The 167,902-nt window shown below is 66.3% G+C and carries 170 protein-coding genes, 1 tRNA gene and 1 other RNA gene; 89 read left to right on the forward strand and 83 right to left on the reverse strand.

What is annotated here, in order from left to right; translation table 11 throughout:
- Positions 1 to 174: 174 nt before the first annotated feature.
- From AC07PF_RS26645 to AC07PF_RS26655, 3 genes are read right to left on the reverse strand one after another with little or no spacing between them, the layout of a single operon-like run.
- Entirely contained in the window at positions 175 to 1,044 is an 870-nt protein-coding gene (locus AC07PF_RS26645; RefSeq protein WP_494613893.1) for a YbgC/FadM family acyl-CoA thioesterase, read from the reverse strand.
- A gap of 11 nt (positions 1,045 to 1,055) precedes the next feature.
- Entirely contained in the window at positions 1,056 to 2,018 is a 963-nt protein-coding gene (locus AC07PF_RS26650) for an alpha/beta hydrolase (protein ID WP_494613895.1), read from the reverse strand.
- A 36-nt stretch (positions 2,019 to 2,054) separates the two neighbouring features.
- Positions 2,055 to 2,924, reverse strand: coding sequence for a 2-keto-4-pentenoate hydratase (locus AC07PF_RS26655; protein ID WP_494613896.1), 870 nt, complete (start codon positions 2,922 to 2,924; stop codon positions 2,055 to 2,057).
- 70 nt (positions 2,925 to 2,994) lie between these two features.
- Here AC07PF_RS26655 and gbd point away from each other — a divergent pair, with 70 nt between their 5' ends.
- On the forward strand, positions 2,995 to 4,131 hold the full coding sequence (gbd, locus tag AC07PF_RS26660; RefSeq protein ID WP_007852389.1) for a 4-hydroxybutyrate dehydrogenase: 1,137 nt from the start codon (positions 2,995 to 2,997) through the stop codon (positions 4,129 to 4,131).
- Between the two features lie 341 nt (positions 4,132 to 4,472).
- Positions 4,473 to 7,298: an EAL domain-containing protein gene (locus tag AC07PF_RS26665; protein WP_494613897.1), complete on the forward strand. Its 2,826-nt coding sequence runs from the start codon at positions 4,473 to 4,475 to the stop codon at positions 7,296 to 7,298.
- A 27-nt stretch (positions 7,299 to 7,325) separates the two neighbouring features.
- Here AC07PF_RS26665 and AC07PF_RS26670 read toward each other — a convergent pair whose 3' ends face one another.
- The 3 genes from AC07PF_RS26670 to AC07PF_RS26680 all read right to left on the reverse strand — a co-directional run bounded on the left by AC07PF_RS26670 (position 7,326) and on the right by AC07PF_RS26680 (position 11,938).
- Positions 7,326 to 8,453 carry a patatin-like phospholipase family protein gene (locus tag AC07PF_RS26670; RefSeq protein WP_494613898.1) on the reverse strand — a complete coding sequence of 376 codons (1,128 nt, stop codon included), beginning with the start codon at positions 8,451 to 8,453 and terminating at the stop codon, positions 7,326 to 7,328.
- A 136-nt stretch (positions 8,454 to 8,589) separates the two neighbouring features.
- Positions 8,590 to 9,420 (reverse strand): HDOD domain-containing protein, encoded by an 831-nt coding sequence (locus AC07PF_RS26675; protein ID WP_494605892.1) that lies wholly within the window; start codon positions 9,418 to 9,420, stop codon positions 8,590 to 8,592.
- Between the two features lie 145 nt (positions 9,421 to 9,565).
- Positions 9,566 to 11,938, reverse strand: coding sequence for a Tex family protein (locus tag AC07PF_RS26680; protein ID WP_494605894.1), 2,373 nt, complete (start codon positions 11,936 to 11,938; stop codon positions 9,566 to 9,568).
- A 171-nt stretch (positions 11,939 to 12,109) separates the two neighbouring features.
- Here AC07PF_RS26680 and AC07PF_RS26685 point away from each other — a divergent pair, with 171 nt between their 5' ends.
- The 3 genes from AC07PF_RS26685 to AC07PF_RS26695 all read left to right on the forward strand — a co-directional run bounded on the left by AC07PF_RS26685 (position 12,110) and on the right by AC07PF_RS26695 (position 15,551).
- Positions 12,110 to 12,514, forward strand: a complete 405-nt coding sequence (locus AC07PF_RS26685; RefSeq protein ID WP_145698364.1) for a hypothetical protein — start codon at positions 12,110 to 12,112, stop codon at positions 12,512 to 12,514.
- Between the two features lie 89 nt (positions 12,515 to 12,603).
- Complete coding sequence (locus tag AC07PF_RS26690; protein WP_494613900.1) at positions 12,604 to 14,451, forward strand: monovalent cation:proton antiporter-2 (CPA2) family protein; 1,848 nt, start codon at positions 12,604 to 12,606, stop codon at positions 14,449 to 14,451.
- Between the two features lie 5 nt (positions 14,452 to 14,456).
- Positions 14,457 to 15,551: a DUF72 domain-containing protein gene (locus tag AC07PF_RS26695; protein WP_494614016.1), complete on the forward strand. Its 1,095-nt coding sequence runs from the start codon at positions 14,457 to 14,459 to the stop codon at positions 15,549 to 15,551.
- Between the two features lie 6 nt (positions 15,552 to 15,557).
- Here AC07PF_RS26695 and AC07PF_RS26700 read toward each other — a convergent pair whose 3' ends face one another.
- Positions 15,558 to 16,769 (reverse strand): multidrug effflux MFS transporter, encoded by a 1,212-nt coding sequence (locus AC07PF_RS26700; protein ID WP_007852375.1) that lies wholly within the window; start codon positions 16,767 to 16,769, stop codon positions 15,558 to 15,560.
- 72 nt (positions 16,770 to 16,841) lie between these two features.
- Complete coding sequence (locus AC07PF_RS26705) at positions 16,842 to 17,873, reverse strand: sensor domain-containing diguanylate cyclase (RefSeq protein ID WP_494613901.1); 1,032 nt, start codon at positions 17,871 to 17,873, stop codon at positions 16,842 to 16,844.
- Positions 17,874 to 18,024: 151 nt separating this feature from the next.
- On the opposite strand from AC07PF_RS26705, the gene AC07PF_RS26710 reads away from it, so the two are divergent.
- Together AC07PF_RS26710 and kdpE are read left to right on the forward strand one after the other, a co-directional pair.
- A complete protein-coding gene (locus AC07PF_RS26710; RefSeq protein WP_007852475.1) occupies positions 18,025 to 18,648 on the forward strand; it encodes an Lcl C-terminal domain-containing protein in 624 nt (207 codons plus the stop codon).
- Between the two features lie 62 nt (positions 18,649 to 18,710).
- Entirely contained in the window at positions 18,711 to 19,409 is a 699-nt protein-coding gene (gene kdpE, locus AC07PF_RS26715; RefSeq protein ID WP_494605902.1) for a two-component system response regulator KdpE, read from the forward strand.
- A gap of 6 nt (positions 19,410 to 19,415) precedes the next feature.
- On the opposite strand, the gene AC07PF_RS26720 is transcribed toward kdpE, so the two are convergent.
- The 4 genes from AC07PF_RS26720 to AC07PF_RS26735 all read right to left on the reverse strand — a co-directional run bounded on the left by AC07PF_RS26720 (position 19,416) and on the right by AC07PF_RS26735 (position 22,850).
- The gene (locus AC07PF_RS26720; RefSeq protein WP_145698359.1) at positions 19,416 to 20,696 is read right to left on the reverse strand and encodes a TRAP transporter large permease subunit; all 1,281 of its coding nucleotides are present in this window, start codon (positions 20,694 to 20,696) and stop codon (positions 19,416 to 19,418) included.
- A complete protein-coding gene (locus tag AC07PF_RS26725) occupies positions 20,693 to 21,268 on the reverse strand; it encodes a TRAP transporter small permease (protein ID WP_007852480.1) in 576 nt (191 codons plus the stop codon). The genes AC07PF_RS26720 and AC07PF_RS26725 overlap by 4 nt, the downstream gene beginning before the upstream one ends.
- A gap of 35 nt (positions 21,269 to 21,303) precedes the next feature.
- Positions 21,304 to 21,753, reverse strand: coding sequence for a type II 3-dehydroquinate dehydratase (locus AC07PF_RS26730; RefSeq protein ID WP_007852481.1), 450 nt, complete (start codon positions 21,751 to 21,753; stop codon positions 21,304 to 21,306).
- Between the two features lie 140 nt (positions 21,754 to 21,893).
- A complete protein-coding gene (locus AC07PF_RS26735; RefSeq protein ID WP_494606258.1) occupies positions 21,894 to 22,850 on the reverse strand; it encodes a TRAP transporter substrate-binding protein in 957 nt (318 codons plus the stop codon).
- 244 nt (positions 22,851 to 23,094) lie between these two features.
- On the opposite strand from AC07PF_RS26735, the gene AC07PF_RS26740 reads away from it, so the two are divergent.
- Positions 23,095 to 23,877, forward strand: coding sequence for an IclR family transcriptional regulator (locus AC07PF_RS26740; protein WP_007852485.1), 783 nt, complete (start codon positions 23,095 to 23,097; stop codon positions 23,875 to 23,877).
- Here the strand turns inward: AC07PF_RS26740 and AC07PF_RS26745 are convergent.
- The 19 genes from AC07PF_RS26745 to AC07PF_RS26835 form a co-directional block, all read right to left on the reverse strand.
- Positions 23,874 to 24,452, reverse strand: coding sequence for a methylated-DNA--[protein]-cysteine S-methyltransferase (locus tag AC07PF_RS26745; protein ID WP_494613902.1), 579 nt, complete (start codon positions 24,450 to 24,452; stop codon positions 23,874 to 23,876). The two genes, AC07PF_RS26740 and AC07PF_RS26745, sit on opposite strands and share 4 nt — an antisense overlap.
- Positions 24,442 to 25,347, reverse strand: a complete 906-nt coding sequence (locus AC07PF_RS26750) for an SDR family oxidoreductase (protein WP_494613903.1) — start codon at positions 25,345 to 25,347, stop codon at positions 24,442 to 24,444. Before AC07PF_RS26750 ends, AC07PF_RS26745 begins: the two co-directional genes overlap by 11 nt.
- A complete protein-coding gene (locus tag AC07PF_RS26755; protein WP_494605913.1) occupies positions 25,344 to 26,288 on the reverse strand; it encodes a glutathione S-transferase family protein in 945 nt (314 codons plus the stop codon). Before AC07PF_RS26755 ends, AC07PF_RS26750 begins: the two co-directional genes overlap by 4 nt.
- 41 nt (positions 26,289 to 26,329) lie before the next feature.
- Positions 26,330 to 28,015 (reverse strand): isovaleryl-CoA dehydrogenase, encoded by a 1,686-nt coding sequence (locus tag AC07PF_RS26760; RefSeq protein ID WP_494613905.1) that lies wholly within the window; start codon positions 28,013 to 28,015, stop codon positions 26,330 to 26,332.
- Positions 28,012 to 28,470 carry a GNAT family N-acetyltransferase gene (locus tag AC07PF_RS26765; RefSeq protein WP_145698351.1) on the reverse strand — a complete coding sequence of 153 codons (459 nt, stop codon included), beginning with the start codon at positions 28,468 to 28,470 and terminating at the stop codon, positions 28,012 to 28,014. The genes AC07PF_RS26760 and AC07PF_RS26765 overlap by 4 nt, the downstream gene beginning before the upstream one ends.
- A 16-nt stretch (positions 28,471 to 28,486) precedes the next feature.
- On the reverse strand, positions 28,487 to 29,503 hold the full coding sequence (locus AC07PF_RS26770; protein WP_007852502.1) for an NADP-dependent oxidoreductase: 1,017 nt from the start codon (positions 29,501 to 29,503) through the stop codon (positions 28,487 to 28,489).
- A gap of 59 nt (positions 29,504 to 29,562) precedes the next feature.
- On the reverse strand, positions 29,563 to 29,991 hold the full coding sequence (locus tag AC07PF_RS26775; protein WP_007852505.1) for a PaaI family thioesterase: 429 nt from the start codon (positions 29,989 to 29,991) through the stop codon (positions 29,563 to 29,565).
- Between the two features lie 101 nt (positions 29,992 to 30,092).
- Positions 30,093 to 30,887, reverse strand: coding sequence for an SDR family oxidoreductase (locus AC07PF_RS26780; protein WP_007852506.1), 795 nt, complete (start codon positions 30,885 to 30,887; stop codon positions 30,093 to 30,095).
- A 124-nt stretch (positions 30,888 to 31,011) separates the two neighbouring features.
- Positions 31,012 to 31,215 (reverse strand): hypothetical protein, encoded by a 204-nt coding sequence (locus AC07PF_RS26785; protein WP_494613906.1) that lies wholly within the window; start codon positions 31,213 to 31,215, stop codon positions 31,012 to 31,014.
- Positions 31,215 to 33,077 (reverse strand): acyl-CoA dehydrogenase family protein, encoded by a 1,863-nt coding sequence (locus AC07PF_RS26790; protein WP_494613907.1) that lies wholly within the window; start codon positions 33,075 to 33,077, stop codon positions 31,215 to 31,217. Before AC07PF_RS26790 ends, AC07PF_RS26785 begins: the two co-directional genes overlap by 1 nt.
- 97 nt (positions 33,078 to 33,174) lie before the next feature.
- A complete protein-coding gene (locus AC07PF_RS26795) occupies positions 33,175 to 33,651 on the reverse strand; it encodes a hypothetical protein (RefSeq protein ID WP_145698350.1) in 477 nt (158 codons plus the stop codon).
- Between the two features lie 173 nt (positions 33,652 to 33,824).
- Positions 33,825 to 35,000: an acetyl-CoA C-acyltransferase gene (locus AC07PF_RS26800; protein WP_145698349.1), complete on the reverse strand. Its 1,176-nt coding sequence runs from the start codon at positions 34,998 to 35,000 to the stop codon at positions 33,825 to 33,827.
- A 93-nt stretch (positions 35,001 to 35,093) separates the two neighbouring features.
- Complete coding sequence (locus AC07PF_RS26805) at positions 35,094 to 37,193, reverse strand: 3-hydroxyacyl-CoA dehydrogenase NAD-binding domain-containing protein (protein WP_494613909.1); 2,100 nt, start codon at positions 37,191 to 37,193, stop codon at positions 35,094 to 35,096.
- A 186-nt stretch (positions 37,194 to 37,379) separates the two neighbouring features.
- On the reverse strand, positions 37,380 to 38,075 hold the full coding sequence (locus AC07PF_RS26810; protein ID WP_007852516.1) for an ABC transporter ATP-binding protein: 696 nt from the start codon (positions 38,073 to 38,075) through the stop codon (positions 37,380 to 37,382).
- A gap of 3 nt (positions 38,076 to 38,078) precedes the next feature.
- Complete coding sequence (locus AC07PF_RS26815) at positions 38,079 to 38,870, reverse strand: ABC transporter ATP-binding protein (protein ID WP_007852517.1); 792 nt, start codon at positions 38,868 to 38,870, stop codon at positions 38,079 to 38,081.
- 8 nt (positions 38,871 to 38,878) lie between these two features.
- Positions 38,879 to 40,237, reverse strand: a complete 1,359-nt coding sequence (locus AC07PF_RS26820) for a branched-chain amino acid ABC transporter permease (RefSeq protein WP_007852520.1) — start codon at positions 40,235 to 40,237, stop codon at positions 38,879 to 38,881.
- Positions 40,238 to 40,241: 4 nt separating this feature from the next.
- On the reverse strand, positions 40,242 to 41,195 hold the full coding sequence (locus AC07PF_RS26825) for a branched-chain amino acid ABC transporter permease (protein ID WP_007852522.1): 954 nt from the start codon (positions 41,193 to 41,195) through the stop codon (positions 40,242 to 40,244).
- A 184-nt stretch (positions 41,196 to 41,379) separates the two neighbouring features.
- Complete coding sequence (locus AC07PF_RS26830; RefSeq protein ID WP_007852524.1) at positions 41,380 to 42,612, reverse strand: branched-chain amino acid ABC transporter substrate-binding protein; 1,233 nt, start codon at positions 42,610 to 42,612, stop codon at positions 41,380 to 41,382.
- 131 nt (positions 42,613 to 42,743) lie between these two features.
- Complete coding sequence (locus AC07PF_RS26835; RefSeq protein ID WP_494613910.1) at positions 42,744 to 44,387, reverse strand: 3-(methylthio)propionyl-CoA ligase; 1,644 nt, start codon at positions 44,385 to 44,387, stop codon at positions 42,744 to 42,746.
- A 216-nt stretch (positions 44,388 to 44,603) separates the two neighbouring features.
- Between AC07PF_RS26835 and AC07PF_RS26840 the strand changes: the two genes are divergently transcribed.
- Positions 44,604 to 45,290 (forward strand): Crp/Fnr family transcriptional regulator, encoded by a 687-nt coding sequence (locus tag AC07PF_RS26840; protein ID WP_494613911.1) that lies wholly within the window; start codon positions 44,604 to 44,606, stop codon positions 45,288 to 45,290.
- Positions 45,291 to 45,324: 34 nt separating this feature from the next.
- Here the strand turns inward: AC07PF_RS26840 and AC07PF_RS26845 are convergent, their stop codons facing one another.
- Positions 45,325 to 47,031, reverse strand: a complete 1,707-nt coding sequence (locus tag AC07PF_RS26845; RefSeq protein ID WP_494613912.1) for a carboxylesterase/lipase family protein — start codon at positions 47,029 to 47,031, stop codon at positions 45,325 to 45,327.
- Between the two features lie 194 nt (positions 47,032 to 47,225).
- Between AC07PF_RS26845 and AC07PF_RS26850 the strand changes: the two genes are divergently transcribed.
- Positions 47,226 to 48,245, forward strand: a complete 1,020-nt coding sequence (locus AC07PF_RS26850) for an AraC family transcriptional regulator (protein ID WP_007852539.1) — start codon at positions 47,226 to 47,228, stop codon at positions 48,243 to 48,245.
- A gap of 29 nt (positions 48,246 to 48,274) precedes the next feature.
- Here AC07PF_RS26850 and AC07PF_RS26855 read toward each other — a convergent pair whose 3' ends face one another.
- The 7 genes from AC07PF_RS26855 to AC07PF_RS26885 all read right to left on the reverse strand — a co-directional run bounded on the left by AC07PF_RS26855 (position 48,275) and on the right by AC07PF_RS26885 (position 54,393).
- Positions 48,275 to 48,742, reverse strand: coding sequence for a hypothetical protein (locus AC07PF_RS26855; protein WP_007852541.1), 468 nt, complete (start codon positions 48,740 to 48,742; stop codon positions 48,275 to 48,277).
- A 124-nt stretch (positions 48,743 to 48,866) separates the two neighbouring features.
- Positions 48,867 to 49,145, reverse strand: a complete 279-nt coding sequence (locus AC07PF_RS26860; protein ID WP_007852544.1) for a hypothetical protein — start codon at positions 49,143 to 49,145, stop codon at positions 48,867 to 48,869.
- Between the two features lie 23 nt (positions 49,146 to 49,168).
- On the reverse strand, positions 49,169 to 49,474 hold the full coding sequence (locus AC07PF_RS26865) for a hypothetical protein (protein WP_007852546.1): 306 nt from the start codon (positions 49,472 to 49,474) through the stop codon (positions 49,169 to 49,171).
- 112 nt (positions 49,475 to 49,586) lie between these two features.
- Positions 49,587 to 50,312, reverse strand: coding sequence for a GGDEF domain-containing protein (locus AC07PF_RS26870; protein WP_007852549.1), 726 nt, complete (start codon positions 50,310 to 50,312; stop codon positions 49,587 to 49,589).
- A gap of 9 nt (positions 50,313 to 50,321) precedes the next feature.
- Positions 50,322 to 50,711, reverse strand: a complete 390-nt coding sequence (locus AC07PF_RS26875; protein ID WP_007852551.1) for a DUF1987 domain-containing protein — start codon at positions 50,709 to 50,711, stop codon at positions 50,322 to 50,324.
- 30 nt (positions 50,712 to 50,741) lie between these two features.
- A complete protein-coding gene (locus AC07PF_RS26880; protein WP_007852553.1) occupies positions 50,742 to 51,974 on the reverse strand; it encodes a SpoIIE family protein phosphatase in 1,233 nt (410 codons plus the stop codon).
- Between the two features lie 91 nt (positions 51,975 to 52,065).
- Complete coding sequence (locus AC07PF_RS26885; protein WP_494613914.1) at positions 52,066 to 54,393, reverse strand: EAL domain-containing protein; 2,328 nt, start codon at positions 54,391 to 54,393, stop codon at positions 52,066 to 52,068.
- A gap of 229 nt (positions 54,394 to 54,622) precedes the next feature.
- Here AC07PF_RS26885 and AC07PF_RS26890 point away from each other — a divergent pair, with 229 nt between their 5' ends.
- Positions 54,623 to 56,743, forward strand: coding sequence for a TonB-dependent receptor family protein (locus AC07PF_RS26890; RefSeq protein ID WP_494613915.1), 2,121 nt, complete (start codon positions 54,623 to 54,625; stop codon positions 56,741 to 56,743).
- Between the two features lie 3 nt (positions 56,744 to 56,746).
- Here AC07PF_RS26890 and AC07PF_RS26895 read toward each other — a convergent pair whose 3' ends face one another.
- Positions 56,747 to 56,953 carry a hypothetical protein gene (locus tag AC07PF_RS26895; protein WP_494605944.1) on the reverse strand — a complete coding sequence of 69 codons (207 nt, stop codon included), beginning with the start codon at positions 56,951 to 56,953 and terminating at the stop codon, positions 56,747 to 56,749.
- Between the two features lie 314 nt (positions 56,954 to 57,267).
- Between AC07PF_RS26895 and AC07PF_RS26900 the strand changes: the two genes are divergently transcribed.
- The 5 genes from AC07PF_RS26900 to AC07PF_RS26920 are packed head-to-tail and all read left to right on the forward strand — an operon-like array spanning position 57,268 to position 62,752.
- Complete coding sequence (locus AC07PF_RS26900) at positions 57,268 to 58,044, forward strand: DUF3348 family protein (protein ID WP_494613916.1); 777 nt, start codon at positions 57,268 to 57,270, stop codon at positions 58,042 to 58,044.
- A complete protein-coding gene (locus tag AC07PF_RS26905) occupies positions 58,041 to 60,977 on the forward strand; it encodes a DUF802 domain-containing protein (protein WP_494613918.1) in 2,937 nt (978 codons plus the stop codon). Before AC07PF_RS26900 ends, AC07PF_RS26905 begins: the two co-directional genes overlap by 4 nt.
- On the forward strand, positions 60,974 to 61,630 hold the full coding sequence (locus AC07PF_RS26910) for an OmpA family protein (RefSeq protein WP_494613919.1): 657 nt from the start codon (positions 60,974 to 60,976) through the stop codon (positions 61,628 to 61,630). The genes AC07PF_RS26905 and AC07PF_RS26910 overlap by 4 nt, the downstream gene beginning before the upstream one ends.
- On the forward strand, positions 61,627 to 62,220 hold the full coding sequence (locus AC07PF_RS26915) for a DUF2894 domain-containing protein (RefSeq protein WP_494613920.1): 594 nt from the start codon (positions 61,627 to 61,629) through the stop codon (positions 62,218 to 62,220). Before AC07PF_RS26910 ends, AC07PF_RS26915 begins: the two co-directional genes overlap by 4 nt.
- 34 nt (positions 62,221 to 62,254) lie before the next feature.
- Positions 62,255 to 62,752 (forward strand): DUF2127 domain-containing protein, encoded by a 498-nt coding sequence (locus AC07PF_RS26920; protein WP_145698333.1) that lies wholly within the window; start codon positions 62,255 to 62,257, stop codon positions 62,750 to 62,752.
- Positions 62,753 to 62,838: 86 nt separating this feature from the next.
- On the opposite strand, the gene ssrA is transcribed toward AC07PF_RS26920, so the two are convergent.
- The 4 genes from ssrA to ompA form a co-directional block, all read right to left on the reverse strand.
- Positions 62,839 to 63,225: a transfer-messenger RNA gene (ssrA, locus tag AC07PF_RS26925) on the reverse strand.
- A 12-nt stretch (positions 63,226 to 63,237) separates the two neighbouring features.
- The gene (gene gph, locus AC07PF_RS26930; RefSeq protein ID WP_007852573.1) at positions 63,238 to 63,927 is read right to left on the reverse strand and encodes a phosphoglycolate phosphatase; all 690 of its coding nucleotides are present in this window, start codon (positions 63,925 to 63,927) and stop codon (positions 63,238 to 63,240) included.
- A 23-nt stretch (positions 63,928 to 63,950) separates the two neighbouring features.
- On the reverse strand, positions 63,951 to 64,679 hold the full coding sequence (gene ubiG / locus AC07PF_RS26935) for a bifunctional 2-polyprenyl-6-hydroxyphenol methylase/3-demethylubiquinol 3-O-methyltransferase UbiG (protein ID WP_494605953.1): 729 nt from the start codon (positions 64,677 to 64,679) through the stop codon (positions 63,951 to 63,953).
- A gap of 214 nt (positions 64,680 to 64,893) precedes the next feature.
- Positions 64,894 to 65,541, reverse strand: a complete 648-nt coding sequence (gene ompA / locus AC07PF_RS26940; protein ID WP_145698330.1) for an outer membrane protein OmpA — start codon at positions 65,539 to 65,541, stop codon at positions 64,894 to 64,896.
- A 222-nt stretch (positions 65,542 to 65,763) separates the two neighbouring features.
- On the opposite strand from ompA, the gene gyrA reads away from it, so the two are divergent.
- From gyrA to mnhG, 16 genes are all read left to right on the forward strand, one after another.
- On the forward strand, positions 65,764 to 68,427 hold the full coding sequence (gyrA, locus tag AC07PF_RS26945) for a DNA gyrase subunit A (protein ID WP_494613922.1): 2,664 nt from the start codon (positions 65,764 to 65,766) through the stop codon (positions 68,425 to 68,427).
- Between the two features lie 143 nt (positions 68,428 to 68,570).
- Entirely contained in the window at positions 68,571 to 69,680 is a 1,110-nt protein-coding gene (gene serC / locus AC07PF_RS26950; protein WP_007852583.1) for a 3-phosphoserine/phosphohydroxythreonine transaminase, read from the forward strand.
- Positions 69,681 to 69,734: 54 nt separating this feature from the next.
- Positions 69,735 to 70,832 (forward strand): prephenate dehydratase, encoded by a 1,098-nt coding sequence (gene pheA, locus AC07PF_RS26955; protein WP_007852588.1) that lies wholly within the window; start codon positions 69,735 to 69,737, stop codon positions 70,830 to 70,832.
- A gap of 72 nt (positions 70,833 to 70,904) precedes the next feature.
- Positions 70,905 to 71,789 carry a prephenate dehydrogenase gene (locus AC07PF_RS26960; protein ID WP_007852590.1) on the forward strand — a complete coding sequence of 295 codons (885 nt, stop codon included), beginning with the start codon at positions 70,905 to 70,907 and terminating at the stop codon, positions 71,787 to 71,789.
- Positions 71,789 to 73,840: a bifunctional 3-phosphoshikimate 1-carboxyvinyltransferase/cytidylate kinase gene (locus tag AC07PF_RS26965; RefSeq protein ID WP_494613923.1), complete on the forward strand. Its 2,052-nt coding sequence runs from the start codon at positions 71,789 to 71,791 to the stop codon at positions 73,838 to 73,840. The genes AC07PF_RS26960 and AC07PF_RS26965 overlap by 1 nt, the downstream gene beginning before the upstream one ends.
- 196 nt (positions 73,841 to 74,036) lie before the next feature.
- A complete protein-coding gene (gene rpsA / locus AC07PF_RS26970; protein ID WP_007852596.1) occupies positions 74,037 to 75,722 on the forward strand; it encodes a 30S ribosomal protein S1 in 1,686 nt (561 codons plus the stop codon).
- An 81-nt stretch (positions 75,723 to 75,803) separates the two neighbouring features.
- Positions 75,804 to 76,154 (forward strand): integration host factor subunit beta, encoded by a 351-nt coding sequence (locus tag AC07PF_RS26975; RefSeq protein ID WP_494613924.1) that lies wholly within the window; start codon positions 75,804 to 75,806, stop codon positions 76,152 to 76,154.
- A gap of 112 nt (positions 76,155 to 76,266) precedes the next feature.
- The gene (locus AC07PF_RS26980) at positions 76,267 to 76,578 is read left to right on the forward strand and encodes a LapA family protein (RefSeq protein ID WP_179681181.1); all 312 of its coding nucleotides are present in this window, start codon (positions 76,267 to 76,269) and stop codon (positions 76,576 to 76,578) included.
- A complete protein-coding gene (gene lapB, locus AC07PF_RS26985) occupies positions 76,568 to 77,722 on the forward strand; it encodes a lipopolysaccharide assembly protein LapB (protein ID WP_007852603.1) in 1,155 nt (384 codons plus the stop codon). Before AC07PF_RS26980 ends, lapB begins: the two co-directional genes overlap by 11 nt.
- Before the next feature lie 68 nt (positions 77,723 to 77,790).
- Complete coding sequence (locus AC07PF_RS26990) at positions 77,791 to 78,225, forward strand: ComEA family DNA-binding protein (RefSeq protein WP_007852605.1); 435 nt, start codon at positions 77,791 to 77,793, stop codon at positions 78,223 to 78,225.
- A gap of 146 nt (positions 78,226 to 78,371) precedes the next feature.
- Positions 78,372 to 81,353, forward strand: coding sequence for a monovalent cation/H+ antiporter subunit A (locus AC07PF_RS26995; RefSeq protein ID WP_007852608.1), 2,982 nt, complete (start codon positions 78,372 to 78,374; stop codon positions 81,351 to 81,353).
- Positions 81,353 to 81,718, forward strand: coding sequence for a Na+/H+ antiporter subunit C (locus AC07PF_RS27000; protein ID WP_007852609.1), 366 nt, complete (start codon positions 81,353 to 81,355; stop codon positions 81,716 to 81,718). Before AC07PF_RS26995 ends, AC07PF_RS27000 begins: the two co-directional genes overlap by 1 nt.
- Positions 81,718 to 83,436, forward strand: coding sequence for a monovalent cation/H+ antiporter subunit D (locus tag AC07PF_RS27005; protein ID WP_494613926.1), 1,719 nt, complete (start codon positions 81,718 to 81,720; stop codon positions 83,434 to 83,436). Before AC07PF_RS27000 ends, AC07PF_RS27005 begins: the two co-directional genes overlap by 1 nt.
- The gene (locus tag AC07PF_RS27010; protein ID WP_494614017.1) at positions 83,436 to 83,927 is read left to right on the forward strand and encodes a Na+/H+ antiporter subunit E; all 492 of its coding nucleotides are present in this window, start codon (positions 83,436 to 83,438) and stop codon (positions 83,925 to 83,927) included. The genes AC07PF_RS27005 and AC07PF_RS27010 overlap by 1 nt, the downstream gene beginning before the upstream one ends.
- Complete coding sequence (locus AC07PF_RS27015) at positions 83,924 to 84,208, forward strand: K+/H+ antiporter subunit F (RefSeq protein WP_007852614.1); 285 nt, start codon at positions 83,924 to 83,926, stop codon at positions 84,206 to 84,208. Before AC07PF_RS27010 ends, AC07PF_RS27015 begins: the two co-directional genes overlap by 4 nt.
- Positions 84,205 to 84,582 (forward strand): monovalent cation/H(+) antiporter subunit G, encoded by a 378-nt coding sequence (gene mnhG / locus AC07PF_RS27020; protein WP_494613928.1) that lies wholly within the window; start codon positions 84,205 to 84,207, stop codon positions 84,580 to 84,582. Before AC07PF_RS27015 ends, mnhG begins: the two co-directional genes overlap by 4 nt.
- Before the next feature lie 11 nt (positions 84,583 to 84,593).
- Here mnhG and AC07PF_RS27025 read toward each other — a convergent pair whose 3' ends face one another.
- Positions 84,594 to 88,238, reverse strand: coding sequence for a hydantoinase B/oxoprolinase family protein (locus AC07PF_RS27025; RefSeq protein ID WP_494613929.1), 3,645 nt, complete (start codon positions 88,236 to 88,238; stop codon positions 84,594 to 84,596).
- A gap of 55 nt (positions 88,239 to 88,293) precedes the next feature.
- The gene (locus tag AC07PF_RS27030) at positions 88,294 to 88,824 is read right to left on the reverse strand and encodes a winged helix DNA-binding protein (protein ID WP_007852621.1); all 531 of its coding nucleotides are present in this window, start codon (positions 88,822 to 88,824) and stop codon (positions 88,294 to 88,296) included.
- Positions 88,825 to 89,011: 187 nt separating this feature from the next.
- Between AC07PF_RS27030 and AC07PF_RS27035 the strand changes: the two genes are divergently transcribed.
- From AC07PF_RS27035 to AC07PF_RS27060, 6 genes are all read left to right on the forward strand, one after another.
- Positions 89,012 to 90,022 carry a TRAP transporter substrate-binding protein gene (locus AC07PF_RS27035; RefSeq protein WP_007852626.1) on the forward strand — a complete coding sequence of 337 codons (1,011 nt, stop codon included), beginning with the start codon at positions 89,012 to 89,014 and terminating at the stop codon, positions 90,020 to 90,022.
- A 2-nt stretch (positions 90,023 to 90,024) separates the two neighbouring features.
- Positions 90,025 to 90,561, forward strand: a complete 537-nt coding sequence (locus tag AC07PF_RS27040) for a TRAP transporter small permease (protein WP_007852627.1) — start codon at positions 90,025 to 90,027, stop codon at positions 90,559 to 90,561.
- A 68-nt stretch (positions 90,562 to 90,629) separates the two neighbouring features.
- Positions 90,630 to 91,940 (forward strand): TRAP transporter large permease, encoded by a 1,311-nt coding sequence (locus tag AC07PF_RS27045; RefSeq protein ID WP_186458007.1) that lies wholly within the window; start codon positions 90,630 to 90,632, stop codon positions 91,938 to 91,940.
- A 260-nt stretch (positions 91,941 to 92,200) separates the two neighbouring features.
- Positions 92,201 to 92,590: a fluoride efflux transporter CrcB gene (gene crcB, locus AC07PF_RS27050; RefSeq protein WP_494613931.1), complete on the forward strand. Its 390-nt coding sequence runs from the start codon at positions 92,201 to 92,203 to the stop codon at positions 92,588 to 92,590.
- A gap of 164 nt (positions 92,591 to 92,754) precedes the next feature.
- Positions 92,755 to 93,582, forward strand: a complete 828-nt coding sequence (locus AC07PF_RS27055; protein WP_494613932.1) for a flagellin N-terminal helical domain-containing protein — start codon at positions 92,755 to 92,757, stop codon at positions 93,580 to 93,582.
- Positions 93,583 to 93,684: 102 nt separating this feature from the next.
- The gene (locus tag AC07PF_RS27060) at positions 93,685 to 94,722 is read left to right on the forward strand and encodes a hypothetical protein (RefSeq protein WP_494613933.1); all 1,038 of its coding nucleotides are present in this window, start codon (positions 93,685 to 93,687) and stop codon (positions 94,720 to 94,722) included.
- Here the strand turns inward: AC07PF_RS27060 and AC07PF_RS27065 are convergent.
- Genes AC07PF_RS27065 through AC07PF_RS27095 form a run of 7 tightly spaced genes read right to left on the reverse strand, consistent with a single transcriptional unit; the run spans position 94,703 to position 101,045 of the window.
- Positions 94,703 to 96,802, reverse strand: coding sequence for a flagellar biosynthesis protein FlhA (locus tag AC07PF_RS27065; protein WP_494613935.1), 2,100 nt, complete (start codon positions 96,800 to 96,802; stop codon positions 94,703 to 94,705). The genes AC07PF_RS27060 and AC07PF_RS27065 overlap by 20 nt on opposite strands.
- Positions 96,799 to 97,938 (reverse strand): flagellar type III secretion system protein FlhB, encoded by a 1,140-nt coding sequence (gene flhB / locus AC07PF_RS27070; protein ID WP_494613936.1) that lies wholly within the window; start codon positions 97,936 to 97,938, stop codon positions 96,799 to 96,801. The genes AC07PF_RS27065 and flhB overlap by 4 nt, the downstream gene beginning before the upstream one ends.
- A complete protein-coding gene (fliR, locus tag AC07PF_RS27075; protein WP_494613938.1) occupies positions 97,938 to 98,714 on the reverse strand; it encodes a flagellar biosynthetic protein FliR in 777 nt (258 codons plus the stop codon). Before fliR ends, flhB begins: the two co-directional genes overlap by 1 nt.
- Positions 98,715 to 98,728: 14 nt before the next feature.
- On the reverse strand, positions 98,729 to 99,001 hold the full coding sequence (gene fliQ, locus AC07PF_RS27080; protein ID WP_322591722.1) for a flagellar biosynthesis protein FliQ: 273 nt from the start codon (positions 98,999 to 99,001) through the stop codon (positions 98,729 to 98,731).
- 1 nt (position 99,002) lies between these two features.
- On the reverse strand, positions 99,003 to 99,764 hold the full coding sequence (gene fliP / locus AC07PF_RS27085; protein WP_494613940.1) for a flagellar type III secretion system pore protein FliP: 762 nt from the start codon (positions 99,762 to 99,764) through the stop codon (positions 99,003 to 99,005).
- 16 nt (positions 99,765 to 99,780) lie between these two features.
- Positions 99,781 to 100,155 carry a FliM/FliN family flagellar motor switch protein gene (locus tag AC07PF_RS27090; RefSeq protein WP_494613941.1) on the reverse strand — a complete coding sequence of 125 codons (375 nt, stop codon included), beginning with the start codon at positions 100,153 to 100,155 and terminating at the stop codon, positions 99,781 to 99,783.
- A gap of 14 nt (positions 100,156 to 100,169) precedes the next feature.
- On the reverse strand, positions 100,170 to 101,045 hold the full coding sequence (locus tag AC07PF_RS27095; protein ID WP_494613943.1) for a FliM/FliN family flagellar motor switch protein: 876 nt from the start codon (positions 101,043 to 101,045) through the stop codon (positions 100,170 to 100,172).
- A 262-nt stretch (positions 101,046 to 101,307) separates the two neighbouring features.
- Here AC07PF_RS27095 and AC07PF_RS27100 point away from each other — a divergent pair, with 262 nt between their 5' ends.
- On the forward strand, positions 101,308 to 102,201 hold the full coding sequence (locus AC07PF_RS27100; RefSeq protein WP_494613944.1) for a helix-turn-helix domain-containing protein: 894 nt from the start codon (positions 101,308 to 101,310) through the stop codon (positions 102,199 to 102,201).
- A 133-nt stretch (positions 102,202 to 102,334) separates the two neighbouring features.
- Here AC07PF_RS27100 and AC07PF_RS27105 read toward each other — a convergent pair whose 3' ends face one another.
- Positions 102,335 to 103,519 (reverse strand): hybrid sensor histidine kinase/response regulator, encoded by a 1,185-nt coding sequence (locus AC07PF_RS27105; protein WP_494613945.1) that lies wholly within the window; start codon positions 103,517 to 103,519, stop codon positions 102,335 to 102,337.
- 351 nt (positions 103,520 to 103,870) lie between these two features.
- Here AC07PF_RS27105 and fliE point away from each other — a divergent pair, with 351 nt between their 5' ends.
- From fliE to flgJ, 17 genes are all read left to right on the forward strand, one after another.
- The gene (fliE, locus tag AC07PF_RS27110; protein WP_494613946.1) at positions 103,871 to 104,215 is read left to right on the forward strand and encodes a flagellar hook-basal body complex protein FliE; all 345 of its coding nucleotides are present in this window, start codon (positions 103,871 to 103,873) and stop codon (positions 104,213 to 104,215) included.
- A 21-nt stretch (positions 104,216 to 104,236) separates the two neighbouring features.
- Positions 104,237 to 105,925, forward strand: a complete 1,689-nt coding sequence (fliF, locus tag AC07PF_RS27115) for a flagellar basal-body MS-ring/collar protein FliF (protein WP_494613948.1) — start codon at positions 104,237 to 104,239, stop codon at positions 105,923 to 105,925.
- The gene (locus AC07PF_RS27120) at positions 105,909 to 106,940 is read left to right on the forward strand and encodes a flagellar motor switch protein FliG (protein WP_494613949.1); all 1,032 of its coding nucleotides are present in this window, start codon (positions 105,909 to 105,911) and stop codon (positions 106,938 to 106,940) included. The genes fliF and AC07PF_RS27120 overlap by 17 nt, the downstream gene beginning before the upstream one ends.
- On the forward strand, positions 106,937 to 107,629 hold the full coding sequence (fliH, locus tag AC07PF_RS27125; protein WP_494613950.1) for a flagellar assembly protein FliH: 693 nt from the start codon (positions 106,937 to 106,939) through the stop codon (positions 107,627 to 107,629). The genes AC07PF_RS27120 and fliH overlap by 4 nt, the downstream gene beginning before the upstream one ends.
- Positions 107,626 to 108,936: a flagellar protein export ATPase FliI gene (gene fliI, locus AC07PF_RS27130; RefSeq protein ID WP_494613951.1), complete on the forward strand. Its 1,311-nt coding sequence runs from the start codon at positions 107,626 to 107,628 to the stop codon at positions 108,934 to 108,936. Before fliH ends, fliI begins: the two co-directional genes overlap by 4 nt.
- Positions 108,933 to 109,367: a flagellar FliJ family protein gene (locus AC07PF_RS27135; RefSeq protein WP_494613952.1), complete on the forward strand. Its 435-nt coding sequence runs from the start codon at positions 108,933 to 108,935 to the stop codon at positions 109,365 to 109,367. The genes fliI and AC07PF_RS27135 overlap by 4 nt, the downstream gene beginning before the upstream one ends.
- A 96-nt stretch (positions 109,368 to 109,463) precedes the next feature.
- The gene (gene fliD / locus AC07PF_RS27140) at positions 109,464 to 110,828 is read left to right on the forward strand and encodes a flagellar filament capping protein FliD (RefSeq protein WP_494613953.1); all 1,365 of its coding nucleotides are present in this window, start codon (positions 109,464 to 109,466) and stop codon (positions 110,826 to 110,828) included.
- A 17-nt stretch (positions 110,829 to 110,845) separates the two neighbouring features.
- The gene (fliS, locus tag AC07PF_RS27145) at positions 110,846 to 111,232 is read left to right on the forward strand and encodes a flagellar export chaperone FliS (RefSeq protein WP_184862668.1); all 387 of its coding nucleotides are present in this window, start codon (positions 110,846 to 110,848) and stop codon (positions 111,230 to 111,232) included.
- Complete coding sequence (locus tag AC07PF_RS27150) at positions 111,225 to 111,536, forward strand: hypothetical protein (protein WP_494613954.1); 312 nt, start codon at positions 111,225 to 111,227, stop codon at positions 111,534 to 111,536. The genes fliS and AC07PF_RS27150 overlap by 8 nt, the downstream gene beginning before the upstream one ends.
- On the forward strand, positions 111,533 to 112,705 hold the full coding sequence (locus AC07PF_RS27155) for a flagellar hook-length control protein FliK (RefSeq protein ID WP_494613955.1): 1,173 nt from the start codon (positions 111,533 to 111,535) through the stop codon (positions 112,703 to 112,705). The genes AC07PF_RS27150 and AC07PF_RS27155 overlap by 4 nt, the downstream gene beginning before the upstream one ends.
- An 8-nt stretch (positions 112,706 to 112,713) precedes the next feature.
- Positions 112,714 to 113,181, forward strand: a complete 468-nt coding sequence (locus AC07PF_RS27160; RefSeq protein ID WP_494613956.1) for a flagellar basal body-associated FliL family protein — start codon at positions 112,714 to 112,716, stop codon at positions 113,179 to 113,181.
- 13 nt (positions 113,182 to 113,194) lie between these two features.
- Positions 113,195 to 113,914 carry an RNA polymerase sigma factor FliA gene (fliA, locus tag AC07PF_RS27165; protein ID WP_494613957.1) on the forward strand — a complete coding sequence of 240 codons (720 nt, stop codon included), beginning with the start codon at positions 113,195 to 113,197 and terminating at the stop codon, positions 113,912 to 113,914.
- Positions 113,915 to 113,937: 23 nt separating this feature from the next.
- Positions 113,938 to 114,840, forward strand: coding sequence for a flagellar motor stator protein MotA (gene motA / locus AC07PF_RS27170; RefSeq protein ID WP_494613958.1), 903 nt, complete (start codon positions 113,938 to 113,940; stop codon positions 114,838 to 114,840).
- Positions 114,830 to 115,819, forward strand: a complete 990-nt coding sequence (locus AC07PF_RS27175; protein ID WP_494613959.1) for a flagellar motor protein MotB — start codon at positions 114,830 to 114,832, stop codon at positions 115,817 to 115,819. Before motA ends, AC07PF_RS27175 begins: the two co-directional genes overlap by 11 nt.
- Positions 115,820 to 115,851: 32 nt before the next feature.
- Positions 115,852 to 116,127, forward strand: a complete 276-nt coding sequence (gene flgM / locus AC07PF_RS27180; RefSeq protein ID WP_494613960.1) for a flagellar biosynthesis anti-sigma factor FlgM — start codon at positions 115,852 to 115,854, stop codon at positions 116,125 to 116,127.
- Positions 116,124 to 116,552 carry a flagellar protein FlgN gene (locus AC07PF_RS27185; protein ID WP_494613961.1) on the forward strand — a complete coding sequence of 143 codons (429 nt, stop codon included), beginning with the start codon at positions 116,124 to 116,126 and terminating at the stop codon, positions 116,550 to 116,552. The genes flgM and AC07PF_RS27185 overlap by 4 nt, the downstream gene beginning before the upstream one ends.
- Positions 116,539 to 117,246 carry a flagellar assembly peptidoglycan hydrolase FlgJ gene (gene flgJ / locus AC07PF_RS27190; protein WP_494613962.1) on the forward strand — a complete coding sequence of 236 codons (708 nt, stop codon included), beginning with the start codon at positions 116,539 to 116,541 and terminating at the stop codon, positions 117,244 to 117,246. Before AC07PF_RS27185 ends, flgJ begins: the two co-directional genes overlap by 14 nt.
- Here flgJ and flgA read toward each other — a convergent pair.
- Complete coding sequence (gene flgA, locus AC07PF_RS27195; protein ID WP_494613963.1) at positions 117,231 to 117,986, reverse strand: flagellar basal body P-ring formation chaperone FlgA; 756 nt, start codon at positions 117,984 to 117,986, stop codon at positions 117,231 to 117,233. The genes flgJ and flgA overlap by 16 nt on opposite strands.
- Before the next feature lie 18 nt (positions 117,987 to 118,004).
- Between flgA and flgB the strand changes: the two genes are divergently transcribed.
- From flgB to AC07PF_RS27260, 13 genes are read left to right on the forward strand one after another with little or no spacing between them, the layout of a single operon-like run.
- Positions 118,005 to 118,367 (forward strand): flagellar basal body rod protein FlgB, encoded by a 363-nt coding sequence (gene flgB / locus AC07PF_RS27200; protein WP_494613964.1) that lies wholly within the window; start codon positions 118,005 to 118,007, stop codon positions 118,365 to 118,367.
- A 3-nt stretch (positions 118,368 to 118,370) separates the two neighbouring features.
- The gene (gene flgC, locus AC07PF_RS27205) at positions 118,371 to 118,790 is read left to right on the forward strand and encodes a flagellar basal body rod protein FlgC (protein WP_494613965.1); all 420 of its coding nucleotides are present in this window, start codon (positions 118,371 to 118,373) and stop codon (positions 118,788 to 118,790) included.
- Positions 118,791 to 118,793: 3 nt separating this feature from the next.
- Positions 118,794 to 119,471 carry a flagellar hook capping FlgD N-terminal domain-containing protein gene (locus tag AC07PF_RS27210; RefSeq protein ID WP_494613966.1) on the forward strand — a complete coding sequence of 226 codons (678 nt, stop codon included), beginning with the start codon at positions 118,794 to 118,796 and terminating at the stop codon, positions 119,469 to 119,471.
- A 17-nt stretch (positions 119,472 to 119,488) separates the two neighbouring features.
- Positions 119,489 to 120,679 carry a flagellar hook protein FlgE gene (locus tag AC07PF_RS27215; protein WP_494613967.1) on the forward strand — a complete coding sequence of 397 codons (1,191 nt, stop codon included), beginning with the start codon at positions 119,489 to 119,491 and terminating at the stop codon, positions 120,677 to 120,679.
- A gap of 12 nt (positions 120,680 to 120,691) precedes the next feature.
- The gene (locus AC07PF_RS27220) at positions 120,692 to 121,426 is read left to right on the forward strand and encodes a flagellar basal body rod protein FlgF (RefSeq protein ID WP_494613968.1); all 735 of its coding nucleotides are present in this window, start codon (positions 120,692 to 120,694) and stop codon (positions 121,424 to 121,426) included.
- Between the two features lie 41 nt (positions 121,427 to 121,467).
- Positions 121,468 to 122,256 (forward strand): flagellar basal-body rod protein FlgG, encoded by a 789-nt coding sequence (flgG, locus tag AC07PF_RS27225; RefSeq protein WP_494613969.1) that lies wholly within the window; start codon positions 121,468 to 121,470, stop codon positions 122,254 to 122,256.
- Positions 122,256 to 122,921 (forward strand): flagellar basal body L-ring protein FlgH, encoded by a 666-nt coding sequence (gene flgH, locus AC07PF_RS27230; RefSeq protein ID WP_494613970.1) that lies wholly within the window; start codon positions 122,256 to 122,258, stop codon positions 122,919 to 122,921. The genes flgG and flgH overlap by 1 nt, the downstream gene beginning before the upstream one ends.
- Positions 122,922 to 122,944: 23 nt before the next feature.
- The gene (locus AC07PF_RS27235; protein ID WP_494614018.1) at positions 122,945 to 124,051 is read left to right on the forward strand and encodes a flagellar basal body P-ring protein FlgI; all 1,107 of its coding nucleotides are present in this window, start codon (positions 122,945 to 122,947) and stop codon (positions 124,049 to 124,051) included.
- A 1-nt stretch (position 124,052) separates the two neighbouring features.
- On the forward strand, positions 124,053 to 124,433 hold the full coding sequence (locus tag AC07PF_RS27240) for a rod-binding protein (protein ID WP_494613971.1): 381 nt from the start codon (positions 124,053 to 124,055) through the stop codon (positions 124,431 to 124,433).
- Between the two features lie 21 nt (positions 124,434 to 124,454).
- Positions 124,455 to 125,846, forward strand: a complete 1,392-nt coding sequence (flgK, locus tag AC07PF_RS27245) for a flagellar hook-associated protein FlgK (protein ID WP_494613972.1) — start codon at positions 124,455 to 124,457, stop codon at positions 125,844 to 125,846.
- A gap of 19 nt (positions 125,847 to 125,865) precedes the next feature.
- Positions 125,866 to 126,774, forward strand: a complete 909-nt coding sequence (gene flgL, locus AC07PF_RS27250) for a flagellar hook-associated protein FlgL (protein ID WP_494613973.1) — start codon at positions 125,866 to 125,868, stop codon at positions 126,772 to 126,774.
- Positions 126,774 to 127,811, forward strand: coding sequence for a hypothetical protein (locus tag AC07PF_RS27255; protein WP_494613974.1), 1,038 nt, complete (start codon positions 126,774 to 126,776; stop codon positions 127,809 to 127,811). Before flgL ends, AC07PF_RS27255 begins: the two co-directional genes overlap by 1 nt.
- Before the next feature lie 53 nt (positions 127,812 to 127,864).
- Entirely contained in the window at positions 127,865 to 128,728 is an 864-nt protein-coding gene (locus AC07PF_RS27260; RefSeq protein ID WP_007857935.1) for an LOG family protein, read from the forward strand.
- Between the two features lie 51 nt (positions 128,729 to 128,779).
- Here AC07PF_RS27260 and AC07PF_RS27265 read toward each other — a convergent pair whose 3' ends face one another.
- From AC07PF_RS27265 to AC07PF_RS27305, 9 genes are all read right to left on the reverse strand, one after another.
- Complete coding sequence (locus AC07PF_RS27265; RefSeq protein ID WP_494613975.1) at positions 128,780 to 129,877, reverse strand: FecR family protein; 1,098 nt, start codon at positions 129,875 to 129,877, stop codon at positions 128,780 to 128,782.
- Between the two features lie 17 nt (positions 129,878 to 129,894).
- Positions 129,895 to 131,238, reverse strand: coding sequence for a surface lipoprotein assembly modifier (locus AC07PF_RS27270; RefSeq protein ID WP_494613976.1), 1,344 nt, complete (start codon positions 131,236 to 131,238; stop codon positions 129,895 to 129,897).
- A gap of 176 nt (positions 131,239 to 131,414) precedes the next feature.
- Positions 131,415 to 132,590, reverse strand: a complete 1,176-nt coding sequence (locus AC07PF_RS27275) for an MFS transporter (protein WP_494613977.1) — start codon at positions 132,588 to 132,590, stop codon at positions 131,415 to 131,417.
- Positions 132,587 to 134,371, reverse strand: coding sequence for a DNA recombination protein RmuC (locus AC07PF_RS27280; RefSeq protein WP_494613978.1), 1,785 nt, complete (start codon positions 134,369 to 134,371; stop codon positions 132,587 to 132,589). Before AC07PF_RS27280 ends, AC07PF_RS27275 begins: the two co-directional genes overlap by 4 nt.
- 54 nt (positions 134,372 to 134,425) lie before the next feature.
- Entirely contained in the window at positions 134,426 to 135,421 is a 996-nt protein-coding gene (locus tag AC07PF_RS27285) for a 2-hydroxyacid dehydrogenase (RefSeq protein WP_494613979.1), read from the reverse strand.
- Between the two features lie 18 nt (positions 135,422 to 135,439).
- Positions 135,440 to 136,849, reverse strand: coding sequence for a sodium:proton antiporter (locus AC07PF_RS27290; RefSeq protein WP_494613980.1), 1,410 nt, complete (start codon positions 136,847 to 136,849; stop codon positions 135,440 to 135,442).
- 8 nt (positions 136,850 to 136,857) lie between these two features.
- Positions 136,858 to 138,078 carry a nicotinate phosphoribosyltransferase gene (gene pncB, locus AC07PF_RS27295; RefSeq protein ID WP_494613981.1) on the reverse strand — a complete coding sequence of 407 codons (1,221 nt, stop codon included), beginning with the start codon at positions 138,076 to 138,078 and terminating at the stop codon, positions 136,858 to 136,860.
- Between the two features lie 135 nt (positions 138,079 to 138,213).
- On the reverse strand, positions 138,214 to 138,672 hold the full coding sequence (locus tag AC07PF_RS27300; protein WP_494613982.1) for an acyl-CoA thioesterase: 459 nt from the start codon (positions 138,670 to 138,672) through the stop codon (positions 138,214 to 138,216).
- A gap of 2 nt (positions 138,673 to 138,674) precedes the next feature.
- A complete protein-coding gene (locus AC07PF_RS27305; protein WP_494613983.1) occupies positions 138,675 to 139,652 on the reverse strand; it encodes a histone deacetylase family protein in 978 nt (325 codons plus the stop codon).
- A 200-nt stretch (positions 139,653 to 139,852) separates the two neighbouring features.
- Here AC07PF_RS27305 and AC07PF_RS27310 point away from each other — a divergent pair, with 200 nt between their 5' ends.
- The 3 genes from AC07PF_RS27310 (at position 139,853) to AC07PF_RS27320 (ending at position 142,670) form a co-directional block, all read left to right on the forward strand.
- Positions 139,853 to 140,401, forward strand: coding sequence for a phasin family protein (locus AC07PF_RS27310; RefSeq protein WP_007857916.1), 549 nt, complete (start codon positions 139,853 to 139,855; stop codon positions 140,399 to 140,401).
- A gap of 356 nt (positions 140,402 to 140,757) precedes the next feature.
- A complete protein-coding gene (locus AC07PF_RS27315) occupies positions 140,758 to 141,810 on the forward strand; it encodes a Fe(3+) ABC transporter substrate-binding protein (RefSeq protein ID WP_007857915.1) in 1,053 nt (350 codons plus the stop codon).
- A gap of 101 nt (positions 141,811 to 141,911) precedes the next feature.
- Positions 141,912 to 142,670 carry a 3-hydroxyacyl-CoA dehydrogenase gene (locus AC07PF_RS27320; protein WP_145698309.1) on the forward strand — a complete coding sequence of 253 codons (759 nt, stop codon included), beginning with the start codon at positions 141,912 to 141,914 and terminating at the stop codon, positions 142,668 to 142,670.
- 70 nt (positions 142,671 to 142,740) lie between these two features.
- Here AC07PF_RS27320 and AC07PF_RS27325 read toward each other — a convergent pair whose 3' ends face one another.
- Both AC07PF_RS27325 and AC07PF_RS27330 read right to left on the reverse strand, forming a co-directional pair.
- Entirely contained in the window at positions 142,741 to 143,934 is a 1,194-nt protein-coding gene (locus tag AC07PF_RS27325) for an MFS transporter (protein WP_494614019.1), read from the reverse strand.
- Complete coding sequence (locus tag AC07PF_RS27330; RefSeq protein ID WP_494613984.1) at positions 143,934 to 144,512, reverse strand: GNAT family N-acetyltransferase; 579 nt, start codon at positions 144,510 to 144,512, stop codon at positions 143,934 to 143,936. The genes AC07PF_RS27325 and AC07PF_RS27330 overlap by 1 nt, the downstream gene beginning before the upstream one ends.
- Positions 144,513 to 144,586: 74 nt before the next feature.
- On the opposite strand from AC07PF_RS27330, the gene AC07PF_RS27335 reads away from it, so the two are divergent.
- Together AC07PF_RS27335 and AC07PF_RS27340 are read left to right on the forward strand one after the other, a co-directional pair.
- Entirely contained in the window at positions 144,587 to 145,516 is a 930-nt protein-coding gene (locus tag AC07PF_RS27335; protein ID WP_494613985.1) for a LysR family transcriptional regulator, read from the forward strand.
- A 173-nt stretch (positions 145,517 to 145,689) separates the two neighbouring features.
- Positions 145,690 to 146,052, forward strand: coding sequence for a zinc ribbon domain-containing protein (locus AC07PF_RS27340; RefSeq protein WP_494613986.1), 363 nt, complete (start codon positions 145,690 to 145,692; stop codon positions 146,050 to 146,052).
- Between the two features lie 95 nt (positions 146,053 to 146,147).
- Here the strand turns inward: AC07PF_RS27340 and AC07PF_RS27345 are convergent, their stop codons facing one another.
- Positions 146,148 to 146,705: a hypothetical protein gene (locus AC07PF_RS27345; RefSeq protein WP_494613987.1), complete on the reverse strand. Its 558-nt coding sequence runs from the start codon at positions 146,703 to 146,705 to the stop codon at positions 146,148 to 146,150.
- A gap of 286 nt (positions 146,706 to 146,991) precedes the next feature.
- On the opposite strand from AC07PF_RS27345, the gene AC07PF_RS27350 reads away from it, so the two are divergent.
- A complete protein-coding gene (locus tag AC07PF_RS27350) occupies positions 146,992 to 147,477 on the forward strand; it encodes a GAF domain-containing protein (protein WP_007857907.1) in 486 nt (161 codons plus the stop codon).
- 27 nt (positions 147,478 to 147,504) lie between these two features.
- On the opposite strand, the gene AC07PF_RS27355 is transcribed toward AC07PF_RS27350, so the two are convergent.
- Together AC07PF_RS27355 and AC07PF_RS27360 are read right to left on the reverse strand one after the other, a co-directional pair.
- Positions 147,505 to 147,864 carry a hypothetical protein gene (locus tag AC07PF_RS27355; RefSeq protein ID WP_494613988.1) on the reverse strand — a complete coding sequence of 120 codons (360 nt, stop codon included), beginning with the start codon at positions 147,862 to 147,864 and terminating at the stop codon, positions 147,505 to 147,507.
- Positions 147,815 to 148,597, reverse strand: a complete 783-nt coding sequence (locus tag AC07PF_RS27360; RefSeq protein ID WP_494613989.1) for an SOS response-associated peptidase — start codon at positions 148,595 to 148,597, stop codon at positions 147,815 to 147,817. Before AC07PF_RS27360 ends, AC07PF_RS27355 begins: the two co-directional genes overlap by 50 nt.
- Positions 148,598 to 148,631: 34 nt before the next feature.
- Between AC07PF_RS27360 and AC07PF_RS27365 the strand changes: the two genes are divergently transcribed.
- From AC07PF_RS27365 to AC07PF_RS27405, 9 genes are all read left to right on the forward strand, one after another.
- Positions 148,632 to 148,856, forward strand: coding sequence for a hypothetical protein (locus AC07PF_RS27365; protein WP_494613990.1), 225 nt, complete (start codon positions 148,632 to 148,634; stop codon positions 148,854 to 148,856).
- A gap of 37 nt (positions 148,857 to 148,893) precedes the next feature.
- Entirely contained in the window at positions 148,894 to 149,091 is a 198-nt protein-coding gene (locus AC07PF_RS27370) for a hypothetical protein (RefSeq protein ID WP_494613991.1), read from the forward strand.
- Between the two features lie 498 nt (positions 149,092 to 149,589).
- Entirely contained in the window at positions 149,590 to 149,823 is a 234-nt protein-coding gene (locus tag AC07PF_RS27375; RefSeq protein WP_494613992.1) for a hypothetical protein, read from the forward strand.
- A 47-nt stretch (positions 149,824 to 149,870) separates the two neighbouring features.
- The gene (locus AC07PF_RS27380) at positions 149,871 to 150,179 is read left to right on the forward strand and encodes a helix-turn-helix domain-containing protein (RefSeq protein ID WP_494613993.1); all 309 of its coding nucleotides are present in this window, start codon (positions 149,871 to 149,873) and stop codon (positions 150,177 to 150,179) included.
- Positions 150,142 to 151,167, forward strand: a complete 1,026-nt coding sequence (locus AC07PF_RS27385; RefSeq protein ID WP_494613994.1) for a reverse transcriptase family protein — start codon at positions 150,142 to 150,144, stop codon at positions 151,165 to 151,167. The genes AC07PF_RS27380 and AC07PF_RS27385 overlap by 38 nt, the downstream gene beginning before the upstream one ends.
- Positions 151,168 to 151,241: 74 nt before the next feature.
- A complete protein-coding gene (locus AC07PF_RS27390) occupies positions 151,242 to 151,535 on the forward strand; it encodes an H-NS histone family protein (protein ID WP_494613995.1) in 294 nt (97 codons plus the stop codon).
- 38 nt (positions 151,536 to 151,573) lie between these two features.
- The gene (locus AC07PF_RS27395) at positions 151,574 to 152,248 is read left to right on the forward strand and encodes a hypothetical protein (RefSeq protein ID WP_494613996.1); all 675 of its coding nucleotides are present in this window, start codon (positions 151,574 to 151,576) and stop codon (positions 152,246 to 152,248) included.
- Positions 152,249 to 152,296: 48 nt separating this feature from the next.
- On the forward strand, positions 152,297 to 152,725 hold the full coding sequence (locus AC07PF_RS27400) for a T6SS immunity protein Tdi1 domain-containing protein (protein ID WP_494613997.1): 429 nt from the start codon (positions 152,297 to 152,299) through the stop codon (positions 152,723 to 152,725).
- 47 nt (positions 152,726 to 152,772) lie between these two features.
- Positions 152,773 to 153,219 carry a hypothetical protein gene (locus tag AC07PF_RS27405; protein ID WP_494613998.1) on the forward strand — a complete coding sequence of 149 codons (447 nt, stop codon included), beginning with the start codon at positions 152,773 to 152,775 and terminating at the stop codon, positions 153,217 to 153,219.
- A gap of 337 nt (positions 153,220 to 153,556) precedes the next feature.
- Here the strand turns inward: AC07PF_RS27405 and AC07PF_RS27410 are convergent.
- From AC07PF_RS27410 to AC07PF_RS27430, 5 genes are all read right to left on the reverse strand, one after another.
- Positions 153,557 to 153,651, reverse strand: a tRNA-Asn gene (locus AC07PF_RS27410).
- A 212-nt stretch (positions 153,652 to 153,863) separates the two neighbouring features.
- Entirely contained in the window at positions 153,864 to 154,502 is a 639-nt protein-coding gene (locus AC07PF_RS27415; RefSeq protein ID WP_494613999.1) for a hypothetical protein, read from the reverse strand.
- Between the two features lie 256 nt (positions 154,503 to 154,758).
- Positions 154,759 to 155,484, reverse strand: a complete 726-nt coding sequence (locus tag AC07PF_RS27420) for a hypothetical protein (protein ID WP_494614000.1) — start codon at positions 155,482 to 155,484, stop codon at positions 154,759 to 154,761.
- A gap of 59 nt (positions 155,485 to 155,543) precedes the next feature.
- Entirely contained in the window at positions 155,544 to 156,350 is an 807-nt protein-coding gene (locus tag AC07PF_RS27425; RefSeq protein ID WP_494614001.1) for a hypothetical protein, read from the reverse strand.
- A gap of 20 nt (positions 156,351 to 156,370) precedes the next feature.
- Positions 156,371 to 156,583: a tyrosine-type recombinase/integrase gene (locus tag AC07PF_RS27430; RefSeq protein ID WP_494614002.1), complete on the reverse strand. Its 213-nt coding sequence runs from the start codon at positions 156,581 to 156,583 to the stop codon at positions 156,371 to 156,373.
- An 81-nt stretch (positions 156,584 to 156,664) separates the two neighbouring features.
- Between AC07PF_RS27430 and AC07PF_RS27435 the strand changes: the two genes are divergently transcribed.
- From AC07PF_RS27435 to AC07PF_RS27450, 4 genes are all read left to right on the forward strand, one after another.
- Positions 156,665 to 157,711 carry a dienelactone hydrolase family protein gene (locus AC07PF_RS27435; RefSeq protein WP_494614003.1) on the forward strand — a complete coding sequence of 349 codons (1,047 nt, stop codon included), beginning with the start codon at positions 156,665 to 156,667 and terminating at the stop codon, positions 157,709 to 157,711.
- Positions 157,712 to 157,719: 8 nt separating this feature from the next.
- Positions 157,720 to 158,742, forward strand: coding sequence for a dienelactone hydrolase family protein (locus AC07PF_RS27440; RefSeq protein ID WP_494614004.1), 1,023 nt, complete (start codon positions 157,720 to 157,722; stop codon positions 158,740 to 158,742).
- A gap of 64 nt (positions 158,743 to 158,806) precedes the next feature.
- Entirely contained in the window at positions 158,807 to 160,096 is a 1,290-nt protein-coding gene (locus AC07PF_RS27445) for a hypothetical protein (protein ID WP_494614005.1), read from the forward strand.
- A gap of 16 nt (positions 160,097 to 160,112) precedes the next feature.
- Complete coding sequence (locus tag AC07PF_RS27450; protein ID WP_494614006.1) at positions 160,113 to 160,919, forward strand: HEPN domain-containing protein; 807 nt, start codon at positions 160,113 to 160,115, stop codon at positions 160,917 to 160,919.
- A gap of 23 nt (positions 160,920 to 160,942) precedes the next feature.
- Here the strand turns inward: AC07PF_RS27450 and AC07PF_RS27455 are convergent, their stop codons facing one another.
- The 9 genes from AC07PF_RS27455 to AC07PF_RS27495 form a co-directional block, all read right to left on the reverse strand.
- Positions 160,943 to 162,130, reverse strand: coding sequence for a site-specific integrase (locus AC07PF_RS27455; RefSeq protein ID WP_494614007.1), 1,188 nt, complete (start codon positions 162,128 to 162,130; stop codon positions 160,943 to 160,945).
- Between the two features lie 426 nt (positions 162,131 to 162,556).
- A complete protein-coding gene (locus AC07PF_RS27460) occupies positions 162,557 to 163,753 on the reverse strand; it encodes an AAA family ATPase (RefSeq protein ID WP_494614008.1) in 1,197 nt (398 codons plus the stop codon).
- A 548-nt stretch (positions 163,754 to 164,301) separates the two neighbouring features.
- Positions 164,302 to 164,451 carry a hypothetical protein gene (locus AC07PF_RS27465; protein WP_494614009.1) on the reverse strand — a complete coding sequence of 50 codons (150 nt, stop codon included), beginning with the start codon at positions 164,449 to 164,451 and terminating at the stop codon, positions 164,302 to 164,304.
- Between the two features lie 14 nt (positions 164,452 to 164,465).
- A complete protein-coding gene (locus tag AC07PF_RS27470; RefSeq protein ID WP_494614010.1) occupies positions 164,466 to 164,642 on the reverse strand; it encodes a hypothetical protein in 177 nt (58 codons plus the stop codon).
- A 139-nt stretch (positions 164,643 to 164,781) separates the two neighbouring features.
- On the reverse strand, positions 164,782 to 165,300 hold the full coding sequence (locus tag AC07PF_RS27475) for a hypothetical protein (protein ID WP_494614011.1): 519 nt from the start codon (positions 165,298 to 165,300) through the stop codon (positions 164,782 to 164,784).
- Positions 165,301 to 165,426: 126 nt separating this feature from the next.
- Positions 165,427 to 165,795 carry a hypothetical protein gene (locus AC07PF_RS27480; protein WP_494614012.1) on the reverse strand — a complete coding sequence of 123 codons (369 nt, stop codon included), beginning with the start codon at positions 165,793 to 165,795 and terminating at the stop codon, positions 165,427 to 165,429.
- Positions 165,796 to 165,942: 147 nt separating this feature from the next.
- Positions 165,943 to 166,425 carry a hypothetical protein gene (locus tag AC07PF_RS27485; RefSeq protein ID WP_494614013.1) on the reverse strand — a complete coding sequence of 161 codons (483 nt, stop codon included), beginning with the start codon at positions 166,423 to 166,425 and terminating at the stop codon, positions 165,943 to 165,945.
- A 2-nt stretch (positions 166,426 to 166,427) separates the two neighbouring features.
- The gene (locus AC07PF_RS27490) at positions 166,428 to 166,808 is read right to left on the reverse strand and encodes a DUF4177 domain-containing protein (protein WP_494614014.1); all 381 of its coding nucleotides are present in this window, start codon (positions 166,806 to 166,808) and stop codon (positions 166,428 to 166,430) included.
- Positions 166,809 to 166,848: 40 nt separating this feature from the next.
- Complete coding sequence (locus AC07PF_RS27495; protein WP_494614015.1) at positions 166,849 to 167,178, reverse strand: hypothetical protein; 330 nt, start codon at positions 167,176 to 167,178, stop codon at positions 166,849 to 166,851.
- Between the two features lie 204 nt (positions 167,179 to 167,382).
- Here AC07PF_RS27495 and AC07PF_RS27500 point away from each other — a divergent pair, with 204 nt between their 5' ends.
- On the forward strand, positions 167,383 to 167,673 hold the full coding sequence (locus AC07PF_RS27500; RefSeq protein ID WP_494614020.1) for a helix-turn-helix domain-containing protein: 291 nt from the start codon (positions 167,383 to 167,385) through the stop codon (positions 167,671 to 167,673).
- Positions 167,674 to 167,902: the final 229 nt, after the last annotated feature.

Raw genomic sequence — 167,902 nt, forward strand, 5'->3', positions numbered from 1 at the left:
CAGCGTGGGTCTGGCTGGCGCAGGCTCGCATGCTCTTGGGGCGGCTCAAATAGGTTTCTTCTACACCCTCTTGGCGACGCAAGAGAAAGTTACTGCGCCGCCGGGCGCACATCCCGGCCTCCGACCTCACCACAGGCACGCGGGATCAAAGCGAAGCAACACCCCAAGAAAAAATCAGAAGCACCGAACCATCACCACATGCTCAATCCCAGCCTCGTCATAGGGCTCTCCGACAACCGAGAACCCAGCGCGGCGATAGAACCCCTCCGCATTGCCCTGCGCATGCAACTGCACCTCCCGATCCCCGCGCGCCCGCGAGGCGTCGACCAGGGCATCGAGCACCATGCGCCCCCACCGCGTGCCCCGCACCGACCGGTCCACCGCCAACCGCCCGATGCGCCCCACACCCGGCGCCTCCTGCAGCAACCGCCCCGTCGCTATCGCCTGGCCCAGGCGGTTGTAGACCACCGCATGGCGCGCGGTGGCATCGAGCGCATCGGCCTCGATCTCGGCCGGGATGCCCTGCTCGGTCACGAACACCGCCGTGCGCAGGCGGCCCGCATCGCGGCCCAGGGCGTTCCAGTCGCCGGTATTCACCTCGGCCAGGTCCTCGCCGGCTTCGAAGCCGGTAATGATCTGGCGCAGTACCTCCGGCACGGGGCGCGACTTCTGCGCCACGGGGTCGGCGAACACGTAGACCAGTTCGCCCGAAACCAGCAGCCGGTCCCCACTGAAGATGCCTGCCTCGAACAGGCACGAGGAATTGCCCACGCGCGCACAGCGCATGCCCACGTCCAGCGTGTCGTCCATGCGCGCCGAGGCGTGGTATTCGAGGCTCGCCTTCTTCACGAACATCTCGCCCTGCAGGGCGTGCATGCTGGCGTCGTAGGGCAAGGCCAGGGCGCGCCAGTACTCCGACATGGCGTTGTCGATGTACATCAGGTAGTGGCCGTTGAAGACGATCTTCTGCATGTCCACCTCGGCCCAGCGCACGCGCAGGCGGTGGAAGCAGCGGAAATCACGGCGTTGGGGTTGTTGGGCCATAAGGAAACGTCTCACTCCATGTGGAAAGCGGCACGCAGCGCGCGTGCCGCGTCGGCGTGGGCCTGGCGCGCTTCGGGGATCGCGCGGCCCATCTTGATGAATTCGTGCGTCACGCCGCGGTAGATCTCGAGGTCCACCGCCACGCCGGCCGCACGCAGCTTGTCGGCATAGTCCACGCCCTCGTCCACCAGCGGGTCGCACTCGGCCAAGCCGATCCACGCGGGGGCGACGCCCTCCAGGTCGTCGGCATGCAGGGGGGCAAAGCGCCAGTCCTCCCGCTGTTCGCGGGTGGTGACGTACTGGCCGAAGAACCAGGTGATGGCCGGCTCGTCGAGCACCAGGCCACTGGCAAAACGGGTGTGCGCAGGCGTGTCCTGGTGGGCTGCGCAACCGGGGTAGATCAGCAGCTGCAGCGCCAGCGGCAGGCCCGCATCGCGTGCGAGGATGGCGCTCACCGTGGCCAGCGTGCCACCCGCGCTGTCGCCGCCCACGGCGATCCGCGCCGGGTCGGCGCCCAGGCGGGCGGCATTGGCATGCAGCCAGGCCAGGGCATCCCAGGCATCGTGGGTGGCCGTGGGAAAACGGTGCTCCGGCGCCAGCCGGTAGTCGAGCGAGACCACCATGCAGCCTGCCAGGCGCGCGAGCTCGCGGCAGAGGATATCGTGCGTGCCGATGCTGCCGATGGTGAAGCCGCCACCATGCGTGTACAGCAGCACGGGCAAAGGCGCGCCGGTGGAAGGCGCATACAGCCGCGCGGGCAGTGCATGGCCATCTCGCGCGGGGATGGTGAAGTCCTCCACGCGGGGCAGTTGGGCCTTCGGTATCTCCAGCACGTCGGCACCGGCCGCGTAGGCAATGCGCGCATCCTGTGGCGTGCGGGTGTACAGCGGCGGGTGGCCCGCACGCGCCATGCGTTCGAGCACACTGCGCATCTGGGGGGTCAGGCGGTTGGCGTGGATATGCAGATCGGTCAACGCGAAAGCTTTCTCAGGGACAAAAAGGGGGAAGGGCTACTTGAAAGTGACGCGCACCGGCGCAGCACCCGGCAGGCCGTCATAGGTGGCCGTGACCGACAGGCCGGCCTTGGGCGGCAGCAGCGCCGAGAACGAACCCAGGCTCACCAGGTCGCCCGGCTGCAGGTGGATGCCCTCCTTGGCCAGCGCGCCGGCCAGCCAGACGACGGCATTGAGCGGATGGTCCAGGATATCGCTGCCCTTGCCGCCGCCCAGGCGCGCGCCGGCACCATCGGTAAGCGACACATTCATGTCGGCCAGGGCCTTGAGCAGCGCGTAGCGCTCGCCGCGGAAGACGGGCACCGGCAGCGGCGTGCCCGCAACGCCCAGGCGCGCGCCCACGTTGATGGCCGTGACGCCAGCGCCATTGAGCTGGGGCGGTGCCTGCACCATCAGGTCGGGCAGTTCGATGAAAGGAATGACCTGGTCGATGGCATCCAGCACATCCTCGGGCGTTTTGGCCTGGTTGATGGCGGCGCTTTTCACGCGCACCAGCATGTCGGCCTCGTAGAGAGCGCGCGCGCCAAAGGCCGCCTCCACGCTGGCACCGCTGGGCAGGACCATGCCCTCGTAGAGCTTGCCCCACACCGGCTTGTCGGTGTTGAAGCGCTTTTGCACCGCCGGGTTGGTGAGCCCCGCCTTGTAGCCCACGACCTTGCCCATGCGCTGCGCCAGCAGCTGGTTGAACTTGCCACGCGTGCAGGCGCCATCGGCGTCCGAGAGGTTCACCGGGTTGGGCGCCGGGGTGCGCGCCACGTAGTGGGCCAGCAGCTCGGCGGCCTGCGCATCGGTCAGGCAATCGGCGTGCACCGCTGTCACGCACGTGACGAACAAAGTGGCGGCCATGAGGGTTTGCTTCAGGGTCATGGGTGTCTCCCGGTTGTAAAGTCTCTGCGACAGGTTTTAGAGCAATCGTAAACGCAACTCCCGCAACACCATGGCCTTCATCTACTACGTCACCCAGATCCAGTTCGAGTTCGGCGCCGTGAAGCTGCTCCAGCAGGAATGCGAGCGCGTGGGCATCACCCGCCCGCTCGTCGTGACGGACCCCGGCGTCAAGGCCGCGGGGGTGCTGCAAAAGGCGCTGGACGCGCTCACGGGGCTGCCCGTGGCGGTGTTCGACCAGACCCCGGCCAATCCCACCGAAGCGGCCGTGCGCGCCGCGGTCGAGGTGTACCAGCGCGAGGGCTGCGACGGCCTGATCGCCGTGGGCGGGGGCTCGGCCATCGACTGTGCCAAGGGCATCGCGATCGCCGCCACGCACGAGGGCCCGCTCACCCACTACGCCACCATCGAAGGCGGCTCGCCGCGCATCACCGAGCGCGCTGCGCCGCTGATCGCCGTGCCCACCACCAGCGGCACCGGCAGCGAGGTGGCGCGCGGCGCCATCATCATCGTCGACGACCACCGCAAGCTCGGCTTCCACTCCTGGAACCTGGTGCCCAAGACCGCCATCTGCGACCCCGAACTCACCCTGGGCCTGCCACCCGCGCTCACCGCGGCCACGGGCATGGATGCCATCGCGCACTGTATGGAGACCTTCATGTCGGCCGCGTTCAACCCGCCGGCCGATGGCATTGCCCTGGACGGTCTCACGCGCGGCTGGGCCCACATCGAGCCTGCCACGCGCAACGGCAGCGACCGCGACGCACGCCTGCACATGATGAGCGCCAGCATGCAGGGTGCCATGGCCTTCCAGAAGGGCCTGGGCGCCGTGCACTCGCTCAGCCACAGCCTGGGCGGCGTGAATCCGCGCCTTCACCACGGCACGCTCAACGCCATGTTCCTGCCGGCCGTGGTGCGCTTCAACGCCGGCGCCGAATCGGTGCAAAAGGAGCAGCGCCTGGAACGCATGGCGCACGCCATGGGCCTGGCCGGCGCGCTCGACATTCCCGAGGCCATCCGCGACATGAACGCCCGCCTGGGCCTGCCCACGGGCCTGGCGGCCATGGGCGTGACCGAAAGCATGTTCGACGACATCATCAAGGGCGCGATGGCCGACCACTGCCACAAGACCAACCCGCGCATCGCCACGCCCGAGGAATACCGGGACATGCTCACCCAGTCGCTGTAGCAGCGCCGGGCGGTCTGGCGCCAGGCCGTGGCAATTCCCTGGCGGCGGCAGCCTGGCCACCCTGCAACAGCCTCCCCCATACGGGCGGGGCGCGGGCAGCGCCCGTGCAGCTAAACTGCTGCACTGTCAAACAATAATTAACAAAGTAATTAACGGGCCGGCGCTGCAGGGCGCCAGGCCCCGTTGCCACTGCTGAGCGAGGCGGGCATGCATGGTGGGAGTGCATGGCCGGCGCGCAGGCCGGGCCCTTGGCGCGCCGCCCGAGACGGGCTGGCGCCGGCCGATGGCGGTGCTGCGCGCGCTCTTTCATCCATTCCATGAAATGACTGGCTGATCCATCCATGCGCGCAGAAAAATTCAGGGCCTGGCTGACGCAGGGAACCTCTCCCCGGCTGTACCTCGCGATCCTGGTGATCATCGTGGCGGTCGTGGCCATGCGCTACCAGCAGCTGGTGTCCCTCGAAGAGCAGGAAGCCCACGACCGCGCCGTGGCCGAGCTCGCGCGCGTGGGCGACAGCCTGCTGCCCAGCCTGGTGGCGCTGGACCCGGCGCAGCGCGAATCTGCCGCCCGCGTGCTGCTGGCCACCCCCACCCGCTTCGGCCCGGCCGTGCAGTCGCTGCTGTGGCAGGTGCCGGGCCAGGCGCCCCTGCAGTGGGCAGCGCCGCCCGTGGCCATGCAGGCCCCTGCCTGGTTTGCCGACCTGCTGGACATCAGCCCACCCACGCAACGTTTCGGCCAGACCTTCGCCGACGGGCGTACCGGCGTGCTCACGGTCACCGCCGATCCCGGCATCCTGGTGGACCGGATCTGGAAGACTGTGGTCGTGCAGGCCCGGATCTCGGCGCTGAACATCTTCACCATCCTGTTCCTGCTGACCCTGATCCTGCGCGCCAATGCCCGCATGCTGCGCCGCCTGACCGAGGCCACGGACCGCTTCCGCCAGGGACACCTGGACACGCGCATGGACATCCAGGGCACGCTGGAATCGCGCGCCGTGGCCCACACCTTCAACGACATGGCCGGCAAGGTGCAGTCCCTGGTGCACTCGCTGCGCGAGACGCAGCAACTGCAGAGCGAGCAGTTGCACTTCACACGCCAGCTCATCGACGCCCTGCCCCTGCCGGTGTTCGTGCGCGAGGCGGACGGCACCTTCGTCGACGCCAACCGCGCCTGGCAGCGGCTGTTCCAGAACGGCGACCCGGGTCTGCCGGGGCAAGGCATGTTCCCCGGCCTCACGGCGCCGCACCTGCTCTCACCCGCCCAGTCCCGGCAGCTGGCCATGTCGCAGGACAACGAGGTCCTGGTGCAGCCACCGGGCCAGCTGGCGCGCACCATGGCCTACTACGAGGCGCCCTTCACCAGCACGAACGGCGCCGTGGCCGGCACCGTGGGCACGCTGGTGGACATCACCGAGCGCAAGCGCGCCGAGCAAGCCCTGCGCAACGAGAAGGACCGTGCCCAGGTCACGCTGGCCTCCATCGGCGATGGCGTGATCACCACCGACCTGGCCGGCTGCATCGAGACCATCAACGAAGCCGCCCAGCTCATGACCGGCTTCACCGCCGAACAGGCCATGGGCGCGCTGCTCGACGATGTCTTCCGGCTCTATGAGGAGCCGGCGAGCCAGGCGGCCACGCGGGCCACCGGCGAAGCCACCGTGGTGGCCCCCACCCGCCCGGCCATGCAGGAGGTGCTGCTGCACCGCTCGGGTGAGCGCTATGCCATCGAGTACACGGCATCGGCCATCCGCCAGGGCAGCGGGCGGGCATCGGGCTGCGTGCTGGTGTTCCGCGACGTGACCGAGGCCAGCCACCTGCGCCACCAGATCTCCTGGCATGCCCGGCACGACGCACTGACCGGCCTGCTCAACCGCGCCTCCCTGGCCGAGCGGCTCACCCACGCCCTGTTCGTGACCGGCCGCAGCCCGACCTTGCTGGCGGTGTGCATGCTGGACCTGGACCATTTCCAGGCCATCAACGACGCCCATGGCCACCGCATGGGCGACCGCCTGCTCAAGGAGGTGTCCCAGCGCCTGAACACCTTTGCCACCGGCAGCAGTGCCGCGGCGCGCCTGGGCGGCGACGAGTTCGTGCTGCTGCTCAACCACCAGACCGACGTGCCCGCCATCGAGGAGCAGGTGCGCCAGCTCATGCAGCAACTGGCCGCGCCCTACGCCATCGACGACCGCCTGCTGCACACCACGGCCAGCGTGGGCGTGGCCGTGTTCCCGCAGGACGACGTGAACCCCGACACCCTGCTGCGCCAGGCCGATCAGGCCATGTGCCAGGCCAAGCGCTCGGGCCGCAACCGCATGCACCTGTTCGACGTGCAGCTCGACCACGCGGTGCAGACCCAGCATTCGCGGCAGACCCGGGTGACCCAGGGGCTGCAGGCCGGAGAAATGCGCCTGTACTACCAGCCCAAGGTCAACCTGCGCACCGGCGAGGTACTGGGCATGGAGGCCCTGCTGCGCTGGCAGCATCCCGAGCAGGGCCTGCTGGGGCCCCAGCACGTGCTGCCGCTGCTGGAGGACGCTGAGGTGGTGGCCGAACTCGGCGAGTGGGTGCTGCGCGAGGCCCTGGCCCAGATGCGGCAGTGGAGCCTGGCCGGCGCGCAGTGGGAGGTCAGCGTGAACATCGCTGCGCAGCACTTCCAGCGCGCAGGCTTCGTGGAGCGGCTCAAGGACCTGCTGCTGACCTGCCCCGAGGTGCACCCATCGCGGCTGGAACTGGAAATCCTCGAATCCGCCGCGTTGCAGGACATGCAGTACATGCGCAGCATGATGCACAGCTGCCAGGCGCTCGGCGTGCGCTTCGCGCTCGACGACTTCGGCACCGGATTTTCTTCTCTCTCCTACCTCAAACGCCTGCCGGCAGAGACCATCAAGATCGACCAGTCCTTCGTGCAGGGCATCCTGCACGACGAGGACGACCTGACCCTGGTCAATGCCATCGTCACGCTGGCCCGCGCCTTCAACCGCCACGTGATTGCCGAAGGCGCGGAAACCCCGGCCCATGGCGAGAAGCTGCTCGCGCTGGGCTGCGAACGCGCCCAGGGCTTCGGCATCGCGCCGCCCATGCCGGCCAGCGAGGTGCTCGCCTGGGCACGGGCGTACGAAATGGCGCGCCTGCAGCCGCGGCCCGCTGCGCCCACACCCGCACGCTGAGGGCGGCGGCGGCCAGCCGCTGCGCAGCTACAGCGGCTGCACCGCCGCCATGTCGGGCCGCTCCAACCACGCGGCAAACTCGTCAGCCAGCTGCCGGCTCGCCGCCGTGGCGCCCAGCCAAGCCCTGGCGCGGGCCGCAGCATCGGTGCCGTAGTGGGTGAAATCGTTGCGATCAGGCAGCTTGCTGTTGGGCAGGGAACGCACCCACTCGGGGTGCGGCGAGAGCACCACCATGGAATCGAGTGCGCTGGTCGAGCGGTGCCGCCACTTAAGCCCCTTGTCCAGCCAGCCGGGCACCACCTGCTGCTGGAAGTGCGGGTACAGCACCAGGCCGCTGCCGGCCCGGGCCGCACCCTCGACCACCTGCGCCATGGGCGACTGGTGGTAGCCCAGGTGCAGGTGGTAGTCGGTGATGCCTCCGTCCCAGTAGGCACCGCGCGGGGCACCCGGAATGTCGTGCACGGCCTGCAGCACGAAGGGGATGGAGCAGCTGGCCTGCAGCGCGGGCATGAAGTTCTGCTCGGTGAGCTGCACCTGGCGCGTACGGAAGTCGGCCGTCCCGAAAGGCAAGGCAGCACCCGTTGCAAGGCCTGCATCCGGCGACGAGAACACCACCCGCTCGAGCCATGCGCCCAGGGCCTTGCGGTGCACCGTATTGCTCAGGAAGGCCCCGAGGTAGCCGAGCGGCGTGCCCACCCGGTGCTCGCGCGCCAGCACATGCCGGCCACGCGAGGTGACGATGTGCAGGTGGTAGCGTGGGTGGCTCAGCACCTCCCCGACCCGACCGCCATAGAAGGCCTGCAGGTTCTGGCCAAAGCGTTCGCTCACGTGCGACGCCGGGGGCCGCTTCTTGCCTGGCGGCAGCTCATAGCTCTGGTGGATGTAGTCATGCTCCAGCCGCTCGAAGGCCGCCACCGAGCCGCCCAGGCAGGCCGTGGCCATGCGCCAGGCGCCGATGGATGCGCCCACCAGGTGCACCGGCTGGCGGGAGCCGGCCAGCCACTCGCCAAACAGAAACCGGTCCAACGGGCCCAGGATCAGGCCCTTGGGGCCGCCGGCCGCCGCGGGGACCACGCGCACATCGCCCGGTTGCAGGCCATGCTGTTCAAGGTGCTGGCGGGCGCGCGGGCCCGCATGGATGCGCAATGCTTTCATGCCCTGCATTGTCCCAGAGCGGTCATCATACGGATTTGCCTTCAACCGTCTAACGTCGTTGGTTCGCCTTGCCGTGCTGTGCTACAGCACTGTCTGCGGCTTCCCGCCTAGTTGTGCGATTGAACGCCAATCCGTATCAGACCACGTAATCCGCCGGTGCCTCGGGGCGCACGTTCCAGTCGATGGGGTCCTGCTGCAGCACCATGTCGATGTCCAGGCCCAGCACCAGCCCCACCTCCCCCGGGAAGGAGACGGCCAGCTCGTTCTCGTTGAGCCCGGCCTCGCGCGCACGGGCACGCCAGGAGGCCAGGTGGATCACGCCGGCCAGCGGCTCGTAGGCCTTGTTCTCGAACGGTGCGTCCTGGTACTGCAGGGCGTCGACCACGACCTCGGGAAGTTGCCAGCGCCGCGCCAGCCCGGCCGACACCTTGCTGTAGCAGTAGCCGAAGATGCGCTGCTCCACCTTGGTACGGCGCAGGTCCAGCGGCGCCACCAGGGTGTTGACCGAATGGGCCTTCTCGGGATCGGCCAGGTGGATCACGAGTTCGCCCAGGGCATGCAGCAGGCCGGCCGTGTAGGCGGCGATCTGGTCGTGGTGCACCAGGCCGGCCAGCGAGCGCGCTAGCTTGGCGGTATTGAGGCTGTAGCGCCAGAACTGCTGCATGTTGACCCCGGGCACGGAGCGCGAGGTGGTGCCCAAGGGCGCCGATGTGACCAGCCCACGCAATTGCGCGGTGCCCAGCAGGGCCAGGGCCTGGGGAATGCCGGCAATCTGGCGCGGCATCTGGAAAGCCGGGGAGTTGGCCAGCTCCAGCAGGCGCGCGGCCAGGGCCGGGTCGGTAGCAAAGAGCTGGTTCATGCGCCGCAGGCTGGGCTCGGGCTGGGCCAGCTCGCTCATCAGCAGCGCAACGGTGCGCGGCAGGCTGGGCAGGGCCGCCGGCTGTGCCAGCAGTGCATTCAACTCCATGGGTGACTGGACCTCTGGTGGGACAAGTGCCGATTATGGCGCTGCCCGCCGCGCCCGGCCATCACCCAAACCGGCCGTGCCATCCTACCTGCACGGGCGGTAGGGGTGGCGGTACCAACGGTCAGCGGGCGCTGCCCGTGGGACTTTAGCGGCCCTTGGTCTGCTGCAGCTTGGCGAAGGCCGATGCCATGGCCGATTGCTGCGCCGGCTCGGGCGCACGGCGGCCGCCTTGCGGCTGCTGACCGCGCCCCGCGCCCTCGAAGCGGTTGTCGCGGTAGCCACCGCGGTCGCCCCCCTGGCGTGGGGGGGCGTCACCGAGCTTCATCGACAGGCCGATGCGCTTGCGCTCCACGTCCACCTCCATGACCTTGACCTTGACGATGTCGCCGGTCTTGACCACTTCGCGCGCATCGTTCACGAACTTGTGCGCCAGCTGGCTCACGTGCACCAGGCCATCCTGGTGCACCCCAAGGTCGATGAAGGCACCGAACTGCGCCACGTTGCTCACCGTGCCCTCCAGGATCATGCCCTCCTTGAGGTCCTTGATGTCTTCCACGCCGTCGTTGAAGCGCGCCACCTTGAAGTCCGGGCGCGGGTCGCGACCGGGCTTTTCGAGTTCGCCCAGGATGTCCTTGACCGTGATCACGCCGAACTTCTCGTTGGCGAAGAGCTCGGGCTTCAAGGTCTTGAGCATGTCCGCGCGGCCCATGATCTCGGCCACGGGCTTGCCGGTCTTTTCCATGATCTGCTCGACCACGGGGTAGGTCTCGGGGTGCACGCCAGTCATGTCCAGCGGGTTGTCGCCGCCGCGGATGCGCAAGAAGCCCGCGCTCTGCTCGAAGGTCTTGGCGCCCAGGCCGGCCACGTCCATGAGCTGCTTGCGGCTCTTGAACGCGCCGTTGGCCTCGCGCCAGCGCACCACCGCCTTGGCCACGCTGGCCGACAGGCCCGAGACGCGGCTGAGCAAGGGCACGCTGGCCGTGTTCAGGTCCACGCCCACGGAGTTCACGCAGTCCTCGACCACGGTGCCCAGGGTGCGCGCCAGCTCGCTCTGGTTCACGTCATGCTGGTACTGGCCCACGCCGATGCTCTTGGGGTCGATCTTCACCAGTTCGGCCAGCGGGTCCTGCAGGCGGCGCGCAATGCTGGCGGCGCCACGCAGGCTCACGTCCACGTCGGGCATCTCCTGCGAGGCGTATTCGCTGGCGGAGTAGACCGAGGCACCGGCTTCGCTCACCACCACCTTCTCGATGGCGCGCTCGGCCTTGGCGGCCAGCTTGATCAGGTCGGCCGCCAGCTTGTCGGTCTCGCGGCTGGCCGTACCGTTGCCGATGGCGATCAGGTTCACGCCATGCTTTTCGGCCAGCTTGGCCAGGGTGTGCAGCGAGCCCTCCCAGTCGCGGCGCGGCTCGTGAGGGAACACCGTGGCGGTTTCCACCAGCTTGCCGGTGTCGTCCACCACGGCCACCTTCACGCCGGTGCGGATGCCCGGGTCCAGGCCCATCACCACGCGCGGGCCGGCGGGCGCCGCCAGCAGCAGGTCGCGCAGGTTGTCGGCAAACACCTTGATGGCGACCTTCTCGGCATCGTCGCGCAGGCGGGCGAACAGGTCGCGCTCGGTCGAGAGGCTCAGTTTCACGCGCCAGGTCCAGGACACGCACTTGCGCAGCAGGTCGTCGGCCGGGCGGCCGGCGTGGCTCCAGCCCAGGTGCAGGGCGATCTTGCCTTCGGCCAGGCTGGGCTTGCCCGGCTCCGGCTCCACCGGCAGCACCAGCTTGCCTTCGAGGATTTCCAGGGCACGGCCGCGGAACACCGCCAGCGCCCGGTGCGAAGGCACGCGGCCGATGGGCTCGTCGTATTCGAAATAGTCGCGGAATTTGGAGACTTCGGGGTCGTTCTCGTTCTTGCCGTCGATCTTCTTGCTGCGCAACAGGCCCTCGGCCCAGAGCCATTCGCGCAGCGACTGCACCAGCACGGCGTCTTCGGCCCAGCGCTCGGAGAGGATGTCACGCACCCCGTCCAGCACGGCCGGCACGGTGGAGAAATCGGCGCCGGTCTTGCCGTCGTCCAGCACCTCGGGGGGCTTGGTGAAGGCAGCCGCCTCGGCCGCGGGGTCCAGCGTAGGGTCGGCAAACAGCTTGTCGGCCAGCGGCTCGATGCCGAACTCGCGCGCCATCTGGCCCTTGGTGCGGCGCTTTTGCTTGAAGGGCAGGTAGATGTCCTCCAGCTCCTGCTTGGTGGGCGCGCTGGCGATCGCCACGCGCAGGGCGTCGGTCAGCTTGCCCTGCTCGTCGATGCTCTTGAGCACCGCGGCGCGGCGGTCTTCGAGCTCGCGCAGGTAGGACAGGCGCGCTTCCAGCTCGCGCAACTGGATATCGTCGAGCCCGCCGGTCACTTCCTTGCGGTAGCGGGCGATGAAGGGCACCGTGGCCCCCCCGTCCAGCAGCTCCACCGCTGCGCGCACCTGGGATTCACTGACTTTGATTTCTGCGGCCAACTGCCGGACGATCTGCTGCATGGGTGGGCAAACTCTCTGAAACTCGAAAAAATACGCGAAGCGCGGGAGTTTGCCACAGGCACTTTTCGTAACAGCCCGGCATCCCCTCGGAAATACCCCAGGGTTCGTAGAATGCCTGCACTGCCTCTTGCCAGTCCCAACCAGCCCAAGCCAGCCCCCCGCCCGCCAGCCATGACGCCCCTGCCCTTTCCCGTCCGCACGGAATGCCCTCCAGGCGCCTGTGTCTGCGAGCGGGACGCGCTGATGCAGACGCCTGGCGGCGACACCCGCATCCTGCAGCTGACCCAGGCCGAGGAGAAGAAGCTGATCACCCGGCTGGAGAGCATCTCCAGCCTCGCGGACCTGCGCCGCATGCAGGAGCGCATGCAGCAGCAGTTGGGGATCCGCATCGCCATCAGCCTGAGCCCCAACGAGGTGCGCACCCTGCGCGGCATCGCCATCCTGGTGGAGGACCAGCGCGGTTTGTGCCGCAAGACCCGCCAGGCCATTCCGGCGGCGATCAAGAAGGGCATGGACCAGCGCCCCGAGATCGCCTACGAACTGCTCGACGAAGGCGGCCTGTTCGCCGGTTCCTGACACCCGGGTCGGCCGGCGCCCCCCAGGATGGCGCTACCATCCTGCCATCCCCCGTTTCCGCTTGTTTCCCCGTTTGTCCCGGAGTCCCCATGGCCGCTGCTGAATCAGGCACCGAACTCGTCAAAGTCGTCGTGCTGCTGGCCGCTGGCGTCATTGCCGTCCCCTTGTTCAAGCGGCTCGGCCTGGGCTCGGTGCTGGGCTACCTGGCGGCCGGCCTGGCCATCGGCCCCTTCGGCCTGGGCTTCTTCAGCGAGGCGCAGACCATCCTGCACGTGGCCGAGCTCGGCGTGGTGATGTTCCTCTTCGTGATCGGCCTGGAGATGCAGCCCACCCGGCTGTGGAACCTCAGGCGCCAGATCTTCGGGCTGGGCCTGGCCCAGGTCGTGGTCTGCATCGCCCTGCTCACCGGGGCCGGCGTGGTGGCAGGGCTCTCGTCGGCCGTGGCCTTCATCGCGGCCTCGGGCTTCGTGCTCTCGTCCACGGCCATCGTGATGCAGCTGCTCGACGAAAGCGGCGACACATCCACCCCGCGCGGCCAGCGCATCGTCTCCATCCTGCTGCTCGAAGACCTGGCCATCGTGCCCTTGCTGGCCATCGTGGCCTTTCTCTCGCCCGCGCCGACTGGGGAAGCCGTCTCGCGCTGGGTCACCGTGGGCGTGGCGCTGGCCGCCGTGGTGGGCCTGGTCGCGGTCAGCCGCTGGCTGCTGAACCCGCTGTTCAGTGTGCTGGCACGGGCCAAGGCGCGCGAGGTGATGACCGCCGCCGCGCTGCTGGTGGTGCTGGGGGCGGCGCTGGCCATGCAATGGGGCGGCCTGTCGATGGCCATGGGCGCCTTTGCCGCGGGCGTGATGCTCTCCGAATCCACCTTCCGCCACCAGCTCGAGGCCGACGTGGAGCCGTTCCGCGGCATCCTGCTGGGCCTGTTCTTCATGGGCGTGGGCATGGCGCTCGACATCCCGCTGGTGCTGCAGAATTGGACGCTGCTGCTGGGCGGCGTGGTGGCCTGCATGGCCATCAAGGGCATCGGCGTGTATGCCGTGGCGCGCTTCACCAAGGCCGCCCATGGCGAGGCCCTGCAGCGCACCATGCTCATGGCCCAGGGCGGTGAATTCGCCTTCGTGCTGTACTCGGCCGCCGCTGCCGCGGGCATCGTCGAGGCGCGCATGAATGCCGTGCTGACCGCCGCCGTGATCATTTCCATGGCGCTCACGCCGCTGGCCGTGCTCTCGCTGCGCTGGCTCATGCCACCCGAGCCCGCCCAGAACATGGACGGCGTAGAGGCCGCCGACGGCCTCAAGGGCACGGTGCTCATCATCGGCTTTGGCCGCTTTGCGCAGATCGCCAGCCAGCTGCTGCTGGCGCGGGGTGTCGACATCGCCATCATCGAGAACGACACCGACATGATCCGCGCGGCCGCGAAGTTCGGCTTCAAGGTCTACTACGGCGACGGCACGCGCCTGGATGTGCTGCACGCCAGCGGCGGGCACCATGCCAAGTCCATCCTGGTGTGCGTGGACGACGCCAAGACCACCACGCGCATCGTCGAGCTGCTCAAGCACGAGTGCCCGCTGGTCCCGGTGCTGGCGCGCGCCTTCGACCGGCAGCACGCCATCGAACTGTTGCGCCTGGGCGTGGACTACCAGATGCGCGAGACCTTCGAGTCGGCCATGGGCTTCGGCATGCAGGCGCTGGAAACCCTGGGCGTGGACCCCGAGGAAGTGGCCGAGGTGGCCGAGCGCATCCGCGCGCGCGATGCCGACCGCCTGCAGCTGGAACTGGCCGGTGACAAGGATGGCGCGCGCCAGTTCTTCCAGGGCGACAAATGGGTGCCCACCCCACTCACCCAACCCCAGCGCGAAGGCCGTGCCCTCAATGACGAGGCGGCCGATGCCATCGAAGACCCGCTGCAACCCGCGGCGGCCACGCCGCTGGCATGAGCGGCATCCAGGACGACCTGTTCGGCGGCCCGCCCGCGCCCTCCCCTCCTCCCGCTGCAGCCACCCCATCCGCAGCAGAGGAGGCGCCGCCCAGCAAGCAAAAAAAGGGCATCGGCGTCGCCGCCCAGCCGCAGGACGAGGCCTTGCACGCGCTGGCCCAAAGCCTGCCCCCCACCCTGCACCTGGGCACCTCGACCTGGACCTACCCGGGCTGGAAGGGCCTGGTGTGGGAGGGTGAGCATTCCCCTGCGCAGCTGTCCAGGAACGGCCTGTCCATCTACGTCCAGCACCCGCTCTTGCGCACGGTGAGCATCGACCGCAGCTTCTACCGCCCGCTCACGGTGAGCCAGTACGAACGCTATGCGAGCCAGGTGCCCGACGACTTCCGCTTTGTGGTCAAGGCACCGAGCCTGGTGACCGATGCGCTGGTGCGCAGCGAGGACGGCCGGGGCCGCGAACCCAACCCCGCCTTTCTGAATGCCGACCTGGCGCGCACCGAGTTCGTGGAGCCCGCGCTGCAGGGCCTGGGCCGCAAGATCGGGGCACTGGTGTTCCAGCTCAGCCCCCTGCCCATGGACCAGCTCGACCGCCTGCCCGAGGTGCTGCAGCGCCTGCGCGCCATGCTGCTGGCCCAGCCGAAACTGGCGCCCATCGCGCCCGACGGCATCCTGGCCGTGGAGGTGCGCGACCCCGAGTGGATCAGCTCGCACTGGATGGCCCTCGACTTCGCGGCCGTGCTGCGCGAGGCCGGGGCCACCTACTGCATCGACCTGCACCCCAAGATGCCGCCGCTGGCAGAGCAACTGCACATGCTGCGCGCCCTGTGGCCGGGCCCGCTGGTCTGCCGCTGGATGCTGAACACGCGGCACGGCCCCTATGGGTACGAAGAGGCCGAAAAGCTCTACGAGCCCTTCGACAAGGTGCACCACCCCGACCCCGAGAACCACGAGGCGCTGGCCCGTCTGATCGCCGGGGTGACCGGCGCGGGCCAGAACGCATACGTGTGCATCAGCAACCATGCCGAGGGCTCGGCGCCCCGCACCATCCGCACCCTGGCCGAACGGGTGGCGGCGCAGCCGCCCTCCCGCAAGAAGGCCTGACGCGGATCAGGCGCTGGCGGCGGCCACCGACTGGTCGCTGTGCCCCGCCAGCGTGATCCAGGCCAGCGCCACGCCCACCAGGGCCCCTGCGGCCATGCCGACCACCATGGGCAGCGGCTTGCCATTGGCGAACAGGCCCACGATGCCCATGGCGGCCGCGCCCGTGAGCATCTGCAGCGTGCCCAGCAGGGCCGAGGCCGTGCCCGCGATGGCGCCATGCTTTTCCAGCGCCAGCACCGAGGTGGTGGGAATCACCAGCCCCATGAGCGCACTGGCCACGAAATACAGGCCGATGAGCACCGCCAGCTGATCCCCGCCGAGCAGGTAGTAGCCGAGCATGGCCACCATGACCAGGCCCGAGCCGGTGGCGGCCGCCTTGACCAGGCGCACCAGCCCGAAGCGCTCGCCCAGTGCGGCCGTGAACTGAGAGGTGCCGATGAAGGCCGCCGCATTCACCGAGAACGCCAGGCTGTACTGCGTGGGCGTGAGGCCATAGTGGTTGATGAGCACGAAGGGCGAGCCCGCCAGGTACACGAAGAAGCCCGCCATGGCGCAGCCGCCGATGAACACCAGGCCCAGGTAGTGCCAGTCGCGCAGCAGCAGCCCGTAGGCGCCCAGGGCACCGCCCAGGCTGCTTTCCACGCGCTCGGCCGCGGGCCGGGTCTCGCCCAGGCTGGCATAGACCAGCGCCAGGCCCGCCACGGCGGCCACCGCCACCACCCAGAACACGCCGCGCCAGCCGGCCAGGGCAATCACGCCGCTGCCCGCCAGGGGTGCCAGGATGGGCGAGACGCTGAACACCAGCATCAACAGCGACATCAGCCGCGCCGCATCGGTGCCCGTGTGCAGGTCGCGCACCACGGCGCGCGGAATGGCCATACCCGCCGCCGCGCCCAGGCCCTGCACGAAGCGCAAGGCCACCAGGGTCTCGATGTCGGTGGCCAGCGCGCAGCCCACGCTGGCCAGGGTGAAGAGCCCCAGGCCAAAGTACAGCGGCGGCCTGCGCCCCACCATGTCCGACACCGGTCCATAGAACAGCTGGCCCGCGCCCAGCGAGAGGAAAAAGGCCGTGAGGCTCCACTGCACGGCCCCCACGGATGCACCGAGGCTGGCCCCGATCTCGGGCAGCGCGGGCAGGTACATGTCGATGGCGAACGGGCCGATGGCCGAGAGCAGGCCCAGTATCAGGGCCATCTTGAAGAAACCGGATGAATGCATAGCCCGCCATTGTGGCGGGCACCCCAAAGGCCCCTGGCAAGCGGCCTGGAAGGTTTCAGGGTAGGCGGCAGCTCAATCGGGCAACGGTTCCACGCGGTTGCCGCCCGCCTGCCGTGCCCGTGCCAGGGCAGCACTGGCGGCGCGCACCAGTTCATCGGGGCGCTGGTCGCGCACCGGCACCATCTGCGCCACGCCGCCGCCCATGCTGACCCGGCCCAGGGCCGACCCCTCGTGCGGCAGCGCCAGCGTGCGCACGGCCACGACGGCCCCTTCGGCCAGGGCGTGGGCTTCCTCGAGGCTCGCAGCCGGCAGCAGCAACACAAAGGCATCGCCCCCAAACCGCGCCACCAGGGCGCCCGGGCGTTCCTGCAGCATCTGCGTGAGCGTGACGGCCAGGGTCTTGAGGCAGGCGTCGGCTGCCAGGTGGCCATGGCGGTCCATGAAGTGGCGCAACGCATCCACCTCCAGCAGCACCAGCGCCAGCGGCGTGGCGGCGCGCTGGGCGCGCTCCCAGGCCTGCTGCAGCACGTGGTCGAACTGGCGGCGATTGCCCAGGCCGGTGAGGTTGTCGGTGCGGTCCATGGCATCGATGCGCTGCTGCGCCTCCGCCAGAGCCCGGGTGCTCTCCTGCAGCTGTGCCTGCAGCACCCGGTGGTCGGTTTGCAGGCGCGCCATGGTGGCCGAGGCGCTTCCCTGCGGCAAGGGCCCCGAGGGCACCGAGGTGCCGCTGTGCACGATCTTCCACTCCGCACCTTCCAGGCGGAACACCAGCACCAGGCGCGCCACCGGCACCTGGCCAGCCGGGGTCTCGCCCGCGTCGGGCCCACGCACATGCACCAGCGCCGTGGCCGAGACCACGTCCTCGGCCAGGTCCTGCAGGCACAGGTCCAGCACCTCGATATGCATGTGCTGCGGCACCAGGGCGAAGTCCTGCAGGATGGCGGCCACCCATTCGCTGCGGGTGTGCACGAGCCGGTCGCTGCGGCTGGCGTAGCCGCTGAACTGGGTGCTCAGGCGCGCGATCAGGCGCTCATCGCGCGTGGAATACAGCGCGATGTAGTCGTCGAACAGCTGGCGGATGAGGGTCTGGCGATCCGGTCGCATCGGTGCGGGCTCCCCGTCAGGGGCATCCTGGGTGAAAGAAAAAGAGGCTGTGCGCACTGCCGCGCGCGCCAGCGCAGGGCGCGACGCACTGTAGCACCCCGGCACGAGGCGGCGTGCATGCCGTGCGCACTTCATGCGAACATCGGCCTGTATGACGCACTTTGCCCACAGCCCCTCTCCGCGCCGCACGCTGCTGGCCCTCGCCTGCCTCGGCGGCCTCGCCGCCCCGGTGGCCGCCCTGGCGCAATCGGCGGCCGAGCCCGGGCCCAGTCTGGCGCTCTCGGCCGATGGCAGCCTGGTGGTGGACACGCGCGCCAAGCTGGCCTGGCCGCGCTGCGTGGAAGGCATGCAATGGAACGGCCGCAGTTGCACCGGCACACCGCTGGAACTGGACTACGTCCAGGCCCAGGCCCATGCCCAGGCGCGCTGGAAGGCCGAGGGGGTGCCCTGGCGGCTGCCGCGTGCCGCAGAACTGCGCCGCCTGGTCGACAAATCGGCCAGCACGCCCGGGCTCGACGCCCGGCTGTTCCCCGCCGCACCCTCGGGCTGGTACTGGGCCTCCAATACCAATGTGCAAGGGGGCCTGGCGGGCAACCAGTACAACTACGGCAACGTGGAGCGGGCCCAGCGCCAGGTGCAAGGCGGCGAGAGCCTGGACTCCACCCGCGTGAACCAGCGCTTTGCCGTGGACCTGCAAACCGGCGACATCCGCTCGGACGCAGCGAAGTTCAGCAAGCTGCACTTTCGCCTGGTGCGTACCTATACCGATCAATGAAGGCATGGGCCACCGGGCGCCGATGCCCTCAGGCTTCCCCTCCCCCTGAAAGACGCCCCTGCATGGCCAGCCCAGCCCCCATCGCCGTCGTGATCGAAGACGAGCCCCAGATTCGCCGCTTCGTGCGCGGCGCGCTCGAAGCCGAAGGCTGGCAGGTGCACGAGGCCGACACCCTGCAGCGTGGCCTGACCGAGGCCGGCACACGCAAGCCCGACCTGCTGGTGCTGGACCTGGGCCTGCCCGACGGCGAAGGCCTCACTCTGATCCGTGACGTGCGCCAGTGGTCCAGCGTGGCCATCATCGTGCTCTCGGCGCGCATCGACGAGGCCGACAAGATCGCCGCGCTGGACGCCGGCGCCGACGACTACCTGACCAAGCCCTTCGGCGTGGGCGAGCTCATGGCGCGCGTGCGTGCCAACCTGCGCCGCCCGCGCGCCACGGGCGCATCGCAGGAGGAAGACACGTCCTTCAGCTTCGGCGAGGTCACCGTCGACCGCCAGGCCCGCCTGGTGCAGCGCGGCGGCCAGGAGGTCCACCTCACGCCCCTGGAGTACCGGCTGCTGTCGGTGCTGGTCGCCAATGCCGGGCGCGTACTCACGCACCGCCAGTTGCTGCGCGAGGTCTGGGGCCCCTCGCACAGCGAGCAGAGCCACTACCTGCGCATCTACATGGGCCACCTGCGCCAGAAGCTGGAGACCGACCCGGCCCAGCCGCGGCACCTGCTGACGGAAACCGCGGTGGGCTATCGGCTGATGCCATGAGCCTCCTCATCCGTGGAAGAACTTGGCCGGCCAGGTCACCAGCCACGGGAAAGCCACCATCAGGAACATGATGGCGAACTCCGCGATCATGAAGGGCACGACGCCCTTGGTGACGTCGTCCATCGACATCTTGCCCACCCCGGCCACCACGTTGAGTACCGTGCCCACGGGCGGTGTCACTAGGCCGATGGAGTTGTTGATGATGAACATCACGCCGAAATAGACCGGATCAATGCCTGCCGCATTCACCACCGGCATCAGCACGGGCGTGAGGATCAGGATGGTGGGCGTCATGTCCATGGCGGTGCCCACGGCCATCACCAGCACCATGATGGCCGCCATGAGCAGGATCTTGTTGTCCATGAAGGGCTGCAGCAGCCCCACCACCTTGGACGGCAGGTCGGCCACGGTGATGAGCCAGGCGCTGACCATGGCCGCGGCAATCAGGAACATCACGATGGCGCTGGTCTTGGCGGCGGCGACGAAGATGCCGTAGAGGTCGCGCCAGCTGATCTCGCGGTAGATCACCGCCGAGACAAAGAGTGCGTACACCGCCGCCACCACGGCCGCCTCTGTGGGCGTGAACACCCCCATGCGCAGGCCCACGAGGATGATCACCGGCAGCATCAGTGCCCACAGGGCCTTGCGCAGGGCCGTGAGGATCTCCGCGGCGGACTTGCGCGGTGGCGGCACGATCTTCTCGCGCCGCACCAGGAAGGCCCAGGTGAGCCACAGCGCGGCACCGATCAGGATGCCCGGCACGATGGCCGCGAGGAACAGCTTTGAGATCGACACGTTGGCCGCCACCCCGAAGATCACCAGCCCGATGCTCGGAGGGATCACCGGGCCGATGACGCCGGTGGCAGCGATCAGCCCGCCGGCACGCGACTTGTCGTGCCCGGCCTTGACCATCATGGGCAGCAGCAACGCGGTGAGCGCGGCCGCATCGGCCACGGCCGAACCCGACAGGGCCGACAGCAGGCAGCCGGCCATGATGGTCACATAGCCCAGCCCGCCCTTCACATGGCCCACCAGCGCCAGCGCGAAGTCCACGATGCGGCGCGACAGGCCGCCCACGTTCATGATTTCGCCGGCCAGCATGAAGAAGGGCACGGCCAGCAGCGGAAAGCTGTCGGCCCCGCCGATCAGGTTCTGCGCGAGGATCTGCGCGTCGAACAAGTCCAGGTGCCACATCAGCGCCACGCCGCTGGCCAGGAGCGAGAAGGCGATCGGGATGCCCATGGCCATGGCCAGCAGCAGCGATCCGACAAAGACGAAGATGGTCATCGCGCGCCCTCCTTGCCGCGGGGCGCTTCGGTGCCTGCCGCGCCCAGGATCTGCTGCAACTGCACCGCCTCTTCGGACTCCTGCACCATCACCAGGTCCTCGTCGGCGATCTGGCCGCTGAGCAGCTTGTACAGGTCGATGGCCAGGATCAGCGCCGCGCAGACGGCGAACACCAGGCCCGCGCTGTAGACGATGGCCATGGACGCGCCCGTGGTCGGCGCCGTCACGTCCCAGTTGATGCGCGCCTGCGCCAGGCTGCCCTGGAACAGCAGCCAGACGATGTAGAGCATGACCCCGTGCCCGAGGGCCAGGCAGGCCTTCTTGCCGGCCGCCGGCAGGCGCTGCACCACCATGTCCACCCCCAGGTGGCCATGCTCACGCAGCGCGACGATGGCCCCGAGGAAGGTCATCCAGATGAAAAGCCAGCGCGACACTTCTTCCGACACGGTGATGCCGGAATTGAAGCCGTAGCGCAGCACCACGTTGCCGAACACCAGCACCACCATCAGCGCCAGCATGGCGGCAATCACCGCCTCCAGCACACGGCAGGCGCGGTCCATCCATCGATTCATGTTGTCTTTTCCTGTGATCGTCTGGATGGCAGGCGTCAGGCCGCCTGGGAGGCTTCGCGCAGGCTTTCCACCAGCGAGCGCAGCGCCGCCAGGTAGGAATGCGGGCCGAAGCCCTGCACCGTGGCCTTGACGGCCGGCGAGATGATGGAGTGCGCGCGCCAGGCCTCGCGCGCGGCGATGTTGGACATATGCACCTCGATCACCGGGAAGGGCATGGCCTTGATCGCGTCGTGCAGCGGCACGCCATGCTGCGTGAGGCCGGCAGGGTTCACCAGCGCGCCCTGCGCAGCGTCGATGTGCTCGTGCAGGAAGTCGATCAGCGCGCCTTCGTGGTTGGACTGCAGGATGCCGAGTTCCACGCCGAGCTCGGCGGCGAGCTTCTGCAGGCGCTCGTTGATCTGCGCCAGCGTGGTGGTGCCGTAGATATGGGGTTCGCGGCGCCCGAACAGGTTCAGGTTGGGGCCGTGGAGGACGAGGATTTTCATGGGGTGTTCAGGGTTGGGAGCGGCTGACAATGCTCAGCGAAGCGGTTCTGGCTAGGCGCTACACGTCTGATTGATTGCAGGCAGTGCGCATAGCACGACAAGACGCAGCAACGACGCCAGAAGAGTTTTGCCAGGCGCTCTTACTTGCGGATGCGGGCCAGTTCGTCGTTGTAGAGCTTCACGATGGCCGGGTCGTAGGTGGCCGCGAACTTCTCGATCACCGGCTTGGCGATCTGCTGCATGCGTGCCAGCTCGGCGGGCGCGATCTCGTTGTAGGCCATGCCCTTGGCCTGCAGGTCGCCCACCGAGCGCTGCGCTGCGGCGCGGCTCACCTGGCGCTGGTAGCCACGCGCCTCGTTGGCGGCATCGTTCATCATCTTCTGTTCGGCGGGCGAAAGCTGGTCCCAGAACTTCTTGCTCACCAGCACGATGTTGGCGGCGTACACGTGGTTGGTGGCGCTCACGTACTTCTGCACCTCGAACATCTTGTTCGACAGGATCACCGCATAGGGGTTCTCCTGGCCGTCCACGGCCTTGGCTTCCAGCGCGCCGTAGAGTTCGGCGAACGGCATGGGCACGGGGTTGGCCTTGAAGGCCTTGAAGGTCTCGAGGAACACCGGGTTCGGGATCACGCGCAGCTTGAGGCCGTCGAAGTCATCGGCCTTGGTGATGGCGCGCTTGCTGTTGGTCACGTTGCGAAAGCCCAGGTCCCAGTAGCCCAGGGCCACCAGGCCCTTCTCGGGCAGCTTGGCGATCAGTGCCTGGCCCAGCGGGCCATCGAGCAGCGCATCGGCCTGGGCGAAGTTGGCCACGGCGAACGGGAAGTCCACCAGCCCGAATTCCTTGACGATGCCGGCCAGCGAGGTGGTGGCCGGTGCCGACATCTGCTGCACGCCGCCCTGCAGCGCCGACTGCTGCTGCATCTCGTTGCCCAGCTGCGAGGCCGGGAACTCCATCACTTTCATCTTGCCGCCGCTCTTGGCGGCCAGCAGCTCGCCAAAGCGCTTGACGCCGAAGCTCACGGGGTGGTCGGCGTTGTTCAGGTGGCCGAAGCGGATCACGCGCTCCTGCTGGGCGGCGGCGGGCAGCGAAGCCATCAGCAGGGACAAGCCGGCGGCCGCCAGGATGCAAGCAGTTTTTCTCACGGGACATCTCCATCAAAAGTCGGACCAGGGACATGCATCCGGAACACCGGTTGCGCCTTGGGATGAATCGTAGTTAAAAAGTGGAAACTCTTTCCATAGTAGAAACCCTTTAACAAATTTTGGTACATTGCCGCCATGTGGCTGGCCCCCGTAGGGCCTGTCCGCAGGAAGACGACCACCGAAAGAGACCCACGCCATGAGCAGCATCCTCGAGCGCAGCTTCAAAGTCCTGGAGCACCTGGCCCCGCACCCCGAGGGCAAGGCCCTGTCGAGCCTGGCCTCCGAGCTCGACATGCCCCTGAGCGCCACGCACCGCCTGCTGGCCGAGCTGGTGCGCTGCGGCTACGTGCGCCAGGACCACAGCCAGGGCAACTACATGCTGACCATCAAGCTGGTGTCGCTGGGCCTGGGCTTCCTGAGCGCCACGGGCGTGGTGGACATCGCCCAGCCCCTGCTGGACCGGCTGGCCGCCGAATCCGGTGAGCTGGTGCGCCTGGCCGTGGTCGATGGGGACGAGCTGACCTTCGTGGCCAAGGCCCAGGGCGCCGTGCGCGGCCTGCGCTACGACCCGGACATGGGCCTGTCGGTCAACCTGTCGTGCAGCTCGGCCGGCCATGCCTGGCTGTCCACCATGAGCGACGAGGAAGCGCTGGCCCTGGTATCGCGCCAGGGCTTCGGCAAGCCCGAGGATTACGGCCCCAATGCCCCGACCACCGTCAAGGAGCTGCTGGCCTACCTGCGCACGGCGCGCCAGCTGGGCTTCAGCACCATCGTCGAGGTCTTCGCGCCGGCCATGACGGCCATGGCCGCACCCATCCGCCGGGGCAATGGAACGGTACTGGGGGTGGTGACGATCGCCGGCCCGCTGGTGCGCCTGACGCCCGAGCGCATGCAGGCCCTGGGCCCTGCGCTGCTGAACACCACGCACGACCTGGCACTGGCCAGCGGGGGGTCTGCCTTGTTGAAGAAACGCGGTTAGGACCTGGGCGCGAACAGCGCCAAGGTGTCGTGGGCGAAGGCGCCCTCGATCTCCAGCATGCGCATCTTGGTGGCCGCGCCGCCGCCAGCGGAAAACCCTCCCGTCTTGCCACCTGCGGCCAGGATGCGATGGCACGGCACCACCGGCGCAAACGGGTTGTGCCCCAGTGCCTGGCCCACGGCGCGCGCGGCCCCCGGCTCGCCCAGGGCGGCGGCCATCTCGCCATAGGTCATGGTCTTGCCGGGCGGGATGCGCCGGGCCAGCTCATAGACACGGGCATTGAAGGGCGGCACACCCTCGGTGGCCAGCGGCACATCGAGCAGGTCGTCGTGCGCGCCCGCGAGCAGGGCCACCACGCGCGCCGCCCAGGCGGCCACCTCGGGCGGCATGGGCGATTCGGGCGCGCCTGGAAAGCGCCGCTGCATGCGTGCGCGGGTGTGCGCCTCGCCCGCGTCCTCGGGCAGCTGCACGCCGACCAGCAGGGGGCCATCCCAGGCCAGGCCGCAATGCCCCACCGCCGTGGCGAACAGCGCAAAGCCCTGGGCTGCCGATGGCCCGCGCTTTTCAGTCTGCACGCAGCGCGGCCTTGAGCTGGGCACCGATCTCGGGCTTGCTCGCAAAGGGGTCGGTGGGGTTGCGCATCTGCATGATGTCTTCCATGCGCGTCTGCACCGAGGCAATCGCCTGCGGGTGGCTGTAGATGTAGAACTGGCGCTGCGCGACGGCATCGAAGACCTTCTGGGCCACCTCGGCCGCCGTCACCTTGCCGCTGCCCACGGCCTTGTCGGTCATGGCCTGGCCGATGAGCTGGCTGCGCGTGGGCTTGCCGGCCTGCAGCTCGCCGGGGCGGTTGCGGTGGCTCTGGCTGATGCCCGTGGGCACGAAGAAGGGGCACAGCACGCTGGCGCTGACCTGGTCGGTCACCAGGGCCAGATCCTGGTAGAGGGTTTCGGACAGGCTCACCACCGCGTGCTTGCTCACGTTGTAGACGCCCATGTTGGGCGCATCGACCAGGCCGGCCATGCTGGCCGTGTTGACGATGTGGCCGCGCCAGGCCGGGTCCTTCTTCGCGGCGGCGAGCATCATGGGGGTGAACAGGCGCACGCCGTGGATCACGCCCCAGAGGTTCACGCCCAGCACCCACTCCCAGTCCTTGGCGGTGTTTTCCCACACCAGGCCGCCCGCGCCCACGCCGGCATTGTTGAACACCAGGTGCGGTGCGCCGAAGCGCTGCTCCACGTCCACCGCAAGCTGTTCCATCTGCCCGGCGTCGGACACATCCACCTTGCGCGCCAGCACCTGCGCCCCCGCAGCCTGCGCCTCGGCGGCAGCCGCGTCGAGCGCGTCCTGCTGCACATCCACCAGCACCAGGTTCATACCCAGGCGCGCACCGATGCGCGCGCATTCGAGGCCGAAGCCCGAACCCGCGCCCGTGAGCACGGCTGTCTTGCCCTTGAAGTCGTCGATCATGTTGCTTTCTCGGCCTTTCGCAATGTGTAGCCAATCCGGGGGAAGTGCACGTGCAGCAGGCCCGCGCGCGGGTCGGTGCGGCGCAGGGTGTAGCGGGTGCGGGTGGCGGCGATCAGCTCGCCCTCCGTGGGCTCGGTGCCGAAGCTCTCGGCGGCAATCGTCACCAGACTGCCCAGGGCAATGCCATGGTCGTCCTGGAAGACGTCGTCGGCCAGGGGCAGCGGGTCCAGGCCGGCGGCCACGGTGATGGCGTCTTCGGAACTGAGCTTGTCCATGCGGCCATGGCCCAGGGCCGCCACGCGGTCCATCCATTCGAGCACGGCGGGCGTGGCGCTGAAGATGTCGGCCATCACCGGCACGCACTGGCGCGTGAACCACAGTGGGTGGTAGGCGGCGAAGTCGGCCAGGCAGGGCTCGGCGCCGAACAGGAAGTCATGCTCCTCGGCCATGTGCGCGATGCGGCGCAGGTAGGAGCGGTAGGCCGCCGTGGCATCGGCCGAGCGCAGGCGCTGCATGCCGGCGCTCATCTCGCGGCGGTCCTCGCCAAAGGCCTGGGCGGCACCCGGCGGCAGGTTGGCGAACATGACCGCCGCACCCTTGGGCTGCAGGTTGTAGGCCATGGCGGCCCAGAACAGGGTGGTGTCGGCCCACTGCGCGAACACGCGCGCCACGCCCTTCAAGTGCGGCGGGTAGAGCACGGGCTCGGGCTGCACATGCTCGAGCACGTCGCAGATCAGGGCCGAGTCGCAGTAGATGTCGGCGCCGATCTGCAGGAACGGCGTCTTGCGGTAGCCGCCCGTGAGGGCCACCACATCGGGCTTGGGCGCGATGCTGGGGATGATCACCGACTTCCAGGCCAGTTGCTTGTAGCCCAGTGCCAGGCGGATCTTTTCCGAGAACGGGGACGAGGGGTAATGGTGCAGGATCAGGGAGGTGGTCATCAGGTGCTCTCCGGCAAGACTGTGTTGGTGGGTGGCGTCGCTCATGCAGGCAGTGCGCGGTCCAGCAAGGCATCGAAATCCACGCCCGCGCCCAGCGTGCCGAAACTGTAGCCCCAGTCGCCGCCCAGGCGCGAGTCGCAGAAGGCGCCGAACACGCTGGCCGGCGCGCTCTTGTACAGCAGCGCGGCCTGCACGGTTAGGGCCACGTCCTGTGCCAGGCGCCGGGCCTCGGCCTCGGTGGTCATGGCGTCCACGCGCAGCGGCAGTGCGCTGGCCATGCGGTCCAGCGCCGCATGGGCACCGCGTGCCGGGGCCAGTTCGTCGGCCAGTGCGGCCGCGGTGTCGGCGCGGCGCACGGCGCGCAGCAGGTCCAGCGCCATGATGTTGCCCGCGCCTTCCCAGATGGAGTTGAGCGGCATCTCGCGGTAGATGCGGGCCATGGTGCCTTCGCCGCCCTCCTCCACATAGCCGTTGCCGCCCAGGCATTCCATGGCCTCCTGCGCGAACGCGCTGCCGCGCTTGCAGATCCAGAACTTGGCCACGGGCGTGAGCAGGCGCGCCATCACGGCCTCATGGGGGTTGCTGTCCTTGTTGTCGAAGGCGCTGGCCAGGCGGATGGACAGGGCCGTGGCGGCCTCGCTCTCCAGCGCCAGGTCGGCCAGCACGTTGCGCATCAGCGGCTGCTCGATGAGCTTCTTGCCGAAGGCCATGCGCTGGCGCGTGTGCTGCAGCGCCAGCGACAGCGCCTGGCGCATGAGGCCGCTGGTGCCCAGCGCGCAGTCCAGGCGCGTCATGGTGCCCATCTCGAGGATCTGGGCCACGCCGCGCCCCTCCTCGCCCACGCGCCAGGCCAGGGCGTCGACGAACTCGACTTCGGAGCTCGCGTTGGCGTGGTTGCCCAGCTTGTCCTTCAGGCGCTGGATGCGGATGGCGTTGAGGCTGCCGTTGTCACCTTCCGATGGCAGCACGCGCGGCAGGAAGAAACAGGTGAGCCCGCCCGGCGCCTGGGCCAGCACCAGGAAGGCATCGCACATGGGGGCCGAGAAGAACCACTTGTGGCCCGTGAGCCGGTAGCGCGCGCCCCAGGCGTCGCTGCCATCGGCCACGGCCTGGGTGGTGTTGGCGCGCACGTCGGAGCCGCCCTGCTTCTCGGTCATGCCCATGCCCATGGTGAGCGCAGACTTCTCTGAGAACAGCGCCAGGCGCGGGTCGTAGCGGGTGCTGGCCAGGCCGGTGCTCCAGTCGGCCCACACGGCGGGGTTGCCGCGCAGCGCTGGCGTCACGGCATAGCTCATGGAGACCGGGCACAGCACCGAGGGCTCGGTTTCGGTGAAAAGCATGAAGCCGGCCGCGCGCTCCAGGTGCGCATGCGCGGCGCCTGCGTCCGTGCGCGACCAGGGCGTGGCATGCAGGCCGTGGCGCAGCGCGGCGCCGATCAGGGCGTGGTAGCTCGGGTGGAACTCCACCGCATCGGTGCGGCGGCCCACGCGGTCGTGCGTGTGCAGCTCGGGCTTGTGGGTGTTGGCCAGGCGCGCATGCTCCTGCATGGCGGCCGAGCCCATCTCGGCGCCCAGGGCCGTGAGGCCGCTCCTGTCCAGGCCCGGAGCATGCAGGGCCACGGCGTCCTGCAGCGGCCGGTTGCTGGTGAACAGGTTCACATCCGAGAGCGGCGCGCTCTGGTTGAAGACCGTGTGCGTGGCCGATACCGTCGAAGACAGAGAGGTCATGGGGAACTCCACAGCATTTCGATATGGGGGATGTCGTCCTCGAGGTACTCGTCCGACACCGCCACGAAACCCAGGCTGCCATAAAAGCGCTGCAGGTGCGCCTGGGCGCTGATGCGCACACCACGGCCCGGCCACACCTGGCGGCAGCGGGCCAGCCCTTCCTGCATCAACAGGCGCCCCGTGCCATCGCCACGCGCCTCCTTGGCAGTGACCACGCGGCCGATGGAGGGCTCGGGGTAGTTCACGCCCGGGTCCACCACGCGCAGGCAGGCCTGCAGCGCACCGGCACCATCGTAGCCCAGCAGGTGCCAGGATTGCTTGTCGGCCCCGTCCGGGTCCTGGTAGGGCCCCTGCTCCAGGATGAAGACCTTGCAGCGCAGCGCCAGCGTGTCGTGCAGGGCATGCACGCCGAGGTCATCGAAGCGGGCCCAGGTCCAGTGCAGGTTCAACGCCATGTGCGGGTGCGCTCCTTCAGATGAGTTTGACCAGTTGCTTGCCGAAATTCTTGCCCTTGAGCAGGCCGAGGAAGGCCTCGGGCGCGGCGGCGATGCCTTCTGCAACGGTCTCGCGCGGGCGCAGCTTGCCGGTGCCCACCAGGGTGCCCAGTTCCTTCAGCGCCTCGGGCCAGACTTCCATGTGCTCGCTGACGATGAAGCCTTCGATCTTCATGCGGTTGATCAGCATCAGCGCGGGGTTGGCCATGGGCAGGGGCTGGCCATCGTAGCCGGCGATCATGCCGCACAAGGCCACGCGGCTGAAGGCGTTCATGCGCAGCATCACGGCGTCCATGATCCAGCCGCCCACGTTCTCGAAGTAGCCGTCGATGCCCTTCGGGCAGGCTTCCTTCAAGGCCTTGGACATGGCCTTCACGTCGCTGTGCTCCTTGTAGTCGATGCAGGCGTCGAAGCCCAGTTCCTCGACCGCATAGCGGCACTTGTCGGCACCGCCCGCAATGCCCACGGCGCGGCAGCCGCGCGCCTTGGCCAGTGCAGCAAAGGCGCTGCCCACGGCGCCCGTGGCGGCGCTCACCACCACGGTGTCGCCTTCCTTGGGGGCGATGATCTTCACCAGGCCGTACCAGGCCGTAACGCCGGGCATGCCCACCGCGCCCAGGTAGTGCGACAGCGGCACATGCGTGGTGTCCACCTTGCGCAATGCACCGGGCGTGTTGGCGTCGACCACGCTGTACTCCTGCCAGCCGCCCATGCCCACGACCTTGTCGCCGACGGCGTACTTGGGGTTCTGGCTCTCGGCCACCTCGCCCACGGTGCCGCCGATCATGACTTCGCCGAGGCCCTGGGACGCCGCGTAGCTCTTGCTCTCGTTCATGCGGCCGCGCATGTACGGGTCCAGGCTCAGGAAATGGTGGCGCACCAGCACCTGGCCGTCCTGCAGCGCGGGCGTGTCGCTGGCGACGAGCTTGAAGTTGCCGGCCACGGCCTCGCCCTGCGGGCGGTTGTCGAGCACGATCTGTTGGTTGCGGGCCATGGGGAACTCCTTGGAAAACAATGGGGTTGTGGAGAGGCCCATGGCCTCTCGGAAAAAACTCAGTCGCTCGAAATCGACTTCAGCGGCTGGCCGGTGGCCGGGTCTACCGCCCGGCGCACGTACTTGAAGGTGCCTGTCGCATGGCTGCACAGGCGGCCCTCGGCGTCATAGACCGAGGCCTCGGTGAAGGCCATCGATGCCGTGCGGTGCAGCAGGCGGCCCTTGGCCACCAGCGGGCCGCGCGCGGCCTGCATGAAGCTGGTCTTCATCTCGATGGTGACCACGCCGTGGTCCGGCGTCTCGCTGCGCGCTGCGGTGGCCATGGTCACATCCAGCAAGGTCATGGTGGCGCCGCCATGCGTGACCTCGAAGGAATTGAGGTGCTCAGGCGCCGCCTCGTAGTGCAGCTCCGACTCGCCCTGCTGCATGCGGTGCAGCGTGAAGCCCAGGTGGCTGACAAAAGGAATGGGAACACCGAAATTCAGCACAGGCAACTCCAGAATGCAAAGGGAGAGACTGCAAGCATAGACCCTGCCGCCCCCCTGAATGGCAGGCCCGCGCGCCATGGGCGCGCAGGCCTTGAACGGCCTCAGCCGCCCGTGACGATGCTCACGCCGCCGTCCACCGCCAGCCACTGGCCGGTGATGTGCTTGCCGGCGTCCGACGCATACAGCGCGCACAGGCCCTTGAGGTCCTCGTCGTCGCCCAGGCGGCCCAGCGGCGCGTGGGCGGCCAGGGCCTCCTCGCCCATGGCCTTCAGGGTGCCCACCGTCATCTTGCTCGGGAAGAAGCCCGGGCAGATGGCGTTCACGCGGATGTTGTACTGGCCCCATTCGGCGGCCAGCGCACGCGTGAAGTTGATCACCGCGCCCTTGGAGGTGTTGTAAGCAATGGTGTTCATGCCCTTGGGGTTGCCGCCCAGGCCGGCGATGGAGGCCACGTTGATGATGCTGCCGCTGCGCCGGCCGATCATGCTGTGCTTGGCGATGTGCTGCGACAGGATGAAGTAGCCGCGCACGTTGAGGTTCATGACCTTGTCCCAGGCTTCCACGGGGTGGTCTTCGGCGGGCGCGCCCCAGGCGGCGCCGGCGTTGTTGAGCAGGATGTCGACATGGCCCAGGCGCGCCAGGGCTTCCTCGCCCAGGCGGCGGATGTCGGCCTCGTTGGCGCAATCGGCGGCGATCCACTGGGCGTCGATGCCGGCAGCCTTCAATTCGGCAGCGGCCTCTTCCAGGTCGGACGCCTTGCGCGAGCTCAGCAGCACCTTGGCGCCGGCCTCGCCCAGCGCCTGTGCCAGTTGCAGGCCCAGACCGCGCGAGCCGCCGGTCACCAGGGCGGTCTTGCCGGACAGGTCGAACAGTTGTTGGATGGTGCGGGTGGTCATGTCGTCGTCTCCTTGGGTTTGTCGTCGGTGGATGCGCAGGGCATGGTTGCCATGCGCTCTGAAAAACGGGGCAGCGCAGGAATTGTGCGGCGCAACCAAGGTGCGCCGTGTCGCCTGTGCGATTTCAGGCGCTGGACTTCAGGCGCGAGCGCACGCCGATCAGCACCACGCCCACGGCCGCCAGCCCGCCGCCGGCAGCCGACAGCGCCCAGCCCAGCGCCTCGTCGGCACGGGCCGTGGCAAGCCCCAGCACCAGCGTGAGCAGGCCGCCGTAGATCAGCGCCCAGATGAGCTGGTGCATGCGCTCCAGTGTCTGCGGTGCGGCCATCAGAAGGCGTCCTCGGGGAATACCGCGCAGGTCGCGTCGCGGGTGCTGACGACCTGCAGCCAGGCGCCGATCTTGGGCAGCTCGTAGTGGAAGAAAAAGCGCATGGCCCCCATTCTGCCCACACCCGCGGGCTGCGCCAGCGCCGGGTCGGCCTGCAACGTGGCCAGGGCCACGTCCAGCCAGACCCAGGCCAGCACTGTGTGGCCGAAGGCCTGCATGTAGGGCACGGCGTTGGCCAACGCATCGGTGGGCTGGCCCGTGGACCAGGCGGCTTTGGTGGTGGCTCCCACCTGCTGCAGCGCGCTGCCCAGGGCATTGGCATGCGCGGCCAGCGCTGGCACCTGGATGGCGCGCTCGATGGTGGCGTTGATGCGCGCCGCCAGCAGTTGCAGGCCGCGGCCGTTTTCCATCAGCACCTTGCGGCCCAGCAGGTCCATGGCCTGGATGCCGTGCGTGCCTTCGTGGATCATGTTCAGGCGGTTGTCGCGCCAGTACTGCTCCACCGGGAAGTCGCGCGTGTAGCCATAGCCACCATGGATCTGGATGGCCAGGCTGTTGGCCTCCAGGCACCACTCGCTGGGCCAGCTCTTGGCGATGGGAGTGAGCACTTCCAGCAGCAGGCGCGCCTCGTCGGCCGCGGCCGAATCGCCCGTGGCCTGCTCATCCACCAGGCGCGCGCAGAACAGGTTGAGCGCGAGCGCGCCTTCGCCGTAGGACTTTTGCGCCAGCAGCATGCGTTTCACGTCGGCGTGCTCGATGATGCGCACCTGCGGCTGCGCCACGTCCTTGACCACGGCGGCGGCCGCGGCATCCTTGTCCTTGGGGTTCTGCACCGGGCGGCCCTGCGGGCGGTTCTTCGCGTAGTCGAGGCTCGCGTAGTAGCCCGCCAGGCCGAGCACGGTGGCCGCCATGCCGATGCCGATGCGCGCCTCGTTCATCATGTGGAACATGCAGTGCAGGCCCTTGCCGGCCTGGCCTACCAGGTAGCCCACGGCACCGGCCTCGCCATCGACCGGGTACTTGCCCTCGCCGAAGTTGAGCAAGGTGTTGGTCGTGCCGCGCCAGCCGAGCTTGTGGTTCAGGCCCGCCAGCGCCACGTCGTTGCGCACGCCGGTCAGGTTGCCGTCGGTGTCCACCAGCTTCTTGGGCACGATGAACAGCGAGATGCCGCGGGTGCCGGGCACCAGCTTGCCATCGGGCCCGGGGATCTTGGCCAGCACCAGGTGGATGATGTTCTCGGTGAGCTCGTGCTCGCCGGCCGAGATCCACATCTTGTTGCCCTTGAGGCGGTAGCGCGGCCCCAGCGGGTCGCTTTCGAAGCCTGCGCCGTCGGGTACGGCGCGCGTGGCCACGTCGCTCAGGCTGGAGCCGGCCTGTGGCTCCGACAGGCACATGGTGCCCGAGAAGCGGCCCGAGAATTCGTTGAGCGCGAACACGGTCTTCTGCGCCTCGGTGCCATGCACCATGAGCAGGTTGGCATTGCCCACCGTGAGCAGGCCCGAGCCCATGCTGATGGACGCCAGGCCGAAGAAGCTGTTGGCCGCAGCCTCCACCGTGTAGGGCAGTTGCATGCCGCCGATGTCGTAGTCCTGCGCGGCGCTGAGCATGCCCGAGGCCGCATAGGCCTTCTGCGCATCGTGCGTGCACTGGGGCAGCGTGACCTTCTCGCCGTCGAAATGCGGTTCCTGCGTGTCGACCGTGCGGTTGAACGGCGCGTACTTCTCGCGCGCGATGCGCTCGCAGGTGTCGAGCACGGCGTCGAAGGTGTCGCGCGAATGGTCGGCAAAGCGCTCGCGCTCGGGCAGGGCCTGGGCCTCGAGCCACTGGTAGAGAAGGAATTCGACGGTGGGGCGGTAGCTCATGTGTGAAAACCCTGGAGAAAACGCGCACACAGCGCAGGGATGGGCCACCGGACCGCACCGCCGCCGCGCGGGGCGGCGGTCACATGCCTGGCGGCGACTATTTCTTGTGGTTCAGGACGACTTCGGAAAAGCACCAGTAGTCCATGTCGTCATTGGGGTTCTGCTGGCAGTTGTTCTCGCCGATCTGCAGGCGCCGCGCACCGGCCGGCAGGCTGGCGAACTGGACCTTCAGGGTCTTGCGCTTGCCGGGACGGATCTGGTCCATGCCGTTCTCGCACGACATCAGGCCCGTGCTGCTTTCCTGCTTCAGCACCTTGCCGCTGTCCAGGTCCTTGAGCATGAATGCTTCCGGCTTGTGGCTGGGCTGGGCGCAGGCCTCGACGATGTCCCGCTTGCTGCTGTTGCGCAGCACGATGGTCACCGTGGTGCGCTCGGGCGTGATGGCCACCTCCTGCAGGATGGTGTCGGGGTCATCGGCCAGCGGCTGGTTGAGCCGGTAGCTCTGCGCATGGGCGACAGTGCCCACAGTGGATACGACCAGGACGGCCAGGGCTGCGCAAACCTTCGTGAACATGGATGGATCTCTCTTGATGGAATGGTGATTGTTGTAGGCCTGGGGCGGCGCGCAGCCGTGGCCACACGCCGCCTGCAGACCGGCCGCTGAAACGGCCGGTCTGCATTGTCCCCAAACCCGGTGTGAGCAAACGTAAGCGCCGTAACGCCTGCGCGCCCCTCACCAGAGACCCATCAAAGCACTTCGAAGATGCCCGCAGCGCCCATGCCGCCGCCGATGCACATGGTCACCGCCACGCGCTTGGCGCCGCGGCGCTTGCCTTCGATCAGGGCGTGGCCGGTCAGGCGCTGGCCCGACACACCGTAGGGGTGGCCCACGGCGATGGCACCACCGTTGACGTTCAGGCGGTCGGCCGGAATGCCCAGCTTGTCGCGGCAGTACAGCACCTGCACGGCGAAGGCTTCGTTCAGCTCCCACAGGTCGATGTCGTTGACGGTGAGGCCGAGCTTCTTGAGCACCTTGGGCACGGCGAACACCGGGCCGATGCCCATTTCGTCGGGCTCGCAGCCGGCCACGGCGAAGCCGAGGAAACGGCCCAGGGGTTTGAGGCCCTTCTTGCTGGCGTACTCTTCGCTCACCACCACGCAGGCACCGGCGCCGTCGGAGAACTGGCTGGCATTGCCGGCCGAGATCAGGCCGCCGGGCAGCGCCGAGCGCAGGCCGCTGATGGACTCGACCGTCGTGCCTTCGCGCGTGCCTTCGTCCTTGCTCAGGGTGACCTGCTTGGTGATCAGGCCCAGGTTCTTGTCGGCCACGCCGGCCGTCACGGTGATGGGGGCGATCTCGGCATCGAACAGGCCCGCGGCCTGCGCTGCGCAGGCCTTCTGCTGGCTGGCGGCGCCGTACTCGTCCATGGCTTCACGGCCGATGTTGTAGCGCTTGGCCACCTGCTCGGCGGTCTGCAGCATGCTCCAGTAGATTTCGGGCTTGACCTTGTCCAGGGCCAGGTCGCGCAGCATGTGGATGTTCATTTCCTGCTGCACGCAGGAGATGCTTTCCACGCCGCCGGCCACGTACACGTCGGCTTCGCCGGCGATGATGCGCTGGGCCGCCAGGGCAATGGTCTGCAGGCCCGAGGAGCAGAAACGGTTGACCGTGACGCCCGACGCCGTGACCGGCAGGCCGGCGGCCAGCGCGATCTGGCGCGCGATGTTGGCGCCGGTGGCGCCTTCGGGGTTGGCACAGCCCATGATGACGTCTTCGACGTCGGCGCCGTCGATGCCGGCGCGCTCGATGGCGTGCTTGACGGCATGGCCGCCCAGCGTGGCGCCATGGGTCATGTTGAGGGCACCCTTCCAGCTCTTGGCGAGCGGGGTACGGGCGGTGGAAACGATCACTGCGGAGGTCATGGGAAAAATCCTTTCAGGGGTGGAACGCACCGGTGGCCGCCAGGGGCGTGCGCATCATCCGGTGCGGCTTCACTGCATCAATCGGTGGTTCGCTCAGGCGAACGCCTTGCCTTCGGCTGCCAGCTTGGCCAACAGCGGCGCGGGCTTCCAGAACTCCGCATCGTCGTTGGGGTTCTTGGCAAAGCGGTCCATGGCCTGCACCACGTTGAACAGGCCGACTTCGCTGGCGTAGTGCATGGGGCCGCCACGGTAGATGGGGAAGCCGTAGCCCGTGAGGTAGACCATGTCGATGTCGCCGGACTTGCTGGCGATGCCGTCTTCCAGGATGTGCGCGCCTTCGTTGACCAGGGCGAACACCAGGCGCTGCACGATTTCCTCGTCGGAGATCTTGCGCGGCGTGATGCCCAGCTCCTTGCGGTGGTCTTCGATCATCTTGTTGACCAGATCGCTCGGGATCGCGTCGCGCTTGCCGGCCTGGTAGTCGTACCAGCCTGCGCCGGTCTTCTGGCCGAAGCGGCCCAGCTCGCACAGCTTGTCGGCCGTGCGGCTGTACTTCATGTCGGCGCGCTCGACGGCACGGCGCTTGCGGATCGCCCAGCCGATGTCGTTGCCGGCCAGGTCACCCATGCGGAACGGGCCCATGGCAAAGCCGAACTTCTCGACCGCGCGGTCCACCTGCTGGGGCGTGGCGCCTTCGTCCAGCAGGAAGCCGGCCTGGCGGCTGTACTGCTCGATCATGCGGTTGCCGATGAAGCCATCGCACACGCCCGAGACCACCGAGGTCTTCTTGATCTTCTTGCCGATGGCCATCACGGTGGCCAGCACGTCCTTGGACGTCTTGGCACCGCGCACCACTTCCAGCAGCTTCATCACGTTGGCGGGGCTGAAGAAGTGCATGCCCACCACGTCTTCGGGGCGCTTGGTGAAGGCGGCGATCTTGTCCACGTCCAGCGTGGAGGTGTTGGAGGCCAGGATCGCGCCGGGCTTCATCACGGCGTCGAGCTGCTTGAACACGGCTTCCTTGACGCCCAGCTCCTCGAACACGGCCTCGATCACGAGGTCGGCATCCTTGAGGTCGGCATAGTCGAGCGTGGTCGTCAGCAGGGCCATGCGCTGCGCGTACTTGTCTTCCTTGAGCTTGCCCTTCTTGACCTGGGCTTCGTAGTTCTTCTTGATCGTGGCCACGCCGCGGTCCAGGGCTTCCTGCTTGGTCTCCAGGATCTTGACGGGAATGCCCGCGTTCAGGAAATTCATGGAGATGCCTCCGCCCATGGTGCCGGCACCGATCACGGCGACCGACTTGATTTCGCGCTTGGGCGTGTCGGACGGCACGTCAGGGATCTTGGACGCTGCGCGCTCGGCCATGAACAGGTGGCGCAGGGCGCGCGACTCGGGCGTCCACATCAGGTTGATGAAGATCTCGCGCTCGAACAGCATGCCGTCGGCAAACTTGCGCTTGGTGGCAGCCTCGACCGCGTCCACGCACTTGGCAGGCGCGGGGTAGTTCTTGGCCATGCCCTTGACCATGTTGCGCGCGAACTGGAAGTAGGCGTCGCCTTCGGGGTGCTTGCAGGGCAGGTTGCGCACCAGCGGCAGGGGGCGCACCTCGGCCACGCTCTGGGCAAAGGCCAGGGCTTCGGCGGCCAGCGCCTCGGGCGAGGCCACGAGCTTGTCGAACAGCTTCTGGCCGGGCACGGAGCCGATCAGCTCGCTCTTGACGGGTTCGCCGCTCACGATCAGGTTCAGGGCGGCTTCGACGCCGATCACGCGCGGCAGGCGCTGCGTGCCGCCGGCGCCGGGGATCAGGCCGAGCTTGACTTCAGGCAGCGCAATGCTGCAGCCAGGGGCCGCCACGCGGTAGTGGCAGCCCAGGGCCAGTTCCAGCCCGCCGCCCATGGCGACGGTGTGCATGGCGGCCACGACCGGCTTGGCCGAGTTCTCGATGGCGGCGATCACCGACAGCAGGTTGGGTTCCTGCAGAGACTTGTCGGTGCCGAACTCCTTGATGTCGGCGCCGCCGGAAAACGCACCGCCAGCGCCGGTGATGACGATGGACGTGACCGCTGGATCGGCATTGGCGCGGCCGAGGCCGTCCACGATGCCTTGGCGGGTTGCCAGGCCCAGTCCGTTGACGGGGGGATTGGCCAGGGTGATCACGGCAACGGAGCCGTGGACTTTGTATTCAGCGGTCATGCTGTTGTTCCTTGGAGAGTGAAAAAGAACGATCGTGCGTTTTTATTGTAGAGACTTCGCGCGGCCCTGGCGTGTCAATTTGTCCCGGTGGGGACATGGCTCCTGGCCGCCAACCCGTCTCTTCGGGCAAAAAAAGAGGCGCCATGAGCTATCAGGCGCCTCTCTGTCATGCGTTGGCCGGAGTCGTCAGACCTCCAGCCACTCCTTGCGGATGTAGTTGTCGGCACGCAGGCTGTCGGGCGTGCCCTGGAAGACGATGGAGCCGTGGCCCATCACCAGCGCGCGGTCCGAGATCTTCATGGCGATGGTCAGCTTCTGCTCGATCAGCAGCACCGAGATGCCGCGCGCCTTGATGGTCTGCAGGTACTGGCCCACCAGTTCGACGATCTTCGGTGCCAGGCCTTCGGTGGGCTCGTCGATGATGATCAGGTCGGGGTCGCCCATCAGCGTGCGGCACAGCGTGAGCATCTGCTGCTCGCCGCCGGACATCACGCCCGCCTCGGTGTGCTGGCGCTCCTTGAGGCGTGGGAACATCTCGTACATGTCGTCGAACGACCAGCGGCTGCCCTTGCCGTTGCCCTTCTGGCCGAGCAGCAGGTTCTGGTGCACGGTGAGGTTGGGGAACACGTCGCGGCTCTCGGGCACATAGCCCAGGCCCAGGTGGGCGACCTCGTAGGCCTTCTTGCCGTTGAGGTCCTGGCCCTTGAAGTTGACCGTGCCCTCCCAGTCCACCAGGCCCATGATGGCCTTGGCGGTGGTGGATCGGCCCGAGCCGTTGCGCCCCAGCAGCGCCACGATCTCTCCGGGCTGCACTTCGAAGCTCACGCCATGCAGCACATGGCTCTTGCCGTAGTAGGCGTGGAGGTTGTCAATTTTCAGCATAAATCAGTGTCCCGCGCCCTGCTCGTCGGCCACGGCCGAACCCAGGTAGGCCTCCTGCACGCGCGCATTGGCGCGCACCTTGTCGGGGGTGTCGAAGGCGATCACCTCGCCATAGACCACCACGGCGATCTTGTCGGCCAGGCCGAACACCACGCCCATGTCGTGCTCCACGGTCAGCAGGGTGCGGCCCTCGGTCACCTCCTTGATGAGGTGGATGAAGCGCGTGGTCTCGCTCTTGCTCATGCCGGCCGTGGGCTCGTCGAGCAGGATCACGTTGGCGCCACCGGCGATGGTGATACCGATCTCCAGGGCGCGCTGCTCGGCGTAGGTCAGGTTCATGGCCAGCGTGTCGCGCTTCTTGTCGAGCTTGATCATCTCCATGAGTTCCTTGGCACGCTGGTTGGCATCGTGCAGGTTCGACAGGAAGCGCAGGAAGGTGTAGCGGTATCCCATGCTCCACAGCACGCCGCAGCGCAGGTTCTCGAACACGCTCAGCTTGGGGAAGATGTTCGTGATCTGGAAGCTGCGCGACAGCCCCATGCGGTTGATCTCGTACGGGGCCAGGCCGTTGATGCGCTGACCGTTGAGGATCACGTCGCCGCTGGTGGGGGCGAAGCGCCCGCTGATGAGGTTGAACAGGGTGGACTTGCCGGCGCCGTTGGGGCCGATGATGGCCACGCGTTCGCCGGGTGCCACCACGAGATTGGCACCGCGGATGATCTCGGTCTTGCCGAAGCTCTTGCGCAGGTCACGCAGTTCGAGCGCACAGCCTGCGGACGATGGATTGGCGGTCATGGTAGTGCTCACAGCGCCTCTCCCCGCTTGATGGCATGTTCGATCTCTTCCTGGATGGTGCTCCACTGGCGCAGGAACTGGCGCCGGCACATCTCGAACAGCGCCAGCCCGGTGAGGAACACGAAGCCCGCACCGAACCAGGCCGTGAGGCCCTTGGCATCGACCATGGCGCCCAGGAACTTGAGCTCGGACCCGAGGGCCGCGTTGAGCTGCAGGTGGTAGGTCATCTCCACCATGCAGGCGGCGCCCAGCACGGCCACCAGGCCGGTGCCGGCCAGACCCAGGTAGGACACCCAGAGCTGGCGCAGCTTGCCGTACTTGGCGACACGCAGGTTCATCATGATCAGGCTGGCGATGCCGCCGGGCGCATACATCACCATGAACAGGAACACCAGGCCCAGGTACAGCAGCCAGGCCTTGGAGATCTCGGACAGCAGCACCGAGGCCAGCACCAGCAGCACGGCGCCGATGATGGGCCCGAAGAAGAACGTGGCCCCCCCCAGGAAGGTGAACAGCAGGTAGCCGCCCGAACGCAGCACGTTCACGCTGTCGGCACCGGTCACGATCTCGAAGTTGATGGTGGCCAGGCCGCCGCCGATGCCCGCGAAGAAGCCCGCGATGATGAACGCGAAGTAGCGCACGCGCTGCGTGTTGTAGCCGATGAACTCCACGCGCTCGGGGTTGTCGCGCACCGCGTTGAGGATGCGCCCGAGCGGCGTGCCCGTGAAGGCGAACATGGCCGCCGTGCAGACGAAGCAGTAGGCCGCGATCAGGTAATACACCTGCATGCCGGAGCCGAAGTTCAGCCCGAAGAAGGGCTTGCCGTAGACGCGGTCGGTGGTGATGCCGCCCTCGCCGCCGAAGAACTCGGGGAACATCAGCGCCATCGAGGCCACGAGCTCACCGATGCCCAGCGTGATCATGGCGAAGGTGGTGCCCGACTTCTTGGTCGTCACGAAGCCGAGCAGGATCGCGAAGAACATGCCGGCCAGCCCTCCGACCAGCGGGATGAGCACCAGCGGGATCGGCATCTCGCCCTTGCCCGCCATGTTCATGGCATGGATGGCGATGAACGAGCCCAGGCCGGTGTACACCGCATGCCCGAAGCTGAGCATGCCGCCCTGCCCCAGCAGGATGTTGTAGGACAGGCAGATGATGATCAGGTAGCCGATCTGCGAGAGCATGGTCAGCGCCAGGCTGCTGCGGAACACGTGCGGCGCCACGATCAGCATCGCGGCGAACAGCGACCAGATGACGAAGCGGCCCACGTTCCAGGGCTTGAAGCGGTAGTGCGCAGCCCCCTGCGAGGCAGCGGGTGGGTTGGCGTGCGGTGCGGCGCCGGAGACGGTAGTGGTGGATGAGGTCATGGCATCAGTCCTCGCGGGTGCCCAGAAGGCCCTTGGGACGGAAGATCAGGATGAGCACCAGGAACAGGTACGGAAGAATGGGCGCCACCTGGGAGATGGTGAGCTTGAGCAGGGGGTAGCCGAAGGTCTGGTCGGTCACGGCCACACCGAGCGGGCGCAGCACGTGGATCATCGAGTAGTCGAGCGCCACGGCGAAGGTCTGCACCACGCCGATGAGCAGCGAGGCCAGGAAGGCCCCGGCCAGCGAGCCCATGCCCCCGACCACCACCACCACGAAGATGATGGAGCCGACCGACGCCGCCATGGCGGGCTCGGTCACGTAGGTGTTGCCGCCGATCACGCCGGCCAGGCCGGCCAGGGCCGCACCGCCGCCGAACACCAGCATGAACACGCGCGGCACGTTGTGGCCCAGGGCCTCGACCATCTCGGGGTACTTGAGCGCCGCCTGGATCACCAGGCCGATGCGGGTGCGCGTGAGCAGCAGCCACACCGACAGCAGCATCAGGATGGCGATCAGCATCACGAACGAGCGCGACTTGGGGAACTGCGTGCCGTACAGGCTGAACAGGGGGCCCTGCAGTTGCTCGGGCAGGCCATAGGGCACCGTGGCACGGCCCCAGATCAGCTGCACCACTTCGAGGATCAGGTAGGACAGGCCGAAGGTCACGAGCAGCTCGGGCACATGGCCGAACTTGTGCACGCGGCGCAGGCAGTAGCGCTCGAACGCGGCGCCCAGCGCAAACACGATCAGCGGCGAAACCACCAGCGCCGGCCAGAAGCCGATGACGCCAGAAATGCTGTAGGCAAAGTAGGCCCCCAGCATGTAGAAGCTGGTGTGCGCAAAATTGAGCACACCCATCATGCTGAAAATCAGCGTGAGTCCCGAGCTCAGCATGAACAGCAGCAGCCCGTAGCTCACGCCGTTGAGCAGGGAGATCACGAAAAACTCAAGATTCATCGCAAATTTTCACAACAAGGGTAAAAAAAAGGCCCGAGCCAGGTCGGGCCTCCAGAAACAATGAAGAGCGGATCACAAAACTCAGCGAAGCGGTTCTGGCTAGGCGCTGCGTCGCAGGCAGTACGGTCAGTACGACAAGACGCGGCAACGACGCCAGAAGAGTTTTGTTAGCCGCTCAGAGGCCTTAGGGGCGCTTCATCTGGCACGAGGTGGGCGTGCTGGCCACGAAGGGCTCGTAGTACTTCACCGGCGTGAAGGTGTAGCCGGTGCTCTCCGAATCGAGCGGGAACTTGCCGCCGGCCTTCTCCCACTTGGAGATGAACAGGCCCTGCTGCAGCTGGTGGTCGGTCTTGCGCATCTCGACCTCGCCGTTGAAGCTCTTGAACTTCATGCCTTCCAGGGCGGCGGCCACCTTCACGGGGTCGGTGGACTTGGTCTTCACGAAGGCCTCGGTGAGCATCGAGAAGGCGTGGTACACGGAGCCGGTGTACATGTCGTCGTTGAACTTCTTCTTGTAGTCCACCACGATCTTGTTGAGTTCGCCCGGCAGGTTGATGTGCGCGTAGGCCACCATGTACACGCGGCCTGCAGCGGCGGCACCCATGGCCGTGGGGCTGCCGGTGACCGAGCCGTAGTAGGTGTAGAAGTTGACGTTGTTCAGGCCGGCGTCGTTGGCGGCCTTGATCAGCAGCGCCAGGTCGGAGCCCCAGTTGCCGGTGATCACGCTGTCGGCGCCCGACTGCTTGATCTTGGCGATGTAGGGCGAGAAGTCACGCACCTGGGCCAGGGGGTGCAGGTCGTCGCCGACGAACTGCACGTCAGGGCGCTTGCGGGCCATGATTTCCTTGGCGAACTTGGAGACCTGGTGGCCGTGCGAGTAATTCTGGTTGATCAGGTAGACCTTCTTGACCTCGGGAATGTCCTTCATGAAGGTGGTCAGCGCTTCCATCTTCATGGAGGTGTCCGCATCCAGGCGGAAGTGCCAGTAGCTGCACTTGCTGTTGGTCAGGTCCGGGTCCACGGCAGCGTAGTTCAGGAACACGACTTCCTTGCCGGGGTTGCGCGCGTTGTGCTTTTCCAGCGCGTCGATGATGGCCAGGGCCGGGCCCGAGCCGTTGCCCTGCACCACGTAGCGCGCGCCCTGGTCCATGGCCGAGCGCAGGGCGCTGGTGGTCTCCTGCGGACTGAGCTTGTTGTCGATGCCGATGATCTCGAACTTCACTCCGGCAGCGTTCTTCTTGTTGAACTCTTCGGAGACGAACTGGAAGCTCTTGAGCTGGTTGGTTCCCACGGCCGCCATCAGGCCCGAAAGCGGGTCGAGCCAGGCGATCTTGACGGTCTCACCTTTTTGAGCGAACGCCGCGCCAGCGCTCGCCAACAGGACGGTGGCTGCTACAGCCTTCATAGCGAATTTCATGGTTCTGTCTCCTTGTAAATCGACACGACGCAGCGTACCGCGTTGCAACACGACGCCCCTCAGGGATTGCCCCTACCGGCGTCGCACACGTGACTGGCGCAGTGCTCCCCCGAGCACCGCACCAATCTGGATCACAGGCCCGGAAGCCTGTAGTCCTTCAGTTGCTCACGCAACTTTGTCTTGAGCATCTTGCCCGTGGCACCGAGGGGAATCGCCTCCACGAACACCACGTCATCGGGGATCTGCCACTTGGCGGTCTTGCCTTCGAAGAAGGCCAGCAGCTCCTCGCGTGTGACCTCGGCACCGGGGCGCCGGACCACGGCCACGATGGGGCGCTCGTCCCACTTGGGGTGCGGCATGCCCACGCACGCGGCCATGGCAATGGCCGGGTGGGCCATGGCGATGTTCTCGATGTCGATGGAGCTGATCCATTCGCCGCCGGACTTGATCACGTCCTTGCTGCGGTCGGTGATCTGCATGAAGCCGTCGGCATCGATGGTCGCCACGTCGCCCGTGGGGAACCAGCCGCGCCCGTGCTTGTCCTTGACCAGCGGGTGGCCGCCCTCGCCCTTGAAGTAGCTGTCCACGATCCACGGGCCCTTGACCAGCAGGTCGCCATAGGTCTTGCCGTCCCAGGGCAGCTCCTCGCCATCGCCGCCGACGATCTTCATGTCCACGCCATAGATCGCGCGGCCCTGCTTGAGCAACACCTTCATCTGCTCTTCCTTGGGCAGCTCGAGGTGCTTGTTCTTGAGCGTGCACAGCGTGCCCAGCGGGCTCATCTCGGTCATGCCCCAGGCGTGCAGCACTTCGACGCCGTAGTCTTCCTTGAAGGCATGGATCATGGCCGGTGGGCAGGCCGAGCCGCCGATCACCGTGCGCCTGAGCGTGGAGAACTTCAGGCCCGCCGGCTTCATGTGGCCCAGCATCATCTGCCAGACGGTGGGCACGCCGGCGGCGTAGGTCACCTTCTCGGCTTCGATCAGTTCGTAGATCGACTTGCCATCCATGGCCGGGCCAGGGAACACCAGCTTGCAGCCGGTGAGCGCGGCCGAGTACGGAATGCCCCAGGCATTGACGTGGAACATGGGCACCACCGGCAGCACCGAGTCGCGGGCCGAGAGGCACATCACGTCGGGCAGCGCCGCGGCATAGGCATGCAGCGTGGTCGAGCGGTGGCTGTACAGCGCGGCCTTGGGGTTGCCCGTGGTGCCGCTGGTGTAGCACATGCTCGAAGCCGAGTTCTCGTCGAACTCGGGCCAGGCGTAGTCGGGCGACTGCGCACCGATCCAGGCCTCGTAGCTCGTGAGGCCGGGGATGCCGGAGTCCGCGGGCAGTTTGTCGGCGTCGCACAGCGCCACCCATTTCTTCACCGTGGGGCACTTGGCGTGCACGGCCTGCACCAGGGGCAGGAAGGTCAGGTCGAAGCACAGCACCTGGTCTTCGGCGTGGTTGGCGATCCAGGCGATCTGCTCGGGGTGCAGGCGCGGGTTGATGGTGTGCAGCACGCGGCCAGAGCCGGAGACGCCGAAGTACATCTCCATGTGGCGGTAGCCATTCCAGGCCAGCGTGGCCACGCGGTCGCTGAACTCCAGGCCCAGGCCGTCCAGGGCATTGGCCAGGCGGCGTGCACGCTGGGCCAGGTCCTTGTAGGTGTAGCGGTGGATGTCGCCCTCCACGCGCCGCGAGACGATTTCGGCGTCGCCATGGTGGCGTTCGGCGAACTCGATCAGCGACGAGATCAACAGGGGTTGGCTCTGCATCAGGCCCAGCATGTGTGCTCCTTGGATTTTGTGGTGAAAGTGGCAATCATCGTAACGCGCGCAGGCCTGCTGCGGGGTCTCCGAAGCGCCCCTTTCGGCTGCGTGCCACGCGGCTTTGCTGGCTGCGCAGTGTGCAGCGCGGGGCCTGCCGCGCCAACACCTGTCGCCCACCCGACAAAGGCCAAGGGATTACCCTGAACGGCGGGGGCTGCAGCGACAATCCGCGGCATGCTCTGCACCGCCCCGCACGCCCAGCGCTTCATCACCGCCCAGCCCTGGTTTGCCGGGCTGCCGGCCGCCACGCAGGAGCGCGTGCGCGCCGGGGTGTTCGAGGAAAGCGGCGACAAGGGCGATGTCATGAAGCCCGCCGGCAGCGCGGTGCAGGGCTGGCATGCCGTGCTCTCGGGCCTGGTGATGCTGCAGAGCCCGGCCAGCCGCGGCCGCTCGTCGGCCTTCATCGGCGTGCCCGACGGCGAGTGGTTCGGCGAAGGCTCGGCCATGAAGCCCGAGCCGCGCAGATACCACGTGGTGGCATTGCGCCCTACCCGGCTCATGTGCCTGCCGCTGCCCGTGTTCGCCGAACTGCGCGAGACCAGCCTGGCGTTCAACCAGTTCCTGGTGCTGCACCTGAACATGCGGCTCGGCCAGGCCATGACCATCATCGAGGCCGGGCGCACGCAGTCCACCGAGCACCGCGTTGCGCTGTACCTGAGCCGCCTGTTCTGGCGCAGCACGCGCCGGCTCAACCTCACGCAGGACGAGCTGGGCCAGCTCGTGGGCCTGTCGCGCCAGACGGTCAACCGCGTGCTGCGCACGCTCGAAGGCATGGGCATCGTGTCGCTGGATTTCGGCAAGGTGGCCATCGTGGACGACGATGCGCTGAACGCATACCTCGCCGCCACCGCAGCAGCATGAACGGACATGGGAAGCAGCATCAGGCCTTGTACCCTTACTGAACGCTCAGGCGCGTGGCCTTCAGGTCGGCATCGAAGATGAACTTGCGCGGCCAGGGCTGCCATTCCTGGCCCAGGCCGGCATGGTTGGGGTTGCCGGTGTGCACGAAGGCACGCACGCTGTCCATCATCACGCCCGAGAGCGCCAGCCGGCCCGGCTGGTTGGCCGTGCTGTTGGCTGCCTTGGCCAGCAGCGAGGGGCCGAAGTTGCCGAACACGAAGGGCAGGTCGAAACCATGGGCCGCACCGTACACGTCGTTCCAGGGCGCCGGCTGCTGGGCCCAGTTGAACTGGTAGCTCCAGACGTTGGACTGCTGGGTGCGCAGGGTGTTGAGCAGGCTGTCGCGGCTGGGCTCGATGAACACGCTGCCCAGGAGCTTCATGCGCGCGTTGTAGCCCGTGCCGGGTGCCGTGACCGGCAGGTAGGACGGATCGATGATGTCCGCCGTGGTGAGCGTGGTGGCCGCGTCGGGATTGAAGGCCTGCGTCATCGCGAAGCGCTCGGCATCGCTGATCTTCATGCCCGGCTTGCCGCCCAGCAGCGCCAGGAAGGGCGCGAACAGCTTGGCCTCATCGGCCGTGTAGCCCGAGAGCACCGGCACCTTGTGGTAGCGGCCGGCGGCCATCTCGGCGATCGGATCGGCGGGCAGCACCACGTTGTCGGGAATGGGGCCGGAGCCCGTGAGCCCCGCGCGCAGCACCGTCTGCAGCACCACGCGGCCATCCTTGCCGCGCAGGTAGCTGGCAGTCTGCGCAGGCGTCCAGCCGGCAACCACGGCCGCAGCGCCCATCGTGTCGGAAGCCAGACCATCGGCCTGCACCAGGGCGCCGAGCAAGGCGGCCGACTGCGCTGCGTACTTGGACGCCGGATTGAGCGTGGGAATCGAGCCCGCGGGCAACTGGCTCGCCAGCGAGGTACCGCCACTGATCGGCAGGGCCTTGTGGAACAGGCCTGCGGCCTGGGGCGAGGTGAGCAGCGCCAGCACGTTGCCGGCACCGGCCGACTGGCCCATCAGCGTGACGTTGCCCGCATTGCCACCGAAGTTGCCGATGTTGCGCTGGATGAAGGACAGCGCCTGCACGTTGTCGAGCAGCGCGTAGTTGCCGGTGTAGGCCTGCGTGCCGGTGTGCAGCTGCGGCATCTGGAAGAAGCCCAGCACGTCGAGCCGGTAGTTGGCCGTGACCACCACGGCATTGGCCGAGCGTGCCAGCGCCGCGCCGTCGTAGACCGGGTCGGCCGTGTAGCCCGAGATGGCGCTGCCGCCATGCAGGAACAACAGCACGGGCAGGTTGTCCTGCGTGGTCGCGGGGCGCCAGATGTTCAGCGTCAGGCAGTCCTCGCTGCCCACGGGCGTGCCCAGGGTCTGGCCAATGCTGTCGTCGAAGCGGTTGTTGGCCCCGGGGCCGTACAGGCGCCCCATCTGCAGGCAGGCATTGCCAAAGCGCGTGGCATCGCGCTCGCCGCTCCAGGCCACGGGCGCCACCGGCGGCTGCCAGCGCAGGTCGCCCACGGGGGGCCTGGCAAAGGGGATGCCCTTCCACGCATAGGTGCCCGTGCTGGCGCTGGCATCCACGCCGCGCACCGTGCCGTACGCGGTCTCGCGCACCTCGGGCGGGGTGCTGGAACCACCGCCGCAGCCGGCGACCGCCAGCACGGAAAGAACTGCTCCCAGGCATTGGGCACGCCAGCGCACATCAACCATGTCTTGTCTCCTTCGGGGTTTTCTGGAATGGGTCGGGCCTCTGGCTCGGGTACAACCGGGAACAGGGCACAACCTCGACCGTGATTGTGGAAAGCAGCTGGCCATTCGTTACTATCGCAACCTTGCCAAAACACTGACTTCAGCGCACCACCGCGCGTAAACCCTGATCCCCTTCAGCCCCTGATTTCCACCCGATGAATCCCCGTACCAGTTCCGCCGCCTGGGTGCGCGGCACCACCGACATGATGGCCGCCGAGGGCCTGCCCGTGGCCGAGCTTTGCGCCGAGGCCGGCATCGACCTGGCGGCACTGCAGCAGCCGCATGCGCGCGTGGATGTGGACCGGATCAGCCAGCTGTGGGACCTGGCCGTGGCACGCTCCGGCAAGGTGGACCTGGGGCTGTGCCCGCAGCTCACCGCACGCTACGGCAACGTGGACGTGGTGGGCTATGCGCTGGCATCGGGGCCGAACCTGCTGGTGGGCTTTCAGCACCTCACGCGCCACATGGCCGTGATCTCCGACTGCACCGCGTTCGCGCTGGAGCGCGAAGCGCGCGGCTACTGGTTCTCGATCGCGCACATCGGCGGCACGCGCCCGGTGCCGCGCCAACGGGTCGAGTACGCGCTGCTCACCCTGTTCACACTGTGCGGATGGCTTACGCGCCGCGAGCTCACCCCCCTGGCCGTGGAACTGAGCACACCAGCACCATCCCCCGGCAGCGAGGCCCGCTACGAGAAGGCTTTCGGCCTGCTGCCGCGCTTCGGCCAGCCGGCCAGCCGCATCCTGCTGGCCGAGGCCGACATGCTGGCCGACATCCCCACCCACAACCCGAGCCTGTGGGCCATGCACGAGCGGCTGGTGGAGACCGAGCTCGACCACCTGGGCCATTCGCTGGCGAGCACGCGCGTGCGCGCCGAGGTGGCGCGCATCCTGCACAAAGGGGAGCCGCGCCGCGACGACATCGCTGCGCGCTTGAACATGACCGACCGCACCCTGCAGCGCCGGCTGCAGGCCGAATCGGCCACCTACCAGCAGTTGCTCGACGACACACGCCGCGAACTGGCGCGCCAGTACCTGGCCGACCCGCGCCGCAACCTCACCGAGGTGGCCGACCTGCTGGGCTTTGCCGACCAGAGCAACATGTTCCGCGCCTGCAAGCGCTGGTTCGGCATGCCGCCCGGGCAGTACCGGGCGCAGCTGCAGCATGGCGCCTGACAGCGCCCACCGGAGAGCGCTGCCAACGCTCAGGCGTCTTCGGGAATCAGCCCCTTGCTGTTGAACGCGATCTGGCCGTACATCAGCTCATAGACCAATTGCTTGATCTCGATCTGGTTGAACGGATCGCCGTCCTTGAAGCTCACCTCCCACTCCCGCGTCCCCTCGTCGTTGAGCACCACGGAATCCGGACGCAGGCGCACGGCAAAAATGGGCAGCCGGGTGCCAGTGAGAGGATTGAGCGTGAGAAACATGACCCGGCCCCACACTGACTCGGCGCCATCGCTGCAGATCAGCAGGTAGGGCGACGACTCACCGGAGGGTGTGGTGATCACCACGTCCTGTCCCACATCGGCCACGAAGAAACCCACGTCCGGCAGGCCGCTGGCCTGCTTGAGCGAGGCAAGGAATCCCGTGTACGCCTGCCGGATTTCATGGCAGTCGCGCGCCCTGCGCAAGGCCGTCTGGCTGTTGGCGGGCATTTTTTCGGTGAACATGGGTCATCTCCAATAGGTCTGGAGACAGTGGCAGGTGCAGCCCGGAAGGTCAACACAATAACGACCATTGCGCATGGATCGCCTCACGCCACAGCCGAGCCCCACCAAAGCCGAACCCCGAAGCTCAGCCCTTGTTTCCCGGCACCATCTGGATGGTGGCCAGCCCCACCTGCCGGCGCGGCACCAGCCAGTGCACCCACAGGCCGCGCAGCCAGGCCAGGGTGAAGGCCAGCGCGAGCACCAGCACACCCCAGTGCTGGGCCTGCCAGGCAATGTAGAACGCGAATGGCTGTGCCATCAGCCCGGCCAGGCAGGCCAGGCGGCGCGCCGGCTCATGGGCGGACTGGGACAGCCATGCGGCAACAGCGCCGCACAGTGCGATGGCGATCTGGTCGAGTGTCATGCCGGCATGCTCCGCGCAGCCGCTCAGGCCAGACGCACTTCGAAGTAGGCGCCATCGACCTCGCCCAGGCCCTGGTAGCCAGCCTCGCGGGCGGCGTTGGCGGCCTTGGTCCACTGGCCGGCCAGCGCCAGGTCCTCGGCGCTCACGTCGCTGCCGTCGGACTCCTGCAACTGCATCACGGCGCGCAGCGCGTCGGCCACCACGTCGGCGCCACCCAGCTTGCGCTCCAGCACCCGCAGGTACCGGCCCTCGGCCGCCATGCGCTCCCTGGGGGGCAGTTCAGGATAGTCGCGCAGGGCTACGGTACAGGTCGTTTCGATGGCTTCCATGCAAGGCTCCTTTGAGATACTGTGAAAATATACAGTATTTCAAAGACAAAAGCACCCTGCACACGCGCCACTGTGGCGATGGCGCCGCACTCCCCGTGCCACCGGCGCTGGCTCAGGCCTCGACCATGGCCGCGCGGGCCACCTGGTTGCGCCCGGCCCGCTTGGCCTGGTACAGGGCCTCGTCGGCACTGCCGTAAGCGGCATCGAAGCTGCTGCCCCGCTCCTGCCAGCTCACGCCGAAGCTGGCGGTCACGCGGCTGTGGTCCGGCAGCTGGAAATCATGGGCCGCAATGGCCCGGCGCATGCCCTCGGCCGCATGGGCCGCCGATTCGAGCGAGAGGCCGGGCAGCAGCGCCGTGAACTCCTCCCCGCCCACGCGCCCGATCTGGGCGATGGAAGGCGCCACACCCTTGAGGCAGTCCACCACGCCGCAGATCACCGTGTCGCCGACCGGGTGGCCGAACGAATCGTTGACGCGCTTGAAGTGGTCGATGTCCAGGACGATCAGCGCCAGGCTGTCGCTGGCCAGGTAGCGGTTGGAGCGCTCGATGATGGCCGCGCGGTTGAGCACGCCCGTGAGCGGGTCGTGCGTGGCGCGGTACTCCAGCTGGCCGGTGAGGTCCTGCAGGCGCTGGTTGAGCTGGTTCATCTCCAGCTCGGCGCGGTCGCTGCGCCGCACCATGCGGCGCGTTTCGCGCAGCAGGCGCTCGTAGGAGGTCAGGAGTTCGCCCAGGGCGTGGCGGTGCGCGCTCGGCGGGCTGGCCGCGTCATCGAAGGCCAGGCGCGCCGCCTGCAAGGCGCGGCTTTCGGCATCGAACAGGTCAGGTGCGTCGGACATCGAAACCCGTCACGCCGATTTCACTGCGTGGTTGACGAACTGGATGGCCGTGAAGTCGTCCTTGAGCTCCTGGCCGAATTCGAAGATGGTGTCGTCCTCTTCGTCGTGGAACCAGTTGAGCACCACCTCGTTGCCCGCCTCGGCGGCATCGCTGAGCAGGCCCACCAGGTTGAACAGCATCTTCGTGCTGGAGCTGTTGAAGTACGCCAGGGCGATGCTGACGCTGATCTTCTTGTCGCTGCAGGCACCCAGGTAGGCCTCCAGCTGGCGCAGGATGTCGCCGTAGAACGCCGCAGCGTTCTCGGGGTACGACTCGCCACGCAGGCCGAGCGTGTTCTCGTCGAACTTGAAGTCCACTTCCGGCGAGCTGGGGGTGGGGGGAATGTAGAGGTTGTCCATCCGGGATTTCAGGGTGTGGGGCCAGGGGTTCTAGGCCCGAAAACAGAAGAAGGTCAGGTCGTCGCGGCGCTGGTGGCTGCCCTGCCAGGCCTGCAGCGCCTGCTGCATGGCGGCGTTCAGTTGCGCGGGGGTCTGCTCGCGCTGGGCCACGATCACCTCCTGGATGCGGCGCTTGCCGAAGGTGATGGCCTTGGGGCCGCCGACCTGGTCGATCAGGCCATCGGTGGTCACGAACACCAGGCTGCCGGGTGCCAGTGCCACGGTGCGTGTGGTCCAGGTGTAGTCGAACGCGCTGTCCACGTAGCCCACGCCCTTGCGCTCGCCGGCCACCACCTGCACGGCGTCGACACCGGGCTCCAGCACGAAGAGCGAGAGGTTGGCGCCGGCAAAGCGCAGCTCGCGAGTGGCGGGCTCGTACCAGAAGCAGGCGGCATCCATACCGTCGTCCGACCCGGGGGTATCGTCCTGGCCGTCCATCTGACCGAGCATCTGCTTGATGGAGCGGTTGACGCTGGACAGCAGCTGTGCCGGATCGCGCGGACCGAACTGCTCGATGGCCTTGCCCAGGGTGCTCGATGCGATCAGCGTCATGAAGGCGCCGGGCACGCCATGGCCGGTGCAGTCGGCCACGGTGGCGAACCAGCCGTCGGGCATGGCGGTGAACTGGTAGAAGTCGCCGCCCACCACGTCGCGCGGCTCCCAGACCAGGTCGGCATCGGCCTGGGCCTGCACCAGGGCATCGCGCGAAGCCCGCAGCATGGAGCGCTGGATCACGCTGGCGTACTCGATGCTGTGCATCACCTGGCGGTTGCGCGCGGCCTGCAGTTCGGCCACCACGCGCATCAGCTGCAGGCCGTGGCCGACGCCGACGAAAGATCCGTCGCGCGCAACGATGAAGCCGTCCGACAGCGCCTTCTCGCCATATTCCACGGTCTTGAAGGTCAGCTCCTCGATGCCCATGGCGGCATCGACGATCAGCGGCGCCTTGTCCATGAAGGCGATGCAGTTCTTGCGCCCGTAGATTTCCCAGCGGTAGGGCTTGCTCATCTCGGACATGAAGATGTCGCGGTTGATCAGCCCGATGGGGCGGCCCTTCTCGACCACCGGCAGGCTGATCAGGTCCTTGTGCTCGGAGAATATCTCCATGACCTTTTCATTGGTCTCCTCGACCGCCATCCAGGGCACCTCGACACACATGTCCCCGGCACTGGGCTGGCGAAATCGCGGACGGCAGTCTTGCAGATAGGCGGGGAGTTCGGACATGAGGAGGGCCGTCGCGGCAGGAAATGTCACCAGAGCTTACAAGTCACATATTGCGGTTGCGTGACAAATGGCCCCGCCAGGGACTGCCATGTCATTCACTGGGCGCCAGGCCCGGCACCAGGCGCCCATGCCTTGCCTGCCATCGCCCGGCTAGGGCCGGGGCGGGCGCCGCCTGCGCCGCCGTGCGCGGATCGCGGCGCACCAGTTGCTGCAGGTACTGCGTGAACGGCAGGGGCTTGGCAATGCCGAATCCCTGCACATAGTCCACGCCATAGGCGGCCAGCAGCGAGCGCTGGGCCGGCGTCTCGACGAATTCGGCGATGGTCGTGAGCCCCATCGTCCGCGCCACGTCGCAGATGGCCAGCACGACGCGCTGGTCGACCCGCGAGGACAGCACGTCGCGCACGAAGCTGCCGTCGATCTTCACGAAATCGAGCGGCAGCGACTTGAGGTAGTCGAAGGTCGCCAGGCCGGTGCCGAAATCATCGAGCGAGGTGCGCGCCCCCATGGCGCGCAGGCTGGCCAGCAGGTCCACGGCGCGGCTGCGCTGCACGATGCCGGCGGTCTCCGTGACCTCGAAGCAGAACATCGCGGGGTCGAGCCCGCTGGCAGCCAGGCACTGGTCGATGTGGGCGAGCAGCCGCGGGTCCGACACCGACGAGCCCGACAGGTTGATCGCCACCTTGCCCAGGTCGCGACGGGAGATGCCATGGGCCACGAGGGCCGCAAACACCTGCGTGATGACCCACCGGTCCACCTGCGGCATGAGGCCGTAGCGCTCGGCCAGCGGCAGGAATTCCCCCGGCAGGTGCGGCGATTCGCCGCCCGAGGACCAGCGCAGCAGCACCTCCACGCCCAGGTCGCCGTCGTGGTCGCCATGCGCCGACCGGATGGGCTGGCAGGCCAGCCACAGGCCACTGGTCTGCGGGCTGCCGGCGGGCAGGCGCAGGGCGTCCTTGAGCGCCTCGATCTGGGACAGCTGGCCCCGGCGGATGCGCATCAGGTGGCCCGGCGCCAGGTCCATGCCCTGCGCATGCCGGTCGCTCAGCGCGGGGTCGCCATCCACCTCGCACAGCAGCATCAGCGCTGCCAGCAAGTCGTCGCCCAGGGCCTGCCCCTCGTCCAGCGGCAGCAGCCCGAACGCTGCCTGGATGCGCACGCTGTGCTCGGCGAAAACATAGCGGCGCCCGTCCAGCGCGGTGCGCAGTTGCAGCAGCCGCGCATGCACGTCGCCGGCCGCCACCGGCACGGCCACCACGAAGAACCCATCGCGCGGCCGCGCATAGAGACAGCCGCGGCCCAACTGGTTGCGCAGGTAGATGGACACGTCCTGCTCGATCTCGCGCGTGGGGCCCAGGCCGATCAGGTCCACCACATGCTCCAGGTTGTGCAGGCTCATGCCGATCAGGTGGACGGGGCCCGGCCCCGCCGCATTGAGGGCCTTGAGCAGGCCGCGCTCGTTGAGGAAACCCGTCAGGCCATCGTTGCTGGCGGCCTCGTGCAGGCTGCGCTCCATCTGCCGGCGGTGCTCCATCGTGGCCGAGGCAAAGAAGCTGAGCGCCGCCAGGCAGACCATGAGCACGGCCTGGTCGAGCACCATCAGGTAAGGGCTGTGGCCTGCCGGCAAGGGGGGCGTGAAGGCCAGCAGGGTCAGCGCCGAGAGCGCCGTGGCCAGGTGCACGAACAGCGGACTGCCGCGGTAGGCGGCCCAGGCCACCAGCAGGAAGACGACGTAGCGCACGGATGGACCGATGCCCGCCCCGACCACCGAAGAGCCCCACTGCGCCATGGCCATGACGAGCACCAGACCTGCCAGGCAGAAGGTCTGCCACCGCGCCCACTGCAAGGGGCCGGCCCGCCAGCCGCCATCGAGCGCGTGGGCCGCCATCTCGGTGAGCCGCGTGAACAGCAGGATGCCGAACACCTCGGACATGCCCATGACACCCGCCACGCGCAGGACGCCGCCCGGCGGCCCGCCCGGAGCGAGCAGGAACTGCCAGCTGCCCAGCGCCGTGAGGACCGCCGCACCCGGCAGCACGGTCAGGGCATGGAAGCGGATGGCCGTGGCAACCGGGTTGCGCCCCGCCTCATGGCGCCGGTCCCGCTGCATCAGCCACCACACCAGGCCGACGGCAGCCACCAAGGCCACCACGCCGATCAGCGACTGCAGCACGGGGATGCCGTGCAGGGCATGCCACAGAGCCACGGCCGCGCCCAGGAACCACAGCATGCGCAGCCCATAGGCCAGCACCAGCCCGATGGCGATGCCGTCGGCCGGCCAGACGAGGCTCATGTCCAGGCTGCCGAAGGCATAGGCCTGCGAGGCCTGGGCCACCACCATCCACAGCAATGCGCCCGCCAGACCGCGTCGGTGGTCGAAAGGCAGCGGGCCGGTTGCGGGAACAGGTGTCGAGGGCATAGGGGTTGCAGGATAAGGCAACCCGCGGGTTGCCCGGCGGCGGGCGCAGCAGGGACGCCGTGGCGCCCCGAGCCTCACCTTCGCATGGCAATGTGACAGGAATGAGGCATGCTGTGGCTTTCCGCCCGCAGACCGGCCAGGGCAAGGCCGATCCAGGGACATTCGCTGACAGGCCGCGCCGGCGTCCTGCGCTACGCTGGCCACGCCCTTGCCACTCCCACCTTCGCCCATGCTCCCTGCCCTTGCCCCGCACCGCCATCCGCCCGGCTACCGCGCTCCGGCCCTGTCCACGGTGCTTGCGGCGCTGGCCGCCCTGGCAGCAGCACCCGCCATGGCGCAGCCCCGAGAAGGGGGCACGCTGGCCCCTGTCGAGGTGCAGGGCAACGCCGAGGCCCAGCGACGCTTCGACAGCGCGGCCAGCCACACCAGCGTGCCGGTGGACGGTTTCACGGCCGCAACGCCGCTGGTCCACCTGTCCGAACTGCTGGCCGGCCAGGCCGGCGTGGTGGCGCTGGACCGGCAGAACCATGCGCAGGACCTGCAGATCGCCGTGCGCGGCTTCGGCGCGCGCTCCACCTTCGGGGTGCGCGGGGTGCGCATCCTGGTGGACGGCATTCCCGCCACCATGCCCGATGGCCAGGGCCAGGCGGCCACGGCGCAGCTGCAGTCGGCCGCCCAAGTCGAGGTGCTGCGCGGCCCGCTGGCGCAGCTCTATGGCAATGCCGCCGGCGGCGTGCTGCAGGTGAGCACCCGCGACCCGCGCGCGGGCGGCGGGGCCCAGGCCTCGGTGGCTGCAGGCTCATTCGGCCAGCGGCTGGCCGGTGCCTCGTTCGACTTCGGCGACCGCGCGCTCTCAGGCCTGCTGGACGTCTCGCGCTTCGAGACCGATGGCTGGCGCGACCACAGCGCCGCACGGCGCACCCACCTCAACGGCAAGCTCGTGGCCCGCCCCGATGCGGACACGAAGATCACCGCCCTGCTCAACCTCTACCACCAGCCCGACGCACAGGACCCGCTGGGCCTGACGCGCGCGCAGTTCCACGCCAACCCGCGCCAGGCACCCGAGGTGGCCGACATCTTCGGCACACGCAAGTCGGTGGCGCAGAACCAGTGGGGCCTGGTGCTGGAGCGGCAACTGGGCGCCGCCGACAGCGTGCGCGCCCGCGCCTACGGCGGCAGGCGCTCGCTCACCCAGTACCTGTCGTTCAGCGGTGCGGCCGAAAACAGCGCCGGCGGCGTGGTCGACCTGGACCGCGACTACCACGGCCTGGGCCTGGCCTGGACGCACAGCGCGAAGATGCCCTCGGGCCTGCCGCTCACCTGGACCCTGGGCGTGGATGCCGACCGGCTCTCCGAGCAGCGCCAGGGCTTCGTCAACCAGAACGGCGAGGCCGGCGCACTGCGCCGCAACGAGCGCGACCGTGCGGGCAACACCGACGTCTTCGCCCAGGTGGACGCCTGGCTCGCGCCCACCTGGCGCGCCGTGGCAGGCGTGCGCGCCAGCCGCGTGGACATGCGCGTGAGCGACCACTTCATCACCCCCACCAACCCCGACGACAGCGGTGCGCGCCGTTGGCGCCAGACCAGCCCGGTGCTGGGCCTGGTGTGGAGCGCCGGCGACCAGCTCAACCTGTATGCCAATGTGGGCCGTGGCTTCGAGACCCCGACCCTGGCCGAGATGGCCTACAGCCGGGACAACACCGGGCCCAACTTCGGTCTGGCAGCCTCGCGCAGCCGCCAGATGGAGATCGGCGCCAAGTGGCAGGGGGCCGTGCACCAGGTGCAGGCTGCCTGGTTCGACGCGCGCAGCCGCAGCGAGATCGTGCCCGCCGCCACGGTGAACGGCCGCACGGTCTTCCAGAACGCCGACAACGTGCGCCGCCGCGGGCTGGAGCTGGCCTGGAGCGCGCAGGCCGGCGCCTGGAAGCCGCGCGCAGCCTACACCTGGCTCGACGCCTTCTTCGGGGATGCCTACGCGGGTGCCGGGGGCGCCCGGGTGGCCGCAGGCAACCGCCTGCCCGGCACGGCGCGCCACGTGGCGCAGCTGGCGCTGGACCATGCGCCGAGCGCCGCATGGCAACTGGGCGCCATGCTCGATGTGTCCGGCAAGGTGTTTGCCAACGACGTGAACAGCGAAGCGGCCCCCGGCTTTGCCGTGGTGGGCCTGCGCGCCGGGTACACATTCGGCGACGCCACTGCCAGCACGCGCTGGCAGGCCTGGGCCCGTCTCGACAACCTGCTGGACCGGCGCTACGCGGGCTCGCTGATCGTGAACGACGGCAATGGCCGCTTTTTCGAGCCCGCCGCGGGCCGGCGCATCATGGTCGGACTCAGGGCCCAGTTCCTCTGAGTGCTAGCCCGCTGGCGAAAAAACAGCGGGCGCGTCCTGCATGCCCTGGCGCCAGGTCTTCACGTCGGCAAACTCGCGTGTGCAGCCCGTGCACAGGAGCCGCTCGGTGGCGCGCAGCACGCCCTGGGTGTCGCGTGCCACGACGCGGCGGTAGCTGGTCGCTCCACAGAAGCCACAGGAATTCGCGGGGGAGTATTTTTGGGATTGCATTACTGATTGCTTATACAGCAGTGGCCTGCCACACCCCCTGGCAAGGGCAATGGCCTTCTTCGGCGATGCGATGCTTGCGCGCCGTTGGCGAAAAATAGCGACAGAAGATGCCATCTTGCCGCTGCTTTTCGACGCATTGCCTCCGGAGCCTCGTCTCTGGCGCGCATTTCATGTAACAGCTGCAACGCCCGGGCCCCGCTTTTCGGGATCCTGGCCCATATGAACGAAAATACGCGGTTTTGCCCACGGGGACCCGTTTCCCGGATGACTGCCTCCCATGAGGGCTGCAGGCGAAGTGAATGGCTACCCCCGGGATGTATCTGCACCAACGAATCGATAGCTCACGCCTCGTCGTCCTGCTCGCGCAATGGACGCGGGCAGAGCGTGCCCCGGCACAGCAGGACGTGGCGGAACAGCTGGGCCAGTGGCTGAGTGTGGTGGATGCGGTCGAGCTCAATGGCTCGCTGCGGTCGATCGAGGCCCATATGGCCCCGTCCGCCGCGGGAGACGAGGCGGCCATCGATACACAGGCCCTGGAGGACCTGCTGCACAAGACCAAGGCCGACCTGACGCGACTGGCAACAGCCCCTGCCCGGTCGGCCCGGCCGCTGCGCGAACGTGCCGACAACACCCCCGTCGAGCAGCCCGACCCGCAGGTCCAGGCCGATTTCGCAGCCCATGGGCCGCGCTATGCGGAGCAGCAAAAGCAGCTGGACGCCCGCCTGGGTGCCCTGCGCACCCACGTGCGCGCCGCCCTGCTCAAGGGCCCAGCGCCCCTGCGGCAATTGGCGGCGCTGGACGGGGTGATGGAGCAGATGCTGGGCGCGCGCGAGCAGCGCCTGTGGGCATCGCTGCCCGGCCACCTGGAGCGGCGCTTCGTGCAGTTGCGCAAGGCGCACCAGGCCCGGGTGCAGGCCTCGGGCCAGGCCGACGACCCGCTGCGCTGGCGCCAGGCCGGCGGCTGGCTTGCCGGTTTCGAGCAGGACCTGCAGGCCCTGCTGCTGGCCGAGATGCAGGTGCGCATGCAACCGATCATGGGGCTGCTGGAGGCAGCCCGCAACGAGAACAGAAGAACAGGTAATCAGGAATGAACAAGAGTGTGATGGCCGGCGTGTTTGCAGCCGGCCTGGCGGTCGCCGGTTGGGTGGCCTGGGGTTTCGTGGGCACCAGCCCACTGGCGCTGGCCATGACGGCCGTGATCGCGGCGGTCTACCTGCTGGGCGCCTACGAGCTGCAGCAGTTCCGCTCGGCCACCGGCGCCCTGGCCCGCGCGCTGGCCGATGTCCCGGTCGAGCCGCAGGCGGACCTCGCCGCTTGGCTGGAGCGCCTGCCCCCGGCCCTGCGCCACCCCGTGCGCCAGCGCATCGAGGGCGAGCGCGTGGCGCTGCCCGGCCCGGCCCTGGCACCCTACCTGGTGGGCCTGCTGGTCATGCTGGGCATGCTGGGCACCTTCCTCGGGATGGTGGTCACCTTCCAGGGCGCGGTGTTCGCGCTGGAAGCCTCGTCCAACCTCGACGCCATCCGCGCGGCGCTGGCCGCGCCCATCAAGGGTTTGGGCCTGGCGTTCGGCACCTCGGTGGCCGGCGTGGCCACCTCGGCCATGCTGGGCCTGATGTCCGCCCTGGCCCGGCGCGAGCGCCTGCAGGTGCTGCGCCTGCTCGACACCCGCATCGCCACCCTGCTGCGCCCCTTCTCGGCGGCGCACAAGCGCGATGGGATGTTTGCCGCCCTGCAGACCCAGGCCCAGGCCATGCCGCTGATTGCCGAGCGCCTGCAGAACCTGATGGAAGGCCTGGAGCGCCGCCACGGGCAGCTCAACGAGCAACTGGTCAGCCACCAGCAGGGCTTTCACCGCGAAGCCGCGACCGCCTACACCGCGCTGGCCAGCACCGTGGGCGCATCGCTGCAGGACAGCCTGGCCGCCAGCGCCCGCCAGGCCGGGGACAGCATCCGCCCGGTGGTCGAACAGGCCATGGCCGCTCTGGCGCAGGAGGCCGAGCGCTCACACCTGCGCCTGCGCGAGGCCACCGATGCGCAGATGCAGGCCCTGTCCACCCAATGGGAGGGCACGGCCCGCCAGGTGGCCGCCACCTGGACCGACGCACTGCACAGCCAGCGCGAGACCCAGGGCCACCTGGTCACACAGCTCGACGGCGCGCTGCAGACCGTGGCGCAAGGCTTCGAGCAGCGCACGGGTGCGCTGCTGGGCTCGCTCAGGGAAACCGTGGACCACTCCCACGCCGCCCAGGCCGCGGCCGACCAGCAACGGCTGGAAGGCTGGAACCGCTCCATGGAGGGCACGGCCAGCGCCCTCACCGCCGAATGGCAGCGCGCAGGCGAGCGGACCGCAGCACAGCAACGCGAGGTGGGCCTGGCACTGGCCGGTGCTGCCGCACAACTCGACCAGACGCTGCAAGCCGCCAGCCAGGCTTTCGACCAGCGCGCGGGCAGCCTGCTCGCCTCGCTGCAGGACACGGTCGCCCAGTCCCATGCGTCCCAGGCCCAGGCCGACCAGCAGCGACTTGAAGGCTGGAACCGCTCCATGGAAGGCATGGCCGGCACGCTGGCTGACGAATGGCAACGCGCCGGCGCCCAGACGGCAGAGCAGCAACGTGCCGCAGGCCAGGCCCTGGAAGGCGCCGCCACGCAGCTCGAGCGCGCACTGCAGGCCGCCACGCAGTCCTTCGAGCAGCGCGCCAGCGCCCTGCTGGCATCGCTGCAGGACACCGTGGCGCAGTCGCATGCGGCACAGGTACAGACCGACCAGCAGCGCCTCGAAGGCTGGAACCGCTCCATGGAAGGCATGGCCGGCACGCTGGTTGCCGAATGGCAGCGCGCAGGCACGCAGACGGTGGAGCAGCAGCGTGCCGTGGGCCAGGCCCTGGAGGGCGCGGCCACACAACTTGACCGCGCACTGCAGGCCGCCACGCAATCCTTTGAGCAGCGCGCCAGCGCCCTGCTGGCATCGCTGCAGGACACCGTGGCGCTATCGCACACGGCCCAGGTGCAGGCCGACCAGCAGCGCCTGGAGACCTGGAGCCGCTCCATGGAAGGCATGGCCGGCGCGGTCACGGCCGAGCTGCAGCGCGCAGGCACGCAGGCCACGGAACAGCAGCAGGGCCTGTACCGCACCCTGGAGGAAACGGCCTCCCAGCTGACCGACCGCATGTCCGGCCAGGTGCAGCAGACCTTGGGCAGCACGGCGCGCCTGATGGAACAGTCCGACGCGCTGCTGCGCACGCGCGTCGAGGCCGAAGCCCGCTGGGAAGAGGCCCAGGGCGAGCGCATGGACAGCCTCACCGCCGTGTGGCGCACCGAGCTCGCAGCCCTGCGCGATGACGAGGCCGCGCGCGGCCAGGCAGCCGTGGAGCGGCTCGATGCGCTGCAGGCCGCCGTGGCCGGACACCTGGCCACGCTGGGCTCGGCGCTCGAGGCGCCCCTCACGCGCCTGCTGCAGACGGCATCCGACGTGCCGCAGGCCGCGGCCGAGGTGATCACCCAGCTGCGCCAGGAGATGACTCGCTTGGGCGAGCGCGACAACCTCGCGCTGGAAGAACGCACGGCCATGATGGAGCGGCTCGCCACGCTGCTGCATTCCGTCAATGAGGCCGCCGTGCAGCAGCGCGCCGCCATCGAATCGCTGGTCGGTTCGGCCGCCCAGGTGCTCGAGCAGGCGGGCCAGCAGTTCAGTGAGGCCCTGGGCACGCAAGCCGGCAAGGTGGACGAGGTGGCCGTGCACGTGGCGGCCAGCGCCGTGGAACTGGCCAGCCTGGGTGAGTCGTTCAGCCACGGCGTGGGCTTGTTCACCGCCAGCAACGACAAGCTGCTGCAGGGCCTGCAGGGCATCGAAAGCGCCATCGGCCAGTCCCTGGGCCGCAGCGACGAGCAACTGGCCTACTACGTGGCCCAGGCGCGCGAGGTGATCGACCTGAGCATCTCCTCGCAGCAGGGCATCGTCGAAGACCTGCGCCGCCTGCACGGGCAGGCTGCGGCCACCGCATCGGCCCAGGGAGTGGCCGCATGACGGGGATGGGTTTTGACGACACCCTGGACGACACCACCGAGCAGACTGCCCCGGTCTGGGCCGTGTTCGGCGACCTGATGGCCGGCCTGCTGGGCGCCTTCGTGCTGATCCTGGTGGGCGTGCTGGTGGTGCAGATCGACCTGGTGAGCAGCCTCAAGCAGGAGGTGGAAAAACGCCAGGCGGAAGAGCAGCGCCGCATGGCGCTGGAAAAGGCCCTGGCCATCCCCCTGGCCAGCGGCCGCGTGACGGTGAGCAACGGCCGCATCGGCATCAGCGGCAGCGTGCTGTTCGCCACGGGATCGGCCGAGCTGCGGCCCGAGGGGCGCCAGTTGCTGACCACCCTGGTGCAGCCCCTGCTGGTGTACCTGCGCGAGCGCGACGAGATGCTGATGGTCAGCGGCTTCACCGACAACACCTTGCTGCGCAGCGGCGGCAGCCAGCGCTTTGCCGACAACCTGGAACTATCGGCCCAGCGCGCGCTGACCGTGACCCGTGCCCTGGCCGAAGAAGGCATGCCTTCGTCCCAGGTGTTTGCCGCAGCCTTCGGCGCCGAGCAGCCCGTGGCCGACAACGCCGACGAAAAGGGCCGCGCGCAGAACCGCCGCGTGGAAATGGCCCCGGTGCCCAGGGCATCCAAGCCCAAACCGCCATGAGCGAGCCCACGCTGGAGTCCTTGAAGGCGGATGGCAGCGACGGCCATGATCCCGCGCGTTTCCAGTACCTGGAGGCTCTGGCGCGGCGCATGCAGGCACAACCGCTCGCCGTGCAGGCCTTGCTGCAGCAGCGGCTGCAGGCCGCCGTGGTCGACTACGCCGCGCGGGCCGGTGCTGCCACCCCATCGCCAGCACCGCCCTTGCGCGCCACCTGTGCAACGGACTCGCCTCTGGCCCTGCTCAACCGCAATCTGGCTGCACGCGCGCAGGCCGAGGCCGACCACGTGCGCACCAGCGAAAGCACCAGCACATCGGAAATGAAGAGCGTGCGCCAGTTCAGCGAGGTCTGGTCCAAGATCTCCGCCGACCAGCAGGTCACGCAGGCACTGCACAAGGCGCCCGAAAACGCAGGCCCCCTCAACTCGCACAAGCTCATGCTGCGCTCGCTGGGCCTCATGCGCGGGCTCTCGCCAGACTACATGCGCAGGTTCATGGCGCAGATGGATTCACTGCTTTGGCTGGAGCAGACGAATGCCGATCTGGCGCGCCCGGCGCCCAGGGCGCCACGCCCGAACCGCACCAGGCGGTAGATCGAGCGATAGGCAAGCACCCACTGCGGCTACCATGCCAGGCATGCACCCGCCAACGCCTGGGGACGTCCCGCCACCTCATCGCCAGGCACTGCGCGCCATTGCCGCCTTCGAGGCCCTCAAGGGATTTGCAGCCCTGGCGGCCAGCCTGGGCTTCGTGGGGCTGCTGCACCACGACCTGCACCACATCGTGGCCTCGTTGATCGGGCACATCGGCCTCGCGCCCGGCGACCGCTATCCGGCCATGGTTCTCACCGACATCGATCACCTGATGGGCACCAATCTCAAGCCCTTGCTGCTTGCCGCCGCAGCCTATGTGCTGGTGCGCTTCGCCGAGGCCTACGGACTGTGGCAGGACCGGTGGTGGGGCGAATGGCTGGGCGCGCTGTCCGGAGCGCTGTACATCCCGTTCGAGCTATGGCACTTCGCGCACAGGCCGAGCGTGGCATCGGCTGCTGTGGCGCTGGCCAACATGGCCATCGTGGGATTCCTCGGGCAGCAGCTGTGGCGGCGCCGGCGTCAAAGTCCATGAATGCGCACCACGGTGCGCAATCCTGCAGGCATTGGCCAAGAAAAAAGGCGCTCATCCGGTCAGGATGAGCGCCTTTGGTCGTTAGGTGGTGGAGCTGGCGGGAATTGAACCCGCGTCCGCAAGCCTTCACCAGGCAGATCTACATGTTTAGCGGTCTGATTTGGATCTCGCCGCCTGTGTCGCGCAGTCGCACGCTACACCGGCCGCCAGCACCCTTGAATCTCGCCCCAACCCAAGGTACCCGGATTGGAGCCAGCCCATGTAATTATCCTTGCAGCCGGGAGGCGCTGATTGCTCAGAACCCCCTTGCCCAGCCCATCGGCCAACTGTTGCAAGGCTCACTGGCAATTAAGCAGCGAGTGCGAAACGTTCGTCGTTTGCAGTTAGTTTGTTAAATCGAGATTTACGAGCGTGAATCAAGCTCGACATGCACCACACTGACTCCGAACCCACGTCGAAACCAGGACAGCCCCAGACTTCCTATTTTAGGCCTGTCCCAGCAGTTGCAAGAGCTCAAAGGGAGATTTAATTGCAGCGTGCGCTCCCCAGGCATGCGGGGCCTGGGCCGAGCCCAGGTAGCCGTAGGTGGCGGCCACGGTGCCCATGCCGGCGGCCAGGCCGGCCACGATATCGCGCTCGTCGTCACCCACGTAGATGCACTGGCTGGCGTCGATTTTCAAGCGCGCAGCCGCCTCCAGCAGCGGCGCCGGGTGCGGCTTGGCATGCGGCGTGGTGTCGCCGCTGACCACAGCGCCCGCGCTGGCGAACAGCGGCATGGCGCGCGTGAGCGGGTCGGTGAAGCGCATGGCCTTGTTGGTCACCACACCCCAGGCCAGGCCCCGGGCCTGCAGCGCCTCGACCAGTGCCGGCACGCCCTCGAACACCTCGGTAAGCACCGTCATGCGCGCTTCGTAGTTGGCAAAGAACTCCTCGCGCAAGGCGGCGAACTCCGCGTCCTCGGGCTTGAGGCCGAAGGCCTCGCCCAGCATGCCGCGCGCACCGGCGCCGGCCATGGGGCGGTAGCGCGCCAAAGGCAGGGACTCCATACCCCGGTCGGTGCGCATCTTGTCGGCGGCAGCGGCCAGATCAGGAGCGCTGTCGATCAGGGTCCCGTCCAGGTCGAACAGGACGGCGCGGATGTTGTGGAATACAGGATTCAGGGCGGGTGTCGTCACGGAAACGGATCTCTCAGGTCAAATCAGGCCGCGCGCTGCGTTGCGAACATATAGTTCACGCTGGTGTCGTTGCTCAGCCAATAGCGCTTGGTCAGCGGGTTGTATTCCAGCCCCCGGGTCTGCAGCACATCGAGACCCGCGCTGCGGCAGTGCGATGCCAGCTCGCTCGGGCGGATCATCTTGGCGTATTCGTGCGTGCCGCGCGGCAGCATGTTGAGCACGTACTCCGCCCCCACGATGGCCAGCATGAAGGCCTTGGCATTGCGGTGGATGGTGGAGAAGAACACCCAGCCGCCGGGCTTGACGAGTTCCGAGCAGGCCTTGACGACGGAGGCCGGGTCGGGTACGTGCTCGAGCATCTCCATGCAGGTCACCACATCGAAGCTGGCGGGCTGCTCGGCTGCCAGTGCTTCCACGCTGATCTCACAGTACTGCACCCCTTTGGTGCCGGCCTCGAGCGCATGCAACTGCGCCACGCGCAGCGCCTTGGTGGCCAGGTCGATACCGGTCACGTCAGCCCCCTTGCGCGCCATGGAGTCGGCCAGGATGCCACCGCCGCAGCCCACGTCGAGCACGCGCTTGCCGCCCAGGCCGCTCAGGGCGTGGATCCAGTCCAGCCGCAGCGGGTTGATCTGGTGCAGCGGGCGGAACTCGCTGTCCGGATCCCACCAGCGGTGGGCCAGCGCGGAAAACTTGGCCAGCTCGGCCGGGTCGGCGTTGACAGGGGGGATGGTGGTCGTTTCTTCGCTCATGGTGTGCATTGTCAACGATGCTGCATGCCCATCACAAAGCCGCACCCCTGGCAGTCCGTCCCAGGGAATGCTTTTGCTGCCATATATATAGATATAGGGGCATGCACGGGTTGCACGCGGGGCACGGCAATTTGTAACAGTACAGAATCCGGAAAGGTCTGGACGAAAAAAAGCCCCGTTGCCGGGGCTTTCTTGGTGCGAACCAATCGAAAGATTAGTTAGCGCGGGTGCCAACCACTTCGATTTCCACGCGGCGGTTCTTGGCGCGGCCTTCAGCGGTCTTGTTGTCAGCCACTGGTTGCTTTTCGCCCTTGCCTTCGGTGTACACGCGGTTCTTTTCGATGCCCTTGGACACCAGGTAAGCCTTGACGGCTTCGGAACGGCGGACCGACAGCTTCTGGTTGTAAGCATCGGAACCCACGGAGTCGGTGTGACCCACGGCGATGATGACTTCCAGGTTGATGCCCTTGACCTTGGAGACCAGGTCGTCCAGCTTGGCCTTGCCTTCTGCCTTCAGCACCGACTTGTCGAAGTCGAAGAATGCGTCAGCAGCGTAGGTCACCTTGCTGGCCATCACTGGTGGCTGAGCAGCTGGAGCTGGTGCTGGTGCTGCTGCTGGAGCAGCGCCAGGAGCTGCTGCTGGAGCAGCAGCGGCGGGTGCTGGAGCAACAATGGCGCCATCGCAGCCTGGAGCGGCGGTAGCCGGCGTCCAGTTGGCATTGCGCCAGCAGTATTCGTTGGTGCCGTTCTTCCAGACCAGTTGGCCAGAAGCATCTCTCCAGTTGTCAACGGTTTGGGCGCCAGCGGCGGTTGCGAGCGCTGCAGAGGCAAACAACATCGCCACTTTGTTCAGTTTCTTCATGGTTCTCCTCTTGGGGAAAAAGCCGCAGCCGCGCTGCGAATCAGGACGCTTGAGGTGACCATCACCCAAAGCGTTCAAACGATTGTGCCATACGTAACAGGGCAAAAGCGCCCGCACCGCATTGGGGCCCGTAGGACAAAACCGTAATTGCGGCGATATGTTGCGAGAGCGCGACACGCTTTCCCCTCTAAAATGATTCTCCTTCGCCGTCACCGCCGCCCTATGACCCAGTTTGCCAAAGAAACCCTGCCCATCAGCCTCGAAGAGGAGATGCGGCGCAGTTACCTCGACTACGCGATGAGCGTGATCGTGGGCCGGGCGCTGCCCGACGCGCGCGATGGCTTGAAGCCCGTGCACCGGCGCGTGCTGTTCGCCATGCACGAGCTCAACAACGACTGGAACCGGCCTTACAAGAAGTCCGCGCGTATCGTCGGCGACGTGATCGGCAAGTACCACCCGCACGGCGATTCGGCGGTATACGACACCATCGTGCGCATGGCGCAGGACTTCTCCTTGCGCCACATGCTGGTGGACGGCCAGGGCAATTTCGGATCGGTGGATGGTGACAACGCGGCAGCAATGCGGTACACGGAAATCCGCCTGGCGAAGATCGCGCACGAAATGCTCGGCGACATCGACAAGGAAACCGTCGACTTCGGCCCCAACTACGACGGCAGCGAAAAAGAGCCACTGGTACTGCCCAGCAAGCTGCCCAACCTGCTGGTCAACGGCTCGGCCGGCATCGCGGTGGGCATGGCCACCAACATCCCGCCGCACAACCTCAACGAAGTGGTCGATGGCTGCCTGCACATGCTGCGCAACCCCGATGCCACGGTCGACGAGCTGATGGAGATCATCCCCGCGCCCGACTTCCCCACGGCCGGCATCATCTACGGCATCAATGGCGTGAAGGACGGCTACCGCACGGGCCGTGGCAAGGTTGTGATGCGCGCCAAGTGCCACTTCGAGGACATCGATCGTGGCCAGCGCCAGGCCATCATCGTCGACGAGCTGCCCTACCAGGTCAACAAGAAGACGCTGCAGGAGCGCATGGCCGAGCTGGTGCACGAAAAGAAGATCGAGGGCATCAGCCACATCCAGGACGAGTCCGACAAGTCGGGCATGCGCCTGGTGATCGAGCTCAAGCGCGGTGAAGTGCCCGAGGTGGTGCTCAACAACCTGTACAAGCAGACGCAGTTGCAGGACACCTTCGGCATGAACATGGTGGCGCTGATCGACGGCCAGCCCCGCCTGTGCAACCTGCGCGACCTGATCAGCGTCTTTCTGCAGCACCGCCGCGAAGTGGTCACGCGCCGCACGGTGTTCGAGCTGCGCAAGGCACGCGACCGCGGCCACGTGCTCGAAGGCCTGGCCGTGGCCCTGGCCAACATCGACGACTTCATCGCCATCATCCGCAACGCCCCCACCCCGCCGGTGGCCAAGGCCGAGCTGATGGCCCGCCCCTGGGACAGCAAGCTGGTGCGCGAGATGCTCACCCGCACGCGCGCCGATGGCGGCGTGGTCAGCGCCGACGACTACCGCCCCGACGGCCTGGAAAAGGAATTCGGCATGGGCCAGGACGGCCTGTACCGCCTGTCGGAAACGCAGGCCCAGGAAATCCTGCAGATGCGCCTGCAACGCCTCACGGGCCTGGAGCAGGACAAGATCGTCGCCGAGTACAAGGAAGTCATGTCGGTCATCGAAGACCTGCTGGACATCCTGGCCAAGCCCGAGCGCGTCTCCACCATCATTGGCGAAGAACTCACCTCCATCAAGACCGAGTTCGGCCAGAGCAAGCTCGGCGCACGCCGCAGCATCGTCGAGTACAGCGCGCAGGATCTGTCCACCGAGGACCTGATCACCCCCACCGACATGGTGGTGACGCTCAGCCACACCGGCTACATCAAGAGCCAGCCGCTGTCCGAATACCGCTCGCAAAAGCGCGGCGGACGCGGCAAGCAGGCCACGGCGACCAAGGAAGACGACTGGATCGACCAGCTCTTCATCGCCAACACGCACGACTACATCCTGTGCTTCTCCAACCGCGGCCGGCTGTACTGGCTCAAGGTCTGGGAAGTGCCGGCAGGCTCGCGCGGCTCGCGCGGTCGCCCCATCGTCAACATGTTCCCGCTGCAGGAGGGCGAGAAGATCAACGTGGTGCTGGCGCTCACCGGCGACATGCGCACCTTCCCGGCCGACCGCTACGTGTTCATGGCAACCAGCATGGGCACCGTGAAGAAGACCGCGCTCGACGAGTTCAGCAACCCGCGCAAGGGCGGCATCATCGCCGTCAACCTCGATGACGGCGACTATCTGATCGGCGCCGCCCTGACCGACGGCCAGCACGACGTGATGCTGTTCAGCGATGGCGGCAAGGCCGTGCGCTTCGACGAGAACGACGTGCGCCCCCTGGGCCGCCAGGCCCGCGGCGTGCGCGGCATGACGCTGGAAGACGGCCAGAGCGTGATCGCCATGCTGGTGGCCGAGGACGAGACACAAAGCGTGCTCACCGCCACCGAGAACGGCTACGGCAAGCGCACCAGCATCGTCGAGTACACGCGCCACGGCCGCGGCACCAAGGGCATGATCGCCATCCAGCAGAGCGAGCGCAACGGCAAGGTCGTGGCCGCCACGCTGGTGCATGCCGATGACGAGATCATGCTCATCACCGACAAGGGCGTGCTGGTGCGCACCCGCGTTTCCGAGATCCGCGAGCTGGGCCGCGCCACGCAGGGCGTGACGCTGATCGCGCTGGACGAAGGCTCCAAGCTCAGCGGCCTGCAGCGCATCGTCGAGAACGATGCCAACGTGGTCGAGGGCGAAGGCGGCGCATCGGATACCGGCAGCGATGCCGCACCGGACACCGACAGCCCCTCCGAGTCCTGACGGACTGCATGTGCGCGGCAGCACCCCGGGGCACACCGGGTGCTGCACGCCATGCGCCTTCGGGCAGCATGAAGCAATGCGGGCCAGCGCAGCGCAAGCCGCCAGCCCACCGAGACAGCCATCCATTTTCCGTTTTGCCTGACATGAACCGCCCCTACAACTTCTCCGCCGGTCCCGCCGCCATTCCCGCCGAAGTGCTGCAACAGGCCGCTTCCGAAATGCTGGACTGGCACGGCAGCGGCATGGGCGTGATGGAGATGAGCCACCGGGGCAAGGAATTCCTGTCCATCTACCAGCAGGCCGAGGCCGACCTGCGCACGCTGCTGGCCGTGCCCGCGAACTTCAAGATCCTGTTCATGCAGGGCGGCGGCCTGGCCGAGAACGCCATCGTGCCGCTGAACCTCTCGCGCGCCGCTGCGGTGGACTTCGTGGTCACCGGCAGCTGGAGCCAGAAGTCGCAAAAGGAGGCACGCAAGTACGCCTCCGAGGTCAACATCGCCGCCAGCAGCCAGGACAGCGACTTCACCACCCTGCCCGCCCCTGCCACCTGGAACCTGAGCCGCGGCGCGAGCTACCTGCACATCTGCAGCAACGAGACCATCAACGGCACCGAATTCCACGAGCTGCCCGACCTCAAGGCGCTGGGCACGGATGCGCCGCTGGTCATCGACTTCTCGTCGCACGTGGCCTCGCGCAGCGTGGACTGGTCGCGCGTGGGCCTGGCCTTCGGCGGCGCGCAGAAGAACCTGGGCCCCGCCGGCCTGACGCTGGTGGTGGTGCGCGAAGACCTGCTGGGCCATGCCCTGCCCGCCTGCCCGAGCGCCTTCGACTACAAGACCGTGGCCGACAACGAGTCCATGTACAACACCCCGCCCACCTGGGGCATCTACGTGGCGGGCCTGACCTTCCAGTGGCTGCTGCGCCAGCGCGAGGGCGAGCTCACCGGCGTGGCCGCGATGGAGCAGCGCAACATCGCCAAGGCACAGCTGCTCTACAACACCATCGACGCCTCGCAGCTGTACGTGAACAAGGTGGCGGCCAACTGCCGCTCGCGCATGAACATCCCCTTCTTCCTGCGCGACGAGTCGCGCAACGATGCCTTCCTGGCCGGCGCCCGCGAGCGCGGCCTGCTGCAGCTCAAGGGCCACAAGTCCGTGGGCGGCATGCGCGCCAGCATCTACAACGCCATGCCATTGGCCGGTGTACAGGCGCTGGTGGACTACATGCGAGAATTTGAACAAAAGCGCGCCTGAGTCCCCCTTCCCAGCCCCCTCCCGCCGGACGCCCGCCAGAAAAGTTGCCCTTTCATGACCCAACCGCAAGCCTCCCCTGATCTCGCCAGCCTGCGCGTGCAGATCGACTCCATCGACCAGCAACTGCTCACGCTGCTCAACCAGAGGGCCCTCGTGGCCGAACAGGTCGGCGAGGTCAAGAAGCGCGAGGGCACGCCGTTCTTCCGGCCCGACCGCGTGGCCCAGGTCATCGACAAGATCCAGACCGCCAACCCCGGCCCGCTCAAGGATCCGCATGTGGCCGCCATCTGGCGCGAGATCATGTCGGCCTGCCTGGCGCTCGAATCGCCCCAGCGCGTGGCCGTGCTCGGCCCCGAGGGCACCTTCTGCGAGCAGGCAGCCATCGAGTTCTTCGGCGGCGCCGCCGACCTGATGTACTGCGCCAACTTCGATGAGGTGTTCCATGCCACGGCCGCCGGCAGCGCCCAGTACGGCGTGGTGGGCGTGGAGAACTCTACCGAAGGCGTGGTCACGCGCTCGCTCGACCTGTTCCTGCACACCCCCACCCACGTGGTGGGCGAGGTCAGCCTGCTGGTGCGCCACAACCTGCTGCGCACCAGCAACTCGCTCGACGGCATCGAGGCCGTGCTGGCCCACCCCCAGGCCCTGGCCCAGTGCCAGGCCTGGTTGTCCAAGCACCTGCCGCATGCCGAGCGCCGCCCGGTGTCGAGCAATGCCGAGGGCGCCCGCCTGGCCACCACCAACCCCGCCTGGGCCGCGCTGTCGAGCGAACGCGCCGCCACCCAGTTCGGCCTGCACATCGTCTCGCACGCCATCCAGGACGACGCCTACAACCGCACGCGCTTTGCCATCATCTGCCTGCCGCACACGCTGCAGACGCCACCGCCCTCGGGCAAGGACTGCACCAGCCTGGTGGTCTCGGTGCCCAACCGCCCCGGCGCCGTGCACGACCTGCTGGTGCCGCTCAAGGCCCACGGCGTGTCCATGACGCGCTTCGAATCGCGCCCTGCACGCACCGGCCAGTGGGAGTACTATTTCTACATCGACCTGGACGGCCACCCCGCCCAGCCCCATGTGGCGCGCGCCCTCGAAGAGCTGCGCAGCCTGTGCGCCTTCTACAAGGTGCTGGGCACCTACCCGGTTGCGCCATGAGCCTTTGCATGCCCATGCGCCCCCCTGAAAGCCCGGCGATCGCTCCCCGTCGCCCCATGCCGGAATCGCACCATGTTTGAACAATTGGGACTCATCGGCTGCGGCCTCATGGGCGGCTCCTTCGCCCTGGCGATGAAGAAGGCCGGCCTGGTCAAGCGCGTGGTGGGCTACAGCAAGTCGCCCTCCACCACCGACCGCGCCCGCCAGATGGGCGTGATCGACGTCGAAGCCCCCTCGGCCCTGCTGGCCGTGGCTGGCGCCGACATCGTGCTGGTGGCCGTGCCCGTGGCCGCCACCGAGGCCACCCTCAAGGCCATCCGCCACCTGGTCACGCCCAACATGCTGATCATGGACGTGGGCTCCACCAAGGCCGATGTGGTGCAGGCCGCGCGCCGCGCACTGCGCGACCAGGTGGGCTCCTTCGTGCCGGCCCACCCCATCACCGGCCGCGAGGTCTCGGGCGTGGAGCATGCCGATGCCGAGCTGTACTCCGGCCGCCAGGTCATCCTGACCCCGATCGAGCGCACCCTGACCACCCAGCTCAGCCAGGCCGAGACCGTATGGACCGCCCTGGGCTGCCGGGTGAGCAGCATGTCGCCCGAATCGCACGACGCGGCCTTTGCCGCCGTGAGCCACCTGCCCCACCTGCTGGCCTTTGCGATGATGAACAGCATCACCGGTCAAGCCAATGGCGACGACTTCCTGTCGCTGGCCGGCCCCGGTTTCCGCGACTTCACGCGCATCGCCGCCAGCGACCCCAAGGTCTGGCGCGACATCCTGCTGTCCAACCGCGAAGAGCTGCTGGCCCAGTCGCGACTGTTCCAGCAAACGCTGCAGAACATCGAGCAGGCCATGCAGAAGAGCGATGCGCAGGCACTGGAAGACATGATCACCCTGGCCAGCGAGACCCGCGCGCACTGGCGCATGGGTGCGCAGCGCACGAGCAAGGGGCGTTGATGTTCAGCACCCCCTGGCTCGACCTGCCGGCCCTGGACGCCGCAGGCGGCGAAGTCCACCTGCCCGGCTCCAAGAGCATCTCCAACCGCGTGCTGCTGCTGGCGGCCCTGAGTGCCGGCACCACCACCGTGCACGACCTGCTGGCCTCGGACGACACCCGCGTCATGCTCGACGCCCTGCGCCAGATCGGCTGCACGGTGGACGAGGACGGCAGCACCACCGTGCGCATCACCGGCCTGGGCGGCGGCACACCGCGCTCGCCCGCCAAACTCTTCATGGGCAATGCCGGCACGGCCATGCGCCCGCTCACGGCCGCGCTGTCGCTGCTGGGCGGCGAGTTCGAGCTGTCGGGCGTGCCGCGCATGCACGAGCGCCCCATCGGCGACCTGGTGGATGCACTGCGCCAGCTCGGCTGCCAGGTCGAGTACCTGGGCAATGATGGCTACCCGCCCCTGCGCATTGCGCACGGCCAGGGCGTGCCGCCCCTGGCGCTGGCCGCGCCCATCCGCGTGCGCGGCGATGTCTCCAGCCAGTTCCTCACCGCCCTGCTCATGGCGCTGCCCCTGGCCGCGCGCGGGCAGGCCATCGAGGTCGAGGTCGTGGGCGAGCTGATCTCCAAGCCCTACATCGCCATCACCCTGCAGTTGCTGGCGCGCTTCGGCATCGCGGTCACGCACCAGGACTGGCAGCGCTTCACCATCCCCGCGGGTTGCCAGTACCGCTCGCCGGGCGAAATCCATGTCGAGGCCGATGCCTCCTCGGCCAGCTATTTCATCGCCCTGGGCGCGATTGCTGCAGGCCGCGAAGGCCTGCCCGAAGGCATCCGCATCCACGGTGTGGGGCTCGATTCCATCCAGGGCGACATCCGCTTCGTCGAGGCTGCGCGCGCCATGGGCGCTCAGGTCACGGGCGGAGCCAACTGGCTGCACATCCGCCGCGGCGAGCCCGGCCAGGGCTGGCCGCTCAAGGCCATCGACCTCGATTGCAACCACATTCCCGACGCGGCCATGACCCTGGCCGTGATGGCGCTGTACGCCGAGGGCACCACCACGCTGACCAACATCGCCAGCTGGCGCGTGAAGGAGACCGACCGCATCGCCGCCATGGCCACCGAGCTGCGCAAGCTTGGCGCCACGGTGGAGGAAGGCGCCGACTTCATCCGCGTGACCCCGCCCGCGCAGCTGTCGGACTGGAAAGCCGCCAGCATCCACACCTACGACGACCACCGCGTGGCGATGTGCTTCTCGCTGGCAGCGTTCAACCCGGCCGGGCTGCCGGTGCGCATCGAAGACCCCAAGTGCGTGGCCAAGACCTTCCCGGACTACTTCGAGGCATTGTTCTCGGTGGCGCACGCCAGCACCGAGCGCATTCCGGTGATCTGTATCGACGGCCCCACGGCCTCGGGCAAGGGCACCGTGGCAGCGGCCGTGGCCCGTCGCCTGGGCTACCGCTTCCTCGACTCGGGCGCCATGTACCGCATCACGGCGCTGGCCGCCCTGCGCCAGGACCTGGCCATCGACGCCACCCACGAATCCCGCATTGCCGACATGGCCAAGACCCTGCCCGTGCACTTCGAGGGCGGGCGCGTATTGCTGGGCAACGACGACGTGACCGACGCCATCCGCACCGAAGAGGCAGGCATGAACGCCTCGCGCGTGTCCTCCCTGCCCGCCGTGCGCGAGGCCCTGGTGGACCTGCAGCACAGCTTTCGGCGCCTGCCGGGCCTGGTGGCCGACGGGCGCGACATGGGCACGGTGATCTTCCCGGGGGCCCCGCTCAAGGTGTACCTGACGGCCAGCGCCGCCTGCCGTGCGGAGCGCCGGTATAAGCAGTTGATTTCAAAGGGATTTTCAGCTAACATAGCCGACCTTCGCGCAGACCTTGAGGCGCGCGATGCGCGGGACAGCTCCCGCAGCGTCGCTCCCTTGAAGCCCGCGCAGGACGCCCTGGTGCTGGACAACTCCGAATTGACGATTGATGAAGCCGTCGATCAGGTGCTTGCCTGGTGGCAGGAGCGCCAGCCCTTTGCAGCCTTGGCCGCACGGGGCTGACTGGCAGGGCCGCAAGGCGCTGCCAACCGGGGCGAAAGCCCTGCAAGGCCCCCACGGTACCGCTCGCTCACAAGCGCACGGGCTGTGTGGATCAACCACAACCTAACCCGCGGCTTTGCCGCAAAAAACCACCGCAAGCAGCTATAAAAACGGAAGCAATGGTGCTCCCGGAATCCTGTTTGTGGCAAGGAAACACATGTCCGAATCTTTTGCCGCCCTTTTTGAAGAATCCCTGCAGCGTACCGAAATGCGCCCAGGCGAAGTGATCACCGCCGAAGTCGTGCGCGTGGAACACAACTTCGTCGTGGTCAACGCCGGCCTCAAGTCCGAAGCCTACGTGCCGCTGGAAGAGTTCAAGAACGACAAGGGCGAAGTCGAAGTCCAAGTGGGTGACTTCGTGTCGGTGGCCATTGGCTCCATCGAAAACGGCTACGGCGACACCATCCTGTCGCGCGACACCGCCAAGCGCCTGGCTTCGTGGATGAGCCTGGAAAAGGCCCTGGAATCCGGCGAATTCGTCACCGGCACCACCAGCGGCAAGGTCAAGGGCGGCCTGACCGTTCTGGTCAACGGCATCCGCGCATTCCTGCCCGGTTCGCTGATCGACACGCGTCCGATCAAGGACCTGACGCCTTACGAAAACAAGACCCTGGAATTCAAGGTCATCAAGCTCGACCGCAAGCGCAACAACGTGGTGCTGAGCCGCCGCGCCGTGGTGGAAGCCTCCATGGGCGAAGAGCGCGCCAAGCTGATGGAAACCCTGAAGGAAGGCTCCATCGTCCAAGGCGTGGTCAAGAACATCACCGAATACGGTGCGTTCGTGGACCTGGGCGGCATCGACGGCCTGCTGCACATCACCGACATGGCATGGCGCCGCGTGCGTCACCCATCGGAAGTGGTGACGGCTGGCCAGGAAATCACCGCCAAGATCCTGAAGTTCGACACCGAGAAGAACCGTGTCTCGCTGGGTCTGAAGCAAATGGGCGACGACCCATGGATGGGCGTGAACCGCCGCTACCCCCAAGGTACGCGCCTGTTCGGCAAGATCACGAACATTGCCGACTACGGCGCGTTCGTCGAACTCGAACCCGGCATCGAAGGCCTGGTGCACGTTTCCGAAATGGACTGGACCAACAAGAACATCGCTCCCGCCAAGCTGGTTTCGCTGGGCGACGAAGTCGAAGTCATGGTTCTGGAAATCGACGAAGACAAGCGCCGCATCAGCCTGGGCATGAAGCAGTGCAAGGCCAACCCATGGCAAGAATTCGCACAGGACACGAAGCGCGGTGACCGCGTCAAGGGTCCGATCAAGTCGATCACCGACTTCGGCGTGTTCGTGGGCCTGGCTGCCGGCATCGACGGCCTGGTGCACCTGTCCGACCTCTCGTGGAACGAACCCGGCGAAGCCGCTGTTCGCAACTACAAGAAGGGCCAGGAAGTGGAAGCCATCGTGCTGGCCGTGGACGTGGACCGTGAACGCATCTCGCTGGGCATCAAGCAGCTCGACGGCGACCCATTCACGACCTTCGTGACCGTGAACGACAAGGGCCAGACGGTGACCGGCAAGGTCAAGACCGTGGACGCCCGGGGCGCTGAAATCGACCTCGGCGAAGACATCGTGGGCTACCTGCGCGCTTCGGAAATCTCCCGCGACCGCGTGGAAGATGCCCGCAACGTGCTCAAGGAAGGCGACGAAGTCACCGCTGTGGTGGTCAATGTGGATCGCAAGACCCGCAACATCCAGCTGTCGATCAAGCAAAAGGACATGGCCGACGAGCAAGGCGCGATGGCCAGCCTGAGCCAGCAATCGAGCCGCGAAAGCGCCGGTACGACCAGCCTGGGCGCCCTGCTGCGCGCCAAGCTGGATAACTCCGACAAGTGAGTGACGGCTTGACCTTCTGAAGGTCTCTGTCAGCGGGCGCCTCGTGCGCCCGCTTCTCTTTCTACCCGACATCCCGATACCATGACCCGCTCTGACCTTGTTGAAGAACTGGCCGCCCGTTTTGGCCAGCTCACCCACCGCGATGCCGAGTACGCCGTCAAGACCATTCTTGACGCCGTGGGCGACGCGCTGGTGCGTGGCCATCGCATCGAGATCCGGGGTTTCGGCAGTTTCTCGGTGAACCACCGCCCGCCCCGCATGGGCCGCAACCCACGCAGCGGCGAGGCCGTGGCCATCCCCGAAAAGCGCGTGCCCCACTTCAAGCCAGGCAAGGCCTTGCGCGAAGCCGTGGACAAGCGCACGGCCGAGATGGAAGACGACGGTACGCCCACCTCGGCAGCTGCGGCCAAGGCCACGGGCACCGCGGGTTGACGCACTGCCGGGGCCGCGCGTCAACCAGGGCGTGCATTCCCCATGGGGGTGCGCACCATCCCAGGGACGGCGCCACCAGCGCCTTAGAATCTCCCCACCACCGGGGAGCCCCATGAAATACCTCCTGTGGCTGCTCAAGGCAGCCATTTTTTTTACCCTCTTCGCGTTTGCGCTGAACAACCAGCAGGACGCCACCGTGCACTTCTTCTTCGGCACGCAGTGGCGCGCGCCGCTGGTGCTGGTCGTGCTCACGGCATTCTCCGCCGGCCTCATCGTGGGCGTGCTGGGCATGGTGCCGCGCTGGTGGAAGCACCGCAGCGTAGCCCGCCAGGCCCTCAAGCAGGCGCCCCCCGCAACCCCCGCCAAGGCCGCCGTCCCGGCCGAAGCCGCACCTGCCGAGATGCCGCCCATCCATGGAATTTGACCTCAGCTGGATCCTCCTGGGCCTGCCGCTGGCCTTCGTGCTCGGCTGGCTGGCATCGCGCTTTGACCTGCGCCAGCTGCGCGCCGAAAACCGCCGCGCGCCCAAGGCCTACTTCAAAGGCCTGAACTTCCTGCTCAACGAACAGCAGGACCAGGCCATCGATGCCTTCATCGAGGCCGTGCAGAACGACCCCGACACCTCGGAGCTGCACTTTGCCCTCGGGAACCTGTTTCGCCGCCGCGGCGAATACGACCGGGCCGTGCGCGTGCACGAGCACCTGCTCTCGCGCGGCGACCTCAGCCGCACCGACCGCGAACGCGCCCAGCATGCGCTGGCGCTCGACTTCCTCAAGGCCGGCCTGCTCGACCGCGCCGAAGACGCGCTCAACCGCCTGGAGGGCACGCCCTTCGAGGCCCAGGCCCGGCTGGCGCTGCTGGCCATCTACGAGCGCTCGCGCGACTGGCCCCACGCCACCACCATCGCGCGCAAGATGCACGATGCCGACCAGGGCGACTTCAGCACCCGCCAGGCGCACTACCTGTGCGAGCAGGCAGCGGCCCTCAGCGGCCAGGCCGACCATGCCGGCGCCCTGGCCCTGCTGGAGCAGGCCGTGGCCGCGGCCCCGGGCGCCGCGCGCGCGCGCATCGACATGGCGCGCCTGCAGCACCTGATGGGCCAGCCCGCCGCCGCGCTGGCCACCCTGAAGGCGCTGGGCGAGCACAACCCCGCCGCCCTGCCCCTGGCCGCACCGCTGATGGTCGAGGCGGCCGCCAGCACCGGGCAGACGGTGCAGGCCCAGGCCCTGCTGCAGGAGCACTATGACGGCGGGCCCTCGCTGGACGTGCTGGAGAGCCTGGTCGCCATCGACACCGCCCAGGGCGCCGCAGAAAGCGCCCGCCAGCGCTATGTGGACCACCTGGACAAGGAGAAATCCCTGGTCGCCGCCGCCAAGTGGCTGGCCGGCGAGAAGCTGGAGCACGAGTCCTTCCACCCGCAGGTGCAGCGCGCGCTGGACCACGCCGTCAAGCCGCTCACGCGCTACCGCTGCGCGGCCTGCGGCTTCGAGGCGCGCCAGCATTTCTGGCAGTGCCCGGGCTGCCAGACCTGGGACAGCTACCCCGCCCGCCGCGTCGAGGAACTCTGATCCCCCACGCACAGGGCAGGACCGATATGATGGCCGGCACCCAACAACACACCGAGGGAGTTGCATCCATGTCCATCTTCAAGAAGTTCCTGCTCATCGCTGCCCTGCTGTTTGCCGGCACCGTGTCGGCCGCCGTGGACGTGAACAAGGCCAGCGCGGCCGAGCTCGACGGCATCAAGGGCATCGGCCCGGCCATGTCCGAGAAGATCATCAACGAGCGCAAGAACAGCGAGTTCAAGGACTGGAACGACTTCATCGGCCGCGTGGGCGGCGTGGGCGAGAAGACAGCGGCCAAGTTCTCGGCCGAGGGCCTGACCGTCAATGGCAAGCGCTTCAGCGCCGCCGCCCAGGCCAAGGCCGACAAGAAGAAGAAAGAAGCAGAAGCCAAGGCCAGCAAGACGGCCGCCAAGGGCGAAGACAAGCCCGCGCGCCAGAAGAAGGACAAGGCCGCAGAGCCTGCTGCCGCCGCCCCGCAGGCGGCCGCCAGCGGCGCCAAGCAGTGAAGCCGGCCCGCCCTGCGGGCGCCTCCGCATGGCACGCAGCAGCCCGCTTCGGCGGGCTTTTTCATGGCCAGCCCCCGGCCATGCGGGAGCCCTCTCTCCAGACGCTGAAAAGGGACTTTGGGAGCACGCCCTAAAATCGTTCGGGCATGCCCCTGATCACCCTCATCCTTCTCCCCTTCATCGGCAGTCTTCTCGCGGCCGTCCTGCCCGCAAACGCCCGCAATACCGAGTCCACCCTGGCCGGGCTCATCGCCCTGTTCTGCACCGTGCAGGCCGCGCTGTACTTCCCCCAGATCGCCGGGGGCGAGGTGCTGCGCCAGGAGATCACCTGGCTGCCCGCGCTGGGACTGAACCTGGTGCTGCGCCTGGACGGCTTTGCCTGGATGTTCTGCATGCTGGTGTTGGGGGTGGGCTCGCTGGTGGTGCTGTATGCGCGCTACTACATGTCGGCGGCCGACCCGGTGCCGCGCTTCTTCTCGTTCTTCCTGGCCTTCATGGGCGCCATGGTGGGGGTGGTGCTCTCGGGCAACATCATCCAGATCGCGCTGTTCTGGGAGCTGACCAGCCTGTTCTCCTTCCTGCTGATCGGCTACTGGCACCACCGCAAGGATGCGCGGCGCGGCGCGCGCATGGCGCTTACCGTCACGGGCACGGGCGGGCTGTGCATGCTGGCCGGCATGCTGGTGCTGGGCCACATCGTGGGCAGCTACGACCTGGACCACGTGCTGGCCGCCAGCGCACTGATCCAGGCCCACCCGCTGTACCTCACGGCGCTGGTGCTGATCCTTTTGGGCGCCTTCACCAAGAGCGCCCAGTTCCCCTTCCACTTCTGGCTGCCCAATGCCATGGCGGCGCCCACGCCGGTGTCGGCCTATCTGCACTCGGCCACCATGGTCAAGGCCGGCGTCTTCCTGCTGGCGCGGCTGTGGCCGGCCCTGGCCGGCACGGAGCAGTGGTTCTGGCTGGTGGGCGGCGCGGGCCTGTGCACCTTGCTGGTCGGTGGCTATGCGGCCATGTTCCAGAACGACCTCAAGGGGCTGCTGGCCTACTCCACCATTTCGCACCTGGGCCTCATCACCCTGCTCCTGGGCCTGAACAGCCCGCTCGCGGCCGTGGCCGCCGTGTTCCACATCATGAACCACGCGACCTTCAAGGCCTCGCTGTTCATGGCCGCCGGCATCGTCGACCATGAGAGCGGCACGCGCGACATCCGGCGCCTGTCGGGCCTGGTGCGCATGATGCCCATCACCGGCACGCTGGCCATGGTGGCCAGCGCCGCCATGGCCGGCGTGCCACTGCTCAACGGCTTTTTGTCCAAGGAGATGTTCTTCGCCGAGACGGTGTTCGTGAACACCGTGCCCTGGCTCGAAACCTTGCTGCCCGTGGCCGCCACGGTGGCCGGCATCTTCAGCGTGGCCTATTCGCTGCGCTTCACGGTCGACGTGTTCTGGGGCCCGCCCGCCACCGACCTGCCCCACACCCCGCACGAGCCCCCGCACTGGATGCGCGTGCCGGTCGAGCTGCTGGTGCTGGCCTGCCTGGTGGTGGGCATGCTGCCGGCCTGGTCCGTGGGTGCCGTGCTGCAGGCCGCCGCACGCCCCGTGGTGGGGGGCGAATTGCCCACCTACAGCCTGGCGGTGTGGCACGGCTTCAACACCCCGTTCGTGATGAGCCTGGTGGCCCTGGCCGGCGGCATCGCGCTGTACCTGCTGCTGCGCTGGCTGCGCGCGCGTGGCGCGCTCGATGCACCGCCGCTGATGCGCCACATCAATGGCAAACAGCTTTTCGAGGGGCTGCTGGCCTGGCTTTCGCTGGCCGGGCGCAAGGGCCGGAGCCTGCTGGGCACCGGACGCCTGCAGTGGCAGATGCTGTGGCTGGTGGCCGCGGCCCTGGTGGCCGGCACGCTGCCGCTGTGGGCGCGTGGCCTGCCCATCGGTGCGCGCGAGCAGCTGCCGCTGTCGCCGGCCTTCGCGGTGCTCTGGTTCCTGGGCTCGATGTGCGCCGTGGCCGCCGCCTGGCAAGCCAAGTACCACCGGCTGGCCGCGCTGACCCTGCTCGGCGGCGCGGGGCTGTGCACCTGCCTGACCTTCCTGTGGTTCTCGGCCCCCGATCTGGCGCTCACGCAGATCGTGGTGGAGGTGGTGACCACCATCCTCATCCTGCTGGGCCTGCGCTGGCTGCCGCGGCGCGACGAGAGCCTGCGCGTGCCCACGCTGGCGCAGGAGCGGCGCACGCAGCTGCGCCGCTACCGCGACATGACGCTGGCCCTGCTCTCGGGCGCCGGCATGGCGCTGCTGTCTTTCGCCATGATGAGCCGCCCCTTCCCCGAAAGCACCTCCACCTTCTTCCTGGAGCACGCGCTCACCGACGGTGGCGGCACCAACGTGGTCAACGTGATGCTGGTGGATTTCCGCGGCTTCGACACCTTCGGCGAGATCGTGGTGCTGGGCATCGTGGCGCTCACCGTGTATGCGCTGCTGCGGCGCTTCCGCCCGGCGCGCGAGGTGATGGACCTGCCGCCCCAGCAACGCGCCGTGCCCGCCGACGTGGCCACCGACCTGGCCAACCCGCGCCAGACCACCGACACCGCCGTGGGCTACCTCATGGTGCCGGCCGTGCTGGTGCGCCTGCTGCTGCCGTTTGCCACCCTGGTGGCGGTGTACCTCTTCATGCGCGGGCACAACGAGCCCGGCGGCGGCTTCGTGGCGGGCCTGGTGTTCTCGGTGGCGCTGCTGCTGCAGTACATCGTCTCGGGCACCTCCTGGGTCGAAGCCCACCTGCCGCTGTACCCGCGCCGCTGGATCGGCACCGGCCTCCTGATCGCCCTGGCCACGGGCCTCGGTGCGCTGTTCTGGGGCTACCCCTTCCTCACCAGCCACACGGCCCACCTGCACCTGCCGGTGGTGGGCGAGGTCCACGTGGCCAGCGCCCTGTTCTTCGACATCGGGGTGTTCACGCTGGTGGTGGGCTCCACCTTGCTGATCCTCACGGCCATTGCCCACCAATCGGTGCGCAGCCACCGCTTCAACGCCCGCGCCGCCGAGGAGGCACAGGAGGAACAGGCCGCGGCCATGGCCGCACTGGCGGCATCCCCCCTGCAGAACAACAACACCCCAGGAGTCCGCTGATGGAACTGATACTCGCACTGGCCATCGGCATACTCACCGGCTCGGGCGTGTGGCTGCTGCTGCGCCCACGCACCTTCCAGGTCATCATGGGGCTGGCGCTGCTGTCCTACGCCGTGAACCTGTTCATCTTCAGCATGGGCCGTCTGGGCCTGGCCATCGACAAGGAACCGGTGCTGCAGCCCGGCCTGCCGCAGGACCTGGCCCACTACGCCGACCCCATGCCCCAGGCGCTCACGCTCACGGCCATCGTCATCGGCTTTGCCATGACGGCGCTGTTCCTGGTGGTGCTGCTGGCCTCGCGCGGCATGTCGGGCACCGACCACGTGGACGGCACGCACTCCCCCGACGCGCAGGAGACGCACTGATGGCCGAGTTGACCGCGCACGTCACGGCGCTGCTCATGCCCCACCTGATCCTGGCGCCGATCGCACTGCCCCTGCTCACGGCCGGCCTCATGCTGCTGCTGCGCGAGGAGCGCCAGCGCACCAAGGTGGCCATGAACCTGGTCTCCACCTTCCTCGGCCTGGTCATCGCGGTGCTGCTGCTGGTGCAGGCCAAGCAGCCCGGCGTGCAGACCAGCCTGGGGGTGTACCTGCCGGGCAACTGGCCGGCGCCGTTCGGCATCGTGCTCGCGCTCGACCGCCTCTCGGCCATGATGCTGGTGCTGGCCAGCACGGTGGCGCTGGCCACGGTGCTGTTCTCGGCCGCGCGCTGGCACCGCGCGGGGGTGCACTTCCATCCGCTGTTCCAGTTCCAGCTCATGGGCCTGGCGGGCGCCTTCCTCACGGCCGACCTGTTCAACCTGTTCGTGTTCTTCGAGATCATGCTGGCCGCCTCGTACGGCCTGCTGCTGCACGGCTCGGGCCGGCCGCGTGTGTCCGCCGGGCTGCACTACATCGCCATCAACCTCGCGGCCTCGTCGCTGTTCCTGATCGGTGTGTCCATGCTCTATGGCATCACCGGCACGCTGAACATGGCCGATCTGGCGCGCGGCATCGCCGGCATCGACCCGTCCGACCGGGGCTTGCTGCATGCGGCGGCCGGCATCCTGGCCGTGGCCTTCCTCATCAAGGCCGCCGTGTGGCCGCTCAACTTCTGGCTGGTGCCGGCCTACAGTGCCGCCACGGCGCCGGTGGGCGCGCTGTTCGCGCTCATGACCAAGGTCGGCGTCTACAGCATGCTGCGCCTGTGGACCCTGCTGTTCAGCAGCGAGGCGGGCGACTCGGCCCAGTTCGGCAGCCAGTGGATCGTGGGCGCAGGCCTGGTGACCATGGCCTTCGGAGCGGTGGGCATGCTGGGCTCTCAGCGCCTGGGGCACCTGGCGGGCTACGCGGCCATCCTGTCATCGGGCACGCTGCTGGCGGCCATGGGCTTCGGGCAGACCCTGCTCACGGCCGGCCTGCTGTACTACCTGCTCGGGTCCACGCTGGCGGTGAGCGCCCTGTTCCTGCTGACCGACCTGATCGAGCGCTGGCGCAACGACGGCGCCAGCCTCGCACCGCACGAACAGACCGACGACGCGCCCTTCCTCACCGCCGACCTGGTGCACACGCAGGGCCTGAACCTGGACGAGAAGGAGGAGGTGCTGATCGGCCAAGTCATCCCCGCGGCGGTGGCCTTTCTGGGCCTGGCCTTCATGGCCTGCACGCTGGTGATCGCCGGGCTGCCGCCACTGCCCGGCTTCGTGGGCAAGTTCGCCATGATCCATGCGCTGCTCAACCCGCTGGGCATGGGGTCCTCGGGCGGCTTCGCGCTGGGCTCTGCGGGCTGGGCCCTGCTGGCGCTGATGGTGGCCACCGGCCTGCTGGCGCTGATCGCCCTCACGCGGGCCGGCATACGGCATTTCTGGGCCTCGCACGACCGCGCCTCGCCCAAGCTGCTGGTGCTCGAAGGCCTGCCCATCGCCATGCTGCTGGTGGCTTGCGCACTGCTGACCTGGCAGGCCGGCGCCGTGATGCGCTACACCCAGGCCACGGCCGATGCGCTGCACGCGCCCGGCACCTACGTGCGCGCCGTGATGTCCGCCATGCCCGTGGCCAACCCACCCGGCACCACCCCCGGCGCCAACGGAAGGCCGCAATGATGATCAAGCGCATCGTCCCCGCCCCCCTGCTGTCGCTGGCGCTGCTCGGCCTGTGGCTGCTGCTCAACCGCTCGCTCAGCGCCGGCCACCTCGTGCTGGGCAGCGTCTTGGCGCTCGCCATCCCGCTGCTCACGGCCGGCCTTCGCCCCCTGCCGGTGCGCATCCGCGCGCCGGGCGCGGTGCTGCGCCTGGCACTGACCGTGATGGCCGACACCGTGCAATCGAACATCGCCGTGGCGCGCCTGCTGCTGTCGCCCCACCGCAGGCGCCACCCCTCGGGCTTCGTGCAGATTCCGCTGGAGCTGCGCGATGCCAACGCCCTGGCGGTGCTGGCCGTCATCGTCTGCATCGCCCCGGGTACGGCCTGGGCCGAGCTCTCGGTGGACCGCAGCATGCTGATGCTGCACGTGCTGGAGGTGGACGATGCCCAGGCGATCGCGGCGCTGATCAAGCAGCGCTACGAGCGCCCCCTGATGGAGATCTTTGAATGACGACCACTCCCATCCTCGCCTGGGCCCTGCCTGCGGCCCTGTTCATGCTGGTGCTGGCCATGGGCTGTGCGCTGGTACGCCTGCTCAAGGGCCCCTCGGCACAGGACCGCGTGCTTGCGCTCGACTGCATGTACCTGAACGGCATGCTGGCCATGCTGGTGCTGGGCCTGCTGTACGGCAGCAAGAACTACTTCGAGGCGGCACTGCTGCTGGCGCTGTTCAGCTTCGTGGGCTCCATGGCCATGGCCAAGTTCCTGCTGCGCGGCGAGGTGATCGAATGAATGAGGTCGCAAGCACCCTGCCCCTGTGGCTGGAGATCGTGGTGGCCGCCCTGGTGCTGCAGGGCGCCGGCATGGCGCTGCTCGGCGCCACCGGCCTGCTGCGGCTGCCGACCTTCTTCGAGCGCCTGCATGCGCCGTCCATCGCGGCCACCATGGGCTGCTGGTGCATCATGCATGCCACGGTGATCTACTTCTCGGTCGCCGATGGCAGCCTGGCGCTGCATGCGCTGTTGATCGCCGGCTTCGTGGCCGTCACGGTGCCGGTGACCTCCATCTTCCTGATGCGCGCCGCCCTCTTCCGGGCCCGCCAGGCGGGACAGGACGTGCCGCCCAGCCTGAGCAGCGTCACGCCTGCAGGCCGCAAGGACCTGTAGGTCCCTGCAGGTCAGCCCGGGGTTCCGAAGCCCCCGCCCCCGGGCGTATGGATCTCGAACACATCGCCCGGCTGCATCTGCGCCTGGCCGATGTGGTCGAGCGCCTCCACCTTGCCATTGGCACGCACCACCTTGTTGAGGCCCACCGCCCCCGCGGAACCGCCGGCCATGCCGAAGGCGCCATGGTGGCGGCCGTTGGAGAGGATGCTGGCCGTCATCGGCTCCAGGAAGCGCACGCGGCGCACACCGCCATCACCACCCGCCCAGCGGCCGGCACCGCCCGAGCCCTTGCGGATCTCGTAGCCTTCCAGACGCACCGGGAAACGGAACTCCAGCACCTCGGGGTCGGTGAGGCGCGAATTGGTCATGTGGCACTGCACCACGCTTGTGCCCGCAAAGCCGTCCACCAGCGCACCCGAGGCATCCCACACGCCGCCGGCGCCACTGCCGCCCGAGATGGTCTCGTAGTACTGGTAGCGCTCGCTGCCGAAGGTGAAGTTGTTCATGGTGCACTGCCCCGCCGCCATCAGCCCCAGCGCGCCATAGATCGCATTCGTGATGCAGGTCGAGGTCTCCACGTTGCCCGCCACCACCGAGGCCGGCGGGTTCGGGTTGAGCATGGAGCCCGGCGGAATGATGACCTTGAGCGGCTTCAGGCAGCCCGCGTTGAGCGGGATGTCGTCCTGCACCAGGGTGCGGAACACGTAGAGCACGGCGGCCATGCACACCGCCGTGGGGGCGTTGAAGTTGTGCGTCTGCTGCGCGCTGGTGCCGGTGAAATCGATCTCGGCGCTGCGGCTTTTCGCATCCACGCGCACGGCCACGCTGATCTGCGAGCCGTTGTCCAGCGGCAGGGTGAACTGGCCGTCCTTGAGGCGGGTGATCACGCGGCGCACCGACTCCTCGGCGTTGTCCTGCACGTGGCGCATGTAGGCCTGCACGACGTCGAGGCCGAACTCGCCGACCATGCGGCGCAGTTCCTGCTGGCCCTTTTCGTTGGCCGCGATCTGGGCGCGCAGGTCGGCCATGTTCTGCTGCGGGTTGCGCGAGGGGTACTCGCCGCTTTCCAGCAAGGCGATCATCTCGGCCTCGCGCAGCACGCCGCGCTCGACCAGCTTCACGTTGTTGATCTGCACGCCCTCTTCCTCGATGCGCGTGGAGAACGGCGGCATGGAGCCCGGCGTGATGCCGCCCACATCCGCATGGTGGCCGCGGCTGCCCACGTAGAAGGTGGGCTCGGCTTCCTCGCCGATGTAGACCGGCGTGATCACCGTGATGTCGGGCAGGTGCGTGCCGCCGTGGTAGGGGTCGTTGAGCACGAACACGTCGCCCGGCTGCATGCGGCCGGCGTTGTCGCGGATCACGGTCTTGATGCTCTCGCCCATGGAACCCAGGTGCACCGGCATGTGCGGCGCGTTGGCGATCAGGTTGCCCGCCGTGTCGAACAGCGCGCAGCTGAAATCCAGGCGCTCCTTGATGTTCACCGAGTAGGCCGTGTTCTGCAGTTGCAGGCCCATCTGCTCGGCAATGTTCATGAACAGGTTGTTGAACACTTCGAGCAGCACCGGGTCCACCGTGGTGCCCACGGCATGCTGCACGGCACGCGCCACGCGGCGCTCGAGCAGCAGGTGGTCGAGGTCGGTGAGCTGCGCCTCCCAGCCGGGCTCGACGATGGTGGTGGCGTTCTTCTCGGCGATGATGGCCGGGCCCGGGATCACGTCGCCGGGGCGCAGGTCCTCGCGCACCACCAGGGCCGCGTCGTGCCAGGCGGGCACGCCGTCGGTGCCGCCGGTGTACATGCGCACCGTGCTGCGGCGCGGCACCTCGCGCGCGGCCTGCAGGGCATGGCGCGGCTCCACGGGCGCATCGCCGGCCACCACGGCCTCGACCGAGACGGCCTCGACCACCAGGCCCTTGCCCTGCATGAGGAAGGCGAAGCGCTGGCGGTAAGCCGACTCGAATGCCGCCGTGATGGCCTCGATGGCGCCGAACGGAACGATGAGGGCGCTGTCGCTGCCCTCGTAGCGCACATGCACGCGCCGGTGCACCGTGGCGGTGCCATCGCCGGCCTGCTGCTCCAGTTCGGCGCGCGCGGCGGTCGCCAGGCGCTCCAGCACGGACTCGATCTCGGCCAGCGCCTCAGGCGCGAGCTTGCGCTCCACCGCCTGTTCGCGGATCACGTTCTGGTCCGCCAGGCCCATGCCATAGGCGCTGAGCACGCCGGCCAGCGGGTGCACGAACACGCGCATCATGCCCAGGGCATCTGCCACCAGGCAGGCATGCTGGCCACCGGCGCCGCCAAAGCATTGCAGCGTGTAGCGCGTCACGTCGTAGCCGCGCGCCACCGAGATCTTCTTGATGGCATTGGCCATCTGCTGCACGGCAATCTGGATGAAGCCGTGGGCCACGTCCTCGCCCGCACGGCCGGTCTGCTGCGACAGGTCGGCAAACTTCTGCGCCACGGCATCGCCGTCCAGCGCCTCGTTGGCGCCATGGCCGAACACGCGCGGGAAGTGTGCGGGCTGGATCTTGCCGACCATCACGTTGGCATCGGTCACGGCCAGCGGGCCACCGCGGCGGTAGCTGGCCGGGCCGGGGTTGGCGCCGGCGCTCTCGGGCCCGACGCGAAAGCGCGCGCCGTCGAAGCCGAGGATGGAGCCCCCGCCCGCGGCCACGGTATGGATGCTCATCATCGGCGCGCGCATGCGCACGCCCGCCACCTGGGTCTCGAACTCGCGCTCGAACTCGCCCGCATAGTGGCTCACGTCGGTCGACGTGCCGCCCATGTCGAAACCGATCACGCGCTGGTGACCTGCCAGGCCCGCCGTGCGCGCCATGCCCACGATTCCGCCGGCTGGACCGGACAGGATCGCGTCCTTGCCCTGGAAGGCATGGGCGTCCGTCAGCCCGCCAGAGGATTGCATGAAGTACAGCGGCACGCCCGGCATCTCGCTGGCCACCTGCTCCACGTAGCGGCGCAGGATGGGCGAAAGGTAGGCATCGACCACCGTGGTGTCGCCGCGGCTCACCAGCTTCATCATGGGGCTGGTGGCATGCGATGCGCTGACCTGCGTGAAGCCGGCCTCGCGCGCGATGCGGGCGGCCGCTTCTTCGTGCGCGGTGTAGCGGTAGCCGTGCATGAAGACCACGGCCGCACTGCGCAGGCCGGCATCGTAGGCGGCCCACAGGCGCTCCTTGAGGTGCGCCTCGTCCAGCGCCTCGATCACCTCGCCGTGCGCGCCCATGCGCTCCTGCGCCTCGATCACGCGGCTGTAGAGCAGCTCGGGCAGCACGATGTGCCGGTCGAACAGGCGCGGCCGGTTCTGGTAGGCGATGCGCAGCGCATCGCGAAAGCCCTTGGTGGTGATCAAGAGCGTGGGCTCGCCCTTGCGTTCCAGCAGCGCATTGGTGGCCACGGTGGTGCCCATCTTCACGCACTCCACCGCCTCGGGTGTCACCGGCTCGCCGGCCTTCAGGCCCAGCAGGTGGCGGATGCCGGCCACGGCCGCGTCCTTGTACTGCTCGGGGTTCTCGGACAGCAGCTTGTGCGTGACCAGCGTGCCGTCGGGCCGCTTGCCGACCACGTCGGTGAAGGTGCCTCCCCGGTCGATCCAGAATTGCCAGCGTGCGGGGTGGGTGGAGGCAGAAGAAGCCATCGTCATGAAATCGGTAGGTAAAAGGGAGAGGACCCGCGGACGGTGCTGCCGCAAATCAAAGGGAGGCCGCCGAACGCGCCGCCTGGTCGTACATGCCCGAGAGCACACGCAGCAAGCGGGCCAGTTCGCCGATGTCGCGGTTCAGGGCATCGTCGGCATGCAGCGCGTCGATCAGGCAGCGCTCGCGGATCTCGCGGTAGCGCTGCACATAGGCGCGTCCCACATCGGTGGCCGCGTAGGTCACCTCCTTGCCATTCTTCTGGGACGCCACCACGCCCAGGTTCTGCAGCTTTTTGAGGGCGTAGTTCACCAGGTGCGTGTCTTCCACGTTCATGATGAAGCAGATGTCTGCCAGGCGCTTGTCGCGCGCCCGGTGCGTCACGTGGTGCAGCACCACCACATCGAGCGGCGTGAGGTCCTTGAGGCCCGCCGCCGACATGCAGTGCACCACCCAGCGGTGGAAGGCATTGCCCGCGACGATGAGGCCGAACTCGAACTCGCTCATCTCCGCGCTCTGCGCCGACACCAGGTGCGCGGAGGACACGATGGGCCCGGAATCGCGCTTGGCACTGGCCGCAGATTTCATGGGGGTCGCCTTTGCAAGGAATCGGAAAAGACTGGCACGGGATATGCATGGGCATTGTAGGCAAGTCACCAATGATTTGTTGGCAATTTGTCAACGTTCAGGCAAAACACCTATGCGGTAACGAGTTGTTTTCGATACAGTCGCCTGACTTCCCCCACCCACGTCCCTTCCACTTGCGGAGCACTCCATGAAGCGTCGAATCCTCCCCGTCACTGCGCTCGGCCTGGCACTGGCCTTCGGCTTCACCGCCACCTCCGCCGTGGCCCAGGCCAAATGGGACCTGGCAGCAGCCTACCCGGTCAGCAATTTCCACACCGAAACCCTGATGCAGTTTGCCAAGGACGTGGACACCGCGACCGCAGGCAAGCTCAAGATCACGGTGCACGCCAACGCCTCGCTGTTCAAGGCCAACGAGATCAAGCGCGCCGTGCAGGGCGGCCAGGCCCCGGCCGGCGAGGTGCTGCTGGGCAACTTCGAGAACGAGAACCCGCTCTACGGCGTGGACGGCATCCCCTTCGTGGCCACCTCGTACGCCGACTCCAAGCGTTTGTATGACGCGCAAAAGCCCTACCTCGACAAGCTGCTGGGCACCCAGGGCATGAAGCTGCTGTACGCAGTGGCCTGGCCGCCGCAGGGCATCTACGCCAAGAAGGAACTGGGCTCCGTCGCCGACCTGCGCGGCATCAAGTGGCGCGCCTACAGCCCCGCCACGGCCAAGATCGCCGAACTGATCGGTGCCCAGCCCGTGACCATCCAGGCGGCCGAACTGTCGCAGGCCCTGGCCACCGGCGTGGTGGAAGCCACCATGACCTCCGGCTCCACCGGCTACGACAGCAAGATCTACGAAAGCATCAAGCTCTTCCACGACACCCAGGCCTGGCTGCCCAAGAACGCCGTCATCGTGAACAAGAAGGCCTTCGACGCGCTGGACAAGCCCACGCAGGATGCGCTGCTCAAGGCCTCGGCCGATGCCGAATCGCGCGGCTGGAAGCTCAGCGAGGAAAAGACCGAGTGGTACAAGAAGGCACTGGTCGAGAAGGGCATGAAGATCGTCACGCCCGCCCCCAAGCTGATGGCCGACATGCGCCAGGTAGGCGAGATCATGCTGGCCGACTGGACCAAGAAGGCCGGCCCCGATGGTGAAGCCATCATCGCCGCCTACCGCAAGAGCGCGCCGGCCACGCCGGCCAAGAAGTGACGATGCTGCGCCGCTGGCTCGACCGCATCTACCTGGCCGCCGGCGCCCTGGGCGCCGGTTTCATCGTGCTGATCTGCGTGCTCATGGTGGCGCAGAGCATCATGCGCGAACTGGGCCTGCGCACGGGCGCCATCAACGACATCGTGGCCTGGTTCTGCGCGGCCGCCGCCTTCCTGGCCATGGCCCATGCCTTCAAGCACGGAGACTTCGTGCGCGTGACGCTGCTGCTGGAAAAGCTGCCGCCCCGGCGCTGCCGCCAGCTCGAGGTGGTGGCGCTGGCCATCGGCTCCGTGGCCGTGGGCTACCTCATGTGGGCGGCCTGCAGCTACACCTATGAGAGCTGGGAGTTCAACGACATCGCGCAGGGCCTGCTGCCCATGCCGCTGTGGATTCCGCAGCTGAGCTTTGCGCTCGGCTCCATCCTGCTGTGGGTGGCCGTGGTCGATGAATTCATCATCGTGCTGCGCGGCGGCGTGCCGACCTTCGTGCGTGCCGTCGAAGAACGCCACGCCAAGGGCGATTTTTCTTCCGACATCTGACCCGTCACTCCCAATAACAACAGGTCGCCTGCCCCGTTGCGGGGACAGGGGCCACAAGAAAGCACGACATGGATATTCTGATGGTGGGCGGCGTCCTGCTGCTGCTGATGCTGGTGCTGCTGTCCGGCGGTGTCTGGATCGCGATGACCCTGGCGATCTGCGGCTGGGTGGGCCAGGCCTTCTTCACCTCCACGCAACCAGCCAAGAACCTGTTCTCGGCCTTCTGGGAGAGCAATGCCAGCTGGGAGCTGGCGGCCCTGCCGCTGTTCATCTGGATGGGCGAGATCCTGTTTCGCACCAAGCTGTCCGAAGAGATGTTCGAGGGCCTGCGCCCCTGGCTCAACCGCGTGCCCGGCCGGCTGATGCACACCACCATCCTGGGCTGCGGCATCTTCGGCTCGGTCTCGGGCTCGTCGGCCGCCACCTGCGCCACCATCAGCAAGGTGGCGCTGCCCGAGCTCATGAAGCGCGGCTACGACGAGAAGCTGGCCCTGGGCGCGCTGGCCACGGCCGGCACGCTCGGTATCCTGATCCCGCCGTCCATCACCATGGTGGTGTACGCGGTCGCCGCCGATGCCTCCATCATCCGCATCTTCTTGGCGGGCTTTCTGCCGGGCATCCTGCTGATGCTGCTGTTCTCGGGCTACATCGGCTGGTGGAGCCTGCGCAACCCCGACAAGGTGCCCGCGGCCGACCCGCCCTCGACCCTGCGCGAGAAGATCCGCAAGTCGGGCAACCTGATCCCCGTGGGCGTGCTCATCGTGTTCATCGTCGCGGTACTGGTCACCGGCTATGCCACGGCCACCGAATGCGCGGCCTTCGGCGTGCTGGGCTCGCTGGGCCTGGCGCTGTGGAGCCGCTCGCTGACCTGGCAGAACTTCAAGGACGGGCTGATGGGCACCACGCGCACCAGCTGCATGATCATGTTCATCCTGGCGGGGGCCGCCTTCCTGACCAAGACCATGGCCTTCACCGGCATCCCGCGCGAACTGGCCGAGTGGGTGAACGCCATGCACCTGTCGCCGTTCGCGCTGATCAGCGTGCTGGTGGTGGTCTACCTGGTGCTCGGCACCGCGCTCGACGGCATCAGCATGATCGTGCTCACCAGCGCCGTGGTGCTGCCCATGATCCAGCAGGCCGGGTTCGATCTGATCTGGTTCGGCATCTTCATCGTGCTGCTGGTCGAGATCGCCGAGGTCACGCCGCCCGTGGGCTTCAACCTCTTCGTGCTGCAGAACATGACCGGCAAGGACAGCAACACCATCGCGCGTGCCGCCATTCCGTTCTTTCTGTGCCTGGTGGTGTGCATCGCCATCATCACCCTCTTTCCGCAGATCGTGACCATCCTGCCCGACCTGGTCATGGGCAAAGAGAAATAGACTCCCCCCTGAGGCGCTTAGCGCCACGGCGCGTCCGCCAGAGGCGGCCGCCCTTCGTTGCCGTCCAAGCCTGCGCAGGCAGGCTTGGAGCCGCGGCACTCAGCCCCCTCTCCCACCTCGCTGCGCGAGTCGGGAGGGGGAAGCTCCCAGCGCGGCGGGGCGGCCCTTGCGCGGGAGCACTGGCAGGGGCCGTGCCAGTTTTCGCGCGCGGTTGTTCTTGCGCCAAAATGGCGCTCCAACCAACACGGAGAGAACACACCATGCTCGCAGTCGTTGCCATCTGCATTGGCGCCAGCCTGGGCGCGCTGGCGCGTTGGCGGCTGGGGTTGTGGCTCTCCACGGCGGGCTCGGTGCTGCCCTGGGGCACGCTGGCTGCCAATCTGGTGGGGGGCTACCTGGTCGGGGTGTGCGTGGCCGTGTTCCAGGCCCTGCCGCAGCTCGATCCGACCTGGCGGCTGGCGCTGGTCACGGGCTTCCTGGGCGGGCTCACGACGTTTTCGAGTTTCTCGGCCGAGGTGGTGGGCATGCTGCTGCAGCAGCGCTATGTGCTGGCGCTGGGCACGACCGGGCTGCACGTGGCGGGCTCGCTGGCACTGACCGTGGTCGGGCTGCAGAGCACCGCCTACCTGATGGGCCAGGGCACGCGCTGAAGACGGCGCCCCGGCCGCTTCCGGTCCCTGCCGCCCATCGCCGCAACCGCCTTCGGGCGGTTTTTTTTCGCCCGGCATTTAAGTTTTCTGCGGGGCCCTCCGCCTTGTGAAGGTACGGGCGACAAAACGCTGCCTGTAACCTACCAAACCAGGAGTTAACTGACATGCTTAGCCTGCACACGAATTCGGCTTCCCTCTCCGCCCAGGCAGTCTCGGGCTCGACCAACAAGGCCCTGTCCACGTCGATGACGCGCCTGTCCACGGGCTTCCGCGTGAACTCGGCCATGGACGACGCCGCCGGCCTGCAGATCGCCACCCGCCTGAACGCCCAGGCCCGCGGCATGGCCGTGGCCCAGCGCAACACGCAAAACGGCATCTCCATGCTGCAGACCGCTGAAGGCGCGCTGGACGAAGTCAACAACATGATGCTGCGCATGAAGGACCTGGCCACGGAAGCATCCAACGCCACCTCCAGCGCCGCCGACAAGACCGCCATGGACGCCGAATTCGACGCCCTGGCCGCCGAAATCGACAGTATCATGACCAACACCAAGTTCGGTGGTCAGGCCCTGCTGACGGGCGGTACCTTCGCCGCTGCCGCCACGTTCCAGATCGGTGCCTCAGGCGCGGAAACCTATGCCTTCGACGCAAGCGCATCGATGACGGCCCTGGCCACGGCCATCACAGCCCTGAAAGGTGGCGACATCACCGCCGCCGGCAACGGCGTCATCGCCCTGGCCGACACCGCCTCGGCCGCCGTGGGCACGCTGCGCTCGGCCATGGGTGCCGCCGCCAACCGCCTGGACCATGTGTACAACAACCTGTCCAACATGACCCAGAACACCGAAGCCGCCAAGGGCCGTATCCTGGACGTGGACTACGCTTCGGAATCGGCCAACATGACCACCAAGCAAATGCTGATGCAAGCCAGCACGAGCATGCTCAAGCAGTCGAACAGCATGTCGCAACTGGCACTGTCGCTGCTGCAATAAGGCGCTCTTGCAGCACCCGGGCAGGCCTTTCGGCCGGCCCGCACCAGCCAACCGCATGCGGTTGGCTTTTTTTTGGCTTTGGCACGATGAGAGGAGCACCGCATGGCGTTGGAGCGAGTGGGCAGCCCCGCGCCTGCAGCCCCTGCCGGGCGGGCCGTGCTGGCGCGCCCCGGCGCTGCACTGCCGGCCACGGCCCTGTCCCGCATCGACCCGGTGGAGCCCCTGCTGCGCCTGCGCGTCGCAGCCGCGTTCGATGGCGGCTTGCTGGCCCGCGGGCCCGAGGGGCAGCAGGTGCAGATCCCGGCCTCGGCCCTGGCGGGCCAGCGCTGGGATCCCGGGCAGCTGCTGCTGGTGCGCGTGGTGGCCACCACACCCCAGCTGCAGCTCGCCGTGCTGGGCCCGGCCGAGGAACCCCCGGCCTCTTCGCCCGCCCCGCCGCGCAGCGCAGGCGGCGGCGAACCGTCCCGCCCACAAGCCCAGCCCCCTGCCCTGCAGCCCGACCAGGCCGGCATCCACCGCCTGTTGCTGGCACCCCTGCAGGTACCAGCCCTCGCCGCGCAGTGGCGCAACCTGGTGCTGGCGCAGTTGCGGCAGGCCACCTCCGGGCAGTCGCCCGCCGCACCATCGCCGATGCAGCCGCTGCACAGCCTGCAGCGCAGCGGCGGCATGGCCCTGGGCAGCGAGCCCCCCGCCCAGGCGCTGCAGGGTCTGCTGGTGTTCCATACCCTGTTGTGGCCTGGGGTGTGGCTCACGTTCTGGCCCCTGCCTGCCCGCGCGCGCCCGCCTGGCCAGCGCAGGAACACAGCCCAGCGGCTGGGCCTGGAACTTGAGCTGCCCGGCCTGGGTCCGGTGCGCGTGGACCTGGAGCTGCAGGGCCAGGCCGTGGCCGTAGTGCTGTGCACCACCGGGGCCGATGCCGTGCCGCTGCTGCACAGCCGCGCCACGCTGGCGGCCGCTTCGCTGGCCCGCTCCCACCTGCACCTGGTGCACTGGCAGGTGCTGCAGCGCCACCCGCTGCCGCCCATGGCCCCCCTGCCGGCCTCGGCAGCGCAGTGGGGTCCGGCAGACCTGGCCCTGCCACCCGGCCTGTTCCGGGCTGCGGCCGAGGTACTGAACGCGCTCAGCCCACCGTTCCGATGATGCTGATGTCGCGGTTCTCGGGGATCTCGTTGTACGACAGCACGGCCAGCCCCGGGGCGAACAGCCGCGCATAGCGCGCCAGCAGCGGCCGCACCTGGGGCATGACGAGCAGCAGCGGCGGCGTGGTCTGCTGCTTCATCTGGTCGCGCGCCAGCGGCATGTGGGCCTGCAGCTGCGACAGCAGGTTCGGGTCGATGGCATAGTTGTCCAGCGCCACCTTGGCACCGCCCTGGCGCGCCTGGTTGAGCGCACCCAGCAGCATGTTCTCGAGCTCGCCCGTGAGATTGAAGACCTTGAGCTCGGGGCGCGGCCCGCACAGGCCCTCCACGATCTGGCGGCGCAGCGTGCAACGCACCTCGGCCGCCATGAGGATCGGGTCCTTCGTCGTGTCCACGGTGTCGAGCAAGGTGGTGGCGATGGGCACGATGTCCTTGAGCGAAACGTTCTCGGCCAGCAGCACGCGCAGCACCTTGAGCAGCTGCGCATGCGTCATGGCCTTGGCCAGCGCCTCGGCCAGCCGGGGCGCCAACGCCGCGAGGCGCTCCATGAGCTCCACCACGTCTTCGTGGCCGAACAGTTCGGGCAGGTTCTCGCGCACCACCTTGCCCAGGTGCGTGGCGACGACGCTGGGCACGTCCACCACCTGGTAGCCCAGGCCCAGGGCATGGGCCTTGTCACCGGGACTGATCCAGACCACCGGCATGCCGTAGGCCGGGTCCACCCCGGGCTCGCCATCGACCTCGCCGTAGAGCTGGGGCGAGGGAATGGCCATGAGCTTGTCGGCCGGCACCTCGGCGCGGGCCACGGGCGTGCCGCGCAGCTGGATCACGTACTGCGAGGGCTTGATGCTCAGGTCGTCGCGCACGGCCACGGCGGGCAGCAGCAGGCCCAGGGTCTCGCTCTGCGTCTGGCGCACGCCCTTGACGCGCTTGAGCAGGGGCGCGCCCTGGGCCTTGTCGATCAGCCCCACGAGGCGGTAGCCCAGCGCCACGGCCAGAGGCTCCACGACGGGCAGGCTGCGCCAGTCGATGTCGGCAGGGGGCTCGGCCGTGGCCAGGGTCGCACTCAGGGCCAGCGCGTCGGTGGCCGGCAGGGGCCGTTGCGCGCGTTTGGACTGGCGCCAGGCCACAAAGGCCAGCACCGCCGCGAACCCCAGAAAGCTGAGCCATGGCATGCCCGGGATCAGGCCCAGCGCCGTCATCAGCGCCGCCGCGCTGTACAGCGCCTGGGGCGAAGCCAGCAGCTGGCCGCTGACCTGGCTCTCGAAGTCGCCCGAGTCGCTCACGCGCGTGACGATGATGGCCGCCGCAGCCGACAGCAGCAGCGCCGGGATCTGCGCGACCAGGCCGTCGCCGATGGTCAGCAGCGCATACTGGCGGAAGGCGTCGCCGAAGGACAGATCGTGCATCAGCGCGCCGATGGCCACGCCCCCGATCATGTTGATGAACAGGATCAGGATGCCCGCGATGGCATCGCCGCGCACGAACTTCGAGGCGCCGTCCATGGCGCCGTAGAAGTCGGCCTCCATGCCGACCTCGCGCCGGCGGGCCTGGGCCTTTTCCTGGTTGATGAGGCCGGCGTTGAGATCGGCGTCGATGGCCATCTGCTTGCCCGGCAGCGCATCGAGCGTGAAGCGCGCCGACACCTCGGAGATGCGCTCCGAGCCCTTGGTCACGACCACGAAGTTGATGATCATCAGGATGACGAACACCACCAGGCCGACCACGAAGTTGCCGCCGATCACCACGTTGCCGAAGGCCTCGATCACCTGGCCCGCCGCATGCGTGCCCTCGTGGCCGTGCAGCAACACCACCCGCGTGGATGCGACGTTGAGCGCCAGGCGCATCAGCGTGGTGCCCAGGATGACGGTCGGGAAGGTGGAGAACTCCAGCGGCCGGCTGACCGAGACGCTGATCAGTATCACCACGATGGACAGCACGATGTTGAACGTGAACAGCACGTCCAGCAGCGCCGGCGGCAGCGGCAGGATGATCATGGCCAGCAGGGCCAGCAGCATCAGGGGCGAGGCAAAGCTGTAGCGGCGCAGGAGGTCGCGCAGTGCGGGCGGCAGGAAATTCATGGCGAAACGGGGGGCGACAGATGGGGGGGCACGGCCACGTCGGTGGGAGGCCGGGGCTCATGGGGACGCTGGCCGGCCTTGAAGGCCTTGAGCTGCAGCACGTAGTTGAGGACCAGGGCCACCGCCGTGTACAGCGGGATCGGTATCTGCTGGTGCACCTGGCTGGTGTGGTAGATGGCACGCGCCAGCGGCGGCATGCTCACCACTTCCACGCGGTGCTCGCGCGCCACCTCGCGGATGAACAGCGCCATTTCGTCCACGCCCTTGGCGACTACGAAGGGCGCCTGGGCCCGGCGCTCGTCGTACTTGAGGGCTACGGCATAGTGCTCGGGGTTGACGATCACCACGTCGGCCGTGGGCACGGTCGAGCGCACGCTGCGCCGCGACAGCTGGCGCTGCAGCTGGCGGATGCGTTGCTTGACCTCGGGGCGGCCTTCGTTGCCCTTGTGCTCCTCCTTCTGGTCCTGCTTGCTCATGCGCTGGCCGCGCAGAAAGAAGAACACCTGCACGGGCAGGTCAATCAGGCCGAACAACACGAACACCAGGGCCATGGCGAAGACCCCGGAAAGCGCCATGTCCCAGCCGTGCGCGAGGGCATCACCGAGAGCCATGCCCTGCAGGCGCAGGTAGTCAGGTGCGGTGCGGGTGCACAGGTACCAGAGCACAGCAGATAGCAAGGCGGCCTTGAGCACCGAGGCGAGCACCCCGGCCAGGTGCTTGCCACCGAACAGCCGCCCGAGGTTGGCCAGGGGGTTGAGCCGGCTGAACTTGGGCTGCAGGTTCTCCGACGAAAACACCCAGCCCCCGGGGACCAGGGAGGCCAGCAGCAGCAACAGCGGCATGAGCGCGAGCGGCGCCACGAGCTTGAGCACCAGCAGCGCGGCGGCCAGGAAGAGCATGGACCAGGCGTTGTCCAGCGCGCCGTCGCCCTCGAGGTGGGCCAGGCTGTAGTGGAAGATCTGCCGGAAGTCCTGCAGGTAGCCGGGCATCAGCCAGACCACCAGGTACAGGCTGGCCACGATGCCCACCGCGGTCACCAGGTCCTTGGAGCGCGCGGCCTGGCCCTGCTCGCGGGCCTTCCTGAGCTTCTGCGCCGAGGGTTTTTCGGTCTTGTCGCCGCTGGAGGACTCGGACATCAGCGCCGCTCCAGCATGCTCAGGCGCAGCATCTCGAGGACCTGGGTGGTCATGCGCAGGTAGTGCTCGGGCAGGTAGCGCACGAGCAGGGCCAGCATGACCAGGCCGAACAGCGTGACCACGGAGAAGCCGAGGGCGAAGAGGTTCAGGGTGGGTGCCACGCGTGCGAGAAAGCCGAAGCCCAGCTGCACCACGAAGGTGGCCAGCACCACCGGCAGGGCCAGCAGCAGCGCGGCCGAGAACACCCAGGCCACATTGAAGGCCACGCTGCGCAGCGCCGGCACATGGATGCCCCCGCCCACGGGCCACTGCTGGAAACTCGCGCCCATCACCTGGGTGACGAGCAGATGGCCATCCATGGAAAAGAACACCAGCATGCCGAGCACGGACAGCAGGCTGGACACCACGTCCGAGGAAATGCCCGACAGCGGATCGTTCATGGTGGCCATCGACAGCCCCATCTGGCTCGACACCAGGTAGCCCAGCACCATGATCACCGAGGTGGTGAAATGCAGCGCCAGCCCGAGCAGCCCGCCGATGGCCGCCTGCTCGATGGTGGCCACCACCGCGTGCAGCGACAGCGGATCGATCTCCACCACCGGCCGTGCCACGGGCATCAGCACCACAGCCAGCACCAGGGACAGCAGCAGGCGCAGCGTCACGGGCACGCCGCCATCACCGAGGATGGGCGCGGCGCTGAGCAACGCCATGATGCGGCAGAACGGCCACCACAAGGCCAGCAGCTGGGCCAGCAGGCTGGGAAAGACGGCATCCATGGCAGGCCTGAGACCTAGCCCACCAGTGTGGCGGCGCGCTGGAAGATCTCCACGCAGAAGTCCATCAGCAGCCCCGCCATCCAGCGGCCGCCGACGATCACCGCCAGCAGCGTAACCAGCAGGCGCGGCAGAAAGCTCAGGGTCTGCTCGTTGATCTGCGTGGCGGCCTGGAAGACCCCCACGATCAGGCCCACGATCAGCCCCGGCACGACCAGCACCGCCACCAGCAACATCACCAGGTGCAGGCTCTCGCTGACCAGATCGACCGCGATTTCAGGTGTCAGCATGTCAATAGGCCCGGATGCTGGTGATCAGGGTATTCACGGTCAGCGTCCAGCCATCCACCAGCACGAACAGCAGCAGCTTGAGCGGCAGCGAGATCACGAGCGGCGACAGCATCATCATGCCCATGGCCATGAGCACCGAGGCCACGACGAGGTCGACCACCATGAACGGGATGAACAGCATGCAGCCGACCTGGAAGGCGGTCTTGAGCTCGCTGAGCACGAAGGCCGCCAGCTTCACCGTGAAGGCATGCTGCGCGGGCTCGGCCACCGGCGCCTCGCCGGCCAGGCCCGAGATCTGCTGCAGCGCGCTCTTGCTGGTCTGCGAGAGCATGAAGCGCGACAAGGGCTGCTCGGCCCGCTGGAGCGCCACCTCCAGGCCGATCTTGTCCTGGTCGTAGGGCAGGAAGGCATTCGCCCAGATGTCCTCGCCCACGGGCCGCATGACGAGCAGGGTCAGGATCAGGGCCACGCCCGTCACGATGCGGTTGGGCAGGCCCTGCTGCAGCCCCAGGGCCTGGCGCAGCAGCGACAGGATGATCACGAAGCGCACGAAGCTGGTCATCATCAGCATCAGCACGGGCAGCAGCCCGAGCAGCGTCATGATGACCAGGACCTGCGTCTTCACGGTGAACTCGGTCTGGGCGCCCTTGGCCCCCACGCTGATCAGCGGCACCGTGTTGGCACCCCAGGCCGTATCGCTCCAGCCCAGCGCCAGGGCGAGCAGGGCCACAGCGGCCCAGCCGGCCGTTCGTCGCAACGTCATGGTCAGGCCCTCCGGCTCAGTTCGGAGCGTCTATCGACAGCAGGTCCAGATCGGCCAGCTCGATCACGCGCAGGCCGTAGTTCTCGCCCGCGACCACCACCTCGGCACGGCCGATCGGGGTGCCGTTGACCTTGATCACCAGCGGCGTGCCCGCCACGGCATCGAGCTCCACCACGCTGTCGTGCTGCAGGGCCATGACCTGGTCGAGCGTGATGTCGGCCGAGCCCACCTCCAGCGTCAGCGTGACCGGTATCTTGCGCAGCATCTGCGCGAAATCGCGGCGCGGGCGCGGCGCGGCCACGGCGGCCTCGGCCAGCGGCAGGCCCTCGTCCGCAAGGTGGGGGGGAAGGTCGTCCAGCAGGGTGTCGAACCCGGGGTTGTCTTGGCTCATGGCAATTGGTAGCGTCACGCTGCGTCGTTGAATGCGGTGAGCCACAGCCCACCCTTGTGCTCTGCCACCGTGGCGGTGAACAGGCGCGAATCCTTGATGAGTACATCGGCCGTCTGGAAGCTGACCGGGATCACATCACCCGGGCGCAGGTCCATCACCTCGCCCAGCGTCATGCGCCGGCGCAGCAGGCGCGCCGACAGGCGCACGGGAATGCGCCCTGCCAGGGGATGGGCTTCGGCATGCAGGCGCTCGCGCCGTGCCTGGGTGCGGCCGGACGTCAGCCGGGCGAGCAGGCGTTCCATCCAGGCCTCGTCCAGACCGATGTGCACCTCGGAGCGCAGGCCCCAGCCGGGCTCCTCCACGGTCAGCACGAGCGACCAGGCGCCCACGGCATCGCGCGACTGCGCAAGCCACTGCACCGCCCCTTCGCCCTCAGTGCCCGGCTGCGGCCCCATGGCCAGCGCAGCCAGGCCGGCCTGCACGCGCTGCACCAGGGCGGTCACGATGTCCTCGCCGAGCCGGCGCGCAAGCCGGTCCTCGGTCGCGGTGAAGGGAATGGCGGCCGGATCCAGCACCGCCCCGCTGCCCACGCCATAGCGGCAGTGCAGCAGGCGCAGCAACAGTTCGCGCTCCACCGCCACCCCCATGCGCCCCTGCGGCATGCCGTACACCTGCCAGCGCGGCGACGGACTGGCAGGGCGATGCACCATGCGCGCCTCTGCCACTGCGAGGCGCGTGCCGTAGCGCTGGTTCATGCCCTGGCGCAGCAGATCCGACAGGTCGGCACCGAACTTGCGCGCGAACGGCGCCAGCAGGTGCACCGGCCGCCCCAGGGTGCGTGCGTCCAGCACCGGATGGAGCCCCGCCGAGAACTGCGCGGATTGCATCATGTCAAGTCAGATCGAAAAACGTTAAACAATGCTGCACGTAGGGCAACGAAGGGAGGCTTGGGCCAGGCAGTTGGGCTATATTGGTCTGCATCCAGGACCGCAACAGGCCGAGCGCCCCACGGCGCATTTCCGACCCACTTGGACATTTGAGTGCAATTGGTGCAACATTTTACAGGCGGTCACAAAAATGTCCAGTTTTAGGACCTCTTTTTAAGAAGGCGTTATTTTTGTCGCCAATTTGCTGCACACCAAGCAAAACACCATGATCGAGCCCAAGCATTCCGATCCGCACGACCCCGCATCCGGCGATTTCACAGGCGAGGAGCAGCAGCCCGCCAGCGTCATCTCGCGCCGCCTGCACGCGTTCTTCAGCGCGCAGGGCTGGCCACGCCACAAGCACTCCTCGCAGCTGGCAGTCATCCTGGGCCTGTCGCGCTCGGGCGCCTTCCGCAAATTCCAGGACGGCTCCTTCTCCAGCGCCGACCTGCTGGCACTCGCCCAGTACTTCCAGGTGGATGTCAGTACGCCGCTCAGCAACCAGCCCAGCCAGGCCCAGCGCGAATCCGCAGACGCCGTGGCAGCCCAGATGCCGATGGGCCCGCGCAGCCTGGCCTGCATGGCCACCCTGGGCACCGAACTCGGCCCCCACGAGCATTGCGAGCTGGTGGCCACGCGCGATGGCAGCGAGTGGCGCATACAGCCCTACGCCGATGCCCCGAGCGCCGTACCACGGCACCGCGTGCTGCACCTGTTGATCACCCCCCTGCAGCGCCCGCTGCCACGCATCGCCATCCTCGAGGACTCCGCCGACCTGGCGGCCAACCTCCAGGAGGCCTTCACGCGCTCGGGCTACCACGCCAGCGCCTTCGCCTCGGCCTCGGACCTGTCCTATGAAGCAGCCATCGCGCCGTTCGACGCCTATGTGGTGGACTGGTGGCTGGGCGGCCAGACCGCAGCCGATGCGCTGCGCGCCATCCGCCGCGCCCAGCCCGCGGCACCGCTGATCCTGACCACCGGCGCGATCGCCTCGGGCAATGCCGCCGAAGAGGAGATTGCGCGCATGGCGCTGACCCTGCGCATCCAGGTGATCGAAAAGCCCTTCCGCCTGGCCCTTTTGATCTCCCAGGTGAAGCAACTCCTGGGCGAAAGCAGCTAGCTCCACCCCGGCCCGGCCGGCACATCCCGGCCACCCCCCTGGCGCTGCGCGCAACCCGCAGGGCACGAGACTGGCGCAGCCCAGGCCAACACCCTCGTGCAAGGGCCGCCGCGCTGCACCGGGGGCACCGCCTTCAGGCAAACAGCTGCATGGCCGAGCGCAGGCGCCCCACCGAGATCGGTTTTTCGAACTTTGCGGCCAGCAGCAGATCCCCCTGGGCATCGCTCTCGTGGTAGGCCGACAGCGCCACGATGGGCGTCTCGAGGTTCAACCCCCCGGGCTGGCGCGCCGCGCGGGCCACGTCGTAGCCGCTGCCGTCATGCAGGCACAGGTCCAGCACCATGCCGTCGTACTTGGCAGCCTGCAGCATCTGGACAGCACGGGCCACGCTCGCAGCGCCGTCCGCCTGGGCCCCCAGGGCCTGCAGCATGGCCAGCAACCCCTGGCGCACGTCGTCGTTGTCGTCGACCACCAGCACGCGCAGGCGCTGGGACGCGGGCGCCGCCACCCGGACCTCCTGGGTGCGCTCGACCTCCACCGGAATCTGTACGATGAAGGCCGTGCCCTCGCCCACGCGGCTCACCACCCGGGCCGTGCCCTGCAGCAGGTCGGACATGAGCTTGACCACCGCCAACCCCAGGCCCGCACCCTGCGGGGTCTTGCTGCCGCGCACGAAGGGCGCCCACACATCGACCGAGGCGTCGAAGCCCGGCCCCCGGTCCATCACGGCAATGGTGACCTGGGCGGGCGCTTCCTGCACCTGCACCGAGCACAGCACTTCGCCGGGACTGGCGTATTTCACGCTGTTGGAGATCAGGTTGGTGATGATCTGCCGCAGCCGGGCAGGATCGGTGATCACCCGCGGGCAGGGCTCCGGATCCACGCACACCTCGAGCCGCACTCCGCGCTCGCGCGCCGCCTCCTCATACTCGGCGACGATGATGCGCATCATCAGGTCGGGCTGGAACAGCATGGGCGACACCTTCAGGCGCCCGCCGCTCAGGCGCGCGAACTCCACCGTGTCGTTCATCTGCGCCTCCAGCTGCTGGGCGCTGCGGCGCAGGCGCCGAAACGCCTGATCGTCCGCGGGCAGGTGCCCGCTGAGCTCGATGAGCTCCACCGAACTGATCAGCGTCTGCAGTGGGGTCAACATCTCGTGGGCCATCATGCCCAGGAACTCATTGCGCTCGGCCAGCGTCTGCTGCGCCTGCTCCAGCGCCAGGCGCGCCCTGCGCAAGCCCAGGTAGACGGAAATTCCCCAGCCACCCGCCGCCAGGACCAGCACCCCTCCCACCGCGAGTTCCAAACCGTACTGCATAGCTGCGTCACCGCCTGAGGCGGCCCCTCACCCTTGCGCTCCAGCGGAGCGAGAAGCCTGTGCAACAGATACACATGCTACTGAAAAATCAACGATCTCCCCGATTTTGCCGCATTTTCCTATGGAAAACCCTTAAAAACGCCCTCGAGAGGCCACAAACCTTCATCACCGTAGAACACAAGGTAGCACAACACGCAACAAAGCATCAAAAACCCCAATGCTGCAATTTTTTGATACCCACAACGCATCATTTGTAAAATCTCACTTACAATGAAGAACAAATTGCAACCATTGCCTGGGTGACTCCACCCGCACGCCCGGGTTGCACGGCGATTTTTGAAGGATGCCCCCATGAGCCAAGCAACCGCTGCCCTGATCCAGGCCGACCTGCGCCAGATCCAGGACCAACTGAGCACCCTGAGCGCCCCGGCCCCGATCCTGGGAGCTGCAGGCGAAGCCGATGCGGCTCCCGGGGCCGGCGGTTTTGCGGACCGCATGATGGCGGCGGTGCATGGCGTCAACCAGCAGGACCATGACGCCGGGGTGAAGATGGCCGAGGTGGACAGCGGCGCCAGCGATGACCTCGTGGGTGCCATGCTCGCCAGCCAGGAGGCCAGCCTGTCGTTCTCCATGCTGATGCAGGTGCGCAACAAGGTCATGGGCGCCATGGAAGACCTGGTCAAGCTGCCGCTGTAAGAGCGCTCTGGAGTCTTGCGCGTGAACGCCACCCTGAAATCCGGCTGGGATCGCCTGCGCACGGGCGGCCTGCCCCGCATTGCGCCGGCCTTCGTGAAGAGCCTCGCCCCCCTGGTCCTGCTGGCTGCGGGCCTCACCGCCGTGGTGCTGATGTTCCTGTGGAATGCAGAGGCCGGGTACAAGCCGGTGTTCGGTGCGCGCGAAAAGGTGGCTGCGGCCGACATGATGTCCGTGCTCGAAGCCGAGCAGATCCCCTACCGCATCCACCCCGAAAGCGGGCAGGTACTGGTGCCTGAAAAGTCGCTGGGCAAGGTGCGCATGCTGCTGGCCGCCAAGGGCGTGACCGCCAAGCTGCCGGCCGGCCTGGAGCTCATGGACCGCAACGACCCACTGGGCGTGAGCCAGTTCGTGCAGGACGTGCGCTTTCGCCGCGGCCTGGAGGGCGAGCTGGCCCAGAGCATCGGCGCCCTCGACGCGGTGGAGTCGGCCCGCGTGCACCTGTCCATCGCCAAGTCGACGTCGTTCGTGATCAGCGACGGCGCGCAAAGCTCGGCCTCGGTGATGCTCACGCTCAAGCCCGGCCGCCGCCTCGGCTCGGAACAGGTCGCCGCCATCGTCAACCTCGTGGCGGGCAGCGTGGCCAGCCTGTCGCCCCAGCGCGTGCAACTGGTGGACCAGAGCGGCAACCTGCTGTCGGCCCACGTGGACCTGAGCCAGGGCCTGGATGCGCTCAACGGCGGCGAGGCCGCCGCGCGCCACCGCGACGCGACGCTGCGCAGCATCCGCGATCTGCTGGCACCGGTGCTGGGCGAGGACAACTTCAAGGCCAGCGTCACCGCCGAGGTCGACGAGGACCGCATCGAGGAAACCCAGGAAAAATTCGGCACCGACCCGCGCGTGACGGCCGAGGCCGTGCGTGACGAGCAGGACCGCGCCCTGGCCGCCATCGGCGTGCCCGGCTCGCTGAGCAACCGCCCCGTCAACTCCGACCCGGCCGCAGCCCCGCCCGCCGACCCGAACGCCGCCGCCAATGCCAACACGGCCCGCAAGAACGCCACCACGCGCCAGTACGCCTACGACCGCAGCATCAAGCAGATCAAGCGCAGCCGCAGCCGCCTGAGCAAGCTGCATGTGTCGGTGGTGCTGAACACCGCCGTGGCTCCCAAGGGCGCCACCACCGGCTGGAGCGATCCCGAACTGGCCCATATCGAAAAGATCCTGCACAACGGCCTGGGCATCAATGCCGAGCGCGGCGACCAGCTCATCGTCTCGGCCCTGGCTTTCCGCGCGCCTCCCGCACAGCAAGCCTGGTGGCAGCAGCGCGACACCGTCGTCGACTGGGGCATGCCGGTGGTCTACCTGGTCGCGGCGCTGCTGGCCTTCTTCCTGGTCGTGCGCCCCCTGGTGCGCAGCGCCCAGCAGCGCCTGGCTGTCCCCGCCCCGCTGGCCCTGGGCCAGTCGCCGGCCCTGACGCCCGTGGTAGCGCTCGACGAGGACAGCAGCACGGCCCCTGCCGCCGCCAGCCCTGCCGCGGTGGCCGGCCCCGGCGCCATGCCGGTGGTACCCCTGCTGGAGGACTACGACCTGCCGCCCCCCGGCTCGCCCGTGGATGTGATGGTGAGCCACCTGCGCGTGCTGGCCGAGAAGGAGCCCGAGCGCGTGGCCGAAGTCGTGAAACAGTGGATTCAGAAACATGGCCACCCGAATTGACCCCCCGATCGCTGCCGCCAGCGACTCTGCCGGCAACCCACTGGAGCAGGCCGCCATCGTGCTGCTGTGCATGGGCGAGGAGCCTGCCGCCGCCGTGCTGCGCTGCCTCTCGCGCGAGGAACTGCTCGAAGTCACGCAGGTCATGTCGCGCCTGAGCGGCATCAAGGTCGAGACCGTGCGCGCCTCCATGCAGCGCTTCTTCGACGACTACCGCGAGCAAAGCGGCGTGCACGGGGCCTCGCGCTCCTACCTCAAGCGCTCGCTGGATCTGGCACTGGGTGCCGATATCGCGGGCAATGTGCTCAACAGCATCTACGGCGACGCCATCCGTCCCAAGATGGCGCGCCTGCAATGGGCCTCGCCCAAATGGCTGGGCGAGCGCATCGCCCAGGAGCATGTGCGCATGCAGGCGGTGTTCCTGGCGTTCCTGCCACCGCCCCAGGCCAGCGCCGTGATCGAAGCCCTGCCCGAAGCCAGCCGCGACCACGTGCTGCTGAGCATGGCACGGCTTCAGGAAATCGAGAGCGAGTGGCTGATCGAGCTCGAGGAGATCGTCGAGCGCTGCCTGGACGACCTGGGCACGCAAAGCGCCACCGTCGAAGGCTCGCGCCAGGTCGCGGAGATCATCAACCGGCTGTCGGGCGACAAGCGCGGCATGATCGAACTGCTGCGCGCGCACGACCCCGAGGTGGTGTCGGCCATCGAGGTCCGCATGTACGACTTCTTCATGCTCTCGAACCAGACCGAGGCCGTGCTGATCCGCCTGCTCGACGACATCCCGCTCGAGCAGTGGGCCATCGCGCTCAAGGGTGCCGAGCCCCCGGTGCGCGACGCCATCCTGCGCGCCATGCCGCGCCGCCAGGCCCAGAGCTTCGAGGACCTGCTGCGCCGCGCCGGCCCCATGCCGCTGAGCCGCGTGGAGCAGACGCGCCGCGAGATCATGGCCCAGGTCAAGGCCCTGGCCGATGCCGGCGAGATCCAGATCCAGCTGTTCGCGGAAGCCACCGTCGAATGAAGCAACACCTGCGACTGCACCGCTTTCCGCCCCTGGCGCAGCTGCGGGACCGCCCCCAGGCGGTGCCGGGCGGCGACGCGTCCCTGGTGGCCGACGGCTTCCAGGAAGGCCTGGCCAAGGGCTACGAAGAGGGCCTGCAGTCGGGCTGGCACAACGGCCACCAGGAAGGCCTGGCGGCCGGCCTCGAGGAGGGCCGCAGCCAGGGCATGGCGCAGGGCCGCGACGAAGCCAGCGCACGGCTGGAGCAGATCGGCGCGCCCCTGCAGGCGGCCCTCGAACAGGTGCAGCAGCTGCAGGCCGACTACCAGGCCGCCATGCGCAAGGAGGTCGTGGAGCTGGTCGCCAAGGTGGCGCGCCAGGTCATCCGCTGCGAGCTCGCGCTGCAGCCGCAGCAACTGCTGGCCATGGTCGATGAAACCCTGGCCACCCTGCCGCGCGTGAGCGACGAAGAGGTGCAGGTGCACCTGAACCCCGAGGAGTGCCAGCGCCTGCACGAGCTGCAACCCGAGGGCGCCAAACGCTGGAAGCTGCGCCCCGACCCCCGGCTCGAGCCCGGCGAGTGCCACGTGCACGCCGGCAACCACGAGGCCGACGCCGGCTGCCGCCAGCGCCAGGCTGCCGTGATGGAGCAGGTGTCGGCGCAGTTGCTCGACACACCAGCCCCCGCCGTGGCGCAGGCAACGCCATGATCGCCGCCGCGCTGCGCAAGCTGGAGCTCGGTGCCGTGCCCGTGGCCACGCCCACGGGGCGGCTCGTGGGGGCATCGGGGTTGCTGCTCGAGAGTGCGGGCTGCGCCCTGCACACGGGGCAGCGCTGCCATATCGAAACCGCGACGGGCGGCTGGATCGACGCACAGGTGGTGGGCTTTCGCGAAGACCTCTCCTACCTCATGCCCTTCAAGAAGACCGAGGGCCTGGCCACGGGTGCCCGCGTGCTGCCGGCCCCCGACCGCTCGGACCTGATGATCGGGCCCAGCTGGCTCGGTCGCATCGTCAACGGCCTGGGCGAGCCGCTCGATGGCCTGGGCCGCCTGGGGGGCGAGCATGTGCTGCCCCCCCACCCACCGCATGTGAACCCGCTGCGCAAGCGGCCCGTGGACAAGCCGCTGGACGTGGGCGTGCGCGCCATCAACGGCCTGCTCACGCTCGGCCGGGGCCAGCGCGTGGGCCTGATGGCCGGCAGCGGCGTGGGCAAGAGCGTGCTGCTGGGCCTGATCACGCGCCAGACCGTGGCCGACGTGGTGGTGGTGGGCCTCATCGGCGAGCGCGGCCGTGAGGTGCGCGAGTTCATCGAGCGCTCGCTGGGCCCCGCCGGCCTGGCCCGCGCCGTGGTGGTGGTGGCACCGGCCGACGAATCCCCGCTGATGCGCCTGAAGGCCACCGAGCTGTGCCATTCGATCGCCGCCCACTACCGCGACCAGGGCCAGCATGTGCTGCTGCTCGTGGACTCGCTCACGCGCTACGCCATGGCGCGGCGCGAGGTGGCACTGTCGCTGGGCGAGCCGCCCGCCACCCGCGGCTATCCGCCCTCGGTCTTCAGCCTGCTGCCACAGCTGGTGGAGAGCGCAGGCAATGGCGAGAACGCCCAGGGCAGCATGAGCGCCATCTACACCGTGCTGGCCGAAGGCGACGACCAGCAGGACCCGGTGGTGGACACGGCACGCGCCATCCTGGACGGGCACATCGTGCTCTCGCGCGCGCTGGCCGAGCGCGGCCACTACCCGGCCATCGACATCACGGCCTCCATCAGCCGCTGCATGGCCCTGGTCAGCACGCAAGAGCAGCAGCGCGCCGCACGCCAGTTCAAGGAGATGCTGTCGCGCTACGCCCAGGTGCGCGACATGCTGCCGCTGGGCGCCTATGTGCCGGGCGCAGACCCGGCGACCGACCGCGCCGTGGCCCTGTACCCGCGCCTGGAGGCCTTCCTGCACCAGGGCACGGCCGAGGCGGCCCCCCTGCAGGACACCCTGGCCCGGCTCGACGAGGTGATGTCATGAAACCGGAGCAGACCATCGCCAGCCTGGCCCGCCTGGCCGAGCTGCGCCAGCGGGAAGTGGAGCGCCAGCAGGCCGAGGTGGCCGGCAAGCAGCGTGTGCGCGAGCGCTACCAGCGCAACCTGGAGCGCCTGGACACGCTGTACCGCAATGTGGGCGCCAGCGGCGCCAGCCTGGCGGCAGCGGCCCTCAACAGCGGCAACTACAAGCACAGCGTGATACAGCTGGCCCATGCGCACCGCAACGACCTGGCGCTGCACGATGCCGACCTGGCGGTTTCGCGCCAGGCCCTGGCCAGCGCCTCTCGCCGGCACGAATCCGTGAACCAGCTGCTCGAACGCCAGCGCCAGGACCTCAAGCGGGCCCAGGGCGTCCAGGAACAGAAACGCCAGGACGAGATGGCAACCCTCATGTGGCAACGGAGGCCCGCATGAGCACCGCCTTGCACCACGCCGATTTCATAAAGCGCGCATTCGTGTCGCCTTCTGCCTCAGACCGCCCTTTTTCACCCGTTTTGAGAGGAATCTGACATGGCAGACATCACCCCCAGCACGATGGCGACCCAATTGGCCACGTCGTACACCGCGCGCGCCCAGAGCCTGCTGACATCGCAGGCCAAGTCCGCCCAGGCGACCAGCACGGCCCTGACCAAGCTGCAGTCGGCGCTGACCGCCTTCAGCTCGGCCCTCAGCGGCCTGGCCGGCGGCGCCGGCAAGAGCCTGGTGCAGCGCACTACGTCGCTCAGCAGCACCGGGTTTGCCACCGCCACAGCCAGCGCCTCGGCACCGGCCGGCGGCTATTCGCTGTTCGTGCAGCAGGTGGCCACGCCGCACCAGGTCGCGTTCGAGGACCTGCCTGCCGTGCCGGTCTCGCTGGGCGGACCGCTGGTCGTGAAGCTGCAGGACGGCACGGACTTCACCGTGGCCCTGACCCAGGCCGACTCCGACAACGACGGCACCATCTCGCAAACCGAAATCGCCCGCGCCATCAACCAGGCGAACGAGAACCAGGGCAAGGTGACCGCCACCACGGCCACGGTGGATGGCAAGACCCAGCTCGTGCTGTCGTCGGGCAAGACCGGCGACAGCGGCCGCATCACGCTGGACACCAGCGGACTGCCCGCCAGCAGCCTCAAGACCGCCCTGTCCACGGCCAAGGAACTCTCGCCCGCCCGCGATGCCGTCGTCTATCTCTTCGGCGACGCCACCACCGGCACCCGGCTGCAGCAGGCCTCCAACACGGTGACGGCCATCGACGGCGTCACCGTGACGCTGACCAAAGCCATGCAGGCGGGCGACAGCCCGCTGGTCGTGACGGTGGGCAACGACGACAGCGGCACCACGGCCAATGTGCAGAAGTTCGTCGACGCCTACAACGCGCTCGAGAAGACCCTCGACGACCTGACGGCCATGGGCGCGGACGGCAGCACCCGGGCGGCGTTCGCGTCCGACGCCGGGCTGCGCTCCCTGCGCGACCGCATGGGTTCGGTGCTGCGCCAGAGCCACGGTGGCATGAGCCTGTCCCAGTTCGGCATCAGCACCGACCGCAGCGGCACCATGACGCTGGACAGCGCCAAGCTGCAAAAGACCCTGGCAGCACACCCCGAAGGCCTGGACAAGCTCTTTGGCAACGCCAGCCTGACCGGCTCCAGCGGCGTGCTCGGCGCCTTCAGCGATGTCGTCAAGAGCTGGACAGACACCAGCAAGGGCCACATCCAGCAGCGCAAGGCCTCGCTGGACACCCAGCAAAGAGGCCTCACGGCACGCCAGACCCGCCTGGATACCCAGTACGACATGGCCTACAAGCGCTACCTCGCGCAATTCACCCAACTGCAGAACCTGCAGTCGCTCATGGGCGACAACAGCAGCCTGCTCAGCAACCTCGGGGCGGCCTGAACCGCCCCTGCCCCTCCATGGACTACGACGCCTACCGCAGCTACCACGCCGTCAACCTGAACGCGCAAACCGCCAATGCCTCCCCGGTGCAGCTGGTCATGATCCTCATGGACGGCCTGCTCGAGGAGCTGGCGCGCGCCAGGGGCCACATCGAAGGCCGGCGCTACGAGCTCAAGGCGCGCAGCCTGGACAAGTGCGTGGACATCCTCAATGGCCTGTCCAGTGCGCTGGACTTCGACAGCGGCGGTGAGGTGGTGGCCAACCTGGGCCGCCTGTACGAGTACTGCGCCTGGCGCCTGCACAAGGCCGGCCTGGAACTGCAGGCCGAGATGGTCGACGAGGTGGTGGGCCTGCTCACCACCATCCGCAACGGCTGGCAGAACGTGCAGGCCGCCCATGGCTGATCCACGGCACATGCTCGATCTGGCCCGGCGCCTGCGCGAGGGCACGTTGGCGCGCGACTGGGACGCGCTGGCCCGCACCAGCCTCGAGCTCACGGCCCTGCTCGCGCCCCTGGCTGCCGACCAGGCACGTGCCCCGGCCCAGCGCCAGGCCCTGCGCGAGCTGCAGCAGGCGCACCAGCAGGCCCATGCCCTGTGCAACACCGCCGCCGAAGAGCTGCAGCGTGCCCTGGAGGAGCTGCGCGCCCACAAGGACGGCTGGATGGCCTATGCCGCCCACGGCGAGATGAACGAGTCCACAACATGAGCCTTTCCCTGCCCCAGGCCCTGCCTGCCGCCCTGCCGCTGGCCCCCGCCGGTCACTCCCAGGCCCTGCTTCCTGGGGCCCCGGGAACACCGGCCGCCGGCGTGCCCGCCGGCACCGGATTCTTCCTGGCCCTGCAACAGACGGCCCTGCCCGCGCTGTGGGCAGCCGCACCGCCGCAGACCGGTGCCGTGCCCGCCGCGCTGGCGCCCCCCCTGGCCATGCCTGGCACCGTGGCCGAACTCCCCGCCGGCGACCTCCTGGCCGAGGCCTCCGAGGACAACCCGCCGGCCGAGGATGCGCCGACCGCGGCGCTGCTGGCCCCGCTGTTCGCACCCATTGCAAGCACCCCGGCTTTCCAGCCGCATGGCCTGGCCCTGCCGCCTGCGGCCGCACAATGGAACGCGGCGGCCACTGCGGCCACGGCCTTGGCGGCCCCATCCACGCCCGCAGTGGCCATGGCCATCCCGGGCGCAACCCCCACCACGGCGCAGGACGCCCTGCCCTCGTTTGCCACCACCGTCCTGCAGGCGCAGTCGCCGCAGCCCACCGTGACCCCGCAGGCCGCGGCGCTGCAGGCACCGGCACCCGCTGCCACGCCGACAGAGGCCATGGCGGCACCGCTCGAGAAGGTGCTGGCGGCCACCGCCACTGCTCCGCGCGAGGTGACCATGGCGGCGTGGAACCCGGCCCTGGCCGACGGCCTGTCCGCCGCGCCCCTGTCCACGCCCCCGGCGGCAGCAGCAGTGGCAGCACGCAACGATGGCACGCCGACCACGGCCCTGGTGGAAGCGCTGGGCGAGCGCATCGAGTGGCAGATCCGGCGCGGTACCGAGCGCGCCCAGATCCGGCTCGATCCGCCCATGCAGGGCCAGCTCGAGATCACCGTGCGCCGCGACGGTGCCGGCCTCCAGATCCACCTGAGTGCCACGCACAGCGACGTGGTGCGCCAGCTGCACGCCATCAGCGACAGCCTGCGCGGTGACCTGTCCATGCGCCAGGCCGGCGACGTGACGGTCACGATCGCCCAGCACGCACCGCGCGAGCACGACGGCCGCGGCCGCCAGCCCCAGGACAACGCCCCCGAGGCCGAGGGCCCGGGCCAGGCCCTGGCCGACGCCGAACGCGATCAGCCGCCGCAGGCGTTTGCACTCTCCACCTCCCAAGGCTGACCGATTCCATGACCAAAACACGGCAACTCATTGCGTTCTCTCTGGTGGGACTGGCCATGGCCGGCCTGGGTGGGGGTGGCGCCTGGTGGTGGCTCAAGAACCGCGCCCCTGCGGCCGATACCGAGCAGGCCCCCGCCAAGCCGGTCTACGACAACCAGGAATACAAATACGTCAGCCTGGACAAGGTGATCGTGATGCTGCGTGGCCAGGCAGGAGAGCCGATGGCGCACTACCTCGCGGTGGACCTGGTCTTCAAGGCCCCGGCGGAGAAGGAGCGCACCGTGAAGGAACACCTGCCGCTGCTGCGCAGCGTGGCGGTCTCCGCGCTGTCGACCTACCCGCTCGAGAAGGCCTCGAAGATGACCATCACCGAGCTGGCGGCAGACATCAATGCAGCCTACCAGGCCAGCTACGAGCGCGATCGCAAGGAACAGCCCTTCGTCGAAGCCCTGATCGGCAAGCTGATCATCGAATAGACAAGCCTGCCCCATGGACATGCACACGGGTTACGCCGAAGTTCACGGTGCCGCTGCCACCCGCAGCGCGGCCGATGAGCAGCGCCATCTGCTGGCCTACGCTCCGCTGGTCAAGCGGATCGTGCGTCAGCTGACGTCGCAGATCGGCGCGGCCGTGGACCGCGAGGACATGGAGCAGATCGGTCTCATGGGCCTGCTGGACGCACTGCGCCGCTACGGCGATGCGCCCGACGAGAAATTCGGCTCCTACGCCTCGATCCGCATCCGCGGCTCGATCCTCGACGAGCTGCGCCGCCAGGACTGGCGCCCGCGCTCTGTGCGCCAGGACAGCCACCGCATGCGCGACGCCGTGCGCGCCCTCACGCGCCGCCTGGGCCGCGCGCCCAGCGACAGCGACATCCTGGCCGCGCTGAACATCTCGGCGGCCGAGCTGCAGGAGTACCGCCTCGCCGAAAACGCCGAGATGCTCGTGAGCTTCGACGAGATCCTGCAGGAGCTCACCCACATGCCCTCGGCCAGCCTGAGCCCCGAAGAGGCCCTGATGGACCGCCGCAGCCTGGAGCAGGCGCTGGGCGCTCTTGACGAACGCGAGCAGCGCGTGGTCCAGCTGTACTACGAGTTCGACCTCAGCCTCAAGGAAATCGCCGCCGTGCTCGGACTCACCGATGCACGCGTGTGCCAGATCAACAAGGGTGCCCTGCGGAAGATGAAAGCCTTCCTGCAGGACGCCTGAGCCCCTACCCAAAGACCCATCCCATGCAAGCCATCGTCGGCATCATCATCGTTCTCGGCTGCGTGTTCGGCGGCTTCATGCTGCACGGCGGCAGCTTCAAGGTCATCTGGCAGCCGGTGGAGCTGCTGATCATCCTGGGCGCTGGCCTGGGGGCCATCGTGCTGGGCAATCCCAAGCACGTGCTCTCGGAAATGGTGCTGCAGCTCAAGAAGGTGGTCGGCCGCAAGAAGCCCGGCGAGGAGTTCCAGCGCCAGCTGCTGCTGCTGATGTACGAGCTGCTGCAGACTGCCGCCGGCGGCCTCAAGGCCCTGGACGCCCACGTCGAGGCCCCCCACGAGAGCGAGCTGTTCCAGCGCTACCCCCTGATCCTCGAAGAGCCCAAGCTGCTGCACTTCATCGTCGACAACTTCCGCCTGATGGCCATGGGCAAGATCAACGCCCACGAACTGGAAGGCGTGCTGGAGCAGGAGCTGGAGGCGATCTACGACGAGCTGTCGCAGCCCGCCAAGTCGCTGGGAAAGATCGCCGAGGCGATGCCGGGCTTCGGCATCCTGGCCGCGGTGCTGGGCATCGTGATGGCGATGAGCTCGGTGGCCGACGGTGCCGGCACCGCCGAGATCGCAGTGATGGTGGCCGCGGCCATGGTCGGCACCTTCATCGGCATCTTCTTTTGCTATGCGCTGTTCGACCCGCTGGCGAACATGATGAAGCAGATCGTGCACGAGGAACTGGCCGCGCTGGAATCGGTCAAGGTCGTGCTGGTGACCCATGTCTCGGGCAAGCCGCCCCTGCTGGCGATCGATGCCGGCCGCCGCCTGGTGCAGCTGAACATCAAGCCCAGCTTCGCGCTCCTGGAAAGCTGGATCGACAACATGCAGAATGCGGGCACCGCCGACCGCACGCCCGGAGAACGCCGTGCTACCTGATGGCAACGCCAGCAAGGCCGGCAAGGGCGACGGCCACCACCCGACCGTCGTCAAGCGCGTCTCGCGCAAGGCGCACGACGAGTCCCATGGGGGTGCCTGGAAGGTGGCCTTCGCCGACTTCTGCCTGGCCCTGCTGTGCCTTTTCCTGGTGCTGTGGCTGCTGGCCTCGCGCAATGCCGAGCGCAGCGAGGAAATCCTGCGCACCACGGGCGGCAAGATGTTCGATGAAGGAGCGGGCCACAAGATCCACACCTTCACCACGGCCCAGGGCAGCCTCATTCCGCGCGAACCCGTGCCTGCGCAGGGCGTGGTGCGCCAGCCGCGCCAGGCCTTCACGAATGGCGGCCAGGGCCTGCAGCCCGGTGCGGCACCGGTGCGCTACGACACGGCGGCCGACCTGCGGCAGTTGGCGGCCATCCTCATGCGTATGAGCGAGGACGCCGGCCTGGCCAACAACCTGCAGGCCATCATCACGCCCTTCGGCCTTCGCGTGATGCTGCACGACACCGACAAGCAAGGCATGTTCGAGCGCGGCAGCGTGGTCCCGACCGAGCGCTTTCGCCGCCTGCTGCGCCGGATGGGACCCGTGTTCGCGCAGATGGAGAACCAGATCATCGTCGTGGGCCACACCGACTCCCTGCCCTACGCCGATGGCGACATGGGCGCCGTCTCGAACTGGACGCTGTCCAACAACCGGGCCATCGCCGCCCGCTACCACCTGCTGGCCGGCGGCATGCCCGCCGGCACCACGCTGCAGACCGTGGGCATGGCCGACCGCGCGCCCTTCAACACCAAGGACCCCCGGGCCGACACGAACCGCCGCATCGAGCTGCTGATCCTCACGACCGAGCACGCCCGCCACATGGCGGCCATGTTCGGCGCCCCCGAAACGGTGGCGCCCCTGCTGCCCGGCGTGGATTCCACCGTGCCGAACCGCGAGGCCCTGACGGCGCTGCGCGAAACACTGACCGCCCGCTGACCGCCATGGAAACCAGAATCCGAGGCTCCCGCATGAAAATCACCTCCACCGGCATCACCGCATTGCCCGCTGCCGCGCCCGTGCCGGACGCCGCGGCCGCAGCCCCCGCACAGACCGCTGCTCCCCTCGATGAACCCGGGCGCGCCTCGGGCGTGCTGGAGGCGGCCCAGTCCGCCCTGCGCGCCATGCCCGAGATCGACGAGGCCAAGGTCGCGGCACTGCGCGATGCCCTGGCCCGCGGCGAGATCCGCTTCGATGCCGGCAAGCTCGCGGGGCTGATCACCCGCTACCACGGAGCGCGCGAATGAGCCGCCCCGCCCTTCTGCCGCAGTTCGTGGCCGACATGGACGCCGACCTGCGGCAGTACCGCAGCCTCCAGGCGCTGCTGCAGGAGCAGTTCAGCGCTGCATTGCGGCACGACAGTGCCGGCTTACTGGAGCTCAACGAGCGCATCCTGGCCATGGTGGCGGCACTGGACCTGCGCCGCGAGCGCCGCAGCGCCTTGCTGGCGCAACTGCTGGCCCCGCAGCACCCGGCCACGCTGGACGCCCTGCTCGAGCGCCTGCCCCCCGCAACGCGCGGCGTGGTGCAGACACGCGCTGACGCCCTGGAGCAGTTGGTGCGTGACTGCAAGGAACGCAACACCCGCAACGGCCGCCTGGTGACCGACCAGCAGGCCATCCTGCAGCGCGTGCTCCGGGGCAAGGAAGAAGACACCTATGCTCAGGCCTGACATCGCGCTGGCGCCCATCGCCATGCCCGCCATGGAGCGGCCGCCCCTGCCTGCCCAGGGCCAGGCAGGCCCCTTCGCGGCCGTGTTCCGCCAGGCCCATGCCGAGGTACAGCGCGTGATCGACCAGGGCTGGCCCGGTGAATCCCTGCCCGCCATGCGCCCCGAAGCCTGGGTCCACCGCGCACAGGCCTCGGTGAGCGCTGCGGACAGCAGTGCCCCTTCGGTCCTGGGCGTGCAGCAGCAGGAGTTCCTGGCCAGCATCGCCCCCTGGGCCCGGCAGGCGGCGCAGACGCTGGGGGTCTCGGCCGACCTGGTGTCGGCGCATGCCGCGCTGGAGTCGGGATGGGGCCGGCAGCCGCTGCGCGATGCCGCAGGCCAGAACACCCACAACCTGTTCGGCCTCAAGGCGCAGGGCGGCTGGCAGGGCGCGCGCACCGATGCGCTGACCACCGAGTACGAGGACGGCACAGCGCTCAAGAAGACCGAGGCATTCCGCAGCTACCCCGACTACGCCAGCGCCTTCGGCGACTATGCGCGCCTGCTGCAGGACAGCCCGCGTTACCGCGCCGCGCTCAACACCGGTGCCGATGCCCAGGCCTTCGCCCAGGGCCTGGCGCGCGGCGGCTATGCCACCGACCCCGGCTATGCGGCCAAGCTCGTGCGCCTGGCCGAGCAGATTCAGTCGCGGGATTGATCGCCCATGGACTGCGCCATGCCCTCCGGCTCCACCAGCCCCGCCTCGACGACGCGCGCACGGATCACCTTGCCCGTGCCGGCATTGCGCACGCGCACGACCTGGCCGCGCCGTCCCGGCTCCATGGCCTCGCCGGGCACCTGGACCTCGATGGGTCCGTTGCGCGCGACGATGCTCACGCTGTCGCCGCGCTTGAGCAGCAAGGGCTGCACCAGCCAGCGCGGCGATACCACCTGGCCGGTGCGCAGCGCGCGCGTGCTGGCCTGGCCGACGGCGGCATCGACCGACGGCAAGGCATCGGCCATGTCGACCAGGGTGCGCCGCTCCTGCGCCAGGTCGGCCTCGGCCATGGCCCGGTTGGCCTGCACCGGCGCCGCAGCCACGACCACCAGCGCAGACACCTCGGCCCGCACGATCCATTCGCGCTGCCAGCCCGCGCTGCCCGGGCAGGTGGCGGCAAACCGCATGCGGCTCAGGTACCGCGTCTCCACCGCCTCCACGACCACGGCCTGGGCGCACGCAGCAGCCGGCGTGGTGCCACGTTCGACCAGGCTGAGCTCGAACTGGGGAGCGACCAGCCCCTTGAGCGTGGCCTGCTCCGCCAGCCACTGGCGTGCCGCCGTCTCCACGCGCTGCGCCGGTGCCTGCAAGGGCGCGGCGGACAGCGACAAAGGCCCGCACAACACCCCCGCCAATGCGGCGCCGGCCCACAGGTGGCCATGAACTTTCTTGACGGACATCAGCAAAAGAGGATCAACATGGGAATTCACTTTGACAAGGCCCTGGGTGTGCACGCCGATGCCCTGCGGCTGCGCGCAGACCGCACCAGAATCATAGCCTCGAACCTGGCCAACGAAAGCACGCCGGGCTACCAGGCACGCGACATCGACTTTGCCGCCTCCCTGGGCCAGCGCCAGGCCGGCGAGGGGCCTCTGGCGCTCGACACGGGCGACGGCGATCTGCTCTACCGCGTGCCCAACCACCCTTCGCAGGACGGCAATACCGTCGAGCTGGGCGTCGAGCAATCGCTGTTCTCGCAGAACGCTTCCGACTTCCAGACCAGCCTGACCTTCACGAACATGAAGCTCAAGGGCCTGGCCAAGGCCATCGCGGGGCAGTAAGCCATGGCATTTCGCAGCATCGCCCAGATCGCCGGCTCGGCCATGACGGCCCAGACCGTGCGCATGAACACCATCTCCAGCAACCTGGCCAACGCCCAGTCGGCCGCGGGCACCGAGGCCGGCGTCTACCGCGCGCGCAAGCCCGTGTTCTCGGCCATCGCCCAGTCCGGCCAGGACGGCCAGGTGGCTGGCGCGCGCGTGCAGGTGCTCGACGTGATCGAGAGCACAGAGCCGGCACGCAAGGTCTATGAACCGGGCAACCCGCTGGCCAACGCGTCCGGCGAGGTGTTCTATTCCAACGTTAACTCCGTGGCCGAGATGACCGACATGCTGTCGGCATCGCGCGCCTTTGAAACCAATGTGGAGGTGCTGGGCCGCGTCAAGGCCATGCAGAACTCCCTTCTTCGCCTGGGAGAGGGCTGATCCATGGAAACCAACGCGACCCCATCGGCCAGCCAGGGCAATGGCACAGGCAGCAGCAACGCCATCACCAGCGCGCTGGGCGGCAACGGCTCCGTCTCCGACCTGTTCGTCAAGCTGCTGGTGGCCCAGATCCGCAACCAGAACCCGCTGGAGCCAACCGACCCGAGCGAATTCGTGGGCCAGCTGACCCAGCTGAGCCAGATGGAGGCGCTGCAAAAGCTCACCGAGCAGGGCACGACCGCCGCCAGCCTGATGGCCAGCACGCAGATGCTGACCCTGGGCTCCCAGGTCGGCTCGTCGGTCACCGTGCAGACCGACACCCTGGCCGTCGACGGACAGCCCATCGCGCTGGGCTTTCACCTGGGCAGCAACAGTGCGCAGACCACGCTGGTGCTCACCGGCAGCGACGGTGCCAAGCACCGCGTGGAACTGGGCACGCAGCACCTGGGCGACGTGAAATACATGCTCGACCCGACCGCACTGGGCCTGGCGCCCGGCAAGTACGGCGCGCAGGTGGAAACCAGCACCAAGGAGACCCCCGCCATCGAGGTCACCGGAGAACTCACCAACGTGCGCCTCACGGGCAGTGGCAGCGCCATGCTGACCGTTGCCGGCGCCGACCAGGTCCAGCCGGGCCTCATCACCGCGTTCAACGGCAAGCCCGCCACCGCCAAACCCTGAACCCCAAGGAAACCGCCATGAGCTTCGAAATCGCCCTGTCCGGCATCAACGCCATCAACACCTCGCTGGACACCATCAGCAACAACATCGCCAACTCCGGCACCTTCGGCTTCAAGGCCAGCCGCGCGAACTTCTCCTCGATGTATGCGGGCACCCAGCCCATCGGTGCCCAGATCGGCTCGCTCACGCAGAGCATCGACGTGGGCGGCGGCGTGCTGACCACGGGCCGCGCGATGGACGCCAGCATCCAGGGCCGCGGCTTCTTCGTGACCAAGGACAGCGCAGGCGCGCTGCTGTACACCCGCGTGGGCATCTTCTCCACCGACAAGGACGGCGCACTGGTCGATGCCTCGGGCCGCAAGGTCCAGGGCTACCCCGTGGTGCCCGGCACGACCGCCCTGGGCGCCTTTGGCGACATCACCGTGCCGACGGGCCAGGTACCGGCCCAGGCCAGCACGCAGGTCAAGTACGTGGGCAACCTCTCGTCCGACTGGACCGTGCCCGCCGTCACGCCCTTCGCCCCTGCCGACCCACTGTCCTACAACAGTTCCATGGTCTCCGTGGTGTACGACTCGCTGGGCGCGCAGCACACGGTCACGCAGTACTTCGTCAAGTCGGCCACGCCGGGCCAGGTCAACGTGCACTACACCGTGGACGGCGGCACGCCTGCGGCACTGCCCAACCTGACCTTCGGACCCGATGGCCAGCTTACCAGCCCGGCGTCGGCGACGGTTCCGGTCATCACCCTGATGCCCGCGGCACAGGACCTGAACATCACCATCAACTACGCCGGCACCACCCAGTATGCGGGCGACACGACGACCACCGTGAACTCCACCGATGGCTACGCCTCGGGCACGCTCACGGGCGTCGAACTGGCCAAGGACGGCTCCGTCGTGGCCCAGTACAGCAACGGCCAGAAGCAGAGCGTGGGCAAGATCGCGCTGGCCACCTTCCCCAACGAAAGCGCGCTCACGGCCGTGAGCGACACCAGCTGGACCACCTCGGTGGGCTCGGGCAACGCGCTGTACTTCACGCCCGGCACGGGCATGACGGGCGACCTCACCGTGGGCGCCATCGAGCAGTCCAACGTGGACATGACCTCGGAGCTGGTGAGCCTGATGTCCTCGCAGCGCAACTACCAGGCCAACACCAAGGTCATCTCGACCGAGAACGAGATGATGCAATCGCTGATGCAGGCCATCTGAGGCTGAAGCGCCATGGACGCCCTGATCTACTCCGCCATGAGCGGGGCCGAGCGCACGCTGCACGCGCAGCAGGTGCGCGCGAACAACCTCGCCAACGCCTCCACCAACGGCTTTCGCGCCGACCTGGAACTGGCCCGCAGCCAGTCCGTGCAGGGCTACGGCTACAGCGCCCGCCACCTGGCCGAGCTGCAGGCGAATGCCGTTTCCACGCGCTCCGGCACCCTGACCGCCACCGGGCGCGACCTGGATGCCGCCATCTCGGGCGACGGCTTCTTTGCCGTGGCCCTGGGCAATGGCGAGGCTGGCGAGGCCTACACGCGCAACGGCGCCTTCGTAGTGGACAGCAACGGTGCGCTGACGCTCAACGGCCGCCCCGTGCTCGGTGACGGCGGCCCCATCGTGCTGCCGGCCCATGTGCGCGTGGCGATCTCCGAGAATGGCACGCTGTCGGTGCAGCCCGAGGGCGAGGCCGATCTGCAGCCGGTGGACCGGCTCAAGCTGGTCAAGCCCGACGCGGCCACCCTGGCCAAGAACACCGCCGGCTTCGTGGTCAGCCGCGACGGCCAGCCGCTGCCGGCCGATGACACGGTGCGTGTGAGCGGCGCCCACCTCGAAGGCAGCAACGTCTCGGCCGTCGAGGAGATGGTCGCCTCCATGGGCCTGAGCCGCGACTTCGAGGTCCACATGCGCCTGTTCAAGGTGGCCGACGACATGGCCGCCAACGGCAACCGCCTGCTGCGCGAGTAACCCCTCCCCCCCTTTTACCCCCCTTCCGACAAGGAGTCCCCATGAATCCCGCCCTGTGGGTCAGCAAGACCGGCGTCCAGGCCCAGGACGCCAAACTCCAGGCCATTGCCAACAACCTCGCCAACGTCAACACCGTGGGCTTCAAGCGCGACCGCGTGGTCTTCGAAGACCTGTTCTACCAGGTCGAGAAGCAGCCGGGCGCCCAGATCGACGAGAACCGCAACTCCGCATCGGGCATCCAGCTGGGCAGCGGCACGCGCCTGGTGGGCACGCAGAAGGTGTTCACCACCGGCAACCTGCAGACCACCGGCCAGTCGCTCGATGTGGCCATCGTCGGCAACGGCTTCCTGCAGGTCGAGCTGCCCAACGGGGAGTCGGCCTACACCCGCGCAGGCCAGCTCTCGGTGAATGCCGACGGCCGCCTGGTGAACGCGCAGGGCCTGGCCCTGCGCCCCGAGATCACCGTGCCCGCCAACGCCACCGGCCTCACCATCCTCGAAAACGGCACCGTGCAGGTGTCGGTGAACGGCAGCACCACGCCGACCGCACTCGGCCAGCTCACGCTGGCGAACTTCGTCAACCCCGTGGGCCTGCTCGCCCTGGGCGACAACCTGTACCAGGAAACCGTGGCCAGCGGCGCCCCGAACGAAGGCGCACCCGGCGAGGAAGGCCGCGGCAAGCTCAAGCAGGGCGCCCTCGAAGGCTCGAACGTGCAGGTGGTCGAGGAAATGGTCGACATGATCGCCGCCCAGCGCACCTACGAGATGAACACCAAGGTGCTCTCGGCGGCCAACGAGATGATGCAGAACCTCGCCCAGGCGGCCCGCTGATGGCAGCCCGTACCGCGATGGGCCTGGTGACCGCGCTGGCCAGCCTGCTGCTGGCAGGCTGCGAGACGCTGGCCACCGAGCCCAAGGTCGTCCTGGAAGAGCCGCTGGTCACCATGCCCGTGGTGCGGCGCGGCCAGTCGGGAGGGGTGTTCTCGCCCGAGCACAGCTCCACGCTCACGGCCGACAGCCGTGCCATCCGCGCCGGCGACGTGCTCACCGTGGTGCTGCAGGAGACCACCCAGGCCAACCGGCGCTCGGGCACCACCCAGGGCAAGAACAGCAGCGCCGCCATCGCCTCGCCAGTGCTGCTGAACCAGACCCTCAAGGGCCAGATCGGCACCGATGCCCAGCGCTCGTTCGACGCCAGCAACACGGCCACGCAGCAGAACACCCTGCAGGGCGCGATCACCGTGGTGGTGCACGAGGTCCTGCCCAACGGCCTGCTGCACATCCGCGGCGAGAAGAGCCTCACGCTCAACAACGGCGAAGAGTTCGTGCGCGTGAGCGGCTATGCACGCGTGGCCGACATCGACACCGACAACCGCCTGTCGTCGCAGCGCATCGCGAATTCGCGCATCACCTACTCGGGCCGCGGCGCCCTGGGCGACACCCAGCAGCCCGGCTGGCTCACGCGCTTCTTCAACAGCCCGCTGATGCCCTTCTGACCCCACTACCCACCATGACGACGATGCTCCGCACCCTCTTGCTGCTGTCCACCCTGCTCCTGGGCCTGGCCCCCCAGGCCGCGCTGTCCGCCCAGAACCTGCGCAACCTCGTGCAGATCGAGGGGGTGCGCGAGAACCAGCTGATCGGCTACGGCATCGTCGTCGGGCTGGCGGGCTCGGGCGACAGCACCCAGGTGCGCTCGGCGGGCCAGTCGGTGACCAACATGCTCAAGCAGTTCGACGTCAAGCTGCCCGAGGGCAGCAACGCCGCCAAGACCAAGAACGTCGCCACCGTGATGGTCAGCGCCGTCTTTCCGCCCGGCTACCGCAAGGGCCAGACCATCGACGTGAACGTGTCCTCGCTGGGGGATGCCAAGAGCCTGCGCGGCGGCGTGCTGCTGCTCGCGCCGCTGCGCGCAGCCAATGGCGACACCTATGCGCTGGCCCAGGGCAATGTGGTCGTCGGCGGCCTCAGCGCCCAGGGGGCCAGTGGCTCCAGCGTCACGGTGAACACACCCACGGCCGGCCGCATCCCGAACGGCGCCACCATCGAGCGCGAGATCGAGACCGACTTCGACACCCGCCCCACGGTGCGCCTGAGCCTGCGCCGCCCCAATTTCCAGACCGCGACCAACATCGTGGACACCATCAACCGGCGCTTCGGCGCCATCGCCACGACCACCGACGCCACCAGCGTCGAGGTGCAGGCCCCCGCCAACCCCACCCAGCGCGTGGCCTTCGTGGCACGCCTGCAGGCCCTGAACATCGACGTGGGTGAAGAGGTGCCCAAGGTGATCTTCAACTCCAAGACCGGCACCGTGGTCATCTCCCAGGGTGTCACGGTGCGCCCGGCCGCCGTCTCGCACGGCAGCCTCAAGGTGGTGATCAGCGAATCGCCACAGGTCAGCCAGCCCAACTCGCTGGGGCGCGGCGAGACCATGGTCACGCCGCAATCGCGCGTGCAGGTGGAGCAGGGCCACAGCCGCATGTTCCGCTGGCCGCCCAGCGCCAAGCTGCAGACCATCATCGACACGATCAACAGCACCGGCGCGACGCCGGACGACATCATGGCCATCCTGCAGGCACTCGACCAGGCGGGCGCCATCAACGGCGAACTGGTGGTGATCTGACATGGACCACCGCATCGACTTTCCATTTTCGCCGCTGCCGGCACCGACCCAGGGCGATACCATCGCCCCTGCCGCGGACGCGCAGTACCGCGCCCGGGCCGAGCAGGCGGCCGTGCGCTTCGAGGGGCTGTTCATCTCGCAGATGCTGCAGCAGATGCGCAAGAGCGCCAGCGAGATCGCGGGCGAGGACGGCCTGTTCCAGCCGCAGCGCAACGACATGCTCGACTACGCCGATACGCTGGTGGCCGACCAGCTCGCCAGCCAGCGCGCATTCGGCATTGCCAACACGCTGCTGCGGCAGCTGCTGCCGCCGCCGCCTTCCGGCCCCACCGCGCCTGCGGCGCTTAATGTTTCGCCGCCGCCGGTCGCCCTCAGGTCCTAAGACTATCCAGGGATTTGCCTCATGAGCATGCTCACCAACGCGCTGTCGGGCGCACTCGCCGCACGCGCCGCGCTCACGGTCACCAGCCAGAACGTGGCCAACGTCATGACGGTGGGCTACACCCGCCAGGGCGTGGTGCTGACCTCGGCTCAGCCTTCGCGCTCGGGCCCGTTCGCGGCTGGCGACGGCGTGAACACGCCCGCGCTGATCCGCTTCAGCGACGACTACAAGAGCCTGCAGATGTGGCAGGCGGCCTCCAACAAGGGCCAGCACGCCTCCACCCAGCCCTACCTGACCCAGCTCGAGCAGGTGATGGGGGACGACAGCGCCAGCATCAACGCCGCGCTGGACGGCTTCTACAGCGCGCTCAACGCCGCCAGCGTGGAGCCCACCTCGAGCCCGCTGCGCCAGCAGGTCATCAGCGCGGCCGACGCGCTGGCCAAGCGCTTCAACAACCTGAACCAGGTGCTGGCAGGCCAGCGCAGCGCAGTGAACCAGCAGCGCACAGCCACCGTCACCCAGGTGAATGCACTGACCGCCGACATCGCCGCGCTGAACCAGAAGATCTCGGCCGCCTCGGCCACCGGCGCCAGCCCCTCGGGCCTGATGGACGAGCGCGACAACAAGATCGATGCCCTGTCCGCCCTGATCGGCCTGCAGGTGGTGAACCAGCCCGACGGCACGCGCGACCTCGCACTGCGCAGCGGCCAGCCGCTGGTGGCCGGCGCCATCGCCGGCACGCTTGCGGTCGAAACCGACGCCAGCGGCACGCAGAGCCTCAAGGTGGGTTTCGCCAAGGAGACCTTCCGGGTGCGCAACGACAACCTGGGCGGCGAACTCGGTGGCCTCAACGACTTCGAGGGCCAGGCGCTGCAGCCCATGCGCACCGCCATCTCCGACCTGGCGCGCGAGGTGGCGAGCCAGTACAACGCGGTGTTCCAGAGCGGCTATGCGATGAACAGCACCGCGGCCTCGCCCGTGAACGGCAAGGCCCTGTTCGTCTACGACGCCTCCAGCTCCAACGCCATGCTCACGCTCAACCCCGCGATCACGCAGCAGGACCTGGGCTTCTCGTCCAACCCCGGCCTGCAGGGCAACAGCGACAAGCTGATCGAAGCCATCCACCTCAAGAACCAGCCGGCCACCATCACCTCCCTGGGCACGGTGCTGCTCGGCGACGTCTACACCCAGCTGGTAAGCCGCCTGGGCACGAGCAGCCAGCAAAACAGCACCGCCCTGTCGGTGGCCGAGACCGTGCGTGTCTATGCCGAAGGCAACTGGAAGTCCACCAGCGGCGTCAACGAGGACGAGGAAGCCATCAACCTGGTGCAGTACCAGCAGATGTACCAGGCCAACATGAAGGTCATCGCCGTCTCCAACGAGCTGTTCGACAGCACGCTGGCCATGCTCTGATCGGCACCAAGGAATCGGCATGCGCATTTCCAGCACCCAGTACCACGCCACGATGAACCAGGCTTTGCAGAACGCCAATGCACGCCTGGAACATGTGATGAAGCAGATGGCCTCGGGCCAGCGCTACCTGCTGCCATCGGACAATCCGGTGGCGAATGTGCGCCTGTCGCGCATGGTGCGCGAGGAGGCCACGCTCACCCAGTACCGCGACAACATCGCGGCGCTCAAGACGCGCCTCACACAGAACGAAACCACGCTCGGCGGCACCGTCAAGGACATGCTGGACGCGCGCGACCTGGTGGTCTGGGCCGCCGACGGGGCCAACGCCTCGGAGGACCTGCAGGCCATGTCCAGCTCGCTGGCCGCCCTGCGCGACAGCCTGTTCTACACCGCCAACACCAAGGACCAGGAGGGCCGTTCGCTGTTCTCGGGCACGCTCACGAACGCGCCGACGATCACGGACAACGGCGCCGGCACCTCGCCGCGCTACCAGTTCACGGGCAACACGGCCCGGCAGGCCGTGGTGGTGGGCGAAGGCATCACCCAGGCGGCCAATGTGAGCCTGGACGAAATGGACGACCTGCTCAACCAGCTGGACAATGCCGTCAACACGCTGAGCGTGCCGGGCGTGAGCGCGAACAACCCCGCCACGCGCGCGGTCGTGACGGCCGCCCTGCAAAGCCTGGACGACACCCTGGGCAGCGTCAACGGCAAGATCGCAGGCCTGGGCGGGGCGCAGAACATCCTCGACACGCTGGACAGCAACCACGGCAGCGTCAGCGTGGCCAACCAGCAGTCCATGATCACGCTGGGCCAGCTCGACTATGGTGAGGCCGCCACGCGCCTGAGCGCCTACAGCACGGCGCTGCAGGCCACGCAGAAGTCCTACAGCAAGGTCAGCGGGCTGTCGCTGTTCGACCTCATCTGATGCAGCTCGCACCGCTTTCCGCCGCTGATCGCAGTACGGCCCTGCCCTCCCGGGTGGGCGCGGCCGGTGCAGCCCAGCGCCCCGAAGCCATCGCGGCGGGGCCTGCACCGACCACGCCGCCGGCGGCCCTCTTCACCCTGCCCCGCCCCGGGGTGGGCGTGGTCTCGCCCCAGTTCAACCAGAACGTGGCGTCCGCCCAGCAGGCCATGTCGTTCCTCGGTGAGCTGTCGGGCCAGTTGCAGGACCTCAAGGGACAGATCAGCCGCCAGCTCACGGGCAGCGCATCCAGCACCAGCGCGCTCGATGGCGCGCAGCGGCGCCTGGCACAGCTGTGGGATGCGCGCGCCGAGCGCAGCGGCTACCGCCTGGACAGCCAGCTCGCCTACAGCCCCGAGTCACCGGCCCGCCAGCGCTTTCGCCTGCGCGGCCTGGACGCCCACACCCTGGCCTCGGCCAGCGCGGAAACCGTGGCCCTCTCGCTCACCGGCACGCAGCGCCAGGCCATGAGCGTGCGCCTGGACCCGAACCTGCCCTCCGAGGCCCAGGCCCGGCGCCTGGACCAGGCATTGGCCCCGGCCGGCATCCGGGCGCACCCCAGCGCCCAGGGCGATGTCGAGTTCAGCGTGGCCGAGACCGAGTGGCCCCGCGTGCGCGACCAGCTCACCGTCAAGGGCGAGGGCAAGCGCTTCGCGACCGGCCAGTTCGTGCGCGCCCGCACCGAGCCCGAGTCCCCCTTGCTGGCCCCCGAGCGCTGGCAGCTCGACACCCCTGAAGGCCTGCGCCAGGCCCTGCCCCAGATCCTGCGCGCCGAGCAGCAGAGCCTGCACAGCCGCGGCGTGATCGAGCGCAGCCTCGCCGCCGCCGGCCAGGCGCTCAAGCAGTCCGCGGCAGCCCAGGGGGCACCGGCCGCAAAGCGCTTTGCCGACAGCTTCACCGAGCAGACCGCGCAGCCCAACTACCCGCTGCTGGCCACGCTCTCGCCCAGCCTGCTGGGCCTGCCGCGACCTCGCATCGACCGCCTGCTGGCACTGGGCTGACGCAGGCACCCCGGCAGGTGCCGCGGTCATGAATCCGCGCCACAATGGGGCCTATGGATGCAAACACCCAACTCAATGAAAGCCGCCTGGCCGATGCCTGGGCCGAACTGCAGAACCACGCCTCCCAAGGCAACCCCCTGCACGCCGATGCCTACCGCCTGGCGTTCGCGGACCCCGAATTCCTGTTCCGCCGCGAGACGCGCGGCATCCGCTTCCAGCTGGAGATGCTCAAGCCCGACCTCGGCCAGGCCGCGCAGGGCATCGAGAGCACCGTGGTGGTCTATGGCAGTGCGCGTTTCGTCGCGCCCGACGAGGCGGCCGAACAGCTGGCTGCAGCCGAGGCCGGCGGTGACGAGGCGGTGATTGCCAAGGCACGGCAGGCCGTGCGCAATGCGCGCTACTACGACCTGGCCCGGCAGTTCGCCCGCCTGGTGGCCGAGCACAGCGAGCGCAATGCCCCAGCCGACCGCATCTACGTGTGCACCGGTGGCGGCCCCGGCATCATGGAGGCCGCCAACCGCGGCGCCCACGACGTGGGCGCGCTCAACGTGGGCCTGAACATCGCCCTGCCCCACGAGCAGAGTGGCAACCGCTTCATCTCGCCCTCGCTGTGCTACAAGTTCCACTACTTCGCGCTGCGCAAGATGCATTTCATGATGCGTGCCAAGGCGCTGGTGGCCTTTCCCGGCGGCTTCGGCACGCTGGACGAGCTGTTCGAGGTGCTGACCCTGGTGCAGACCGGCAAGGCCAAGCCCGTGCCCATCGTGCTCTTCGGCACCGACTACTGGAAGCGCCTGGTCAACTTCGACGTGCTGGTGGAAGAAGGCACGATCTCGCCGCAGGACCTCAAGCTTTTCCACTACACCGATGATCCCCAGGAAGCCTGGGACCTGATCAAGGCGTTCTACAAAATCTGAGGCCGCACCGCCCCCCGGTGTGACCGGCGCTGATGCGCCGCCGTGGGGCCATCAGCGTATCGGTGGTGGTGCCGGGGGCAGCAGGATCACCCCTGGCGGCAGCACAAAGATCGGCGTGGTCGGTGGCGGTGGCACCGGCCGGGGTGGTGTAGTCGTCGGTGGAGCGGTGGTTACAGGTGGCGTGGTGGTGGGCGGCGTTGTCACAGGCGGCGTGGTCGTCGGCGGTGTGGTGGCGCCCGGCGTGGTGGTGGTCCCGGTTCCGGTGGTGGGCGGTGCCGGGGTGGGCACCTGCGTGGACGGTGGAGCCGGCACCGGTACGGGCGCAGGCACCGGTGCCGGTGTCGGTGTCGGTGTCGGAACCGGTGCAGGCGCAGGCACAGGCGACGACGGTGGGGTCGGCGTTGGCAGGGGCACGACCGGATCTTCCACATGCGGTGGGGGCGCTACATGCACCGGTGGCGGCGAGGGCGGCCGCGGAATCACGAACACGCTGCTGCGGTGGCCATCGCCCTGCAATTGGTCGCCCGCCATCTGCGGCAGGGGCAGCGCCGGCAGGGGCAGCAGTGCGCGCGTGTTCGTGTACACAGGCAGCTTCTGGCTGGAGAGCACCAGCACCGACTCGCCGGCCTTCACGCCCACGCAGCCGGCCTCGGTGCAGACCTCGATCTCGTCCTGTTCGCCGGCCACGGTGAGCTGGCCCTGGGCATTGAAGCCCACCAGGAAGGCCGAGCCGCGAATACCCACCACGGCCGTGGGCGTGATGACCTTGTAGCTGCCCGGGTTGCGCTTGCCGATCAGGCCCGTGATCGCACGCATGCCGCCGCGCAGCAAGGTCACCGCAAAGCCGTCCTGCGACACGTCGCCACTGTCGGAATACCGGGTCACGGTGAACTGCGAATCCGGGTACAGCGCCACCAGCCCGCCGTCGGTAAAGCGGATCTGCGCGCGGCCTGCGCTGCCGGTCAGCAGCACATCGCCCATGTCCACCTCGGCCCCCTTGGCCACGCCGGTGGTGGCATCGCCCCGGCGCAGGCTGACCTCGCCGGTGGCGAACTGCACCAGCCCGGCTGCAGCGAGTGTGGAAGCCGGCCACGCGGCCACCATGGCCATGAGCAGCGCAATGCGGGACAGGCGAGGTTCGGTCGTCATGAAGTACCCCTTCTGCGTCAAAACTCACGGCGTACGGTGACGGACCAGATGCGCCGCCGGTATTCGGAAACCGGCAGGGTCGAATCGTTGTGCGTGCCCGTCCACTGCGGCGTGACGCGCCAGGCCGTGGCGGGTATCCATGACACGCCCAGCGAGGCATTCACCTGCCGGTCACGCCGCACCACGGCAAAGAAGGGGTCGGCAGCGCCATAGCGGCGCCGCTCCCAGTCCAGGTTGGCAAACAGCGCCCAGTTGCGGGCCAGCGCCAGTTGCCCGCCGGCGCGCGCGCCCACCAGGCGGTGGCCCAGGTAGTCCACGCCGGCCGCATCAGGCTCCTCGCGCCCGCCATGCAGGCCCGCATAGGCCAGGCTGCCATCGCGGAACACATGGGCATACGAGGTGCCCAGCACCGTGCGCTGCACGTCGCGCAGCGGCTGCGTGGGGTAGTGCAGGCGGGCCGACTGCAGGAAACTGCCCCATTGCCGGAAGCCATCGAACCGGTAGATCCATTCGCCCAGCACACCGCCGATGGTGCGCAGGCGCGTGCCGTCGAGCGCATAGTAGGAGCCCTGGCCCTGCACGATGAGTTCATGGCGCTCCGAGCGCCAGGCCACGCCGGCACTGGCATCGAGCTGGTCGGAGTCGAAGGCCCCTGCCCCACCCTCGTTGCGGCGGGGCGTGCCGGCGGCCGCGCCGACCAGGGACCAGCGCGAGTCCAGCACGTAGCGCCCGCGCACCGCAACCAGCGCCGCCAGGAAATCGGAGGACCGCGCCAGCGCCGAGGGCGCCAGCGTCCATGCCGGAGTGCCCGGCACGGGCGAAGGCAGCAGCATCGACGCCGGCCCGGCATTGACGTTGGAATCGTGGCCCAGCGCCAACTCGGCATAGCCCTTGAGGGTGGAGCCGCCCTCGCTCGCGGCCCGGTCGTAAGACACCAGGAACTGGTCAATGCTGAGCGCGGCATCCACCGGAATGCCCAGAGCGCGTGCGCGTTCCGAGAGAGCCATCACCCCGCGCTGGTCACCCACGGCATACAGGGCGCGGGCCAGGGCCACCTGCGCGGCCATGTCATCCGGCTGTGCGGCCACCACGCGCTCCCAGGCCAGCACGGCACGGCTGTACTGGCCTGCGGCATGGGCGGCATGGCCCATGGCGGCATCGAAGGCCGGGTCGCCGGCGCGGGCGGCCTCCAGCGGGTCGAGCAGGTCAAAGGCCTCACGGGCCGCACCGCCTTGCACCAGGGCCGCCGCCCGGTCGAGCAATGCATCGGCATGGGCGGCGCCAGCAGCAAGCGCCAGACCGAGCAGAACCGGAACCAGCCGCAGCAGCGGCCTGCGACAAGACAGACGAACAATACCCATGGGAGATCTCCTCATGCGGGCAATGGCGTACCGTTGCGGGGATGGCCGCGTCGTGGGCAGCAGCGCTGATCCATTCGCTTGCAGCGATTTGCAAGCAATGTGAGCAGACGCTACCGGAATCTACTCCGATTTGGCCCGCATGGGAGATTTGTTACAAGCGCGGCAGCGGGTGCGCCTCAGTGCCCGGCCTTGGGCGCGCCCATGTTCCAGGCCATGCGCGCGCCTGCGCCCACGGCGGCGCCCACCACCCAGAACACCCCGCCCACGCCGATCACGGCACCGGCGGTGCCGAACAGCATGGGCATGAGCACGCTCGATGCATTGATGGCCATCAGGCGCAGGCCCAGCGCCTCGCCGTGGCGGTGGGAAGGCGTGATCTGGTGCAGCAGGCTCATCACCATGGGCTGCACCGAACCCAGCGCAAAGCCCAGCAGCACCGAGCACACGCCCATCGTGAGCGCGGTGGGCATCACCGGGTAGACCGCGAACAGCACCGCCGTGACCACCATGGCCACGGACACCACCACGCGCTCGCGCAGGTGCTCGGCCACCAGGGGCATCAGTACGCGGATGAAGGCCGCGGCAATGGCGAAGGCGCCCAGGATGGAGCCGATGACCGAGGCCGACAGCCCGCGCTCGTGTCCGATCAGCGGCACCACGAAGGTGTGCACGTCCCAGCACGAGGACAGGATCCAGTTGACGATGAGCAGGCGCCGGAACGGCACCTCGTTCATCAGGTCCCAGGCACGCTGGGGCGGGCCGCCGGCCGCCGCGATCACCGGCGGCAGCTCGACCGTGTCGCGCACCCAGAACCAGGTGGCCAGCGGCAGCAGCGCCATGAGCGCGAACGCGGCGCGGTAGCCCTGGGTATCGCCCGCGATGACGCCGCCATGGTCGATCATGAGCCCGGCGCAGAACGGCCCGACAAAATTGGACACCGCCGGCCCGATGGCCAGCCAGCTGAACACCTGCTTGAGCGCCGTGGCGTCGTGGGCCGCGCGGCCCACATGGCGCTGCAGCGCAATCGTGGCCGCGCCTGTGGCGCCGCCGGTGGCCAGCGCCGCCAGGCACAGCACGGGGAACACCGGGAACACCAGCGCGGCCGCCGCGCCTGCGGTGGCCACCGCCACCGCATAGCCCACCGGGCGCTTCAGGCCATGGCGGTCGGCATAGCGCCCGGCCGGCAGCGCCAGGAACACCTGCGTGAGCGCGAACAGGGCCAGCAGCACCCCCACGGCGGCGGCGCTGTAGCCCTCGCGCAGGGCCAGCAGGGGGGCAGCCAGGCGCATGCCCGCCATGCAGGCGTGCACGCAGATCTGGCCGGCGATCAGGCGGGCCAGCGCCGCGTTCACAGCAGCTCGTCCTGGGCGTCAGCGGCCGACATGGGCGGGCGCAGCTTGGGCACCACGCCAGCCGCATCGGGTGCGGGCAGGTCCTGCACGTCGCGCAGGCGCTTCTGGATGGCGCGGGTGCGCACGCCCACTTCCTCGAAGCGCTTGGCGGCCGAGTCGATGGATTTCTTGGTCGCCTCCACCACGTCGCCGAACTTGGCGAACTCGGTCTTGACCATGCCCAAGAGGCTCCAGACCTCGGACGAGCGCTTTTCGATGGCCAGGGTCTTGAAGCCCATCTGCAGGCTGTTGAGCATGGCCGCCAGGTTGGCCGGGCCGGTGATCATCACGCGGCAGTCGTTCTGCAGCGCCTCCACCAGGCCGGGGCGGCGGATCACCTCGGCGAACAGGCCCTCGGTGGGCAGGTAGAGCACGGCGAAGTCGGTGGTGTGCGGGGGCGAGACGTACTTGGCAAAGATCTTCTTGGCCTCGAGCTTGATCGAGGCCTCGAAGGCATTGCCAGCCGAGGCAATGAGCCCCTTGTCCGCCGCGTCCTGAGCGTCCATGAGGCGCTGGTACTGCTCCACCGGATACTTGGAATCGATGGGCAGCCACACCGGGTGCTCGTCGCTCTTGCCCGGCAGGCGGATGGCGAATTCGACCAGGTCGTCGCTGCCAGGCACGGTCTTCACGTTGCGCGCGAACTGGTCGGGCGTGAGCACGTTCTCGATGATGGCCCCGAGCTGCATTTCGCCCCAGGTGCCGCGCGACTTCACGTTGGTCATCACGCGCTTCAGGTCCCCCACGCTGCCGGCCAGGGTCTGCATCTCGCCGAGGCCCTTGTGCACCTGCTCCAGGCGGTCGCTCACCAGCTTGAAGGATTCGCCCAGGCGCTGCTCCAGCGTCGCGTGCAGTTTTTCGTCCACCGTGCGGCGCATCTCCTCGAGCTTGGTGGAGTTGTCGGCCTGGATCGCGGCCAGGCGCTCGTTGAGCGCGTTGCGCAGCTGCTCGGCATTGGTCTGGCTGCCCTGCAGCATGCCCGTGAGCTGCTGCGAGACGGCGTCCTGCAGCACCGAGAACTGGTGGCGGATCTGGTTGCCGTTGGCTTCGAGCTGGTCCTTGAGCGCGCCGGACATGGTCCCGAGCTGGCTCTGGATGTCGCCCTTGAGCGAATCGAGCGTGGTGCGCGTGGCCAGGGTCAGCGCCTCGAAGCGCTCCTGGATGCGCTTTTCGAACAGCACCCCGCTCTCGGTCATGGCCTCGCGCGACTTGACGCTCTCGGCCGCCAGCGCCGCCGTGGTGGTGGTGAGCTCGGTGCGAAAACCGGTGAGTGTGTCCGACAGCTCCTTGCGCGCCACGGCCGAATCGGCCTGGCCCTGGGCCAGGTTCTCGAGCAGCGCCTTGCGGCTGTCCTCCAGCCGGCCGGCCACCACCTGCTGCAGTCCTTCAATGCGCTGCTCCAGCCGGCCCTCGAACACGCCAAAGGCCGCCAGCAGCTCGGCGCGGCCGGTGCGCGACTCGGTCACGGCCTGGGCCAGGCGTTCGTCCACGGCGTGGCGCACGGTTTCGAGCGTGGCCTGCGTGGTCTGCGTGAAACCGCGCATCTGCTGGGCCAGGGCCTCCATCCCGCCATCGTTGCGGGCCACGGCCAGCTGCGTGGCCTGGGCCGTCTGCTCCAGGGCCTGCAGGCGGGCCGCCAGTTCGGGCGGCAGATCGACGCGCGGGCGGCGCAGCAGCACGAGCACCAGCAGCAACAGGACGAGGGCCAGCGCGGCCAGCAGGATGAGGGTGTCGGTGGTCAAAAGCGGGGCTGGGCTAGAAAGAGCGCACCAGGGCGGTGCGCGAAAGCAAGGCGGTTATTGTGTACGCAAACGGTTCGGTGCGGGCGTGTTCACCGGCGTGAGCGGCGCGCCCTGCTCGAAGAAGGCGATCAGGTTGTCCGCCGCCAGGTTGGCCATGGCGCGGCGCGTGGGCACGGTGGCGCTGGCGATGTGCGGCGTGAGCACCACGTTGGGCACGGTGAGCAGGTCCGGGTGCACGCTGGGCTCGCCCTCGAAGACGTCCAGGCCCGCCGCCGCGATGCGCTGCTCGCGCAGGGCCACGGCCAGCGCTGCGTCGTCGACGATGCCGCCGCGCGCAATGTTGACCAGCGTGGCCGTGGGCTTCATCAAGGCCAGTTCGGCCGCGCCGATGGTGTGGTGCGATGCCGGGGTGTAGGGCACAACCAGCACCACGTGGTCGGCCGTGCGCAGCAGCTCTTCCTTGCTGACGTAGCGGGCTTTGCATTCGGCCTCCAGCTCGGGCGACAGGCGCGAGCGGTTGTGGTAGACCACGTTCATGCCGAAGCCGTGCGCGCCGCGGCGCGCAATGCCCTGGCCGATGCGGCCCATGCCGATGATCCCGAGCGTGCTGCCATGGATGTCCGAGCCCGAGAACATGTCGTAGCTCCACTTGGTCCACTGCCCGGCGCGCAGGTAGTGCTCGCTCTCGGTCATGCGGCGCGCGGTGGCCATCAAGAGGGCAAAGCCGAAGTCGGCCGTGGTCTCGGTCAGCACGTCGGGCGTGTTGGTGCCCTGCACGCCGGCGGCCGTCATGGCGTCCACGTCGAAGTTGTTGTAGCCCACGGCCATGTTGGCCACGATGCGCAGGTGCGGCGCGACGGCGAGCAGCCCGGCATCGATGCGTTGGCTGCCGGTGGTGAAGGCACCGTCCTTGTCGGCCAGGCGCGCGGCCAGCTCGGCCGGTGTCCAGATCACGTCCTCGGGGTTGTCCTGCACCTCGAAGTGCTGGCGCAGGCGCTCGACGATGTCGGGGAAGATCGCGCGGGCGACCAGAATGCGGGGCTTGCTCATGAAAGTTCGATCTCCAGATCAGCGAAACCAGATGAAGGTCATCAGAATGAACAGCGGCACCAGGATGCCGCCCGACCACAGCATGTAGCCGAAGAAGCTGGGCATCTTGACGCCCCGGTCTTCAGCAATCGCCTTGACCATCATGTTGGGCGCGTTGCCGATGTAGGTGTTGGCGCCCATGAACACTGCGCCCGCCGAGATGGCGGCCAGCGTGGGGGCCAGGGTGGTCATGAGCACGGTCGGGTCCCCCCCGGCGGTATTGAAGAACACCAGGTAGGTCGGCGCGTTGTCCAGGAAGGAGCTGAGCGCCCCCGCGGCCCAAAAGTACATGGCCGGGTCGGGCAAGCCGTCGGGCCGCGTCACGGCAGAGACGATGGCGCCAAAAGGGCCGTTGACACCGGCCTTGAGCATGGCGATCACGGGGATGATGGTCAGGAAGATGCCGGCAAACAGCTTGGCCACCTCCTGCATCGGGCCCCAGCCGAACTGGTTGTCCGCGTGCACCTGGGCTGGCGTGAGCTTGAGCGACAGCAGCGCCACGATGACCAGGCCGACATCGCGCACCAGGCCGGGCAGACCCACCTCGGCACTGGCAATGGTCCAGGCCACCGGCGACTTCCAGAAGCCGCTGACCAGCACCAGGGCCACCACCACGCCAAGCAGCACGAAATTGACCTTGCCATCGTAGCCAATGGCCCGGCTGTCGGGCGTGGGGTCCACCGGCAACGTCTCTTCGCGCCGGTGGTAATACCAGGAGTCGAGCGCGTAGAAGATGACCAGCAGCGCGCCCACCAGGAACAGGGTCTCGGGGAAGATGTGGCGCACCGTCCAGAAGAAATCCACGCCCTTGAGAAAGCCCAGGAACAGCGGCGGGTCCCCCAGCGGGGTGAGCGAGCCGCCCGCGTTGGAGACGATGAAGATGAAGAACACCACCACGTGCGCCACATGCCGGCGGTTGTCATTGGCGCGGATCAGCGGGCGGATCAGCAGCATCGAGGCGCCCGTGGTGCCCATGAAGCTGGCCAGCACCGCACCGATGGCCAGGATGGCGGTGTTGAGCCCTGGACTGCCGTGCAGGTTGCCGCGGATGTAGATGCCGCCGGACACCGTGTACAGCGCCGTGAGCAGGATCACGAAGGGGATGTACTCGGCCACCAGCGCATGCACGAGGCTCACGCCCGCGGCAGGCACACCGAAGGTGAGCGCGAACGGCACCAGAAAGGCCAGCCCCCAGGCGGCCGCCACCTTGCCGAAATGGTGATGCCAGAAGCTGGGCAGCAGCAGCGGCATGAGGGCGATGGACAACAGCAGGCCGGCAAACGGCACACCCCACAGCACGGACAGGGCACTGCCGTCGATGTCCGCCGCCAGGGCCATGCCCGGCAACGCCGTGAGTCCCACCACGACCAAGCCGCGTGAAATGCCCATGCCAGGCATCAGGTCGTGGCAGGAATCTCGAACACCTGGCGCAGATAGGCCAGGTACTTCTCGTCGTCGCACATGCCCTTGCCGGGCGTGTCCGAGAGCTTGGCCACGGGCTGGCCGTTGCACTGCGTCATCTTGATGACCACCTGCAGCGGCTCGTGATCGGGCGGGCTGCCCAGGTCGTTGGTCAGGTTGGTGCCGATGCCGAAGGCCAGCTGGCAGCGGCCGCGGAACTGCTGGTACAGCTCGATGGTGCGCGGCACGGTGAGCGCATCGCTGAAGATCAGCGTCTTAGTCAGCGGGTCCACACGGTTCTTGCGATAGTGGTCCAGCAGGCGCTCGCCCCAGGCGAAGGGGTCGCCGCTGTCGTGGCGCGCGCCGTCGAACAGCTTGCAGAAGTACAGGTCGAAGTCACGCAGGAAGGCGCTCATGCCGTACACGTCGGACAGGGCAATGCCCAGGTCGCCGCGGTATTCCTTGGCCCACATCTCGAAGCCGAAGACCTGGCTGTCGCGCAGCCGCGGGCCCAGCGCCTGGCAGGCCTGCAGGTACTCGTGCGCCATGGTGCCCAGCGGCGTCACACCGAGCTTCATGGCATACAGCACATTGCTGGTGCCGGCGAACTGCCCCGGCCCCACGGGCGCACCGGGCCGGCGGTCGCCCGTGCCCAGGCGCGCGCACAGCACGCGCAGCACCTCCTCGTGCCAGGCGCGGGAAAAGCGCCGGCGCGTGCCGTAGTCGGCGATCTTGAGTTCGGACAGGCCCTCGGCCTGCAGTTGGGCGATCTTGGTGTCCAGGCGGCGGCGGCCTTCGGGAAAATTGGGCACCTTCTGCGTGTTGCGGAAGTAGACCTCGTTGACAATGGCCAGCACCGGGATCTCGAACAGGATGGTGTGCAGCCAGGGCCCGCGGATGGTGATCTCGATCTCGCCGTTGTGCTGTGGCGTGATGGTGATGTACTTCTCGTTCAGGCGGAACAGCCCGAGAAAGTCCACGAAATCGCTCTTGATGAAGCGCATGGAGCGCAGGTAGGCCAGCTCGGCATCCTGGAACTGCAGGCTGCACAGCGAGCGGATCTCGTCGCGGATCTCATTGGCATAGGGCGCCAGCTGCACGCCGGGGTTGCGGCACTTGAAGCGGTACTCGACCTGCGCCCCGGGGAATTGGTGCAGCACCACCTGCATCATCGTGAACTTGTACAGGTCGGTGTCGAGCAGGCTGGTGATGATCATTGTCGAAGCGGGCCACAGCACAAGGCCCTGAAAGCACTGCCGGCCAACGGGCAGCAAAGCATCACAGTGTAGGCCATCGCACCGATCATTGCAGCGCAGGGCCGCAAGGGGTTTTCGCCGGGGGACGCAGGCGCCTCAGGCCCCCACCACCAGTGCCTGCAGCACCTTGCGCAGCGGCTCCGGAACGGGTACGGGGCGGCGCGTTTCGCGGTCCACATACACGTGGATGAAATGCCCGGCCGCGGCGCTCATCTCCTCGCCCTGGGCGAACAGGCCCACCTCGTAGCGCACGCTCGATCCACCCAGGCGCGCCACGCGGATGCCGGCCTCCACCGTCTGCGGAAAGGCCAGCGGGGCGAAGTAGTTGCACTGCGTCTCGATCACCAGGCCGATGGTGGTGCCGGCGTGGATGTCGAGCACACCCTGCTCGATGAGGTGGGCGTTCACGGCAGTGTCGAACCAGCTGTAGTAGACGACGTTGTTGACATGGCCGTAGACATCGTTGTCGGCCCAGCGGGTGCTGATGGAGCGGAAGGCACGGTAGGCGCTGCGGGGCTGCGGCGCCGGGCGCAGCGCGGTGGAAGTGGTCGTCATGGTCAAACAGAAGAAGGAGAGGGTTGCAAGGATTTCAGCCAGCGCTGCTGGTATTGGTGGGCCACGCGCCAGGTGGCGAGCTGGGCCTTGATGGTGTCGGCAATGTCCGTGCCGTAGCCGCCGCCCATGGCAAAGGCCACGGGCACGCGGCGCTGCCAGGCCCAGTCGAACACGCGCCGGTCGCGCGCCTCCAGGCCGTCGTGGCTCAGGTGCAGGCGCCCCAGGCGGTCGCCCACATGCGGGTCGGCCCCGGCCAGGTAAAGCACCAGGCCGGGCGCAAAGCGCTGCTCCAGCGTGTCCAGCGCCTGCTCCAGTGCGGCCAGGTATTCGTCGTCGCCGCAGCCGTCGGGCAGTTCCACGTCGAGGTCGCCCGCCTCCTTGCGGAAGGGGAAGTTGCGCGCGCCATGCAGCGAGAGCGTGAACACCGAGTCGTCGCCCTGGAAGATGCGCGCCGTGCCGTTGCCCTGGTGCACATCGAGGTCGATGATGGCCACGCGCAGGGCCAGCGGGTTGGCGCCCATGGCCGAGGCGGCGCGCGCATGCTCGTCCTGCATCAGCCGGGCCGCGACGGCCATGTCGTTGAACACGCAAAAACCGCTGCCCTTGTCGGCATAGGCATGGTGCGTGCCGCCGGCCAGGTTGCCCGCAATGCCGCCGCCTTCCCCGCCGGCCATGGCCACGCGGCAGGCCGCGATGGTGGCCCCCACCGAGCGGCGCGCGCGCTCGGCCAAGGCCGGGCTCCAGGGAAAACCGATCTCGCGCTGCGCGGGCGCAGGCAGCGTGCCGTTGGCAATGGCGTCGATATAGGCCGGCGTGTGGGCCAGCGCCAGTTCTGCGTCGCTCGCGGGCGGCGCCACCTGCAGGGCCACGCCGGGCAGGTGGGCGGCCACCGCATCGCGCAGCAGGCGGTACTTGGCCATGGGAAAACGGTGGCCCTCGGGCAGCGGCAGAACGAACTGGTCTGCGTAATAGGCATGCATGACGCCATTGTGGCAAGGGGCGCGGTGTTGGACTGTCACCTCTAAATTGCTGCAGCGCAACAAAAAGAACTTGCAATCCCCGCTCAAGCCCCTAAAATTCAACCCATGCTGCACTGCAACATGACTCACGAAGTCAACGACAGCGCAGATTCTCTGTAAACCACCTCGGCCCGCTGGGCCCTATTCTCAGGAGATATGACATGTCGCTGACCGCTGAACAAATTCTGGCATCCCACAAGGCCAACATCGAAACCCTGTTTGGTCTGACCACCAAGGCTTTCGAAGGCGTCGAAAAGCTGGTCGAACTGAACGTGACCGCTTCGCGCGCTGCCCTGTCGGAAGCCTCCACCCACACCCAGGCTTTCCTGGGCGTGAAGGACGCACAAGAACTGCTGGCCCTGCAAGCCGGCCTGTTCCAGCCCCTGGCTGAAAAGACCGCTGCCTACAGCCGCCACCTGTACGACATCTCTTCGGGCACCGCTGCCGAATTCGGCAAGGCTTTCGAATCGCAAGCTGCTGACGCTCAAAAGAGCTTCACCAACCTGGTCGACAGCGCTGCCAAGAACGCCCCCGCCGGTTCCGAAACCGCCGTGGCCGTGATGAAGAGCGCTGTCTCTGCCGCCAACAACGCGTTTGAATCGGTGCAAAAGGCCGTCAAGCAGGCGTCGGACGTGGCCGAAGCCAACTTCAACGCCGTGGCCAGCACCGCTGCCAACGCCGCCAAGACCGCTGCTCCCCGCAAGCGCTAAGCCATCCATTGCGTCTGGAGTGCAGACTCTAGGCGCAACGCAGGGATTACCCTGATAATTCAACCCATGGCCTCCAGCGCAGAAATGCAGTTCGGGGCCCCCAGTTGTCTCCTTGGATCCTCTCGAAACCCCCGTTTCTTGGATCCAATTCAAAGCCCGGTTACCCCCGGGCTTTTTTTTGCCCCGAATGCTCCTCATTTGATAGCGCTCAGGCGGCCTGCAATTTCGCTTGCCATGGATGGACCCACGCCCCTGGAGCACGGACATCAAATCCATCCCTCCCCCTTGGTTTTATTAAGAATAATTCGCGTTTGTTTTATCATCGCCCGGTCGTTACACCTCGAAAGATGCATCCCATGTCGAAGACCGTGAAAGCCCTGCTCACCGCCTGTGCACTGGCCGCTGCCGCCGGTGCCGTATCTGCCCAGGAGCAGGTGGTGAACCTGTACTCGGCGCGCCACTATTCCACGGACGAAGCGCTGTACACCGGCTTCACCAAGGCCACGGGCATCAAGATCAACCGCGTGGACGCGGACGACGCAGGCATCTTGGCGCGCCTGAAGGCCGAAGGCACGGCCTCCCCGGCCGACGTGATCCTGCTGGTGGATGCGGCGCGCCTGTACAAGGGCGAGGTCGACGGCCTGTTCCAGCCCATCCAGTCCAAGGTGCTGACCGACGCCATCCCCGCCAACCTGCGCAGCACGCCCACGGCCGACGGCAGCATCGCCTGGTTCGGCCTGTCCACCCGCGCCCGCGTGATCGTCTACAACAAGGTCAAGGTACAAAAGGAAGACGTGGACACCTACGAGGAACTCGGCGACGCCAAGAACAAGGGCAAGCTGTGCATCCGCTCGGGCTCGCACCCCTACAACCTGAGCCTGTTCGGCGCCGTGACCGAGCACATGGGCGAGCAAAAGGCCGAGGCCTGGCTCAAGGGCATGGTCGGCAACCTGGCGCGCGCCCCCAAGGGTGGCGACACCGACCAGATCAAGGCCGTGGCATCGGGTGAATGCGACATCGCCGTCACCAACAGCTACTACCTGGCGCGCATGATGCGCTCGGGCAAGCCCGAGGATGTGGCCGTGGTCAACAAGGTCGGCGTGGTGTTCCCCAACCAGCAATCCTGGGGCACGCACCTGAACATCGCTGGCGGCGCCGTCGCCAAGAACGCCAAGAACCGCGAGAACGCCATCAAGTTCCTCGAATACCTGGCCAGCGCCGAAGCGCAGAACTACTTTGCCAACGGCAACAACGAATGGCCCGCCGCCAAGGGCCTGAACATCGACAACCCGGCCCTCAAGGCCATGACGGGCAATGCGCCCTTCAAGAGCGAAACCATCCCGATCAGCGCCGTGGGCGCCAACACGACCAAGGTACAGCAGATGCTGGACCGCGTGGGCTTCCAGTAAGCAGGCCTGCCAGTTCACGGAAAGCCCGGCACTGCCCGGGCTTTTTTTGCGTTCATAATTGACGTTTACGTTAACGTCACTCATTTTTCAGGAGACAGCACATGGACATCAAGGGCAAGGTTTTCATCGTGACCGGCGGCGCATCGGGTCTGGGCGAAGGCACGGCGCGCATGCTGGCCGCCCAGGGCGGCACCGTGGTGATTGCCGACATGCAGGCCGACAAGGGCGAGGCCGTGGCCAAGGACATCGGCGGCGCCTTCGTGAAGTGCGATGTGAGCAGCGAGGCCGATGGCCAGGCCGTGGTGGCCAAGGCCGTGTCGCTGGGCAAGCTCGCCGGCTTGGTGAACTGCGCGGGCATCGCCCCCGCGGAAAAGACCGTGGGCAAGAACGGCGCGCACGCGCTGGCCGTGTTCAGCAAGACCATCACGGTGAACCTGATCGGCAGCTTCAACATGATCCGCCTGGCCGCCGAGGCCATGAGCAAGAACGAACCCGAAGCCACCGGCGAGCGCGGCGTGCTGATCTCCACCGCCAGCGTGGCCGCCTACGACGGCCAGATCGGCCAAGCCGCGTACGCCGCGTCCAAGGGCGGCGTGGTCGGCATGACGCTGCCCATCGCCCGCGACCTGGCGCGCAACGGCATCCGCAACATGACCATCGCCCCCGGCATCTTCGGCACGCCCATGCTGTTCGGCATGCCCCAGGAAGTGCAGGACGCGCTGGCCGCCGGCGTGCCCTTCCCCAGCCGCCTGGGCACGCCGCAGGACTATGCCAAGCTGGTCAAGCACATCCTCGAAAACGACATGCTCAACGGTGAAGTGATCCGCCTGGACGGCGCCATCCGCCTGGCACCGAAGTAATCCCTTGCGCCGCCAGCGCGGCGCCTTGAAACGACCATAACGCCCCGGCCCGTGCCGGGGCGTTGTCGTTTTACGGTGCCCGCGCGCCAAAGCGCAGCTGCAGCGCCATCGATGCCGCAAACACCAGTGCCGCCACCAGCACCGACATCCACAGCGCCGCCGCGGCACCATACCCATCCATGACCGCCGCATAGACCACCGGCGCACAGGCCGACAGCAGAAACCCCGGTGCCACCAGCCGCCCCACGAAAGCGCCGTAGGTGCGGTGGTCGAACAGCACCAGCGGCAAGGTGCCCCGTGTGATGGTGAGCAGCCCATTGCCCGCGCCGTACACCAGTGCAAACACCACGGCCATGGCCAGCACCTGCCCCGCCCACACGCCCGCCAGGCAGGCCAGCGGCAGCAGCAGTGCGGCAAACGCCCCCAGCGCCAGCGGGTGCAGCCGGGCGCCGAACAGCACCTCGGCCAGGCGCGCACCCGACTGGCCCACGCCACGCAGCGCCCCCATCCCCACCGCCAGGGGCAGCGCCAGGCCCAGGCCCGCAAGCAGGCCCACCATGTGCGCCGACATGCCTGCGTTGAGAAAATTCACCAGCGTGGTCACCCCGGCAAACAGCGCGGCCGCCCACAGGCGGTCCGCCCCCGCAGCGGCCAGGGGCTCGGGCGGCGCAGGCGGCACCTGGGTGGCATGCGCCGCCCCGCCAGCGCGCGGAATCGCCAGGTGCAGCGGCACCGTGAGCAGCGCCAGCGCCGCATACACCCACAGCGCCCCACGCCAACCCAGCGACTCGGCGAGTGCATGCCCCAGCGGCCAGAAGGCCGTGGAGGCCAGCCCGCCGAGCAGCGTGATCTGCGCCATGGGCCGGCGTGCGCCCTGCCCGGCCACATGGGCCAGCGTGGCAAAGGCCGCGTCGTACAGCGTGAGCCGCATGGCCAGCCCGACCACCGCCCAGGCCAGGTAGTAAGCCGCCACCCCCTTCCCGACGGCAAGCCCCAGGCAGCCGGTAAAAAGCAGCAGCGAGCCCGCCACCATCACGGTGCGGCCACCGCGCTGGTCCACCCAGCGGCCGGCCAGGCCCGACACGCCGCCCATCACCAGCAGCGCCAGCGCAAAACCTCCGTGCACCAGCGTGCGCGGCCAGCCCAGGTCGCGCACCATGGCCTCGCCGAATGCGCCGAGCATGTAGTACGAAATGCCCCAGCAGATGAACTGCGAGAAGCCCAGGCACCACACCAGCCGGCGCATCACGCCAGGGGACGCCATCACACGGCGGGCAAGGTGCCGTCGCCCGTCCCCAGGGGCCGCTGCATCAGCACCGTATCGAGCCACTGCCCGTGCTTGAAGCCCACCGACCGCAAGGCCCCGATGCGCGTGAAGCCCATGCGCGCATGCAGCGCGATGGAGCCCGCATTGCCATCGCCCTGCCCTATGGTGGCCAGCATCTGGCGCCAGGGCCCCGCCTCGCAGCGCGCGATGAGCACAGCCAGCAGCGCCGCACCAATGCCCCGCCCCGCCATGCCCTGGGCCACGTAGACCGAGTCCTCCACGGTGTGGCGGTAGGCCGAGCGCGGGCGGTACAGCGTGGCATAGGCATAGCCCGCCACCACGCCGTCGACCTCGGCCACCAGGTAGGGCAGGCCTGCGACACGCACGGCCGCATGGCGGGTGCGCAGCTCGTCCACGCCGGGCGGCACCTCCTCGAACGAGGCCAGGCCATGGAGCACATGGTGGGCATAGATGGCCTGGACGGCGGGCAGATCGGCATCGACCGCATCGCGCACATGCGGTGCTGCGGCAGAGGGTGAAGACAGTGAGGAGGTGGGCGCGAAGGAGGAATGCATGGCGCCAGTGTGGCGCGCCGCAGGCCATAAAAGAAGCTTTTGCAACTTATGCAAAGTATGAGAAATTCTTTGCCATGGAACGCATCAACCTCGACCAGCTGCACGGCTTTGCCACCGCCATCGAACTGGGCAGCTTCTCGGCCGCCGCCCAGCGGCTGGACCTGACCCAACCGGCCGTGAGCCTGCAGGTGCGCCAGCTCGAAAAGCGCCTGGGCACGCCGCTGGTGGAGCGCGTGGGCCGCGTGCTGCGCCCCACGGCCGCGGGCGCAGAGCTGCTGGTGCACGTGGCCCGCATCGACGCCGCCGTGGCCGACGCCCTGCACGCCGTGGCCCACCACGCCAGCGGCACGGCAGGCCGTGTGCGCCTGGGCACGGGGGCCACGGCCTGCATCTTCTTGCTGCCGCCGGTGCTGGGCGCACTTCGCCAGCGCTTTCCGGGCCTGGAGATCACCGTGCGCACCGGCAACACGGCCGACATCGTGCAGGCCGTGGAAGACAACACGCTGGACCTGGGTCTGGTCACCCTGCCGGCCAGCGGCCGCATGCTCGACGTCACACCCGTGCTGCAGGACGCCTTCGTCGCCATCGCCCCCAAGGGCACGGCTTTGCCCCCCAAGGTCAAGGCCGCCGACCTGGCCCGCCACCCCGTGCTGCTGTTCGAGCCCGGTGGCCAGACCCGCCGCATCGCCGACGCCTGGTTCGCCCGCGCCGGCGTGGCCCTGCAGCCCGCCATGTCGCTGGGCAGCGTGGAGGCCATCAAGGAACTGGTCGCCGCCGGCCTGGGCTGCGCCGTGCTGCCCGGCATGGCCGTGCAGGGCACGCATGGCAGCGCCGTGGAGGTGCGCCCGCTGTCGCCGCCCCTGGCCCGCACCCTGGCCGTGGTGGTGCGCAAGGACAAGCGGCTGCACCGGGGCTTGCGCGAGACGGTGGCGGCGCTGCAGGCGCTGGGATCGCCCCGCACCGCGCACAAGCGCTCCCAGGCCACGAAACTGCTGCCGTCCTAGGTGGCGCGGCCCGGGACACCCAACGAACCGGCTTCCTGTACGGACCGTGCACCCCACTGCTCCGTTTGCGCTAAAGTCCGTGCGCCTGGAATACCCGTGGTGCGCGGCCGCCCGGCCTCGCACCCGGTCCACAACGGGAATCGGTGTACAAACGAAAACACAAGGAGGGCGCCATGGAGCCAATTTTCGGATTTATTCTCTACTTCGTCGCGGTCGTCACCGTGGTCGTCATCGCCCACAAGAGGGGGCAGAAAGCCTGGCTTTATGGCCTTATCTGCATCGTCGCCGCACCCGTGGTTGCACGGCTTACGTACGGGGTGAGCGGCTCAGGAACCACAGCAGGCCTTGCCGCATTCCTGGTGCCCATTGCAGCACTGTTCGTGGCACTGTCAAGCAACACCAGCCAGCAAAAGGCAGTGGCCACCGGCGAACATGGAGACTTCAAGAAATGCCCCTTCTGCGCAGAATCGGTGCGCAAGGAAGCCATCAAATGCAAGCACTGCGGCAGCGACCTGGCTGCCGACCCCGCTGCGTGACGCAAGCCACCATGGGCAAGGCGAAAGGCATTGCTGCAGGCCCCTAAAGCCTCCGAGCAGTGCATCCGCCTCCCATCGGCATCCGCCAGGCCAGTTCATGGAAAGCCGCGCAGGCTCCTGTCCTTCCTGGCCTGCTCCAGCCGGCGCTGGCGCCCCTCTTTGTCAACGGCGTCCATCTCCTCGTCCAGCAGCACCTGCCAGTCGTAGCCGACCCGCGTGTCCTTGGCCATCGTCAAACCGACCTGGACCGTGTACAGGCCATTGGGGTTCTGCCGGTCCGGTGAGTAGATCTGGATGGTCAGCTGGTACTGGCCGCAGCGCATGTCCAGCACCACCCCGCCAAAGCCATCCCGCTCACGCACGCACTGCTCGCGGTAGAGCGTGGGCAACAGGTCCTTGTACTTCTCGGCCAGGGTGAAGGCGGCGGTTCGCTCCGGCAGGCTCTTGGTCGCGTAGATGTTGCCAATGGTGTAGGTCTTGGGGGTGGTGAGCAGCTCGAGCTTCTCGAACTCGGGCGGAATCTCCGGCTTGTCGACAATGATGACGGCCCGCCCCTGGCTCCAGTAGCCCATGGTGCTCGGCGACGTCACGAGGCGGGCGCCCAGGCGGTGGCCGAACAGGTCGCCGTCGGTCACGCCAGCCGATGCGGCCATGCCCAAAAGGCCGCAACAGGCCATGGCAATGCACGACCGCAGTGCTGCTGCCTGCCAACCCCACCGAGGCCTTTTGCGGATCATCATGAATGTTCTCCTGCGCATAGCCTGCCCACCTGACTTGTGCAGATCGTACTGGTTTGCGCAGAGCGAAAGCCAGGCCCCGCCCCATGCCATCGCTCTCGGGCATTTGTCCTACAGGGTTGGAGATGGGCGACCCGTTTCGCGAGGCAATAGCACCGCCCGGGGTACTGCACAATCAATTGCCCACCCCCGTTGAGATCCCATGACCAAGCCCAGCAGCGCCACCTTTGCCGATTTCGTCCTCACCGCCAAAACGAAGTCCGTGCGCGATGCGCTGGCCAAGCTGCTCACCCTGACCGATTTTCGGTACATCGGCATCTGGCGATTCCAGGACGGCATGGCCACTGCCGCCGTGCACTTCGACCGCCTCGACCCCTCCGCCATCGCATCCGGCGTGGTGCCACAAACCGCCACTTACTGCTGCTATGTGCGCGAAAGCGGTGCACCGTTCAAGACGCCCCACGCACTGCTCGACGAACGCCTGGCATCCCACCCCGCCAAGGATGCCGTGGCGTCGTACGTGGGCGTGCCGGTGATGGACTCCAACGGCGCCATCGTGGGCACGCTGTGCCACTACGACCTGGTGCCCAGGGACGTGGCGCAGGTCGACACCAAGCTGATGCTGCTGGTGGCCAGCTACCTGACCATGAACGATCTGGTGCCGCCGTACCCGGCTGTCACGACCTGACGCGAAGCAGGCGGAAGCATCGACGGGTCAAGTCGATAGCGCGAAGGGACCATACGCGGGCAGCCATTCGGGCAGATGCTGCGGCAGGTCTACCTCGTCTATCCCGATGTCGAACATTCCGTCATCGAAGTTCACTCCACAGACCTGCATGGCCGCTTGGTGTGCCGCATGAAAAGCCTCCAAGCGCTTGCCGTCCACATCCGCGAAGTTGTGGTCGTCGGGGCAGCCCATGTCGTCCCAGCATTCGATTTCAAACCGCGCGTCCATGGCCTGCTCAAGGGTCACCCCAAGGCGCTCCAGGGTGGCCACGGCGGCTGCCTTTGCCCGCTCCAAGGTCTCAGGCGAACAGTTGAGGTGTGGTGCGTAGATCGAGATCGTGTGTGCCATGGTGGGGCGCTCCTTTCAGGTGTTCTACCGATGGTGGTTTGAGCAGTCGCTGCGCTTGCTGGACCGTGCCGAACAACCATGTGCCCACGTCACGGGCCTCGATGGAAATCACGCTGCGCTTGTCCTGGGGGATCAACGGCCGTCGGGTCGTCGGGTGGAACTTGGGTTTGTGCATGCGGCACATCACCGGGTGGTCATCCGCATTGACCGTGAGCATGGTGTAGCTCTCGAAGGCCTCACCCGTCAGCCGATCAGTCCAGGTATTCCACAGGCCCGCCAGCGCCCACGGTCTGCCGTCCACGCGGTGGAAGCGCCACCACTCATTGACCCCGGATTCCCAGCAGGGCTCATCGAAGCTCACGGCGGGTATCAGGCACCTCTGACCGTTCAACCAGGGATGCCGATAGCTTGGCTTGGACACCAACTCCTCTGACCTGGCGTTGCTGGTGGTGAAGGCCACCTGGGGCGTCGCGGAGAAGGCCGGGATGAGCCCCCATTGCCCAATGACCAACTCGACGGGCCTGGCGCTACCCGCTGGGGATCTCCGAAGGAAGGGGCCTAGGTATTGGGGGTGCAGCACCTCCTCCCACCAGCGATAGGGGTTGCGGTTGCCTATGTGCCAGTCGCGCTCTATGTCACGTTCCTGGGGTGGGATGTACCGGGTGCACATGCAAATACTGTATATACATACAGTATTTTCAGCTACAGTCACCCCCATGCGGGTCAAGGTCATGTTGGTGAGAGAGGAAGGTCAGCTGCATGTACCCGTGAGGCGCAGGGGCTACGGCGACCTATGGCTCAAGCACGAGAAGTCCACGGGCGAGGACAAGACCTATGAGGTGCTGGAGGCCCTGGGGTCAGGCTTCCCCAAGCTGTATGAGCCCCGGGTGACCTACATCACGGCCGGGATGATCCGGTTCATCGGCTACGAGCGCGTAGACAAGGTTTGGTACATGCAGGAGTGGCACTGTGAAATCGACCGATCCAAATAGGCATCTTTGGGTCGGCGGGGCTGACGAGAACATTCCCATGGGCCACCCCACCCTCCTCCGTGTCCCGGTCAAGAATGGCGTGGTGGTGGATGACCGGGTGCTGCCGCTGCCCATTGATCACTACGAGGTGCTGCGCTACGGGGAATGGTGCACGGTGATGGTCATTGCGACCGGTGAGGTGGTGTTCCAGGGTGAGGGGCGCGCAGAGGTGGTGGTGTCTCGGGCGCCGTTCTGAGAGTGCAGCATCCGGCCAAGCCAGTTCGCCGTTACATCTCGAATCCAAAAATAACTTCACTCACAGTTCATTTATCGACCGAAATGTACGACTTTGTGCTTCAATAGAGGCACGGCGGGGGGAAACATGGCCCCGACGCGGTTCAAGAAGTTTTTGATTCCTTAACCCAGGAAAAGGCAAGGCTCAGTAGTTGGGTGCCAGAGATGGCGCCGCTTCATCGGGCAGTAGATGAGGCTTACACGCAGCTCGCGGTCTGTCCGGCCGAGAGCGGACGACGAAGGTTCAGGATGCGGAGCGCAGCGTGCTTCCATCCGGCGCCAAGATGCGGAGCGCAATGTGCTCTGGTCCGGTGCCTCGGCGCGGAGTGCTTGGTGCTCTGTTCCGGTGGGACGTTCGGCAGTCAGCGGCAACTGTGATGGGCTTGGTGTCGAGTTGGCTCCTTTACGGCGCTGCCTTGAATGGGACGCAGGGCAATTCCGCTCTGTATAGGAGGTCCTAATGGATCAGAAAACTTGTAAGAACCACATCACGGTCCTGAAGAAGGTTCGTGATGCTTGCGAAAGCCAACTCGACATTGGTGTGAGGAATGAATTGAACGCGGTAATCGAGGCGCTGGAAATGCACCTCGGATCGCGTCAACGCACAGCAGAGGCGTTCGCGCTGACAGCTCGTGTAGTTCAGATCATCGCTGTGATCGTCAAGATCTTGACGAACATTGGCGATTGGATGTGATGTTCCGATCACCCCAGGCCCATACATTGTTTTCTGCAGGTAGAAAAATGGACATCGGTAACGCCATCCAACTGGCTCGAAAGAAGCGGAAGTTGTCGCAAGCTGATTTGGCTCAGCGAGCAGACATCTCTGCGTCATACCTTTCCATGTTGGAAAGAAATCGGCGTGATCCCCCCTTGTCCACCGTCACCCGAATCGCCAAGGCACTAGGCATGCCCGTCGAAATCCTCTTTTTCCTGGGCGCTGAAGGAAATGAGCTAGGAAGACTAGACAGAGAGCTTGCAGGTCAACTTGCAATGACAGCGTTGGAGCTTCTCAATGAGCCTTATTCTCAGCAAACCGATCTATCCTTGTGATCCTGTTTGGACGCTTGAAAAGCTAGGGGAGGCCCTACGAATAGACTTGGCCGAACTTCAAGCCGTCGCGGCTGTTGCCAATAGATCCTATACAAAGAAACTGGTCAAGAAAGACCGCGAGGTATTTTCAGCCAGACCGCGCCTCAAGTTGATTCAGAACAGAATCAAGATAGCTTTTTTGCAGCGAGTTATATTCCCGGAATACCTCACAGGAAGCCTCAGAGGGTGCGACTACGTCACCAACGCAAAGATACACACCAATGCCAGAATACTGATCTGCGAGGATGTACAGCAGTTCTTTCCATCGGTAGACTCTGAAAAAGTAAAAGACATCTGGCTCAACTTCTTTGGATTCTCAGACGCTGTAGCCGAACTACTGACAAAATTAACGACAAAGGCCGGAGCCTTACCTCAAGGCGCTAGCACAAGTAGCTACTTAGCAAATCTCGTCCTTTGGCGCACTGAACCACTTCTACAAGCGAAGCTCGCTGACCACGGTATAATCTATTCGCGGTATGTGGATGATATGTCTATTTCCTCCAAATTCCAACTTGAACCGACAGAGTTGGAGCGAATTATCGCGGACGCATATGGGATGCTTCGCAGAAATGGTCTCTCAGCCAAGCGAAAGAAGCATGAAATATTCCGAGAGTCACAGCGAATGATTGTGACAAAGGTTATTGTAAACACGAAAGCCTCATGGGCTAAGGATCGCCGTTCAGCGATTCGCACTCAAGTTCATGTGCTTGAAAGTCGCATTGCAGCGGGCGAGAACAGTATTGAGCTTTCCAAATTCCTTGATCAAACCTCTCACAAGGTCGGGCAATTGGGGCGCTTCCACAAAAACGACTATCGAGACTTATTGCCCAGGGTGCGTGCGGCACGAGAAGCACTGCGAATCAATCCTCCGCCATTCATAACGGGTGACAACGAGAGGTGGTCAGAGGCTGTTCCACCACATGCTCCGTGGGAGTTGCGCAGTATTTAAATGGGTCGAAGCTGTCTGCACCCATTCAAATTTACCGTAGGATGACAACTACATCACTAACAAAGGCTCCATTTATGTCCAACTACAAAGCACTCATCGCCCGCAAAGCCGAACTCGACAGACTCATTGAGGAGACCCGCAAGGCTGAACAGTCAGGCGCCATCGCCGAAGCAAGAGCCCTCATCGCTGAGTTCGGACTGACCTCCGAAGATGTGTTCGGGGGCGGCAAGAAGGCTCGCACCTCCAGCGCCAAGGGTACGAAGGTAGAGGCCAAATACCGCGATCCCGCGACTGGAGCGACATGGACGGGTCGGGGCCGTGCGCCTGTGTGGATCGTGGATAAGGACCGCTCTGCTTTTGCTATTTAAATCGACTTATCGAAGATCAACACCAAGTCGGAGACGCTGTGACCATTGAAGGAAACTTAAAAGATCGCATTCGAGCGCTGGCTGAGGAAGCCGAGTTCCTGAGCAGAGATGTCAACAGCGACCGCGTGATCTCGGAAACGCATCGCGCAGAGTGTGTTGGATGGCTCACATCAGCTCGCAACGTGGTCTACTTGGCATGCCCAAGTCCTGATTCCGTCTACCGCAAGGCTGCTGACAAAATAGCAGATGAAGGCTGGGGATACATCATCCATCATGGTGTGGCACACATGGCTGCCGTCCTTCGTAACTTGTGTCGTGACGCTGACGCGGGCGCATTGGTTGCGCTTACAGACCAAGCCAGAGCCGAAACTTTCGACGACTTTTTAGACCACGCAGAAGAATACGCAAGGAGCAAGCGAGCGCAAGAAGCGGGGGTCATCGCCGGAGTAGTTTTTGAAGACACTCTGCGCCGAGTTTGTCGAAAGCACCAAATTCCAGAAAAGGATGTGCCTCTTGATCAGTTGATTTCAGCACTGACCAACAAGGGCATATTGACTGCGACCAAAGCCAAGAGAGCACGAGTAGGCGCGCATGTTCGAACCAAGGCCACTCATGCTCAGTGGGATGAGTACGATATCTCTGATGTGAAGGACACGATAACCTTTACAAGGGAGTTTATTGAAGCGCAATTGGATGGAGGCGGTCCAGCCTGAATCGCTGTCAACGTACAACGCCACCAGTCCATTTAGCAATAAGCAAGCATGAACCTCTCGGACGCGCTCCTACACCCCAGCGAATACGACAGCGCAGAGATTTCGAACCAATGGCAGGCCGTCATCGGTGATAGCTCGGTGCTGCATGTTTCGGTGTTCGGCAACCTGTTCCTGCTGAATGAACAAGGCCACGTACTCCTGCTGGATAGCTGGTCCGGTGAGATCCATGGCGTCAGCGAGACCTATGAAGAGTACAAGACAGATGTCGCCACCGATCCCGAGTTCTTTCGCTCCTGGTTCTTGACCGACCTGATTCAGCTCCTCAATGCTGGAGGCATGACGCGAGGTGCCGGCCAAGTCTTTGCCCCGTTTGTGTCACCAGCGCTCGGCGGCCGCCTTGTCCTTGAGAACTTCTCGACAGCACCAATCAAGGCCTACGCCGCCCTCAGTTCGGGAGAGGTATTCGGCAGGCGGTAGGCGTCACTGAGCACCCGATGCTATTTAGCACCCGCCAAGAAACTTAAATGGCCATCGCATACGTCCTCGGCAGTCCCGTACCAATGAAGTCCTTCGTACTAGAGGGCATCATCCTGAGTTCAGCATGCCCTGTTGGCCAGCCCCTCCCATGCCGCATTGAGATCCCGATTGATGAATTCATTTCGATCTTGGATGGACCCTACAACAGCTTCGCTGTCGACGTGAAGGACTGGCCCGTAGAGGATGATGATGACGCCTTGGGCATTGCAGGCTACCCACCTCTGGCTCAGATGCTGCGTAGCCCTACCCTGCTGCTCCACGCGTTTGAAGCCCTGAGAATTGAGTTCTTCAGCCACTTCTCACGCGGCCAGAGGGCCCTGTATTGCATCAAAGCTATAAAGAATTTACGAGTAGAGGGACAGCAGGTTGTTGTTGAGGCAAGCTGCGTTGCCTTTCCATGGGCCGCACAGCAGCGAACCGCCAACCCACCATAGTCAGCATCGATGCATCCGGCATCAATCCGCGCGCCATCTATCGCCTCAATGCACCTCGCCCAGACGACCACAGCATCGAAGCCCGCGACACCCGCACATAGCACTCGCCAATGCCGGCCATCATCAGCCCATAGCCGACAGTTCGCTGACCCGACCAGTCCCCTGAGCCTCGCAACGCAACAACCTCGCCGCCAAACCCGCCGAGCCACACCGACCCGCGATGCCTTCAGCCATCAACCGATGATGTGCGCCTCATCGCAGCGTCCTATGATCAGCATGAACCACCACCCCAAAGCAAAAAGGCCACCCCGAAAGGTAGCCTTTTACTGCCACTGAATGGCTCCTCGACCTGGGCTCGAACCAGGGACCTACGGATTAACAGTCCAGATCGCTGACCGAGGTGTCCCTTCCTAAGCTGAAGATTTGCGAGGGGTTTTCGCAATCCCTCGCGCCGACCATTCCTCAGCCGACCCTATGCCGACCCTGGCTGCTATGCGCGGCATCATTCGGGTGAAAAATCCGATCTGGATCAACGAGTTAGCCGCATCCCCGCCGAGCGTTTCCCGACTATGCTCCAGGCGCTTTCTGGGATAGCTCGGGGCTCGATGATGGTAGTTCAACGTTGCGTTTTATTAAACCCCTATTCAAATGTCCTTCTTTCGTGATGCTTCATATGCCTGCTTGGCTTTCGATTTTTCCTTTTCTTCAGCGGCCTTAACCTCAGAGGCAAGTAGTGTTCCTTCAAGCTCGATTGAAACAACAACTGTCGGGAGCTGATTCAGACCGGCGACTTTGCCTGTCGGTTGCATTCTCATTTCCTGAATTGTCAGGACTTCATTTTGTCCAGTCACTTTACACGTTTTGAAGCTTACATCGGCACTGCTGTCAGGCTTTATGGTATTGGTCTTGCAATCGAAGGAGATGGGCCTGGAGTTTTCCGCTGAGAGCTTTTCCTCCAGTGCAGACTGCAGTGTGTTAAAGGGCCCATCCAACGTAGTTTTATAGTTAAAGATGGCTCCATTGGCATTGGTAGTTGCTACAAAGGATCTAGTTTTCCCAAAGTAATCCATATCGAACATGTATGACTGCCCGGTAAACTTCTTCGCCTTAGCTATCTTTTTTATATCCATACCAACGCCGAACTCCTTCAGAGTAATCGGCTTTTGGACGCTCGAATTAGGCGAATTTGACTCTGGAGATGGCGCCGATGGCGTACTTTCCGAACAACCCAATAAAAGCACCAAAAGAGAATTAAAATAGATACCAATAATAACTTTTCGCACAAAAATTCCTAAAACTGAGCTGTGTTAAATTATTTATATTTCGACACACTGAATCACAATCACCTGAAATTCTAACATTGCCCAAAAAGCAAAACCCGTTTTGCATTCTTTGACAATCAGCGTACCCGGAAAATCAAGCAAGCCACATATTGGCAGATGCTATATTTTTAAGCAATTTACCAATCTAAGATAGTCAACTTGGCATCAAGCCGACCACACATAGAATTGAACTCGGCACATTTGACTCTTCATACTTTCAAAAGTCCATAAAGTCTTCACTAACTTCCGGCAGCGCTTTTATCTTGGCGTCTACCTCATGAATTAAGGCAACACAAGAATTCACCAAATCAGAAATCATCGCCGCACTCAATTCAACTTGCGCTCCGTTGCTATCATAGCCCGCTCGATGGACACAATCATGTCTTAGTTTTACCGCCCTAAAGAGCCAGTCAATTTCACCAAAATCAATACCAAAAACACTCTTGTACATGGGCTTGATTTTGTTCAGTTTGTGAAATATCAATTCCTTAAGATAAGTCCGGATCTCATCCTGCAATTTTTCCTGCTTCGAAAAGATCTCCTTCACCGTTAGGGTTCTGCCTGCAAATTCAGGATCACTCTCAACCAACGCTCTAATATAGAATGGAGAGGAAAGTGTTTTGAATATAAAAGTTGAGGACAAAAACCCCTCGACAGCAGCCACCACATGAGCAAATAACATCACATGGAGATTTCGCTCCGTTGAAATACTCACTTTAGCTCCAAGCATCTCTTTAACCGCATTGATGCACTCATCAAATAGCGCCAATGGAGTTTGCCCTGGTATATCCCAATCGTATTCGTCGTAGTCTACACCGCCATTATTATACTGCTCCGCCAACTCATGCCATCTGGGATGATCCTCGTCCGCATCTTCATCACCCAGTTGGTCTCTAATCCACTCCGCCCGTTCTTCATTGTGCTCCTCCTCCAGTTGCTCCATCCACAATCTTTTAGTCAGCCCCATTTTCACCTCACTTTAATTATGTCCATGCATCATTTTTAGGCTTCACTAGCTTTTAATAGCCACCGCGCCCTAATTTCCTCGCAAGACGCTTCAATATCATTCATTCTCTTTTTTCCCGCCTTAGGGGCCGAAAATACGCTTGAAGACGGAACATCAATCACTATGCACAACCTATGATCAATAGGCGTTTGAACACTACTTTCCAAGAATGCCCTTAGCGCGGTTGCAACATACTCCCCAGAAGTGGTAGTAAGTGGATTCGACTTGGGAAAATGAAGCTTAATTGCCCCAACCACTTCTCCGCTGTCGTTTTTAACATAGACATCCGGCCTAACTGAAACAACGACACCGGAAATCTCCATTATGGAGGAACCGCCCGCAACGCCCTTTTCGAATATATAATCCACCGGCAGCTGATCTGAAATATCCAGAAAATCGTCCATTGCATCTGCAGATAGATTTTTATCCTGCGCAACAAATTTACTCTCATATATTTGATTCCGCAGGTTTTCAGCACTATCGATTAACCCCTGCTCATCAATCTCACCAGCTATGAAACTGGAGATTTTATCTCGAGCATCCGTATACCGAGCGGCAATGAAGTCCTTAGGATTTATTTGATCTTCTACTATGCGCCTCCTCCTAGCTGAAGTAGCTGTCATATACTCGCCCAGCTTATTAAGACTTATTCTTGGCTCTACCATGATAATCCTTTTTAATGAGTGGAAGTCAGCACCAAATTTCAGCCGGAAGGCGGAGTTGCACGCGTCAAATACCCTTATAACAACATTTTTTGAAATGTAAAAATTGTTTCTTACCAGCAGAAGAGCTGGGAGACCCACTGCCCCTCCCAGCACCCTTCTTACGCCGCGAGCTTCGAATTCACCGGCGCCCTCAGCATCACTGAAGCGCTGTTCGCGGCCTCCTGCAGCACCCTTGAGTCCAGATGGGCGTACCGCTGGGTCACGGACGGATCGGAGTGTCCGAGGATCTGCTGCACCTCGCACAACGACCACCCGCTGTTCACCAGGAACGACGCGAACTGGTGGCGTAGGTCCCAACGTGACAGGAGCATTCACCCATTTGTCGGAGCGCAGCGGGAGACACAATGCGTTACGATTTGAAGAACTACAACTCGTATAAGAGATAGGTGGGGATGAACACACAAACAAGTCGCCAACGCCTACGTTTCATCGCGATTGCGCTCTCTGTCTGCGCCACCCAAACTGGCAACGCGGCCCCACTTGCTGACCTTAGCAGCGGTCAAACAGGCCGAATCGAGTTCACCTCTTCCACCCCCGACCATCGCTGGGCCCTGATCCGAGGCCGACTAGGGCCAGAGGTGACCGTCTATGGCGATCTGCTGATGCCCAACACGCGGGTAGAGGGCAAGGTGCCTGCAGTGGTCTTCTCACACGGAAGCGAGGGCGTCAGCAGCCTTTATTTCGACGTGTGGGCCAAGGCACTCAACGGCGCCGGTTATGCCGTGTTCGTAGTGGACAGCTTCAAGCCCCGGGGTGAAGACCGCGTGACGGGTGCCACCAAGCAGTTGACTTGGAACACCATGGCCAACACCACGGACGCCCTCTATGCCCTCAAGTTGCTCGCCACACATCCCCAGATCGATCGCAGCAAGATCTTCCACATGGGATGGTCGAGAGGTGGTCAGGCCCTGCTGGACGCTGCCTGGCCTACCTACCAGCAGCACGTCCTTCCTGTTGATGTGAAATGGGCTGGCGGTGTGGCCGTCTACCCGGGGTGCAACATGCGCTACCGCGTGGACCAGCACAGCAAGCTCCCTGCGCCAATCTTGATGCTGCTCGGCGAGAAAGACGACATGACGCTTCCCAAGCCCTGCATGGAGCTGGCGGATGAGTACGCGGCTGCAGGTCTGCCGGTGAGCTACAAAGTCTACCCAGGGGCAACCCACGTGTTCGATCGTTTGAACATGTCTTGGCGAAAGGCCAATGAGGGCAACTTCAACGGTTGTTCAATGGACGTGCGGATGCCCTACGGTACCAACGACCGCAGTTGGGGCCCGGCGCATGACAAGTATTCAGGAAAGACCTTTACCGAGCCCAATGAGTGGAACGCGTTTCTATCCAAGTGCCAAAAGACGAGTTGGGTAGGGATCGAGAGCAATGACAAAGCGCGAGAGCAGGCTGTGAAAGATGTTTTGGCTTTTTTGAAGGGCGTCCAATGAAGTTGGCTATGAACCATGCATCGCGAGTCGGTTGGGCACTTGCGCTGGCGATAGGGATACCTCTGACTGCTGCGGCACAGATCCCGCAAGAGACTGCGTTTAATCCCGCCGGCCTTACTCCGATGTCGTTTACAAGCAAGTCATGCGAGGGGTTTGTTGATACACCTTCGTGGAAATGCACAGAACTGCAGGTTCCGGGCTATGTCCTGCGTGCGAAGGACAGTAAAGCAATTGTGCTCGTAAGTCACGGAAGCCAAGGTCTAGACAAGCGACATTCAGATTATGCAAAGGCGCTTTCTGATGCGGGTATTACCGCAGTTGTGCTTGGGCATTGGCAAGCACGAAATCTCGATTCCGTTCAAATGGACTATGACAAGGGTCGTCGTAGCGGAGGGAAATCCACAAATCAGGTTATTGATGTTCTATCCGCTGCCACACAACTGAAGGAAACTGCAGAGTTTAAAAATGCGAAGATCGGCCACATAGGTGAATCGATGGGTGGCGTTACTGCATTAAATCTCACGAGACCCTACTTGCGCCGAGCTTTCAACGAAGCCAATGGAAAGCAACCTGCACAGTTGTCGGCCCTGGTAGCACTTTACCCTGGATGCTTCGATCATTTCTCAAATGAAGCGTTCACTTCCACACCTCTGCTATTCGTATTGGGTGCTGAAGATGAAGACAGTCCAGCTAAGCATTGCATTGATCAGGCCCCATATATGAAGGCTCGCGGAGGGAACGCAAGTGTGATCGTTCTTGAGGGTGAGGGTCACGATTTCGATGCACCATATAGGCAAACACGCGGCAAAGCGCAAAACCCACAGAAATGCTGGAATAACCGCGAGGGCGATATTTTCACTTTGAGAGAGACCGGAAGAAAATATCCGGGCACTGCTGACGGTTTTGATGCAATGATGAAGGACTGCATTGCATTAACTTGGACAAAGGCACTATATGGCTATAGAGCTTCTCCAATGACTGGATATAAGGAATGGTTGGGCTACTTTAAGCAGAAATTGCTCGATGAATGATTGCGGAGCATGGTGCTCGGCTTTCGCCTAAAGTCAATGGCCCCCATTACTTCATGAGGTAACGATGGCGAGAGATGACTTTTCAGCCGCAACCAAGGATGTTCTGGCGAAGCGAGTAAACCTTTTTTGCTCGAATCCTAGATGTGGCAAACCGACGGCTGGACCGCACTCTGATCCTGCGCGTGCCCTCAATCTTGGAGTTGCCGCGCATATCACAGCGGCTTCACTTGGTGGACCGCGCTTCGACAAAGCAGCCACAGCGGAAAGTCGCTCGTCTTTTCTAAATGGAATCTGGCTCTGTCAAAATTGTGCCAAATTGGTAGATAACGATCCTGATTCGTATACGGTAGCATTGCTGCATTCTTGGAGAGGTCAAGCAGAAGCGAGAGTTTTGCTTGCACTGCATGGAAGAACCGTAGATGAGTTACCCCAGCCCTCTTCTGCAAAACACACACCGCTACCGCGAATTCGATGGCTTCCTTACGACTTAGCGCGAGCTCAGCTCGTTGACTTTGGTTGGCACCCTCTCCTTCGGCCCCCCTCTAGCAGCTCGCACCCAGATATTTGTGGCGGCAATGGTCCTTACTATTGGGGCAAAGGTTTTCGAGAAATAGTTCATGCCTGCCCTACTGGAACTGCAGCGTGCACTTTTGCATTCAAAGATGCCTATGGGCACCATCTTGAGGTCATTACTGAAGGAGAAGCCGATTCCGGCATCGGAGCGGAGGCAATTGTGATGTCTTGGCGAATTCATGAAAATGCGCCATCTTTTATTAATTACACTGCCAGCTTCGATAAATCAGCAATAAAGGTGGTGCGGCGCACTACCCCCGGAAATATCCTCGAATCAGTAGAAATCGGAACACCGGCAGAAAAAGTACGCGAGCGTCTTGGAATTCCTGATGTGATATCTGGTGATGCATGGCATTATAGATTTATTGAAACCGAAGTTCAAATCTATTTTAAGTCAAATTACCTTGAGTCGCTCGTAATAGCACTCATCCGTGACTTTAAGTATCACGGACTAGATGCGCCTTTTGGACACTTCGTGCTTGGCGAAATCTCCGTGAAAGACCTTATTGATATGGGTCACGAAAATGTGGACTATCGTGATTCCATGCGAACCAAGGAAATCACCATGGTGGTAAGAGTAGGTCCGGGGGGAGCTTGGAGCGAATGCTTTTTCGGTGCAATGGTCATTCTTTCCGGCGGAAGCGCTCTGGCAGACACAGATTTTATTTGGGATCATGAAAATCAATGCTTAAGCTCTCCCCCAGGAGCCACTATTTTCAACTGGATTGGTATTCGCTCAGGTGGCAAAGCGCCCTATTTCTCTTGGTTTATTAAACCATGACGCAAAGCCTCAACACATGATCACAAGAAAATCCAAATCTGGCTTTTACTACGATTCCTACGAGCACGCGCAGATCATTTCGGCAACAGAGCAGCGATGGGATTTTACAGCTGCATGCAGCGATGCGATTATGCTCATCAAAATTCATGATGAAAAGTCTGGCGGCGGTGTTGGGCGCCCTCCGCCGGAACTCGAAGCTCTCAAACGCTCGGCACTTATTATTGCCGTTACGGCTTGGGAGTCTTTTGTAGAAGACACAGTGACTGCCAAATTAAAATCACGTATCGACTTGGCGAAGAAGCCCTCCGATGTACAGTCTACTTTTAACAAGGTTGCCCACAACTGGATGGACCCTGCCAAGTCGGGAAAACGGAATCCTCCTGAAATTGCACTGTGGGCAGGAGATGAGTGGAAAAATCGCATTCTAGATTCATTAGCTCATGAATTATTAACTTTCCACACTCCCAACACAGCGAACACAAATTCGCTATTCGAAACGTATCTAGGAATTAAAGTTAAAGACAGTTGGAGTTGGAGAAACGTCAGCACAGCCAAGGCCCAACAAAAACTAGATAAGCTAATCAAGGATCGGGGTCAAGTTGTCCACCGTGGCAAACGCATGCTCAGACAAGAACCAAACGAAAAGCCTATTCGACGAGCCCAGGTTGTTGATGCTCTCAATCTGATTTACATGCTTGTAAACGCCACGGAAAAGGCAATTGGATGTGCTCCCACCTCAAGGCATTCGCCTGAGCTTGAACGATTACGTTCCAGGTGGACTGAATCTAGCAAGCCCGAAGAGAGGCCTCCAGCACGTTCATAGGAACGCACCGGAGGCCCCCACCATTACGCAGCCAGCTTCAGTTTGACCGGCGCCTTCAGCATCACCGACGCACTGTTCGCGGCCTCCTGCAGCGCCCTTGAGTCCAGATGGGCGTACCGCTGGGTCACGGACGGATCGGAGTGCCCGAGGATCTGCTGCACCTCATACAAGGACCGCCCACTGTTGACCAGGAACGATGCGAACTGATGGCGCAGGTCATGGATGCGCAGCTCCGGCAATCCGGCTTTCTCGCGCAGCCTGGTCCACACCTTCATGATCGTTGTGTAGGGTTTCCCGCTCTGCTGGTTGATGAACAGATTGGCGAACTTCCCTTCGGTACACAACTGATCCAGCACGTCCAATGCGGAGTCATTCAACGGGACAGACCGCATCCTCTTGGACTTGGAATGCTCCGCTGAAATCCGCCACACCCGCTGCGCCCGATCTATCTGCCCCCACTTAGCCTGCAGGGCTTCGTTGAGGCGCGCCCCGGTGCTCAGCAGGAACAATGCGATCTGGCACACCGTCCTGTTGTCATCGGTTCGCAGAACACCCAGGAGGCGCTGCAGCTCGTCTTCGTTCAGGTAGCGCTCGATCTTGTTGTCCTCATTGAACAGGGGCACACCCGCCGCCGGGTTCTTGTCGAGAAGGTCCCACTCGATGGCCATGTTGAGGGCGTACCGAATGAGCTTCACGTGATGGTCGCAGCTCGCCGGCGATAGACCGCCATCGAGCAGCCCCGTATGGAAGGTCTGGATCTGCTGGCGCGTCACCTCGTTGAGCCGCTTCTTTCCAAATGCCGGCTGTATACGCAACCTGAAAAGCTGCTCGTCACGGTCCCATGAGCGCTTTCTGGGGGTCACGTACGGGAAGTAGTGATCCTTGAAGAACTCATCGAACGTGAGCACAGCCTTGCGGGCTTTCTCATCACCGCGAGGATCAGCGCCGAGAGCGATTTCCGCCTTGTACTTGCGGGCTTGCTTGCGGGCGTCAGGCAGGCTGATTTCCGTGGAGCGGCCCAGCTTCTGATGGCAGGTTTTGTTGTTGGCGTCCTTGTATCGAAGGAAGTAGGTTCCCTTTCCCGGGTTGGTTGCACGGACCTCAATGTAGAGGCCGGGGATCTCATCGCAGCACCACTCGACGCGAGGTTTGTCGGCTGGGCAGGTGAGGCTGTTGGTGATGAAAGCAGGGTTCAATTTGACGATTGGCATAGGCTGAAGGGTTCCTTTCTGGTGGTTGAAGAATCGATGGGCAAGCCTCCGGCCCACCTTGGCAATGACGCCAAAGTTGACCGAGGGGGAGCGAGTTATTGGTGCGGCCGCGCCTTTGGGCCGGTCACGGAGTCGAGGGTGCCGCAGCGGTGGCGGCGGGCAAGAGTGGCCCAAGGGGGTGGGGTGGCGTCCCGGAATGGGTGTAGGGATGGGCCGACCCGGCGGGGCCCTCCCTGGGCCAATCTGGCAGGACCTTGAGCGCCTGCGCGTTGTTTCCCGGAACACCCAAAGTCAGCCCCCACCTCGGCCGGGCTCGCCGAGGCTGGTGGACGGGACCGGGACCTGAAAACCTGGGAACCTGAAACCCTGGCAGGCCGGTGGGGCTGGGTTCCTGGCGACCTGAGAGCCTGCCTGGCAACACACCGCTCAGAAGTCGGACAGCTCCGGGTGGAAGTGAGCGATGATTTCGAGGTTCAGTCTGAACATATGTGCTCCATGATCTACTACGTCGAAGCTCCACAGATGGTGGTCCGCTGTTTCCCCGCAGTAGCGACCAATCACCTGACTAGCGGCGTTTCTGGAGAGCCTAAACGTATGCATCAACTTGACGATGAGGTCCGTCTTGTTCATGGAACTCTTACGGAGGGTTGCCAAGATAAATTGAATGAGGTCGCTGTCTTTGACCATCATCGCCGCAATCAACGCTTGAGCCTGTTCGGCCTCACCCACCAACGTCACGGAATCGAATCGTTCCTGATAGGACACACCAGCTCGATCCAAGTAGCGATACAGCACAACCGGATCCACATCGCCACGCTTCTTTTGGTTCTCAAAACGGACTACTACGTGATCGCCAGTAGCTTCTTTAGTTGCTGTCATCACACACATGCAGTCGCAATCCTGAACGATGTCAGCCGTGCCTCCGTACACATCCTTCCCATCATCACCCTTCTTCTTGTTGGTGTGAGCAAGGGCAACCAATGTGCCGCCGGCCTGAACAAAGCTTCGAGCGATAACACCAAACTGGGTGCACTCACTTTTTTGCATGAGATCAACGAACTTCTTCAGGGTGTCAATAACGACCACACATCCCTTTGCCGTCTTGGTGCGCACAAGTTCCGATAGGCTATCCACGAGCACCGCAGGCTTGAAGTTGTGTTCGCCGCCAGCAATAGTGTGGAAACCATACTGTTCCGCAATTGCCGCCTTCTCACAGACGCCAGTGCTGGAGTCGTCCATGTTGACGTAATAGACATTCTCTGGGTCCACACGACCATCAGCGACGGCGCGCGCAAGCAGATTGAGGGTGATCAAAGTCTTGCCAGTGTTAGGTGCTGCGTAGAACACCGTCCACTGCCCAAGGAGGGCGACTTTCCCCAGAAACGGAACTGAATCGACGGCACGCTTCTTCAGCTCGTCAAGTTGCCCACGAAGGGAATACGCAAGGAGGGGATTCGCGGGCGCCTCCACAGGCTTCCATACGGACGATGGATCTGTTGCAAGCGGAGGGAAGGCGACTTTGGGAGTGGTGTTCGACAGTCCGTCGTCACGCACGTCAATGAAGGGGATGAAAGATGGATCGACGTTGGCGCCAGAAAGGGATGTCGAAGTTTGTACGATCATGCAGTAGGTTCCTCAAAGGAAGGTAGCAGGACCTTCGGAGGAGACGACATCTCGTTTCGCTCACGAATGTCCCACCACGGTTAAGGGTAGGTACAACGTTGCGATCGGAGACATCACTGCGATCTAGCTCAGGGAGGTGCAATAGTGATGCACTCATCAAGGTGCCAAGCGGAAGGTCAAATCTAACCTTTGGGGTGCACATATCAGTGCTACTTGGCGCCAGGGACCAAATGGTCATTTCCTTAGCAAAGCGAAGTATAGCACGAATTTTGCCGCGAGGATTGGCAACCCCTAAGTTGTGTTCAAAAGCGCTGCCCCAGGTTCCGGGGTTTTCAGGCGCCTCCACCCTCGCAGCTTCCCAGGTTTTCAGGTTCCCAGGCCCCGCCACCGCCCCAGGTTTCCAGTTTCCCAGGCCCTCGGGGTCGCAGCAAAAAACAAGGGGAGAGATCGCCCCGGAGCAGCACCTTGCGGCACCACCCCGGGGGAGCGTCAAGGAGGTACCAGGCTGGTCCCAGGGCAGCCCCGGCGAGCCGCCTGATAGGTCGGGGTCACCCCCAGTACGGGGCCCCCAGGTGGTCCGCTGGCACCCCGGCGAGGAGCCCGGCGTGTCGGGTCACGGTGAGGGGCAGCAGTTCCGGGGGGAGGTCGTCGTCCAGGGCGGAATTGACGGCACGCAGCAGGCAGTCTTCGTAAAACATGGGGAAGGTTCCTTTCAATCGAACATATGGAAGTAGGCGACACCCGCGACTGCGAGGGCCACCACGAGGATCAGCAGGGGGAAGCAGTAGATGAGCACGGCACCGATCAGCAGGGGCAACGTCCACTTCGTCGATGACAGAGCAGACTGGCCAATGACGATCAGCGCGAGGATTGCAATCAACTTCAGCATCAGGTTCCTTCAAATTCAGGAGGTCGGTATAGGGCCGGTGTTTGGTGTCGGCCGCAGTGGTGTTCCCGGAACTCTTTTCATTTCAAGGACTTACGAGAGGCAAATTTGACCCACCTCCGGAGTGCCACTCCAAGGGCAGTTAATCAACTTTCTCCAGCTTCTTTTTGGTGCCCCTGCCCTTCCCGCCAATGGACTTCTTGCCGATAGAACTTGGAGGTTCATCAGCGAGGTCGACACCATCAGAAATGAGCTTTTTGGTGTGTTCATCAAAGGTGGGGTTTTCCAAGACCTGATAGCCGCGGAGCGCTTCGGGAATCGACTGGACGAATCCGAGGTGCTTCATTACAGCCAACAGGAACCCTGAGGTGTTCACCGACTTGCCTTGGAAGATAGGACGCAGAGAAGCCGACGTTACGGGGTTGACCAGCAGCGGGCCGATAGAGTCGTAGGGCACCCACTCCTTGCTGAAGAAGCCATTTCCACTCGTGCGCAACACACGAATGAACAGGCGCTCACTTTCATTGCAGCCGACCTGGAAGTCGATCGAGGTTCGCCCGGAGAGGGACGAGCATCTGTCCGCCTGGATCACGCGGATCTTGACGGAGGTAACCGTTGCGGTAGCCGTGGGGGTGCCAGTTTGTTGTGTTTCAATGGTCATGGTGTTTCCTTTTGGGTTGGTTAATGGATGAAGGTTTATTTAATCCTTCGTTATAGATACACATATTTCCTCAGTTTTCGGGCATAAAAAAGCCACCCGAAGGTGGCCGATTTGGAACACACAGATTTACCCCTTGGTTGAATGATTAACACACAGTTGGTGTATATCAACATCAATAATTGACTTTGGAATAAGTAGCGAGTGGCCGAAGCCATCATCACTCAGTACACACACCAATTCATACCAGTTGTGGTGTTCCACAAAGCATTCCCAGTAAGAGGTGAACCCCGGTTCGTCGTATGACACACCACTCCAACGATTGATCAATGGCGAATACCCAAGGGTTTGCGCTAGAGCTGCGGAAGTGTCCGATGGATCAACTAGAAACACATGAGCCACATCCTCAATATGAAATCCCTGCGCTTCTATGGTTGACACCAGATTTCCCACTATGGATTTGACCTCCTGATCATTTGTGGTGTTCAAGAGATCCATAATTTCCTTGTGTGTCGTAAATGATTTGATATCAAGCTCCTTTCAAATGGACAAAGAAAAAGCGCCCGAGAATTTCTCCAGGGGCGCAACGAGGTAAAAGTAGTGTGTGTCTACAAGATAGAGGTGTGTGTCTCAAAAGTTTTGCATTCAAAGGGTCTTCTCTGGTGTCCCTATAGGGCGTGCACCAGATGCTTCTCGCCGTTTCTTCATTAGGTGTGCGATGTATGCCCAAGCGATCGCGGAGAACACACCTGTGCGTATCCAATCGGCATTGAAGAGGTTGAACAGCGCAATGAAACACAGCCCGCCAGCAATCAACACTTGCAGGATGCTCTTCAACAGCCCAATTCCCGGCAACGAATCAGTGCTGATTTCAACGGTCTTTTTCGATTTATTCGCTGCTACATAGCCAGGATTCCATAGGCTCTGGCGAACATCGGAAGCGGTCGCCTTTTCCTCCTCCTGGCGAACCACCTGCAGCTCGGCCTGGCGCTGGTCCTCCTCAGCCTTCCTTCGCGCCGCCTCCTCCGCTGCGGCATGTTGGCGCTTCCTTTCAATCTCGGCTGCGGCCTGCTGACGCTCACGCTCAACCTCCCGGCGCCGCGCGGCGATCTTGTCATTGAGGTCCATGGTCACTCCTCACCGAGACTGCCAGCGGCAATGGCATTGAGAGCGGACACCCCGAGGACTACCCCCGCAGTGCCCAATACGGCCTTGCGCCCCTGACGCTTGGCACCGTCCTCCGCAGCGATCACATCGTCAATGCACCTGGCCGCCCTCGCCTCGCGCTCATGCTCCGGGACGCGCCTCTCGAAAGTCACCATGAGGGTTTCCCGGTCGGACACCACAAGGTGGCGCTGCATGACCTTGGACATGAACACCATCCTCCATCCCTCGGAGGCCATGGCATTGATGTACGCCTCAAGTACCTTCGTTTCGATACGCCCCTCCCCCAATAGGAGAGAGCTGATCGATCCATCGGCAACGTCAATCACTTTGTACTCATACTCCATATTGCTCCTTTCAATTGGTGTTAATTAATATCAATCGCCGTCACTTGGCCCAGCGTGCCTGCTCAAATAGGCCGGGAATTTCTATAGTTCCTTTTTCCTTGTCGTACAGACACAAACCTGAGGTGTAGCTACGCGATGAACGCTCGTCCTTTACCGCAAGTTCAATCACAAGTTTTCCATTTTTATTCCAGTGATCAACGGCAGATACATCGCTATAAGATTTAGCACGCTTCTCCTTATAGAACCTTGCACATTCTGATTGGGCTTCTTTAAGCTCCTCGCTAGAGGGTCCGGAGCATGCCGCGAGCAGAGCTACAGATGACAGCGTTGCAATCATTGTGAGCACCTTACCAATTTCAAAATCTTTCAAGTACATCTCCCAATAGTTAATTGATAGTTAAAGGAATGCCAGAGTGGTGTCATCCAACTGGCGGCGAAAATATTGTAACGACTTTCGTAATAAAGCGCTTGTAAATATTACGACTTTCGTAACGACGTGGGCGAGCCTTGTTACGAGACTCGATACATGCCTGCCACCAGCACGTCCACCTCAGCCACGATCGTGGGGAGACGTATGCGCGCCCTCCGGGAGGGCCTTGGGTGGCCTCAGGAGCGCGTGGGTGTCGAGATAGGGATTGAGGAGTCAAGCGCCCGTGTGCGGATCAGCCGGTACGAAGCGGGAGTGCACGAGCCCCCCGTGGCCACCGCTAGGCTCATTGCAGGTGTTCTAGGGGTGCCGCTGGCCTACCTCTACTGCGAGCAGGACAGCATTGCGGCGCTACTGCTTGCGTTGCACAAGCAGCCTCCCAAGGCCCAAGAAGAAGCGGCGGAGAGGTTCACTGCGGAACTCAGCGGGGCCCAATAGTTGGTTGGCACGCGGCACCTGACCACTCGACGACCCGACGAGGCGCCAGCCCCGGAGAAACTCCGCAGGCTCACCCGACGCCCTGACGACTCGACGGCGACGCTCTACGGGATGTAGCCGAGCACATCGTCCAACTGCTACGATGACTGCTATCGGCCGAGGCTGTGTGAAAACCCAACCCTAAACCGCTGCCCAAAACTAAAATAACGGCACCCGATTCAAGCGAGGT

It is taken from the genome of Acidovorax sp. GW821-FHT10A04 (assembly GCF_059415825.1).

What these genes read in the sequence shown, in the direction of transcription:
- AC07PF_RS26780 (WP_007852506.1), bottom strand. Translation starts at nt 30,887, where the DNA reads ATGACCACCCGCACCATCCAACAACTGTTCGACCTGTCCGGCAAGACC.
- AC07PF_RS26900 (WP_494613916.1), top strand. Translation starts at nt 57,268, where the DNA reads ATGTATCTGCACCAACGAATCGATAGCTCACGCCTCGTCGTCCTGCTC.
- AC07PF_RS27235 (WP_494614018.1), top strand. Translation starts at nt 122,945, where the DNA reads ATGCTCCGCACCCTCTTGCTGCTGTCCACCCTGCTCCTGGGCCTGGCC.
- AC07PF_RS26750 (WP_494613903.1), bottom strand. Translation starts at nt 25,347, where the DNA reads ATGATCGACGACTTCAAGGGCAAGACAGCCGTGCTCACGGGCGCGGGT.
- AC07PF_RS26645 (WP_494613893.1), bottom strand. Translation starts at nt 1,044, where the DNA reads ATGGCCCAACAACCCCAACGCCGTGATTTCCGCTGCTTCCACCGCCTG.
- AC07PF_RS26960 (WP_007852590.1), top strand. Translation starts at nt 70,905, where the DNA reads ATGTTTGAACAATTGGGACTCATCGGCTGCGGCCTCATGGGCGGCTCC.
- AC07PF_RS27325 (WP_494614019.1), bottom strand. Translation starts at nt 143,934, where the DNA reads ATGGCGTCCCCTGGCGTGATGCGCCGGCTGGTGTGGTGCCTGGGCTTC.
- AC07PF_RS27100 (WP_494613944.1), top strand. Translation starts at nt 101,308, where the DNA reads ATGATCGAGCCCAAGCATTCCGATCCGCACGACCCCGCATCCGGCGAT.
- crcB (WP_494613931.1), top strand. Translation starts at nt 92,201, where the DNA reads ATGCTCGCAGTCGTTGCCATCTGCATTGGCGCCAGCCTGGGCGCGCTG.
- AC07PF_RS27155 (WP_494613955.1), top strand. Translation starts at nt 111,533, where the DNA reads ATGAGCCTTTCCCTGCCCCAGGCCCTGCCTGCCGCCCTGCCGCTGGCC.
- AC07PF_RS27060 (WP_494613933.1), top strand. Translation starts at nt 93,685, where the DNA reads ATGGCGTTGGAGCGAGTGGGCAGCCCCGCGCCTGCAGCCCCTGCCGGG.
- AC07PF_RS27025 (WP_494613929.1), bottom strand. Translation starts at nt 88,238, where the DNA reads ATGGCTTCTTCTGCCTCCACCCACCCCGCACGCTGGCAATTCTGGATC.
- AC07PF_RS26910 (WP_494613919.1), top strand. Translation starts at nt 60,974, where the DNA reads ATGACGGGGATGGGTTTTGACGACACCCTGGACGACACCACCGAGCAG.
- gyrA (WP_494613922.1), top strand. Translation starts at nt 65,764, where the DNA reads ATGACCCAGTTTGCCAAAGAAACCCTGCCCATCAGCCTCGAAGAGGAG.
- AC07PF_RS26770 (WP_007852502.1), bottom strand. Translation starts at nt 29,503, where the DNA reads ATGGCCCGCAACCAACAGATCGTGCTCGACAACCGCCCGCAGGGCGAG.
- AC07PF_RS26865 (WP_007852546.1), bottom strand. Translation starts at nt 49,474, where the DNA reads ATGGAAGCCATCGAAACGACCTGTACCGTAGCCCTGCGCGACTATCCT.
- AC07PF_RS26765 (WP_145698351.1), bottom strand. Translation starts at nt 28,470, where the DNA reads ATGGCGTTGAACCTGCACTGGACCTGGGCCCGCTTCGATGACCTCGGC.
- AC07PF_RS26825 (WP_007852522.1), bottom strand. Translation starts at nt 41,195, where the DNA reads ATGAATCTTGAGTTTTTCGTGATCTCCCTGCTCAACGGCGTGAGCTAC.
- AC07PF_RS27320 (WP_145698309.1), top strand. Translation starts at nt 141,912, where the DNA reads ATGGACATCAAGGGCAAGGTTTTCATCGTGACCGGCGGCGCATCGGGT.
- AC07PF_RS27045 (WP_186458007.1), top strand. Translation starts at nt 90,630, where the DNA reads ATGGATATTCTGATGGTGGGCGGCGTCCTGCTGCTGCTGATGCTGGTG.
- AC07PF_RS26995 (WP_007852608.1), top strand. Translation starts at nt 78,372, where the DNA reads ATGCCCCTGATCACCCTCATCCTTCTCCCCTTCATCGGCAGTCTTCTC.
- AC07PF_RS26655 (WP_494613896.1), bottom strand. Translation starts at nt 2,924, where the DNA reads ATGACCCTGAAGCAAACCCTCATGGCCGCCACTTTGTTCGTCACGTGC.
- pheA (WP_007852588.1), top strand. Translation starts at nt 69,735, where the DNA reads ATGACCCAACCGCAAGCCTCCCCTGATCTCGCCAGCCTGCGCGTGCAG.
- AC07PF_RS26760 (WP_494613905.1), bottom strand. Translation starts at nt 28,015, where the DNA reads ATGACCTCTCTGTCTTCGACGGTATCGGCCACGCACACGGTCTTCAAC.
- AC07PF_RS27375 (WP_494613992.1), top strand. Translation starts at nt 149,590, where the DNA reads ATGGATCAGAAAACTTGTAAGAACCACATCACGGTCCTGAAGAAGGTT.
- AC07PF_RS27305 (WP_494613983.1), bottom strand. Translation starts at nt 139,652, where the DNA reads ATGCATGCCTATTACGCAGACCAGTTCGTTCTGCCGCTGCCCGAGGGC.
- AC07PF_RS27035 (WP_007852626.1), top strand. Translation starts at nt 89,012, where the DNA reads ATGAAGCGTCGAATCCTCCCCGTCACTGCGCTCGGCCTGGCACTGGCC.
- AC07PF_RS27345 (WP_494613987.1), bottom strand. Translation starts at nt 146,705, where the DNA reads ATGGCCGCATCGGCTGGCGTGACCGACGGCGACCTGTTCGGCCACCGC.
- AC07PF_RS27370 (WP_494613991.1), top strand. Translation starts at nt 148,894, where the DNA reads ATGGGCCACCCCACCCTCCTCCGTGTCCCGGTCAAGAATGGCGTGGTG.
- AC07PF_RS26850 (WP_007852539.1), top strand. Translation starts at nt 47,226, where the DNA reads ATGAATCCCCGTACCAGTTCCGCCGCCTGGGTGCGCGGCACCACCGAC.
- AC07PF_RS27120 (WP_494613949.1), top strand. Translation starts at nt 105,909, where the DNA reads ATGGCCACCCGAATTGACCCCCCGATCGCTGCCGCCAGCGACTCTGCC.
- fliS (WP_184862668.1), top strand. Translation starts at nt 110,846, where the DNA reads ATGGACTACGACGCCTACCGCAGCTACCACGCCGTCAACCTGAACGCG.
- AC07PF_RS27360 (WP_494613989.1), bottom strand. Translation starts at nt 148,597, where the DNA reads ATGACCTTGACCCGCATGGGGGTGACTGTAGCTGAAAATACTGTATGT.
- AC07PF_RS26965 (WP_494613923.1), top strand. Translation starts at nt 71,789, where the DNA reads ATGTTCAGCACCCCCTGGCTCGACCTGCCGGCCCTGGACGCCGCAGGC.
- AC07PF_RS26805 (WP_494613909.1), bottom strand. Translation starts at nt 37,193, where the DNA reads ATGACCGCTGAATACAAAGTCCACGGCTCCGTTGCCGTGATCACCCTG.
- AC07PF_RS27290 (WP_494613980.1), bottom strand. Translation starts at nt 136,849, where the DNA reads ATGGGCATTTCACGCGGCTTGGTCGTGGTGGGACTCACGGCGTTGCCG.
- AC07PF_RS27450 (WP_494614006.1), top strand. Translation starts at nt 160,113, where the DNA reads ATGATCACAAGAAAATCCAAATCTGGCTTTTACTACGATTCCTACGAG.
- AC07PF_RS26880 (WP_007852553.1), bottom strand. Translation starts at nt 51,974, where the DNA reads ATGTCCGAACTCCCCGCCTATCTGCAAGACTGCCGTCCGCGATTTCGC.
- AC07PF_RS27300 (WP_494613982.1), bottom strand. Translation starts at nt 138,672, where the DNA reads ATGACGACCACTTCCACCGCGCTGCGCCCGGCGCCGCAGCCCCGCAGC.
- fliH (WP_494613950.1), top strand. Translation starts at nt 106,937, where the DNA reads ATGAAGCAACACCTGCGACTGCACCGCTTTCCGCCCCTGGCGCAGCTG.
- AC07PF_RS26710 (WP_007852475.1), top strand. Translation starts at nt 18,025, where the DNA reads ATGACGCACTTTGCCCACAGCCCCTCTCCGCGCCGCACGCTGCTGGCC.
- AC07PF_RS27435 (WP_494614003.1), top strand. Translation starts at nt 156,665, where the DNA reads ATGAACACACAAACAAGTCGCCAACGCCTACGTTTCATCGCGATTGCG.
- AC07PF_RS26890 (WP_494613915.1), top strand. Translation starts at nt 54,623, where the DNA reads ATGCTCCCTGCCCTTGCCCCGCACCGCCATCCGCCCGGCTACCGCGCT.
- AC07PF_RS26670 (WP_494613898.1), bottom strand. Translation starts at nt 8,453, where the DNA reads ATGAAAGCATTGCGCATCCATGCGGGCCCGCGCGCCCGCCAGCACCTT.
- AC07PF_RS26735 (WP_494606258.1), bottom strand. Translation starts at nt 22,850, where the DNA reads ATGGCTTCGCTGCCCGCCGCCGCCCAGCAGGAGCGCGTGATCCGCTTC.
- AC07PF_RS27380 (WP_494613993.1), top strand. Translation starts at nt 149,871, where the DNA reads ATGGACATCGGTAACGCCATCCAACTGGCTCGAAAGAAGCGGAAGTTG.
- AC07PF_RS26915 (WP_494613920.1), top strand. Translation starts at nt 61,627, where the DNA reads ATGAGCGAGCCCACGCTGGAGTCCTTGAAGGCGGATGGCAGCGACGGC.
- AC07PF_RS26870 (WP_007852549.1), bottom strand. Translation starts at nt 50,312, where the DNA reads ATGTCCGACGCACCTGACCTGTTCGATGCCGAAAGCCGCGCCTTGCAG.
- AC07PF_RS27485 (WP_494614013.1), bottom strand. Translation starts at nt 166,425, where the DNA reads ATGGACCTCAATGACAAGATCGCCGCGCGGCGCCGGGAGGTTGAGCGT.
- AC07PF_RS27160 (WP_494613956.1), top strand. Translation starts at nt 112,714, where the DNA reads ATGACCAAAACACGGCAACTCATTGCGTTCTCTCTGGTGGGACTGGCC.
- flgB (WP_494613964.1), top strand. Translation starts at nt 118,005, where the DNA reads ATGGGAATTCACTTTGACAAGGCCCTGGGTGTGCACGCCGATGCCCTG.
- AC07PF_RS27215 (WP_494613967.1), top strand. Translation starts at nt 119,489, where the DNA reads ATGAGCTTCGAAATCGCCCTGTCCGGCATCAACGCCATCAACACCTCG.
- AC07PF_RS26990 (WP_007852605.1), top strand. Translation starts at nt 77,791, where the DNA reads ATGTCCATCTTCAAGAAGTTCCTGCTCATCGCTGCCCTGCTGTTTGCC.
- flgK (WP_494613972.1), top strand. Translation starts at nt 124,455, where the DNA reads ATGAGCATGCTCACCAACGCGCTGTCGGGCGCACTCGCCGCACGCGCC.
- flgJ (WP_494613962.1), top strand. Translation starts at nt 116,539, where the DNA reads ATGCTCAGGCCTGACATCGCGCTGGCGCCCATCGCCATGCCCGCCATG.
- AC07PF_RS27135 (WP_494613952.1), top strand. Translation starts at nt 108,933, where the DNA reads ATGAAACCGGAGCAGACCATCGCCAGCCTGGCCCGCCTGGCCGAGCTG.
- AC07PF_RS26860 (WP_007852544.1), bottom strand. Translation starts at nt 49,145, where the DNA reads ATGACACTCGACCAGATCGCCATCGCACTGTGCGGCGCTGTTGCCGCA.
- AC07PF_RS27010 (WP_494614017.1), top strand. Translation starts at nt 83,436, where the DNA reads ATGATCAAGCGCATCGTCCCCGCCCCCCTGCTGTCGCTGGCGCTGCTC.
- AC07PF_RS27480 (WP_494614012.1), bottom strand. Translation starts at nt 165,795, where the DNA reads ATGGATCTCTTGAACACCACAAATGATCAGGAGGTCAAATCCATAGTG.
- AC07PF_RS26730 (WP_007852481.1), bottom strand. Translation starts at nt 21,753, where the DNA reads ATGAAAATCCTCGTCCTCCACGGCCCCAACCTGAACCTGTTCGGGCGC.
- AC07PF_RS26980 (WP_179681181.1), top strand. Translation starts at nt 76,267, where the DNA reads ATGAAATACCTCCTGTGGCTGCTCAAGGCAGCCATTTTTTTTACCCTC.
- AC07PF_RS27005 (WP_494613926.1), top strand. Translation starts at nt 81,718, where the DNA reads ATGGCCGAGTTGACCGCGCACGTCACGGCGCTGCTCATGCCCCACCTG.
- AC07PF_RS26740 (WP_007852485.1), top strand. Translation starts at nt 23,095, where the DNA reads ATGAGCAGCATCCTCGAGCGCAGCTTCAAAGTCCTGGAGCACCTGGCC.
- AC07PF_RS27015 (WP_007852614.1), top strand. Translation starts at nt 83,924, where the DNA reads ATGACGACCACTCCCATCCTCGCCTGGGCCCTGCCTGCGGCCCTGTTC.
- AC07PF_RS26680 (WP_494605894.1), bottom strand. Translation starts at nt 11,938, where the DNA reads ATGCAGCAGATCGTCCGGCAGTTGGCCGCAGAAATCAAAGTCAGTGAA.
- AC07PF_RS26830 (WP_007852524.1), bottom strand. Translation starts at nt 42,612, where the DNA reads ATGAAATTCGCTATGAAGGCTGTAGCAGCCACCGTCCTGTTGGCGAGC.
- flgL (WP_494613973.1), top strand. Translation starts at nt 125,866, where the DNA reads ATGCGCATTTCCAGCACCCAGTACCACGCCACGATGAACCAGGCTTTG.
- fliD (WP_494613953.1), top strand. Translation starts at nt 109,464, where the DNA reads ATGGCAGACATCACCCCCAGCACGATGGCGACCCAATTGGCCACGTCG.
- serC (WP_007852583.1), top strand. Translation starts at nt 68,571, where the DNA reads ATGAACCGCCCCTACAACTTCTCCGCCGGTCCCGCCGCCATTCCCGCC.
- kdpE (WP_494605902.1), top strand. Translation starts at nt 18,711, where the DNA reads ATGGCCAGCCCAGCCCCCATCGCCGTCGTGATCGAAGACGAGCCCCAG.
- fliP (WP_494613940.1), bottom strand. Translation starts at nt 99,764, where the DNA reads ATGACGTTGCGACGAACGGCCGGCTGGGCCGCTGTGGCCCTGCTCGCC.
- AC07PF_RS27185 (WP_494613961.1), top strand. Translation starts at nt 116,124, where the DNA reads ATGAGCCGCCCCGCCCTTCTGCCGCAGTTCGTGGCCGACATGGACGCC.
- AC07PF_RS26785 (WP_494613906.1), bottom strand. Translation starts at nt 31,215, where the DNA reads ATGGCCGCACCGCAGACACTGGAGCGCATGCACCAGCTCATCTGGGCG.
- AC07PF_RS27500 (WP_494614020.1), top strand. Translation starts at nt 167,383, where the DNA reads ATGCGCGCCCTCCGGGAGGGCCTTGGGTGGCCTCAGGAGCGCGTGGGT.
- AC07PF_RS27055 (WP_494613932.1), top strand. Translation starts at nt 92,755, where the DNA reads ATGCTTAGCCTGCACACGAATTCGGCTTCCCTCTCCGCCCAGGCAGTC.
- AC07PF_RS26755 (WP_494605913.1), bottom strand. Translation starts at nt 26,288, where the DNA reads ATGACCACCTCCCTGATCCTGCACCATTACCCCTCGTCCCCGTTCTCG.
- flhB (WP_494613936.1), bottom strand. Translation starts at nt 97,938, where the DNA reads ATGTCCGAGTCCTCCAGCGGCGACAAGACCGAAAAACCCTCGGCGCAG.
- AC07PF_RS26810 (WP_007852516.1), bottom strand. Translation starts at nt 38,075, where the DNA reads ATGCTGAAAATTGACAACCTCCACGCCTACTACGGCAAGAGCCATGTG.
- AC07PF_RS27265 (WP_494613975.1), bottom strand. Translation starts at nt 129,877, where the DNA reads ATGACGACCGAACCTCGCCTGTCCCGCATTGCGCTGCTCATGGCCATG.
- AC07PF_RS26720 (WP_145698359.1), bottom strand. Translation starts at nt 20,696, where the DNA reads ATGACCATCTTCGTCTTTGTCGGATCGCTGCTGCTGGCCATGGCCATG.
- AC07PF_RS27220 (WP_494613968.1), top strand. Translation starts at nt 120,692, where the DNA reads ATGGACGCCCTGATCTACTCCGCCATGAGCGGGGCCGAGCGCACGCTG.
- AC07PF_RS27210 (WP_494613966.1), top strand. Translation starts at nt 118,794, where the DNA reads ATGGAAACCAACGCGACCCCATCGGCCAGCCAGGGCAATGGCACAGGC.
- AC07PF_RS27040 (WP_007852627.1), top strand. Translation starts at nt 90,025, where the DNA reads ATGCTGCGCCGCTGGCTCGACCGCATCTACCTGGCCGCCGGCGCCCTG.
- AC07PF_RS27310 (WP_007857916.1), top strand. Translation starts at nt 139,853, where the DNA reads ATGTCGCTGACCGCTGAACAAATTCTGGCATCCCACAAGGCCAACATC.
- AC07PF_RS26800 (WP_145698349.1), bottom strand. Translation starts at nt 35,000, where the DNA reads ATGACCTCCGCAGTGATCGTTTCCACCGCCCGTACCCCGCTCGCCAAG.
- AC07PF_RS27440 (WP_494614004.1), top strand. Translation starts at nt 157,720, where the DNA reads ATGAACCATGCATCGCGAGTCGGTTGGGCACTTGCGCTGGCGATAGGG.
- motA (WP_494613958.1), top strand. Translation starts at nt 113,938, where the DNA reads ATGCAAGCCATCGTCGGCATCATCATCGTTCTCGGCTGCGTGTTCGGC.
- AC07PF_RS27090 (WP_494613941.1), bottom strand. Translation starts at nt 100,155, where the DNA reads ATGAGCCAAGACAACCCCGGGTTCGACACCCTGCTGGACGACCTTCCC.
- AC07PF_RS27465 (WP_494614009.1), bottom strand. Translation starts at nt 164,451, where the DNA reads ATGTTTTACGAAGACTGCCTGCTGCGTGCCGTCAATTCCGCCCTGGAC.
- ompA (WP_145698330.1), bottom strand. Translation starts at nt 65,541, where the DNA reads ATGAAGAAACTGAACAAAGTGGCGATGTTGTTTGCCTCTGCAGCGCTC.
- AC07PF_RS27315 (WP_007857915.1), top strand. Translation starts at nt 140,758, where the DNA reads ATGTCGAAGACCGTGAAAGCCCTGCTCACCGCCTGTGCACTGGCCGCT.
- AC07PF_RS27000 (WP_007852609.1), top strand. Translation starts at nt 81,353, where the DNA reads ATGGAACTGATACTCGCACTGGCCATCGGCATACTCACCGGCTCGGGC.
- fliE (WP_494613946.1), top strand. Translation starts at nt 103,871, where the DNA reads ATGAGCCAAGCAACCGCTGCCCTGATCCAGGCCGACCTGCGCCAGATC.
- AC07PF_RS26700 (WP_007852375.1), bottom strand. Translation starts at nt 16,769, where the DNA reads ATGCATTCATCCGGTTTCTTCAAGATGGCCCTGATACTGGGCCTGCTC.
- AC07PF_RS26975 (WP_494613924.1), top strand. Translation starts at nt 75,804, where the DNA reads ATGACCCGCTCTGACCTTGTTGAAGAACTGGCCGCCCGTTTTGGCCAG.
- AC07PF_RS26705 (WP_494613901.1), bottom strand. Translation starts at nt 17,873, where the DNA reads ATGCGACCGGATCGCCAGACCCTCATCCGCCAGCTGTTCGACGACTAC.
- lapB (WP_007852603.1), top strand. Translation starts at nt 76,568, where the DNA reads ATGGAATTTGACCTCAGCTGGATCCTCCTGGGCCTGCCGCTGGCCTTC.
- fliA (WP_494613957.1), top strand. Translation starts at nt 113,195, where the DNA reads ATGGACATGCACACGGGTTACGCCGAAGTTCACGGTGCCGCTGCCACC.
- AC07PF_RS26685 (WP_145698364.1), top strand. Translation starts at nt 12,110, where the DNA reads ATGACGCCCCTGCCCTTTCCCGTCCGCACGGAATGCCCTCCAGGCGCC.
- AC07PF_RS27470 (WP_494614010.1), bottom strand. Translation starts at nt 164,642, where the DNA reads ATGCTGAAGTTGATTGCAATCCTCGCGCTGATCGTCATTGGCCAGTCT.
- AC07PF_RS27475 (WP_494614011.1), bottom strand. Translation starts at nt 165,300, where the DNA reads ATGACCATTGAAACACAACAAACTGGCACCCCCACGGCTACCGCAACG.
- fliI (WP_494613951.1), top strand. Translation starts at nt 107,626, where the DNA reads ATGATCGCCGCCGCGCTGCGCAAGCTGGAGCTCGGTGCCGTGCCCGTG.
- AC07PF_RS26795 (WP_145698350.1), bottom strand. Translation starts at nt 33,651, where the DNA reads ATGTTCACGAAGGTTTGCGCAGCCCTGGCCGTCCTGGTCGTATCCACT.
- AC07PF_RS27335 (WP_494613985.1), top strand. Translation starts at nt 144,587, where the DNA reads ATGGAACGCATCAACCTCGACCAGCTGCACGGCTTTGCCACCGCCATC.
- AC07PF_RS26845 (WP_494613912.1), bottom strand. Translation starts at nt 47,031, where the DNA reads ATGGTTGATGTGCGCTGGCGTGCCCAATGCCTGGGAGCAGTTCTTTCC.
- AC07PF_RS27105 (WP_494613945.1), bottom strand. Translation starts at nt 103,519, where the DNA reads ATGCAGTACGGTTTGGAACTCGCGGTGGGAGGGGTGCTGGTCCTGGCG.
- AC07PF_RS26855 (WP_007852541.1), bottom strand. Translation starts at nt 48,742, where the DNA reads ATGTTCACCGAAAAAATGCCCGCCAACAGCCAGACGGCCTTGCGCAGG.
- ubiG (WP_494605953.1), bottom strand. Translation starts at nt 64,679, where the DNA reads ATGAGCGAAGAAACGACCACCATCCCCCCTGTCAACGCCGACCCGGCC.
- AC07PF_RS27350 (WP_007857907.1), top strand. Translation starts at nt 146,992, where the DNA reads ATGACCAAGCCCAGCAGCGCCACCTTTGCCGATTTCGTCCTCACCGCC.
- AC07PF_RS27255 (WP_494613974.1), top strand. Translation starts at nt 126,774, where the DNA reads ATGCAGCTCGCACCGCTTTCCGCCGCTGATCGCAGTACGGCCCTGCCC.
- AC07PF_RS27455 (WP_494614007.1), bottom strand. Translation starts at nt 162,130, where the DNA reads ATGCCAATCGTCAAATTGAACCCTGCTTTCATCACCAACAGCCTCACC.
- AC07PF_RS27065 (WP_494613935.1), bottom strand. Translation starts at nt 96,802, where the DNA reads ATGAATTTCCTGCCGCCCGCACTGCGCGACCTCCTGCGCCGCTACAGC.
- AC07PF_RS26815 (WP_007852517.1), bottom strand. Translation starts at nt 38,870, where the DNA reads ATGACCGCCAATCCATCGTCCGCAGGCTGTGCGCTCGAACTGCGTGAC.
- AC07PF_RS26920 (WP_145698333.1), top strand. Translation starts at nt 62,255, where the DNA reads ATGCCAGGCATGCACCCGCCAACGCCTGGGGACGTCCCGCCACCTCAT.
- AC07PF_RS26835 (WP_494613910.1), bottom strand. Translation starts at nt 44,387, where the DNA reads ATGCTGGGCCTGATGCAGAGCCAACCCCTGTTGATCTCGTCGCTGATC.
- flgM (WP_494613960.1), top strand. Translation starts at nt 115,852, where the DNA reads ATGAAAATCACCTCCACCGGCATCACCGCATTGCCCGCTGCCGCGCCC.
- pncB (WP_494613981.1), bottom strand. Translation starts at nt 138,078, where the DNA reads ATGATCATCACCAGCCTGCTCGACACCGACCTGTACAAGTTCACGATG.
- AC07PF_RS27260 (WP_007857935.1), top strand. Translation starts at nt 127,865, where the DNA reads ATGGATGCAAACACCCAACTCAATGAAAGCCGCCTGGCCGATGCCTGG.
- flgC (WP_494613965.1), top strand. Translation starts at nt 118,371, where the DNA reads ATGGCATTTCGCAGCATCGCCCAGATCGCCGGCTCGGCCATGACGGCC.
- AC07PF_RS27390 (WP_494613995.1), top strand. Translation starts at nt 151,242, where the DNA reads ATGTCCAACTACAAAGCACTCATCGCCCGCAAAGCCGAACTCGACAGA.
- AC07PF_RS27095 (WP_494613943.1), bottom strand. Translation starts at nt 101,045, where the DNA reads ATGATGCAATCCGCGCAGTTCTCGGCGGGGCTCCATCCGGTGCTGGAC.
- AC07PF_RS26875 (WP_007852551.1), bottom strand. Translation starts at nt 50,711, where the DNA reads ATGGACAACCTCTACATTCCCCCCACCCCCAGCTCGCCGGAAGTGGAC.
- AC07PF_RS27150 (WP_494613954.1), top strand. Translation starts at nt 111,225, where the DNA reads ATGGCTGATCCACGGCACATGCTCGATCTGGCCCGGCGCCTGCGCGAG.
- mnhG (WP_494613928.1), top strand. Translation starts at nt 84,205, where the DNA reads ATGAATGAGGTCGCAAGCACCCTGCCCCTGTGGCTGGAGATCGTGGTG.
- AC07PF_RS27420 (WP_494614000.1), bottom strand. Translation starts at nt 155,484, where the DNA reads ATGGAGCAACTGGAGGAGGAGCACAATGAAGAACGGGCGGAGTGGATT.
- flgA (WP_494613963.1), bottom strand. Translation starts at nt 117,986, where the DNA reads ATGTCCGTCAAGAAAGTTCATGGCCACCTGTGGGCCGGCGCCGCATTG.
- rpsA (WP_007852596.1), top strand. Translation starts at nt 74,037, where the DNA reads ATGTCCGAATCTTTTGCCGCCCTTTTTGAAGAATCCCTGCAGCGTACC.
- gbd (WP_007852389.1), top strand. Translation starts at nt 2,995, where the DNA reads ATGGCCTTCATCTACTACGTCACCCAGATCCAGTTCGAGTTCGGCGCC.
- AC07PF_RS26675 (WP_494605892.1), bottom strand. Translation starts at nt 9,420, where the DNA reads ATGGAGTTGAATGCACTGCTGGCACAGCCGGCGGCCCTGCCCAGCCTG.
- AC07PF_RS26905 (WP_494613918.1), top strand. Translation starts at nt 58,041, where the DNA reads ATGAACAAGAGTGTGATGGCCGGCGTGTTTGCAGCCGGCCTGGCGGTC.
- fliQ (WP_322591722.1), bottom strand. Translation starts at nt 99,001, where the DNA reads ATGCTGACACCTGAAATCGCGGTCGATCTGGTCAGCGAGAGCCTGCAC.
- AC07PF_RS26790 (WP_494613907.1), bottom strand. Translation starts at nt 33,077, where the DNA reads ATGAGCTACCGCCCCACCGTCGAATTCCTTCTCTACCAGTGGCTCGAG.
- AC07PF_RS26690 (WP_494613900.1), top strand. Translation starts at nt 12,604, where the DNA reads ATGGCCGCTGCTGAATCAGGCACCGAACTCGTCAAAGTCGTCGTGCTG.
- AC07PF_RS27490 (WP_494614014.1), bottom strand. Translation starts at nt 166,808, where the DNA reads ATGGAGTATGAGTACAAAGTGATTGACGTTGCCGATGGATCGATCAGC.
- AC07PF_RS27240 (WP_494613971.1), top strand. Translation starts at nt 124,053, where the DNA reads ATGGACCACCGCATCGACTTTCCATTTTCGCCGCTGCCGGCACCGACC.
- flgG (WP_494613969.1), top strand. Translation starts at nt 121,468, where the DNA reads ATGAATCCCGCCCTGTGGGTCAGCAAGACCGGCGTCCAGGCCCAGGAC.
- AC07PF_RS26820 (WP_007852520.1), bottom strand. Translation starts at nt 40,237, where the DNA reads ATGACCTCATCCACCACTACCGTCTCCGGCGCCGCACCGCACGCCAAC.
- AC07PF_RS27430 (WP_494614002.1), bottom strand. Translation starts at nt 156,583, where the DNA reads ATGCTCCTGTCACGTTGGGACCTACGCCACCAGTTCGCGTCGTTCCTG.
- AC07PF_RS26725 (WP_007852480.1), bottom strand. Translation starts at nt 21,268, where the DNA reads ATGAATCGATGGATGGACCGCGCCTGCCGTGTGCTGGAGGCGGTGATT.
- AC07PF_RS27285 (WP_494613979.1), bottom strand. Translation starts at nt 135,421, where the DNA reads ATGAGCAAGCCCCGCATTCTGGTCGCCCGCGCGATCTTCCCCGACATC.
- AC07PF_RS26895 (WP_494605944.1), bottom strand. Translation starts at nt 56,953, where the DNA reads ATGCAATCCCAAAAATACTCCCCCGCGAATTCCTGTGGCTTCTGTGGA.
- flgH (WP_494613970.1), top strand. Translation starts at nt 122,256, where the DNA reads ATGGCAGCCCGTACCGCGATGGGCCTGGTGACCGCGCTGGCCAGCCTG.
- AC07PF_RS27385 (WP_494613994.1), top strand. Translation starts at nt 150,142, where the DNA reads ATGAGCCTTATTCTCAGCAAACCGATCTATCCTTGTGATCCTGTTTGG.
- AC07PF_RS27445 (WP_494614005.1), top strand. Translation starts at nt 158,807, where the DNA reads ATGGCGAGAGATGACTTTTCAGCCGCAACCAAGGATGTTCTGGCGAAG.
- AC07PF_RS26665 (WP_494613897.1), top strand. Translation starts at nt 4,473, where the DNA reads ATGCGCGCAGAAAAATTCAGGGCCTGGCTGACGCAGGGAACCTCTCCC.
- AC07PF_RS27340 (WP_494613986.1), top strand. Translation starts at nt 145,690, where the DNA reads ATGGAGCCAATTTTCGGATTTATTCTCTACTTCGTCGCGGTCGTCACC.
- AC07PF_RS27330 (WP_494613984.1), bottom strand. Translation starts at nt 144,512, where the DNA reads ATGCATTCCTCCTTCGCGCCCACCTCCTCACTGTCTTCACCCTCTGCC.
- fliR (WP_494613938.1), bottom strand. Translation starts at nt 98,714, where the DNA reads ATGGATGCCGTCTTTCCCAGCCTGCTGGCCCAGCTGCTGGCCTTGTGG.
- AC07PF_RS26885 (WP_494613914.1), bottom strand. Translation starts at nt 54,393, where the DNA reads ATGCCCTCGACACCTGTTCCCGCAACCGGCCCGCTGCCTTTCGACCAC.
- AC07PF_RS27460 (WP_494614008.1), bottom strand. Translation starts at nt 163,753, where the DNA reads ATGATCGTACAAACTTCGACATCCCTTTCTGGCGCCAACGTCGATCCA.
- AC07PF_RS27400 (WP_494613997.1), top strand. Translation starts at nt 152,297, where the DNA reads ATGAACCTCTCGGACGCGCTCCTACACCCCAGCGAATACGACAGCGCA.
- AC07PF_RS27405 (WP_494613998.1), top strand. Translation starts at nt 152,773, where the DNA reads ATGGCCATCGCATACGTCCTCGGCAGTCCCGTACCAATGAAGTCCTTC.
- AC07PF_RS27270 (WP_494613976.1), bottom strand. Translation starts at nt 131,238, where the DNA reads ATGGGTATTGTTCGTCTGTCTTGTCGCAGGCCGCTGCTGCGGCTGGTT.
- AC07PF_RS27030 (WP_007852621.1), bottom strand. Translation starts at nt 88,824, where the DNA reads ATGAAATCTGCGGCCAGTGCCAAGCGCGATTCCGGGCCCATCGTGTCC.
- AC07PF_RS26840 (WP_494613911.1), top strand. Translation starts at nt 44,604, where the DNA reads ATGCTCTGCACCGCCCCGCACGCCCAGCGCTTCATCACCGCCCAGCCC.
- AC07PF_RS27355 (WP_494613988.1), bottom strand. Translation starts at nt 147,864, where the DNA reads ATGGCACACACGATCTCGATCTACGCACCACACCTCAACTGTTCGCCT.